Here is a 230,686-nt window from a genome sequence, read left to right on the forward strand (position 1 = left end):
TATAGTAATTTGAAGTTAACGATAGCCCGTGCTGTATCTGCCGTTGTGACTTTCCTTTTAGTTCCTTTTATGTTGTTTGGAATAGAGGTAAGATGCACAAGCAGGAATTAGCTTAATGTTTGGAGTTATCGTCCAGTTATCATCGATAAGTGCCGTAGAACTTGTCATTTTATTTATTAGCAATGATGAAAGTAGTACCTAACAAGAGATAATGTCATCAATAGCTAACGCTTGGCTCTGTTCTGCTTCGCTACAAGTTTTAACCAAACGTTATCAGGTCTATTTACATGCCGGATTCGCATTGTTCTAAGCGATTACACCTGGAATTTCTTTGCCAAAGCCAATGTCGACGCCACATGCCTTTGCTGCGGTATAAAGTACATCGTGATGATCATAACCAATTCCTGCGTCCGTGACTACGCCACGGTTAATTCTGGTGCCACCACCGGCGATGGTGTAGGCCACAGGACTTGCCGAATGGGTATCAGCGTGGCCCATGTCAGTGGTTTCCACTACAACTGTGCTCTCCAAAATACCTGCTGCTCTCAGCTTTTGAATTAAATACGCGTTATAGCTCGCCATATGGCTACGCATTTCCGTGTAATACGGGTAATTCACTTTTCCCCCGCCGCCGCCATGAATCGACTGATGATAGACACCTTGATAACTTAGCTCTGGAATTCTAAAGTCACATTGGCTATTGCCATAAGCCAAGGAAACTGAACGGGTTAAACCGCATTGTAATGCCGCAACTGCAATATCTGCTTGCAATCGAGCTTGCTGAGAGAAAGTCTCGTGAGTTAGTGTAAATTTGGTATTGTCAGGTGCAATACCACAACTCGAACCGCCAGATAATTCATCCAAACGACGCTGGGTATCGGCAATAGCATCTAAGTGATCATCCATTCTTTGTACTTCATAACCCGCTAATTTACTGCGAATGGCATTGGCCGCAGATACATGCGCGTTCATAATTGGCGTTTTTGCGCTGCTGCCTTGACTAGAGCCAAAGACTAAATCAAACACGGTAAATGGGTTGTCTTGAAATGGTATTCGATTCTTATCGTCTTTCGTCATGTAATTAGCACCGTTGCTATGCACACCCAAGTTGATGTAACGAAATGGCATATCAGGTCCTAGTGCATTCCCCATCATCACGTCGTAACTGTCGCTATTCCATTCCTTTGCCCAAATAATGGGCATCCGACCATGGCCAGCATTACCATGTGCCATGTTCACTAAAAAGTTACACTCGTTTTTTACCGAATCGTACCCCTGAGACATCGCCCCCATCACCATATCGTCGCCCGCTCCTGTTGGATTCCAGAGATTGGCAATCGCGCCGCCCGGCGTGAAAATGCTGATGGTTTTATTCGGTAAGCCAAACTCTTGAGCGTCGGTATGTCGTTGAAACAAGATACCAGCAACAAGTGGTGAAGTGCGAATCAAGGTGCTTGATATACCTGAGGCTGCAACCATTTTTAACAAGCTGCGACGTGATATAGCTAATTTATTTAACTGATCTTTATTCATCATAATTTCCTTTGCAGCTCAAATGATTACTCATCTCTTGACCAAGCTTTGCGATATCTAACTGATTTTAGATAACCAAAGTTTTCTAACATGGCTCTTGGGCTTTCGGTTGCCATCTTGTCTTTTAGCGTGTCGATTTCACATAAATAGCCTGCTTGTTCAGTTTCCGACAAGTTTGCATCCTCTGGATTATTCGGATCAATTTCATCATGTCCCACCCCCACGGCATAACGGAACATCTGTTGTGTTAAACAACTTTGCGCGGAATTTAATCCAGCTATGACATTCGCTAACCCTTGAGCGCCGTTGAACAGCTGCACAGCATCAAGGTCCGCATAGTTTTCAGGGGCATACAAGGCGCCCGAAGCGTCAATCTGGTTGCCTTTATTGTCATTGCTACGAACATTACCTACCGCGTCAAAATCTTCCATGCCGAAACCCAGTGGATTAATGTATTCAGCATGACAACTACTACAGGGGCTGTCTTCCGTTAACGCGTGATACTTATCGCGATTGGTGGTTGTTGGGTCTTGCAGAAACTCGGATAGCTCGGCAAGTTTCTCATCGCGCGCTTCAAACGTGCCCGCAGGTGGATCCGGCTGGTCTTGACACAACATACGGCGACGAACACGCACCGAGCGCAGTACAGGGTGAGATTCAGCAGGTTCTGCCCAGCGCGCCATAAACGCGCCGTTGGCTAAAATACCACCGCGGTCTGCTGTCTCAATTTTTTGCATTTCTTGTCCTGTTACGCCAGCAATACCATAGTGATTCGCAAGCGTTTCATTTAAGAAGGTGTAGTTAGCAGTGTAGAGCGAAGCAAAACTTTCATCTTGCTGCATCATGATCCAAGCAAACGTTTGATTTAGCTCTTCTTTCATATGAGGCACTAAATTTTGGTAGTTTGGATATAAGATTTCGTCTTTCGCAGCCACTTCTAAATCTGCTGTACCGAGCCAGCTACCAATAAAGTCGGCCAATACACCCTCTGCACTTGAAGCCAAGCGAGCGGCTTGTTCCATGATCTTATCTTCATCTCGCAGTTCATCATTGGCGGCCGCGGCTAGCAATTCATCATCGGGCGTGGAGCCTGTAAAGGTATAAGCTAAGAAGGTTGCCATTTCATATGACGTTAACTCAAACGCATCGTTATCCAACTCTGGATTATCAGGGTTGGCCTCACCTAATTCATGACGATAGATAAATTGTGGCGAAGATAATAAGCCCTCTAACGCCAACTGCATACCTGCGGCAATATCGCCACCATTGAATGTTCCTAAAGCAATGGATTCGTAGGTAGTTGCTTCATCCAATGTTAATGGACGTCTAAATACCTTAGGGGCAACATCAGTGATCAAAGCATTGGCACAGCTGCTATCAAGGGCTGCACACGACAGGATATTTGAGAAATTCTGATCCGCCGACCATTGTGCGAGTTCTTCTGCCACCAACAAATAGTTGTTATACGTGGTGGATAATACGCTTGCGTGAGTGTTGTTTGTAAAAAAACCTACTTGGCTGTCTGGTGACAGGCCATCGGCAACGTGATAATCGACCTTTAGCAAGTCTTCAACGGTATTTTGGTACTCACGTTGCGTCAGGATCTTAAGTTGTCTTGCACCATAAGCCACAGGCGTAACACCGACGTCACAGGTTAGTGTGGCTGGCCATAAAGTTTGAATAAACGCGACGATATCTTCAGCACATTGCTGATCACAAGACGCTGGATTGCTATAGGGCATAGTACGAACTATGACATCAATCATCGCATCGACATTTCGCTCAGTGTTCAACGCAGGGAAACTGCCTAAACCGCCCCCCTCTGAGCCATGACAACCAGCACAGTTGGCGTTGAATTGCTCCATCCCTCTGGCCACGGCATTGGTTTCAGTCACGGTTACTGTAACTGCTTCTGTTGGTAAAGAGGGTACACCTTGGTTAAGCGCAATCACTTTATAGTTAAATTCACCGGTATCAGGCAACCCTTCAGACATTAAGGTTGCACTGGCAGCAAGCTCAGCAACCGTGTGCCAATCACCACCTAGGGTTTGTCGCCTAACCAGATAAGCAGTTTCATTATTGCTGTTATCACGCCAATTTAGGTGCGCCTGACTGTCTGACGGTTCATATTGCACCACAAGACTGTCTGGTGCGATTGGCCTTTCTGCCTTATCAGTTTGCGCAAAATTATTCGCGCTCACCGAGGTAAACTGTAAATCGAAATAAACGGGAACTACTTCACCAATGCCTGATAGCCCTGCGACAACGCGCAAGGCTTCAATACCATACGCCATATCAAAACTATTGCTGTCTACGATAAGTGGTCGCAGCGTTGATACCTTGACTGTGCCAGCCCCAAGTTTAGCCACCAATAAGTCTAACGACATTGGTTGGCTTACCCCGTGAATCGTTAAATTACCGCTCACCGACTGCGTGGCAATATCGCCTGTTGGCATGGCAGAAATTTCAGATGTATTTATTTGCGTGGTGAAATAGGCAGTCGGTAAAAGCTCAGTGGCAAATAATAAATCGACGACTCGGCTGTTGCGAATATTAATGCCAGTTTCGATATTGTTTAAGTTGACCGCCAATACCACATTACCATCGGCATCTATACTGCCTGATAATGCTTCGCTGTTAACGTCATTATCACTAACATCGCTTCCTAAGAATTCGTTTACTTCTGCAGTGTGCAACTTTTTCACTGAAACATAGCGTAATGACGAAGTGTCGCTATTTAATGACCACATACCAGTGTCGGTCTGGTTGTCACTGTTGCCATCACCACCGCTACCTGAATCCGAGCTGACAACGCCATCACAAATATCGCCACTTAGCGTTAATTCAACTTCGCCTTCATAGCCATTTTTACTGGCGACAAAGCCAAGTCCTAGTCGCTCATTTGGGTTTAGAACTGAATTGGCATTTTGTTTGGTAATCGTACATCCCCTACTCGTACAATCGTAAGTTGCATTCCAACCATTGTTAATTGAAACACCTTCTGGCCAAGTAAGGTTGAGTGTCCAGTCGTTTTTGGCGACCTCGTCATTCTGAATGACAATTTCGGTTTTAAATCCGCTATTCCAATTATCTGGTATTGAAAATTCGCAGGTTGCCGCATATGCGCTTTGCGATAGCATTCCCATTCCCGCCAATAATAGAAGAGAAAACTGAGGCGACTTCAGTTTAGATGCACAGTTTGAGTTGCGGCCAAACAGGTGTTGAAGGTTAAGTAATCTCATTGTCTTATTCCTCCCCTGCTTGCACTTGCTCTTGTACGCTTGCTTGCGTATTGAATACTAAATTGAAGTTCACTGGCACCGCATAACTAATTGACGTTAAGTTTGCTAACGTTCGTAAGGTTTCAATGCCCGCTTCAAGTCCGAAGTCTGTTGAATCTAATAAGATAGGTTGACTGTTCTGAACTAAGATACGCGATGAAGACAACCGGCTTACTTGCACTTGCGTATCGATTTGGATATCAGCGCCATACAAATTTAAGGTCGCGCTAATGTCCATCAACTGTGTCGACCCTGCTGGTACTGCTTTAACCGCATCGTAATCTAACGGCAAGCTCACTTGAGCGAATGGGTAAGTATCAACTGCAAATAGGTGTTCGGTCATACGACTATCACGGGTATCTACCCCTGTATCGACACTACTTAAGTCAATTTGTAAGCTCGCTTCACCATCAATTGAAATAGCGCCAGATAAGCTGCGGAATGTATGCGTTTCAACCGTGTGTTCTTTTTTGGTAGAAACGAAATACAGCGATGAATTATTGCTATCCAACACATAAGGCAGATTTATTTGAGGCTCTGATACCGAAATTATTATCAGGTCAGCGCTTGAACTGACAGCGCCATCGTTAACCGTTAAGGTCACTGAATAATTGCCCTGCGCTTGATAAATGTGGGTAGGCTGAATATCTGTTGACGAATTGCCATCACCAAAACCCCAAAGATACGTTAATTCATCACCGTCAATATCTGCAGACTGGGCAGCATTGAAAGTAACACTTAATGGCCCTTCGCCAGAGGTGACTGAAGCGATTGCAACTGCTGTTGGTGCATTATTGATAGTACCGTCGAACGAGCATAGCCCGCCTAACGCTGGAATTGTCGGTGCAGTATCAGGAACTGGTTTTTCAGCGTTAAAACCAAAGTTAATGGATTGCCCTGCGGCAATGGTTGAATTGTACTGCTCGTTAACTACGGTGTATGGATTGTTACCGGTGTGATTGCCGTGCCAAACGCCGGTAATTTTGGTTGCATCTTCGAACTGCATTAGCACTTGCCAGCCGTCAATAGCTTGATTGGCGGTATTGCTAATATCAACTCGCGCTCTAAAACCAGAATTCCATTCTTGCTCAATGGTTAATTGACACTGCGCTGACTCTGGCTGCGGCTCTTCAACTGTGATGGTTAACTGTGACTCTAGTGCTTGTTCTAGCCCTTGCTCAATGCGGGTAGCAATAAACGTAACCGTATAATCACCAGCTGTATCAAACGTGTATTGTGTGTTTTGAGTATCAGCGATGGATTCGTCTTCAAGCTGCCAAACATAATCAACGTCACTCTCACCTGCCCCTACAACTTGTGACGTAAAATCAACGGTTAAAGGTGCTACGCCGGATAATGTTGAAGCGTCAATTTCAATCGAAAAAGGGGCATCGTTGTTGTCGCTATTGCCACCTGCACTGTCACACACTCCACCTAACGTAGGTTGTGAGACAATTGAACCATTGGGCTTTGTACCGTTAAAGCCGAACGATTTTGAATCACCAGAGTTGATCTTGGCATTCCAACCTTTATTGGTGAGTGTGTAAGGGTTACTGCCACTTAAATTAGCGTTCCATGCACTACCAATTGTTTCATTCTGGCTAAACGCTAGATCAACTTGCCAGCCGTTGATTACATCTGTGCTGTCGTTGGTGATAACCAATTTACCTTGGTATCCATTTGGCCATTGATTTACAACACTAAATTCACATTGCGCCGCTTGAGTTTGGTAAGCCCAAAACGGGGCTGTGATAAGCAAAAATATTTTGGATTTTCGCCAGCATTTTTGCCTGCTTTTTTGCCAGAGAGGTTGGGGACAGCTGCTCATACATATATCCTTATTATGACTATAATGTATTCAACTTAATCAAAGACTATAGTCAGGAATTGTGGAGAAATTATGAACAACATCTAAAATAAAAAAATTTATGGTCTAAGAAAATTACTATAAACACCCACGACTAATAAGAATTTTTCTGGCCAAACAAACTCGTAATCGATTTTTAAGTTAATCATTAATCGCTAGATTCAAATGACAATACATGAGTTTCTAAAATCATTTACCCACTAATAGCAGTTCCCTCTGTACTGCTTGCCCGACAGAGTGTTTATTTGCTTCGTAAAGTTTCTTGTAACACCTCAATTTATAGAAAAAAGCAAACAGTATTGCGAATAGTCAACTTTTAAAAAAACCATCATTATTAGTAATAATTTCAGCACTTTAAACCTACTAAGCCAATAAAGTGAGCGGAATGCAAAGGCTTCAAATTCGCCAAAGGGCGATGCTATCGCTAAAGAATGTTAGCCATTAATTGATGAAAATGGTTGGAGAGTTTGGGCTGTAGAACTGATTGAATAAAAAGAATTTATTGGGTTAGTCGGATTATGTTTTCCATTCGCTATATTGCCATGTACGCCATATGTTGAAATTATTTGGAGATTAGCGCGGCAACTATTGCGGCCTGATATTGCAACGAGCAACAAATATGAAGCCATTTGAATTAGAGAAAGTACAAAATGCTCTTAAGTTAGCTTTGAATCGACCAGATTTTCCTAGACACAAATAAGTTGTAAACTTTGCGTCCTAGGAGGATGAATGAGCGCTAAAAGATTTCCCGAAGAATTTAAGGTTCAGGCCGTTAAGCAAGTGACTGAAAAAGGTCACTCCGTTGCAAGCGTTGCAGAACGGTTAGATATCTCGACAAATAGTCTTTATATCTGGTTAAAACGCTATGGCAGTAACAGCGAACACTACCAAGAATTATCCGAGCAAGAAAAGCGTATTAAAGCGCTTGAGAAAGAACTAAAGCGTACTCAACAAGAACGTGATCTATTAAAGGAAGCCGCCGTGTACTTTGCGGGCGAGTCAAAGAAAAGTACACGTTCATAAAGTCTCGGCTCAACCAATACCCCATAAAGCTGATGTGCCAAGCGTTGCAAGTTCACCGCAGTGGCTTTCATGCTTGGTTGCAAAAGCCAGAATCCAAGCGAGCTAAGGATGACAAGCGCTTAACGGGTTTAATCAAACAGTCTTGGCTTGAAAGCGGCTGCGTTTACGGTTATCGCAAAATTCAAAGTGATATGTTGGATTTAGGTGAAGTTTGCTCAAAGAATAGAGTTCATCGATTAATGCAGTTATCAGGCATTCAAGCTCAAGTCGGCTATAAGAAGCGCAAAGGCAACTATGGCACTAAGCCTTCTGTGGTCGCAGATAACCAGTTAAAACGACAGTTTGATGTAGTACAGCCAAATCAAGCTTGGGTAACTGATATCACTTATATTGATACGCACGAAGGCTTTCTCTATTTAGCCGTAGTTATCGACTTGTTTTCTCGGCAAGTCGTTGGCTGGTCGATGCAATCGATGATGCATACTGATTTAGTCTTAAGTGCATTACTCGCTGCTGTATGGCGAAGAAAACCTAAGCAAACGGTTATTATACATTCCGATCAAGGCAGCCAATTTACAGGTTATGACTGGCAACGATTTGCTGCTGAGCATAATTTATCACTCAGTATGAGTCGTAGAGGTAACTGCCATGATAATGCTGTTGCTGAGAGCTTCTTTCAGTTGCTAAAACGTGAACGGATCAAGCGAAGAAAATACAAAAATAGAGAAAAAGCTAAGGAAGATATTTTCGATTACATCGAAATGTTTTATAACAGCAAACGTAAACATGGTTATCTAAATAATCAGTCTCCAACTGACTATGATAAAACCTATTTTATGAATCAAGAAAACGTCTAGGGTAGTCTGGTCGATTCACTTATCCAGAGGGTATTAGTATTTTTCTTTGTCTGATATGACAGGCATCAAACCTTTTACACTCAGAAAATTTGTTGAAATTCACAAAGAGTATTGCACTCAAATACCCAATACTCAGCTGTTTGGCATAAATAATTTTGGAACATTTAAAGGAAATGTTGCCGAAATGGTTAAGCATTATCAAAATAAATTGGAGCAAGAGAATAAAAACCAACCAGATTATAATTACTTCAGTAGCTTAGTCATCATATAACCATTGATTGTCATCCTTATGCTTTCATAACAACCCTATCAACTAGCTTACTTTAAGCGCCCGTTATTTGGGCTTTATAAATCACAAGGAGTCTTGGTGAAAATCCGCAAAGCTAATAGAAACGACATAGACATTGCTTGGGAAGTTAGAAAAGAATCAATACAAGCAGAGTGCGCAAATCATTATTCAGCCGAACTAATTTATTTATGGCTAAATGCCCACTACCTGAAAGTTTCGCAGCTGAATTGGAGAGCAACTTTTATGTAGCAACCCAAAATGAAGAAATCATAGGCTTAGGTGCTTTAAGCTACAAAGAAAAGAAGATTTACGCTGAACTAGTACACATGAGTCTTGTTTTTAAGCCTTGCTTAATATCGCGACCTCTATTTCAAATCATCATATCAATGCTTTTACATTAACTTATCGACAAAAAAAGCCCCTATACGGGGCTATAACAGGAGAACATTAGAATAAATCTAAAGTCGATTTAAGGTCACACACCAAAAGTATATAACCCCAAAATGCTGCTTACTCGATTAGTAATTAGCGCTTGCGCCGCCCCATAAGCGATGATCAAGTGCCGACATCAAACCGCGATCAATGTTAAAGCCATATTCGCGATCTTTAGCGACTAATACGGGGCCGTCTAAATCTACGTATTTTGCTTTTGAGGCCAATAAATACGCCGGAGCCATAGCGAGCGAACTGCCCACCATACAACCAACCATAATATCTAAACCAAGTGCTTGTGCTTCTTGCGCTAACGCGACAGCTTCAGTTAAGCCACCTGTTTTATCTAGTTTGATATTGACCGCCTGATAACGAGCAGCTAAATAATCGAGATCTTTACGTGTATGGCAAGACTCATCGGCACATAACGCAACAGGCAGTTTAACGTTGATAAGTTCAACATCTTCACCTGTTGGCAAAGGCTGTTCTATAAGCACTACATTGCAATCAGCGAGCACTTTAGCGTTATCAACGAGCTGAGACATGCTCCAACCCTCATTAGCGTCAACAATAAACTGGCTGTTTGGCGACGCTTTGTATATTGCCTGCATTTTCTCCGCAATATCTTGATTATCCAACTTCACTTTTATCAGCGGTGGATGTTCAAGTGCTGCGGCAGCTTTTGCCATTGCCTCGGGAGTATCAATACTTAAAGTTTGCGCTGTAATGCATGAAGCAGGTTCGGTTAACGCCAAGAGTTGCGCAACCGATTTACCAGCTAGCTTGGCTTTTAAGTCCCAAAATGCACAATCAATGGCATTTTTTGCCGAGCCAGGCGACATAGCAGCTAAAATCAAGTCAATATCGACACCGCTTGCCAGACGATTTTGCACATAATCGAGTTGATTCGCGACACTCTCGATCGTTTCTTGGTAGCGGTTATAAGGCACAGACTCTGCGCGCCCTACTTTGCCATCTTGGATTAAGCTAACTTCAACAACTTTCGCTTCGGTTTTAGCACCTCTAGCAATGCGAAATACTTGTGCTAGCGGAAAATCAGTTTGTCGATATTCAAGTGATATTGCAGCAGTCATCATTAAAATTCCTGCGTTAAGCGCTCAACAATTGCATCACAACCATCGCGAACAGGGTCAACACACGGTAATGAAAGCTCATCACTGATTTGCTGACAAATAGCTCGCCCTTCTTCAACACTAACACTCGACGTGTTAACGGCAATACCAGCAACTTTAACGTTCGGATTAGTTAATTTTGCAGCTTGTAAATTAAGCGCAATGGTTTCTTGTAAACTTGGGAATGCTGTATGTGGCAAACCGCGCATATGATGGCGATTTAACGCATGACAAATCACCAAGGCGTCAGGTTGAGAGCCGTGTAATAACCCCATGCTCACGCCAGCAAACGCTGGATGTGAAAGCGAACCTTGGCCTTCAATGATATCCCAGTGTTGTTCATTATTGTCTGGTGACAACGACTCTGTAGCACCTGAGATGAAGTCAGAAATTACGCAATCAATTGCCACACCTTGGCCTGCGATAAGAATGCCGCACTGCCCTGTTGCGCGGAAGTCAACGTCCATGTTTTGATCTTTCATTGCCTTTTCAAGGCTTAGCGAGGTGTACATTTTACCCACTGAACAGTCAGTACCAATGGTTAACAAACGCTTACCTTTACGCGGAACTGCCGTGCCCGTTTTAAACTCACCATCTGGGTGGCGAATATCGAGTAGCTTAACCTTGTTTGCCGCCGCAGCTTGCGCTAGTTCTGGTACGTCGCTCATTTTTTCATGTAAACCACTAACGACATCCATACCAGCAGCAAGTGCTTCTAGAATATATGGATGCCATTTAGGATCTAAAACGCCACCACTATTGGCAAAGCCTAACACGAATGTTTTAGCACCTTTGGCAACGCCTTCGGCGATAGTAAGTTGCGGCAAGCCTGTAGTAACGGTACAACCTTCAACTTGCATTTCGCCAATACAAAGCTCAGGGCGAAAGTCGGCTACACCACGTGCCATTTTAATTGATAAGGCATCGGTCGCATCGCCAATAAAAAGTAAGTAAGGGCCGACAATTTGCATAACACATCCTTTAGCTGAGTATTAAATTTTCAAAGACTTAGATTCAGCTTAGAGGGTGACTTCAAATTTGAAAAATAGCGTGTGTTGTCATGACCATAACTTGAGGCTATACGCGAAAATCCCTCCCTTTGAATGATTTCTTGAACAATTTACAAGGTCGCAAAACTGTAAATGAAGCATACAACAAATACGCTTAACCGATTGTTATAAAAGTAAACAAATATTGCATACAAGCTAGTTGCAACACATAGATTAAACAGCAGTTGATGGAAGTTTCGGTGAATGAAAGTATGGCTGAAACTATGATTGAAACTGTGGAAAGAAGAAATAAAGCAACAAGGCGAATTTACGGTACAAACGCCTCGTTGCCGATATGAGGTAAGCGCAAAAGTCTAAATACTTTGGATCTGTTTATTTAAAAACTCCATAAAGTCATCCGCCGCCACGGAAAGTCGCCTGTTTTCTAAATGCAACATACTGACATTAAACGACAAGCGCGGCTCAAAAGATGCGTAAGCCACATCATCCATGGCGTTGCCGTAGGCTGTGTATTTATCTACAACACACACGCCAGCACCATTGGCAACCATGCGCGCAGCAATAAAGTATGTTTGCACTTTGATGGTGGATTGCAGCTTGATGTTTTCTTTCATCATTCGCGTCCAGAGCTGATCACCCAGCGGACCACTGTCGCTAATATCAATAAATGGTAAGTCTTTTAAATCAGTTAAGTTTAGCGATGTTGGCTCTGACGGAAACAGTGATTTGGGGTACATGACAACAAGCTCGGATTGATCACATACCGTTTCAACAACACCGGCCATCGCCGTTGGCGAAAATACCACAGCTATGTCACATTTGTGCTCGTAAAGTGACTGCATCACTTCATCGTTGTGAACTGTCTGCACTTGAAAATTCACTTTTGGGTGTGCTTGCTGGAAATTAGCTATCGCGACTGGTAACACGTCAAACCCTAAGGCTGGCGTTACTGCGATACTAATATTGCCATATTCTGACTTTTTAATGTTTTCAGCGGTATTGTTGATTGAACGCATCTGCTGATAAATTTTATCTGCTTCATCAAACAACATTTCCGCTTCATTGGTTGGAATTAATCGGCCTTTAACACGTTCAAATAACTGAAAGCCAAGCTGCATTTCAGCGTGCGCTAAAACCTTACTCACCGAAGGCTGAGAAACGTGCAATATTTTCGCGGCGTTTGTGATAGAACCAGTTGAATAAATGGCATGAAACACCTCAATATGTCTAAGTCTCATTTATTCTCCTCCACGAGTTGTGTTTTTCATCTTAGTTATTCTTGTTTTCTTGTTGTCTTTTACTTTGTATTTTTTGGGTGACTTTGCCTGAATGGCCAAAGTTTACACACTAGGCCGCAAACCCAATAACACATAAGGTCCAAAGCAGTGCTGCCGTAGCTGCAGCAAAGCTTGCAGGTACAATTTGCGATTTCACATGGTCCATTAAGTCACAGCCAGTGGTCATCGCGCTTAATATCGTGGTATCTGAAATTGGCGAACATTGGTCGCCGTAAATACTGCCGTTTAGCACGGTGGCGAAACAAATCATCATATATATTTCTGGGTTTGCCAGCATTTGGTGCTCGCCAATAGCCCACGCAAGCGGCATCGCCAGTGGAAACGCGATAGCATACGTTCCCCAACTTGTGCCCGTTGAAAAAGCGATCACCATGGTCATTAATTGTAAGGTAATAGGTAATGCCCAATAAGGAAGTTGCTCGCCTAACAATGAAACAAGATATAAACCACCACCAATTTCTTTGCTGATAAAGCCAATGATCACCGCCATCATTAAAATAACAGAGGCAAATACGACACTTTTTAAGCCCAGATTCAGCCCATCCATCACATTTTTAAGACTCATGCCTTTGGCAAGGGCAATACCTACCGCTAACATTAATGCCGCGCCAAATGCCCAATTCACTTTTGGCGAGCCCAGCAAGATAAAAGTGAAAACCGCAATACCAATTAACGTGATCAGCGGGAAAATAAATTCAAAATGGTGAGAGTGATAACCTTCCGGCACTACCCTGCTTTGCAATTCCTTCGCACTTAACGGCTGAGCATTAGGCGCATCTAATTGCCCTGTGGTATTCGCTCTGTGGTGCGCTTCGCGAATTCTTCGACCAGAAAAAGTCGTGATGTTTAAGCTTAATAACAAAGTGCCGATAACGGCTAAAATACCATAGAAACTAAAAGGAATACTGCTGAAAAAGAAATCGAGACGATCAGCTTCTGTTGCTAAAAACGCAACCCCAGGTACAAAAATAAGCGCCTGTACATAAGCTGGCCACGCATTGAATGCTAGTACAGCAGCAATGGGTGAAGCGGTTGAGTCAACGATATAACTCATTTCCTCATGGCTAACTTTTGCTCTATCCGCTAGCGGCCTAACTGTTGTACCGACTAAAACAGTGCTCATCGTGCCCCCTTGGAAGAACAAGACACCTAAGCACCAAGAGACTAATTTAGCTGATCGTTGCCCGCGCACGAACCTGCGTGTCATCATATCGGCAAAGGCTTGCGCAGCGCCAGTTTTCGCCCACACACCAAGTAAACCGCCCAGTAACCACAAATAAAGCAGTAATAGCGCAGCACTGCCTTCTTTGGCAAGCTGCGGAATTATCACGCTGTCAGTTATATCGTATTCACCAAGCATTAGCGCGCCAGTAACAATACCAGTAAACAACGCACTTAACGGCTCTTTAGTAATTAAACAAAGTGAAACAGTAATCAGCGCGGGCAACAACGACCAAACGCCAAAATGAAATGCTGGCTTAAGTTGTTTAATCGTCCCTTGTTCATCAATCACCCATTGCTGACTTAATGCCGGCTCGTTAACATTGTTGAGTGTTGCCTGATTAAGCGCTGACTCTTGATAGGGAACAACATCTTCAATAATGACTTCTTTACCGCGATAGATATAGGCATTATCACCATCATTGGTTTGGTAAACTTCATATACGAGCGACTGTTCGAGCCAAGTTTTAGGAACATACTGGCTGACATAAACCGCAGAAAATAAACCAAATATAACCACCAATAGCGCTAATTTGTTATAATTTTTCACATGCATTCTCGCTGATTTTAGCCGCAATGATGCATCTGCAATGCACCTGCGTTTTAGATGTTATTTTAACGGTAGCAATTATTTTCCCTGACGTGATGTAGCGAAACAAAGCCAACCTATAACTTTAGGTTATAGGTTAATGTTCAACAGTCAATTGTTAATTCAGCTAATTTTGACCAAGGTTAGAGTTAAGTGCAGTTAGCTAATGTACTTGCCTGCTTCAGTTGTAAAGAGCCGCAGCAAAAGAGCCTTAGCCAAAAAGCTTTAGCAACCGAAACAGTAACATTAGTTATTAGCAAGAATTCGTTACAACCTTAGCTAGCAATCATGATTAATTATCAGGTTTGCTATGCTAAAAATTCATATTCGTTAGCCGATAATCGTATGACGGCTAACTAAATATTAAACAAATCAATTAATAAAGAAGCCAATTGCCATGTACAAATTTGTGACTTCAACAGTACTATCATTATTCGCAGCAAGCAGTTTCGCTTGCCAATCTGACAACATTCAGTTGCTTAACAACTTTTCAAATGCAACGTCTGCATCATTAATGCAGAATTGTGAAATCGACGAAAGCAACAACCAAATTAACGTCAAACTACTGCCTGAAAACAAACCGATTAATAATAGCCCTTGGTACGCTTTTCAACTTGTCAGCAAAGAGCCAAGAGCGGTAACACTGACCTTAACCGTTAACGATGGTGATCATCGTTACCTACCAAAAATCAGTAGAGATGGCAAAAACTGGCAACAAGTCGACTACAAAATTGTTGAAGACAAAATGCACGTTGAGCTAGCCATTGATACAAAAACTACGTGGATTGCCGGACAAGAGCTGATCACCAATAAAGACTACATTGACTGGGGTAAGAAGCTAAGCGAGTTTGAATTTATTGATCACAATGTGATTGGTAGCTCAGTAAACGGTAAACCAATTTACCAAGTCATCACCAATCAACCGAACGTAAAACAATGGTTAGTTGTGCTTGGTCGCCAACACCCACCTGAAGTAACTGGCGCCATTGCACTATTCCCGTTTGTCGACACGCTGTTAGGTAATAGCGAATTAGCACGCTATTTTCGTCAAAACTACAATATCGTTGTTGTGCCAAACATGAACCCAGATGGTGTAGAACTTGGTTACTGGCGTCATAACGCTAACGGTGTTGATTTAAACCGTGACTGGAATAAATTCAAGCAACCAGAAGTTATTGCAGTTGATAAGTTGCTAACCGACTTAGTAGCGAAAGGTCATAAAATTTCAATGGCGGTTGATTTCCACTCAACCCACAAAGACATTTTTTACACCATGCCAAATGACTATGGCGTACAACAACGCTACTTAGTTAATAACTGGTTGAACAAACTTGATAAACAGTATCCAGAGTTTAACGTTATCCAAAAGCCAGGTAACAACCCACAAATGGGTGTATTTAAACAGTATGTTGCTGACAAGTTCGATGTTCACGCTATCACTTACGAGATGGGCGATAACACCGATCGTAAATTTATTCACAAACTGGCCAAAGATGCAGCAAACACCTTAATGCAAACGATGCTTAAGGATAACGACCAGCTACGTTAATTGATGCTGAATGAAATGAAGCTATAGTGATTACTGCAATGGTAATTATTAAAGCTATAGCACAATTAACTTATCTCAGCGGCGTCAGATGAAAAAATCTCGTTTGATGCCGCACAACACCTACGAATCAAACATCAGCGAAAACGATATACTACAACGATAAGCTACAAAAAATGGCAAAACGTAACTTCAAAAAGCTAACCAGTGCTATGGCATTAGCACTAGCGGCAATCACATCAGGCTGTTCGAACCAAGTATCACCGAAAGTCGATACCCTAATTATTAATGGCGAGGTTTACTTAGGTGATGGCAGCGGCGCGCAATCACTTGATATTGGTATCTGTCAGCAAGTTATCTGTGCTTTATCGCCAAGTGGTCGTCAGCAATATCAGGCAGCACGCATAATTGACGCGAATGGTCATGTTGTTAGCCCTGGTTTTATTGACCCTCATACACATACGCTCGCCGAACTCGAAAGCCAAGACAAAAACGCCAATGTCAACTACCTAATGCAAGGGGTAACGACTGTCGTTAATGGCAATGATGGTGGCAGCCCAATTGATATTGCTAAAACAGCAAAAGCATTGGAGGCAAACGGTATAGGCACGAATGTCGCTTTTTTCATAGGCCACAATAGTGTTCGCACTGCCGTTATGGGTCGCGAAAATCGTTATTCTTCAGACCAAGAAATTGCGCAAATGGTCGGCATTGTCGACAAAGCAATGCAAGATGGCGCTCTTGGCTTGTCGTCAGGTTTATATTACGTTCCTGGCAGCTATGCAAAAACCGAAGAAGTGATTGCTTTAGCTAAAGCAGCCTCTGCCTATGGCGGCATTTATGACACTCACTTAAGAGATGAAAGCACCTTTAACATTGGCTTTGCGAATGCGGTTGATGAAGCTATTAATATCGCCAAAGCTGCCGATATTCACTTGCACATTGCCCATATCAAAGCCTTGGGCGTAGATGTTTGGGGCGAAAGTACCCCCGTTATCAAGCAAATTGAACAGGCTCAGCAGCAAGGTGTCAGCATTAGTGCAGACCAATACCCTTGGCTAGCGTCAGGTACAAATATTCGCAGTGCAATTATGCCTAAGTGGGCGTTAGCGGGTAATCAAATTGCCTTCTTTCATCGCTTAAAAGATAAAGAGTTATTACCGCGTATTCGCAAAGAAATTGCCGAAAATATTCGTCGTCGTGGTGGTGCCAATGCCCTACTTATCACAGAGTTTCACAGTAGACCTAATTTAGTAGGTAAAACGCTCGAAGAAATTGCTACCGAAAAAGGTAAAACACCTGTTGACACCGCCATTGATTTGGTGCAACTTGGCCGCATTCGAGTAGCATCATTTAACATGTCGCCAAACGATTTGAATAAATTTGTAGTTCAACCATGGGTTGTTACCTCTTCTGATGGCACCAATGGTCACCCGAGAAAATATGGTAGTTTTCCTAAAAAGTATCAAGATATGGTGATTGATAAAAAACTGTTATCGATTGAAGACTTTATTATCAAAAGCGCAAGTCAAACCGCAGACATTTTAGGACTACAAGATCGTGGTAAGTTAAAAAAAGGCTTAACGGCAGATATTATTGTCTGGGACGCGAATACGTTCAAAAGCAATGCAACTTTCCAAAAATGGAATGTTTTAGCCTCTGGCGTTGATACGGTATTAGTCAATGGGCAAGTTGTCGTGGAAAATGGTGAATACAACCAAAAACTAGCAGGTCAATACGTTAGAAAATCGGCAAATTGATATACGTGTTGTTATGCATTATTGGGCTTTAGGCTGACGCATTAGCAAGACTTAGTGAACGAAATAAAAAAAGGCAGGCTATCGTATTTGATAACCTGCCTTTTTATTGGGAGTCTAAATATAAATTCACGTAGCCAGTAAATGTCTTATTCAGCGAGCAATTTCAGCGTGCATTGCTTTAAATAGCTTAAAATTCTAGCGACTAGTTATAGCCCAACACATATTCCTGTGCTTGTCCGCCAAGAAACTGTACTTGATACTTGCGTGTTAAATCTTGTTTAACGACTTTAGACTTAGCAGACACTACCTTAGGTAGTTGCTGTAAAGTTTCATTAATTTGATTAACAATAGTTTCTACACCAGTGTTGTTGGTTGACGGTTGTTGTTGAGCCATGATATTTCCTGCCGTATGCGCTTAGTTCAAGTGTAATATGCAATAAATCTGCAACATTTAAAATGCACATAAATTAGCCAAACCATAACGTAAAGTTATGGCTACAAATTTAATTACACTGATTTACGCTAAAGATTGACAACCCGTTATCCAAATAGATTTATAGTACTCAGCTAAATAACGAACTTACCCTGCAATTGTGTTAAAGTACGGCAATATATAAAAAGCCGATGCCCAACCGCGAATTCTTTCGCTAAATCAAAACACTACGGCTAATAACTAAACAAAAACGATATTAACTATATGAATAACCAGCCGACCATTCGTATATTGAGTTATCAACCTAAGTATTTCAACTCTATAATTTTAAAAGCTTTAAAAAAAAATATGTCTAATACTGAATATCACGACGCCCCTAAGTGTTCTACTAAGATTCCATCCGAACTGATTGAAGAATTGAAAAACATTCCAAATAATCAATATGAAGAGCTTAAAAAAAAATGGAAATATCCAAGCCTTCCTTTGCTCAACTAATAAAAGTTTTAAATGGCGAAATCAAAAGTTTAGACCCTTTTATTTTATTAGATATTAGACTTTTTGCGCTTAGGTTCTATTCAAAAGAAAAATTTGACCAACTTTCTATTAATTCTCATGTTGATTCATCAGTTGATCTTTATGAATTCTCTCCATTTAAAAACGGTCAAAACTTGATAAAACACGGAATCTCTTTTAAGCAAACATTAAAGTGCGAAGATTTTGGCTGTTTAGCTGTTGATTATCATGACCCCAAGCAAGACGAAAAACGCAGTATTATTTTTTCAGTATATAGTTCTAAACATCATAACTCTATTTTGCCTCTTGGCGTGGATTTTCACGAATCAGATCCCAAAATATGTATGACAATTGCAACAAATAGGCTTAACAAAATTAGATTCATATCATCACGATTATTTAAAATAGACGATTGTAGAAAACATTTGAAATCAACCTTTCGCGATATCCATGCAGAGAATAAAGATGCTCGGGAAAAATTTATTAATAGTTGTAATTCCATTTTAGATAAAGCAATAGAAATTACCCGTCAAGATGACGGCTCATCTACTTGAGATTCTATTAATGACTCCCATAGTTTATAAGCCCTCTAACTGCCCCTATAACTTTTACAAAGGATAAATATATTACGGTTAAAAATGTTACATTAACTAACGTTTTAATCCATATACTATTGCATTATATGAATAGAAAAGAGCAAAACAAACCTAAAAGTTACACCGAGCAACAGCCGACCATTCTTTGGCACGACTACGAAACATGGGGCGTTAGCCCAAAATATGACAAACCTTCGCAATTTGCGGCAATACGCACCGATTTAGACCTTAACATTATCGGTGAACCAGAAGTATTCTATTGCCAGCCACCTGCTGATTATTTACCAAACCCAGAAGCTGCTTTAGTCACCGGAATTACGCCGCAAAAAGCGATGTCTGAGGGGCTACCTGAAGCGGAATTCGCTGATCGCATTCACGCCCTATTCTCAGCACCTAATACTTGTGTGGCTGGCTATAACAATATTCGTTTTGATGACGAAGTTACCCGCTATCTGCTCTATCGTAATTTTTACGACCCATACGCTCGTGAGTGGCAAAACGGTAATAGCCGCTGGGATATCATTGATATGGTTCGCGCTTGTTATGCATTGCGTCCAGAGGGTATTGAATGGCCCAAAGTCACAGACGGAGAAACAGGTGAAGAACGCATCAGCTTTCGTTTAGAACTATTAACCGCCGCTAATGGTATCAGTCATGAAGCAGCGCATGATGCAATGAGCGATGTATACGCCACAATTGCCATGGCCAAACTTATTAAAGAAAAACAGCCTAAGCTCTACCACTTTTTGTTTGGTCTGCGTAATAAAAAACAAGTGGCCGAGCTGATTGATGTGTATAACATGACCCCAGTTGTACACACCTCAAGCAAGATTTCATCACAGCACGGTTGCACCAGCTGGTTTGCCCCATTAGCTTACCACCCAACCAATAAAAATGCGGTTATTGCAATAGATTTAGCGCGTGATCCACAGCCACTATTTGACTTAAGTGCTCAGCAGATCAAAGAAAGACTGTATACACGCTATAGTGATTTAGCTGAGGACGAACTGCCGATCCCGCTTAAACTGATTCATATCAACAAATGTCCTGTGATAGCGCCAGCGAAAACACTCTTGCCGGAAAATGCAGCTCGATTAGCCATACCACGCGAGAAGTGCTTAGCGAACCTAGCCAAGCTAAAAGAGCACCGCGAGATAATAGATAAGCTTAATGATGTTTTTGCGCCCGACTATGATGAAAGTGAACAAATAGATGCGGAACACGCGTTATATGGCGGTGCTTTTTTCTCTGAAGCCGATAAAGCGCAGATGGCAGTTTTACATGGCCTCACACCTGAGCAATTGGCTCAGCATCAATTTGAATTTCAAGATGAGCGTTTGCCCGTTATGCTGTTTCGCTATCGCGCGAGAAACTACCCATACACCTTATCTGCCGAAGAAAAGCAAAAATGGCAGCAATACTGCCAAGACAAAATTCAATTTGGTGGTAAAGGCATACTCAGTGCCGATGAATTTATGATCCGGTTAGAAAACTTAGTACATGAGCACGAAGACAACGCTGGAAAGATGTCAGTTTTAAAAGCACTTTATCAATATTTACAGCAGTAAGTTTGGCAATTGAAAGCGAGATTCAAGCTTTCAATTACCACTAAAGTGATAGCTGAGTGTTCTAGGATTTCACTCAGCTATTTTTACGCTACCTAAGCTATTATTCTACTTGCTTAATTTTACCTTTTTCAGCAAGTAGACTTTCAATAGTATGCCTTTTTACGGCGTTAAAACATCGTTACTTTTTATAACGCGATATCAAACTCGATGTATCCCAACGATTACCGCCACCCGTTTGAATTTCTTGATAAAAACCATCAACCATTTCGGTCATTGGCAATTGTGTGCCATTTTTCTTTGCTTCAGCAAAAGCGATGGATAAATCTTTACGCATCCAATCAACCGCAAAGCCAAAATCGTATTCACCCGCAAACATCGTTTTATAGCGATTTTCCATTTGCCATGAACCTGCGGCTCCTTTTGAAATTGTCTCAACCAGCAAGTCTGGATCTAAGCCAGCATTTTCAGCAAAAGTAAAGGCTTCAGCAAGCCCCTGAACAACACCAGCGATACAAATTTGATTAACCATTTTCGCCAGTTGACCACTTCCTACTTCACCCATTAATTGCGTGAACCGCGAGTATGCAGCCATAACAGGCTTCGCTGTTTGATAAGTTGCCTGATCGCCCCCTAACATCACAGTCAACACACCATTGTCTGCGCCAGCTTGACCACCTGAGACAGGTGCATCCAAAAAGCCTACATTTTGGGTTTTTGCATGCTGTGCTAATTCTCGCGCTAGCTCTGCGGATGCGGTTGTATGATCAACTAGAATTGAGCCCGCTGGCATGCCAGCCAAAGCACCATCATCACCTAAACAAACTGAGCGAACATCATCATCGTTTCCAACACACGTAAACACAATGTCACAGCCAGTTGCTGTTTGTTTAGGCGTCGTAAAGCATGCTCCGCCAAATTCCTCAACCCACTGCTCAGCTTTTGAATGGGTGCGGTTGTATACATTTACTTGATGGCCTGCTTTTGCTAAGTGGCCAGCCATCGGATACCCCATAACCCCTAAGCCAATAAATGCTACATTTGCCATGCTCTCTCCTAACTAAAAATCATCAAACGAATAGCAAACGTAATTATCGATAATTACGTTTGCTTTGTCAGTGTTATATCAACCAGTATATTACTGAAAATTAAGCTGTATTAGTATCAATCTATTCAATAAATACGGGTGAACTCAAAGGGTGCAACTCACCACAAATAAATTTATTTTTATAACAATATAAAGTGAACTTTATCTTTTATATTACGTAAGCTTATATTGCGTGCAACTTAATTATGCACAACAATATTAACAAGTTACTACTTTCAAAAAGGAAATAATATGTCGTCTTCTGTATATGACTACAACGCCCAAGACTATCGTGGTGAAAACGTATCGCTTAAAGAATACGAAGGTAAGGTTCTACTGATTGTAAACACGGCAAGTGCTTGTGGATTCACGCCACAGTATGAAGGTTTACAAGCACTTTACGAAAAATATAAAGATCAGGGTCTAGAAATTCTGGCATTCCCTTGTAATCAATTTAAAGAGCAAGAAAAAGGCAGTAACGAAGAGATAAAATCATTCTGCGATTTACACTTTAATATTCAGTTTCCTTTGTTTGCCAAAATTGATGTTAATGGCGACAACGCCCACCCACTTTACAAGCACTTAAAACAAGCAGCTCCCGGTATTTTAGGTAGCCAAGGTATCAAGTGGAATTTCACTAAATTCTTAGTTGGCCGCGATGGCAAAGTCATTCAGCGTTATTCAACAATGACTAAGCCTAAAGCGATAGAGCCAGCGATTAAGGCCTTACTGTAGCTAATACCAATTTCAATAAAAACTTGATCATTCTGGCTGGTTAAAACGCTCATCAACTGCGTTGTTATTTTTGAAATTAGAACAACTAATTACCCAAAATTAACGCCTTGCCTACATGGATGTAGGTACTTAGGGTTTACTGGGAGCATAAAACCTGTGTTTATGAACCTTTTTCCTACGCCATAATTGACCAACTCATTAATTCAATTGGTATAAAAAACGAAAAAAGTAATGAGTGACAACTTAAAACTAGAAAAACAGCTTTGCTTTCGGCTGTACAGCTTAAATAAAACCATTACTAAGCTGTACAACCCATTGCTTAAGGCATTGGGGCTTACCTATCCACAATATTTAGTTATGTTGGTAATGTGGCAAGCCAAGCAAAGTGTGCCTATTAAAACCCTTTGTCAGCAACTAGAACTAGACACGGGAACTTTGTCGCCCTTGTTAAAGCGAATGGAACAAGCCAACCTGCTTGTTAGAACGCGAAGTGAACAAGATGAGCGCTCCGTGCACATTAACCTCACCAAGCAAGGGAGGCAGTTAAAACAACAAGCAGCGCAAATACCAGAAACTATGTTTTCACTAACTGGCTTATCGATAGAAGAAGTGGTGAATTTGCAGCAAACGCTCGACAAGGTGTTAAACAACACAAAAGCACAGCTAGGTTAATACTTGCAATAAATGCGTATAACACTTAGCTGTGCTTTTATATGTTTCGTTCGCCAATAGCAATCAAAAGCTAAACCAGTAGAACTAAGCCAGTAACGCTAAGCAGCAAAAAGTGTATCGTGAAGTTGTTCAACAACCGTATTTGCATCTTGCCCTGGTATTAAAAAGCATAAGTTGTTTGAACTTGCACCGTGACAAATCATACGAATATTAAAGTCGTTAATTTTGTCAAACACACTGCTACCTAGTCCTTTAGTTGCATGAAGGTTATTACCAATTACCGCAACAAGTGACAAGCCGTGCTCAACCGACACTTCACAAAGTTGCTCAAGTTCCGCTAACACCGAATTGTTAATCAGCGACTGTGTGCTGCCCGTTGGATTATCAAATGTCAATGCAACACTGATCTCACTGGTTGTAATCAAATCAACACTGAGCTCATGCTTGGCTAAAATTGCAAACACCTTAGCCAAGAAACCACTGGCATGTAACATCGCAGGGCTTTTCACCGTCACTAAGGTTTGTTCACGACGCAGCGCAATAGAGCGATATGTTGGTGATGAAGAAACGCTTTGCTGAATAAAAGTACCACCTTGTTCTGGCTCTTTGCTCGACCCGACAAATACCGGAATATTTTGTCGCATAGCAGGAATAAGCGTTGCTGGGTGCAAAATTTTAGCACCAAAGGTAGCCATTTCGGCCGCCTCACCAAAGCTGATTTCAGGAATAGCGCGAGCCTGATCAGTAATGCGTGGGTCCGTTGTAAAAATCCCGACCACGTCAGTCCAAATACTGAGATTGGTGGCATCAAGCGCTTCTGCAATTAATGCTGCACTGTAATCAGAGCCGCCACGGCCAAGCGTCGTGGTGTGCCCTAACCCATCTTGACCAATAAACCCTTGCGTAACAATCACACTGTCTTTTGTGAGTGGCGCTAAATGCTCAATAGCTTTTGTTTTAAGCGCTTCAATATCTACTACAGCTTGCCCATACAAACTGTTGGTTTTCATGACTTGGCGAATATCAAAACATTTGGCGTTAACACCAAGCTCATTAAGCACTTGAGTAAATAACGCAGAACTAAGCTGCTCACCAAAAGACAAAATCTCATCAGCATTTTTCACACTGTGCTGTTGCGCCTGAATTTCTGCTATTTCACCAAGCTGCGAGAGCTTTTCATCAACAAAATCACCAAGGTTATGATCGCCCGTAAAAGCTTCAATAATATTGAGTTGAATTTCACGAATGCTCGCGATAATTTCATTGCGCTCTGCCGCAGGTACACTCTCCTGCCCTAAACGCACTAAATGATTGGTAACACCTGCGCTCGCCGACACCACAACAACACGATTGGCGAGATCATTTTTAATAATCGTTGCACAGCGCTCCATCGCTTGATGGTTAGCAACACTAGTTCCACCAAATTTAGCAACAGTAAAGTTAGACATAAATCCCCCAATCACTAGCCCAGTCGCTAGATTCAATTGTACTTTCAAGGGTGCTTGGCAAACACGCCGCAAGTTGATTGTGGATTTTGGTGATAATGTTCATTAAAGGGTCTCCCTATATAGCAAAAAACTACTTACAACAAAGGAAGAGCACGGCTGAGGATATTCTGAAGCCCAAAAGCAAGACATTTTCAGCCAGAAGCTCTCCACCTATTTAACGATTACCTCGTTACTGGTGACAGCCTTAGGGATTCAACCCTAATGACCGAATTTAGTTTGTCACTCAAACTAAATCCTCGGCGATAGTCCCCCTCATTAACGTATAACGGGCAGTGACCCTAACGCTAGTTACCTGGCTATCGCTCCTCTTCTGGTGTTAGCGAGTATTTATCTTGTAAAAATTTAAAGTAAAAACTCAATAACGCCCTCATTAAACATTAATTATTCGTTGTGATCAATAGGCATTTAGATGTCCAAACAATTGTTTGTAATATCTGATGCTAATTGCGTTGTAGATTTTCTATCTCGTATTTCATTAAAGAGAAGTGAGAAAAGGAAATCACTTTGATAGGTTGAATTAAAAGAAGTGCTTAGATAAATCATTTAAGCAAATCGTTGAACGTAACTGCCAAAGGCAACTATTCGCAGGAAGTAACTATAGTGTGAGCTGCTATGGCCTCGATACTTGCCCAGAAAAATGAACAAGTTGTGATAGCAAACAGGACAAATACGTATATTTACGCACCTTTTTGCTCACTATTAGAGCGAGCAGTAAAATCCTTCAAAAAAGCAGTTGCAAATCACATTAACTATCCTTAACATACGCCTCGCTTTCACAGAGATGCAATAAATCTCTGATAATGAACACTTCATTAGAAAGCGAAGTCGTTGGTAACCGACTCAAACTGTTACAATACTTGGCGCGGGATGGAGCAGCCTGGTAGCTCGTCGGGCTCATAACCCGAAGGTCGTCGGTTCAAATCCGGCTCCCGCAACCAACTCTTCGTTATAGATTCAGAAGTAAAACAATCTTGGCTCGTTTACTCAGTAAACCATTCGGACGCGGGATGGAGCAGCCTGGTAGCTCGTCGGGCTCATAACCCGAAGGTCGTCGGTTCAAATCCGGCTCCCGCAACCAACTCCTTGATTCCTAAACCTATATTACACCTACGCATCTATACGCCACAAAATGCTCAATTAATTTCCGCTAATATAGTTACTCCAATTAAAAAAGCACTTCGCGCAAACATTGTTTTTCAATCGCCCTTTCACAACTTAGTACTTTAATTTCCTTTTAACTTCAAAAACATCTACTGATATAGTTAGCCTTCAAAAATACGCTATGGCCTTTTAATTTTCCAATGGACTTTTTTCTCTTTAAAAAAATTATTGCAGTGGTAGTTATGCCACTCAATATATCTCTTCTGTTACTGATAATCGCCGCTTTGTTTTTTAAGCTAAAACCTAAACTGAGCAGAACATCTTTAATCGCGGGGGCGCTAATTCTTGGTATCTCTTCAATTACCCCAGTTGCAGATAAAACAATAGCGCCTTTTGAACAAACATTTGAAAGCTTTAGCCGCTCTATAAAACCAATTAGTTACATTGTTGTGCTTGGTTGTGGGCATGCGACAAATCATGCACTGCCTGCGACGTCACAACTAAAAGCCTGCTCTTTAAGGCGTTTAGTCGAAGGTATGCGAGTATTAAAGCTGCACCCTGAGGCGAAGTTAATTGTTTCAGGCTATGGACTTTACGACGAACAAACAAACGCCGAAACAGTGCAAAAAGCCGCTATCGCGTTAGGCGTACCAAACGCAAAAATTATCGTTGAACCTTACCCAAAAGATACTCGTGAAGAAGCACAATTAATTGCGCCACGAGTAAAAGGAAAAACAACAGTTTTAGTTACCGACGCTTATCACCTGCCAAGAGCAATGAAGTATTTTGAGTTAGAAGGAGTTAAGCCAATACCTGCGCCTGCTGGCTACTACGCTATCAACCCAGATCAGGACTTTGTTTGGCCTCATTTAGTGCCTAGTGCCAAAAACCTTCAAACCTCAAGCATTGTTTGGTATGAAACCATGGGGCGTATTTGGCAGTGGCTTGCTTACTAGCAAGCTATAACCACTAACCTTCTTTTAACTCAGCTAAACAACCACAATAATAACGCAGGTTAAATCGCAGTTTTGTACCTAGATATATCCTGTGTTCTGCTTAGCATTTGATTTAACACCACTAAAAGTCCGTTTACTTTATTTAGCATTTCACATTATTATCAAAGTGTTATAGCGATTTAATTAAGCATAACTGCTAAATATATACAAAATAAAAACAACAATATTAGATAAAGGAATATCGCCCCAATGTGTCGCTTTGACTTTAGAAAAAAGCTCGTAAATGCCTGTGTGTTGGTATTTATCAGTGTATTCGCTACGTTTTTTTCAACCGCCATTTTCGCCAATCATGTATTACCTAGCCCTGAAGCATTTGATAAAAACTTGTCAAACTATGTTGAGCTGGATAATGGGTTAAGAGTGTTACTGCTTTCAGATCCAAATGCTAAAAGTTCTGCAGCATCTATCACCATTAATGTCGGCGGGCGGCATTCACCAAAATCTTTTCAGGGGCTAGCTCATTTACTAGAGCATACTGTTTTTCTGGGAAGCAAATCTTACGCTGGCACGAAAGATTTTGATGGGTTTGTAAAAAAGCAAAATGGGTGGAGTAACGGCACCACTCGCCCTCTGACCACGCGTTATCATTTCCAGCTAAACAACAGCCCAAGTGCAGACGCCTTAGTTGAGGGCCTTATTCGCTTGCACGACATGTTAATCAATCCATTGATGCAAGAAGGTGGCATTAAACTCGCAATTGAAGAAGTAGACGAGGAATTTCAAAGCCGTAAATCAAATGACTTTGCGGGTGTTGTTTCAGTTTTTAAAGCAAATATGTCTCCAAATAACTCCGCGCGCTATATGGACGTTGGCAATAAAGTATCGCTTCAAGGGGCGACGACTGACATTAAACATGTATCGAGCGCCTTAAAAGCGTTTCACCAAAACTACTATAAGCTCGAAAATATGACGTTGGCAGTTTACAGCAAACATGATCTAAACACGCTTGAAAATATCATAAAACAAGTATTCAAAAGCCCTAAAAATCTAGACCAAACCATAAACCCAAACTTAAACACACAAATAAGCAATCGACTGTTTTCAACTCATCTTATGCCATACAGCCGACTTTATGAAAAAGATGATCTTGGCAAGCGTATCGATGTATTGTCGTCTATCGACCGTCCAGCTTTGGACTTGCGATTTGAAGTACCTGCAAATGAAAAACAAGCGATAGCTTATATTCGTCATTTGCTTGATTATAATAATTTAGGCTCCCTTGCTCACTATTTAAATCAAAAAGGGCTCGCTCATAGCGCTTTTGCCTCCGTGCATGGCGACAGCCTTAACACTGTAATCAACATATATGCTGACCTAACGAGTGATGGTTATCACCAGATAAACACGGTAATTGAAGCCATCTTTGCTTATCTCAATCACCTCAAAACTCAACCACATCCTGATTATCTACAACAAGAATTGGCAGCCGCCCAGGCTCGCGATTACAAGCGCCCAATTGAAATGGAACCAGGCGACTGGTTAAGTGAGCTTTCCGATCAAATGCATGTCGCAAATTCTAGCGATATATTCACGTCAATGTATATCGCTAAGCCGGTGACTCAAAGCACTATTGATAAGCTGCTAAGCCACTTTTCGGTGAATAACTTCCAAGCCTATGTTTCCAGTAATAAACCATTAGCGGGCAAGATTCAGCAAACACCTCATTACTTAAAGCCTTATACTAAGCAGCGTGTCTCATCAACGTTGCTCACTCAATGGCAATTCGCTAAGAATAATAGCTTCTCGCTACCCAAACAAAACCCTTACCTCAAGCCCAGAAAAACGCAAACAGCTGAAGTAAGCCCACCGATTAGCGCGCAAGATAAAATAGCTGCGCAATTAGTAACGAATCCAGCATTTGCAATTGAAGATTCATTGCTAATTAGGCTAAGCAACTTAACACTCAATAGTGAGTTTGATAACGGCACGAAAATCGAGAGTAAGCTTTACCCAAATAGCTATGTATTATTCTTGCTGATGGCCGAGCAGCTAACCCACAATTTAGGAGAGAATCATATTTATGCTGAGTTGGCAGGTTACCATTTTGATGAAAAAGTCACTAACCAGTCGCTTGGACTTGTGCTTAGTGGCAAACAATCACACTTAGTAGATTACGCATTTGATCTTATTTCACCTTTTCATCGACAAAAGCTTAGCGCGGCAGAATTTGATGCACTGAAAAAAAGCGCTTATCGCAATTACGAGAATATTTTACACGAGAAGGAGTTCAGGCAGGTTATTAAAGCCGCCACCAACCAAGGTAATGGCTTGCCAAGTATAAAAGCAACGCTTGAACAAATTAACGCTGTAAGGCTTGCAGACTACCAATCGTTTGTAGCACAGGTATTATCATCTCTGACCATTTTTACCGACTCGATAACAAATAGCCATAAGTTTTCAACTCGCTTTATCACGCACGTAAACTCCGAACTAGTTGCGGCAAATACCTTACACAACAACACGTCAGTCAACGCAACTAAACCGCTACTAAGTTCAGCCAACTTAAAAACTAGTAGCGTAAATACAAGTAACGCGAATGTAATCAAAACACATGTATCCGAGATGGCTGCTATCGCTAAGCAATTTAAGATTGTAAATGTCACATCGGAGAAGCAAGCCGCGTTAGCATTTACCATTAATTTCAACCCCAACTTACCATTTGTGAATATTCAAGATAGTGTCAAAGCGAATGCGCTACTTCATATGTTTAAGCAGATGACGACACGAGAATACAGAGACGAGATTCGTGTTAAGCAGCAACTTGCTTATCATGCGGGAAGCCTTTTACTGAACACTCATAAGCCAGCGTTTAGTTTTGTCGCGGAGTCTTCAAAAGTAAATGCTACCGAGCTTGCCAAACGAACAAAGGTGTTTTTTATCGACACCGCGTCGCAACTAACCAATGAAGATAATTTAACAACTAGTCAGCAGTATTTTATAGAAGCTAAGCCAATCGTTATTGAACAATTGAATACTTTCTATCGTCGCGAGCAGCAGCTACATCAGCTAAATTGGCAGTTAGACAATGGCTTTAGAAGCTTAGATTACAACGTACGAATTGCCGATGAAATTAATAGAATAACTTACCAAGAGTTTACCGAATGGTTGATAACATTAGTTGATAGCATTTCTTGAGGGTATTGCTTGGAGGTATTGCTTGATGGCATTAGTTAAAGGCATAGCCTAAAGGTATTTTATAACAAAGCAACTAAACATCAGATCGACCATAAACAGGCCTAACAAGAAAAAAGCCCAAACACTTTCTGATGTTTGGGCTGTGTTGTTATCGAGTGAATTGCTCGTATTTACACTGGATTATCAATATCAACAAAATCAACGTTGAGGCCTAAATCACGAGCAACAAATTCGCCTAATGCTTTTGCGCCATAACGTTCAGTGGCGTGATGGCCAGCAGCAAAAAAATGAATATCCATTTCACGCGCTATATGAGTTGTCTGCTCTGAAGCTTCACCTGAAATAAAGGCATCTATCCCCTGCTCTGCTGCCAGTTCGATATAACCTTGCCCACCGCCAGTGCACCAAGCCATGGTTTTTATTGGTTTGTTTGACGGTGGTGCGATATGTAAACATTGGCGATTGAGCTTTTTACTAATCATTTCGTTAAAGCTGACACCATCAATACCAAACGGCAGTTCCCCTTGAATTGGCACGCTTACAGGATTACCAAGTTCTAGCGGCCCAGTGACCTTAATGCCTAACAATTTAGCCAACTGCGCATTATTGCCAAGCTCAGGGTGGATATCTAACGGCAAATGGTAAGCGAATAAGTTAATATTGTGATCAAGTAACTTTTTAACACGCTGATATTTCATGCCAGTAATAGTTTGGTTTTCTCCTTTCCAGAAATAACCATGATGCACCAAAATAGTATCGGCTTTTAAGGCGATAGCCTCATCAATGAGTGCTTCAGTTGCGGTCACCCCTGTGACAATATTGGTGACTTCCTCTGCACCTTGCACTTGTAATCCGTTGGGGCAAAAATCTTTAATTTGTTCGGGTTTTAAAAGTGCCTGCAAATATTGAACGAATTCTCTTCTAAGCATGTAAATTCCAAAAATAACCTGACATTTGATTGCGCCTACTTTACCCCAAATTACTTTCACTTGCGCCCGACAAGTTAGATTTACTGCACAGCATTAAGCAAAATTTTGCACTTTCGTCCCTAGAAAATTGCTTTTTAGTGTTCAGAATTTATGCGAAAAACAACACTTAAATCATATTTATGCTTCTCATGTGAATATTAATTCAACAAACGGTTATTTTTTATAAATTTATTTTCGTACGAACTAAATCGTAAAGAAACTAAGTGTATACAAGGGCTGCAGGCAGAAATTGCATAATTTACGGACAGAATAATTTACAATTTGATTAAGTTATATACATATACCCTATTTCTATATGCTGATTTATTTGATACAAAATTAGCGTCATGTTGTACCGAGTGAACTAAGTGCTTCTCCCCTGTAACACTTTGTGAACAATGGTTTACCATCAGGATTTGACACAAATAACAAAAGCAAAATAACGCAAAAGGAAATATGGAAATGACAAAGTTCTTTTCAAAGAAAACGTCACTTGCGCTTAGCATTTCAGCAGCACTGCTTGCCTCTCAAAGTTTCAACGCTGTAGCCGAAGAAGCAAACGAAGAAATCGAACGCATTCAAATTACTGGTTCACACATTAAACGTACCAGTATGGAAGGCCCATCACCGATCACAAGTTTATCGTCAGACGATATTCAAAAAACCGGTGTCACAGATTTAATTAGCTTATTCACTAAGTTACCTATCTCTGGCCAAGGGACTTTCTCAACCCAAGCAAACAGCTCAGATGATACGGCCAATGGTGGTTCTTCAGTATCACTGCGTGGCCTAGGTGCCGATTCAACGCTAATCTTAGTAAATGGTCGTCGTGTTTCGGTAAGTCCATTCGCAAAAGGTATTGATACCGCTTTCGTTGATATCAACAACATTCCATTATCTGCCATTAAACGTGTAGACATCTTAAAAGATGGTGCTTCTGCAACTTATGGTTCAGACGCTGTTGCAGGTGTAATTAACGTTGTACTTCGCGACGATGTTGATGGTGTTGAACTATCAGGTAAAGTGGGCACAACCGCAGATGGTGGTGGTGATGAACAAAGCATTAGCTTAGTGTTTGGTAATCAAACTGAAAAATCTAGCCATACGTTCATCTTAGAATATTTTGATCGTGAAGAAGTATTATACGCTGATCGCGACTATTCTCGTTCAGCTAACCAAGCAGCACTAACTGGCGACCCATTAGCAACTGATTTCCGTTCATCTTCAGGTATTCCAGGTACAATAGCCCTTGCCTCTGATCCGTCAAATCGTTTGATTGACTTATTCGGCAACGACATTTGTCCAGTTGAAGACCAAGACCCTGATAACAACCTTTGTCGTTACGATTACGCGCCACACATGACCATGATCCCAGATGCAGAACGCTTTAGCTGGAACTACATGGGTAAGTACGAAATTAACGACACGGTACGTGCATTTGCTGAGTTAAACGGTCAAAACTCAAAATCAATTGTTCGCGGTGCAGGTAGCCCAAGCTTCAACGAATTGTTTATGTCTGGCGACAACCCAAATCATCCATTTGCCGATATGCCAGATCATCCGTTCTATCAACAAGACTTAACCATGCGTCGTCGTACCGTAGATATTGGCAACCGTGAGAAGCGTGTTGACTCTGACTACTACCGCGCAATTCTTGGATTGCAAGGTGAAGTTAACGACTGGAGCTGGGAACTTGCTTACAGCTACATTAAGAGCGAATCAACAGAGCGTGGTGTTGACGGCTTCCCGAATTCTCGTCGCATCCAAGAAGCCATTGACGGTGTGCAGTTAGATGATGGTACAACCCTTTACTGGAACCCGTTTGAGCCTTCTGCTAACTCGCAAGAATCACTTGATTACATCGAAACAACAACTGTTCGTGTCGGTAAATCAACTAACCGCTCAATTGACTTTAAAATCTCTGGCCCTGTGCTAGAAATGGAACACGGTGACTTACTACTTGCATTAGGTGCCGAGTACCGCGAAGAAAGCATTGCTGATAACCCAGATGATCAATTCCTACGAGGTGACATCTTCGGTACCGAAGCAACTCAAGCAAATGGTTCACGTGACAACACCGCCATTTTCGGTGAATTAGCAATCCCAGTGCTTGATACCTTAGAAGTTCAACTAGCGGTACGTTACGAAGACTATTCAGACTTTGGTACGACGACCGATCCAAAAGTGTCTTTCTTATGGGCACCAAGTGATGACTTAAGTGTTCGTGGCTCATACGGTACAGCCTTCCGTGCACCTTCTTTACACCAGCTAGGTTTAGGCCGCACCGACGAATCACCTAACTTAGTTGATACGCAACGCTGTGCATTAATTGGCGATCAAGACCGTGCATGTGATCCTCAAGAATATACAGCAGTGTTCGAAGGTAACCCAGATCTTGGCCCAGAAGAGTCAGAAAGCTACAACTTTGGTGTAATTTACAACGTTACCGACGATTTAAGCTTCTCAATTGACTACTACAACTACGATATTGAAGACATTATCGACTCTGATACTCAGTTTGTAATGGACAACTTTGGTTTAGATCCAAACATTGTTGAGCGTCGCCCTACTTCAATTCCTGGTGACCCAGGTGAAGTTATTCAAGTTAACGACAGCTTCCAAAACATTGGTGACTTAGAAACTTCAGGTTTAGACATTGATATTCGTTACAACCTAGAAACTGAATACGGTCAATTCCGCTTTGGTTACATCATGAACTACGTAACTAAGTTTGAGGATTTCCGTGGTACAGAAGAAGGTGGTTTCGAACAACCAGAAGTACGTTGGACAACGTCAGTTGACTGGTTAAAAGATGACTTTAGCGCGACGGTAGCGGTTAACTACATTGGTGAGTTTGACCAAGAAGCATCGTTAAACATCGATAAGAAAGTTGATTCAATGACTACTGTTGATGCCACGATCAACTACTACGGCATTGAAGACACTGTACTAACGTTAGGTGCAACTAACTTGTTTAATGAAGAACCTCCGTTTGCTTACCACGACTTTATGGGTTTTGTGGTCAACGTTCATAACGGTCAAGGCCGTTTTGCCTACGCACAAGCAACATATAAGTTCTAAGTTAAATAATTTATCACCCTTAAAAAGCCCGACAATAGTCGGGCTTTTTTTATGGATTTTTAACAAGCTAAAATAAGTAGCAAAGCAAAACCGAGTCTAACTTTAACACTTCCATTTGAACTGGTAGTCTGGTCGATCCAACTTACTGCACAAAACAGATAGAACCAGTTTATGGATACAAGACTTAATTGAGCGACGAGGGTTTAAACACGCAACCGTCGCGCTTGCGGCCAAGAATGCACGGTTGATATGGGCATTGCTGCGAAGTAAAAACGAATACCAAATAGATTATGTAAAATAGAAAAGATTGACGTTGTAAAGGTAACCCTAACGGTTAACCCCACCGCGTCTTAGCATGAGCGATTGACGATAACATGGTCAGACCGAGAGCATAAAAGCCTGTTTAATCGGGAAGCGCATTTCTTGAAAGAGAAGACGCTGTTTAACGAATGAGGCCATGCTCAAGCGCAAATCATCAGGGCAATAGCACAAGCTGTTACGGCAGTATGCTAATAAACGCCGAATGTAGAGCTGCTGTCAACCTCTCCTGAGCTAATTATAGCTAAAGCTAAAGATGGAATATTATGATCTATTCTAATTTTTTCGAGACTAGCAGTTAATTCTTCTAATGTATTATTCTCAGAAGCATCTGTATAAGAAGAAACAAATAAGAGCATTAATATAATTATTTTATACACCAGACTACCTTGTGGAATTTAACAGTTTATTAGAAGGCAAATTGCGCGCTTTCCACAATTCCCTTCATAATTTTATTTATTCATATTTACGTTAGTTGAAAGGACTTTTCAATGCTAGTCAACAACCTATAGCATATGAAAAAGTATATATTGGAAGAGGCCGCTCAATTTGCACGCTTTCACCGCGGAAAGAAGGATTTATTGTAATCTGTATTTATATACATGTGAAAATTAAAAAATGTTTTTCTTAATGGCTTTTGAGAGAAAAGGTGAATATGTGTGGTTTTAGTTGCCCCACTTTATTACGTAATGGCTGCTTATTACTCAGATAAACAGCCACTTGCACAAAAATCTCACATTATTTTATCGGGGGTCACTAACTATTCAGCGGATAAATCATGTACGGGCTTTTGCTGGTTGCTGTTTTGTGCTTTGAACTCGCTTTAACCCGATGGGTAACAACTGCGGTACCCGCTCCATATAGTCGGCATAGGCTTTACCAAATCTCGCCAACAAGTCACGCTCTTCATATCCTATGCCAATGAATACATAAATAGAGAACAAGCTTGCCGCAACCAGATGCCCGACTGTCATCTCAGGGGTTGACCAGAACACAATCAACATGCCCAGATACATAGGGTGGCGAGAAATTTTATACAAAGATGGAGTTTTGAAATCTTCCTCTACCATAGGTTTTTCTTTATAGGCATACCAAGCCTGAGCTATCCCAAAAAGTTGCGTGTGGCTGATCATAAAGGTTGACCACAACACCAAACTTGCACCAGCGAAGAAGCTAAGTTGCAGCAAAGTCGAAGTCGTTCCTGTGGCTTGCCAGACCATAATGTCGATAGGTTGCCATGCCAAATAGAACCAAATGAGTACCAAGCAGGTTGCCAACATAAATATACTGCGCTCCAGCGACGAAGGTATCCATTTCAAGATAAGCTTTTTAAATCCTGATCTGGCCATCACACTATGTTGTACCCCAAAGGCAACAATAAGTAAGGCATTAGCTATCACTGCTGGTAACAATGGAATGTTGCCAAAAACTGGGCCACTTCCTACCGTTTTAATGATTTCCGGCAGAGGAAAATAATAGCTAAAGAACGGTCCACCTAAAAAGACCAGTAGATACGTGAACACACACCAAAACAGCAAATATATGGCCGCGCTAATAGCAAGTTGTAATGTTTTCATGGAATCATCCTAATTTAAAGTTATGTGTCGGTTTCTGCATCAATCAATTCATTCCCGAGTATCAACCCTGATACTTGGTTCGTATGCTTAGTCCAATCACCAATAAGCCGAAGAAAACCGAATAGGCAATCCCCTCAGTACTGAATGTCAAAGCACTTAATTTCAAAGAAGGGATTATTGGTAGCAACACGTTTGCTAGTGCAGCTTGAGTGACAGGACAGAAAGAGACCGCTGAAACAATGAAGAGCACGCACAGCCCTAAAAAGTATTGCAAATACCTCTTTGCAGTAGCATATGATTGCCCTTGAGGTTTTGCCGAGTCTTTTTTTACCGAGCTTTGTGCTGTGTTTGTTTGCTTAACCATCGTCTTTTTCCCGTTCCGTTATTGGACGAAACCAAGCTTAATGACAGCGGCTAAGAAGGTACAATTATTAAATTTAATTGCCCTATAAGAATTGCTTTAATACTAGGAAATACAATGTATTAGCCTGTTGTAAGAGCAAAAAATAATATTTTAGGGTGGTTACAAATGACGAGGTGCATTCTGTTGCAAATGCTCAATAACCTGTTTTTGTAATGCCGACATGTAGCGGTTTTTCACATAACAGAGAATGACTGGGCTGGTGACGGCTTTCGCGTGGGTGACAATCTCGAAATCATCACTGTCTTTAATAATATGCTCAGACACCACAGCTTCACCAAATCCCAGACGAACGCCATCTATCAAACCGTAGACGTCATCATAAAAACAGCGGTCGAACTCAAAATCCGCCATTCCTTGGGTGTCAAAAAAGTTGTAGGTGGTGACATCATGCGCATCATGATCCAGAAAGATCGGCGGATCCAGCCGATGCTCGCTGGCCCTATTACGTATATGCACTAAGGTTTCGTGGCCAAGTAACTCAAATTGCAGACGCGGATCAGTGAATTCGGCGTCCACGACGATAAAGTCTACTTCTCCGGACAATAGCAAAGGAGGTAATTCACGCAGCTCTCTGGAAAAGAACTCCACCTTCAGTTGATGGGGAGAATTAATCAAAGGCAATAACGAGGGCATGATCACCGATCGCATCACTGAGCTGAACGCCCCGACACGGATAATGCCGTTAGCGATGGCGCTGCGCCCAGTCACTTGATTCAATACATCTTGCTCGCGTGCCTGCAAATCCGACACATATTCGAAAAGGATCTTCCCCTGCTCTGTCAAACCAATGCCTTCAGGGCTACGGATCAGCAAATTGGTGCCCAGCTCCTGCTCCAACTTAAGTACCCGCTGGGACAAGGCTGATTGGGTAATAAACAAGTTGTCAGCCGCCTGACAAAAGCTCTTATCCAGTGCCACCTGATAAAACGCATTCAATCGATCGGTATTGAGTTTCATAGTATCTAAATACAGGTGAAAGAAGGAAATATACGCACTTAGAAAGTTTAGTTGAACCAAGAAGCTCAAGCCAATTTAGAGTGCGCTGCGAAAGCGAGACGAGAGTCGGTAGCATTAGTTCAGGTTAGGTTAAGCAGGCTTTGCTAACGTGGGTTGCTAGAGTATGTCGCTAAAGTAAGCCGCTAAGGTGACTGTCAAACTTTATTAACTGGAACCATTAATGATACAAAAGATAGTGCTATCACTTTTACTTTTTTCGGCATTTTTCAAAGTAAATGCATTCGCGAATCAACAGGCCTTGAGCATTGACCGCATGATTCCCGAAAATTTTGAGCTGGCCTACCCCAATGAGCAAAACCTACAGCCTCGTAAAAGTGACTTTGCGGTTATCAATTATGCTTTGATGAGCAATCAAGCGGGTGAGCGCTGGGCTGTGGTTACGGTCAGGAATTTAGCGAGCGGATGGCGAATGCTAGATCAAAAACACTTGCTGGCACTAACGGCAAATGGCGAACGAATTAACCCGATAGATGTCGAGCAACATTTTAAAGCTGGAGAAACTCTGTCATTAACCATTAATTTTGGCGAGCATAAATTTCCAATACTCTCGATTTATTCTAGAGCCGACTCATACAAGTAAATACAATTTAGCACGGGTTAACACAGCGACATTCTGACAAAGCTAAATGGTAGGTACACTCAATACCAAACGTATACCTACCACAAAGTTATTAAACGAATTTATAAACCAAACTTAGCTAATGCTTGCTTGGCAATGGGCACGCCGTATTCCTGAACAAAGTGCCCTGCTTCTTCGAGCTTCATGGGCTCTGGGCAACCCTTAATAAACGACCTTAGTACTTCCATAGATTTTTCACCTAACACGGCATCTCGCATACCAATTGCCATAAAGCTTTGCCCTTGCCACTCGTTAGACCAAAATGATCGAGCGCGCGTTGTTATATCAATAGCTGGCATATCTGGGTCTACTGGCACTAATTGGGGGAAGCGGCGCACTCCTGCTTTGTAGCTATTGTCTGGGTATGGAGCATCGTAAGCAACAACATCTAGCATGTTCATTGCACTACCGGCATCTGTCGCAATTAAACCGCCAACTGGAATTTCTGGTGCACTGGCACAAAATCCACGCCAGCGGTAAAAGCCCTCTGTTGCACCGTCACCGGCGGGCAAGCCCGTATTCATCACTAATAAATTATCAAAGCGAGCGGCCATATCCATGGGTAAGGTTAAGCCTAGAATCCCGCCCCAGTCTTGGCAGACTAAGGTGATATTTTTCAAATCTAAGCGCTCAATTAATCGTATTAAGCTGTTTCGGTGAAATTCAAAGGTGTATGTATCATCATCAACCGGCTTATCAGAGCGACCAAACCCATAAAGATCAGGCGCGACAACACGATAACCCGCTTCAGTGAACACAGGGATCATTTTACGATACAAATAACTCCAACTTGGTTCACCGTGCAAACAAAGAAAAGTGGCGTTGGCATCTTTGCTACCTTCATCAATATAAGCCATACGAAGCGTTTCATAACCTTCTAAATCGTCAACATAATTAGGCTGGTATGGAAAGGCTGGAAGTAATGAAAATCTTTCTTCAGGCGTTCTCAGTGCAACTATCGGCATACTCGATTCCTTATTCTTATTTTTCACGTTTATGAGATTAGTAAATAAATATACTTTGTGGCTGTTTGTTTTATAGTCAGCGACATTAATCTAACCAACCACCAACGGCTTGTATAGGTTTGGGGTCAAATCGCTTAGAAAGCCATACAACAATTGCTTTTTGGGTTGACTCAAACTTACCGCTGTTCGGAATAGGCAAACTCGTCGTCAACTGAGTATTACTGACTTTGACACTGGATTGCTGGTAGTCAATCACAACAAAATCATGTGGCAATGCTTTTCCTCTATTTTCACCGCGAGTAACGCGGGTTATTTGATCAAACCCAAGAATCGCAACGTGTGCCTGAACATATGGCGGCAGGGCTTGCTCAGCTTCAAAGGTCAGCGTTACTTGTTGTTCATCAATTTTGGCACTAAGCTCGCCAACGACTAACGCGTTATCTATCGGTAATTCTTGGCGGTAAAACCAACCATTCCACCCTTTGCCGTTAACCACAAAACCTGGGGTAGCAATATTTTGTGTGTGACCAAGGCGCTGGTAATTTTGCTGACGTTTAGTAAAAGCACGCATGGCGTAAGGATCTTTCCAGCCAATATAGTCCCAATAATCGACATGAAGATTAATTGGAATAAACTGCTCAAATAGGCGCTTGTCAGTTTTAAATTGACTCAGCCACTTTTCTGCAGGAGGACAGCTGCTGCAACCTTGAGAGCTATATACTTCTACTAAGTTAACTTGTTGTTTTGGGCTAACAAAGGTTTGAGAAAACGTGCCAAAGGAAAGTAACAGGCACAGATAGGAAAACGTCAAGGTAACGGCACTTGGCATTGATAGTAACTTCATCGCATTGAGTTTGTTAACGGGCTGTCTTAGTTAAGAAACGGCCAACGACAATAAAATTTCTTTTTACGCACAAGGGCAGTTTGTTAAAGCACTACTTATTTTTAGTTGCCTTGCTGTTTCTGTTGCTAAGCACCCTATTGCTATTCAGTCTATTGATGTTGATTCTGTTACTGTTCAGCCTATTGCTATTCATCGACGGCACTCGCGCTGGTTGTAGACTTGGGCGTAATCGCCATTTAGGTTTTATCGGTGTCAGTGGGTGTACGCGTTTTTTCGCGACAATCACGTAAATACTACCAATAGCGGGAAAATAAGCTTGCGCGAGTTTTTTCCATGTTTTTTTTATTGTACCTTGTGGCAAAGCTTGCTCATTACCATCAGTATCTGCTACTTGTTTAGCTGATTCTTGTTTTACTGCTGTTTGTTTAGCAGGTCCTTGATTAGCTAATGGGGCTTGCCCAGCTAGTGTTGAATGCAGTAAACGCGTATCTTCCAAAATCTCAAAGCCCATCAACTCAAGCCAATCTTTAACCCGCATCGGGGTAAAAAAGTGCTCTCGCCATGGCATTTGTTTGCGCCGATATGGCAGTATTTTATTTAATCCGGCAAAACTTATCGGGTTGTAACCGGTAATCACCATGTAGCCATTGGGAATGAGCACCCTACTCGCTTCCCTAAGCACATGGTGCGGATCAACACTAAACTCTAATGCATGACCCAGTAAACATACATCTACGCTGTGTTCGATAAACGGCAAGTCGTCAATATCAGCAATCACAGAACTATTATGGCGACAATGAGCGACAGTGATTTGATGGTTAATGGGTGATAAGTGGGTATCCAAAGCGCCACTCAATGCCCCTATTTTCATCAGATGATAACCAAAGAATTTCGCAGTCCACGGCGCGATTGTTTGATTAATCGCATCCAGTATCACATTGCCCATCGGCAATGACTGCCAGCTTTGCGGCGAACTCGGTTCTCGGAAGGCTAAAGCCGATTTCATCGTTATCTAGTACTCCAACAGCTATTGTCACCCATGACTATTACTCGTTATTTTTATGCAAACGGCTTAATTTAGTTATACTAGCCAACAATTGGGCACATTTAGCGAATTAAACAACTCTATGACTATTAATATAACGGCGATTCATGCATTTAACGACAATTATATTTGGGCAATTACGCAAGAAAATGAACCTGAACTAACACTTGTCGATCCCGGCCAGGCTAAACCTTGCATAGACTACATCGAAGTTAACGACCTGAAACTGACCAATATATTGATTACTCATCATCATGGTGATCATGTTGGCGCTGTTAAAGCGCTTGTTGCGCAATATGGTGACGACATCAATGTTTATGGCCCTGCCACTGAAAATATTCCCCTTTGTCGTTATCCATTAACCGAGGGCGATAGAGTAGATATCGATAAGCCACAACTGAGTTTGCAGGTGCTTGATGTTCCCGGTCACACCGCAGGCCATATTGTTTACGTTAACGACGATGTTCTTTTTTGTGGCGATACACTATTTAGTGGCGGTTGTGGACGTTTATTTGAGGGGACACCCGCACAAATGCATCACTCGCTTGCCAAGCTAAAACAATTGCCACCAACAACCACTGTGTACTGTGCGCACGAATATACCTTAGCTAATTTAGCGTTTGCGCAAACCGTAGAGCCAAACAATGCAGAACTCAATGAGTATGTAGAAACCGCTAAGCAATTAAGAGCACAGCAAATAGCTACCATACCCACCACAATAGCAAGAGAATTGGCGATTAATCCTTTTTTACGTGCTGACCAAGCTGAAGTTCAGCAAAGCGCACAATCATACACAGGCGTAACACTCTGTAATGAAGTTGACGTGTTCGCTGCGGTTCGGCGCTGGAAAGATGAATTTTAGCGACGATTGATGAAATTTAATAACAACTTGAATTAGTTATTCAAACCAGTAGAATTCGGTTAGTTTTTGTCAAAATAAGCGTCTATGAAGCAGTTAACACTTTCAATATCGGCCTCTTTACTATTGCTCGGCTGTCAAACCACACAGCAAGAGCAATCATCTGATTTAATCGCCGCCAATGAATACATCGCGACTCCGGTTGAAATCAATCAAGCATTAATGGCTGATGAATCCATAGACGTTATTCATCCTGTAGCTGACGTTGATATTAATTTAGCGGATGATGACATCCATATCTCAGATGATATTTGGCAACATATTCAACAACAAATTACGTTCGATATCCCGCAAAACAAACGTGTTGTTGTGCAGCGCAACTGGTATGCAAAACACCAAAGCTATTTAGATCGCGTTGCAAAGCGCGCAGAGCCATTTCTGCACTACATAGTACAAGAGCTTGAAAAAAACGATATGCCAATTGAAATGGCATTGTTGCCAATTGTTGAAAGTGCCTTTGACCCGTTTGCCTACTCTCACGGTCGAGCATCGGGCATGTGGCAATTTGTACCAGGTACAGGTAAACGCTTTGGCATGAAGCAAAATTGGTGGTACGACGGCAGACGCGACGTGATTGCCTCAACCGATGGCGCCATTAAATACCTTAAATACCTACATAAATATTTTGACGGTGACTGGTTATTAGCCCTAGCAGCCTATAACTCAGGTGAAGGTCGAGTCAAACGAGCAATGAAAGCTAATGCACGTAAGAACAAGCCTACTGACTTTTGGTCGCTCGATTTACCTAAAGAAACTCGCGCTTACGTGCCCAAATTGCTAGCACTGGCTGATATTGTCAAGCGTCCCAACGATTTCGGTTTAAACTTATACAAAATTAATAACAATCAAGTGATTTCAACGGTTGATATTAAATCTCAGCTCGATTTAGCCAAAGCCGCACGGTTAGCTGATTTATCTCTTGCTGAATTTCAACGACTAAACCCAGGTTTTAATCGTTGGGCAACCGATCCCGACGGGCCACATTATGTAGTTGTACCAACCGCAAAAGTTGAGGCTTTTGAGACAGGTTTAGCAAAGCTAACCGATAAAGAGCGTTTGTCTTGGCAGCGTTATCAGATCAAGTCAGGTGACAGCTTAATTCGTATTGCCAAGAAGTTTCATACCACGCCAGAGCTGATCCGCAGGGTCAATAGTATCAAAGGCAATAATATTCGCGCAGGTAAACATTTGCTGATCCCTGTCGCGGCGCAAGCGCTTGATGACTACATTTTGTCGCAAGAACAGCGCTTGACCAAAACCCAGCAGCGCAAACGCACTGGCATCAAAACCTACCACAAGGTGAAATCAGGCGACACGCTTTGGGACATTAGCCGCTTATACAATGTTTCTACCAAGAGCATTGCGAAGTGGAATGGTATGGCACCGCGTGACTACATTAAACCAGGTCAAAAGCTCGTGATTTGGCAAAAAAGTGGATTAAAGCAATCAGCCAGTAAACCTGCTGAACAGGTTGTCATGCGCAATATTACCTACAAAGTGCGCCGTGGTGACTCATTTGCCCGTATTGCGAATAAGTTTAACGTTTCCATTAAAGATATTGAGCGCTGGAATAGTTTAAGTCGCAAAAACTACTTACAACCAGGCCAAATGTTGAAATTGTCTGTTGACGTTACCAACAGCATTTAGGCGTAAACGGTTTTGGCTTACACGATTAAGCCTCAAAAAATCAATATGATTAAAACGGCTCCTCAAGGAGCCGTTTTTCACTAGGCTAATACACTGTGGTTTTGGCTTTTAGTTTAACTGGTACAAATTACAAACTTTCTAATATCAAATGATAGATACCACTCTGCTCGCCGTTTTTATTCCAACCATTTTTTTCGTTAGCATCACACCTGGTATGTGTATGACCTTAGCAATGACGCTGGGTATGTCTATTGGCGTCAGGCGCACGCTATTTATGATGTTTGGAGAGTTATTAGGCGTTGCTAGCGTTGCCATCGCGGCGGTGATGGGTGTCGCAGCTGTAATGCTTAACTACCCTAGCGCATTCGCCACCCTAAAAATTATCGGTGGCATTTATTTAGCGTATATAGGTATTAACATGTGGCGATCGAAAGGCAAGCTTGCCATTAGTAAAGACGCCAATGTGGAAAGACAGCCGCTACAACTTTTTTCACAAGGCTTTGTCACCGCAATAGCAAACCCAAAAGGCTGGGCATTTATGGTTTCCTTACTACCGTCTTTTATTAACCAATCAATGCCACTAGCACCTCAGCTAAGCTTTCTGGTCGCCATTATTTTACTTTCAGAGTTTATTTGCATGATGCTGTATGCAGCTGGTGGGAAAACCATAGGTAAGTTACTCACTTCGAAGGGCAACGTGAAATTACTCAATAGAATTTCAGGCGGGTTGATGGTTTGTGTCGCACTATGGCTATTTGCTAGCTAGCAGCCTTTTACAAAAGTGAACTATAAAAGTCATAGATAAAAGTGAAGTATAAAAGCCATGGACAAAACCATAGATGGCAGTCATGATTAGAAACTAAGCCGCAAGACTATACCCCAAGATTACAATAAATCTTCAGGTATGGCCTTGAAACTTTGAAAACTTTGCACGGTAAAACTGACTGTTTGTGTCTCGCCAGTCGCCGATTCAAGCGTTAACCACACTCGCCATGTCATATGCGCTTGTGCGCAGCTACCGAACATGGTTTTCGCCGCCCAGCCACCATCACTTACCTGTTTGAAAAACAATGGGATTTTACCCATATACATATCTTCGCCTGCCATGTGCGCGCTGGTTACAGTAAGCTCGCTTGGTAGCGCCAAGAGGTGCATCTCAAACGGCGTTTCAGCAACTAAGAATTTAGTATTAAAACCTAGACTAAGCTCGCCAAACTGGGTGGATAATTGACAACTAGACTGACCATAGATGCAGCCAACCTCATGGCTAATATCTATGCGATTATCGCTTGGTTTACAGCCAAATAAAGAGAATAAAAACAAAATGATATAAGCGTATTTTTTCGTCACAACACTGCCGTTCCACGGTCGATAAAATAGTATTTTACTGGTATTTTTATTGATTATGGCGGATATCTCAGTTTTTTTTTGATTTAGAACAGGTTTTACCCGTAACGCTAATGACTTTTTGGGGGTAACTCTTTAATATGCGCACGGGTTGGAGAACCGCTGGTGACTCACAAAATTTGGTCTATAACTTAAGGTTAGCTTTAAGTGAGATCGTTTTGCGGGCCATTAGGCGCAATCCACGTTCTGTTAATGAATAACTAAAAACTGCGGAAACCATAACATGAGTCAAAGTAATACAGCAGCAGTAGACTACAACATGAAAGTTGTACGTCAATTTACTGTGATGACTGTCATTTGGGGGTTTGTAGGTACGCTAGTTGGTGTCTTAATTGCAGCTCAATTAATTTGGCCTGCGCTAAATTTCGATACTCCTTGGCTAACCTACTCCCGTTTACGTCCACTGCACACCAATGCGGTAATCTTCGCTTTTGGTACTAGTGCACTTTTCGCTACATCTTACTATGTTGTACAACGTACTTGTAAAACAGCATTGTTTGGTGGCAGCTTAGCATCGTTCACCTTCTGGGGCTGGCAGGCAATTATCCTTGCTGCCGTTATCACCCTACCGTTAGGTTACACTTCAAGTAAGGAATACGCTGAATTAGAATGGCCGATTGATATTGCTATCACGGTAGTTTGGGTAAGCTATGCAATTGTATTCTTTGGTACTGTAATCAAACGAACGACCTCGCACATTTACGTTGCGAACTGGTTCTTCGGTGGCTTCATCATTACCGTTGCGGTATTGCACATTGGTAACAGCATGGCAATTCCAATTTCTGGTATGAAGTCTTACTCGATTTACTCCGGTGCAATCGACGCAATGATGCAATGGTGGTACGGTCACAACGCTGTAGGTTTCCTACTAACAGCAGGTTTCCTTGGTATGATGTACTACTTCGTACCTAAGCAAGCAGAACGTCCAGTTTACTCTTACCGTTTATCTATTGTTCACTTCTGGGCACTAGTATCGTTATACATTTGGGCAGGTCCTCACCACTTACATTACACAGCACTTCCTGACTGGGCACAAAGCTTAGGTATGGTAATGTCTGTTGTATTATTCCTTCCTTCTTGGGGTGGTATGATCAACGGTATCATGACGTTGTCTGGTGCATGGCACAAACTACGTAATGACCCTATTCTTCGTTTCCTAATCGTTTCATTATCTTTCTACGGTATGTCTACTTTCGAAGGTCCAATGATGGCGATTAAATCTGTAAACGCACTATCTCACTACACTGACTGGACTGTAGGTCACGTTCACTCAGGTGCGTTAGGTTGGGTTGCAATGGTTTCAATTGGTGCAATGTACCACTTAATTCCAGTGTTATTTAGCCAAGAGCGTATGTACAGCGTTCGTTTAATCAACATCCACTTCTGGATGCACACTGCGGGTATCGTTTTATACATCGTGGCAATGTGGATTTCAGGTGTAATGCAAGGCTTAATGTGGCGTGCAGTTAACACTGACGGTACGTTAACTTACAGCTTTGTTGAAAGCTTAACGGCTTCTTACCCATTCTACTTTATGCGTTTCTTAGGTGGTGTATTAGTTGTAGCTGGTTTCGGTATCATGATCTACAACATGTTAAAAACCATAGGTGCTGAAAACGGTAGCCTTAAGAAAGTTGAAGCAGCTTAAGGAGCGTTATCATGGCTAATAATATGCAAAACAAGCACGAAAAAGTTGAAAAGCACGTTGGCTGGTTCTTCATCTTTACGATTATGGCGATCAGTATTGGTGGTTTAGTGGAAATTACCCCACTATTCTTCCAAAAAGAAACAACGACGCCGGTAACTAACTTACGTCCATACACTGCACTAGAAATGGAAGGTCGTGACATATACATCCGTGAAGGTTGTAACGTATGTCACAGTCAAATGATCCGTCCTTTCCGTGCAGAAACTGAACGCTACGGTCACTACTCAGTTGCTGGTGAGCACGTATGGGAGCACCCGTTCCTATGGGGTTCTAAGCGTACTGGTCCTGATTTAGCGCGCGTAGGTGGCCGTTACAGTGATGACTGGCATCGTGCTCACTTAATCGACCCACGCTCGGTAGTGCCAGAGTCAAACATGCCATCGTTCAGATGGTTAGAAGAGAACACGTTAGACGGCAAGCTAACTGCGAAGAAGTTAGAAACGTTCAACATGTTAACTCGTAACCGTGGCCATAAAGATGAAAATGGCAACCCTATTCCACTTTACTCAGCTGAAGACATCGCAAATGCACGTTCTGACGTACAAGGTAAAACGGAAATGGAAGCTATCATCGCTTACCTTCAGTCGTTAGGTCACGCATTGAAGTAATCACCATGGACTATGGAACACTAAGAGGGTTAATTGCCCTTCTAATATTGGCACTTTTTATCATCATTGTGGTCTGGGCTTACAGCAAGAGTCGCAAATCGTCTTTTGACCAAGCAGCGAACTCTATTTTCGAAGAAGACCACAAAGATGAGGTAAACAAACAGGAGACTAATAAATAATGTCTAGCTTCTGGAGTATTTGGATTACTGTTCTTTCACTAGGAACGTTAGTAGGTTGTTACCTATTATTACGCTGGTGTTTAAAGAACTTCGCTGGTGTCCCTGAAGGCGAATCTATGGGACACGAATTTGATGGTATCGAAGAGTTAAACAATCCACTTCCTAAGTGGTGGTCTACATTCTTCCTAATTACTATCATTTGGGGCTTCGGCTACTTACTTTTCTACCCAGGTTTAGGTAACTGGCAAGGTCTTTTTGGCTGGAAGTCATCTAACCAAGGTATTATGAGCATCGAAGAGTCTAAAGCGTTAACTGCTGCTAACTTAAAATCGGATTCTGGTGTACTTAACCAGTACGACCGTGAAGTAGCGCAAGCTGACGAAAAATACGGCCCAATCTTTGAAGCATACGCAGCGCGTAACATTGAAGACTTAGCGGGTGACGAAGAAGCACGTAAAGTAGGTCAACGTTTGTTCCTACAAAACTGTGCACAATGTCACGGCTCTGATGCACGCGGTACAACTGGCTTCCCTAACCTAACCGACAACGATTGGTTATACGGCGGCACACCAGCTGACATCAAGCACTCATTAATCCACGGCCGTAAGGCTAACGGTATGATGGCTTGGAAATCAGCACTAGGTGGTGAGCAAGGTGTTAAAGAAATGGCAGCTTACGTATTAAGCTTAAGTGGCCGTGAAGTTAACGCTGAAGACGCAGCAAAAGCAGCGCCTAAGTTCGCAATGTGTGCAGCATGTCACGGTCCAGAAGGTCAAGGCAGTAATGCTATGGGTATCGCACTTGGTGCACCTGCCCTTAACGACAACATCTGGTTATACGGTGGCTCACAAAAAGCCGTTGAAGAATCTATTCGCAATGGCCGTGCCGGTGTAATGCCAGCTTGGTTAGATATCCTAGGCGAAGAGAAAATTCACGTTATCAGTGCTTACGTTTACAGCTTATCTAATAAGTAATCAATAAACGCAAGTTTCTTTTTAAAAACGCCTTGCTAAGCAATTAGCAAGGCGTTTTTTTATGCCCTATTAACGCTCACACTCCTAACCTTTTATTTAAAAGGGCTTTCAACACCTACCCGTTTTTCACTAGAAGGTTTTCATCAGAGCTACATAGATTACTCGCAAACCTAAGTCACTCTTTTTATAGATGTTGCTCATAAAATTGTGCGGTTAGATTTTATTGACCCAGATCTTAAATTTTCGATTAAATCGTAGAGCCCGACGATGAAAAACGCTACAATATTGCCCTTATTTGTCGTAACTAGACTGTAGAATAAATTAATGAAAACTCCTTGGTATAAAGAGCCGTGGGCTTGGTTAGTCTTTTTCCTACCTTTATCTGCGGTGATCGCAGGTATCACTACCGTGATTATTGCAAACACCGACCCCGATGACTTAGTGGTAGGTGACTACTATAAAAAGGGTAAGGCAATTAATATTGAGGTGTCTAAAGTTAAGCTTGCTCAAAAACTTGGCATGAAATTCGGCTTAAAACTTTCTGACAATGAATTAGTTATTCGCCCACTCGGCATTGAAAAAGAATTTCCAGTAATTAATGCCAATTTCTATCACCCAACGCTAGAAGAAAGAGATTTTTACTTAGCGCTAACGCCTGACGGCAATGGTGATTTCAGACACCGCTTTGAAGATGCAGTATCTGGCAAGTGGCGTGTTACCCTCTCATCTTTTGAAAACAACTGGAAAGTGCAAGCAACAGTTGCATTACCACAAGAAGAATTCATTGAGTTAATACCAAACCCAGCACAAGCTCAGTAATAACGTACACATGTCAGATCCTTGCTTTCATTGCGGCGAGCCCATTCCTAAGGGTATTTCGCTATTTGTGACGATAGATCAGCAATCACAAGCCATGTGTTGTGCTGGTTGTCAGGCGGTTGCCGAAACTATCGTTGAAAATAACCTCACCGACTACTACAAGTTTCGCACCGAAAATGCGCCCAAAGGTACAGCACTAGTACCAGAGCAGTTGAAACGAAATCAACTGCTCGATGATGATAATCTCCAGCATGAATTTACGCATCAAATTGGTAATACTCGAGAAACCATATTAACGGTTGATGGCATTAGCTGTGCCGCGTGTGCGTGGCTGATTGAAATGAAGCTTGAGCAAATTAGTGGCGTCAGTAAAATTTCGGTTAATGCTACCACCCAACGTGCGTCGGTGCATTGGCAAAATGATCACATTAAGCTCAGCAAGATTATCGAACAAATTGAACGACTTGGTTATCATGCCCTGCCCTTTAAAGCGAGCGATGCTGAGCAACAAAACTTAGCGCAAAGCAAAACGTTTATTAAACGCTTAGGCATTTCTGGCATTTTAATGATGCAAGTGATGATGATTGCCGTTGGTTTATATTTCGGCGCGTTTTCTGATATGTCAGAGCACAATCTGGTGTACCTTCGCTACACCAGCTTACTGCTGACCACGCCTATTATTTTCTATGGTGCGCTGCCATTTTATACAGGCGCTATTAATGCATTGAAGTCAAAACGCTTGTCAATGGATGTGCCCGTATCTATCGCCATTCTACTGGCCTTTTTTGCCAGTGCATGGGCGACTATTAGCCAGCAAGGCGAGGTTTACTTTGAATCTGTTTCTATGTTCACCTTTTTACTGCTCATTGGTAAGTTTTTAGAGTTTCGCGCTCGCTCTCGTGCCGCGCAAGTCTCTGCCAATTTATTGAAACTCATGCCAATGACAGCGACTAAACTAGTCAACGACATAGAACAATATGTTGCTGCTAAGTCATTGGCAATTGGCGATAAAGTGATGATTAAACCGGGCGAAACAGTGCCGGCAGACTGTGTTATTGAACACGGCGACAGCCACTTTAACGAGGCCATGCTTTCTGGTGAACAGCGACCTGTTGCTAAGAAAGTTTGTGACAATATATTTGCCGGTACTATTAATGGCGACGGCAACCTAGTCGCCAATGTCGTCCAACCGGGTAGTGATACCTTTTTAAGCCAACTGATCCGATTAAGCGAGTCTTCGCAAGCACACAAGCCTAAAATTGCCCAACTTTCCGATAAAATTGCGCAGTATTTTGTTGCTATTATCTTGTTAACCGCTATCGGTACGGCGTTATACTGGCAGCAACATATGCCAAGTGAAGCATTCTGGATCACGCTCTCTGTGCTGGTTGCTACTTGCCCTTGTGCACTATCGCTTGCCACGCCAACCGCGCTCACTTGCGGCACTACACGCCTTAATCGTGATGGCATTATGATCAAATCAGGCCATGTGATGGAAACTATTCCTGAAGTTGACACCTACGCGTTTGATAAAACCGGCACGCTAACACAAGGTGAGTTCCAAGTAACCCAGCTTAAGCGCTTTGATGAAAACTATAGCAAACAGCAACTATTAGCCTTGGTAGCTGCGCTGGAAGCGCATTCTCAACACCCACTTGCTAAAGCATTTACCCAGTATCGCGACTTTGCGATTAACGCAACTGAGATTAAAGTGCATCCAGGGCTAGGTGTTACAGGCCAAGTAGGTAACGATAAAATTTCACTGGGTAAAGTCAGTTGGTTAATTACTGACAGCAATGAGGCAAAGCAGTTAAATTGTGACGACGCACAAATTGCTGTGATGATTAACGACAAGCTAGTTGCCGCTATTTATCTCACCGATAGCGCGCGTGAAGACGCTCAAAGTGTGCTTAGCGCGCTAAAAGCAAAAGCGATGACAACCTATATGCTCTCTGGCGATAGCAGTGCGGGCTGCCAACAAATTGCTTCTCAACTGCCGATAGACCACGTACATTCGAGCCTAAGCGCGCACGAGAAAATGGAAAAGGTAAAATCGCTGCAAAGTAGCCATACTGTGGCGATGGTCGGTGATGGTGTAAACGACACACCAGTGTTTAGCGCAGCACACGTTTCTATTGCCATGGGCAGTGGTACAGACGTCGCAAAAAGTGGCGCTGATGTAATTTTACTTAACAACCGATTAACGTCATTGTCGGTATTGCGTCATGTTGCCCAAAAAACTCGCCGTATTATCTGGCAAAATTATGGCTGGGCATTTGGCTATAATGCTATTGTACTGCCATTAGCCGTTTGCGGTTACATTACGCCTTATATGGCGGTAATTGGCATGTCAGCCAGTTCAATATTGGTTATCACTAACTCGTTGCGATTATTGAAAAAATGAGTGTAATTTACGTACTAATTCCGATTGCTATCATCCTGCTTATTGTCGGCATTTACTTGTTCTTTTGGGCGGTAAAAACCGAGCAATTTAATGATTTGGAAAAAGAAGGTTTAAGCATCTTATTCGATGATGAAAAATTAAAAGATGAGACAGCGAATACCGGAGTAATTAATACAGAAGCTTCAGAGCAATCATCTGGCACATCATCTGACACTAGCAATAAGCGTTAATGAACATCGATCTATTTTCGGCATTTATTATTGGCCTGCTCGGTGCAGGCCATTGTATTGCCATGTGTGGCGGCGTTTCTGGTATGTTGTTGTCGGCCATTCCTGCCGGACAAAACCAGCAAAAATTCTCACTGATTGTTGGCTACAACCTAGGCCGTATTCTCTCTTATAGTTTAATCGGCGGTATTGTCGGTTTTACCGGCTCAATCACGGCAAAAAACCTCGGTGTACCGCTAACGGGCTTAAGACTACTGTCAGGCGTCTTTCTAATTTTACTTGGCTTGTATTTAGGCCAGTGGTTTATGTTACTGGCGAAGGTTGAGCAAGCCGGTAAAAAGCTTTGGCAATTTATCTCACCGTTAGCAAAACACTTTTTGCCGGTAAATAACAAACGTAAAGCATTTGGCTTGGGGGCTGTTTGGGGTTGGTTACCCTGTGGCTTAGTCTACTCAACGCTAACATGGGCACTCGCTAGTGGTAGCTTTAGTCAAGGGGCGCTGATTATGGCTGCATTTGGTGCTGGCACTCTACCGGCACTGCTTACACTTTCCTTTGGTGTGTTTTCGGTCAAAAAAATGCTACAAAATCGAACATTTAGAAACGTTTTGGCTACAGGTCTGATTTGTTACGGTTTATACACATTGTTTATTGCTTACAGGCTAATGTTTTAATACTATACCGAGCGTAATTCCAAGGAAATATTAAGGTTATTCCGCCATGTCTAGTCACTGTGCAAGCAACAACCATATTCATTGCCAGAACTGCAGTATCAGTGAGCTTTGCTTACCATTTTCCCTTAACGAGCAGGAGTTAGATACACTCGATAATATTATCGACCGCAAGCGCCCTATCCACAAAGGCGAAAAGATTTTCCAAGACGGCGAAGCACTTCATTCTTTATTCGCTATCCGCTCAGGCACTTTTAAAACATTTACCATTGATTCTAACGGCGAAGAGCAAATTACTGGCTTCCACTTAGCTGGTGATTTACTGGGTTTCGACGCCTTAGCCAGCAGCGAGCACCAGAGCTTTGCACAAGCATTAGAAACGTCAATGGTTTGTGAAATCCCCTACCATACTCTAGACGAGCTTTCGAATTCGATGCCAGCGCTTAAACGCCAAGTCTTAAGGCTGATGAGTAACGAGATTCGAGCAGATCAAGATATGCTATCACTACTTAATCGTAAGAATGCCGAGCAACGCTTAGCAACATTTTTATCATCGTTAAGTAGCCGATATAAAGCCCGTGGCTTGTCTGCCAGCCAATACCGCTTAACAATGACGCGTGGCGACATTGGAAACTACATTGGCTTGACCGTTGAAACGATTAGTCGCTTGCTAAATCGTTTTCATAAGCAAGAACTCATCATTGTTGAAGGTAAGTTAATTACCATCAATGATCTCGATGGATTAAATGAAGTCGCCATGCTGTAAAGCAAGGCGATTTCCTTCCTTTTTCTTCTTCACTTCTATTTTTATTCCCCTTTAACAAGCCGTTTTCACCGCTAACAAGCTTGCATCAGTGCATTTACCTACTAAGCTAAAAGTAATTGGTTAGTAGCGCCTATTTATTGATTTAAAACAAATAATTATTTGCTCATTAAAAGCACACTGTTTGTACACTATTGAATCAGCGAGGTACAGAGCATGGAAACGTATCAAAAAATCTTAGTCGTAGTTGACCCAACAACTGAAGAACAAAAAGCCTTAAGTCGGGCAATTGAGCTTGCTGATAAAACGCAAGGCAAAATCACAGCGTTTTTGAGCATTTTCGATTTTTCATACGAAATGACGACTATGCTCTCTAGCGACGAGCGTGAATCAATGCGGCAAATTGTGATCAATGATCGTATGTTGTGGATTGATGAACGTATAAAGGAGCTAGGCGCTTCTGAAAAAGACATCGACATCAAAGTGATCTGGCATAACAGACCTTTTGAAGCGGTTATTGACCAAGTGTTAGAGCATGGCTATGACGTTGTTATCAAAGGTACGCACGAACACGACAAACTCAAATCCGTGATTTTCACACCAACTGACTGGCATTTATTGCGTAAATGCCCATGTCCATTATTATTGGTTAAAGACCATTCATGGCCGGCAAACGGCAATATTTTAGCGGCGGTCAATGTCGGTAGTGATGAAGATGAGCACCAATCGCTCAATAGCATCATCACAGAAGAAGCCAAACACCTTGCTGATTTAATTAGCGCTAATGTGCATTTGGTTAATTCATTTCCTGGCACTCCGGTCAACATTGCTATCGAAATCCCCGAATTTGATGCCAGCCAATACAACGACACCATGTTGCAGCATCATCAACAATCAATGCTAACACATGCTGAAAAATACGGCATCGATACCGCCAACACCTATATCAAAGCGGGGCTACCGGAAGATGTTATTGACGAATTATCGCAAGAGCTTGATGCCGAATTGGTCATTTTAGGGACAATTGGCCGTACCGGATTGTCAGCAGCACTAATTGGTAATACTGCTGAACATGTTATTGACCGATTGAATTGTGATGTCTTGGCGTTAAAACCAGCAGGCTATATTTCACCGCTACAAAGCTAGCTGCTGAGCCATACATAGATTGATATAACGAATATAAAACAAAATATTAAAACATTAAAACATTAAAAACAAAGCTGACCGTTCGGTAAGTCACCAAAAACATTAACAAAATCGTAACCAATAGTCGCTAAAAAGAATGCTACTGTTGGTTATTTTTACTTATCTTTTATACCAGTTAGCTATATAATACGCGCCCAATTATTTGAGTAGTTTTTTGGTATGACTGAAGCAGATAACAGAAAGGCCATCTTTGAAGCCAACAAGTTGCAGAAGCGACTTCGTAGTAAAGTCGGTAAAGCGATTGCTGATTACAATATGATCGAAGAAGGCGACGTTGTTATGGCGGCAATTAGTGGCGGCAAAGATTCGTTTGCCATGCTTGATATTTTGCTTAGCTTAAAAAAGTCAGCACCAATCAATTTTGATGTGATTGCGGTTAACTTGGATCAAAAGCAACCGGGCTTTCCAGCACACATCTTACCCGACTACTTCGAATCACTTGATATCCCCTACTACATCATCGATAAAGACACTTATTCGGTTGTTAAACAAAAAGTTCCGGAAGGTAAAACCACTTGTGGTTTGTGCTCGCGTTTACGTCGCGGCACGCTTTATTCGTTTGCTGAGCAAATTGGTGCAACTAAGATTGCCCTTGGCCACCACATGGATGATATCGTGGAAACCTTATTTTTAAATATGTTCTTTGGCGCAAAGCTAAAAGCAATGCCGCCGAAGCTTCGTGCAGACGATGGTCGAAACACAGTTATTCGCCCGTTGAGCTATGTTCGTGAAAAAGACCTTATTGCCTTTGCAGAAGTACGTGAATATCCAATTATTCCATGCAACTTGTGTGGCTCTCAAGAAAACTTGCAACGCCAAAATATCAAGGCTTTGCTAAGCAGCTGGGACGCCCAAACCCCAGGTCGCATTGAAAACATATTTAAATCATTGAAAAATGTCAGCCCAAGCCAATTAGCCGATACTGAGCTATTTGACTTCGCCAACCTGCCAATTGATCGCAGCGCGCCACGCGAAGCTTATGACTTTTCAAAAGAAACTGTCTCGTCTACCAATTTAGCGACAGAGCTTACCAATTCGTTAGATACCAACATAGACGATTCAATGATTATCGACGTTTCCAATATCTAAACACTATTTAGAAAAGTTATTTAAAAAAGTTGTTTAGAAAAATTAACGGATTATTTAACGAATAAATACGTCCTGATGCGCTGATTGTTGCCTAATTTTACGCAAACAACAGCTAGGACATTGAACGCTTTCTTTTTAACGCCAATGAATTGGCCCAAACTTTAAGCTTAGCAACCCATGATGTTAGAAAAACTTTTCAAACTTACAGAACACGGAACTAACGTTCGCCAAGAAGTTGTTGCGGGGATCACTACATTCCTGACAATGGCTTACATTATTTTTGTTAACCCCGCTATGTTAGCCGATGCCGGTATGGATCACGGCGCCGTATTTGTCGCAACCTGTGTTGCCGCAGCGGTTGGCTGTTTTATTATGGGTTTTTTCGCCAACTACCCAATTGCCCTTGCACCGGGCATGGGGCTAAACGCCTTTTTCACCTACACAGTCGTCCTTGAGATGGGTTACAGCTGGCAAGTGGCACTTGGTGGCGTATTTATCTCAGGTATTATTTTCGTAATACTCAGCATCTTCAAAATTCGCGAATGGATTATCAACAGCATTCCACAATCACTGCGCTATGGTATCGCTGCCGGTATTGGTTTATTCCTCGCATTTATCGGTTTAAAAAGCGCTGGCATTATCGTTGATAACCCAGCAACGTTAGTTAACCTTGGCGATATTACTTCATTACCTGCGTTGATGGCGGCTCTTGGTTTATTCCTGATTGTAGCAATGGCAAGTCGCGGTATGAATGGCGCGGTAATGTACTCAATTTTAATTGTGACTGGCTTAGGCATTTTACTTGGCGATGTTCAATTTAACGGTTTAGTGTCGCTACCACCTGATGTGACTCCAACGTTTATGCAATTAGACATCATGGGCGCATTAGAAGTAAGCATGATCAGTGTTATCTTTGCATTCTTGTTCGTCGACTTGTTCGATACTTCAGGCACATTAATCGCTGTTGCCCAAAAAGGTAAACTGCTAAATGAAGACGGTTCACTGCCTCGTTTAGATAAAGCACTACTTGCTGACTCATCTGCAACTATCGCAGGTAGCATGTTAGGCACTTCAACTACCACCAGTTATGTTGAAAGTGCTTCAGGCGTTGCCGCTGGTGGTCGCACAGGCTTAACTGCGGTTGTGGTTGGCTGTTTATTCTTACTTGCCTTATTATTTTCGCCACTAGCGGGTATGGTGCCAGCTTACGCAACAGCAGGCCCTCTATTTTTCGTTGCGGTATTAATGCTTTCAAGCCTAGCTCATATTGATTGGGACGACTTGTTAGAAGCAGTACCTGCAGCTCTAATCTGTATTACTATGCCATTAACTTTCTCTATTGCTCACGGTATTGCCTTTGGCTTTATTGGTTATGCAGCAGTGCGAATTTTTGCCGGCAAGTTTAATCAGTTATCAGCCAGTGTGCTTTTAATAGCCGCACTATTTGTAATTAAGTTCATTTATTTTGGATAGGAAAGTTCAATGACTTTATCTCGTACTTTTTTGGTCGCTGGCGGCCTTGTTGTATCAAGTATGACTTCTGCACAAACAATATGGAGTTCAAATAGCTTAACTTACCTCAAAAACACCAGTGATTTTGAAGTATTAACTAATGACGACGTAGATGTTTTCACTTTAGAGCACGCTTCAGGCCACAACTGGGGTGACGCTTTTATGTTTGTTGACCGCATTGATGCTAAAGCAGATGCTAATGCACCAACACACAAAGAAACTTACGGTGAAGTTACCGCTCGTTTAAGCCTTTCTTACGCATTAGACAGCAAGGTTTCTTACGGCCCACTAAAAGACGTATTCATTGCTGGTACATACGAGCATGCAAGCATCTCTCAGCCTAACTTCAGCACAGGTTTTGATAACTACTTAATTGGTGTTGGTACTTCTTGGAATATTCCAGGTTTCGCTTTCTTTGGCGCTGATGTTTACCAAGCGAACAACGAATTAACCGACAACGACACACAATTAACTATTACTTACGGCTACCCGATTACCATGGGCAAACACAAAGTAATGATTGATGGTTACATTGATTGGTCTTCTTCAGCCGACGATCACGCTGCTGACTTCCACTTCAATCCGCAAGTGCGTTTAGACGTAGGTAACTACTTTGGTAAGCCAAACGCTGTTGAAGTGGGTATTGAATACAGTTACTGGCACAACAAATTCGGTATCGCGGGTATCGATGACGAAAGTGTTGTTAGCGCCATCGTAAAAGTATTTTTATAAGACTAGTCCTTAAAAGCTTAAGCAATAGACTTATCAACAATTAACAAAATGCCGCAGTTTAAATTATTTAAACTGCGGCATTTTTATTTGCCTTCCGTTATCGGCTGACTCTTCCTCTAGCCCTAAAGTGAACTCTGCAGTTAGCTCTATATTCGAATAAACCAAACCTTAGTCGTTGTTATTTTATCTTAGATTTATCAATGGATAGCTAAAAGGTTAAAACTCTTCTTAAAACTACTTGGTCTAACTGTATTTTGATCGAAATAATCCCATCGATACACTCACGATTACGATTAAAGCAAAACAAAATTAGCCGAAGCAATTCGCTTAGTTAAAGATAAACTAAGCGATAGATAAGCTGCACAAGTGGGCTGTATGGACGCAGCATTATAGCTAAGGCGCGGTTGATGATTGCAAGTATTGGCTATTGTGGCGCAGCATATCTGAGATTTCCAACACATAGTCTGAGCCGCGCTCAGAGTATGGCAACAAACCCATGGCTAACACTTCAGGCACCAAAGGCTGGTCTTGCTCGCGCAGTTGTTGGCGAATTGAACGAAATACGCTGTATGCGTTATTCGTGTTGATATTGTGCAAGTAACGGTTAACCGCCTCGTCAACAGATTGGAATGCTTCCACTTCATGTTTGGCACCGCTATTGCGAGAACGAGGCACCATGCCACAGCCCGATTTATAGCACCATATACCAAAGAAATTTAATCCGATGCGAGCAAACCTTGATGTTCCCCAAGCAGATTCGTTTGCTGCCTGCACCAGCACAAGCGCGGTTGGGATCTCATCAACCTTTAACAACAAATGGTGTAATTGCTGCATTTGGCTACCCTTTTTACTCACCCGATAACGGCTAGCCAACACATCCAATTGTTGCTCTTGGCCAGGCATCAGCGGTTCACCTAAAGATACCGTTACCAACATTTCTTCAAGTGCAGTTCGGTCTGCAAGAATAGCGTTATTATTTGACTCTACGGCGGGTCGAATAAAATCAAAAAAAGCAGATTTTTTCTGGTTAACATCAACAATTGCTGCGAAGTCTGGCAGCGTTACGTTGTGCAGCGGTTTTTCAATAATGACGGGTTTAGGTGGTGGCGGAAGTACCGGCGCTGGCACCACTTCTTCTCGCTCGGTTGTAACAACAAACGGGCGAATAAGTGCCGCAGCAATAACAGCCGCACCTAAAACAAACAGTAATTTCCTTAACATCTTTTGCAACATAATTGCTCAATCCCTTTCTTTGCCATGCTAGGCGACAAACGTGTCATCACCTACTTGTGCGTCAGCAGCAACTGCGTGTAATTTCATCCCGAAAATTTCACGATACAAAATGCCTTTAGCGTTGTAATAACAAGGCGCTAGATAAGATAGCGAGAAGATAAAAATAACGCTAGCGATAAACATCATAATTTCAGTTTGTGCAATTACCATTGGCAAGAGTGACGCTGCAAGTGCCATCACCATAAATAAGTAAACAGCAAAAATATTAAACCACTGAAAACGAAGGGCTTTCAGCGATAAAATAATCGCTTTACCTGGTGTTAAACGCTTTTCAAGTACCAGTGGAATAGTAAGAGATAAGGCAACGGCTAAGAATATGCCGGGAATGATCAGTAGCTGTAAACCTAAACTGATCAGTACAGATGTCATCACAGCGCAAAGTGCTACCCAACTGCCACGTTTTAAAAATGCAAACACTAGCTTCGGCTGTGTTTTTACGCCCACTGCGTGCAATACTCCCATCATTTCGACGCCAGCAAGAAATGGCCAAATCACCAGGGTAACAACGATATTAAGGATTAAACTCGCTTCAGGGTTTTCCATAATATTTTCAACACCACCCAAGTACTCACCGACTAACAATGAGCAAGCCATGCCAATAAGTAATACAAACAAAAGGCCGATATTTATCGACCAGCGTGTTGTGGTGGTTTTTTGCCATGCTTCTTGCAGCACTTGTTTAGGGTTGATGACGTACTGACCTTTCAGCGCTTTTTCAACATCACCACCAACTTGAATAATCGAATCTTTGTCCACAAAACACCTATAAGTAGCAAGAACATACCCCTGTTTTTATTGGGGTTTAAAAGACATTTGAACTCTTATTGTACCTTAATGAACGTGGTAATGCTGTGCATTTATTGCGCAAGCAATTGCGAATAAAGTTGATGGTATTCAGCGGTTGTTTACCGGTTCATGTGGTAAGAGCTAAAAGTCGATGTCAATCCCATCGCCTTTTCCGCCAAAGAAACTCCCTAAAATTCGGCCAACTAATCTGAAAAACCAAACGACGAAGTCAACAGGAAACTCAATGACTAATTCAATAACATCCAAAACGACGTGATCTCCATCTCGTTTACCGCGTCTTTTGCTAGGCCAACACCAATAAGCGCTAACAAATAAGACAAAGCTAACGAACAAGAGACTCCAACTAAACTCAGCGGTTACCAACGAGGCGGACAAAAAACACCCTGCGACAAAGCAAAGTACGGCCAATAATTCTCTTAACGATTCCATTCTCAATAATTTCCTATTTATTTGTCAGTTATTTGTAAGTTATGTATAACTTAGCACTGAACACGTTAATCCTGTTACGAAAGTTGGCTCGCATTTTCTTGTTCTTGCAGAGTTGCAGCTTTTGACAAAGCCCACCACCCGATAAAAATACTCATTACAATTCTAATGGGAAAATAAACTAGTGCAGGTAGATCAAAAATCCAATAAACAACTTGTTCAGGCAACACATAAAACGCCACTTGTTTAACCCAAAAAATGATTGGCACAAAATCACGAAGCAAATCGTTTACTGAAATGCCAATCAGTTTCCAACCCTCAAGCACATTTATCCATAAGGCATAAACCCCCAAGGCACCATCGCCTAAGCTACCGACCACAGATGACCAACCTAAAATAAGCAAAAACAAACGCACCATCACTCCTTAGTCAATCGCGAAGCGCTAGTGTCAACGCAATATCATTCCGTAACATCTAGGATTATTCATTATGCGTAAAGCTCATAAATTTTATAGGGTTAATTTTTATAGAGGTGATGTTGGGTTGTTGAAGTACCATTGATGGAAAGAAGATAGGTGGTTGCGATTTTATTCTGTAGCTAGGTCTAGGTTACTGGCAAGATGGTGACAACCTTTATTGTCAATACTGAACAATAGCGAGAAGAATTATTCTGTTTTGGGCGGGGTCGCAGTTAAGTGGGCTAATACCATGCTCGCTAGATTACCTGACATGTTGTAGGTTTGGCTAAATATATGGGTTACTTTGAATGGTTAAAGTTGCATGGTTAACGGTGAATGGTTAACTAACTGCTTTTTCCAGTTTAGCCGCATAGAACTGCCATAACTCTTCAAAGTTGCTAAATTTGTACAATTTTCCATGGTACATTGCTTTCATCACATTCACCTAACACTTGCGTTTATTTACATTAACTTGCTTTAACTTTCGTTAATGTTGTTGCAAGAAACGCTTTCACCAATTGATGTCGACAATTGTATATATTTCAACCAACAAAAAGCGTTATAGAGTGCTATTTGAATGTAATAAGTTGTACGTTATTTATTCACCTATTCACTTGGCGGACGGCTTAGTTTACGCAGTGCTAGCTCAGCTTATTCAAGCCAGCCAAAAATTGTTTAAAGAACTTTGTGCCTTTTTCTTCGGCCAAGGCAATATTATCTTCTGGGATTTGTTCGGGGTTTTGATACACCGCCAGCACTTTCGCCATACTCGCTTCGCGAATTAAGTGCAAAGTTGGTAGTGGTGAACGGTTGGTATAGTTGCTAGCCCCTTGCTCATCTTCGCCTTCAAAAACATAGTCTGGATGAAAACTGGCAATTTGTATTTCGCCATCTAAGCCTAAATCAACAAGTAACTCGTTAGCGTAATCGACCAAATCAAGGTATTTGTCAAAACTGCGAAAGCCGGTTGTAAAAATCACCAGTGTAGTTTCAATTTCTGGGTGTTCAACTAGGTGTTGTAATTGCTCGGCAACTTCACTTAGCGCTTGCTCAAGTAGGCCGGTATTGCTGGTAGCATAACGAATGGTGTTATTGACGAACTCTTTTTTTGCAAAAGGGCAAAAGTTTAAGCCAATCACTATTTGTTCAAGCCAATGTTTAGTTTTTACCACTGCGGGGTGTAGTTTTTCGTCAGTCATTTTAAATTCGCCGGTCGTTTTGCTTTCAGAGCATGTTAGAAGTTTTCGGGCACGCTTTTTATCAGGTTATTCACTTTGCTGCAATGCCCACATCGAGGCATATTGCCCGCCTTTGGCCATTAACGTGTGATGATCCCCCTGCTCTATCAGCTTACCTTGTTTCATCACAATGATATGATCAGCATCGACTATGGTAGATAAACGGTGAGCTATCACTAAACTCGTCTTGTTGCGACTGACCTGTTTTATTGCTTTCAAAATGGCCTGCTCTGAATGGCTATCTAGCGATGAAGTTGCTTCGTCAAATACTAAAATTTCTGGTGCTTTTAAAATAGTTCGCGCTATGGCAACCCGTTGTTTCTCACCACCGGACAACTTTAAGCCACGCTCACCCACCATAGTATTTTCACCGTCAGGTAAACTGGCAATAAACTGGTCTAAATGGGCTAATTTTATTGCCTCGCGCACTTGTGATGTTGATGCTTGTGGATCGCCATAATGAACATTAGCCAACAGTGTATCGTTAAATAACACGGTATCTTGCGGAACGATACCGATATGTGCGCGAAGACTATGCTGTGTCACCTCGCGAATATCTTGCCCATCAATTGCTACATTGCCACAAGTGGTGTCGTAGAAACGAAACAGTAGTTTGACCAGTGTCGATTTGCCAGAACCGCTATCACCCACCACGGCAACTTTTTGTCCGGGTGCAATCGTAAAGTTCAGCGCTTTTATCACATCTCGCTTGCCATCGTAGCTAAAACCAACGTTATTAAACGATATTACACCTTCACTCACCTCTAGTGGCTTAGCATCTTCACTGTCAACCACCTTAGGTGTTTTCGCCAACAAGCTAAACATGTGCTCGATATTTGCCATAGAGCCTTTAATTTCGCGATAGACAAAGCCCAGAAAATTCAGTGGTAAAAATAGCTGCATCATAAACGCATTAATCAGCACAAAATCCCCTAACGTCATTTGCAGATGCGTTACTTGATAAGCTGCCATCGCCAACATGCCCGTCATAGAGATGGCAATAATAAGCGCCTGACCACCATTTAATGCAAAGAGTGACAAACGGTTTTTAATTTTTGCCTGCTCCCAAGTGGCTAATTGTTCGTCGTAGGCATTTGCTTCGTAACGCTCGTTTGTAAAATATTTAACGGTCTCGTAATTTAGTAGGCTGTCAATTGCACGGGTATTGCTGGAAGAATCAGCTTTATTAGCTTCGCGTATATAGCGAGTGCGCCACTCTGTCGCTTTTACTGAATAACCAACATAGCAAACAATAGAAGTGAGCACAGCAAGTGAAAAGGTTAAACCGTAGTTATAGCCTAAAATGCCAATCACCAAGGCTATTTCAAACAAGGTGGGTACTATGTTAAACACCATAAAGCGCATTAAAAAGCTGATGCCAGAGGTGCCACGATCAATATCTCGCGATAACCCTCCCGTTTGACGGTTTAGGTGAAAGTCCAATTCTAGTTGATGCAAATGTTGAAAGACTTTCAGCCCAATGCGACGAATTGCTCGTTCTGTCACTCGGCCAAATAATGTGTCTCGTATCTCGGCAAAAATAACAATTGAGAAACGCACTAAACCATAAGCCGCAACTAAACCAAGCGGCACCAGTAACAAGCTTTGTTTGTTGTTTTGATCTAATGTATCAACTAGGTCTTTTAGAATAAAAGGTAAATAAACGCTGGCTATTTTCGTCAGAATTAAGCAAGCAATCGCAATCGATATACGCGTGCGAAATTCGAGTAAATATGGCCATAGTGTTTTTAATACACGCCAATTTATCTCGGTGACTTCATGATCAGGGTGGTGGCTTCTACGGGGCATATTGCTAAAGCACTCTTAATTTATTTCGCTACACGACGAGTTATGGTTCAAACGATATTGGCTAATTGATTATTTAAATTGATAACAGACTAAAAAATCGAATAGCTAAGTCTCTGCTATCTCTTTGGTAAGTCTAACATTTATTTTCATACGCTAGCTAAAACTAAAATTGAAGTTAAACTAAGCATACGGATCACACCCAAGCATAGATGCAAAAAATCATTGCATAGCACTAGTGACAATCGCTCAATGGCAAGGTTAAGCTAAAGCTTACAGGTTGTTTTATATACTGGTAGTTAGATATTTATGGATGAGTCAATTTTACAGTTAGCAGAATACCCCAACGCCTTTGGCAAAATGTTTAAAGTAACTCAAGAGGACATAGACGGCTTTGGTCATGTTAACAACGCTGTTTACTTAAAATGGCTTGATGCCACGGTATGGGCGCATACTCGATATGTTGGTTTAGATGAGCAGACTTGCCAATCACTTAATCGCGGTATGGCGGTAGTTCGCCACGAACTTGATTATATTAGTTCAGCTTATTTGGATGATGAGATTGCCGTGTTTAACTGGCTCTCTGCCAACGATGGTAAACTTCGGGCAAGCCGCACTTTTCAAGTTGTTAGGATAAAAGATAAGAAAACCTTGCTACGTGCGAGAACAGATTATATTTGCACTGATTTAAGCACAGGGCGCCCAAAACGTATGCCACAACAATTTGCCGAGTCTTATCAAATAACCTCAAAAGCCGAGGCTACTTCGCCTAAAGCGCAAGCCATTCCCGCTTAACTTATGTGATGGTTTTGCGTTAGTTACATGTAAGTCTCTATCAATGGGATCGTGCGAGCCAAGCGGCTCATCACGCTCCCAATAAAGACCAAGCACAATCATTCTCTAACTGATTACCCCATTAAGATCCCAACGCCAAATGCCCCAATAGCAGTAACTCCAATATTCCAAATTAGTGTTCTAGCGCCGGTAACACCTAGCACGTAGCTAATGGCATACAGCACGCGTGCGCCAGCGAATATAATAGCGCTCCATTGTGTTAAAACGTTTGAAATACCGCTGTGTGCGGCAATAAACACCAAAGGTGCAAACACAACAGCGGCTTCAACTGAATTTCGAATAGTACGTTCAATTCGGCCCAAAATCGCAGGTGGGTTATCCAAAGGTAAGTCTCTGTTGCCTGATACATAAGCAAAATTAGAGTTTGCAACTAACACCATTGCCTGTGTAAACAAGGTAAATAGGATGGTTGTACAAAAGATGTAAAGCGAAAGTAATTCAATAGACATGGTTTATTCTCCTTAATTAATTTATTTAATTTGTACTGCGCAATACAAATTAAATATGGCAGAATAAATAACACAGTTCAATCTATTTTGTTTAGGCTAGTACAAAATGCCAAGAAATCGCAGTTTTAATGAAGATGAAGTCCTTTACAAGATCATGTGGACTTTTTGGGAGCAAGGCTATGAAGCAACTAATCTCGGCCACCTTGAGGCTGCTTCATCCTTGCCAAGAACTAGCTTGTACAATGCTTTTGGCAATAAAGCTGACATTTTTGCCCAGATTCTTTCCTTGTATCATCGAGTAATGGAGGGGCATTTCGCTGAAATGACCGCAAAGCCAACTATGAATTCATTAGTTAGCGTGTTTGAAGCAATGCTTGACAGGCAAAGTGAAGAAGGTAAAAAGTTTCCGTTAGGCTGCCTGATGGTAGGAGCCGCATCTCAACGTTCAGTACTTGAAGAAAGGCATATTGAACTAGTACATAGCTACAGGTCGATGCTGGTTTCAAGAGCTCATGATACTTTGAAGATAAATCAAGAAGCTGGCGAAATTAGCGCCAATATAAATGTCGCAGAATCTGCCGAATTTCTGGTTTGTGTTGCATGGGGAGCGCTGCTAACGCAGTGTATAGATGCGGGAGGAAGTAGCGTGAAATCGGCTGTGGCAACGCTTAAACAAACCTGTATTAACTGGTGCACATCACCATCTGCACTGGCTTAGTTTATCATAGCAGTTAAGGCGTAATATCATACGCCAGATCTGAGCTAGTTCAGATCTGGCGCGGATAACAACACGTAAATGTTTTGCCTCTCAAGACCTTATGGCTCAAGTTTTATATTGTGCTTACCGTGCTCTTGTTTGGCAGCAAGATAATTAGCGTTATCATCTTTTAAATGAACTTGAGTATTGACCACCTTAGTCACTTCTACGTGGGTAGCGAGTGCTCTCGCTTTTCTTGGGTTATTGGTCAGTAACTTAATACGTTGAATATCAAGCGCGTCCAACATGGCAAATGCATGTTCGAAGCTGCGTTGATCATCTTCAAAACCTAAGTGATTATTGGCTTGATAGGTATTTAACCCTTGGCTTTGCAGTACATAAGCATCAATTTTGTTGTAAAGACCAATGCCTCTGCCTTCTTGGCGCATATACAGAATAATACCACCCTGCTCCGCCATCACATTGATGCTTTCATCTAGTTGTTCACCACAGTCACAGCGTGATGAATGGAACACGTCACCAGTTAAACATTCTGAATGCACGCGCACCAATGGTACATCTTGATTTAAATCTGCTTGTTTGAACACCATGGCGACGTGCTCATTATCTTTATCAAAACCAGTGAAGCTAATAATTTCTGCGTCGATATCACTGTTTTGGCCAACTTTAAGGCTAACTCTGGCTCTAATTTCTGACATATCTCTATTTGATCTCTTTGCGTTTATTAGTTTTACGGCAACTAATAAAATTAGATCGCGGATTTTACTCCTTGTTCACTGAAATGGCGAACTTTTCTAGGTAACTGCTTAGAAAACTTACGACAAAGTTATAACTCAACCAAGAACGTTTATAACACATAAAAAGTGTGGGTATTTTTTAGATAACCAAAGAATCTAACCTCTTAAGGGGCATCAACTACAATTAATAATAGTGTTCACACATATGAGGATGTATTTATGAGCGCTATATGGAGAAATCATGCCATGCACTTAGCCAATATGATTAATTGCAATAAGGAGACCGCTGCACATCTGTATTTGGAACAGCTGATGCTATTCCCGCTTGACGTGCAGGATAAAATAATAGAAGAAATTAGTAACTTGTCGCATTGCAACAGTGATGCCGTTGCAGACATTATAGGGCGCTACTCTATGCCTGAGTTAAGGTAGCGCAAATGAGAGCAACACGAGTAAATCTGGCCACTATAACTAAATGCGCTGACCAGATTAGCTAGACTATTGAATTTGGTATACGCACTAGCGACTTAGCTGTTGCTCTCTCAGTTTAGCTACTTCATCTCGTATCGCAGCAGCTTGTTCAAATTCTAGATTTTTAGCATGTTCAATCATTTTTGCTTCAAGCTGCTTAACTTGCTCATCAATTTCCTCAAACGAAAGCGTTTTATAAGCAGCTTTTTGCTCGGCCACTTTATTGGCGATCAATTGCTCTTCAGGATCTAAGCCAACGTCCATCACATCCGTAATTTTACGCTTCACCCCTTTAGGTGTGATGTTATTGGCTTTGTTATGATCATCTTGTTTAGCACGGCGACGTTCTGTTTCATCAATTGCTCTGCGCATTGAGCCAGTAATGCGGTCAGCATATAAAATCGCCTTACCATTCACATTACGCGCCGCACGACCGATGGTTTGAATGAGTGAACGCTCTGAGCGTAAGAAGCCCTCTTTGTCAGCATCTAAAATAGCGACTAAAGAAACTTCAGGCATATCTAAGCCCTCACGCAGCAAGTTAATACCTACGAGCACATCAAACTTACCTAAACGAAAATCGCGAATAATTTCTACCCGCTCAACGGTATCGACATCTGAATGCAGATAACGGGTTTTAATATTGTGCTCGTCTAAGTAATCGGTTAAGTCTTCGGCCATACGCTTAGTCAGTGTTGTAGCAAGTACACGTTCTCCTAGCGGAATGCGTTTGTTAATTTCTGAAAGTAAATCGTCCACTTGAGTGTCAACAGGGCGTACCATAATTTCTGGATCAAGCAGACCCGTTGGCCTAACCACCTGCTCAGCAACTTCGCCTGAAGATTTTTCTAGTTCGTAACCACTTGGCGTTGCCGACACATAAATGGTTTGTGGTGCCAGCGCTTCAAACTCCTCGAATTTCATCGGACGGTTATCAAGCGCAGATGGCAAGCGAAAGCCATATTCCACTAGGTTCTCTTTGCGCGAGCGGTCACCTTTATACATGGCGCCAATTTGCGGCACAGTAACATGTGATTCATCAATCACTAGCAAGCCGTCATCCGGTAAGTAGTCAAATAAAGTCGGTGGCGCTTCACCTGCTTCGCGACCTGATAGGTAGCGTGAGTAGTTTTCGATACCTGAGCAATAACCAAGTTCAGTCATCATCTCAATATCAAACTGAGTGCGCTGAACAATACGTTGCTCTTCTATCAGCTTGTTATTATCTTTTAACTGCTGAGCGCGATCTTTAAGCTCAATTTTGATCGACTCTACCGCTGCTAATATTTTGTCGCGTGGTGTCGCATAGTGAGTTTTAGGGTAAACAGTAACTCGAGCAAGCGTGCGCTCAACCGCGCCGGTTAGCGGGTCAAATTCACTTATTTTTTCCACTTCTTCGTCGAACAGTTCAACACGTAATGCAAGGCGATCAGATTCTGCTGGAAAAATATCAATCACGTCACCACGCACACGATATGTTGCCCGTTGAAACGCCAAATCGTTGCGGGTGTATTGCAATTCAGCTAAGCGGCGCAAAATATCGCGTTGATTGATGATATCGCCCTGACGCAAATGCAGCATCATCTGCAGGTACGAGTCAGGGTCACCCAAACCATATATCGCCGATACCGACGCAACAATTATAACGTCTCGTCGCTCTAGCAATGCTTTAGTGGCCGATAGTCGCATTTGCTCAATATGATCATTTATCGATGCATCTTTCTCGATAAATGTATCCGTTGTCGGCACGTAAGCTTCCGGCTGATAGTAATCGTAGTAAGAAACAAAGTATTCAACGGCATTGTTCGGGAAAAACTCTTTCATCTCCCCATAAAGCTGAGCCGCTAAAGTTTTATTTGGCGCCAGCATCATGGTTGGGCGATTTAATTTGGCAATAACATTCGCCACCGTAAATGTTTTACCTGAGCCAGTTACGCCAAGTAGTGTTTGATGAGCAAGACCTGAGTCTATGCCATCAAGCAATTGTGCTATCGCAGTTGGTTGGTCGCCACTTGGCGTATAATCAGAAACTAATTCAATTGACTTCATGTCGACTGCGGCTCCGCATCTATATTTTCATCGATAAATTGGCGCGTAAATGAATAGTAAGAGATAAATGCCATGACTAAATTGCCCAGCAGTGCACCAATAAAGAAACCTTCTAGGCCATATAAGTAGCTACCTAGGTAGGCAAGCGGCACATAACAAACAAATAAACGCACAACTGATAGCACTAAAGCAACAATAGGCTTGTGCAGTGCATTAAATGATGAATTAGTCAGAATAATAATACCTTGTAAGCCATAGCCCAGTGGCAAGGTGTAAATGAATAACTTGATAAGATCGGCCACCGCTTGTTCTTTAGCAAAAGCGTCTGCAACCCATGACGATATCAGAATAAGAATGGCATAAATTAATACTTGCCAAATCATCACGAATTTCACTGATGTGCGGTACGCCTGCTCAACTCTCGCCATATTACCCGCACCAAAGTTTTGGCTAATAAATGGTGGTAAGGTCATCGACATCGCCAATACCACTAAGCTAGCGATAGATTCAATTCGCGAGCCAACACCAAAGGCCGCCACTGCAGATTCACCGTAGCCCGCAATAATTGCTGTCATAATCGCTGCGGCAATAGGCGTTAACATATTTGCGCCAGCGGCAGGCAAGCCAATGTGTAAAATGCCTTTGCACGACTTAAGCAAGCTGTTAATCGGAATCAAATGAGCGTGAATAAGCTGTCGTTTATTGACCAAAATATGAAGGACTAACGCTAAGCCGACAAGCCATGACACTAAGGTAGCAATTGCAGCACCTTTGATTCCCATCGCTGGTATTGGGCCAAGGCCAAAAATAAACAAAGGGTCTAATACTGCATTAATTAAACCAGCACTGCCCATAATAATGCTCGGTGTTCGTGTATCCCCTGACGCACGCAGCACCGCGTTACCAATCATTGGACCAATTAAACAGACACTGCCTAAATACCAAATGTCCATGTAATCGTGAATAAGTGGTAGTAAGCTATCGCTTGCACCAAGTAAGTGGAAAATTTCATCAGTAAAGTAATAGCCAATACCCGATACTATCGAGACAATTACAGCGGCTAAATACATAGCACTGGTTGCGTTGTCTTTTGCCGTTTCTTTGTCTTTTGCACCTAAGTATTTTGCAATGACTGCTGATGTGCCTATGCCTAATCCTATGGTTAGGCTTAACACAGTAAAGGTGATTGGAAAGGTAAAACTTACTGCAGCTAGCGGCTGTGTGCCTAATAAGCCAATAAAAAACGTGTCAACCAAGTTAAAGGTCATCAATAGAACCATGCCGTATATCATTGGAATGGTCATATTTTTCAAGGTTGGCCCTACCGGATCGGCCAGCAAGTCGATCTGGTTTTTATGTTTTGTGTCGGTCATGTACTTAATTGATTACCGTATGTAACTGGTCAAACGAACAGGGAAGGTTCTTAATGTTCTTCGCACGCTTTGTGTTTTTGTGTGCTTTGCGATACCGCGAAACAACTATTGTAAAAGATAGTGATAAGACTCGCTATTGCTATCTTTTATTTCACCTAGATTGATTCGCAACAAAGTGTAAACACTTGCTGTGCTACCACATAAAAGTTCTGCGCATAGATTAAGCACATAGAACAAGCCCTGCCAGCGCATCATCGCAAAAACAACACACAGATACTCGACAAAATCGATGAATCGCCTAATAAACAGGCTGCACGGTGCAACATTGTACAAAACACAAGCTATCTTGTTGTTTATAAAAGGTATCGTGACAACTAGTTAAATTTTAACCAACGCGCTACAGGCCCCATTTTTATTCGCAATTACCAACTATTACACTTTAACTCACACAGTTATCCACAATTTAAGTGGATAACTCGTCGAAGTTACTGAGTTGTTTAAGCTCACTGCTGATAATTCACTTATGGTAGTACGCTAAATACGGAGTGTAAGTCCAATCAATACAGTAGTTAACAGGTAAGAGTTATATAGCTTGGACAGACACGTTAGAGAATATTTGATACTGAAAAAACTTTGATGAAAACACGGATTGCTCTCTGCGCTAATTAACAGGCAGAACTAAACAGAGAGCAAGTTTTTCCCTAGTTTTATAAATATTTTTTTAGAAAATTAACATAAGCTTCAGACGCTTCAATACGGTTGCTCTTATTTCTAAAACCATGACCTTCATCGTCAAACAACACATAATCTACTGGCACATTGTTTTTGCGAATTGCTTCAACCATTTCATCGCTTTCAACCTGTAATACGCGAGGATCGTTGGCACCTTGCACAATCAGCACTGGTGCTTTGATATTGCTAGCATGGAACAACGGAGAAATCGCGCGGTGGCGTTCTTCGTCTGTCGCAGGGTCACCCATTTCTTGATACAAGCTTTCTTTAAACGCTTCCCACCAAGGCGGAATACTTTTAAGTGTGCGAACCCAATTAGTTACACCAAAAATATTGATGCCAACTTCAAATTCATCGGTAAACGCAAGACCCGCCATGGTTAGGTAGCCGCCATAGCTACCACCTATCAAGCCAATTTTATCAGCGTCTACCCAATCCAATGATTGCAGGTACTTTTTACCGTAAACAATGTCTTTTAAATCAACATCGCCGTGCTTTTTATCGTCAAGGTGGTAGAAGGTTTTGCCATAACCGGACGAACCTCGATTATTAACGGCAAAAATCGCATAACCATGGTTGACCAAATGCTGCCTTGCCGCAGAATAACCGGTTCTTGATTGTCCGCCTGGACCACCATGTATCCATATTAGCGCTGGTACCTTGTTGGTACTTGAAGCTTGATTAGGCTTGAACAACAAGCTTGGTATAGGCAACTCATCATAGCTATTAAAACGTACAACACTACTTGCTACTAAGTGTTGCTCGTCCATTTCTTTCGCTAATGTATTGGTTAGCTTGATGGGTGCATCACTGCCAAATTGATAGGTATAAAGATTGGAAGGAGAAGTATCTGAGTTCAACAAGAAATTAACAACGCGTTCATCAGACGAAAAGTTTACACCGCGAATATCGCCTGCTGCTAAATTTGGGATGATGACTTGCTTACCACTTGTTTGTTCACCACTTGTTTGCTCAACATTTGATTGATCTACATTGGCTAGTTCAGTAATAGTTACCGTTGTGCTCGCATCTTCGTTCACCCCCATCACACTGTACTTGCCAGTAGGTGAATACACTAAATAAGCTACATCCCAGTTTAAGTCGGTGATTTGTTTGTGCTCACCAGTTTCAATGTTATAAGTCCATGGCTGAGAAAACTCGCCGTTAAGATTAGTTGAATACGCCACTGTGTTATTGTCAGGTGAAAAGTCCAGTAAGTTAACTTCAGCATCATTGTCATCATCAGACAGATTGATCAATTTACCACTACTAACGTTCGCAATAATTAAATCCGTATCTGTATTGCGGTTAGATTTTGAAAGCCCTATCCACTGCCCATTTGGTGTGACACCGCTGATAAAATAGTTATTGTTATTTTCAAAGAGTAACTCTCTGCTGTAGTCTTCAACACTATATTTATACAAATCAAACACTTTAGCATCGCGTTCATTGGTCGCTATATAAAACCACTTATCACTTTCGTGCCAACCAACAAATGATGCTTTTAAGTTCTCACCCGGCGTTAAGTCTTTTACGGTGCCATCTGGTGACTGAACATAAACGTGATTGAGCTCATTGCCGCCTTGGTCAGAAGAATATAAAAACCGATCATCGGTTGGAAACCAATCAACAACCCAAATAGCGTCTGTGGTCGATTGGGTCAGTTGTGTGGGCTTATTGCCATTGAGCGGATATTGGTAAGCATTGTAGATACCTGACTCGTCAGAGCTCACTAAGGCATATTCGCCAGAATAATTGATGCGTGAGCCATAAATACTAGTGGTTTTGAAAAAGGTTTCGGCTGAATATGTTGGTATTGTTGGCGTTGCTTCTGCTAGTTTTGCAGCTTGTGCATCAGGTTTTGCGGCGGACACCGCTTCTTGATTGGTGTTACCAGACTCGCTACACCCAAATAGCAAGCCCATAATCACCAATAGCGATGATATTTTATGGTTCATTTCACGTTCCTTATTGTAATTAGTCGATACCTCTGACCATATTTTTATTGTTTTATCGCTACCCTCAATGTTTCTAGTGCTTTTCAACTAACTCCTAATAAATCAATAACAAGCAAGCTAGAAGTGTAACGACAAAACTGAGAATAGTTGACTCAACTGAAAGGGTCAATTAGAGCCGTTTGCGGGGTGTTAAGTATCGAAGAAGTTAAACAGAGTGATATAATTGAATGATTGGAATGAATGGCGTTACTCATATTAAGTGATGTGAACTGATGTGCACTGAGCTTTTAATGACAACATCAAATTGCATTCCTCATTGCCATACAAATAAATAAGCTACTATCTAAATAATGCAGACTGAAGACTTTCGATTAAAACATCCACAAACACTTGTAGGTATCAGCAGGCAACCTTAGAGATATCAGCTAATTGTGCGCAAAATTACCACCACTTGACCACATATTCAGCAAACGATCTAATTGTGAAAGAATTTGTCATTTTTGTGTTGACACTCTCACTAACGGGCTTTAATATTCCGCCCCGTTAGCGAGGCAAGCCTGTTAAACGGTATGTTTCACTACTGATATAAACACTATTCCCCTGTAGCTCAGTTGGTTAGAGCGGTGGACTGTTAATCCATGTGTCGTCTGTTCAAATCAGACCAGGGGAGCCACTCTTTTTTAAGAGTAAAGATAATGACTAGGTAAATCAGTTGTTATTAAATCATATAGTGTTAAAGAAAGTAAAAATTTATTCCCCTGTAGCTCAGTTGGTTAGAGCGGTGGACTGTTAATCCATGTGTCGTCTGTTCAAATCAGACCAGGGGAGCCACTTTCTTCTAAAGAAAGAAAAATAGAATTAAAGGTAATGGCTGAATTTGTTAGCGGTTATCAGAGCGAAAGCTCAACGTAAAAGTTTATTCCCCTGTAGCTCAGTTGGTTAGAGCGGTGGACTGTTAATCCATGTGTCGTCTGTTCAAATCAGACCAGGGGAGCCAATTTCTTCTTGTACTTATTCATTACTAATAAATTGGTTAGGCAATAAGTTAAGAAAAAGCCCATCAAACGATGGCAGTAAAAGTTTATTCCCCTGTAGCTCAGTTGGTTAGAGCGGTGGACTGTTAATCCATGTGTCGTCTGTTCAAATCAGACCAGGGGAGCCACTTAATTCACTAGCAAGTGAAACAGAAAAGACCATCATTTGATGGTCTTTTTTTTCGTCTAGAAAATCTCACTAGCCCTGCTCCAGGCCACATTAACCAATTTAAATTGTGGTTAGCAAAATACTGGTCTCACTGGCAATAATCCCTTCTATCTCACGAACGATACGCAAAACACGGTCAAACTCAACCAAATTGCTGGTATTAATTTCAGCCACTAAGTCCCACTTACCGTTAGTGGTATGCAGTTTAACCAACTCAGGAATGCCCCTTAGCTGCTGAATAACTTGCGAGGTTGAACGGCCAATCACTTCAATCATCATCATAGCTCGCACCGTATCTTGCTCAAGCCCTTCATGAGCGCGAATCGTAAAACCTAAAATTGCCCCTGTGGTAATTAATTTATCGATACGACTTTGCACCGTCGCACGTGATACTTTGAGTTGTTTCGCTAACTCAGAAACAGGCGCACGGCCGTCATTACGCAGCAAGGCAATCAGCGATTGATCTAACGCGTCGTAACGATGTGGATTGAGCGTTTTTAATTCAAAGTTATCATTTTGCATAACTTAGCTTATCTATTTGTATATTTTGACTATCAATTTACCACATTATTACGCTTTTTGTTTAGCATGCTTGGGGGTTAGCCTAGCAATATATTGTACAAAGCGAATTTCATTATGTTATCAACTCACGCTAAACCAACTAAAACCACTCTAACAATTGCCGACTTAAATTGTTCAGGATCAGAGGTACACGCATCAGAAACAACTCAAGCGCCAATACCAGCGCCAACACAAGCACCAATGCAGGCAGCTATTCAAGCACCCAAGGCTGTAGTGATGGTGCGCCCGCATCAATTTAAGCCGAATCCACAAACGGCAAACGATAATACTTTTCAGGTAAACGACAAGATTACGCTGAGTCAGCAACAAATTGCTAAACAAGCGTTTGATGAAGTGAGTCAAGTGGCTAACAAATTATCTACCCTAGGGGTAAAAGTGCATTTGTTTGAAGACAAAATGTCGAATACCCCAGACGCTGTTTTTCCCAACAATTGGTTTTCAACTCATAGTGATGGTCACTTTTATTTATATCCGATGTACGCAGAAAATCGGCGCCTAGAAAAACGACACGACATTATTGAGCACTTGATTGCTAATTATCAGGTTGACCAACTAACGGATCTTTCGTGTTGGGAGCAAAAACAACAGTTTTTGGAAGGTACCGGCGTATTAGTGATCGATCACCTAAATCACTTGGTCTATGTCACACGCTCAAAACGTGCTGATGAAGCGCCGCTGATGGACTTTTGCCATCAGCAAAACTTGTCGCCAGTATTTTTCAATGCCACCGATCGCCAAGGTAAAGCTGTTTATCACACCAATGTACTGATGTGCGTGACGACTGGTTTTGTCATTATTGCTGATGAAATGATTCGCGATAATAAGGAGCGCGAGCAAGTACTTAAGTTTATTCACAATAGTGGTAAAACTCATATTTCACTAAGTGAAATTCAGATAAATCAGTTTGCTGGCAATATGTTGGAACTTAGCGGTAGCGAAGGACGATTTATCGCGATGTCAACCACAGCTTATCGGTCGTTATCAAAACAACAAATCGCAATACTATCGGAAAAAGCACGAATCGAAACTTTTGACATTCCCACTGTTGAAATGGCGGGTGGCTCAATTCGCTGTATGCTGGCAGGTATTCATTTAACGCCCTCTAAAAAGTTGCATACATAGCATTAAAAATGTATGTGTGCACAAATACTTAGAATACGCTAAGGTAAGGCGATTCGAACAATAATCTCGTAGAACAAATAAGGAGGTCGTATGTTTGATCAGATCTTTAATGCCACTGTTGGAAACATCAACAACTTGTTGTGGGGCTCTGGTCAACTACTCATTTATATACTGGTATTTGCCGGTTTCTGGTTTTCCTTCAAATTGAAATTTGTCCAGTTTGCCCATTTTCGCCATATGTTTTTCGTGATGAAAAACAGCACCAAAGGCGATAGTGCCGGCATTAGCTCTTTTCAGGCGTTGTGTACTGGTCTATCTGCCCGGGTTGGTACGGGTAACTTGGCGGGTGTGTCAGTGGCAATTTCGCTAGGTGGCGCTGGTGCTGTTTTTTGGATGTGGGTGATTGCCTTTTTGGGCATGGCAACAGGCTTTGCCGAAAGCATTTTGGGTCAACTCTACAAAGTAAAAGATGATCATAAAGAATATCGCGGTGGCCCTGCTTACTACATAAAAATGGGCTTGAATAAGCCTTGGCTGGCAGTTGCATTCGCTATTTGTTTATTCTTGGGTTATGGCTTTAGCTTTAGTGCGATGCAAGCCAACACCATTAGCGATGCGCTAAATCACGCCCTAGATATTCCACATATGTATTCAGGTCTCGCGATTACCTTATTTGCCGGTGTAATTGTTATGGGTGGTTTTAAAAGCATTGCCCGCTTTGCAGAGCTAGTCGTGCCGTTTATGGGGATTGCCTATATTTTGGCGGCGCTAACGGTTGCTGCCCTTAATATTGAGCACATCCCTGCCCTAATTGGTGATATTTTAGCTTCTGCCTTTGGTTTACAGGAAGCAGGGGCAGGCGCGCTCGGTGCCGCCATTAAAAATGGCATTCAGCGGGGTTTATATTCGAACGAAGCGGGGGCTGGCTCTGTACCTCACGCCTCGGCAAGTGCTTCCCCTACTCCTAATCACCCTGTCGCACAAGGTTATGTGCAAATGCTCGGCGTATTTGTTGATACGGTTGTGCTTTGTACTTGTACTGCCGTGATTATTTTACTGGCCGACCTGCCCATGAGTGGTGAAATGGAAGGTATTCGCCTAACCCAAGATGCAATGACCGCCCACATCGGAGATGGCGGCGTTTATTTTGTCGCCGCTGCAATTACCCTATTTGCTTTTACCTCGGTGGTTGCTAACTATGCATATGCTGAGAGTAATCTGCACTTGTTTAAGCTAGACAACAATCTCGGACGCGGTATTTATACTAGTTGTTATTTAGCCATGGTGCTGTGGGGTGCAAATGCGTCGCTATTTCATGTTTGGGCGATGGCTGATATGGCACTAGGATTGATGACGCTGGTTAACATTTTTGCCATAGTGCAATTAACTCCAACGATTAAAGCATTGTTTAAAGACTATTGTCAGCAGCGCACGAATCAAATGTCGTTACCAGCTCAGAGTCAAATTAAGCCTGAAATCAGCTTCTCTGCACAAAATATCGACTATCAAGGTAAGCTCTATTCAGGTATTTGGGATAAGAAATAGAGTTTTTATTCAATTTTTACTGATTTAGTGAAGATTTAGTAAAATTAAGGGTTGCTTTTTCACGAGAAGCTGGCATGTTAAATAGCAACTGCAGACGGTCAACCGTTTGTTTAAGTGTTAACGTTAACCCTATTTAATCTCTGTCCAATATTAGTTATTCAGTAACTAACCGGTTAAATAGTTTTACTTTAATTGGATATTTATTCGCAGTCGCTTCAATAAGTTAAAACACTGCACCTCATACAATTTGGAAAAAGGAGTAGCACTTCAATGTGTTCGATCTTTGGTATTCTTGATATTAAAACTAGTGCGTCGGCACTTCGCCCTACTGCGTTAGAATGTTCTCGTCTTTTACGTCATCGCGGCCCAGACTGGTCTGGCATTTACACTAGTGACAATGCAATTTTAGTGCACGAACGTTTAGCCATTGTTGATACTGAGCACGGCGCTCAGCCACTTTATAACGAAGATAAAACACACGTTTTAGCGGTTAACGGTGAAATTTATAACCACAAAGCACTTGCGGCGAGTTTAACGGTTGATTACGAATTCCAAACGCACTCTGACTGTGAAGTTATTTTACCGCTGTACAAGGAATTCGGCGCAGAGTTTATTGATAAACTGCAAGGCATGTTCGCTTTCTGTTTATACGATGAAAAAGCAGATCGCTACATTATCGCTCGCGACCACATTGGTATTATCCCACTTTACACAGGCTATGATGAAGACGGTAACTTCTATGTTGCCTCAGAAATGAAATCATTAATGCCAGTTTGTAAAACGGTTAAGGAATTCCCTCCAGGCCATGTGCTAGACAGCAAAACTGGCGAATTGCGCAAATACTTTAAGCGCAACTGGATGCAATACGATGCAATCAAAGACAACCACACCAGCAAAGAAAAGCTGCGCACGGCGCTTGAAGATTCAGTGAAAAGTCACTTGATGACCGACGTACCTTACGGTGTGTTGCTATCAGGCGGTTTAGATTCATCACTGGTGTCTGCGATTACGCAAAAATATGCCTCGCGCCGTATTGAAGAAAATGATTTATCAGAAGCTTGGTGGCCAAAAGTGCACTCGTTTGCCTGTGGTTTAGAAGGCTCACCTGATTTAATTGCTGCGCAAAAAGTGGCCGATGCGATTGGTACGGTGCACCACAATGTTGTGTTTACCGAGCAAGAGGGTATCGACGCGCTAAAAGAAGTGATTTATCACTTAGAAACTTACGATGTCACCACTGTTCGTGCTTCAACGCCGATGTATTTAATGGCGCGTAAAATTAAAGCCATGGGCATCAAAATGGTGCTTTCTGGCGAAGGCGCCGATGAGATTTTTGGTGGTTACTTATACTTCCACAAAGCGCCAAACGCACAAGAATTCCATGAAGAGTTACTGCGTAAGTTAGATAAGTTACATATGTTTGACTGCTTACGAGCGAACAAATCAATGTCGGCTTGGGGTATTGAAGCTCGCGTACCATTCTTGGATAAAAACTTCCTTGATGTTGCAATGCGCATTAACCCAGAAGATAAAATGTGTGGCGGCGGTAAAATGGAGAAAAGCATTTTACGTGAATCCTTTGAAGGCTACTTGCCAGAAGAAATTTTGTGGCGCCAAAAAGAGCAGTTCTCGGACGGTGTCGGCTACTCGTGGATTGATGGTTTAAAAGAATATGTTGAATCGCAAGTGAGCGATCAGCAGTTGGCAAACGCGGAATTTAAGTTCCCAGTTAACACGCCAGATACCAAAGAAGCTTACTTCTATCGCACTGTGTTCGAAGAAAAATTCCCGCTAGAAAGCGCCGCGAAATGTGTGCCAGGTGGTAAATCAGTAGCCTGCTCTACTCCGCAAGCACTGGCTTGGGATGAAGCATTCCAAAACATGGCCGACCCTTCAGGCCGAGCAGTACAGTCGGTACATAACGACAGTTACTAGCTAACGTTGTAAAACGATTGTTATTAACAATGAGAAAGCGCTACTAAACTATCAGTAGCGCCTTTTTTATTTAAACTTTTCCTTTAACACACAACAAATAAGATTATTTACACTTGTCAGTTAATTTTTAGTGAAAATTACTTTAAAGTAGTGACATCTAAGCCATAAACCCCGTGAAACAGTTAGGATCTCCTGTTTTGACTAACCCAATCGACGACAATATTCCAAGTATTAAGCCTGATCTTGATCAGGTTGAAGCCTACCGCAGTACGAAAAAACCAAGCAAATCGGGTTCATCAAAAGCACCAACACCGCAACATGAGCCAAGCCAACCAGCACCAAAGAAAAGCTCTGCTTTAGGTATTTTAAATAACCTTATTATTTACGGCGTAATTGCGGCTGGTGGTTATTGGGCATTTCAACAAGATGTAAAACGCGAGCAAGAGCTTATTTCCGCTGAGAACCGCATTCTTGATTTAGAACGTCAGCTATCGGCAACTGATGAAGAAATGGGTGAATCAACGGTTGCGATGCGCGCGAAACTCGAAGGCTTAATTGAAAAGACTGATAAGCTATGGAGTGAGATGGATAAGCTGTGGGCATCGGCGTGGCGTAAAAACCAATCACAGATTAAAGAGCTACGCTCTAAAACCATCAAAACCGACAATAAGCTAACTGAAACCAACACAGAAATTCTCACCAACAAAACGGCGATTATTGAGTTAGGCGATAAGCAAAGCGCAACGGCATTTAATATTAATGCACTTACCGATCAACTAGGTAAGGCTCAGTCGGTTAAACAAGAAATCGAAAAGCTTGCTAGTCAGTTATCTAGCTTAGAAAACAAATCATCGAGTCGCGATCAACAACAAATAGAATTAGCCACTATGGTTGCTGAGCTTGATACATCAGTAAAGCTATTGATTGAGCGTATGGAACGCCCTGCTGCTGGCGCTTCAACAACCGCGACTACGCCACCACCTGCGCAATAGCATCAAGCATTTCAACCAAACTCAAATAACACAAATAAAAATGCCAATCATATGATTGGCATTTTTTCAGTTGAACTTGTGCAACTAACGTTAAACTACAACCAGTAATTTAGCTGTACAGACAATAGATGAACGTTAGTATCATAGTCAGCGGTTAAATTAGCGTTGGTTATACGCTGATCTTGCACATTGTATTCAAATTCATTGATGCTAGTGTCTTTCATCCACATATAGCCATAGGCTAAGTCTAACGTCCAATCACTATTGAGTTGCCAGTTGCCACCAATCGTCCACCAAATTCGATCATCAGTTGGAATACGTGCAGTTCTTCGCTCTTGTGGAATTGGGCTAGTGTCATATGCAACACCAGTTTTCAATTTAACCTTAGGCGACCACTGGTACGTTACACCAAGCGCTAATGCAAAAGTGTCTTCCCACTTTTCTGGTATATAGGCAATGTAGCCATCTTCATTTAAGTCAGCTTCTGTTACTTGCGAAATAGGGCCAGTTTCTTGTTCGCTTATAATGCTGATGTTGTCGAACTCACTCCAATCCATCCATTGCAATGATGCTTGCAACGATAGTTCAGGAGACACTGCTTGGTTAACACTAATTGAAAAGTTCTGTGGCAGGGTTAAGTCCATTTGAGCGGCTTCTTTTTCAAGCGGTGACGAAGCCAATAAGCCAGTGTTTAAATCAACGGCTGGTAACTCTGGAGCAACGACAAATAAATCATCACGCCCGCCAGCTGCCGCGCCAACAATAGGCACATTAGTAATTTCAAAATCATTTGCTAAGGTCAAATCAATTGCGGAGTTGTAAACAAAAGCAATGCTTGTTGAACTATTTGGCTGCCATAGTGCTCCTAATGTGGCACTGACTGCCCAATCGCTGCTATCTAGCTCATATTGAATATCGCAGTAGTTACTGTTGTGAACATCACCTAACCCCAATGGAGCATAGGCAGCATTAATAAAGTCTGCATTTTCACAAAGGCCACCGATATCTTTAAAGGCGGTTAAGCGCCCTTCAGCATACGAAATGCTAATACCAAGGCCTACCGAGAACTGCTCGGAAACTTGATACGCGAGTGTTGGCTGTAAACTGATAATGGTTAGTTCAGTATCTTGTGCAAAGTTTCTGCCGATGAAGTTTTCGTCGTAAGTACTTGAAATAGCGGCAGGAGCATATAGACCTACACCCCATGCCCATTCATCGTTAATCGGTGAGGCATAAAATGCATATGGCACCACCTCACTAATATCAAAGTCACCGCTGGTTTCTCCAGAAACAGGCTGACCAAGTACGTTGGTGGCCGACACATTAGAATATTCAGACTGACCAAAGATATAACCACCACCGATGGATAAGCTAGCACCTGGCAGTTTTGTTAACCCAGCAGGATTGGAATACAAGATAGAAGCATCTTCAACTACCGCACCACGCCCTGCATAAGCATTGCCCATGCTACTAGTTGATTGTTCATAAATTTTAAAGCCTGCGGCTTGGGTAATTTGAGAAAATGAAGATGAAAGAAGAAGAGAACTAATAATTATTGATAATTTTTTATACTGCATAAATTGTTGTAATACTGTTGTAATGCAATTTCATCTTATATCTGATGAATAATATTTCAAACAACTATTTATACTATTTGAACGATAATTGATATTTACGAACAATATGTAGCCATATTGTATTTTCGTTATTCAAGCTCATTCAACCAAACATAGTATTAGCAAGTAAAGATTATGTTTTATGCTTTATAAACAACAGATTATTGTATATTAAATACACTCACCTTTATTTTTAGTGAACTCTGGGAACTACAAAATCAATGCGTAAAATCTTTAAATTAAATGTGCAATTACAACGTTAATGAGTCATTAAAAATGTAGTTGCCAGTTTAAATCTGTTGAACTTTTATGCATAAACCACACTGTATATTGAATATTTATTCACCAAGTACATTAAGAGAATCTAAGATTAACCATTGAAAATAACTCGCACTAATGGATCACAATTACGTTGGTTTAAAACTGGTTACTGCTATGGCGAGTAGGATTTAAGCCTCAGCTTAACGTCAAACTGAGACTTAAAGGGGTCAAGCTTAGCGTTTGCTAACTTCTACTAGATAAGCGTGATGATTCACTTATAACGCATCAACAATATCTTTAACCAGTTTTGGCCCTTCATAGATAAAGCCAGTATAGACTTGAACCAACGAAGCGCCTGCGGCAAGCTTTTCTTTGGCATCTTCAACTGATTGAATACCACCAACACCAATAATAGGTAGCTGCCCTGCTAAAGCTTGCGCCAATTGCTTAATTACAATCGTGCTTTGCTCTTTGACTGGAGCACCGCTTAAGCCGCCTTGTTCATCGCCATGCGGCAAATGCGCAACTTTATCGCGAGCAAGCGTGGTATTTGTCGCAATGACCGCATCAATATCATTTGCTTTTAAGCAGTCAGCAATGCCTTCAACTTCTTCTTGCGTTAAATCTGGTGCAATTTTTACTGCAACTGGCACATATTTACCGTATTGCTCAGCAAGCGATTTTTGCTCGACTTTTAAAGCCGCAAGTAACTCATTTAACGCTTCACCATATTGTAAAGAGCGTAAACCTGGCGTATTTGGCGAAGAAATATTTACGGTAATATAACTGGCGTAGTCATAAACTTTACGCATACAGTGAATGTAATCATCTTTCGCATTTTCTTCTGGTGTATCTTTGTTTTTACCAATATTAATGCCCAAAATGCCTTTGAAATTAGCTTTTCGCACTTGCTCTACTAAGTAATCAACGCCTTTGTTGTTAAAGCCCATTCGATTAATCACAGCATTAGCTTCTTCTAATCGAAAAATGCGTGGTTTAGGGTTACCCGGTTGAGGCCTCGGCGTAATAGTGCCAATTTCTACAAAACCAAACCCCATCGCAGCAAAGGCTTGAATACATTCGCCGTTTTTATCAAGACCGGCAGATAAACCTACCGGATTAGGAAAGCGAATGCCCATCACTTCCACAGGCTTGTCTTGCACGGTTTGTGTGTATACGACTTTTAATGGTGAATTTCCGGTTACATGCAACCCTTTGATAGTGAAGTTGTGAATAGCTTCTGGATCAAATTGAAACATCATCTTTCGAATCGCCGAATACAACATGGTTTTCCTCTTGTTTAAGTTATGAGTTAAGTTATAAGTTAAATTATGAATTAAATACAAAAAGTCCCTGCTTAGCAGGGACTTTAATAGAGCAACTTGGCTTACGCCGCGCTATGTAAACTTAGTAACATTAATTCTCTTAATGCGACTGAGAACTTAGCAAATTCATGCGTTGGCGACATTCTAAAGTCAGCCAAGATATGACGCCAGCGCTCAAGTGGTTGTGCGCTCTGTTCAAACCACTGCTCAAGCAATTCATCTGAGTTGTTGCCCTTAGCATCTACTTTCAAAGCGACAATAGTAATAGCTCGCTGCTGCCAGTCAAGCTCTTCTCTAAATGACGCTCTAGCCAATGCTTGCCAGTGGTTAGCAACAGGCTGTGCAGTGATTTGGTCTAAGAACCAATGCAGGTCTAATCGGTCACCAAGCTTGAAGTAAAGTTCTGCAACAAACTCAATCGAGCGACCATCAATTGCGGCAATCTCTGCAATATCCATTACTGAGAACAAGGTGCTTAGCTGTGAAATACGCTTAGCTGTTTTCTTCGGCACACCTGATTTAACTAGGCCAGATTCAACATGTACTAACTGCTCTACTTCATCAGCAGCCATGTATTTGCTTAGGTTTTTCGCTAATGCATCAAACGTAGGGCGATAGAAATCAATCGCTTGTTGAATATCCATGCCCTTGTCACGGTGTCTCAAGAACCAGCGCGTTGCGCGGCGAACATTGCGACGCAGTTGGAATAACATTTCAGTTTGCACAGACGTTTCAATTTTGTTGTCTAACGCTGCAATGTCTTGCCATACTGCGCCCATTTCAAATACTTCACTTGCCATGGTGTAGCAATTAGCAACTTCAGCAACACTTGCGCCAGTTTCTTCCTGCATACGGTTTACGAAGTTAAAGCCCATGTCGTTGCCAAGCTTGTTAGCAAGTTTAGTGGCAATAATTTCAGCGCGTAGCGGGTGATCTTGCATTTGCGCACTGTATTTTTCTTGTAACAGACCAGGGAATGCACCAATCAGTAGGCGATCGTGATATGGGTTACTGGTGATTTCTTCACAAACTAAATCTTCTTTTAATACCATTTTGCTGTAAGCAAGTAGTACCGAAAGCTCTGGACGAGTAAGGCCGTTACCTTGCGCTAGGCGCTCAGCAATTTCGTCATCATTTGGAATAAACTCTAACGCGCGATCTAGCTTGCCATCACGCTCTAATTCGTGAATAAAGCGTGTTTGCTCTTTTAGTTGATCAGCGCCGCGCATTGCCGTAATAGATAACGAGTGCGTTTGGTCGTAACAGTCTTTCAACACGATTTCTGATACTTCATCAGTCATGTCATAAAGCAACTTGTTACGCTGTTTAACAGTTAAGTCACCGCTTTGTACTAAACCGTTAAGTAGAATTTTGATGTTTACTTCGTTATCCGAACAGTCTACACCGCCAACGTTATCTACAGAGTCGGCATTAATTCGGCCACTATTAGCTGCATATTCAATACGGCCAAGCTGAGTTAAACCTAAGTTACCACCTTCACCTACGACTTTAGCTTGTAACTCGCTACCGTTGATGCGTAATGCGTCGTTAGCACGGTCACCCACTTCTAAATGAGTCTCGCCACTGCCTTTAACATAAGTACCGATACCACCATTCCAAAGTAGGTCTACCTTCATTTTTAAAATGGCTTTAATTAAGTCGTTCGGCGCCATGCTTTGTTTTTGCGTGCCGATCATTTTCTTAATTTGCGGTGTAAGTTTGATTGATTTTGCCGCGCGGCTGAAAATACCACCACCTTCAGAAATCAACTCTTTGTTGTAATCTTCCCACGTACAACCTGGCATGTTGAACAAGCGCTCGCGCTCTTTGTAAGTCGGTGCTGCAACAGGATCTGGGTCGATAAAGATATGCATATGGTTAAACGCAGCTTGTAAGCGAATATGCTTAGATAACAGCATACCGTTACCAAATACGTCACCAGCCATGTCACCGACACCAATCGCTGTAAAATCAGTTGTTTGACAATCAATATCCATTTCGCGGAAGTGACGCTTAACCGATTCCCAAGCACCTTTTGCAGTAATACCCATGCCTTTATGGTCGTAACCGACACTGCCACCTGAAGCAAAGGCATCACCCATCCAGAAGTTGTACTCATCAGAGATACCGTTAGCGATGTCAGAGAATGTTGCGGTACCTTTGTCTGCTGCAACTACTAGATATGGGTCATCTTCGTCATGGCGAACAACATCAATTGGCGAAATAATATCGCCCTTGATGATGTTGTCTGTGATATCTAATAAACCGCGAATAAAGGTTTTATAACACTCTTGGCCCGCTTCAAAGATTTCTTGTCGTGTGCCGCCTAGTGGTAATTGTTTACAAACAAAACCACCCTTTGCACCGACAGGTACAATCACAGTGTTTTTCACTTGCTGGGCTTTTACTAAGCCTAAGACTTCAGTACGGAAGTCTTCGCGGCGGTCAGACCAACGCAACCCACCACGAGCCACTTTACCACCACGTAAGTGAACACCTTCAACTTGCGGTGAGTAAACGAAAATCTCAAATTTAGGCATAGGTAGCGGCATTTCTGAGATTTCTTCAGGTAAGATTTTGAATGAGATATAAGACTTTTCTTGCTCACTCGCATTTTTCTGGAAGTAGTTTGTTCGAATGGTCGCATTAATCATTTCAACGAAACGACGAATGATACGATCGTCATCAAGGTTAGCGACGTTATCTAGTGACTGTTCAATGTCATCAAGTACCTTGTTAACTGCTTTTTCAGTGCGCTTTGCACTCGGGCTAAAACGCAAGTTAAACAGCTTAACCAATAGTTCAGCTAAGTTAGGATAACGAGCAAAGGTATCTTCCACATAACTTTGGCTAAATGTACCGCCAATTTGGCGCTCATATTTGGCAAAGGCACGAATGATTGATACTTCACGACCCGCTAGCCCTGCACCAAGAATCAAACGGTTAAAACCATCATCTTCTAACTGCCCTGCCCAGACTTTTGCAAAAGCGTCTTGGAACAACATTTGAACTTGTTCTAAGTTGAAAGCGCGATCGCCAGTTAACAACATAGAGAAGTCTAGAATCCAACAAGTTTCACCGTCTGCAGTGCGAATGGCATATGGGCTTTCACCGATAACACGTAAACCAAAGTTTTCCAACATAGGTAGCACGTCAGACAAATGCAACGGCTCACCTTTGTGGAATAGTTTTAATTTAACAAAACGGCTACCCGACTTTTCTTCTTGTGGCTGGTAGAACAGCATCTCTAGTGGACAGCTTTCACATACCGATTCTAATTTTTCGATATCAACAATCGCTGTACCCGGCATCACTTCATCTTTATATGACTGTGGGAATGCAGAATATTTGCGGCTTAAAGCCTTACCAACCGACTCACCTTTATGAGAATTCAACAAGGCCGATAATTTGTCATCCCAACTGCGGGCCGCTTCATTCAAGTTCTTTTCAATTTCTTTCACGTTGATATCTGCTTTTGTGTGATCGACACGGACAATGTAGTGAGTTCTTGCTTGTACTGATTCTGAGAAGTAAGTGTTAAATTCAACTTCTTCTTTGCTGCCAAAAGCATCACTTAATAACTGCTGCGTTTGGATTCTTAGTTTTGTGTTGTAACGCTCTCTTGGTACATACACCATACACGAGTAGAAACGAGAGAAGGCATCACGACGCACAAACAAGCCAGTATAATCACGTTCTTGCATCTGCAAGATGCCTTTTACGTTTTGCAGTAACTCAGCAACGCTTGATTGCAAAATTTCATCGCGTGGATAGGTTTCTAAAATATTGATCAGTGTTTTATATGCGTGTGAACCTGGAGCAAAACCTGATAATTCACAGACACCGGCAACTTTTGACTTAATTAATGGTAAATCTAACGCGCTATTGGTGTAGTAGGCTGAGCCAAATAGCCCGATAAAGCGCTCTTCACCGACAACATTACCTTTTGCGTCAAAGCGCTTAATACCGATGTAATCTAAGTGGGCTGGACGGTGGACACGTGAACGTGAATTCGTTTTTGTTAAAATAAGTAAGCTATCACCTAGTGCAACTTCTCTAGCTGTTTCGCTTAACGTTGAGATCAAGCGTTGTTCAGTGCCTTTTGAATTTTTCATCAAGCCTAGGCTCGAATCGACATTGGCTGCAAGCGCCATGTCCCCTTTTAACGTTTTAATGTCGTAAGAGCGGTAACCCATCAAGGTAAAATGATTGTTTGCGATCCACTCTAAAAACTCTAATGAATCTTGCTTTTCTTGATCAGAGCAAGGCACTTTCGCCTTTTTAACATCAGCTACAACTGATTGCAGCTTTTTCAACATTGGTTGCCAATCAGAAACCGTTAAAGAAATGTCGCTGACAACTGAATGTAAGTCTTCGGCAATCGCAGCAAGCACCGCGCTGTCGTCTTGGCGATCAATCTCGATAAAGAATACGGTCTCAACTTTGCTGCCTCTAAGCTTCTTATCTACTGAAGCACCAAGTTGTTTAATTTGGTTTTTCGCGTCACGCACTACTTGCATTGGCGTGTTGATCATTAAGTGCGGTGATACGCCTTGACGATTTAGTGCAATTCTTAATGAATCTACTAAAAACGGCATATCGGCGACAATAACTTCGATAATCGTATGGCTTGATTTCCAGCCATGTTTAGCCACTTCTGGGTTAAACACTTTGATCACTGGGCTATCATCTTGATGGCCGTTTAATGAATTCCATAAACTCATAGTGGCACCATACATGTCACTATCATTACGGTTGGCAAGGTCAGTGGTGGAGATATTACCGTAAAGTAAATGAGCGAATTGCTCGACTAGGCCTGCTGTTTCTGCTGGGACTTTTTGTTGAATAGATTGAGCTACGTTTGTTAATAAAACTGAGGGTAAACCGTCTACGAACGCCATGTCGCTTTCCTTTTGGATAAAACGAATTGAGTAATTGTTGTGTTTTTTAAAGTACTTTTTACTTATTCGAAGGTTATCCCTCATGGCTAATATTATTGTAATTTTAGGGCGCTCAGCGGCATAAACTTACGAAAAAGCAAGCAAATTGTACTTTATTCAGCCTATCCTGTTCAGCATAGACCAATGGCGCGAATTTTATTAATAAATTTAAGGTATTGCGAGCTATTTTTTAGAGCTATAACTCACTCTCGGAGTATTTTGGATAAGGGCTTGATTGGCGAGTAATTGTTTATTCAATGTCTGTAAATAGAAAATGGCCTTTCGGCCATTTTCGTGGTTATTTATGCAGGCAAATATTTATCAGATTTCTGCCTCATTTATCATGCATAAAATTATTTTTTAGCGGCTTTTTTCTCTGGCCATAAGTAAGCGGCTATTGCTGGTAACACAATAATTGCGGCTAACATATTTACCAAGAACATAAAGGTTAACAAAATACCCATGTCTACTTGGAATTTAAGTGCAGAGAAGAACCAAGTAGAAACACCAATTGCAAGTGTAATACCGGTTAGTAATACCGCGTTGCCACGCTCTTGTAAGGCAGTTAAGTAAGCTTTCTTAACACTATCGCCTTCGCGTAAACGCAGACTCATGGTTGATAAGATATAGATACCATAGTCAACACCAATACCAACACCAAGTGCGATTACCGGTAAAGTTGATACCGTTAGACCAATATCAAGCGCTGTCATTAAACCTTGCGCCAACGTTGATACGATATAAAGCGGTAACACAACAGAGATGGTTGCACGAACACTCTTGAAACTCACTAAACAAAGTAAGATAACAGCGCCGTAAACGTATAACATCATCGGCAGTTGCGCGGCTTCTACAGCTTCGTTGGTTGCAGCCATTACACCTACTGGGCCAGATGCTAACTTAAACGTTAGTTGATCTGTATTTAGCTCCTCAGCAACTTCCTTCACTCTGTTAACGACACGATTAATGGTTTCTGCTTTGTGATCTTCCAAGAATAGAATCACTGGCATCACACTACAGTCGCGATTTAGTAAACCACTGGTTGTCGGCACGTTGGCAATCGATTGAACGAGTGTTTGTTGATTACGCGGAATAACACGCCACTTTGGATTACCTTCGTTGTAACCAGCGTTAACGATTTTAGATACCGCTGCTAAACTTGCTGCTGACTGCACGCCTTCAACATTCTGCAAGTGCCATTGGAAGCGATCGATAACTTCTAATGTTTCAAACGAAGTACAAGCATCTGGTTGGGTTTCAACAATCACTGACATGTAATCAACACTAATTGCGTATCGATCAGTAATTAAGAAGGTATCTTGGTTGTAGCGAGAGTCTTCATGAAGCGCTGGTGCACCGGCGTGCAACTCACCAATTTTCATGTTTTGTGCGTGATATAAACCAAAGGCATATAAACCTGCAACAATCGCTAAAATAATCGTCGCTGGGCCACGTGTTGCGAACTTCGCCATCATGTGCCAAACGTCGCTACTATTCGACTTTTTCTTAGCGCTAGCTTCTGGCTGTTTAGCACCCTCTAATTTCATGTAAGAAATCAAAACAGGCAATAACACCAAGTTAGTTAAGATGATCATCGCAACACCAAGTGATGCAGTGATCGCTAGCTCACGAATAATACCAATATCAATCGAAAGTAAGGTAATGAAACCTATGGTGTCTGATAGTAACGCAACACCGCCTGGAATTAACAACGCGCGGAAACTGTTTTGAGCGCCCTGCTTACAGCTAATACCTGATTCAACCTGCTTAACAACAGAGTTAATCATTTGCACAGCATGACTTACACCAATAGCAAACACTAGGAATGGTACAAGAATCGACATTGGGTCGATACCAAAACCAAGGCTCGCTAACATACCCATTTGCCAAATAACAGCAACTAGTGAACAAACAATGGTTAATAACGTAAGGCTAATAGAGCGACAGAAGAAGAACACCATCACCGCGGTGATCGCAATTGCAATGGCAAAGAAAGTAACAACGTTTTTAGCGCCATTGGCTACGTCGCCAACCATTTTTGCGAAACCAATAACGTGCACAGACACTTTATCACTTTCGTATTTAACGCGAATATCGTTTTCTAATTGCTCTGCAATTTTCAACGTATCTAATGGTTCGCCTGTGTTAGGATCAATTTCCATTAGTGTTGCAGTAACCATGGCACAACTGTAATCATCAGCAACGATTCGGCCTACGATACCGGCTTTTTCAATGTTAGCCTTTACAACCGCCATGCCCTTTTCATCGCTTGGTTTAAAGCTGGCAGGAATTACTGGACCACCAGAGAAACCATCTTCGACTACTTCAACAAAGCGAGTGCTTGGCGAGTAAAGTGATTTTACTTGAATACGATCAACGCCCGGAATGAAGAATAGTTGATCATGCACACCTTTTAAGGCGTTAAAGAAAGGTTCGTTAAAAATATCACCATCAACATCACATACAGAGATAAGTACATTGTTTGCCCCACCAAAATCTTTTTGGTGTTTCAGGTAGGTTTGCATGTATTGGTGGTTAAGCGGAATATTCTTGGTAAACGCAGCATCTAACTTAAGATGCGTCGCTTGGTATAAAAGCACAAAAGTCGTAATCACGAATAGTGCTAAGACGAATGCTCGGTGACGGAAAATACCGATTTCAATTTTATTGATTGCTGAATTAATACTCATAAACACTACTTCGCGATTGTTATTGTTCTAACACCATCTTCAGAAACGGCAACTAGACGATTGTTAAACCAGACACCAGCGATAAGTGACTTACCATCTGGCTGTGACCAAGCTACGAACTTTTGACCATCGTCTTCACTCACTAATAATGCACCACCATTACCTAACAGTAGTAAGCGATCATCATCAGTTAACACGATATCGTTAATCAGTGCTGTGGAATCTGTCGGAATATGTTGCCATGGGGTACCATTTCTCAGGCTTCTAAAAACATTGCCCCTTAGACCAGCGGCAAGTAAATTTCCTTGCTGCGTTCGCTCGATATCGAAAAATGAGCCTTCATAAATAGGATCGAATTGCTGCCAGTTTTGGCCAAAATCATTACTTTTTGCGATTAGACCAATTTCACCAACGAGATATGATGTGCGACCATCCATGACCATTTTATTAAAGTGCGGTAAAATACTGCCTCGCTCGTCAAGGTAGGCTTCCTCGTCTTCCATCTTGAGCTCATTGAGGTACTCAACGTCTTCTTCAGGTAAAAATTCGCCGTGAAATTCTTCTACCCAGTTTTTACCGCCATCAGTTGTGCGGTAAAACAAACCATAGGCACCAATAGCAACGCCGTTGTTCTGATCTTTAAATACAACATCTAGCAAAGGCTTTTGCTTTTCAGGTAAGTATTGCTGAATAGCCCAAGTAGCACCGCCATCAGTAGTGGCTAATATGGTTGCATCGTAACCAACAGCCCAACCATGATCTTCATCGGCAAAAGTGACCGCAGTTAGTGTTGATTGCACCGGCACTGCTTGTTGTTGCCAGTTTTCGCCATCAGTAGAAAGGAGTACGTGCCCTCTCTCGCCCACAGCAACTAACTGTCCTTGTTCTATTTGGTGAATATCTAATAGTAGAGATTTACTCGCTAGAGGAGCTTGTATCGCAGGCATAGGCTCGGTAACAGCATAAACCTTTGTCGCTAATGCGCAGCATAGTGCCGCTGCAAATACATTCTTCATTCCTAAAACCACGCTTTCTTTCTAGTTATAAACAAAAACGGCTGGCCCGGTGCCAGCCGCTCATCGCTAATCAAATGTGATTAACGACGTCCTTCTCGTCTTAAGGCTGCAGGTGTAAACACCTTGTCTTTCAGCTTAACACTGAAGTCATACATGGACTCTTCGTTATCTAAGCCAATAGCGATATAACGGCGAGCTTGCAAGTCATGGAAAACTTCCAATGTAGTCCATTGTGTTGGCACTTCATAGTAGTTTATACCATGAGCGATACCCACTCTGTACAATTCATCTCGGTTATCATAAATATCAGTAACCGCTACTTGCCAGCTATCTTCGTCAATGTAGAACACACGTTTCTTGTAGATATGACGTGTATCATCTTTCAAGTTAGCTTCTACCACCCAAACACGGTGTTTTTCATAGCGCACTAGATCTTTGTTGATGTGACCAGGCTGAAGAATGTCATCATACTTCAGGCTGTCACTGTGTAAGCGGTAATCGTTGTATGGAATCAACAATTCTTGCTTGCCTTTTAATGTCCAGTTGTAGCGGTTAGGTGCGCCATTGTACATATCGAAATCATCGGTTGTACGCAAGCCATCTGACGCTGTACCTGGTGCATCATAAGCAACGTTTGGTGCACGACGTACACGACGTTGACCAGTGTTGTATGTCCATGCTTGGCGTGGCGTTCTAATTTGGTCCATGGTTTCATGAACAAGCAATGCGGTACCGGCGATACGTGCTGGCTTATTTACCTTTTGCTTAAACTTGAAAACAATATTCGACTCTTCAAGCTCTGCTGGTGTTGCGCCTTCCTCGTGGTAGGTAAACATCAACTGTTGATCAAAACCGATGTAGGTGTAATCACCACTTGCCGTAGGGCCCGCTTGACCCGCTTTGTTCTGCATAGAAACACCGCGGTAGCGCAAGATGTGGTTCCAAATAGCTTCTAAACCGTTTTGCGGCATAGGGAATGGGATACCAACAGCACCATTTGCAATACCGTTACCGCCAGTCACTAACTCAGTGCGCGATGCGTTGTTAATTGACTCATCATAAACGTGTTGTGGATATGATGCAGAGCGGCGCGTTTGATAAACATTCATTTTGAATGTTTCCGGGTATGTTTCAAATAACTTAATTTGACCCGGCGTTAACAAATCTTTGTACTCGCTCATGTTTTGAGCAGTAACTGTGTACAGAACTTTATCGTCTGGGTACGGATCAGGGTGATGATCACCTGGCTTGTAACCAGCTGGCCATTCTGTAATACCCCCTGTCCACTCAGGAATAGAACCGTCTTCGTTAGCGCCGCGCACTGCCCCCATCGGTGTAAACTCTGTTTTTAGCTTGGCAGCTTCGTCTGCCGAAACCTTGGCAAACACTGACGTGCTGCTCACCGCAAGCGATACGGCTAAAGATAATAAGGTGAGTTTTTTCATTATCATTACTTCCTTAAATTGAATACTTAACGCTAAACGAAATAAAGTCGCGATCTTCAAGAATGTTAGTCGTGCCTACGCCGCCAAAGAAGGCATTGTAACCAAAACTACCAGACCAACGGTTTTGATAATCAAAGTCGAGACTAAATGCTACAGACTTGCGATCTTCAATAAACATAAACAATGGATCAGGCGTAATACCTTCAACATCATGAGAAAATACGATACGTGGTGAAACGTTGATACCCGCGAATACGTTATTGAAATCAAGCTTCAATAGCGCACGATAACCCCATGAGAACTCATCTGGGAACGGGTTGGTTTCAACACCATCTTGAACGGCAAGTTCTAAACCTTCAATACCTGCGATACCGCCATTTCTTGCTGTACCAGGACCGTTTAAGCGTAGTACATCTTCATCCGGCATATCGTTGATATTAACACCACCAACTTCAAGTAAACCAGTCACCTGATCCGCGCCCATCATAGGACCGAATAAGTGAGTTAAGGTAAATTGTGCTTGTAACGTGTCAGATAAAATGAATCCTTCAGCACGCTCGCCTGGTGCGAAGATGTCCATCTGCGAAATACCGTTTAGATCTGGACGAATACCAGCGTTGGCTAACTGCTGCGGCATAGCAGCAAATAGTAATTCTACATCATCAATTTGCAGTGGCTCATCTTGGCGGTAGCTTACTTCACCCGCGACCGCTGTAGCACCTACTGTTGTATTAAAGCTAAATGCGTATAGTTGAATGTCTTCTGGGTAGTCTAGCTCTACTTTAGAGAAACCACGTAAATCAGCGTAGTTATCATAGGTAATTTGGTTTTGTGCGATAAAGGCTAAATCAGCACCAATGGCAGGAGCCGTAAAGTCTGCAACAACACCTGAGAATAATGGACGACGGCTGTGGTAGTTCATGTAGTACAAACTAACCTCAGAGTCATTTAGCTCAGGCAGGAACCATGAAAGGCGCAAACCGTATTGACCGCCATTGTCTGGTCGCACTAGCGATTCATTGCCCGGTGCTTTTAGCGTTAACCTTGTACCGTGCGCTAGGTAAATTCCTGCAGCTGCCGCAGCTACTGCTGGGTCACCGCTGCGCAGTGCATCGCCTAAGCCATTTAGGTTACCGATTAAGTAATCAAGATCCATATCTGGGTTGCTTGCGAAGTTCAACTGAACGTTGTTGAAGTGACCGCCGTCACCCGCAAAATCGTTACCCGCGAAGTAGCTACCCGCTGCTGGAATTACGGTTTTTTCCCAGTCGTACTGATAGAAAGCTTCAATGTTAAAGTTGTCTGTGACGCCTAATGAACCCCATACCGCACCAAACGGGATGAAAGCTTCTTTTAATTCTGCACCTGGCGCTCTTAAACGAGCAATGTCTACTGGGTTTAATTCACTAATACCATGCGGAATTAGTGCACTCTCACCCCAGCTAATAACCTGTTGACCAACACGAATTGAGAATGGCATTTCGCCAATATCAAAATCGCCATAGAAGAAGGCATCAAGAATACGGAAGTCACTACAAACTTGCTCTTCCGCGATAGAGTCACGACAAGGATCGTCGGTACGGCCAGTTAGGGTATTTGTCCAGGCTCTATCTTCGTCCGACATTTCAAAATCGTAAAAGTATAGGCCACGAATGAACACACCCATGTTATCTCTGCGAATATCTAGCTCATGCGTGCCTTTGAAAATGGTAGAAAATGCATCACCAGCGTCAAAGTTAAGGTTTGCATTGTCACTGTTTGACGAATACTTACCTTCACCATTCCAGACATCAGCACCACTTGGTACTGGGTTAAATGCAGGATGGTAACTGCTAAAGTCAAATCCATTGTTCACGTTGTTTGGTTTACTAACGTGATTTGCCCAGTCGCGATTTTCAACGCGAATACTGGTACCTAATGAAAATGTTGAGTCAAAGGTAATTTCAAAATCACCTAATTCAAATATTGCGGCATTAACGCTTGGTGTAATAGATACTGCTAAGGCAGCAGCAACGCTTAGCGCGATTGGTTTCTTAAAAAAAGATATACGAGGGCTATGTTTCATTCAATCTCTCCCCAGTCCTGAAACAAAGTATTATCTACTTTTTATAAATTCTTATTGTTCTAGTGCTTGTTGTTTTTTGCTCACGATTCTTGTGCGCAAAACCATAATTGCATCATTTATCAGAACAGGCAAGCGCAAATATTTTTCCTAAATACACTTATTTTTAAAGACTTACAGACTGGCTTTCACAATAACCAAATCAATGTTTAAAACACTTGTTTAAAACAAAAGCCATTAGATGGACTGACCACTTTGTGGGCTTTGTACTGTCTACTGCCTACTAAAAGAAACAATGATACTTCGAACAAATAAATGCCACGCCTTGTTTAAAGTATATACTCTACGAAATTCCATTTGATTGAAAATAATTTGTTTAAACAGGTGTTTTCTAGTTACAGGCGCCTATTAACTTGGTGTTAAATTAAACACTAAATCACTGTAGTAAAAGGCTTTCGCAGCATTTTGTGGGCAATATTGAATGCTGTGTATAGTGACAATTAACCTAGTGAATATAAAAACTGTTTGAAATATATACTCTAAGACTCAGTTTTTTGTTTAGTACAAGGTGGTAAAGAGAAATAGTGGCTTATATTCAAACGCTTAGAATATTTGACGAATGATATAGCGGTTTAGCACGGTAAGTTAGGGGATGTAAGGGTCTTGGTTTGTCTCAGTGCTAAATAATGGTTTGTTCAAGAATGAATTTGCTTTGAATGGCTAGGTTCAAAGGTTGCGTTAGTAAATACCATAGCAAGTCAATGAAAAATCAAAGCAGCCTTAGGCTTCGCAGACTGCTTTTCGTTTTGAGTTTGCCACTCGCCAATTTTATATTGTGCTTACTCAAGGTTGATTAAAAGCTAAGACACTTTGGTTAGCGATACAAATTTATTGTTCTGAGTTTCCAGACAGAACATGCCAAATACACCACTTGGCGTCATAAACTTGCGCAAATGCATTGCCGGAAATTGAATGCGCTGTCCATTAGTTGCAAATGCTACAACGGTAGACGCTTGACCGCGGTAATAAGGCATCACATCATCCGCTGACATAGATACCTTGAAATAATACTTCACACTAAGCTTCCTATATCTATTTAGTGTTGCAGTAATGCTGCGTTCAACTTTTCAGTAATATCACGCGATAATTCAGGTTGAGCGGCAATAAGCTCCAATGCTTTGACCATCAATTCACTGTGGTGTTCATCAAACGCTTTAAACTGGATTAACGGTGTGATCAAACGAGAAGCGACTTGTGGATTTATCTTGTCCATGGCGATAATCTGCTCGGCAAGGAATTGATAGCCTTTACCTTGCGCATCATGAAAATATCGCGCATTTTGCATAGCGAACGCACCAATTAACGAGCGCGCCCGATTTGGGTTGGTCAGTGCAAAATCGTCGCGCGCCATTAGCTGTTCTAACCTTTCGAAAATCGTATCAACTTGCATATTCGCTTGCAGGCTAAACCACTTGTCCATCACTAAGGTGTCTTCTAGCCATGTTTGCTCGAATTGCGACAATATCTTGTCACCAACTTCTAGCGGTGCATGCCTCACAGCACTTTGCAGCGCACCAAGCTTGCTAGTCATCTCTTTGGCTTGCGTAAACTGTTGTTCAATTATGTGATGGTACTTAGGTAACATACTTAAATAACTTAAACAGGTGTTTGCTAAAGAGCGAGCAGCGACCTGCTTGCCTTCTGCGCTGTCGTTTGTATGGTCGCCTGTGTTGCCGTCCGTTTTCTGTAGTAATTGTTCGCTCGTTTGATAAAGCCCAATTAAATTTTCTTCAAATTGCTGAGCAATAAATAATTTCAATTGTTCAACTGCGTCTAACAACTGTTGCGGGTTAACTTTATTTAAACCAGAGACGAGCTCTTCAAAAGATGGCAGCGTTAGCATTAGCGCCTTAAATTCGTCATCATAATCAGCTTTCATCACCGCTGCCATCATTCGCGTGATTGACTCGCTAGGTTTAGCATTTTGGTTTGCCAGCAAGAACGTAACTTCCTGTGCCATGATCTTTTGACCGGCATCCCAAATACAGAAGCTGTTGTCACCCAGCTCGATGATTGACAGTAACTCCTCAACCGATTGTTCAAAATGTGTTTTAACCGGCGCGGAAAAATCACCAAGCAACGCAACAATAGGTTGATTACTAGCATCAAACTGCCATGTTTGTTGTACATCAGTTAATTCCAACAATTGATTCGTCACTTGTTGCGTAACAGGGTCAATCAATTCAATGTTAATTGGAATATGCAAGTGGCGTTTTTCAGGTTGCGCTTCACTCGGCGGAGTATGCTGTACAATGGTTAACTTGAACTTATTAAGCTCTGCATCGAATTGCTGCGTTACTGTGAGCTCAGGTGTACCAGATTGACTGTACCAGCGTTTAAACAAGGATAAGTCTTTGCCATTTGCGTCTGCCATCGCATCGACAAAATCGTCACAAGTCACTGCCATGCCGTCAAAACGTTTAAAGTATAAATCCATCCCTTGTCTAAAGCCTTGTTGACCTAGCAAGGTATGTAACATGCGGATCACTTCACTGCCCTTTTCATAAACCGTTAAGGTGTAGAAATTATTCATTTCCATCACTTTTTCAGGACGAATTGGGTGTGACATTGGTCCGGCGTCTTCAGCAAACTGTTGAGCGCGCAATAACTTAACGTTTTGTATACGCGTTACCGCACTTGAGTGCATGTCCGCACTAAACTGCTGATCTCTAAATACCGTTAACCCTTCTTTTAAGCTTAACTGGAACCAATCACGACAGGTAACGCGGTTACCTGTCCAGTTATGGAAATACTCGTGTGCAATAACCGCTTCAATATTAAAGAAATCTGTATCGGTGGCGCTGTCTTTATCTGCTAGCACGTATTTGCTATTAAATACGTTCAGCCCTTTGTTTTCCATCGCGCCCATATTGAAGAAGTCAACGGCGACTATCATGTAAATATCAAGGTCGTACTCTAAACCAAAAACTTGCTCGTCCCATGCCATCGAACGTTTCAGTGAGTCCATTGCATGAACCGCTTTATGCTTGTTACCACGATCAACAAAAATTTCCAAAGCAACACTGCGGCCAGACTGAGTCACAAACTCATCTTTGAGTAAATCAAAATCACCCGCGACCAGTGCGAATAAATAACAAGGTTTACGGAATGGGTCGTGCCATGTCACGAAGTGCTTGCCATTGGCAAGTTCGCCTCGCTCAACTGGATTTCCGTTAGCCAGCAAGTACGGGTATGTCGCTTTGTCAGCAATCACCTTAGTGGTAAAAATTGCCATCACATCGGGGCGATCTAGATAGTAAGTAATACGCCGAAAGCCTTCTGCTTCACATTGCGTACAAAACGCACCACCAGATTTGTACAAGCCTTCAAGTGCTGTGTTGTTAGCAGGGTCAATTTCAGTGACTAGTTCTAACGTAAATTCATCAGGTACGTTGAAGATGGTAAGCTGATGTTCAGTTTGTTCAAAAGCATCACTTGTTAGTTGCTCACCATTAAGTTTCGCACTAACGAGCTTTAGATGCTCACCATCTAAAATGAGTTGGCTTTGTTCCAAGTTCTCCTTTTTGACAGCAAGCGTGTTAGTGACACGAGTGTGATGGTCATCAAGTTCGACCGTTAAATTGACGGTATCAATGGTAAAGTCTGACGGTAAATAGTCAGCTAAATATTTGGCAGTAAACTCTGACATAGCTTGTCTCGAAATGTGTTTTTAGTAATTTACGAAAAATTCAAATAAAAAGCCTGCTCGAAGCAGGCCTTTACAAATTAAAATAGATAATTATTCATGCTAGCACCTTTTACGCTAGGCAGGCTGCTCAGACATTTTATTCATTTTAAAGCCAGCGTAGCCATAAATAATCGCTAGTATTGGGTTAATAATATTAAAGAAGCAGTAAAAAATATACTCATAAGAACCTAATGCCAATGCCCCCATCATAAATGCACCACAAGTATTCCATGGGATCAGTGGCGAAGTAATAGTGCCTGAATCTTCTAGTGTTCTACTTAACGTCGTTGGATGGAAGCCTCTGCGTTCATATTCTTCTTTGTACATGCGACCAGGCATGACTATTGCCATATACTGATCGGCGGTAATTAGGTTAGTACCAATACAGGTCGCCACTGTGCTGGCAATCAAACTACCGGTTGATTTAGCCGCGGCTAAAATGGCATCAACAAAACGACGTAACATCCCCAAATGTTCTAACACTGCGCCAAAGCTCAACGCCGTCATCACTAGCCAGATGGTGTTAAGCATGCTTGACATACCTCCACGGCTTAACAGCTCATCAATGTTGGCATTACCAGTATCGACGGTTACACCATCAAAAAATGCTGTCCAAACCACCATAATGGTTGCCTTGACACCTTCAACGCCCTCGGCGGCCATTGTCGCAATTAACTCTTGTTGAAAAATCACTGCCCATACAGCACCAATTAAGGCACCTACCGATACGGCAGGAAACGCTGGCATTTTTTTGTAGGCTAATGTTAATAACACAGCTAACGGGATAAGGTTTAACGCTGAAATATTGTAAGTCGCTTCAAGCGTAGTAGTTAGCGTAGTTATGCTGTCAGTATTGCCTGTACCCTGCCCTGAATGATCAAAGCCAATAATTAAAAATAGAATTAACGCTATGGTAATTGAAGGTACCGTTGTCCACAGCATATTGCGAATATGGGCAAATAGCTCAGTACCGGCAACAGCTGGTGCTAAGTTTGTTGTTTCAGATAATGGCGATAACTTATCACCAAAATAGGCACCAGAAATTACCGCACCAGCAGTGACGGCGGTCGACATTTCAAAACCAGTTGCTATGCCAATAAAGGCAACACCAACAGTGGCGGCAGTAGTCCATGAACTACCAATACTCATGGCGACAATACCACACACCACACAGGCTGCAGCATAGAACCAACTGGGGTCAATAATTTGCAGACCAAAATAAACCAGCGTTGGTACGGTCCCCGATAATAACCAAGTACCAATAAGCGAGCCAACGGCTAACAAAATCAAAACCGCACTGAGCGACAATGAAATACCATTAACAATCGCCTTTTCAATAGAGTGCCAATCAAAACCAGAGTGCCAATCAAAACCATTTTTCAAGCCAATGATGATCGCAATACCCATTGCGATTAATAAGGCTATTTGGTTGGGACCATAAGACGAGTTATCACCAAAATAAACTACTGCGGTAGAAAGCATGGCAATCAGTGCAATTATCGGAATAAATGCATCCAGCATGCTCGGGATTCTAGGCTGCGAATCAAGAGGTTGTGACATTATTTATATAAACCCTGAAATAATTATTATATTCGCCGGGGCGGCGAGATGTATTAATCTGCCTAGACAAGTCGGTGACTGCAAGACATTTATTAAAGCAATTATACTAAAATTTGTCGGCGCAAAGAAATGTTTGCCAATAACTATTCGCTTTTGCTGTATAAAAATATAAACATTAGCGCTGAGTGCAAAGGCGTTTCTTAGGAATCAACAAAGAAAAACGCCATCTAGCTAACCGCTAAATGGCGTTTTATTCGTAAGACTGCGTTTTGATGTTACTGAGTAACTTTATTTTTTGCCACTTTTCCCAATGCAACTAAATCGTAGGTGATTTTCGCTGCTTCATCTAAGAAAGGATCGATGTCATCAAGCTCATCAGGCAAATCGTCTAGGCTTTCTACGGTTTTTAGCCCTAGCATAGCCAAACGTTCATTTGCTCTTACTAGCTGTTTAGCTTTACGCGCTTCACGTTTTTCTTTACGTGCAACTAGATTAAGCGAAATCGACTTATCGTCTTTCTCTTGCTTATATTCTTCAATATCACTTAGCAAATAGTTAAATTCAGCATTCGCTTTGATACGCTCTTGATGCAATGAGTCAAGATATGAAACATCCGTGGTAATATCATCAAGTGTTCGATATTTTGCTTTGGCGATCTGGTCCCAAGGCAGCGCATTCTCTTCTTTACTCTCGCCCCACTCCGCCGGATCGATTGCCGATGGAAATAAGATGTCAGGCGTTACACCACGGTGTTGCGTTGAACCACCGTTAATGCGATAAAACTTAGCGATCGTGAATTGGATACTACCAAACGGCTTATCAAACAAATCATATACTCGACCTAGCCCACGGTGCTGTTGCACAGTGCCCTTACCAAAGGTTTGTTCACCAACGATAACACCACGGCCATAGTCTTGAATTGCCGCAGAGAATATTTCGCTAGCTGATGCACTGTAGCGATCAACCATCACTGTTAACGGCCCATCATAATAACTAAAGCCGTCGCGATCACTGTTCACTTGCACACGGTTCGCACCATCTCGCACTTGAACAACTGGTCCCTTGTCGATAAACAAGCCAGTTAATAGCGTTGCTTCCGTTAACGAACCACCGCCATTGCCGCGTAAATCAACAATAACGCCCTCGACCTTCTCAGACTTAAGCTTTTCAAGCTCTTTTTTCACATCACGTGATAAATTGTTATAAAAGCTAGGAATAGTGATAACGCCAAGCTTCTTACCGCTTTGTTCTAAGTCATGCTCGTAATAAACTTCAGACTTAGCAGCTCTGTCTTCTAACTTAATTTTATCGCGAACAATTGAGACAACTTTAATATTCGATGAATCATCTGAATCGCCAGGCAGCACTTGTAAACGCACATTACTACCTTTTGGCCCTTTGATTAAGTCGACAACATCATCTAAGCGCCAGCCAATCACATCAACAAAATCGTCTTGGTCTTGTGCAACACCAACAATGCGATCTTTAGGCTTTAGCTCATTTGATTTATCGGCTGGGCCGCCATTCACAATGCTTTGAATAACTGTGTAGTCTTCTTCTGCACGCAACACAGCACCAATACCTTCAAGTGAAAGGTTCATTTCCATTTGGAAACGTTCAGCATTGCGCGGTGATAAATAAGAAGTGTGAGGCTCAACAACACGAGCAAAGCTATTCATCACAATTTGGAAAACATCTTCGCTTTCACTTTGCTTTAAGCGACGAATAGCATAGCGGTATCGTTTACCAAGAATTTCTTGGACTTTTTCCCACTCTTTGCCAGCAAGCGTTAGGTTCAAAGCATCATACTTTACTTTTTGACGCCAAAGTTCATTCAGCTCTTCAATGCTCTGCGGCGCTGCGGCATCTTCGCGATCATAGGCATAAACTTCATCAACCGTGAAGTCGAATGGCTTTTCTAGCAATGTCAGAGCGTACTCATAACGCTCTAAACGACGTTGCAGATTGAGGTTATAAATTTCATAAGCAATATCAAGCTTGCCACGAGCAATCACTTGATCAAAATCATCGCGGTAATTGGCAAATTTTTCGATATCAGACGCTAGAAAAACATTCTTAGCGTAATCAAGTTGCTTGATGTAGCGGTCGAAAATCTGCTCAGAGAGCAGATCGTCAACTTTTATTTGCTTGTAATGGGCACGGGTAAATTGTGCCGTAATGCGCTTACTGGCGGTAGCGTGTTGGCTTTCAGGTTTTAACGTTGGAAGAGCGTCAGGTTCTTGAGCCTTCTCTGCCATTACATTGGCAGAAAATGCTAGCGATATGGCAAGTGCTATACGACAAAATTTTTGCATGCCAGTTACCTCATATTATTCGGAGAAAATATTTTGAATGTGAGTTTTAATCACCATTCCTGAGTCAAGTTGAACACTAATATCATCACCTGCTACTTCTGTAATGGTCGCGTTCATTGGTGCTTGACCAATTCGCACCTTAACTTGTTGGTTGACCTTTATTGTAGTTGATTCTACAGGCTTTAGCTCAACCGCTGGTTTTGGTGCACGCTTAGTAGGTGATTTAACAGCTTTAAACTTCTGGCTACGTTTGTTGTCGCCAGCAGCTTGTGCATTGTTGTTCTTCTTACCCTTATAAGGCTTTTTGTCCTTGTTGTCTTGCTGTTTTTTGTTAGCAAATTTATCTTGGCTTTCTTTTAGTGTCTTCGCAGCGTACTCTGCTTGCGCTTCATCAATTGCTTCAGCATTGTTACCAGCTAAGTCAACGCGGTGACTGCCAACTTTAATTGACTTCAGGTAACGCCAGCTACTAGTGTAGTGACGAAGTGCTTGACGCAAACGTGTTTTACTAACCGTTTCATCTTCACTTAATTGCTCAGCTAAATCTTGGAAAATGCCAATTTTTAAAGGCTTAGCAGCACCTTCTATGCTAAAGCACGCAGGAAATTTTTCTGCTAAATAGGCAATAATTTCTTTGCTGCTAGTTCTTTTAGTTTCCATAATACAACTTATATACTCAATTACTGTTGAATGTACTGGTCTCGATTTGTCATAACATGTCGACACCAATCATAAATATCTTCCATATCTAATTCTGGAAGTGCTTCTTGCGGAATCCAGGTGTCCCACACTAACGCGAGAATAGCGATAAGCTCTTCAGGAGCGATATCATCTTCTGCCATATCATATAGTGCGTGATAGATTTCATTAATGCGTTCAGCAACTAGCTCTTCTTCACCGTCCCAGTCGCCTACCACAGCTTCTGAAACTAAGTAATCGTGAATAACGACAAACTCTTTCATTAGCTAGCAGCTTGTTGCTCAAGTAAACGCACTATGGCTTCTAAGCCATCTTGGTCTGCTTGTTCAAAGCGGTCGTATTCGATGCTGTCTATATCGAGTACCGCAACCACTTCGTCATTTAATTTTACTGGAATAACAATTTCAGAATTGCTCGCAGCATCACAAGCAATATGGCCTTCAAAAGCATGTACATCAGCGATACGCTGCGTTTGTGCTGTTGCTGCTGCTGTACCACAAACACCCTTACCTAGAGGGATACGAATACAAGCAACTTTACCTTGAAACGGCCCTAACACTAGGCCATCACCTTCACGACGGTAAAAGCCTGCCCAGTTAACATATTCTAATGACTCAAATAAAAGTGCGCTGATGTTTGCCATGTTGGCAATTAGGTCATGCTCACCCTCAATAATAGCAGCCACTTGCTTGTATAACTGCTGATAAAATGCGGTCTTATCCATTAAATCTAACAACACCGTTAAAAAGCGCTAAAGATACCTTGATAACGCCTTAAATTAAAGTTTTAATCGCTTACCGTTAGCATTTAATTGCTTTTTAACATAAATGTAACGGTTACCTCTGCGCTAATTTCACTTGTACCTGAATAACTTTTCATCTGTCGAGCGCCATCAAACGCTTCAGCAGCCATCATCACTTGCCCTGGCGCTCGATAAGCATGCTCGTTCAACATTTGTACTGGCCCTAATTCAACACCTAAATTTTCAGCCAAACGTAGCGCCTTAGTTTTCGCATTGGCAACCGCTTGAGTTAATGCTTGTTGGTATAGTGTTTCTGCTTTAGCGAGGCTTGATTGCACAGGAGAAATACGTGTTACGCCAATTTTTAACGCCTTATCCAACAAGCGCTCGTAATCATCAACATCAGTTAATATCACTTCCACTTGACGACGAAGATCAAAGACAACCTCTGCGCGACGATTAGGTTTCGCCTTACTTTTAGATTCTGTATTGCTATTTAAAGCAACCACACCATCACCTTGATTAAAGTCTTGCTCAACATACACTCGATGAAGGTTAGTATTGGGTTTGGGGTAAATCGGCACCACTTGAACGCTAGTCGTTTTGATATCATCATCTTTGATGCGCATTGCTTTGGCCGCGCGTGTTAGCAAATTTGTTTGTTGATCTATTTTTGCCTTAGCTTTAGCAATGATTGCCGTGCGCTGTTCAAGCGTAAAGACCACTTTAAATTGATCGGGTGCCTTAGCAATAGATGCTTTGCCAACAACAGTAATACCTTTAGCTTGTTCTGCAAATAAATGAGTGCTGTTAATCGCAAGTAAACTGAAAAGAAATAACCTGAACTTCATCTAGCCTCCTTGTTAATGATATGAGTGATATTAGTGGCGCTAGCTAAACATTTTCGACTACAACTTGTGTTGTTGTTTAAAGGCGGCTTTTTCTTGTTCACTTGCTTGCTGCCACCAGTAATTGAGCATGTCTAATGCACGAGAATGAGCTGTTCTATCGCTACCTTCTTGATTAGGAAGTGCTGGCAGCATTGCAGGTTTAGCTGACGCTCCCTCGTTGCTAGAACTAGTGTCTAATACCGATTGATATTGACGCTGTTCAAAATCGGCCAACGCAAAGGTTTGGTATTCGACCTTTTCACCGCTTGAAGTCGTTAATGTTAAAGATGGCGATTTCGCATATTCACGCGCTTGTTTTTCTTCTTGGTTTCTAGGAGATGAAACTTTAATGGTTTCTTCTGCTTTATTTACAACCAAAACAAATTGATCAGATTTAACCTTTACATGATCGTCGTTATCAGCATCCTCAAAAAGCTCGCTGTAACGATATAGAATCACGTGGCGGCCAACAGGCAAGGTAATCTTGCTTTCAGATTCAAACAAGCCACGGCTAAATGAATCGCCATTAACTTTTAAAACTTCGTAAACGTCAGGAAAAATAAGTTCTTTGGCAGATAAACTCTGAGCATTGAAAAGAATAAAAAAACTTGTAGCAAGGCTAATAAACTTTAAAGGGGAGATTAAGGATGATTTCATATCGATTGAATTTTATGGTTTTTGGCTTATGGGCCAAAGAATCTTGATGCCCTTATTTTAGGCAATCATAACCCAAAGAAAAAGCACCAACTGGTGCTTTTTCATGTTTATTGTCCTAATCGTACTAAAAGCTACCCGCAGGAACAGCTACTCGCCCTTCCATTAACAGTCGAGCACTTCGACTCATCACAGCTTTATCAATCCGCCACTGACCGTCAATATCGCTCGCTTTCGCGCCTACTTTTAACGTACCTGAAGGGTGACCAAATACGATGCTTTCTCGCTCACCACCTCCTGCTGCGCTGTTCACAACTGTACCAGAGATAGCAGCCGCACTGGCAATGGCCACCGCAGCCGTGCCCATCATGGCATGATGTAACTTGCCCATTGATAACGCTCTAACGTTGATATCTATATCATCCGCCGATATTAGCTTACCGCTTGATGCCTGATAACTTTGAGCAGGCGCAACAAACGCAACTTTGGGGGTATGTTGGCGCGTTTTTGCTTCATCTGGATGACTAATCAACCCCATTTTCAGTGCGCCAGTTGTTCGAATTTTCTCAAAATAGGCCAGCTTTTCAGCCGAGTTGTTAATATCGTCTTGCAGTTCAGTCCCCAGATATTCAATTTCTTCCGCATCTAAGAAAATGGTCGGAATACCTGCATTAATTAATGTCGCATTAAAAGTGCCAATTCCTGGCACCTCAAGCTGATCGACAAGATTACCCGTTGGGAACATGGCTTCGCTGGGATCAACTGGCTCAATGAATTCAACCGGTACCTCTGCTGCAGGAAAAGTCACGCCATCTAATTCAAAGTTGCCTGTTTCTTGCACTTCTCCGTTAGTGATAGGGACTTGCGCAATAATTGTTTTGCCAATATTTTGCTGCCAAATACGTACAGTGCAAACGCCGTTTTCAGGTATTTTTGACGGTTCAACCAAGCCCGACATAATAGCAAAGGCCCCAACAGCAGCAGTTAAATTGCCACAGTTGCCAGACCAATCAACAAAAGGCCTATCAATTGCCACTTGACCAAACAAATAATCCACATCGTGATCTGCTTGAGTAGATTTAGCAACAATCACTGTTTTTGATGTGCTGGAGGTTGCCCCGCCCATGCCATCGGTTTGTTTACCATAAGGATCCGGTGAGCCAATGACGCGCAGCAACAAATTATCACGCGCCTCACCTGGCACTTGGCAGCGCTCAGGTAAGTCAGTTAAGCTGAAAAACACGCCTTTAGAGGTTCCGCCGCGCATATAGGTGGCGGGAATTTTTACTTGTGGTGCGCTAGTCATTGCTTGCTGCCTCTAAAAAATCCTGAGCAAATTTTTGTAATACCCCGCCTGCTGCGTGCACAATCACTTCTTCAGCAGTATCTAAGCGGCACTTCACTGGAATATTAATTTGCTCGCCAGCATTAGCACCTTGTTGACGGGTCATCACCACTGTCATGGCACCGCCCGGTGAGGTTTGTCCTTTTACATCAAAGGTTTCACTACCGTCAATTTGGTAGGTGTTACGGGTATCACCGTTAACAAACTCTAGCGGTAAAACTCCCATACCTATCAAGTTAGTTCGGTGAATACGTTCAAACCCTTCTGCAACAATCACTTCAACACCTGCTAAGCGAACACCTTTTGCTGCCCAGTCGCGTGAAGATCCTTGTCCATAGTCAGCACCAGCAATAATACACAGTGGCTGCTTACGCGCCATATATGTTTCAATCGCTTCCCACATGCGAGCTTGTATACCTTCGGGTTCAACACGCGCAAGTGATCCTTGGATTACCTGCCCTTGTTCATCACGGCACATTTCGTTAAAGAGTTTAGGGTTAGCAAAAGTTGCCCGCTGCGCGGTTAAATGATCGCCGCGATGAGTCGCGTAAGAGTTAAAATCTTCTTCCGGCAGCCCCATTTTCGCGAGGTACTCACCGGCAGCTGAGCTAGCAAGAATGGCGTTCGACGGCGATAAATGATCGGTGGTGATATTGTCCCCTAAAACCGCTAGTGGTCGCATGCCTTTCATGGTGCGCTCACCTGCTAACGCTCCTTCTCCTTCGGTTGCCCAATAAGGTGGACGGCGAATATAAGTTGACATTTCGCGCCACTGATAAAGCGGGTCGATATACGGGTTTTGCTCGTCACCAAAATCGACTTTTAAGTCGATTGCCTTACTAAACCCTTTATCTTTGTTGAACATGGGCTCGTAAATCTTTTTAAACTGCTCAGGTTTTACCGCAGCGTTGACGATGGCGTCAATTTCTTCATCACTTGGCCAAATATCTTTTAACGTAATTGGCTCACCATTCTTATCGATGCCAAGTACATCTTGCTCGATATCAAAACGCACTGTGCCAGCAATCGCATAGGCGACTACAAGTGGTGGAGACGCTAAAAACGCTTGTTTCGCGTAAGGGTGAATGCGGCCATCAAAGTTGCGATTACCTGAAAGTACGGCAGTGGCATACAAATCGCGGTCAATCACTTCTTGTTGAATTTGTGGGTCTAATGCCCCAGACATACCATTACAAGTAGTACAAGCATACGCGACTATGCCAAAGCCTAATTGCTCAAGTTCGGTTAGCAAGCCAGCTTCTTCTAAGTACAGCTTGGCCACTTTTGAGCCGGGGGCAAATGAGGTTTTAACCCAAGGCTTACGTACCAAGCCCAATTCATTAGCGCGCTTAGCCACTAGTCCTGCAGCCACTACATTTCTTGGGTTTGAGGTATTTGTACAAGAGGTAATTGCCGCAATAATACAAGCTCCATCAGGCATATTACCTTGCCAGTTATCCAGCTCTGGTGAGTGCCACTGACCTGCCACGCCTCGCGCTTGTAAGTCAGATGTCGGCAAACGGCGATGCGGGTTAGACGGGCCCGCCATGTTGCGCGTCACACTTGATAAATCAAAGGTTAAGACACGTTCGTATTGAGCACTTGCTAAGTCGTCTGCCCACAAACCTGTAGTTTTTGCATAATTTTCAACTAAAGCGACTTGCTCTGGCTCACGACCAGTAATGGTCAAGTAATCTAAAGTTTGCTGATCGATATAAAACATCCCAGCAGACGCGCCATATTCAGGTGTCATATTCGAGATGGTTGCGCGATCACCTATGGTTAAGCTTGCAGCACCTTCACCGAAAAATTCTAAGTAGCTCGACACCACTTTTTCACTGCGAAGAAACTCAGTAATTGCCAGTACAATATCGGTTGCGGTAATGCCCGGTTGGCGTTTACCGACCAATTTAACACCAACAATATCAGGCAAACGCATCATGGATGGCCGACCTAACATCACAGTTTCTGCTTCAAGGCCGCCAACACCAATAGCAATAACCCCTAGTGCATCAACATGCGGGGTGTGCGAGTCAGTGCCGACACAGGTATCAGGAAAGGCAACACCATCTCGCGCTTGAATGACTGGCGACATTTTCTCTAAGTTAATTTGATGCATAATGCCGTTACCCGCAGGTATAACATCAACATTTTCAAAAGCAGTTTTGGTCCATTCAATAAAATGGAATCTGTCTTCATTGCGTCTGTCTTCAATCGCCCGGTTTTTCTCAAATGCATCAACTTCAAAGCCGCCGTGTTCAACTGCTAGCGAGTGATCAACAATCAACTGAGTGGGTACCACTGGATTGACTTTGGCGGGATCACCACCCTGCTCGGAGATAGCATCGCGCAGGCCCGCTAAATCCACTAATGCCGTTTGCCCCAAAATGTCATGGCAAACAACGCGAGCAGGATACCAAGGGAAGTCTAAATCACGTTTATTGCCAATGATTTGCTGCAATGCCGCCGTCAAGTTTTCAGGTTCGCAGCGACGTACTAATTGCTCAGCTAATACGCGTGACGTGTAAGGTAATTTTTGATAACTACCCCGCTCAATATCTTCTATTGCTTGGCGGGTATCGAAATAATCTAGCTGAGTGCCAGTTAATGGTTTGCGGTAATTTGTATTCATGATCTGATAACTTGTGCTCTGATAACTTATGCTCTAACAACTTAAGCGCTAATAAGTGGAAAGCAATTAGAAAATATAAAGGCTACTTAACGGTAAACATTTGATTTGACGCTTTAATCAATAACGTCGCCGTTACATTGAATTTTACTGGCAGAATACTCATATAGTTAACTATGCGAGTATCCCAAGCCATATTGCTGGTTAACAAACGACGTCAACTAGCCTCTGCTACCGGTTTTCAATCGCAACATAATCGCGGGCGTCTTCACCGATATAATCGGCAGATGGTCGAATAATTCGATTGTTAGCCCGTTGCTCCATGGCATGCGCAGTCCAGCCAGCCACCCTTGAGCAAACAAAAATTGGCGTAAACAGCTTAGTCGGAATGCCCATAAAGTTATACGCAGAGGCATGGAAGAAATCGGCATTACAGAAGAGTTTTTTCTCGCGCCACATCACCGCTTCACAACGCTCAGAAACATCATATAAACGCGTATCACCAACTTGCTCTGCTAGCTTGTTTGACCATTCTTTGATAATCGCATTACGCGGATCTGACTCGCGATAAACCGCATGGCCAAAGCCCATTATCTTTTCTTTACGCTCAAGCATCCCCATAATATTGGCTTCGGCTTCATCAGCACTTTGCCAATTTTCGATCATATCCATGGCCGCTTCATTGGCGCCGCCATGCAATGGACCGCGCAATGAACCAATGGCGCCAGTAACAACCGAATGAATATCTGATAAGGTTGAAGCACAAACTCGGCCAGTAAAGGTTGATGCGTTAAATTCGTGCTCTGCATATAACACCAACGAGGCATGCATCACATCCACATGCAATGGCTCTGGTTTTTTATTGTGTAGCGTCCAAAGAAATTGCTCAGCGATTGAGTCTGCTTCGGTTTCAACCTCGACACGAATACCGTGATGGCTGAAGTTGTACCAATAGTTAATCAAGCCCGGAAACACCGCCAACATGCGATCCATATGGTCGAGTTGATCAGAAAAATCGCTCTGCTCAGTTTCTAAGTTACCTAACATCGAGCAACCTGTACGCATTACATCCATTGGATGGGCATCTTTCGGAATATTTTCCAACACAACTTTTAATGGTGCGGGTAAACCTCGCATTCCTTTTAAGCGTGCTTTATAAGCCGTGAGCTCAGTTTGATTAGGTAATTTGCCGTAAAGTAGCAAATGGGCCACTTCCTCAAATTGTGCATTTGCGGCTAAGTCTTTAATGTCATAACCACGATAGGTTAAACCTGAGCCTGTTTTACCAACTGTACATAAGGCAGTTTCACCCGCACTTTGGCCACGTAAGCCAGCGCCACCGAGTTTTTTATCAACCATTATACTTTCCTCCATAAATTCACTTGTTGTTAGCTGCTTAGCCCCGGTATTACACAATTATGTGGCTAGCAGCTTTTTTTATTCTTATTACCGCGTTTTTACTTATTTTTTCCTTCGGCAAATAGCGAGTCTAACTTCTGCTCATACTCGTGATAGCCCAAGTAATCATATAGTTCCATGCGCGTTTGCATATTATCGAGTTGCGCTTTTTGATCGCCATCGGCAAGTATAGTTTTATATACAGATTCAGCCGCTTTATTCATTGCTCGAAATGCAGAAAGCGGGTAAAGCACCATAGCGCAGCCCCAATCACCTAACTGCTCTTTATTCCATAACTCGGTTTTACCAAATTCGGTGATATTCGCTAAAATTGGCACGTCTAACGCCTCTGCAAAGGCGCGATAATGCGCTTCAGTTTGCACGGCTTCAGCAAAAATGCCATCAGCCCCCGCGGCAACGTACGCTTTTGCGCGCTCAAGTGCTTTTTCTAAGCCTTCTTGAGCAAAGGCGTCTGTGCGTGCCATGATAAAAAAGTCATCATCAGTACGGGCATCGACGGCTGCTTTAATGCGATCAACCATTTCTTCGGTGGACACAATTTCCTTATTCGGCCTGTGACCACAGCGCTTTTGTGCCACTTGATCTTCAATATGCACCGCTGCTGCCCCCGCTTTTTCCATATCGCGAATAGTTTTAGCAATGTTAAATGCGCCGCCCCAACCAGTATCAATATCGACCATCAAAGGTAAGCTAGATGCAGATGTAATTCGCTGAACATCGGCGATAACATCGTTAAGTGCGGTCATACCTAGATCTGGCAAGCCGTAAGATGCGTTTGCTACACCACCACCAGATAAATAGATGGCTTGATGCCCTAGTTGCTCCGCCATCATGGCGCAGTAGGCATTAACAGTGCCGACAATTTGTAATGGCTTATTGTTAACAAGTGCTTGTCTAAACTTGGCACCCGCTGATACTGGTTTTGACATTAAACTGTCCCCTTTTACTATTTATTTGAGTCCTGTTGTAGGCTGCCCTGCGGCGATAACATTTCATCGAGACAAGCTTTACATCGCCTCTATTTTCGCTAGCTGAGCAATTTTGTTTTCGATGTTCTTGCGAGAGGCCGCAATATGACGGCGCATTAATAATTCCGCCAGTTCACCATCACGATCAGCAATAGCTTCGATGATGCGCGAATGCTCTTCAAATGCTTTACTGGCACGTGGGCTGTTCATACCAAACTGGCAGCGGTACATGCGTAGTAAATAATACAACTGGCCGCATAAAATATTAATGAGTTGTTGATTATGGCTGCCTAAAATGACTTTGTAGTGAAAATCAAGATCGCCTTCTTCCTGGTAATAAGCGATGCCGTCTTGCAGTGCTTTTGTTTTCGCATGCTCAGCGAGCATTGCCTTCATCGCTGCAATTTCTTCATCCGACATATTTATTGCGGCTTGACGACAAGCCATACCTTCAAGTGCTTCGCGCGCAATGTACAAGTCAAGTAACCCTTCGACCGTGCAATCAACGACTTTTGAGCCAACATTCGCTTTTCGCTCAATTAAATGGCACTTTTCTAATCGATTTAGCGCTTCGCGTAAGGTAGAGCGAGAAATTTGATATTGTTTGGCAAGCTCTGGCTCACTAATTTTTGTACCAGCGCGAATTTCACCGCTAACAATCGCTTGTTGCAGTTGTACAAAGACTTTATCTGAAGTAGTGATTGGTGTGTATTCGGTTGGATTAACTGACACTAGATTGTCGACAATTGATAAACATTGAGTTCAGTATAGTGATTGAAAGTTAAAGATCAACCAAGAAATGAACATATTGTCGACAATAATGGAAAGTAGAGTAAAAAAGGTTAGCGTAAAATCCTGCTTCTAGAGAAGGCTAATAGGCTAGCCAAAGAACCAGTAGCATACGCAGATAGCCGCAAACATGCCGGCAAAGTCAGCGATCAGTCCACAGGTAACGGCATGACGGGTATAGCGAATACCCACAGAGCCGAAATAAACCGCCAATACATAAAAGGTGGTTTCCGTCGAACCTTGCATTATAGAGGCTAAACGCCCTGCAAATGAGTCAGCGCCATAGGTATTCATGGTCTCTATCATCATAGCGCGTGAGCCTGAGCCACTAAGGGGTTTCATTAAAGCCGTTGGCATCGCATCGACAAACGCCGTATCAAAACCTAACAACGCGACAAAATGGCGAAAAGTGTCGACAATCAAGGTTAATGCCCCGCTCGCACGAAGCACGCCTATCGCTACCAACATCGCTAATAAATACGGGATCAGCTTAATACTGGTTTCGAAGCCCTCTTTAGCACCATTTATAAAGGCGTCGTAAACATTAATCTTGCGCCACATTGCTACTGAGATAAACGCTATGATGGTTAGGAAAATTAACGAATTACCTAAAATAGACGACTGCTGAGCCAGAAGTTCGCTACTGAGTTGGGCAAAATAGATAATTAACGCCATTAACACTGCTGCACCAGCGCTAAAGTAGAGCAAGATCACTTTCTGCATTAATTGAATTTTTTGTTTGTAAGCCACTGCCAATAAACCAGCAAAACTAGAGGCAAAGGTTGCCAGCAGAATAGGAATAAACACATCGGTAGGATTTGCCGCCCCTTGCTGTGCGCGATAAACAAACACTGCGATTGGAAAGAGTGTGACTGAGCTAGTGTTAAGTACCAAAAACAAAATTTGGGCATCGGTCGCGGTATCTTTTTTGGGGTTAAGAGTTTGCAAGTCCTGCATCGCTTTTAGCCCGAGAGGCGTAGCCGCATTGTCGAGTCCGAGAAAGTTTGCCGATAAATTCATGGTCATTGAGCCCATCGCCGGATGACCTTTTGGCACTTGTGGCATCAACTTTTGAAACAAAGGTGAGATCATTAATGACAGGCGATTGATCACCCCTGCTTGCTCAGCTATCTTCATCATCCCCAGCCAAAAGCTTAAAATACCAATCAAGCCGATCGCAATTTCTACCGTAACTTTCGACATGTCAAATATGCTATTGATAACGGCTGAAAAGATTTCGCCATTGCCTAGAAAAAACCATTGATGTAGTGATGAAAATAAAGCGAGAAAAAAGAAGCTGATCCAGATTTTGTTTAGCACAAGTTATTCTTATTTATGAAATTGCACGCTGTAATATGATGGCATAATTGCTAACCCTATATCTACTCTTCAGCCTTTACTTATAACAGTAGAAAGTCGTCTTTTGTACTATGATGTAGCTGTAGATAAAATGTTAACAACCAGTTTAAAAGCAAGGGATAAACTGTGTTCTATGCATCATGATATTGTATTTTTATTTAACAAATTCAAAATGATAAAAAATATACAGATTTTTCTCGCAAAGCTATCAGTTTGCACTACAATTTAATTTACACTGTCTATTTTTTAAACATTATTCAAATTCTTAATCTATTAGTATTTAGTACGCGAATATTTTAGTGAATTCAGGAAAATAGTGGTGTTTTAGTAATGCTCGCAAGCTCTGTTATATAGAAGTTAGGTTGAAGTTGTAGTTACCTAACATAATCTACGGCTAGACTTAAAAGGGTTTAGGTCAAAGATTATTGATTGAAGTCTGAACAAGTTAATTAGCGCACGGCTCAACTCCTTTTGAGCCATTCCCCTGGAACCCGAAATTGCTGTTTATTTCGGGTCCTTTTTTATTTACCTATCAACAATCTACGCAATACGCTTATCTACTTGTCTGCAGGCTGAACAGTTTAAAAGTCGAACAATTGATTAAAGTTTTCAGTCGATTGCTTTGCAATGTCTTCCACAGAGCAGCCACGAATGCTTGCTAAATGCTTGGCCACTTCGACCACATAAGCTGGTTGATTTTGTTTGCCACGATGCGGAACTGGCGCTAAATAAGGAGAGTCAGTTTCAATGAGAAATCGGTCCGCTGGTACTTGCTTAGCAACTTCTCTTAGTTCATGTGCATTCTTAAAGGTGACAATCCCTGAGAATGAAATATAAAACCCTAAATCAATCGCTTGCCTAGCCATTTCCCAGTTTTCGGTAAAGCAGTGTAAAATACCACCGACTTCTGAAGCATGCTCGCTACGCAGTAAATCAATGGTGTCTTGGCGTGCATCACGCGTGTGAATTATTAACGGTTTTTTTACGTTACGTGCAACCTGAATGTGCTTAACAAAAGCATCAAGTTGCAACTCTTTCGTTTCTGGTGCGTAGTAGTAATCCAAGCCAGTTTCACCAATCGCAATGACTTTATCCGTTGCAGATAATTGTTCTAGCTGATCGATTGACGTAACGTGCTCTTGATTAAGTGGGTGAACGCCACACGACAGATAGACATTGTCGAAAGCTAGCGTTTTCTCAACCATCGATGGGAATTCTTCAAGTGTTACGCTCACGCATAACATTTTTTTAACGCCGACTGCACTTGCAGAAGAAACGACGTTAGCAATACTTTGGTTAAAATCAGAAAGATCGAGTCGATCTAAATGACAGTGTGAGTCAATATACAAAATACACCTAATTGTTGTGTTACATGGTTAATGTTGGCTCAGAGGAATTTAGATGGCGTGCGATCATTTTTTCAATTTGTGCTCGAACATTTTCTGTATCTTCAACAAAGCTTACACCAATACCAGGCGGTGTGCCGTTTTGTGCCCCCACAGGTGTCAGCCAGCAAATAACGCCTTTGACACGTGATTTTTCTAATGAGTCTGGCAACAGCACATCTAGCTCTATTTCCGTACCTAATTCAAAATACTCTGGTGTTCTAACAAACAGACCGCCGTTTTTCAAAAACGGCATATATGACTGATATAAGTCTCGCTCTGTTAAGAACTCCAAATACAAGCTATCCATTCTTCCCCTCTTATACGGTAACAATTTCTCTTATTGTCATAGCAAGCTGTTGAGTCAGTACATCTTTATTTGCTTGCTGATAGTCACGTGACCGCTTATTTGCTGACAATATTACCTGAAAAATACGCATCAGCGTATCACTATCCATAGATTGTGCCGCATGCCAGTTAATTTTATCGCTTTCGGGTGCCTGCCACCCCTGATTAACTCGCGATAATGTTGAAACAATGCGTTCAAGCCAGATAAGCGCTCTATCACCGGTCAATAGTGTTTGCTCAAATAATGGAAAGTTCGACCTACCGACAAGCAAATCTATGGTGGCCGACGCTAATTCTTCATATGCTTGATTCTCTTGCGCGCTCTGCAATTCTGGCAAGTAAGTTGTATTGGCGTATGGCTGGTGACCGATGTTTTGCTTGAATTGCTCGGTCAATAATGGCCGTAATGATATTAACTGACATCGACTCAAAATAGTCGGCAACAAGCTTTCAGTGTTGTTGGTTGTTAATACCAGAGTATTGCCCAATGAAGGCTCTTCAAGCGTTTTCAATAAGGCGTTAGCCGCCGCAACAGTCAGTTGTTCGACTTGTTTAATTAGCACGGTTTTTTGTGAGGCGATTTGTGGTCGAGTCTCCAAGAATTTGGTAACCGCACGGATTGACTCAATACCTATGGTCTTGTCACCTTCATCTATGGTTAACAGATCGGGAAAACTTTGGCTTGCGATAAGTTTACAATGCTTACAATAACCACAAGGCGCTTGTTTAATGTCAGCAGCACTCTGATCGACATTTTGTCCGTGATTAACGCTAACGCACGCCAAACGAGCTGCTAACCAAAGTGCCAGTGTTGCTTTGCCAGCGCCAGCTTCACCAGTTATCAGTAGCGCGTGTGGCAGGCGTTGCGTGCTTATTTGCTGTACTAACGACTGCTGATGTTTGCTAAGCCAAGGGTATGAAGAGCTCATATTGGTCATATCAAGCGACAAACTGGGCTAGTGCTTGTTTAATGTCTTGATGCACTTTTGACATCTCTTGGCACGCATCAATTGATACTATCGTTTCATCTTCAGCCGCCAGTGACTGGTATTTTTGATGAACACGCTCAAAAAAGTCCATCTGCTCAAGTTCGATTCGATCGAGTGCACCACGCGCTCTCGCTCTAGCTAGGCCAATGCTAGGCGCAATATCTAAATATAAGGTCAAGTCAGGCTTAAAGCCTTTTAGCGTTACATCAGCAATCGTATTCATGACTTCATCCGCAATTTGTCGGCCGCCCCCTTGGTAAGCACGAGATGATAAATCATGACGGTCGCCAATCACCCAGGTACCATTTGCGAGCGCTGGTTGAATAACGTTGGCAAGTAACTGACTGCGGCTTGCGTACATCAGTAAAAGCTCAGTTTCTTGGGTGATCGTTTCTTGGTGATCAGCAGATTTAACGATATCGCGTAATTGCTCGGCAAGCTTAGTACCGCCGGGCTCTCTGGTTTGAATAAAGCTAATATTTTGTTGGCTTAAATAATCGGTAATCACATGAATAGCAGACGATTTCCCTGCTCCTTCCATGCCTTCAACAACAATAAATTTACCTTGTGTCATTAAGACTTTCCTAACTGATATTTTCTAACTGCTCGATTATGCTCAGTTAATGTTTTGGAGAATTGGTGGCTGCCGTCGCCTTTACTGACGAAATATAAGTAGTCACTATGCTCTGGATTCAACGCGGCTTGTATTGCCGATAATCCGGGCATTGCGATAGGCGTTGGTGGCAAGCCATTAATGCGATAGGTATTATACGCGGTTTTTTCTCTTAAGTGGGCACGCGTAATATCGCCTTGATAACGATCCCCTAAGCCATAAATAACAGTAGGATCAGTTTGCAAGCGCATTTTCTTGCGCAAACGATTGACGAATACCGATGCAATGCGTGGCTGTTCGTGTAGCAAGCCAGTTTCTTTTTCGATGATAGACGCCATTATCAGTGCTTGATATGGCGTTTGATAGGGCAAGTCTGGTGCTCTGTTTTGCCATTGTTCATTCAAGGTTTCGTTCATCCGCAGGTACGCACGTTTGAGCAATTCAATATCTTTGGTTCCAACGGTAAATGCATAAGTATCGGGAAAAAACCAACCTTCCGGTTGTGTTAACTCAAGCCCTAAAGCATCAACTATCGCTGATATATCGATGGCCATATCACTTTTTTCAATCATTGGTTCATCGCGCAGTTGCACCAACCATTCACTCAATGTAGTACCTTCAATAAAGGTAATTTGTGCTTGATACTCTTTACCTTGTGCAATTCTATCGATTAATGAATACAAATTATCTTGCGGTGTTACTTGATAGGTACCCGTTTTCAAGGCGACCCGTTTTGGGTTTAAACGCGCGAAGTTTCTTAACCAAAAGCGATTCTCAATCAACTTTTTATCGACTAATGCCTTCGAAAATCGATGCATAGTATCGCCAGGCTTTATCGAGATAAGTTGCGCTTCTTTAATATTAAGTGGTGTGCTCATGGCTTGTTGCATTTGTTGCCAGCCAATCGCAGCAATCACTGAAATAAGTGCACCTAATGCCAACAGGGTGAAAACTAACTTTTTGATCATAGCGTAAACTCTTTTTGCAACTGGTGAACAGGAGCGAGACTGAGTGCAGAGCCCGCAAACTTATTGACAGGAGCAATGCCTAGTACAGAATTACAAACTAACATGCTGTTGACATCACTCATTGCCAATTCCTTTTGTTCGACAATTTCCACTGAGTATTTATCGCTTTTATTTAACTGGTGGATAAGGTATTGCCTCGCCAAACCATCTACGCCCGACATCGAAAGGTTAGGTGTTAACCAAGTGCTTTTTTCACCAGAAGCAGCAAGACTAGCTTGCTGCTTAGTGAGCCAAAAGACATTGCCAGCACTCGCTTCAATTATATGACCTAAACAATTACTGACCAACAAGTCGTCTTCTTCGCGTTTGTCTAGCTCTTGTCTTACCAATACTTGTTCTAACCGGTTGAGATGCTTTATACCGGCCAGCAGCGGATTAACGCCAAGCATAGTTTTCGCTAATCCTAGATTGATCCCCTGTTGATGCCACGTATTGTAATGTATAGGAAATTCATGAATTGAAATGATTACCTTACCTTTAGTGCAGCCAAGTCGAGAATACCCTCTTCCCCCCTCACCTGCTGAAATCAGTACTTTGAGCACTGCCAGCGGGTAATCTTTGGCAAGCTCCGCTAACCGCTGCTCTAAACCTGATAACTCTACATCAATTGCAAGTCGCTGAACGCCGTTTAACAATCGTTCAATATGTGCAGATAGCTTTAATACTTTACCCTCAGCAATTTTTGCAGTGGTAAACAGGCCATCACCGTAGGCCAAGGCGCGATCACTGGTACTAATCTTTTGTTGGTTTGGCTGTTTTGGTTGTTGGAATATTTCGACGTAGCTATGTGACATGTAAAAATGACATGTAATACTTACATGCTAAAAATAAAAAAGCTTGAATACCTAAAGTATTCAAGCTTAATTGATTGATAGCAAGCGATATTTTCGTGTTAACTGCACCTTAGATGGTATTTAACGACCGAAAATTTGTTTAGCCTATATTAGATAAACTACTTACTAATCGACTTATTAAGTTTTTTCAAACTTTCTTAAACTTTTTTAAACAACAAAGAGCCGTTTGTACCGCCAAAACCGAATGAATTACAAAGTGCATATTCAAGATCAACGTCTCGGGCGCCATCAGCAATGTAATCTAAGTCGCAGCCTTCGCTTGGGTTTTCTAAATTAATCGTCGGCGGTACTTTGCCATTAGCAATAGCCTGAATAGTAAAGATCGCTTCAACAGCACCGGCTGCACCAAGCAAATGACCTGTCATCGACTTTGTTGAACCTACCATCAATGCTTTTGCATGATTACCAAATACAGTTTTTACTGCGTTGGTTTCAGCAATGTCACCCGCAGGTGTTGAGGTACCATGGGCATTAATATAACCAATTTTTGTAATATCGATGTCAGCATCATTAATAGCATTTTGCATGGCAGCAGCCGCACCTTCACCATCAGCCGGTGGTGATGTCATATGATGAGCATCACCGCTCATACCAAAGCCAACAAGTTCAGCGTAAATTTTTGCACCACGTGCTTTCGCGTGTTCATACTCTTCTAGCATAATTACGCCTGCACCATCACCCAGTACAAATCCATCTCTGTCTTGATCCCAAGGGCGAGAGGCTTTTTCTGGATCGTCATTTCGTGTTGATAACGCACGTGCCGCGCCGAAGCCACCCATGCCTAGTGGCGTTGAAGCTTTTTCTGCACCGCCAGCAAGCATTGCATCAGCATCACCGTAAGCAATCATACGCGCCGCATGACCAATATTATGAACACCGCTAGTACAAGCCGTGACGATTGAAATATTTGGACCTTTTAAGCCGTACTGGATAGACAAATGGCCTGAGATCATGTTGATAATGGTCGCAGGAACAAAAAATGGTGATAGTCTACGTGGACTACTATTTAATAATTTCTCGTGGTTCTCTTCAATTAAGCCTAAACCGCCAATCCCTGAGCCGACAGCAACGCCAATACGTGCTGCATTTTGTTCTGTCACATCAATGCCAGAATCTTTAATTGCTTGAATACCTGCGGCTACACCGTACTGGATAAACAAGTCCATTTTTTTGGCTTCTTTTTTTGGCATATAGTCTTCAACATTGAAGTCTTTTACCAAACCAGCAAACTTAGTTGGGTAGTCTGTGGTATCAAAATGCTCAATCATGCTGATGCCACTTTGACCAGCAAGCAAGGCATTAAATGTTTGTTCAGGTGAATTGCCCAGCGGGCTCAACATACCAAGACCGGTAACTACAACACGTCGCATAGGAAGAGTTGCCTCCGATAGAATAGATTTTAGATAGGTAATTATAGTTCGTTAATGCTCAGTTTAGTTGATTCTATTTAACACGAGCGATAACGAGATGACTTAGGTAGAAAGTAATCAGGCGGTATGTACCGCCTGATTTAATAATTACTGGTTAGCTGTTACGTAATCGATTGCAGCTTGAACAGTTGTGATCTTCTCTGCTTCTTCGTCAGGGATCTCTGTGTCAAACTCTTCTTCTAACGCCATAACTAATTCAACAGTATCAAGTGAGTCAGCGCCTAAGTCGTCAACGAAAGATGCTTCATTCGTTACTTCGTCTTCGCTTACACCCAGTTGCTCAACTGTAATTTTTTTTACGCGTTCTTCGATAGTACTCATTTTTTTTCCTTTACTAGAATATGCAATTTTGCAAATTGCGTGTAGTGTATTCGCCAAAAGTTATCCATGCAAGCAACTAATTTTAGTTTTTGTTCTGGTCTAACCTGCTGGCCTGTATATATTTATATCAATTTTGTAGCATTTAACAAGGTCTGTAGCAAGCCTACTAGACCATGTACATACCACCGTTTACGTGAATCGTTTCACCGGTTGTGTAACCAGCAGCATCTGATGCTAAGAATGCAACCGTGTTTGCAATATCTTCTGGTTTACCCAAACGATTTGCAGGAACTTGCGACAGCATTGCTTCTTTTTGTTCGTCAGTTAGTGTTTGCGTCATATCAGTGTCAATAAAGCCAGGTGCGACGGTATTAACCGTAATTCCACGTGAGGCAACTTCTCTTGCCAAAGATTTGGTAAAACCTAACAAGCCTGCTTTAGCTGTCGCATAATTGACTTGGCCAGCATTACCCATAGTGCCAACAACAGAGCCAATATTGATTATGCGACCACAACGATTCTTCATCATTGGGCGCAATACAGCTTTACTCAGTTTAAAAACAGATGACAAATTAGTCTCGATAATATCGTCCCATTCATCTGCTTTCATGCGCATGATCAAGTTATCGCGCGTTATACCAGCGTTATTTACCAAAATATCGATAGCGCCATGCTCTGTTTTAATGGTTTCAAACATCGCAGCAATAGAATCATCACTGGTCACATTTAACACTAAGCCATGCCCTTGGCCTAAATATTCACTAATTTTTTCAGCACCGTGCTCTGATGTAGCAGTACCAATAACAGTTGCGCCAAGCGCCTTAAGTTGGCTTGCTATAGCTTTACCAATACCGCGACTTGCGCCTGTAACGAGTGCGATTTTACCTTCTAAAGAAAACATATATTTCCTATTTTTAGTAGCTATTATTAATCGCTAGGCCCTGCTCACTTAGTAAAGTGACTTAGCCTTTGCGAGTGTGTCATTGTCATTAACCGCTATACACGTTAATGCTTTATTAATTCGTTTCGTTAAGCCCTGTAACACTTTACCTGGACCCACTTCTAATAAATTTTCTACTTGTTTGCTTGCCAAAAACTCAACCGTTTCAGTCCAACGAACTGGGCTGTATAATTGGCGAATCAAGGCGTCTTTGATGGCTTCACCTGAGTTTTCAAGCGCAACATCAACATTATTAACCACAGGTATGCTAGGTTCATTAAAAGTGACTTCAGCAAATACCTTGGCTAGCTCGTCAGCCGCAGGCTTCATCAGCGCGCAATGTGACGGAACACTAACAGGCAATGGTAAAACACGCTTTGCACCAGCTTCTTTACAAAGTTCAGAGGCTCTTGCAACCGCTTCACTGTTACCTGCAATCACGACTTGCCCAGGAGAGTTAAAGTTAACAGCGGAAACCACTTGATCTTGCGCTGCTTGCTGACAAGCTTCAACTATTGCATCATCGGCTAGACCAATAACAGCTGCCATCGCCCCGACACCTTCAGGTACCGCAGCTTGCATAAATTCGCCACGCTTTTCTACGAGTGTTACGGCATCTGCAAGTGACAAGACATCCGCACATACCAATGCAGAGTATTCACCTAAACTGTGGCCAGCTAGATAAGCAGGCGCCAATTCGCTTTCTGCTTTTAGCACACGCCACAACGCGACACTGGCTGTTAGCAATGCAGGCTGAGTAAAGTTGGTTGAGTTAAGCTGTTCAGCAGGGCCCTGAGCAATTAATTGCCATAAATCATAGCCCAGTGCTGCAGATGCTTCTTGAAAAGTTGTTTGTACAACTTCATGGTCGGCAAAATCGCTAAGCATGCCAACCGCTTGTGATCCCTGACCAGGAAAAACAAACGCTAAAGTATTTTGCATTTTTCTACCTAATATAATGTTGTTTATTAGTATTTAATAAGTGCTGAGCCCCAGGTAAAACCACTACCAAAGGCTTCTAATAATAAGGTTTGACCGCGCTGAATTCGACCATCTCGAATGGCCTCGTCAAGTGCTGTGGGGATTGTTGCAGCTGAAGTGTTGCCGTATTTATCCAACGTGACAACAACTTGTTCCATCGGCATATTGAGCTTTTTCGCAGTTGCTTTAATAATTCGTAAATTAGCTTGGTGCGGCACCAGCCAGTCGATATCTGATTTATCTAGATTGTTCGCAGCCAATGTAACGGTGACGATCTCACTCAGTTTTGTCACCGCACATTTAAAGACTTCATTACCTTTCATGTACAGGTATGCTTGCTCTTCGGTTAACAAACCACCGCGTTTTGGGGAATCAGCACCTAATAAGGTGCCATAATTGCCATCAGCATGAATATGGGTCGACATTACACCTGGTTGCTCTGATGCTTCTAGTAAAACCGCACCTGCACCATCACCAAATAAAATGATAGTGCCTCGGTCTGTCGGATCACATAAATGAGACAGCACATCTGAGCCAATCAGCAATACGCGTTTGGCCATGCCAGACTTAATGTATTGATCTGCGACGCTTAAGCCATAAACAAAGCCAGAGCATGCTGCGGCGATGTCAAATGCAGGAATATGAGGAATATTAAGATGTTTTTGCACGTAGCAAGCTGCACTTGGTAAATCGGCATGTGAACTTGTTGTTGCGACAATGATCATGTCGATGTCGGCATAATCTATACCCGCCATCTCAATAGCGGCTTTAGCGGCTTCAGCGCCCATAAAGCCGACATTTTCGTCTTCACTGGCGATGCGGCGCTCTTTGATACCTGTGCGCTCTGTGATCCACTGATCTGTGGTATCTACCAGTTTTTCTAAATCTTCGTTGGTTCTAACTTGTGAAGGAAAGTAGCTGCCTGTGCCAACAATTTTTGCATACATATATTATTTAGGGCCTTGTAATAATTCTTGTTCCAACGTGTTTTTAATTTTCTGAGGAACTTGCCTTTCTACTTCTTTTACTGCTTCTAATATGGCGGTAAAAAGTGCTTTTGAATTAGCATTACCGTGGCTTTTGACGACAATGCCCCGCAATCCTATCAGACTTGCCCCGTTGTACTGGTCGGGGTTCAAGGTTTTAAACAGTTTTTTTAACGTTGGGGCCAAAAACTGCCCTAATATTTTAGTCACAACGTTCTTATCAAACACTTCTTTGACTTTTTCAAAGACTAAATTGGCTACTCCTTCACAGGTCTTTAATGCAACATTACCGACAAAGCCGTCACACACAATAACATCAGCTTTGTTATTAAAAATGTCATTGCCTTCAATAAAACCAACATAATTGATATCGGGACTCTCAGCAAGTTGTGCCGCCGCGAGTTTAATATGATCACTACCCTTGATATCTTCTTCGCCCATGTTAAGCAATGCAACTCTAGGTTTATTGATACCGTCAACCTGCTCAGCCATCACCGCGCCCATAACACCAAATTGGTATAAGACATTAGCATCACAAAAGACATTGGCGCCAAGGTCGAGCATAAATACGTGTTGGTTGGGTTGCTGTGTCGGTAAGGCAGATATCAAAGCTGGCCGTTCAACGCCTGGCAAGGTTTTAAGGATCAAATGCGCAGTAGCAAACAAGGCGCCAGTATTACCCGCACTGACACAGGCATCCGCTTTTCCCTCATTAACAAGGTCAATGGCTCTGCGCAGTGAAGAATCTTTTTTGGTGCGCATTGCTGCGAGCGGCTTCTCGCCCATGGTGACCACTTGCGTGGTATGAACAATGGTAATTTGTGGGTGGTTTAACGCTTTTTGGCGTCTAAGATGACCTTGAATAGTGTCTTGGTCACCGCATAGGATAAGAGATAAGTAAGGAAGTTTTTCGACCGCCATAATTGCTGCTACGATCGAAACAAGGGGGCCTTTATCGCCCCCCATTACATCTAACGCTATGGTTAGATTCTTCAAAGCTGTGCTCGCCTAGTCGATTGACTATTTAGCGATAACTTTAACACCTTTGTAGAAACCGTCAGCTGTCACGTGGTGACGACGGTGAGTTTCACCAGATACTGGATCTACTGATAAGTTTTCTGCGGTTAACGCGTCGTGTGAACGGCGCATGCCACGTCTTGAACGAGACTTTTTGCTCTTTTGAACTGCCATAGCCTAACTCCTAAAATCGGTTGCTAACTAAAATATAACTACTTGAGTTGTTTCAATACGTCAAATGGATTTGGCTTATCAAGCTCTTCAGGCAGTTCGCCCCATGTTGTATCGGCTTCACCTTTACAATCATCGAGTTCATGCCGTGGAATTAATGGAATTGCAAGTAATAACTCGTCTTCCACTAACTCTCGCAAGTTAACTTCACCATTTTCATCTAATTCTATTGCGTCATAATATGACGGCAAATCTGCAGCACCTTCTGCATTTTTAACCGGGCTAAACTGGAAATCAATTTCCAGAGTATGCGCAAATTCGTCATTACAACGTTGGCATATCAGCCCTACTGATGCCGAGCCCCTACCTGATATTACTATTAGGCCAAGTTCATCCACATCAAATTGAAAACTAACTTCGATTTGCTCGGTTGTGCTTTCACACGACTCGAGTAATCGGTTCATTTCCGCTAACTGAAATATCCCGTCACACTCAAGTCTTCGTTGAGCGCTTTTGTAAGGATCTATCGTTACTGGTAGCTTAAGGTTCTGCATAGGGCGCGAATAATAAAGGGCTGACCTGCATGTGTCAAAAGAATTTTGTGCTTTTTCTTTAATTTTCGAGATTCAAACCTATATCAAGGAGTATCTTGTGCAAACTATGATAAGAAATTGTATAAATTATGAGAAAAATCGTTCTAGGCTCTACATCTATTTACCGAAAAGCCTTACTGGAAAAGCTCAACCTTCCCTTTGATTGCGTTAAGCCTGAAGTCGATGAAACACCTTTCGAAAACGAGTCCCCCGAAAAGCTAGTTGCTCGCTTAGCACAAGCTAAAGCAAAAGCCGCTGGCACCGATGTGAACAATGCGTTAGTGATTGGCTCAGATCAAGTGGCAGTTCACCAAGGAAAAATTCTTGGCAAACCTCACACTGTTGAAAATGCTATTCAACAGTTAACCCGTTTTAGTGGGCAATCTGTGACTTTTTTAACTGGGCTTAGCGTTGTTGACACTCAATCAGGCCAAGCACAAACCATTGTTGAACCTTTTACTGTACATTTTAGAGAGCTGACTCATGAAGCAATAACTAGTTATGTACATGCTGAAATGCCGCTTAATTGTGCCGGAAGCTTTAAAAGCGAGGGGTTAGGAATCTGTTTATTTGAAAAGCTCGAGGGCGATGACCCTAATAGTTTAATCGGCTTGCCGCTAATTCAACTCACCAAGTTATTACAGCACTTTGGCGTTGATGTGCTAAGTCAGCAATCAAGAGACAAACCATACTAACGTTGCTAAATAAAGATAAAATAGCGCTAGTGCCCTGTCACTAGCGCTTTAAGCTCCAATATGGAATCTACTATGGCTTTTGGCTGGCAAGCATCGAGAGATTCTCGCTTGTCAGCACCTAAGGTAATACCAATGCTGGCAACACCCGCGTTGTTTGCCATATTCAGATCGTGACGTGAATCCCCTATCATCACGGCCTCTTCCGGTTTAACATTTAACTTTTCTAATAGCTGTTGAATCATATCAGGAGCTGGCTTTGAAACAGACTCATCCGCACAAATAGTCATATCAAAATGCTGATGAAGCTGAGTTTCATCCAACATATGATTTAAACCCTGCCGTGCCTTACCTGTCGCCACTGCCACTAATTTGTTTTGCGCTTTTAACAAGCTCAGCATTTCTTTGACATGATCAAATAAAGGTGATGCAACTTCCGTGGTTGAGTACTGCGCTTTGTAGGCGGCAATCATTTCTTTCACTGTATGCGCTTCAAGGTCGGGAAAAAGTTTTTGCAAAGCAGGCACTAAACTCAAGCCAATAATACTTTTAGCATCGTCATCACTTGGTGGTTTCAGCGATAAGCGCTCTGCGGCGGTTTGAATAGAAGTCACAATTCTGGCAATTGAGTCCATCAAAGTGCCGTCCCAATCAAAAATATAAAGCTTGTAATTATCCATAGTTGCTACTTAGCTGTTCTGTATCAAATACCAATGAAGTTGAGGGAAAATTAATGTTCGATTTGCGTTGGTGCAAATACAGTTAAAACAAACCAATCACTATTTTGACTGGTTTGCTTTAAGGTTTTTCAAAGCTTTGGCTAAGGCATTGTCCAGCGGTGCCTCAACCTTTAAACGCTTCTCTGTGCGCGGGTGGGTAAACTCAATACTTGCCGCATGTAAAAACAAGCGATTAAGGCCGACTGCTTTCATTGCACCATCAAAATCTTCATGTCCATATTTCGGGTCACAAGCAATGGGGTGCCCTTTCGTTTGGCAATGAACACGAATTTGATGAGTTCGTCCTGTTACTGGAAAAGCGCGAACTAAGGTAGCACCGTCATAATGCTGAATCACTTTATAGCGAGTTTCCGATTCTTTGCCATTAATGTTGTCAACAATCACCACTCGCTCGCCTGACTTAAGGTCATTTTTGCGTAGGCCTTCCGTCACTTTAGTGAGTTTCGGTGACCAACGACCTTTTACCAAGGCATGATAAAACTTCTGAACATTCTTCTTACGTAGTTGTTCGTGCAAATTACGCAAAGCCGAGCGTTTTTTTGCCACCACTAAACAGCCCGAGGTATCACGGTCTAAACGGTGCACTAGCTCCAACATTTTGGCTTGTGGCCTAAGGGCCCGCAAAGCTTCAATTACGCCAAAGTTAACGCCACTACCACCATGTACTGCCATACCTGATGGCTTATTGATGACCAACAGCACTTCATCTTCGTATAGAATTTGTGATTCTAAGTTAGCAACGACATTCAGCTGAGTTGAGACTGGCGCAGACTTTTCTGAAACGCGAATTGGCGCCACGCGGATGATATCTTCATCTTGCAGTTTATACTCTGGTTTAGTGCGTTTTTTGTTAACGCGAATTTCCCCTTTGCGGAGTAACCGATAAATCATACTTTTCGGCACACCTTTAAGGGTTTTCAATAAATAGTTGTCGATTCTCTGACCAGCGTCATCCGCTTCAACGGTAAAAAATCGTACTTTAGGTTTGTTCTCTTCGTTCATGGCGCGCAGTCTAGCATAAAAACGTAGTTTTTTAGCTAAAATAAACAGGTATTTGATTGCTATCTGCTAGCAGATAGTGGGATAATCGGGCCGCTGTGTCGCATAAGCATAAAACACAGCGTAAATTGGCAGCATTGTGTAGAAAAGTCGAACGAAGACGAAAGATAGTAAGAGGCAAAATGAGGCTACTTTAATGTGCGAGAAAAGACACATTAACTGACAAGCCCGTTGTACAACAAAGCGCGCGTAACTTGCTTTGAAGCTACATAAACATTATGTCCAGCGTACCAATGCTAAATAACAAAAATAACAACATCACCTAAGCCTCGGGTTAACTCAATCATGTTAAACAAGCTTAGTTAAACACGTATGTTGTTGACAGCACAGCACGCTAGCTGAGCACATAAAGAATTATTGTAGTGAGTCTGACAAACTTACTATCTAACAATCAGAAGAAAATAACAGCTTACCGGACAAAGGCACACTATAAGTCGGGTAAGAATGACACCCGTGAGGCTGACAACTAGCTGTTACCATTGCGATAGATTGCTTTGTGTTCTAAGCAAATGGTGTGCTGTGACCAAAATAGAGTCACAGAAACTATGAAACGTATGTTAATTAACGCTACACAGTCTGAAGAGTTACGTGTAGCCTTGGTCGACGGGCAACGCCTTTACGATTTAGATATCGAAAGCCCTGGCCATGAGCAGAAAAAGGCAAATATCTACAAAGCGAAAATCACTCGCATCGAACCCTCACTAGAAGCTGCTTTCGTTGACTATGGCGCTGAGCGTCATGGCTTCCTACCAATGAAAGAAATTGCCCGAGAATACTTCCCTGAAGGCTACAAGTTCCAAGGCCGCCCTAACATCAAAGACGTGTTAACTGAAGGCCAAGAAGTGATTGTTCAGGTAGATAAAGAAGAGCGCGGTCAAAAAGGCGCGGCACTTACTACGTTTATTAGCTTAGCGGGTAGTTACTTGGTATTGATGCCAAATAACCCACGTGCCGGTGGAATTTCTCGCCGTATTGAAGGCGACGAACGCACAGAGCTTAAAGCGGCGCTTAGCAAGCTAGACCTACCTAAGGGTATGGGTTTGATTGTTCGTACTGCTGGTGTGGGCAAAGACTACGAAGAGTTGTCTTGGGATTTAGACATTCTACGTCACCACTGGAACACCATTGAAGAAGCTGCGGCAAGCCGCCCTGCTCCATTCTTGATCCACCAAGAAAGTGGCCTGATCCAACGTGCTATTCGCGATTATTTGCGTCGTGATATTGGTGAAGTCATCGTTGACCGCCCGAAAATATTTGAACGTGTTAAGCAACACATCGAATTAGTGCGTCCTGACTTTGCCAGCAAAATCAAGCTGTATACTAACGACGTACCATTATTCACCCACTACCAAATTGAAACGCAAATTGAATCGGCGTTTCAACGTGAAGTGCGCTTGCCATCAGGTGGCTCGATCGTTATCGACCCAACCGAGGCGATGATCTCTATTGATATCAACTCGGCACGTGCAACAAAGGGTGGCGATATTGAAGAAACGGCGTTCAATACCAACCTAGAGGCAGCAGAAGAAATCGCTCGCCAATTACGCTTGCGCGACGCCGGTGGCCTAGTGGTTATCGATTTTATTGATATGACGCCAACACGCCATCAACGCGAAGTAGAAAACCGTTTACGCGATGCGGTTCAACAAGACCGAGCGCGTATTCAGTTAGGTCGTATTTCACGCTTTGGTTTGATGGAAATGTCACGTCAGCGTTTACGCCCATCGATTGGTGAAACTAGTCAAAATGTTTGTCCACGTTGTAACGGTACTGGCCAAGTACGTGGTATTGAATCACTAGCGTTATCAATTCTTCGTTTAATGGAAGAAGAGGCCATCAAAGAAAACACTGCGCATGTGCAAGCACAAGTACCAGTGCCAGTGGCAACTTACTTATTAAATGAAAAACGTCGTTCGGTAATGCACATTGAAAAGCATCACGGCGTAAAAGTATTGATTATTCCGAACCCAAACATGCATACACCTCAATATGAAGTATTGCGCGTTCGTGAAGACGAAACTATTGATGAAGCAAGCTACAACGTTAAGACAAAGCCTGCTGAAGTTGAAGAAGCTGTAATGCCAAAATTCAACAAAGAAGCAGCGAAAAAAGACGAGCCTGTTATTCAAGGGATGTCTGCTCCTAAGCGCGCACCTGCCCCTGCTCCAGCAAACAACAAGCCACAAGCGAGCAACAAACCGGCAGAGCAGAAAAAAGGGTTATTATCTTCTTTTGTTAACTGGTTAGGTGGTTTGTTCGCTGAAGAAGAGGAAGAGCAAAAAGAAGCGCCGAAAGCTAAGCCAAGAGGTCGTCGTGACGACAGAGGCGGCCGTGATAATCAGCGCAACCGTAAAGGTCGCAACGCGAACCAGCGTCGCAACAATCGTCAGTCAGCTAAAGACAGAGACGAAAACAAAGACGTTAGAGAAGCAAAAGACACGCGTAATAACAAACCGAAAAAGCCACGTAAGCCAGAGCAAGATAAAGCTGCGCAAAAGCCTAAGGAAGAGAAAGTTGCAGAGCGCAGGCAGCGCCGTAACAATCGCAAGAAAGTGCGTGTGGGAGATGAAAATACCGTTCAAAGAGAAACTGACGTTTCAGCAGCAAAAGCTGAAGAACGCAATTCAGACGCTAAATCATCAAGACCAGCAAAACCGAAGAAGGCTGAACATAAAAAAGCTGAGCACAAATCGGTTGAACGTAAGTCAGCAGATGAAAACACTGTTTCAGAGAGCGCTCAACATGAAAACAAAGCTAAGCAGCAAAAACCGCAAAGAAAGCGTAACAAACCGCATGCGGAAAAAACTGACAATTCAGCATCTGTTGAACAGCTAGCGGAAACGCATACGAGCGAAGTCCCAGCGACTGAGTCAGTAGATGGCGATGTTAAGCCAGAGCGTACACGCAATCGTCGTTCACCGAGACACTTACGCTCTCATGGTCAGCGCCGCCGCCGCTCAGCGGAAGACACAAATGCCGAAAAAAATGCAGCAGGTGATAATTCAGCAGTTGCTGCGTCAGATATCGCTAACACTGAAGTCAATGATGCTCAGACAACCAGCACTCAAACTGACAAGGTGCAAGTTGAAAGCATTCAGCAACCTGTTAACGAACAAGCTGTTGCTGAGATTACTGAAGATCCAGTAGAAGCACGCTACCCTGAAGTTACTCAGCAAACTGAAGCTGCTATTGTCGCCGAGCCAAAGGCAGAAGTTCAACAAGAGCTGCCTGGTTTGGACTCAGGTTTGGACTCCGGCTTAGGCAACGAACAGCAAGCTCAAGCTATTGCTGAACAACCTACGGCCGCTGATATAGAAGTTAAAGTACCTGTAGTAAAAGACTCAGTGGCTGAAGCTGTTGAGGAAGGAACGGCGGCAGAAGCACCTGCTAATACTAATGTTGAACAAGAAGCCCCAGTTGCTGCTAAAGCTAAAACGGCTAAACCTAATAAAGCGTCACAATCGTTTAAAGGTAAAGCAAGTTCGCCTATGGCAAAACCTGTCACTGTTGACACGGTGAACTCGATTCCATCGGCTGCAATGCCAATTGAACAGCGATTGATTGTTCAGAAGTCTGAACAGCAAGCAATTAGAGCGCTAGTGGTTAATACAAGTCAATCAGGGCCAGCAAAGCCCTAATCAACTCTACTAAAGCTCAAATACAAAAAGGCCAGCAATTTAGCTGGCCTTTTTAATTTACTCTTATTGAAAACGAGCTTTATATCTTGAGTAAGTGCCTATTATTTTCAATAAAACGCTCCCCTATTCCTTTTACGTTTGTTAAATCATCAATGCTAATGAAATTGCCATTTTCGAGACGATAGTCGATTATGGCTTGCGCTTTTTTCTTGCCAATTCCTTTTAGCAGCACAAGTTGTTCCATCGTTGCCTGATTGACATCTATTGGCTCCTGAATAACCACCTGAGTTTTGGTAGCACTCATTTCAGGCATGTTGTTCGCCAATGATGAATGTGAAAAAAGAGTAAGGGACGCTACTATCGCAGCGAAGATAATGTTTTTCATGATCAATCCTTGTAATGTTTTCCATTTTATTTAGTCAGCTACTTAATGTAGCTGACTAAACAATTAGTACGCATTTCTCAGATTGTCAAAATATATGCCGCCATTTGAAGCCGTAAATAGAATTAGCTGCTAAGTGACTGATTAATCTCTTGCAATACTTGGTGAGGGTTGTCTGATTTTGTGATTGGACGGCCAATTACTAGGTAATCTACACCAACAGCTACGGCCTGCTCAGGTGTCATGATACGTTTTTGATCATTCGTACTGCTACCGGCTGGTCGAATACCTGGAGTTACCAGTTTAAAATCATCGCCAAAAGTATCTTTTAGTGATTCGGCTTCCCGTGCAGAACATACCACACCGTCTAGGCCAGCATTTTGTGTCAGTGTAGCTAGACTGTTAACGTGCTCAGCAGGCGATTTTTCAATACCAATACCCGCAAGGTCTTCTTCGCCCATGCTTGTTAGTACAGTCACTGCAATCAAAAGTGGCGCTTTATCACCATAAGGTAGTAACGCTTCTTTTGCTTTCTCCATCATTTTTGTACCGCCAGAGGCGTGTACATTTACCATCCATACACCCAATTCTGCAGCGGCAGTAACTGCTTTTGCCACTGTGTTTGGAATGTCATGAAATTTCAGATCTAAAAATACATCAAAGCCACGTTTAACGAGCTCGCGGACAAACTCAGGGCCAAAGTAAGTAAACATCTCTTTGCCTACCTTAAGGCGACAATCACTTGGCTGAATCTTATCTACAAAGGCTAGCGCGTCTGCTTGGTTGTCAAAATCTAAGGCAACAACTACTTTTGCATCAGTCATGAAGAAATCTCATTTGTAAAATTTGCGCTATTCTAGCTTGAAACTGTTTAAATATCGAAAGATTAGTTTATTGATGGCCAAATCAATACCTATCTATCGCCGATAACAAGGTACTTGATCTATACGATCATTGATTTTTTCTAATCAATTGACTTAGATAAGAAATAAATTCTAAAGAAATACGATCTAGTAACTAATCGTAAATAAAAACTAAGCATATGAAGTCGATATTCAGCTCGTTTAAAAAGCGTCTCCAGCAGCCAAAACCTTTGCAGTGGTATATCAGTGCCCCCTTACCCCTGTTTGCCGGATTAGCGTTAATGTTGGTATTGCTTGTAGCACCCAAAGTCATTGAAGACCTAGTAAAAGCTAATGCCGTTGAAACCGCGGTTGATTTGACTAAAACTTTGCAGAAAATCAGAAACTATTATGCAGAGCACGTGCTTAGTGAAGTAAGTAATACCGATACCATCGAAATCACGCACTTACATAAGCTCAGCGACAACAGTATTCCTATTCCGGCCACCTTTTTAATGGAAATGGCGCAGTCGTATTCTGAAGAGGACAAGCTGCGTGTCAATGTGACTAGCCCACACCCTTTTAACTCAAGAAAAACCAGGGCAATGAACGAATTTCAAAAATTGGCATGGCAGCAATTAACACTTAATCCAGAACAACCTGTTAGTACCTTTGATAATGTTGCGGGAAATCGTGTCGTTAAAGTGGCGCTTCCAGATAAGCTAACAGCAAGTGCTTGTGTTGACTGCCACAACTCTCATCAAGATTCGTCAAGAAGAGATTGGCAACTTGGCGATGTTAGAGGAATTCTGGAAATTACTGTCGATGTTGAGCACAGTTTGAAACGTGCAAACCAACTAAGTTTTATGATGATTCTAGTGAGTTTTGTCAGCTTATTGATACTTGTACTGTTTAACCGCCATATTGCCAAAAAAGTTGTTACGCCACTCTCAGCAATAACAGCGGCAATGACATCTTTGTCGGAACGCAAAATTGTCAGTACCGAAACCTCGCACTCAGGTTACAAAGAAGTTAATGCGCTAGGTAACGCATTTTTAAACTTCCAAAATAGTGAGCAGAAGCGACAAGCGCTAGAGAATGAAGTACGTCAACTTGCTTATTATGATTCGTTAACTAGCCTACCTAACCGCAGCGCAGCGTTAGAGAGGCTGAACGAGCAAGCAAATTTGGCAAGTACCAAGCATTCATTTGCGCTTATCATCATTAACATTGAAAAATTCAATGAAATAAACGATACGCTTGGCTACAACATTGGCGATCAAACACTAATTCAAGTGGCTAAACGCATCACCAACGTCTTTGTCCAAGAGTATGTTGCACGCTTTAATACCACAGAATTTGCGGTAATAATGCCGTGTAAAAACGCCGAGGGCGAACCATGTCCAATGAAAGTAGAAGCAATGACCAAGCAAGTTATTACTCGCTTGCAATCACCAATGATGATTGACGAACATCAATTGCACTTGTCGATTTCAATTGGTATTAATCAAGTCGTGAATTCAGCGAGTAACAAACAACAAATAAATGAAATAGTCGCTCATGGTAATATTGCCCTTCACCAAGCTGAAACCAGCCATACGCAAAAAATTGTGACCTATACACCAGAGCTTTCCAACGCGCTCAACCAGCGTGTTTCAATGATTAAAGCGCTTAAACTTGCCATTGCTAACAATGAATTAGTGCCTTTCTTTCAACCGCAGCTTGACTTAAACACCGGTGAACTAGTGGGTGCCGAGGTACTACTTCGTTGGATCAAACCAGACGGGACACTAGTGCCTCCCTTTACTTTTATTCCACTTGCCGAAGCTTCAGGATTGATTTTACCTATCGGTAAACTCGTACTTGAACAAGCATGTCAGCTCAACAAGCAATGGCAAGACAAAGGATTTAAACCTTTTAGAGTGGCAGTAAATGTCTCAGGTGTGCAGTTTGATCAAGACAACATTGTCGATGAAGTCAGCAATGCATTAACATTGTCTGGGTTAGAGCCTAAGTGGTTAGAACTTGAGGTTACAGAAACCGCTTTAATGGCAGATATTAACGAAATCATCGCTAAGCTATCACAGCTCCGAGAATTAGGGATTGAATTAGCCATCGATGATTTTGGCACTGGCTATTCTTCATTAAACTATTTGAAACGCCTACCAATTAATCGACTGAAAATAGATCAATCTTTTGTCCGAAATGTTATCGACAATGAAGACGATCAAGCAATTATTGAAATGATTTTAAATCTAGGTAAATCGATGAAGCTTAGTGTACTTGCTGAAGGTGTTGAAGGGCCAGCAGAAGAAGCATTTTTGAAATCAATGAACTGTGATGAAGTACAAGGTTACTATTACGCTAAACCTATGCCTACGAGTGATTTTGAAGTTTACCTTCAAAGCATCAACAAAGCTTAACTAAATTTAAGGCCAAATAATAGCGGTGATCTCATTACGAAGCTAACTGTCTAATTAAATAGGCCTAGATTAGTCAAAGAAGTGCAATTTTTAAAATTGAATGGGTAAGGCAAGTACACATTACTCGCCTTCAAGGCCCCTAACAGGCTTCAGTTGCTCCCAATCATGACATGATGGACAAGACCAATAGTGTGTGCTGCTGTTAAAGCCACAAGAGCGACAACTGTATCTTGGACGCATCTTTAAGTACGCAGAAACCAGCTCCTTGATCACATCCAAACTTTCACTTTGATTATCCGACGATTCATTCGCAAGTTGTAACTTAACGAAATGCTTAAAGCCTCGAATGGTAGGTCTACGCTTTAAGGCAGCCAATAAAAATTCCACTGCTTTATCTGCGCCATATTTAGTTGACAGAAACTCTAGGTATTTAATCAATGTGCTCGTCGTGCCAGTTTCATCGTACACTTGCTTAATAAAGTTGTAGAAAGCTTCTTCGTCATCCAATGCTTGATAGCAGCTATGCATTTTTTCGATAACTTCAGGGAAAAAGTCTTTGTCTTGTTTATAAATAGCACGATAACACTTAGCAGCTTGCTCGTATTGCTTATGCTCTTCATAAACACCGGCTAAATGCCAATTAGCACGACATGATTTAGCATCGCACACCAATGCCTGCTCTAATAACTCAATAACCGCGATAAACTCACCTTGTTTTTGTGCCTCAAGTGCTTGTTCGCAATAGAAGTTAGCTAGGTTATGAAGTAGTTGTTTGTCTTTGAGTTTAAAAATAGTTTTTTTAAGCGCAATGCCCTGCTGCCAATCCTTAGTAGATTGGTAAATTTGCATTAAATAACCTAAAGACTTTAACTGATAGGGTTTTGCCTTGAGCAACTTATGAAACATATGTTCAGCACGGTCGTACAAACCTGCTGTTAAAAAATCTTTTGCTAGCTCAAATATTGCTTGCTGTTTTGCTTTGGTTGGCAAATTGCCATTGCGTACTAGATGTTCGTGTACTTTAAGTGCTCGGTCGAGCTCGCCGCGCTTGCGAAAAAGGTTTGCCATTGCAAAATGCGCTTCAACGGTATCGTCTTCTACTTTGAGCGCCTCAATCAAATAATCGATAGCTTTATCTTGCTGATTCGATAATAGGTAATTCAAACCTGTTGAGTATTTAATGGATAAATCTTGCTTAGCATTTTGATCTTTTTGCTTAATGCTATTGCGCCCCATAAACCATCCATATCCCATGGCAACAGGCAACAATAGAAACAACAACTCAAGCATAGGTTTTCTTAGCCTTTATTTTGTTTACGCTTGAGTGGCTTAAGCAAATTTATAAGAAACATAAATACCAAGCCGAAAAGAAATCCTAAGCCAGCAAATATACTTACCGCCATTGCGACTGGCATCGTTGCCTTAGCAATGAAATAGTTTAACGTGATTAGCTGATCATTTTGACTACCAAAAGCGAAAGCGACTAGCAGCAATACAACCAGTACAAAAATAGTGAAATATAACTTCAAACTAACATCCAATGATTATTGTCCAATTCAACGTAATGAAAATACCATTAAATCAATCAGAATTGGGAAATATTTAAAAAATCAAAGACAAAAAAAACGGCATGCGAAAGCATGCCGTTTTTTATAATTTTTCGCAACTAAGCAAAGGAAGCATTTACGCGTTCACGTAATTCTTTACCCGGCTTAAAGTGCGGTACATATTTACCGGAAAGCTCTACTGCTTCACCAGTCTTAGGGTTACGACCAGTACGTGGTGCACGATAGTGTAGAGAAAAACTACCAAACCCTCGAATCTCAATACGCTCTCCTTTCGATAAAGATTGCGCCATCAATTCCAGAATTTCTTTGATAGCAGATTCAACATCTTTAGCTGGAATGTGAGTTAAACTTTCCGCTAATTTTTCAATGAGTTCTGACTTGGTCATTAGACCTCCCAGTTGTCATTCAGCATCACGCTAATGCAGTTAACAATCAAGGAGGTGGCTAATAAATAGCAACACCTCCTCACCTTAAGCGCTAAAGAAATTAACCTTTAGCGTTTTTGAATGCTTCTGCCATAGCGTTAGTGAAACCAGCATCGTCTGCTTGGTTCAGGTTGTCCATCGCTTGACGCTCTTCAGCTTGATCTTTCGCTTTGATAGATAAGCTAATTGTGCGGTTCTTACGATCAACACCCATGAACTTAGTTTCAACTTCGTCGCCTACTGATAATTCAGTTGTTGCATCTTCGATGCGGTCACGAGAAATGTCAGAAACACGTAGGTAGCCTTCAACACCTTCAGCTAATTCAATCTTAGCGCCTTTAGCGTCAACTTCAACTACTTTACCAGTTACAATAGCACCTTTTTTGTTATCTGTCAGATACATATTGAACGGATCGTCTTCAGCTTGCTTAACACCTAGCGAGATACGTTCACGCTCTGGGTCAACCTGAAGTACAACAGCAGTGATTTCGTCACCTTTCTTGTATTCACGAACAGCTTCTTCGCCGCCGTTCCATGAAATGTCAGATAAGTGAACAAGACCGTCGATGCCACCGTCAAGACCGATGAAGATACCGAAGTCAGTGATTGACTTGATCTTACCAGTAACTTTGTCACCTTTGTTGAAGTTCTTAGCGAACTCTTCCCAAGGGTTTGGTACACATTGCTTAAGACCTAGAGAAATACGACGACGCTCTTCGTCGATTTCTAATACTAGTACTTCAACTGTGTCACCTAAGTTAACAACTTTAGATGGGTGGATGTTTTTGTTTGTCCAATCCATTTCAGAAACGTGAACAAGACCTTCAACGCCTTCTTGGATTTCAACGAAACAACCGTAGTCAGTTAAGTTAGTTACGCGGCCAGAAAGCTTAGAACCCTCTGGGTAACGGTTAGCAATTGCTACCCATGGATCTTCGCCTAACTGCTTCATACCTAGAGATACACGTGTACGCTCACGGTCGAACTTAAGAACTTTAACTTGAATCTCGTCACCAACGTTAACGATTTCGCTTGGGTGCTTAACGCGCTTCCAAGCCATGTCAGTGATGTGAAGAAGACCGTCGATACCGCCTAAGTCTACGAATGCACCGTAGTCAGTAAGGTTCTTAACGATACCTTTAACTTCTTGACCTTCTTGTAGTGATTCTAGTAACTCGTCACGTTCTACACTGCTTTCTGATTCGATAACAGCACGGCGAGAAACAACAACGTTATTACGCTTCTGGTCAAGCTTAATAACTTTAAATTCTAGGTCTTTACCTTCTAGGTGAGCTGTATCGCGAACTGGGCGAACGTCAACTAGAGAACCTGGTAAGAATGCACGAATGTTGCTTACTTCAACAGTGAAACCACCTTTAACTTTACCGTTGATAACACCGATAACAGTTTCTTTTTCTTCGTAAGCTTTTTCAAGCACTTGCCATGCTTCGTGGCGTTTTGCTTTTTCACGAGAAAGTACAGTTTCACCGAAACCGTCATCTGTCGCATCTAAAGCAACGTCAACTTCTGAACCTACTTCAATTTCTACTTCACCAGCAGAGTTTTTGAATTGGTCGATAGAAATTACTGACTCAGACTTAAGACCAGCGTCAACAATAACGTTGTCTTTTTCGATTTTTACAACAGTACCCTTGATAATTGAACCAGGGCGCGTTTCGATCTCTTTTAAACTTTCTTCAAAAAGTTGTGCAAAATTTTCAGTCATACCTGTATATGAACTCGTATAAATAATCCAATCAACATCAGTGTTTCATGGGGTTGTTAAAAATACTTTGTGTGTCCGTACCCAAAGTTTAAATGGTTTCCGTTTGCGTTAATTTTTCATTGACAAATGAAAGAATTTTACTGACCACTTCGTCAATAGAAAGTTCAGTAGAATCAATAATTAACGCACCTTCTGCTGGCACAAGCGGAGCAACCGTACGGTTCTGATCACGCTCGTCACGTTGACGTATGTCATCCAAAAGGCGCCCGATTTTAACATCAAAGCCCTTTTCCTTCAACTGCTTAAATCTTCGCTCGGCGCGCTCTTCCGCGCTCGCCGTTAAGAAAACTTTCACTGGCGCGTCAGTAAATACCACAGTGCCCATGTCGCGACCGTCAGCCACTAAACCCGGCTCAACGCGAAATGCTCTTTGACGACGCAATAGCGCTTCGCGAATACGCGGAAATGCCGCCACTTTTGACGCTAGTGCGCCTACTTCTTCCGTGCGAATACTATTAGACACGTCTTCGCCTTCGAGAATGACTTTGCTTTCGCCATCATCGGTAATTTCAAATTGCACATCAAGATGTGCAGCAATCGGAATTAACGGCTCTTCTTCGTCAACTTCAATGTTGTGATGCAGCAAAGCCACAGCTAACACGCGATAAATCGCGCCACTGTCTAAAAGTTGCCAGCCCAATTGGTTTGCTACTAGTCGTGAAACGGTGCCTTTACCAGCGCCGCTTGGGCCATCAATCGTGATTACGGGAATGCTTTCTTGCATACATTTTATCTCCTAATGTCGCAAATCGGGCGCATTATACGGGAATTAATAGCGAAAATCGTTCAAAAATTTGTTTTTTAATATTTCTTGGATAACGCCAATGCGCGGATTTATTTTTTAGCTTTACTTAGAAGGCTTGTTGCCTGACTAGTTCAACTTTTATTGCATTGGTCGCGCTAAAGTTGATCTAGATCAGATGCAACAAGTCTTTGGAACTGATTAGCTCGAAACTTGAGCTAATTTATCAAAGTAATCAGGGAAGGTTTTTGCGGTACACTTAGGATCGTTGATAGTAACTGGCGTATCACTTAACGCTACCAGCGAGAAACACATGGCAATGCGGTGATCGTTGTAGGTATCGATTGCTGCATGGGTTAACTTTTCTGGTGGGGTTACAGAAATGTAATCTTCGCCCTCGTCTACTATTGCACCGACTTTGCGAAGCTCAGTTGCCATGGCTGATAAGCGATCGGTTTCTTTGACGCGCCAGTTGTAGATATTGCGAATACTGGTGGTACCTTTAGCAAACAAAGCTGCTGTCGCAATGGTCATGGCCGCATCTGGAATATGGTTCATGTCCATATCAACTGCGGTTAATGGCTTGCCTTTAACCGTGATCGACTCTTCTTGCCAAATGACTTCCGCACCCATTTTCTCTAACACATCAGCAAAGTGCTTGTCACCTTGAACACTTGATGTACCAACACCGTGTACGGTAATTTCACCGCCTTTAATTGCACCCGCCGCTAAGAAGTAAGAAGCAGAAGATGCGTCACCTTCGACCATGTAACGCTCACGCGCTTGGTAGCTTTGCTGGCCTTTGACATGGAAAGATTGATAGTTTTGATTTTCAACGTCAACGCCGAATTTCGCCATAATATCCAGCGTGATATCAATGTAAGGCTTAGACACTAACTCGCCTTCAATTTCAATATGAGTGTCTGTTGGTAATAACGGTGCAATCATCAGAATTGCCGTTAAGAACTGACTTGAAATCGAACCATCAATGGTGACTCGCTCACCACCAAGAGTTTTACCTTTGATTTTTAGTGGTGGGTAATTTGTGTTTTCTAGGTATTCAATATCGGCATTTAATTGATTCAGTGAGTCAACCAAGTGACCAATTGGGCGCTCTTTCATGCGCGGCTCACCCGTTAATACGAATTCACCTTCACTTGCCGCTAATGCTGCACATAGCGGTCGCATCGCCGTCCCAGCATTACCTAAATATAACTCAAGTGGTGCTTGTGCTTTGAAAAAGCCACCATTGCCAACCACTGTGCATTCAGTGCCGCAATCACTTAGTTGGTATTCAATACCTAAGCTAGTGAGTGCATTCAGCATATGCTCAATGTCTTCACTCACTAATAAGTTAGTAATCTTCGTCGTGCCTTTTGCCAATGCGGCAATTAGTAAGGCACGGTTTGAAAGGCTCTTAGAGCCCGGTAAAAATACTTCACCGTCAATTTTGTTGATCGGTTGTAGTGTTAATTGTTCCACTGTAGAACTTCCTTCAATCTCTTTAATCACTTTGATTTAGTGACTCTATTTACTTCAATTTATTACGGTCAGCGAAATCCGTCATAAAATCTACTAATGCTTGTACGCCTGCCAATGGCATTGCGTTATAAATACTGGCGCGCATACCGCCAACGCTGCGGTGACCTTTTAATGCCAATAAACCCGCTTGCTCAGCCTCTGCTAGGAAAGCATCATTTAGCGATTCATCAGTCAACCAAAATGGCACATTCATTAACGAGCGATACTGGCTATCAATGTTATTAACATAGAAGTTATTGCTATCAATATAGTCGTAAAGTAAAGCGGCCTTTTCTTTATTCACTTGCTCGATAGCCTTAACACCGCCAAGCTCGGTTAGCCACTCAAACACCAAGCCCGCTAAATACCAGGCAAAGGTCGGTGGTGTGTTGTACATCGAGTCATTGCTAGCTGCGAGCTGATAATTGAGCACGGATGGCGTGGTTAATCTGGCATTGCCCAATAGGTCTTCACGAACAATGACGATAGTTAGACCGGACGGGCCAATATTTTTTTGCGCACCGGCGTAAATTAAACCAAATCGGCTAACATCAATTTCGCGCGACATAATGGTCGAGGACATATCGGCGACTAGCGGAATATCCCCCGTTTCAGGAATATCAAAGATTTCAATGCCATCTACGGTTTCGTTCGGGCAGTAATGCACATAAGCAGCGTCTTTAGACAATGCCCAATCAGCTGGCGCTAGCACCGTTTGACTCTCATCTGTTTTAGTGACCACTTCAACGGTATTGATTTCACCGTAATTAGCGGCTTCTTTGGCTGCCGCTTTTGACCAAGAGCCTGAAATCACGTAATCCGCTTTGCCACCCTCAGGCAATAGATTATGCGGCACCGCCGAAAACTGGCCGCGACCGCCACCATGCATAAACAGCACTTTATAGTTAGCAGGAATATTCATGAGCGATCTGAGATCTGCTTCGGCTTTGGCAGCCAGCTGCATAAAAACTTTACTGCGATGGCTGAGCTCCATCACCGAGCAACCATTGTCTTGCCAATTAATAAATTCAGCTTGTGCCTTTGCCATTACTGGCGTTGGTAACATCGCTGGCCCTGCACAAAAATTATAGGTTGCAGACATCTCAACACTTCCTTCTAACTATTTTTAATAACTATTATTTTCTCTAGCGAAAAAAAATGGGCGGATAAGCCGCCCATTTTTCCTTTATCTTATACCTTGGGCGTTAGGCGTCAGGATCGCTATACGATTCGCCATCAAGGTTTTCAGCATCAGACGCTGGCGCTGTTTCACCTTCGCTTGCTACCACTTCACCTTCAACAATGTCGCCGTCCACTAACTCATCGCTTTCGATTTCATCGATACGCTGAAGTGCCACTACGTGCTCATCTTCTGCAGTACGAATTAAACGAACACCTTGAGTGTTACGACCAATCACGCTCACTTCGTTAACACGGGTACGAACAAGCGTACCGTTGTCGGTGATCATCATGATTTCATCGTTATCTTCAACTTGAACGGCGCCAACGACTTTGCCGTTACGCTCACTCACTTTGATAGACACAACACCTTTGGTTGCACGGCTCTTCGCTGGGTATTCAGCTAGCTCTGTACGCTTACCGTAGCCATTTTCAGTAACCGTTAAGACCGCGCCACCATTTTTCGGCACGATAAGTGATACCACTTTCTGACCGTCTTCAAGGTTAATACCACGAACACCGGTTGCGGTACGCCCCATAGGACGAAGCGCTAACAGCTCTTCACCAGTTTCCGGATCGCGTTTTACTTCACCTGTTTCGCTATCGCGCTGTTTCTCGTTAAAGCGAACCACTTTACCTTCGTCTGAGAACAGCATGATATCGTTCGAACCATCAGTGATATCAACACCGATAAGCGTATCATCATCACGTAGGTTTAAGGCGATAATACCGTTAGCACGTTGGTTAGAGTACGCCGTTAATGGCGTTTTCTTAACCGTACCAGACGCAGTCGCCATGATAATGTACTTGTCTTCTTCGTATTCACGTACTGGTAAAATCGCCGTGATACGTTCGTCGCTCTCTAGAGGTAACAAGTTAACAATTGGACGACCACGCGCCGTACGGCTCGCCAGTGGCAATTGATAAACCTTCAACCAATAAAGCTTACCGCGGTTTGAGAAACACAAGATAGTATCGTGAGTATTAGCAACCAATAAACGTTCGATGAAGTCTTCTTCTTTCATCTTAGTGGCGGCTTTACCTTTACCGCCACGGCGCTGCGCTTCATATTCCGTCAACGCTTGATACTTCACATAACCTTCGTGAGAAAGCGTTACTACAACATCTTCTTCGTTAATTAAATCTTCAAGAGAAATGTCGTGCGAAGCATTGGTGATTTCTGTGCGGCGCTCATCACCGAACTCATCGCGAATTGCTTCTAGCTCTTCTTTGATCACTTCCATCAAACGCGCTGGCGAGTTAAGAATGTGCAGTAGTTCAGCAATTAAGTCTAATAACTCTTTGTACTCGTTTAGAATCTTTTCGTGTTCCATGCCCGAAAGCTTGTACAACTGCAAATCGACAATTGCTTTTGCCTGCTCTGGCGTTAGATAGTAAAGACCGTCGCGAATACCGTATTGCGGCTCTAACCACTCTGGGCGAGCTGCATCTGAGCCAGCAGCTTCAAGCATGCCTGCCACATTGCCTAATGCCCAACCTTGTGAAACCAGCTTTTCTTCAGCTTCTCTGCGGTTAGCTGAGCTTTTCACTAGCTCGATTACAGGGTCGATATTAGCAAGTGCAATTGATAAGCCTTCTAAGATATGGGCTCTGTCACGTGCTTTGCGTAATTCGAAAATCGTACGACGAGTCACGACTTCACGGCGGTGAAGTAAGAATGCTTCGAGCATTTCTTTTAGATTAAATAATTTCGGTTGGCCGTCAGTTAACGCCACCATATTTAAACCAAAAGACACTTGCATTTGAGTTAACTTGTACAAGTTGTTTAACACAACCTCACCCACATCACCGCGTTTCACTTCGATGACCATGCGCATACCGTCTTTATCAGATTCATCGCGCAGTGCTGAAATACCTTCCAAGCGTTTTTCTTTAACCAGCTCGGCCATTTTTTCAATCAAACGCGCTTTGTTAACTTGGTAAGGTAATTCGTGAACAACAATAGTTTCTTTACCTGACTTATCGTCAACTTCAATTTCAGCGCGAGCGCGGATCTTTATTTTACCGCGACCGGTTTTGTACGCTTCGATAATCCCCGCTTTACCGCTGATGATACCTGCGGTTGGGAAATCAGGGCCAGGAATGTATTCAAGCAAGTCGTCAATCGTTAACTCATTGTTATCGATTAACGCTAAACAGCCGTTAATCACTTCCGTTAAGTTATGCGGTGGAATATTCGTTGCCATACCAACGGCAATACCCGAAGTACCATTCACTAACAAGTTAGGAATGCGGGTTGGCATTACTTCTGGAATTTGCTCAGTGCCATCGTAGTTAGGCACAAAATCAACGGTTTCTTTTTCTAGGTCGGCAAGAATAGAATGCGAGATTTTATTCATGCGAATTTCGGTGTAACGCATTGCCGCCGCTGAATCACCATCAACTGAACCGAAGTTACCTTGACCGTCAACTAGCATGTAGCGCATTGAGAAGTCTTGCGCCAAACGAACGATTGTATCGTATACCGCAGTGTCACCGTGTGGGTGGTATTTACCGATTACATCACCAACAACACGTGCTGATTTTTTGTAAGGTTTGTTCCAATCATTACCCAGTACGTTCATGGCGTATAGTACGCGTCTGTGCACAGGCTTTAGACCGTCGCGTACATCAGGTAACGCGCGGCCCACGATTACACTCATCGCGTAATCGAGGTAAGAGCTTTTTAGCTCATCTTCAATATTGACTGGGAGAATTTCTTTTGCCAGATCGGACATAAATCGATGGTATCCCTATTTAATACAGAAATTTTCGAAATTATTATTTTAATTTAAGGCCAGCATACTACCACAAAAAAAGGGGATGCCATAACGCTTTGTAGCGGTTAGTTTTGCATATTAAAGCTAGCAATTTCAAGCTTTGCCGAGCATGTCAAACATGAGTCAATAAACAATTGATAACTAAGCGATAAATTAAATTATTTAAAAGCCAAGTTAAGACTTAATATTGACTAAAATACTAACTTCATCATTGATCGCTCAGTTATTAATCAAACTCTACAATTAATCGTTTTGATAGATGCAAAATCAAATTAAGCAGCAAGGTATCATTACCCTCTGGTTTTTCTTCTAGCAAGAACTGAAATTCTTCGCTCCATTTATACCTATACCAACTACATTTCGATTACAAATTAGAACAGTCTGAAAAAAGACACACACCGATGAACGGGTATAATATGAAATTAGTTTTTAATCAGGAGAAGTGATGACTGATTCCGTGTCTGACAATAAGCAGCTAGTGACCGTCTTGTATTTAGACAATAATGACGTTCAACTTAAGCATCATTATGGTCGCTATCCCCGCCGTGACAATGGCCGAGTTGTATTACCCAACGATTTTAAACAAAACAAACAAATTCTTGCGGTATGTAAAGGTATGGTTACCGTATTAAGTGGACTAGGTGATCGTATTGGCAGCGAGAACTTCACAGCAAACGATAGCAGCACAATTCATGAGATGACGGCAAGCCACTAATCGTGCTTGCCAGTACTCTTTCAAATTATGCTATATGATCAAGCAGCTTTTTAATCAAACCGCTTTCGCTTGCTCAAACAACTTACGCTTCTCAACGGCCTTTTGATGAACTTCATCCGCCATTTCTTTATTTAGGCCAAGCGCAAAATACAATTCGGCAATTAAAAATAATGGGCCAATCAGCAGCTGATTGATGTCGTCTATAAAAGCAGGTTTAGCTCGCTCATAGGCGTGGCCAATAAATTGAATCACCCAGCCAATAAAAAAGACGCCTAATGCAATAAGCACTGGTTGCCCCATATCGACCACTAACTGTGTACTAATCACTAAAGGTCCAAAGAGCAATGCAATCATCAAGGCTAGCGGCACATGCAATGAAAAATAGTAAATTAATACAACAAGTGCGACAACGATTGCTAAGCCTACAACCATTTCATGCCCGAAAATTGTGACCTCAAAACTAAACATATTTAACAGTAAGGCGATCGACCATATGATCATCGGGACGCCAACAATATGGCTTTTGATATTGTTCTTGTTTAAATGAACACTTTTATAATTGGCTAATTGTTCTATAACGCTTTTCATAATAATTTTGCTCTGTTAATACTATTTATTATTGTTATTTTTTAATTTTTGTTCGATTCAATATCGATAGCTTTCTCTTGTTCAATCTAAGTAGTTAGTGATTAAAAATCAATCTTAACGAGAATTAGTCTCTATCGAGCCTGAACCATGTTCAGCTTTTTCACTCATACTAGCGTCAGAATTAGTACCTGAATTGATGTGAGCAACTTTATTAGTTTTTTTGTTTTCTCAGCGCTAGGTTTCGCTAAACGCTTAGTTTAAAATCCCAATCAAATAATATAGAGACTCAAGCAATTAGAAACCCTCCTATGTCAGACTCAATCAATGTAAACCCTGAAGAAATCGCTAAATTCGAACAAGTCGCTAGCCAATGGTGGGACTTAACGGGCGACTTTAAACCGCTTCATCAAGTTAACCCACTCAGACGTCAATTTATTTTGCAGCATGTTGAGTCAGTGTTTGATAAGCAAGTGCTTGATGTCGGATGCGGTGGCGGTATTTTGTCAGAAAGCCTCGCTAAATTAGGAGCCAAAGTTACTGGCATTGATTTAGGCGAAGAGCCACTAAATGTTGCTAAGCTGCATGCACTGGAAACTGGTGTGGATGTTAATTATGAAAAAATCCCAGCGGAGCAAAAAGCACTGCAATGCCCTGAGCACTTCGATGTGGTGACTTGTATGGAAATGCTAGAGCATGTGCCCGATCCAGCCTCTATCATCCAAGCTTGTGCAGACATGGTAAAACCAAACGGCTATGTTTTCTTTTCTACATTAAACAAAACGGTTAAATCATACCTACTCGCAATCTTAGCAGCTGAAAAGGTCTTAAAAATTGTGCCTGATGGCACCCATGATCACGACAAATTCATTAGACCATCACAACTAATAGGCTGGGCTGAAAGTAGCGAATTAAAATGTATTGATGCTACTGGTATTCACTACAATCCAATCACAGAAAACCATAAACTGGGCGGTAGTTTAGACATTAACTATATTATCTGCTGTCAAAAGGTCGGCTAATGACGATGTCATCAACATTAAATGGCGTACCACATTACAAAGGTATTTTGTTCGATTTAGACGGCACACTGCTCGATACCGCAAATGACCTTGGCGAGGCATTAAATGCGGTGCTAACCAATCACGGTTTACCCAAAGTACCACGCGAGCGTTATCGACCGGTTGCTTCAGATGGTGCAAAAGGCTTGATAGAGCTTGGCTTTGGTGCGGGATTAAAAAACTTTGATTATGAACAGTTGCGTGTTGAATTTCTCGATTACTACGAAAATCACATTGCCGAGCATACCTGCCTATACCCTGGAGTAGCAGCGCTTATTGAAAAGCTTGATCAACACCAAATCCCTTGGGGAATTGTCACCAATAAACCCATTGGCCTAACGCATGTGCTTTTGCCTCATTTCCCTGAACTAGAGTCAGCCGCCTCTGTGCTTGGTGGAGATTCATTAGCACAGCGTAAACCTCACCCTGCACCACTACTACAGGCTGCTAATGAGGTTCGAGTGGCGCCAAATGAGTGTATATATGTTGGCGATGCGCCACGCGATATCGAAGCAGGTAACGCGGCTAATATGTGCACTATTATCGCTGGCTGGGGATACATCGCTAGCGATACTGATTTAACAACATGGCAGGCAGATATTCACTGTGCTCATCCAAGTGAAATTAACAAGATGGAATTTCTGTTCACAAAATCATCAAATCGCTAATGTGTTGATATATAAAGAGATCAAAACATATATTCAAATTAGAAATAAAAAGCGGAATTTAATGTAATAAATCATTCTATGGCGGTAAAAAAGTGCAAAAAAACCATTGCGTTTTCATTAAAGCAAAATTAAAACGCACTACTACGTTAGTCATTACTAACCAGTCAATTTTAGGCTAGATTATTAAATAATCACTCTAATTTTTTGCCCTTGCAATAACCGTCAAACCTCATTATCTTGTGATCATATTTTTTAAATAACCCAATATATTGTGTATTGATTATTCAAATAACCACTAGTCCTAGTGGTTTACTAGATTTGAGTAATTACGCAACAGTATCTGCTCAAAAAATAAGAAGAATAAAACACACTCAAGGTCTTTCATGAATAGTAATCTTTTTGTAACTAAACGAAATGGTAATAAAGAAGCCATTGATCTGGAAAAAATTCACAAAGTAATTGCTTGGGCTGCAGAAGGCCTTGATGACGTTTCTGTCTCGCAAGTTGAATTAAAGTCTCACATTCAGTTTTATGATGGAATTAAAACATCTGACATTCACGAGACTATTATCAAAGCAGCTGCGGATTTGATCTCTGAAGAATCACCTGACTACCAGTATCTTGCAGCACGATTGGCAATTTTCCACTTACGTAAAAAGGCTTACGGTCAATTTGAACCGCCAAAATTATACGATCATGTTGTTAACATGGTTGAAAGTGGTAAGTATGACCAGCATTTATTGGCTGATTATACGCAAACCGAATTTGAGCAAATGGAAAGCTACATCGACCACCGTCGTGATCTTAATTTCAGCTACGCTGCCGTAAAGCAACTTGAAGGTAAATACCTGGTTCAAAACCGCGTGACCGGTGAAATTTATGAAAGCGCTCAGTTCCTCTATATTTTAGTGGCTGCTTGCCTATTCGCTAAGTACCCAGCCGATAGCCGTTTGCGTTACATCGAAGGCTTCTACGATGCTATTTCGACCTTTAAAATTTCATTACCTACACCAATTATGGCTGGTGTACGTACGCCAACACGTCAATTCTCATCATGTGTATTGATTGAGTGTGACGACAGCTTAGACTCAATTAACGCGACATCTAGCGCAATTGTAAAATATGTATCGCAACGCGCTGGCATTGGCATTAACGCTGGTAGAATTCGTGCACTAGGTAGCGAAATTCGCAGTGGTGAGGCCTTCCATACTGGTTGTATTCCGTTTTACAAGCACTTTCAAACGGCAGTAAAAAGCTGTTCTCAAGGTGGTGTACGTGGTGGCGCAGCTACCCTATTCTACCCGCTATGGCATCTAGAAGTAGAAAGCTTATTAGTGCTTAAAAACAACCGCGGTGTAGAAGAGAACCGAGTTCGTCACCTAGACTACGGTGTGCAGTTTAATAAGCTGATGTACCAGCGTTTGATCAAAGGTGAATCAATCACCCTATTTAGTCCAAGTGATGTACCTGGTTTATACGATGCTTTCTTTGAAGACCAAGACAAATTTGAAGAACTTTACGTAAAATACGAGCAAGACGAGTCAATTCGTAAAAAGCGCATTAAGGCAATAGAGTTGTTTGGTTTATTTGCACAAGAGCGCGCAAGTACAGGTCGTATCTACCTGCAGAATGTTGACCACTGTAATACACACAGTCCATTCGACCCTACACAAGCGCCTATTCGCCAAAGTAATTTATGTTTAGAAATTGCTTTACCAACTAAGCCAATGGCAGATGTAAATGATCCTAATGGTGAAATTGCACTTTGTACCCTATCGGCATTTAACCTAGGAGCCATTGAAAGCTTAGACGAATTAGAAGGCCTTGCAGATTTAGCTGTTCGCGCACTTGATAGCCTATTAGATTATCAAGACTACCCGGTTCCTGCTGCACACAATGCAACTATGGGTCGTCGTACGTTAGGTATAGGTGTCATTAACTACGCCTACTACTTAGCGAAAAACGGTGTTTACTATTCAAACGGTAGTGCAAATAACCTAACGCACCGTACTTTCGAAGCAATTCAGTATTACTTGCTAAAAGCGTCTAACTTATTGGCGAAAGAACAAGGCGCATGTCCGTTATTTAATGAAACAAAATTAAGTAAAGGCATTCTACCTATCGATACGTACAAAAAAGATATCGATAAAGTTACTGGCGAACAGCTTCACCTTGATTGGGAATGGTTACGCGAAAGCATCAAAGAACACGGCGTTCGTAACTCAACAGTATCAGCTTTGATGCCGTCTGAAACTTCATCGCAAATCTCAAATGCGACTAATGGTATTGAACCACCACGTGGCTTAATCAGTATTAAAGCAAGTAAAGACGGCGTGTTAAAACAAGTTGTACCTGAGTACAAACGTTTGAAAGATAGCTACGAGTTACTGTGGAATATTCCGAGCAACGATGGCTATTTAGAGCTAGTTGGTATTATGCAGAAGTTTATTGACCAAACGATTTCCGCCAACACGAACTACGATCCATCGCGTTACGAAGGCGGCAAAGTACCTGTTAAGCAGATCATCAAAGATTTACTTACGGCATACAAACTCGGTGTTAAAACCTTGTACTACCACAATACTCGTGATGGTGCAGACGACAGCCAGCAAGATGACGGCTGTGAAGGCGGCGCGTGTAAGATTTAACTTTACACGTTCCGTAATATAAAGCCGCATGGTCAATGCAAATAGCCTAGTTGCTAGCTGCATGATATGACATGCGGCTTGTTCGTGTGTTAAAGCATCAGTTTTAAACACACGCAAATGCAAGATAAAAAACAGTAAATTAGAACAATAGCAATCAAGATGCACATTCAAAAATGTCAGCTAAGTACGACATTTGGAGTTATTAATGACTTACACAACTTTTAATCAAACCCCAACAAACGCCCTGCTTGAACCGATGTTTTTGGGTAATAGTGTTAACGTTGCTCGTTACGACCAACAAAAGTACATGGCTTTTGAAAAGCTAATCGAAAAGCAACTTTCCTTCTTCTGGCGTCCAGAGGAAGTTGACGTTTCAAAAGACCGTGCCGATTGGCAAGGCTTAACACCTTCTGAAAAGCATATTTTCATTTCAAATCTAAAGTATCAAACCTTACTCGATAGTATGGCAGCGCGTTCAGTTAATGCTGTATTACTACCGCTAGTTTCATTGCCAGAACTAGAAACTTGGATAGAAACTTGGGCATTTAGTGAGACCATCCACTCTCGCTCATACACCCATATTTTGCGTAACCTATTTACTGAGCCTGGTGAAGTATTTGACGATATTGTGGTCAACCCAGCGATTTTAAATCGTGCAAGCAGTATCGCTAAATACTTTGATGACGTGATTTTGACAACGCAATTACTTCAATCACAAGGCGAAGGCACGTACGAAGTTGAAGGCGAAATGGTTGAAGTGAGCACGCGTAAATTGAAAGAGCGCTTGTTCCTTGCTATTTGCTCGGTCAATGCGTTAGAAGCCATTCGTTTTTATGTCAGTTTTGCCTGTTCTTTTGCATTTGCTGAACGTGAGTTACTAGAAGGTAATGCAAAAATCATCAAGTTGATTGCCCGTGATGAAGCATTACACTTAACCGGAACTCAACATATTCTTAACAACTGGATGTCTGGTAAAGATTGTCCTGAAATGAAAGAAATCGCTGATGAGCTTAAAGAAGAAGGCCGTCAAATTTTCCTTGATGTCGTTGAGCAAGAAAAAGAATGGGCAGAGTACCTATTCAAAGATGGCTCAATGATCGGCTTGAACGCTCAGATACTAAACCAGTACATTGAATACATTAGTCATCAGCGTATGGGCGCTATCGGCTTAGAATCGCCATTTAACGTGAAAAGCAACCCACTACCATGGATGAACGCCTATTTGGTGAGTGATAACGTACAAGTAGCACCGCAAGAGTCTGAAATTTCGAGCTATTTAGTTGGTCAAGTAGACGCTGCTGTCGCGGAAGATGATTTCGAAGAGTTTGACCTTTAGATCTTTAAAAAACTCGATGATACTAAAATTCTACAGGACTATCGTTTTATAAAATGACCGAAAGTGATACAAACGATAGTTCACACAAGGTAATCGCCAATGGCCAGGAGGTTATATTCACAGATAAACAGCCAGATTTGCTGGTATGTTTAGAGGAGGCTAACATCGAAGTGCATTACCATTGTCGAGATGGATTTTGTGGTGCTTGCCGTGTCAAACTTGATAAAGGGCAAATTCGATATCCTCAAGGTGAACCGCTGGCTTTTATTAGTGAAGGAGAGATTCTTCCTTGCTGCTGTGTGCCCACTAGCGACATTGAGCTGACCATAGATTGACACCATGCATTGATAGGATAGCAAGTATAAAAAACCAGCAGCGAGCTGGTTTTTTTATTGTATATAAATGCTTTGTCTCTACTTAGACAATATTTAGCTCTGTTTTAATACCTGTAATTACCCGATTTAATTCAAACGAAACATTGTCAAACAAGCCTTGATAACTTTCCTTATCGCCATCATTAACAGCAAAATCTAGTTGCTTAGCTCGCTCAAATAACTGCATGGCGCCAACTGAACATGCAACCCCTTTGAGGGTGTGTACTAAATGTTTCATACTCGCCTGGTCATCTGTATCTATTGCCTGCTGAATTTTAACGCCATCTTGATGGTGGTCATCGAAGAACATTTTCAGTATCTCTTTGAATAAGTCATCATCACCAAGCACATTGCTTAGACCAACTTGATAATCTATACCGACAAAGCCCTTCTCGTGGTTTTCATTAACAGTCGTAGTTTGCGCAGGGGTTTGCTGAACAATTTCTTCTTGCCCTTCAGGTGGATGACTTAACGTCACATTTCGGGAAAGTTGTTTGGCGTCGTAAAGAAATTTATCGGCAGCCTGCATCATCTGATTAAAGTCATACCCTACTTCAATATGTTGAGCACAAGCGACACCAATACTGGTCGTAACAAAAATTTGTTCGTTCCCAAGCTCCATCGGCGTTTGCTCTACAGCTTTTCGAAAACGTTCACAAGCATTAACAGCGTCGTGCTGATTAACCTCTGGCATACAAACCGCGAATTCTTCGCCACCTACGCGGCCAACAATGTCGTAGTCTCTGAAGGTTTGAGCAAGTAACTGAGCAAACTGCTTTAACACGATATCACCCGCTTCATGACCATAATTGTCGTTAACGGCTTTGAAATGATCAATGTCTATCATAGCTACTGCCATGTTATTCATTGCACGTGAGCCCTGATTGATGGCTTTTAAACTCAGTTGTTCGAAGCTTCCTTTATTATTGAGTTTGGTAAGAAAGTCTGTTTTGGCTAGATTTTCTAGCGTTAGTGTTTTCTCTCGTAGTCTTATGGCATTGCGGATTCGCGCGAGCAGAACTTTCGCGATATAAGGTTTAGTAACATAATCGTGAGCACCTAGTTCAAGCGCTTCAACAATTTTGTCTTCGTCATCAGACGCAGACAGCATAATTACCGGTATATTCGCCTGTTCAGGAGTGGCTTTGAGCTGTTTTAACGTCTCAATGCCTGACATACCTGGCATATACAAATCAAGCAGTAGAATATCAACGTTATTGTTATTAATTGCCGCTAATGCGCTTTCGCCATCTTCGGCTTTCAACACTTGATAGCCTTCAGCTTGCAGATCAAATTCCAGTAGCATTAGCGTGTCTTTGGCATCATCTGCTGCCAAAATTGTGTACATAATTAGTCCTTAATCAATGCCATTCGCTGCTAATAATAGCGAATAAAGTATATTCGTATAAGACCTAAACTTAACTTAACTTAACACGTTAAAAATCATAGATAAGTTTAGCAAATAGGCGAGTAAAAAGTACTCCACCGCTCTACTTGGTCATAAAATTGTGCGTTTTTATGCCTCAATTGGCTGTGATAAAAACGATCTAAGATGCTCGATAAACGCAACATATGTCTTATCCAATGCCTGGGTGAGCTCTTTTAACTGTTCAATATTTTCCGCTTTTGCTGCATGCTCTAATTGGAGCGCAATATCAGCTAGCTGTATGCCCCCTAAGTTATTTGAAGAGCCTTTAAGCTTGTGGGCAAAAGCCAAAATTTCAGTCATGTTGCTTTGCGCGAGCGCTTCAATTAGCTGTTCAAAAAGTTCTGGCACTTCATTTATATACAACTCTACTAAATTACGCACCAACTGTTCATTATTTCTCACGCGCTTAAACAAGGCTTGCTTATCCCAAAGAGGTGCTAATTTCAATTCGCTTGGCTCTTCATCTGTTATGCTCGCTTGCTCTACATTCGCTACTATTTCAACCTTCTGGTTGTAGTTGTTTGACTTTTTAACCCAGTGACATAGTGTTTCACCAAGCTTTTCTGCATCTACAGGCTTTGAGAGGTAATCATTCATACCAGCGGCTAAGCACTTTTCCCTGTCCCCTTTCATCGCGTTGGCAGTCATCGCAATGATCGGTATATCCTTATAAAAGCTACCCACTTTTCCTTGTCGAATAGCTTGCGTCGTTTGGTAGCCGTCCATTTCAGGCATCTGGCAATCCATCAAGACAATATCGTAAGCAGCATTTGAGGGAGATTGAGCTAATTGCTCCAGTGCTTCCCTACCATGGTTAGCAATATCCGCTCGCCCACCGCCATTACCAAGAATACCTTGAACAACTGCCTGATTAATTCGATTGTCTTCTACGAGCAAAATACGCATCGATTTAAACGACATATCTTGTGCAGACGGCGAGGCGCTGGGGTGAACATTGTAATGTGTTAAAATGGGCGAACCATCGGGGTCGCTATCAGCCCCTTTACTAAGCACAACCGCCATAGCATTGCGTAAATCACTAATGGTTGCTGGTTTAGGAAAATAGGCACTATAGCCCAGCTCAGCAAAATAATTGGCATCGCCTCGCTCACTCATAGAGGTCATCATTATCAATTTTATGTGCTTAGCGTTTGTGGCAGATTTTATACGTTGCCCAAGCGTCACGCCGTCAATATCGGATAACTGTCGATCTAAAATTGCCACTTCAAAATAACCAGAAGGCCGCTTAGCAATGGTCGCTAACGCTGATTCTCCGCTGTCAGCAGTGACAACTGATGCACCCCAAACAGATAACTGCTCTGCAAGCACACTACGATTGGTCGCATTTTCATCAATCACTAAGACGTGATGACCCGAAAAGCTAATATCGGGAATCGCCACCGGCGTTTGCTCACTGCGTTGCATAATCAAATCAAAGGTAAACTTACTACCAACACCTAACGAGCTCTCTACACTTACACTACCCTGCATTAACAGACACAGTTTCTTGACGATTGCCAAACCAAGGCCCGTGCCACCATAACGGCGGGTAGTACTGGCATCAACCTGTGTAAAAGAGTCAAATAGTTTTTCTAATTTATCCTCTGCAATGCCAATTCCAGTATCAATAACTTGGCATTCAAATTTCAACACTTCTTGCTCATCAACTAATGCTGGCGACAATTTCGCACGGATAACCACTTCACCTCGCTCGGTAAATTTGATTGCATTACCGACTAAGTTAGTAATTATCTGCATCAAGCGAGTTGGGTCCCCCTTAACCATAGATAAGCTTATTTGGCTGACATCTAAAATAATTTCTACACCTTTATCCTGTGCCTTTAACGCCATAGATTCGGCAATATCACCAAGATGTGAGCGCAAATCAAAGTCTAGAATCTCAAGCTCTAACTTCCCTGCTTCGACTTTCGAAAAGTCTAGTATGTCATTGATCAAATTCAGTAAAGAAAAGGCACTAGCGTTGGCAAGCTGCACGTAATGGCGTTGTTTTGCAGATAAGTCGCTTTGCTCTAATAAGCCGAGCATGCCCATTACGCCATTCATGGGCGTTCGAATTTCATGGCTCATACTGGCAAGAAATTCCGATTTGGAGCGCAATGATTCTTGTGCCATATCAAGCGCTTGCTGCTTCAAGTCGTGTAATAAACGTTGCTCAGTGACATTGCGGTTAGTGCCTACTAAGCGGGTAGTGTCTGCTTGCTGCTCGACAATCGTTTTAGCATGCGACTCGATATAATTAACCTGGCCGTTTGGCATATTAATACGAAACGTTAGGTTAAAATCTTGGCCTGTGGAGAATGATTGCTCAATTGCATTATCGACTATTTGTCGATCTTTTGGGTGCACTGCTTTGAGCCAAATTTGCTCGGGTAGAACACCATCATCTTGCTTATAACCGTACAAGCTATACATGCGTTCATCCCACGATACACGGCCCGTAAGGCGGTTATATTCCCAAACACCGATTTGTGGGGCTGACAAAGCAAAATCTAGCCGCCAAGCAAGCTCATTAGCGTCAAGTAATGCTGATTTTCGCTCAGATTCAAGTAATTTGTAATAAGTATTGTCGCGGATTAAGCCGGTATACATAACGCCTTGGTCGATTGCAACTTGCGAAACAACTAAAAGCACAGGAAAAACTTCACCATCTTTTCGCATCGCGGGCAACTCTTTGCCAGACATTGAGCGGCAACTTGAGCTCACATCACTAAATTCAGCCGCAATTAGATCAAATTTCGTAGCCGTATCGTGCGGTAACAATTCACTAAGGTGTTTACCAATCATATCAGCTGCGCGATAACCAAACATGCGCTCAGCAGATCGGTTAAAGGCAACGATATTGGCATTTTCATCAAAGTTCACCACCGCATCAGTTATCGAGTTAAGAATAGACTGGAGCTTGGCTGACGTTTCTTGAGATTCAACTAAAGTATCATTCATTGACTCTTTTTGCTGCTCTACATGTCGAAGCAAGCGATCAAAACTACGCGCCAATAGCCCTGTTTCGTCTCTTTTAGTGGTAGGCAAAGGTAAGACTTCCCCTTTGCTTTCATATTGGCCGATACTGGTGATCATATTTGTCAGCGGTTCAATAACCCGTCTCGAACCAAGCACAGATAGTGCAAAAGCTATCAGCGCTAGTAGCACACCCAGCAAAAATACGCGCTCTTCTAATTTGCCAAATTCAGCGGAAAGTCGATGACCGTCGTGGTAAAAAAACAGGTTAAGCTGCAGTGGCTGATCATACTCTTTAAATACAATTTGCTTTGTTGTACTTAGCTGCATGGATTGCAGCTCTTCAACTTCTTCAGCACGGCTAATTGAGATTTGGGTTTGAGGTGCGCTATTGGCAGCGGCATTGTAGATTGCGAGCGAATTTAGGCGCTCTTGCCATTTGTTATCTAAGATTCCGCTATCTGTATTTTGCTCGCTTTGGTAAACGAGATTCGCCTCACTATCAGCAATATATATATGTTCGCCTACTTTATGAAACGTTGTTAGTAGCTCATCAAGTGATGCCAGGTTAAAGGCAATAATTAGACTCGCTACCTGCCGCTCACCTTGGTACATGGGATTAACCGAGACCATTAACGACTGCTTTGCGTCAGCTATTTCAATTTGCTGAAAGTAGGTATCTTTTGTTGCTCTTTCGGTGCTGTTGCGGTTAATAGCGTATTTGATGATTTGTCGTTGCACATTTTCGGCAACGGTATATTGAGCCGCTATCATCTGGCCTTTACTAGATAACAACGAAATAGTAACGAACTTAGGTTTTGCAGATAATAAAGACGCAAAGGCAGCATTAAACTGACGCTGCTGATCAGCTAAACTAATGCCATAATTTGCTACTGTATTGTCATCAACAAGTTGTTCAACTAAGTGAGCATCACTGATTGCAACGGCATCTTCAAAGTTTACGCTGAAATAGCGTTTGACCATAGCAGCAACAAATTCTGCGTTTTCTGCTAAATCTTGCTCTGCATGTTGTTTGAGGATTTTTCCACTTTCAAAATATGATGTTAAGCTCATTACGGTAGCAACAAATAAAGCAATAACAAAACTAATCAACGGTACTTTGAACTTTAGCGATCGCCAAAACTTTCGCTGCCTGAGTGTTTTCCCATTGTTTGTTATCATCTCGTTACTTCCTTTGAGCTTATCTTTCAATTTTACATGGTAGTATTCAAATTGCTAAAAAATTGAGATAGCTCAGCAGAGTTGAAAGGCTTACGTAACACTGGATATGGCCAACTCTTATCGTCGTTATCTATATAGCCACTCATTGAACATATTTTCGCCCTCGGATAACGTTGCTGCACCAATGCTGTGGCTTCACGTCCAGAAGTGTCAGGCAAGATCATATCTGTCATAAAAACATCAAAGGGCCCTTTAAGATCAATAGCTTCTAGCAAGTCTGCTTTATTACTGACATGTACGGTTTCTGCACCAATGCTCTCTAAAAACAGCGCTACAAATTCAGCAATACTCGCTTCATCATCAAGAATTAAAATACGCTGGCGGTTAACCCCGCCAAGTTGACTGCTTGATGAGTCAATGGCTTTGTCACCCGACCTATCAACATTAGCTTTTTCAACACAATTACACGGAAACTCAAGCACAAAATGCGCACCACCGAGTTCTGACTTGCCATAGACTCTTATTTGCGCATTGTGTTTATACATAGTGCTATAGACATTCGCCAAGCCGATACCATGACCTTTACTGACTGACTTACTTGAATAAAACGGATCAAATATTTTAGTAAGGTTTTCCGAGACAATGCCAATGCCGCTATCTTTGACATGTATTTCTAAACTGCCTTTGGCATTGCAGTATGCGGTTAACTGAATTTTCCCACCTTCATTCTGGGCGAGTGCTTTTTCCTGCTCCTTAATCGCATCTTGTGCGTTAATCACGAGGTTAAGCAGAATGTTAATAAACTCTCCTTGCGGAAAGTTTATGGAGGCTTGGGTGTCTGGTAAATTAATTTCAAGCTCGATATTGGCGACTAAAACTTGTCTAAACAAGTATTGGTTATCAAGTATGTCTTTTAGTGGATCAAATTTAACCACTTTAACCATCGGCTTTTTAGTAAATGCCAACAAGCGCTCGGTAACACTTTTTCCCTTATCTATTGCATTCTTAACACGCTCAATGTACCGAGAGATATTTTGCTCACCTTGCGAAAACTTAAGCTCAAGCATTTCAATCGCGCCAAGGGCAACACCTAACACGTTGTTAATATCATGCGAAACACTGCCAAAAGTATTGCCAAGTAAGGCTAAACGACTGCTAATTGCCTGTTGCTGTTCTTTTCTGAATTTGTCAGTAACATTTTCGACAATCCAAATGTAAACACCTTTATCGGCTTCATAAGTGACTGATAAATCAAAAACATTATTATAATCGTCAAAGCTAATGTGAGTTCGCTTGAGTTGGCCATACTGATTAGCGGTTTTTTTAAGCGACATGTATTCACTAATGCTAAAATTTACATAGTCAAACAAAGCCGTATTACTGCCGCCTTGCTGCGGCGAAATATCTTGGTATACCACGTTGTCATCTTCATCAATAAAGAAGATTGGCACTTTAATGGTGTAATTAACGAGCGCGAGTAGCTTAAGTTTTTCAAATACCGCTTCACTGCGAGTAATGTCTCGACTAATACCAAATAGTGCAACGACCTTACCATCTGAATCAACTTCCACTTCACCTATAGTTTCGATTTTCGCTTTCTTACCACTTGCTTGTAATATGGTGGATTTATGATGGAGACTTTGCGCACACTCAATACTGCGCATAAAAGCATTGCGAATTTGTTCTCGTTCAGCTTTCGAATGGAACACAAGTTCATTCTCTAGGTTCGGTCGAAATGCATGCGGCTCAGTGCCATATATTCGATATAGCTCAGTTGACCAGAACATTTTTTGTTCAACAACATCATAACGCCAATGCCCTGAATTACTGATTTTTTCTGCCAGTGAAAGGTAGTTATTTTGCTTGCGCAATTGTTGTATAAGTGACTTGGTTTCCGTCACGTTGCGCACTGCACCATACATCCGTTCCGGTATGCCGTCGCTATCACGTTTTAGCCTTGCCGTGGCATTCACCCATAACACCTGATTGTTAGTGGTAGTAACTTGATAGGTTGTATTAAAACTTGTTTGTTGGTCTTTAAGTAATAGATCGACTTGTTGCAACATGTTTTGCCATTGCTGCTCATTAATATGCCTTTGCCAAAAACTACTTGGTACTGAAAGCGCTTGGCGTTTATAGCCAAGCATGGCAATCAATTCTGGTGAAAAGTACACTAGATCTGATGCGATGTCCCACTCCCAGTAGGTTTCATCAAGCGCTTCTAGTGTCGTTCTAGTGTCTTCCTTAAGCGGTTCACTCACTTCTTTTGGATGAGCTATATTGGGTACAACAAACAGCCATAGTTTATCGCCAGCTTGATGCTCTTTAACAGTGACATAAGACAAACTTGAGTTTGCCGCCTCGAGTAACCACAGCGATTGGTGTTGCTTGTGAGATCCAGTTTGCTCTGCTGATTTGGCTTGACTGATTTTTGGGGTTTGCTCTAACCCGTTGCCTATCCCATTATCTAGCGCACGTTTTACAGAATGAAAGGGGTAATCCTTTAATATCGTGGCTAAGGGCTTACCCACTATTTGTTCTGGGTTTAGACCAACTAAACTAACCAATGCAGGGTTAGCTGCCGTGATATCTCCATCACTATCAAGCTCTACAACCGCAACTGGCAGTTCTGTTAATGAGATGCTTTCAGCCATCAAAATAGCTCATCATCGTCATCAAAATCTTCTACTACTGCTTGCTGCTGGTTAAGCGACTTCAGGCTATCAACACTGCCAAGAGCTTGATCCAATAACTGTGTAACTTCTAAAAAGTTAACATCATCCTGGGTATGTTTTTTCAATGCTTTGTGCACTAAGTCAGTTAGATAAATTTCTTGATCTTCATTCATATCTAACACATGAAAACTCATGCCCATATTCTGGACAATTTCATTCATCACTTCTTGTTGATGATGCTTTGAAATTTCGATCATTTTCTTTGTTTTCACCACGGCTTGTTGAATCTGCTCTTGTACTTCAACCAACGAATTTTTATAGGTGATAAATGCCATACGCGCACCGATACATTCGATAACCGAAGCCAATGCATCGATATAAATATCAGTATCGATTGCGCCTTCCTCTAAATTCAGTACCAAAATTGAGACTAGCGGATGATTAAAAATCGTTCGTGTACCAAAGCGATATAGACGCGGTTTTACTTTAAGTAGCTCCATTACACCGATTTCTACAGGCGAGCATAGGCCATTTTTAGAACTGTAAAACAATGGTTTTTCTTGCAGAGGATAAAAGGCAATACAGCCATGCAAATTCATGCTGTAAAAAAATGAAAAGACTTGATCGCGAATTTCTTCAAAGCTAAAACATTGGTTTAAACGAGAGGTAAGCTGCATACAAGCACCGTATTTAGATGCTTGCGCCATCGAGACATTAATGACCCGATCTTTAGACATTAACTCACTTTCAAAGTCATGAATTTTGTCTTGATAATTAATCAGTTTTTCGAGCTTTTGACTAAGCGTAATTAGCGAGATAGGTTTTGCTAAAAAGTCATCAGCGCCACATTCTAAACCTTTTAGAATTGCTTCTTCAGTAGCAAGCCCAGAATAAAGCACAAATGACTCAGCCCCGTATTGTCTATCAACACATTTTTTTATCCATGCAGAGCCAATTTCTTGGCCTATGTATTCATCAACCAAAGCAATATCAAATTTGCCATGTTGTTCAATTTTAGCTTCCCCTAAGTTTAAGCTATCAGCAACTTCAACGGTAAACACTGTTTCAAGGCATTCTGCCAACAACTCTAAATACTGGTTGTCATCATCGATGATCAGTACTGTCTTTTTTGATTCTGTCATTCAATAGTCCTTAATTTTTGACAAATGTAATTGCCAAATAAGAGCCCAAACAACAGGCTCAAAAACGGTTTACATTCGCAGCATTCCTGTCTGGATAATATGTAATAAAATTGTGCTATTAACGCTAATTATTATGAAAGTAGGTAACTTGCCGTCACTTCGCTCCCGCCTTTGCGATAGTCTAATTGATCACAAAGTTGGCTCACTAGGATAATTCCGCGGCCACTTAACGCCATTTCAACTTCTTGCTCAGTCGAAATTTTCTCTAGAAATGCTTTGTGGTCAAACCCCTTGCCGCTGTCTTTAATTACAATGTCCATTCGCCCTGAGCCAGCAAGTTGGTAATAGCTTAACGATAATTCAACTGTGCCATCAGTTAGTTGTTGTAATCTTTTTTCCCGCTCATGAAAATACAGCGCAAAACCTTCAGCCTCTTTTTTCAAAGATGAATCGAGTCCCAATACGCCATGGTCCAATGCATTAACAAACAATTCAGTTAAAATAGTGAATAGGTTTTGCCATTGTTCCCCACCACCTTCGACTTCTTGAATAAAGCTCATCGCAATAGGTATAGGGTTTACTTTCGCGAGCTTTTCCCCTGATAGAATAATATTCCACTGCCACAAAGCCCCAGATTCAGGTAGCTCAACAAAGGTACCATATGGTGCAGGTTTGGCGGCTGGTGGCAAATTAACTGCGACAGGTTTTACCCAATCACCGCAAGGCACACTGATTAGTGAGATATCATCTTCTTGCAGTGCCCCCTGACAGAATTGTTCAACATCGTAAAGTACAGTTTCACCGAGTGTTTGATTGGTAACACCTAGCTTTGCCGCCTGCTCAAAACGCTCGATACCATACATTTCACCGCCATGATTACCCGCCTCGATAATACCATCACTTAATAAAAGTACGCTGTCGGTTGGGGCTACTGATACCACATCGAGCTTACTGCCAGGCAATAGCGATTGAATGACCCCCAGAGGTGGATGCGTGGACACGATTTTATGCTTAATTTCACCTAGCTGATCGTATACATACGTATCAGGTAAGCCTGCATTAAAGACATAAGCCGTTGCATCACTACTTGAAATACTGACAAAGCCTGCGGCTAAGAACAGATCTGATGGCAGTAAATCGTATAGCTGATTGTTCATTTGAACGATAATCTCAAAGAGACTAAAGCCCTTTTTAGTCATCACTCGAAACGTTTCAGCTAACGGTATTGCGCCAATAGACGAGCGCAAACCATGCCCAGTGAAGTCCCCTAATAATACATTCACGTCGCCATTTGGGCATTGTGCCGTTAATTGAATATCACCACTGAATAACTCAGCAGGTTTTTTTAGAATATCAATTCGGTCAAGGGCAAAGTTACGCGATTCAATTACGCCAGACATCAACTGCTCAGCTAGTTCTGCGTCTTGTTGTTGCGCCTGCTGTAGTGACTTAACCTGCGCATACAGATCGCTAATACGTTGAATTGATTTGATTTTGGCTTTGAATACTTCCGGTGAAAAAGGTCGAACTAATATCCCGTCGCCGCCCGCTTCAATACTTTCAATAAATGCTTGGTCAGTATCCATACTGGTAATAAAGATCAACGGTGCCAAGGTATTTTTTGACAATGACTTTATTTTCCGTGCGGCCTCGTAACCGTTCATCACGGGCATGTTGATATCCATCAACACAAGATCCGGCTGATATTTGATATACATATCTACACCGCGCGCACCGTCGTTAGCGGTAAACACGCGATAGCCTTCTTCTTTTAAAAGTACACCAAGCACTTTACATTGCATGACTGAATCATCAACCACCAATGCCAATTTGTAATGACGTTCCTGCGGGCTGGCCATATGCTTAATTCTCGATTTTTAGCAAACGGTGAAACTGAGCAATCTCCAAAATTTTTGCGACAGACTCATTAGGCTGTTTAATAATAACCGAACCTGACAGTTTCTCTGCATGGTCTTTCAGTAGTAAAATCATACCTAATGCCGAGCTATCCATATACGATGTTCTTGATAAGTCTAGGGTAAATACCGCACCTTGAGCGACTTCGCCAATGTAGCTGTCACGAAACAGCTGGTGCAATGAAAAATCAAATCTGTCATCAATTCCTATGGTGATTTCTTTTAGGTTTGAACTTACATGTTTCTTGACTGACATTTACAACTCTCCTCATTAAAATAATTCGACATCGCCTTCGTCCATTGACGATTGAGACACTGTTCTTGCTTGGTTAGCTTGCTTACTCGCTGTAACAGCGTCGGCACAAAACTTCTTAACTTCGTTTAATTGGTGGCTCATATCTTCCAGCGTAGAAATTCCAGCCAGTACCTGCTTAAGCTTAGCTAAATTATTCAAATTAAACGTTAAAGAATCAATAGTTTGATAGGTCATATCTTCAAATTGCAAAGAACGAACGCCGGTTACCGCCGTCTCATCGATCTGTGCAGATATCGTCGCTAAGCGTTCAACAATCGTGTTAGTTTGTTCGTTGACATGTCCAACATGCTCCATCATGACACTGACATTATCTTTCGCTTGCAGCGTTGAGGTCATGTCTGCTGACGCCATTACTTCTACAGAACTACGCAATTTTTCAATGGTTTCTTGCGCACCTGAAATTTCAGCGCGAATATCGTTGTTTAACTCGGTTGAGTTGACCGAAAGTGCACGAACTTCGTTAGCAACGACCGCAAAGCCTCGACCAGCTTCACCAGCGCGAGCTGCTTCAATTGCCGCATTCAACGCGAGTAAGTTTGTTTGGCTCGCTAGATTTTCAACTTGCTCTAGTAAACCAAATATACCACCAATTTTTTTAACCATTTCATCGGTATATGACATGGTTTCTAAACTCTGCTTACTCGTATTGATAATAACACTTACAAAGTCTTCGAGTGTTTGATTTGAGTCTTCAACAAACGAAGCCAGTGTTGTTCCGCCTTCATCACCAATATTTTGATTGGTTTCAATCACTTCACTGATCATTTGTTGCTGCTCTTGGCTCAGCGATTGCAGACTTTTAAAGCTGTATGAAATTCCGCTAATCGCGTCACGAACTAAACCCGTTACTCGCTGATGTTCCTGCTCTATAACACTTACTTCTTGATCAATCAGTGCAGACATTTGCTCGACACTTTCTTTAAGCAAGCTAACATCACAGGTATCTGTCGTATTGCTTGGCTGAGTATCTGCTACTTGGTCGCTGCCAGTCTTTAGTAAGTTTTCTGCTCTCAATAAATTGATAACTAAGCCAGTCACTAGTACCAGTAAAATTGTTGTTAGCCAAGGAAGTTGCAGTGCAATTTGATTAATAATCGCGACTAAACACAAGGCAATTAGTAGCTTAAGTTGCATATTCTGGTTGTTAAGCATTGAGAGCCCCTTTCATTTCTTCGCGAGTTAATGCTGCATAGGCAAGAACTTCTTGGGCGATGTCTTGTAACGCATGCTCGCTAGTATGGGCATTTAACGCGTAAGCGGCTCCAGGCATTCCCCATATCAAGCTAGTGGCTTTGTTTTGGATCATGGTACGAGCACCATGGTTTTTCAGCCTCGCCATCGCCGCAGCGCCATCTTGCCCCATACCCGTCAGCAAGACAGCTTGGACATTAGCAGCTATTGGCTCTAGCGAATCAAATAATACATCAACAGATGGCTTATGGCGGTTAACAGGTTCAGAATCATCTAACACAGAAAATAACGCACCATTTTTGTGTACCACCTGCAAGTGCTTGTCACCTGGAGCAACGTAAACATTACCTTCTTTTAATTTCTGACCGTGCCTTGCTTCTTGAACAGTGACCGCAACATGGCCGTTCAACCGAGTTGCAAAACGCTCACTAAATTTTGGCGGGATATGCTGAGCAATGACTACTGGCGGACAATTCACAGGCAATTGATGAATCAATTGTCTAAGTGCGTCTGTACCGCCTGTTGAAGAGCCAATCGCGACAATATGATTTGCTCGCTTACAGCCTGCAAACGACAAAGTTGTATGTTTATCTGACTTAACGGAAGATATCGCTGATGATAACTGAAAGCTCTTTTGGTCAACTTTTACGGCTGATTTGATTTTCTCAAGTAGCAGATCCTTAAATGCATATCGATTAGCTAGTAACTTCTCAAAACTTGGCTTTGCAATAAAATCAACAGCACCAAGCTCTAATGCTTCTAACGTAATATCTGCGCCTTTCGTTGTCAGCGTTGACAGCATGATCACAGGCATCGGGCGCAAGCGCATTAAGTTGCTTAAGAAAGTGATGCCATCCATTTTAGGCATTTCAACGTCCAAAGTTATCACGTCCGGGTTAAGCTTTTTTATTTGCTCTCTGGCGACATATGGATCCTTTGCTTCACCTACAACTTCAAGCTCTGGATCTGAGCTGATAACCTCTGTTAACAAGCCACGAATTACCGACGAATCATCGACAATGAGCACCTTAGTTTTATTCATATTCACTGATTTCACTTTTAAAACAATTCGACATCACCTTCAACCACTTCGTGGTCGATGCGCGTGCGGTAATCACTTTCGCGCTGGGCAATCGTATCGTTGTGTAAATTATCTAATCTTTTGACAAAAGCGCGACCGGTTAATGGGTCGAACATTACTTTTCTTGGATAAATGGAACCGACATCATGGTTGATAACTTCTATCCGTTCGGTTTTTAAATAGTCGAAAACAAAAGCGGTGTTGCGTTCACCAATATCTGACATTTTCTTTAACACTTTGCCGCCACCAAATACTTTGGCTTTTAAGTTTCTGCGCAAGCCCCCTTGTTTAAGCAGCATATTGATCAAGTGCTCCATCGCAAAATTGCCATAACGAGTGGCATCTGAAGCAAGGCCGCGCTGGCCCCAATCTACTTCATCCGCATTCTTATCTGTGGCAGGTAACATAAAATGATTCATACCACCCACTTGCGCTTGCTCATCCCAGATGCACGCTGAAATACATGAACCGAGTGTGGTAGAAATAAGTACCTCGTCGGACGTCATGTAAAATTCGCCGGGTAATATTTTGGCCACAACCGTATTTCGTTGTTTGTCCCAGTAGTGGTTCACATGCTTAAACTCAGACGCACAATGTGCTAGTGCTGATCTAAGCGCCGATTTCTCGTGTGCATTTACCATACTTGCTATTACTACTCTCTATATTTGCCAATATTAATAAGGCGTATTTATTTAAGATGGTCTCATTTGACCTATAAAATCTATTCTGGCTTTCTAAAAATTGTTCTACCGACGTTTTCAAAATAACGTTGGTACTCGCCAAGGTTTTCACTGTGACCTAGCATCAATAAACCACCGGGAGCTAGTAACTCGTAATAACGAGCAAATAAGTCTTGCTGAGTTGCTTTATCAAAGTAAATAATCACATTCCGGCAGAAAATCACGTCAAATGGCCCTTTAACTGGCCACTCGTGTAACAAATTCAACTGCTTAAACGTAATTAGTGAGCGAACCTCATCAGTCACTCTAACTTTCGTTTCATTTGCACCAGTACCTTTTTTAAAATACTTTTGTTGAATTGATTGTGAGATACCTTCAACACGATTTGCGGTATAAACGCCTTCTTTTGCCGTTGCCAACACATTACTATCAATGTCGGTTGCGAGAATTTTTATATCCCATTGACTAAGCACCGGTGCAAAGCTTTGATGTGTAGTAATTCCTAAACTATACGGCTCTTCGCCTGTTGAACTGGCACTCGACCAGAGCCTAATGCGCTTTGAGTCACTATTTTTATTAAGCAATTTAGGAAATTCATGCTTAGCAAGGTAGTCAAAATGATGCTGCTCACGATAAAAACTGGTTAAATTCGTGGTAATTGCATTAATAAAATACGTTCGCTCTTGCTCCGGTTGAGATCTTAACAAATCACAGTAAGCGTCGAAGCTTGGTAGTTTTCGTTCACGAATAACGCGAGTTAAGCGACGATAGAGCATTTCACGCTTAGCTTCACCCAGCACAATGCCAGCGGAGTCATAAACGTAATCGCAAATAAACTTAAAATTCTTACTACTAAGCTGATAAGAATCTTCTCTTACATCCTTCATCTAGTTGAACCTAAAACTCTTCCCACTCGTCATCAGCAATCGTTTTGGCTCTTGCTTGACGAGTTGGTTTAGGCGCGCGAAGTTGAGGCTTTCTGGTTACCTCTCGAGTTACGGTGCTTTGAGCAACCTTCTCTTGTTCGCCATTGTCAAAATAAGCCACCTGCTCTAAAAGCCCTTGTGACTGTTCTTCCATTGATTTACTGGCAGAGGCCGCTTCTTCAACTAGTGCAGCGTTTTGTTGTGTCATTTCATCCATTTGACTAACAGCTGCGCTCACTTCGCCAATACCGGCTGATTGCTCTTTACCTGCATTGTCAATGTCAGCTAGCATGCTACCCACTTCTTCTATTGCACTGACAAGCTGCTCAAATGTTTGGCCAGTTTCATCGACCAGTTTTGTACCTAGGCCAACAGCCTCAACACTGTCGTTAATCAAGCCCTTAATTTCTTTAGCAGCGCCAGCAGAGCGTTGCGCTAAGTTTCTTACTTCGGCAGCAACCACTGCAAAGCCTCGGCCTTGTTCACCAGCCCTAGCGGCTTCAACTGCAGCATTTAATGCTAATAGGTTCGTTTGAAAGGCAATTTCGTCAATCACACTAATAATATCGGCGATCTTTTTACTCGATTTGTTAATATCCGTCATCGCGGTTATCGCATTGTTGACAACAGCGCCACCGCTTTTTGCTTTTTCAACAACCGATGCAGAAAGCTTAGATGCATTAGATGTATTTTCTGCGTTTTGCTGAACGGTACTGGTTAACTGCTCCATTGCCGATGCTGTTTGCTCTAAGCTAGAAGCTTGCGACTCAGTACGGTGACTTAACTCGTTATTGCCTTCAGCAAGCTCACGGGCAGAATCAAAAACATTGGTCGACGCTGAGCGAATCTCATTAACCATATTGCTTAGGTTTCTGATTGATTCATTCATTGCATCGGCAAGTGCTAAAAATTCACCGTCGTAGCTACCATCCATCGACTGGGTTAAATTACCTCTTGCTAATGCTTGTGCAACGTTTTTAGCTTCGTTAATTGGCTGAATAATTGTATCCATTAAGCCGTTGATACTATCGCCAAGGTTACGCATAAAACCTTCATAGTTATCCGTTGCAATTCGAGTATCAAGTTGGCCTTGTATGGCGGCATTAATTAAGCCTTCAACTTGCCCCTGCGCATCTTTTTGCTCAGTTAAGTCAAGCCACTGCACCGCATTGCCGACGTGATTGCCCTGCTCGTCTTTTAGTGCAATAGCAATCAATTCAAACACTAACCCTGAGACTGAAATCTCAGCGGTATACGGCATGTTATTCATGTCTCCCAGCAAGTTTTGCTGATGAGCTGGGTTCTTATGAAAAATATCGAAGTTCGTTCCGACAACATTACTAGCACTAAAAGATGGAAAGACTTTACGTAAATCATCTTCTCTGCGCGCTAACATTTTGATAACAGAAGGGTTGGCGTAAACAATATTACCTTGTAAGTCCGCCATCATCAGATTGGTTGTCATGCCCTCAACGGCAGACATTAAACGCCCTACCTCTAGTGCTTTTGTACGGGCATCGGTAACATCGTGCCATTCTAGTGCGTTACCAATGTAATTGCCGCTGATATCATTAATTGCCGTCACGTTAAGCTCAAACGTTAGGTGCTCTATATGAATGTCGGTTGTCCACGGTAAGTTAGACGGGTCACTTAGCAATTTTCGCTGATGTTCTGGCTTAACATGAAAACCATCGATACAGGCACCAATCAATGCAGATTCATCTGCGCTGAAACCTGGCCACTTTTTAGCAAAAGTTGCTTCATGGCGCTTTAATAATTCCAACGTAGCTTTGTTCGCGTAGGTGATATTAAAGTCACGGTCGATAAACATACTTGGTGTGTTAGATTGGTCAACCGCACCTTGTAATTGCACTGCTTTATTTTCCTGGGCACGTGCACTCGTAACATCTTGCCACTCTAACGAATTACCTATGTATTCGCCGTTAGCGTCATTAATTGCCGTGACATTTAGCTCAATGGTTAAGTGTTCTATTTGAATATCTGTTTTCCAAGGTAAATTACTAGGATCGGAAAGCAGTGCTCTTTGGTGCTCAGGCTTGACATGAAAAACGTCAATGCAGCTACCTATTACTTTCTCTCTATCAGCAACAAATGCAGGCCACTTTTGCTGAAAAACTTGCTCATGCTTGGTTAGCAATTGCATGGTAGCTTCATTGATATAAGTAACAATGAAGTCACGGTCGATCATCATAAAAGCAGTTGAGGACTGATCAAGTGCTCCTTGTAGTCGTACCGCTAAATCATTACTTGCTTTGGTTGACGTATCCATAGATGCCTCTTTTTGCACTATCTTCACGATTTGTTGTTGCTCTTCACTTACTTGAACTATTGCTTTAAATAGGGATTTAGCAACAGCAGTCCAAGCTTTTTTCGCTGCAACGCTTAATGGTTTGTGTAATGCGGTTTCGATACTTGCAAACACTATTGCAACAATTGAATTGAACGCTTGCTCGTCGAAACCATGAACTTGATGAACACTCGCTATTTTTTTTATAGCGAGTTCAAGCTCAAGTGGATTTGTTAGATTATTGATTAACTTTTCAAAGTTATTGAGTAAATCGGCAGATATAATGATTTCATCTGTGTTATTAAGTCCGAGGTGAGCCACTAGCCAAACTAGCGAGTTACTTTGCTGCACAAGCGAGGTAAAAGCATTTAGACCGAGCATTTTTTGTTCTGCTGGTACTTTTGCCCAACTTGCTTGCACAGTTAATATTTGCTTTGGAGTCATCTTCCCTGCCTAGGTTTACGCTTTTATTACCCGCCTGATAATTCAGGCATGCAACTTCTTTGTTGATAGTTACCAACAAAGAACAACTACGTTGCCGTTATGACATTGTCAGAACCGGGGTTTCATCCATATCAACACTGAATAGCTCGTCTTCATTAAGAAGCGTTGCCGTGTCTAATAAAATAATGAGTTTTTCTTCTACGGTAGCAAGCCCTTTTAAGAAGCTACTGTCGAGTTTGCTGCCAAGTGCTGGCGGTTTACGTACATTGGTTGGATCAAACTTGTAAACTTCAGAAACCGCATCAACAATAATGCCAACAACCATAGGCTTTTCAGGGTTGCGACTACGCAAAATAATGGTGACGGTTTTATCATCATAGCTTAATGGCTCTAAACCAAAGCGTTGTCGTAAATCGACAATAGGTATAATTACGCCACGTAAATTGATTACCCCTTTCAGGTAATCAGGCTTATTAGGCAGTTCAGTGACAGTCGATAATACTCGTATTTCTTGAACGCATAGAATGTCAACACCAAACTCTTCGCCACTTAGCACAAAAGTTAAATATTCTTGTTCCATTAACTTGCTACCAACCTTTTCTTAAGCAATTTTGTCTCACTACTGTGAGTTCAATCATTGTCAGATTAACCAATACTATGAGCTTCTATTTGTTGAAGCTCTTCAACTGACAGCAAAGTCACGACACCATCACCAACGTTGACTAAGCCATCAACATAATGATGTGGGATAACACCGCCCAACGTTGGCGCATTTTTAATTTCGTTTTCTTCAGCATTTAATACATCAGATACTGCATCAACCACAAAGCCAATCGTTCGGCTGTGTTCATCCGATTCATAGCTAAGCACAATCACAACGGTTGTTTCTGTGTACTCAGGCTTACCGATACCAAACTTTAAACGCAGATCGATAATAGGCACGATAACACCACGCATATTAATCACCCCTTTGACATAACTTGGGGAGTTAGGGATACGCGTTGGCTTTTCCCAGCTTCTGATTTCTTCAACACACAAAATATCAACGGCGTATTGCTCATTTTCTAAAAGAAACGTAAGGTACTGCTCACCACTGGTAATAAAGTCTATACCTTCAAGCGAGTATTCACCTTCAACCGGAATGTCTTTCGCGAGTGCTTGAATATCCATTAATTCACTGCTCCTTCAAGCGCTTTTGAATAGTTAGCGATTCGCTCTGCTTGCTTTTCAGCAGCGATCTTTTGTGCCATTGAGATAATGCCTGGGATGTCTAAAATCATAGCAACGGAGCCGTCGCCTAAAATTGTCGCCCCAGAAATACCTGCCACATCTTGGTAGTTATCTTTAAGGCTTTTTATCACTACTTGCTGTTGTGCTAACAAATCATCAACCATTAGACCAACTTTTTGACCATCGGCTTCTACCACCACCATCAAGGCGTTGTCCACGGTTTGATGTTCGGCTGGTAAATTAAACAACTCAAAAATTGGAATCACAGGGACATTATCTTCACGCAAGCGATAAAGCACCATGTCGCCAGATACGCGGTTAATTAAATCGGCTTTTGCTTGCAGTGATTCGACGATGGTAATCAGCGGTACGACGAAAACTTCGTCGCCAACTTTAACCAATTGACCATCAAGAATTGCCAATGTAAGCGGTAAGTAAACTTTAAACGTACTGCCCTCACCAGGCACCGAATCAACTTGTATACGACCACCTAATGCTTGAATGTTTTTCTTAACGACATCCATACCAACACCACGGCCAGAAATATCACTTACCGCTTGAGCCGTTGAAAAGCCCGGCTCAAAAATAAGATCAAAGACTTGTTGGTCAGTTAACGAGGCATTGACATCAATTAAGCCTTTTTCGAGCGCCTTATTGAATACCGCTTCACGATTGATACCGCCACCGTCATCTTTAATTTCGATAACGATACTGCCACCTTGGTGATAGGCGTCTAGCCAAATTGTACCCTGTGCTGATTTACCAGCTGCCAGACGTTTTTCAGCAGGCTCAATACCGTGGTCAACAGCATTGCGCACTAAATGTACGAGCGGATCACCGATTTGTTCCATCACGGTTTTATCGAGTTCGGTATTCTCACCATTGATAATTAACTCGATGTCTTTGCCAGTTTTCTTAGCTAAATCATGAATCAAACGAGGGAAGCGATTGAAAGCGAAGCTTATTGGCAGCATACGAATACGCATCACGCTTTCTTGCAACTCTTTGGTATTTTGTAACAGCTGCTCAAGCCCAGCAGTTAGTTTTTCTACCTTTGAAAGATCAAAGTCATTGCCTAATTCTGACAGCATACTTTGCGTAATCACTAGCTCACCAACAAGATTAATTAAGCTATCTACCTTATCAACCCCTACGCGAATAGAGCCAGTATCTCCCTTGCCTTTAGCTTGTGTTTTAGGAGCCGGTGTCTTAGCTGCGGGTTTAGTAGCTTGAGTAGGCTGACTAGATGAAGATTGCGCTGGCGCATTATTCTCAGCAGCAATCTCTTGTTCAGCCAACGCTTTGCTGGCCGCTTGCTCTAACGCGACATCAGCTTCATTAAGGTGCGAAGGCAATTCTTCAATAGTTTCACTGTCATCAGTAATGGTATTTGGCGCCTTATTAACGGGCTGCTCGTCAACTGATGATGGCGGTGCAGGTGTGTCATCGGAAAGTAAATTGATGTCCAGCTCACATTCATCTTCAACCCACTCAAATACTTCGCGAATATCCGCTTCGCTTGCATTATCTGACATTAACGTGAGTTGCCAATGAATATAGAGTTCTTCAACATCAATTTCGGTGATTGAAGGTAATTGTTCTGTTTTTGCTAAAACAATCAGCTCACCTAAGTCTTCTAGCGCATTAAATAGTAGTAATGGGTCGTTACCTGTCTGAACTAAATGATGCTCCGGAATAAAGGTGATCTGCCAAATTTTGCCAAGTAACATTGGCTCGTCAGCAGCAACGTTGTTACCACTTCCGTCAGTATCTTCGCCATTGGCGAGCAAAAATGACAATCGTTCTGAAGTTTCTTCTATTGATGAAGGATCGTAGTCGTCATCATTTTGAATCGCTTCAATCATCAGTCGAATACAGTCAACAGACGCTAGCAGTACTTCAACTTCTTCATTATTTATTTCGCGTCGACCATCACGCATCTCATCCAACAAAGTTTCAACTAAGTGAGTAAAATCCGTTACGTGACCAAAGCCGAATGTGCCTGCGCCACCTTTAATTGAGTGGGCAGCACGGAAAATAGAGTTAATGGTTTCATCATCACCGTGCTCTAGATTAAGCAGGCTTGATTCCATTAACTCCAACCCTTCGAAACTTTCTTCTAAGAAAGTTGGAATGAATTGCGAGAGATCTAAGCTCATATCACGTTACCGAATGACGCGTTTAATGGTTGCTAATAATTTTTCAGGGTTAAATGGTTTAACTAACCAACCAGTTGCACCCGCAGCTTTACCACGTTGTTTCATGTCAACTGAACTTTCGGTGGTTAACATTAAAATTGGTGTGAATTTAAACGCAGGTAATTTTCTTAATTCTTGGCATAAAGTAATGCCGTCCATAATCGGCATATTAACGTCAGTGATCACTAAATCAATGTTTGCAGATTGCGCTTTCGTCAGACCTTCTTGACCGTTTGCTGCTTCTACTGTTTCATATCCCGCCGCTTTTAACGTAAAACTCACCATGTCACGAATTGAATTAGAATCATCTACTACTAGCACTTTGGCCATGTTCTTCTTTCCTTTTTATTTATCGGGGCATTAAGCATTAACGTATTGAAGTAAAATGGAGTCTTTAATGCCCAGCTTTTCAATACTTTCTTTGATGACAGACGCTGTGCACTGCCATTCGATGCTTTTGTGAATAGAGGTTAAGTAGGTCACCATAGATAGAATAAGCTGAACGCCAATGGTGTCAATTTTTTCCACTGCGGTGTCATCAATTACGATGTCGTCGTGGTTTTCGGCATATTCCATTAGCAGTTGTTTAAATTCTTCTGCTTTGGCTATGGTTAATTCAGCAGGTAATTTGAACATGTGTTTCCTTGATTAAGTAAAGACTACAACTAGCGTTTATTTATCTTTCGACCATAAACCTTGTTTACTTGGTTTGCACATAGCAACACAAATATTCGCGTTGCGCATCATATAGCGTTTTTTTTAATAAATCAGCAAAAACAAAGGATAAATCGTAATCTTGCATTCCTTTGCTCATATTAGCGCCACTACTTATCTAAAAAGCGCCTACATGCGGATAAGTACAGCCTTCTCGTTAAAAATATAGGCCAAGATATGACACAATCAAGCCAATTTTTTTCCAAACTTGATTTTTATCAGCCATTTAACAGTTAAAACTAGGCGGCAAAAATAGCAAAAAGAAAAGCCTTATTGTTTTTTAAGCATTTTTGCAATTTATGTTTAAAGAATATGCTAAAGGACAATAACCTTCGCTATTTTAGGCTGGCAAATTGATTTCAAAAATACAAATCATTAAGGTAGCTATAACGTCATTGCATAACCTAATAATTATTTATGTCTGATAACTTCAAAGCACCTAGCCAAGTGTTTCGCTGGTTCGAAAAAATGAAGGCGAATTACGAACATACCGTCAACTCGGTGTTAAATAAATTTGAAGCTTATAATGAAAAGCAACAGGAAAGAATTGATGCCAACCATCAAGATCACCTTGAGAGCTTAAAACATCTGCACAACGAGCAACAAATTCAAAGCCAAGCAACAATTGCTCAACTTCAGGCCGACGTGAATTACTTTAAGCAACAGGTTTCTCAGCAGCAACATACCATTGAGCAGCTCAATGCTAGGTACGACGCGGTAATGACAACCTTTTTAGAGCAGAAAAAGCGCGATATCGACATTAAAGCGATTTTTGACAATGACGAAGAAGAAGCGCCAATCGAGTTGACTTCTCCATTAGAAGCTCAACGTCATACAAATGTTCAGCGCCCAAGAGAAGCGATTCAACAAGCCCAACCAACAGCTGAATTTGAGCCTGAACAGCCTAGCTCGGCGACAGAGCCAGTCAAGCTACCCGCTGACATTACTGATGATAGAGCTGATGACTTAACTAATGAATCACCGGATGATTTGCTAGGTAACTCTGTCGATGGAATAACCGATGAAACAAACAATGAACATCAGGAAGTATTATCTACTAACGTACCTGAATCAGATCATACGCTTGATAACTTAGAGCCTATTGAACTTGTCGAGTCAGCAGAGCCTGATGAGGCACTTGCTGATAAGCTCTACAACGAAGCAATGGCTAACCGTGAAAACCAAGCGTTTGAACAAGCTATTGCTTTATTTAAGGAAGCCGCCAAGTTCGGTTGCGTTAAATCGCGTGGCGCCATCGGTAGAGCTTACTTCTTAGCGGAAGGCGTTGAAGAAGACCAGACGCTTGGTTTAGCTTGGCTCATCAGTGCCGCTGATCTAGGACTGCCGCAAGCAATTAAACGGGTTGAGTATTTCCAAGAATCAGATCCAGAGCTATATATTGAAGCTTCTACTTTAATTGGCAACGCCTAACGTATTTTACCCTGTTTAGTTTACTGAACAAATTGGTTCTATTGTTAAAGCCCTGCGCTCTCAACCCCTTAGCTTTATCTCCAATGATTTAAATAATTAGAGTTAGCACGGTATTTTTAATCCGCGCTAACCAACACCGAAAAAAGACCAGTCTAACTTGCTTTGCAATTGTATAGAGCTAGCATGTGAAGCTTGCCACCTAAACTATATAAAAAAGCAATATAAAAAACTGGTATAAAAAGCACCAAACCTTTACGCGTTACTTTTTGAAGTACCCAGCACACTGCTTATTTTTGCGAAAACCCAGCCACCTATAGCGCCCGCTAACAACTGTGCATAAAAGCCCCAACCTCTAGCACCTGCGATAATGTTGATATTCATTATCGATTCAATAGCGACCAGAACGATAATAAAAGCGGTAATGCCACCAGCTACATATAACTGAGTTCGATACTTATCCCACTTTTTTGCGAGCCAAGCAGTTACCGGAAAGGCAATTAAAAAGGCAATAGCGATAATCGCCCCATACGTTGGCAACAGCCCTAACCAATCTTCCTGTGTTAGCTGCAAACGATCGGCAAATTTTACCTCGACACCAATGTTAACTAATTGATTGACAACATATTGGCTATGAAACAAGCTAGCAAGAGAAAATGTAAGTAACCAAGAAACTAAAAAGGAAGGTATAACGCGTGTTAAAAATTGCATGGGCATCTCAATCTCGGCTAGCTCGACTAATTCGACGTAAACTGCCACATCGAGCGCGTTTTTTTTCTTACCCTACCAAAGGCTTAAGCACTAAACAATTACTGTTAAGCTCAGCCTCCTTGCTTACTTCATTTTCGCTACTTGCCAATACTGAACTTAACGCGTCTTTTGTAAACCCAATAATGCCTGACGACTACAAAGTCACTACCATTGCTAGCGATTTAAAATCGCCTTGGAGTATGGTTCAGTTACCCAACAAAACTTGGCTAATCACTGAGCGCGATGGTCATATTGTTATCGCCAAAAATGGGCAACAAATTAGAGTAAAATTAGCCCTCGACGGTTTGTACGTTGCAGGCCAAGGAGGCCTGCTTGATGTTGTGCTTGCACCTGATTATAGCGTATCGAAAGAAGTACTATTTACCTATGCGCAAGGTAAATTAAATGCAAACCGACTGGTTATCGCCAAAGCAAGGTTTGATGGTGAGCAATTTTCAACGCCGACAATTATTTATCAGGTAGCAACAGACAAAGGCACACCGCAACATTATGCGGGTCGAGCACTAGTATTGCCTGACAACACACTGTTATTCTCGAGCGGCGACGGTTTCGACTACCGAGAGCAAGCCCAAGTAAAAACCAGTCAACTTGGTAAAGTACTGCGTATAAAGCTTGACGGCAGTATTCCTGAAGATAATCCATTTAGCCAACACGAGAATAATAAAGCACACGCGGTGTATACCCTAGGTCATCGAAATACTCAGGGCTTGATTTATGATTACGATAGTCAGCAAGTCGTTAGTCACGAACATGGCCCAGCAGGCGGAGACGAACTCAATTATTTAACGGCTGGGGAAAATTATGGCTGGCCAGTGATAACCTATGGCAAAGACTATTCACAAGCTCGTATTTCCCCTTTTACAAAATACCCCGGCATGAAATTACCAAGTGTGGACTGGACGCCTTCCATCGCCCCTTCAGGTATGGCCTATTACGGCTCACAACATAGCAGTTTTACTTCATTGCAACGACACGCTTTGATCACCACCTTAGTCGATAAAAAACTCTATGCGGTTAATTTAGCGAATGGAGACTTTACCCAAACTCACGTATTTCCTGATATCACAGGACGATTAAGAGATGTTTTTGTCACAAGCAAGGGGGGTATCGCGGTATTGGCTGACGGTAGCGACGCTAAATTAACATTAATTACGCCTGAGTAGCATCTAGGTACTTGGGATGAGTGATTGAGGTAGCTGGTGCTGTGAAGCGATAAGACCTAACACCGCTAGCACCTAGAACGACTATCGAGCAATTAGTACAGATATAACGCCAGCAGCAGTCTTGTATCGAAAAAGCATATCACCAACCAGAGAATTCATTGGCTAAGGATTTTGCTTTAGGTAGAATGATGGCAAATTATGTTAATAGCTTTTTAATATGCAAGCTTTGTTTGAATATGTTCCTTTAATTCTGTTCTTTGTTGTTTATAAGTTTTACGACATTTACGCAGCAACAGGGGTTCTTATCGTTGGTGCTTTACTGCACATTATGTATTTCATTCTGACAAAACAAAAAGTTCCAACCAAAAACTGGATTATCTTTGGCTTAATTGCCGGCTTTGGTGGATTGACTATCTTTTTACAGGATGACACTTTCCTCAAATGGAAAGTTACCATCATTAATGGTTTTTTCGCGATCGCATTGCTAATCAGCAATTATGTATTTAAGAAGAACCTAATTAAACAATTAATGGCAGAAGCGCTTGAGTTGCCTGAGAAAATTTGGGCAAAGCTGAATCTGAGCTGGGCTGGATTCTTCGCCTTTTGCGGTGCGTTAAATGCGTATGTAGCGTTTAACTTCAGCCAAGAGGTTTGGGTTAATTTCAAAGTATTTGGTTTGATGGGGCTTACCTTTGCTTTTACCATCGGCACTATTGTTGCCGTTCATAAACACCTTCCCCAAGATGACGCCGATTCAACGGCGAAAGAAAAAGAGTAATTATATTTATGATGTACTATATGATCTACAGCGAAGATGTCGCTGATAGCCTACCACTTCGCATGCCAGTAAGAGGCGCTCATTTGGAGCGTTTAAAAACCTTACACGACGAAGGTCGCCTGCTGGTCGCGGGCCCTTGCCCTGCAATCGACAGTGAAGACCCTGGTGAAGCTGGTTTTACGGGCTCACTCGTTGTTGCTAAGTTCAACTCGCTAACTGACGCGCAAACATGGGCAGATGCTGACCCTTATATTGAAGCCGGTGTGTATGCCAAAATTGTTGTAAAACCCTATAAAAAAGTATTACCAGCTTAAACTGATACACACCCAGTTTGGCGATAGATAGCGTGCACAAAGCCGCACGTAACACATCTTAGTCATAAGGTGTTACTTAGAAAGTATATTGAGAAAGAATTAGTCAGAAGGTTAAGAAAAGTCCCATGAAGAAAGCGTTTTTTGCTATTTTTCTGGCAGTATCAACAGGGATGATGTCAGTGACGCATGCTAAGTCTATTAGTGATTGTGACGCCTCCAAGGCCGGCAATATTGATTATTCTCGATGTTTGGACAGAGTAAAATCAGCCGTTGATCGTGAACTACAGACGTGGATAAACAACCAAATATTTATCCTTGAAGACATTGCGGCGAAAACCGGACGTAAGTCTGCGCTAAACATGTTTAAACGTGCAAATAGTGATTTTATCAAGTACCGAGAAAACAATTGTCGCTGGCAATATCTGGCAATTTCCCCTGCGACAACGGCAGGTAGCGCATACAAAGAATGCTATATCCGATTAAGCCGTTCTCGCATTGCCGATCTTAGTCAATTAAATACTGAAAAATAACTTTCTGTTTAGTAATTTAAAAAAGCGCATTTCAGTTGCTCTGAAATGAGCTTTTTTGTGTAATCCTCAAACTATGGTTGACGTTACTTAGCCGTATGATACTTCTCTACATCGTCATCACTTGAGAGCATAATGGCGAACCAGCGACCTTCTTCAGAGCTTTCCAAGCCGATCTTGATAATCATGGTCAAAGGTACCGAAAGTAGCATGCCTACTGTACCAAATAGCCACCCCCAAAAAATTAACGACAAAAACACCACTAAGGTGGAAAGCCCGAGTCCACGTCCCATAAAACGTGGTTCAATCATATTGCCCATAACGGTATTAATAACCATATAACCTAGCCCAATACCGCCGGCAGCCGCTGGCCCTAGTTGCAATATCGCCAATGACATTGCAGGGACTGCCGCAATAATAGAACCAATATTAGGAATGTAATTTAGCAAAAAGGCTAACACGCCCCACAGCAAGAAAAAGTCTAAGCCGATAACCCACAGCATCAGTGATACTGCGACACCAGTACCAATACTAACCACCGTTTTAATCGCTAAATAATGATTGACCGATTGTAAAAAGCGATCAATCTGACTTAAGCGCATCTCTGGGTCATCCAATGCGTAATGTAGTTTTTTCGGTAAAGAGGACGCTTCAAACAACATAAACACAACAGTAATAATGATCAAAAATAAATTCGCCATCACACCGCCAAGGCCGCTCAGCATATCTGCAGCTAAGCCCATTGCCGCTGCGGGATCAAAATACTCAATTAATACAGCGGATGATATCGCAATATTGTACTCGGCTAACTTATTAGTCACCCAAGCGAACTCTTCATTTAGTTGAGTACGATATTGTGGCAACTGCTGTGACAATTCATTCAGTGAGTTACCCACCAGTCCTGCAATTGACAACGCGATAGCAAGAAACAGCACAATAACCAAAGTGACTGACAGCGCTTTCGGAATCTTGTACTCACTCGCTTTGGCAATCAGTGGGTTACAGATAACCGCTATAAAAACTGACAATAGAAAAGGTACGAGTATATTGGTGGCGGTTTTTAAGCCCGCAAGTACAATAAATACTGCCGCAATAACCACTAACCCTTTTAAGATCCCTGTTGAGGTATCACTTATTCCCATATTGCTCTCAGAAGTCTACTCTTTATGGCGAACATATTGTAAGTTAGCCAGATAAAAAGCAATGATTTTATTTGTTTAGCAGAACTCGGCAACTAGCCATCACGTAACTACATATATAGATAAGTTTGAGTAGATATAAATCAACTAGAGTCATTATGAACATATTAATCACTGGCGGCACAGGCTTAATCGGGCAAGCATTTATCAAGCGCTTTGTTAACGAACACAGCTTTACCGTGCTAACACGACACCCCGATAAGGGGTCGCCTATCAAAAATGTAACCTATATTGGTACGCTCGACGGTTTTGAAAATTTAGATAAATTTGATGCCGTTATTAATCTGCAAGGAGAGCCTATTTTTGGTAAACGCTGGAATGCTTACCAGAAACAGCAACTTATCCAAAGTCGAGTTCAAGTGACTCAGCAGCTAGTTAGCTTAATTAATAAGAGCCAAAACCCGCCCAGTACGTTGCTTTCTGGTTCAGCCATAGGCTATTACGGCAGACAAACTGAGCTAGATATTGATGAATCATTTGCCACTCCGTACGAAGAATTTAGCCACCAGCTTTGTCAAAGTTGGGAAATTGCAGCATTAAAAGCAAATACCAAGACTAGAGTATGCTTGTTACGCACTGGCATTGTATTAAGCCCTGAAGGTGGTGCACTTGCGCAAATGGCACCTCCATTTAAGTTTGGCTTAGGTGCGGTCATCGCTAATGGGCAACAAGTCATGTCATGGATTCATATCGATGATATGACCAAGGCAATGAACTTTTTACTGACAGCTTCCTCTATTGAAGGCGAGGTGAATTTTACAGCACCAAATCCCGCCAGTAATAAAATATTCAGTGATGAATTAGCTTCGGCTTATCACAGGCCTAGAGTCATGTGTATGCCAGCTTTTGTTGTGAACTTAATGTTTGGTGAAGTCGCAGAACTGCTCGTTTTTGGGCAACATGTTATCCCGAAAAAGTTACTCGATGCTGGCTATACATTTGAGTTTCCACAATTATCGCAGGCATTAAAAAACCTTATTCCTTAATGGTTCACTTTTACTAGTGACAACGCAGGAATAAGGTTTTTAACGACTAATGCACCAGTGCTTAGCCTACGGGTAAAAAAGGGTATCAGCTACATAGTGCGACGTATCAAGGTAACGCTCGACATATTGAGCAAGCGCCAGCAGCTTAACATGCCAACAGCTCCTACAAACGCCGCACCGGCGGTGATGCCAACACCCCAGTAGCTAAAGTGAAAGCTCGGCGACATATCAAACACTTGAGTTTGAATCACATAAACGGCGGCTTCCATTGCAATTCCGGCCATTAAACCAGCAACCACACCCAAGCAGACAAATTCAAGCAACACACTGTTTCGCAGTAAGCTTCCTTTTGCCCCTAAGGTTCTAAGAATGGCAATTTCTCGTTCTCGCTCTTCCATGCTGGCTTGTACTTGTGCAACCAACACAAGCGAGCCCGCAATCACTACCATGACTAAAATAAACTCAACTGCAATCGATACCTGATCAATCACAGTGCGTAACTGATTTATCAATGCGCCAACGTCTATCATAGAAATCGTTGGATAGTCCGCTAGGAAACGATTAAAAGCCTGCTCTTGTTCAGGGGCAACATAGTGAGAAGAAATATAAGTCGCTGGAAAGCCTTGCAACACATACTGATTAAAAATCATAAAGAAGTTAGGTTGCAGTGATTGCCAGTCCACCTCACGCACACTGGTGACTTCAGCGCTAAATTCTTCGCTGCCCAGTTGGAACGTTAAGGTGTCACCTACTTTGACATCTAAGCGTTCTGCGACACCCTGCTCAATTGACACTTGTGGCTTTTTATCATCAGGACTAAACCATTGACCGTCAATCAACACATTGCTGGGCGGTAATTCATTTCGCCAAGTTAAATTAAGCTCTCTACCCACGCCGCGACGTTGCTGCTCAGCATCAGGATCATCTTCCTTCGTCACTTGCTTGGTCACTGAATCTTCGTTAATGGCTGTTAATCTGCCACGGACAACAGGATATAAACCACTGCCAGGGATTTGTTGCTCTGCCATAAACTGATTAACAAGATCCACTTGCGGCTGGCTGATATTCACCAAAAAGCGGTTGGCGGTATCGTTAGGAAGTTGCGCCTGCCACTCGTTAATAAGATCGGTGCGCACCACAACGATAAGTAATAACAATTTAATCGCAATGGTAAAACTCACCAACTGCACACTGTTTTCTTTTGCACGACGCTTTAAATTAGCAAACGCTAAATGTAGCGCTTTACCTGATTTGCTGCCCGCACTGCGGCCAAGGTTAACCAGCACTTGCCCCATCAGCAGTAAAACAATAGAGACAACAACGCCGCCAGCGAGCAAAACAATGCTCATCAGTGCATTTTGACTAAACAAGTAAAGCAGTAAATACAAAGCAACAATGGCTGGTACTAATTGCACCCAGTGGAAAGTGTTATGCTTGAAGCCGCGAATAACCGCTAAAGGCTTCACCGACACAAGTTGCATCAGTGGCGCAATGGCGAAAGCAATCGCACACAGTAGTCCTGTTGCAATAGCGATAAATAGAGGTCGCAACATAGAGACCTCTACTTCCACTTCCAAATAACCTTTCATAGCATTTAGGCCAACTTGCTGTAAGCCATAGCCAATTGCTAAGCCAACGGCAATAGATAAAGCACTTAGCAACCCCCAATGCAGGCAGTAAAGTTTGGTAATATGGTTTTGGCTAGCGCCCATGGCCTTAAATACCGCAACCATAGGTTGATGACGCTGGCCGTATCGACGACTGGCGACCGCGACAGCAACAGCTGCTAAAACTATGCCTAGCATGCTAGCAAGTGACAGGTATTGCTCAGCACGAGTAAGTGATGACGATAACGCCGAGCGACTTGACTGAATACCATACCAGCGCATGGTTTCATTCACTTGTGGCTTGATCCAATCTGCAAAATCATCAATTTGCGCTGGTGTGCCAGCAAATAGCACTTTATAGGTTAAACGGCTGCCTGGCTGAATTAACTCTGTTTTTGCCATGTCAGCAACATTCATCAGCACAACTGGGCCAGAGGTAAAAACGCTAAAAGAAGCATCTGGAATTTGGGTTGCAACGCCAGCAATTTTAAGTTCAGCTAAACCAACCTCAATCGTGTCACCAATTTCAACGCCTAGCACGTTTAGCAGCTTTTGCTCTGCCCAAACTTCGCCCACTGCAGGGCCCTGCTGCGCACTTACTTTGCCTTGGGCATCTCGCACTAGCAGCTCACCTTTAAGTGGGTAGGCTTCACCAACGGCTTCTATTTCGGCGAGTTGCAAAGTGTCATTGGCAAATACCATAGAACCCATTTCAAGCTTGAGCGCCGAGCGCAGACCAAGCTCATTACTTTTAACAAAGATATCTTCGGCAATTGGTCTGGGAGACTGCAAAACACGATCTGCTGCAATGAAGGTCGAACTTTTGTTGATAATAGCCGCTTGGATTTGATGTGAAAAACCCGATAGCGAAAACACTGTCGCCACCGCAAGCACTATGGCCAAAAAGATAATAGTCAGCTCACCGCGCCTAAGCTCATGTTTGAGCAAGCGCAGCGATTGGTTGACCCAAGTTTTAGCGCTACTCATTGACGGTTCTCTTTACGTTTTCATCAATGGCAGTAACTGCATCTGTTGCTGAGTTATTAGCGCGTTCGGTCAATGTGTCTTCAACAATACGGCCACTATCAACAATCACTTTACGATGACAACGATTAGCAAGCTTCTCATCGTGCGTCACTAAAATTAACGTGGTGCCATTTTGCTTGTTTAAATCAAATAACAATTCGGTGATGTGCAAGCCAGTTTTACTATCGAGATTACCGGTTGGTTCATCAGCAAATAAAATTTCTGGTTGGGTAATAAAAGCGCGTGCGATGGCAACACGCTGCTGTTCACCGCCAGACATTTGTGAAGGAAAGTGATTAACGCGATCAGCTAAATCAACTTGCGCGAGCAATTCTTTTGCCCGTTGTTCGGCATTGGGCAGGTTCGCAAGCTCAGCGGGCAGCATAACATTTTCAAGTGCTGTTAAACTGTTAACCAGCAAAAACTGTTGGAAAATAAAACCTACGTGCTTGGCTCTTACTGCGCTACGCGCTTCTTCGTCCATATTATGCAAAGTGTTACCCATCAACTCAATACGACCGCTGCTGGGCAGGTCTAAACCGGCAAGTAAAGACAGTAATGTGGTTTTACCTGAACCCGACGCACCAACGATCGCTAAGGTTTCACCCGCGCTAACCGCTAGATTTATGTCGGATAATAAGTCTAAAATATGATTTTCCAATGTCACTGACTTTGCTAAGTCACTGACCTTTAAAATAATGTCGGATTCTAACTTCATGTTTAAACGCGCTTTTAAAGTATTAATGATGTCACTGTTACTATGTCAAAGTTTCAGTGTGCTTGCTAATGCTCGTATTTTATTACTCGGTGACAGCCTTAGTGCAAGTTACGGAATGAAACAAAACCAAGGCTGGGTTTATTTGCTAAATCAACAACTAAAAACGAATAATGCTCCCTACCAGATCATCAATGCTAGCATAAGCGGCGAGACCACAGCAGGCGGTTTATCTCGTCTACCGGGAATTCTATCGAAAGAAGAAGTCGATTATTTACTAATTGAATTAGGCGGCAATGATGGCCTTCGCGGCTTTCCACCTAAATTAATTAAGAATAATTTGTTACAAATTATCGACTTGGCAAAGCAAAAAAACATCTCGGTTTTTCTAATGAACGTTAAAATCCCCCCAAATTACGGACCTCGCTATAACAAAATGTTTGGCCAGGTCTTTATTGACGTTGCTGAGCAAACCAATGTGCCACTGCTGCCTTTCTTTTTAAAAACGATTGCCGTGCATCCTGAGCTAATGCAAAACGACGGTATTCACCCTAGTGTAGAAGCTCAGCCAAAGATCGTTGAGGTAATGGCAAATCAATTGGCTGACATTATTACGACTAAGGCCAGCAACTAATGGAATTTATCTGGGTTTTATTCGCCTTTTTCTGTGGCTTAGGCGCTAAATTAATTTCGCTACCCCCTTCAATTGGCTACCTGCTGGCTGGCTTTGTACTTCATTTTATGGGCTTTGAAGCCGATGACTACCTAACTACACTGGCCGATTTAGGCATTACCTTAATGCTATTCACCATTGGCCTAAAACTTAACGTGAAGGATCTTCTCAAGCTCGAAGTCTGGGGAGGCGCCCTTTCCCATACCGCACTTTGGTTAGTCAGCACAGTTGTGATGATAAAGTTGGTCGCCTTTGCCGGGCTTACCTACTTTGCCGCATTAGAACTGGAAATCGCGCTATTAATTGCTTTTGCTCTGAGTTTTAGCAGTACGGTATGTATTGTTAAGTTACTTGAAGAACAAGGGGAAATGCGCACCCGCCACGGTAAGCTTGCTGTTGGTATCTTGGTCATGCAGGACGTTGTCGCTGTGGCATTTTTAGTGATAGCAACGGGCAAAACGCCGAGTATATGGGCGCTTGGCTTAGTCGCATTATTCCTTAGCAAGCCTATCATGAACCGAATTATCGCCGCGGTTGGCCATGGCGAGTTGATTCCGCTAACAGGGTTTTTCCTCGCTCTAGGCAGCTATGAATTATTTGAAGCTGTGAGCATTAAAGGTGATTTGGGCGCACTCATTGTCGGCATGCTGTTAGCAAGTCACCCGAAAGCCAGTGAGATCAATAAAGCCCTATTGAATTTTAAAGATTTATTCTTGATTGGCTTTTTCTTAATGATCGGCTTTACTGCCCTACCCACATGGGAAATGCTAAGCATTGCGTTGCTTATTTGTTTAATGTTGCCAATCAAATTTGCACTCTTCTATGTGTTGCTTAGTAGCTTAAAGTTAAAAGCAAGACCTGCATTTTTATCAGCCATGCTTCTGACCAACTTTAGTGAATTCGGCTTAATTGTTGCGGCGTTGAGCGTTGATAATGGCTGGCTAAGCAAAGAATGGTTAGTCATTTTAGCACTCGCTGTTTCAATTTCTTTTGTCTTAACCAATGTCGTCTATCGATTCTCGGAACGCTTATTTGCCAAGCACAAAGCCACGTTAACTCAACTAGAGCGCACTAAGCGATTGCCAGAAGATATATTTGATCAACCTTGCGACTCACCTATTGTTGTCGTTGGTATGGGACGTGTAGGCATGGGGGCATACCAAGCACTTGATCAACAAGTGGGTAATAAAGTTTGGGGATTAGATGCGGATCGAGGAAAAATTGATTGGTTGAAATCTAGCGGCGCTCAAGCCTTTTATGGTGATGCGGAATCGCGAGATTTCTGGGAAACATTAAATCTAGCTCAACTAGAACTTGTGATGATTGCAGTGCCCTCTGTGCAAGATGTGATTAATATCACTACCCAATTAAAGGCTGTTAACTACCGTGGTCAAATTGCTGCGATTGCACGTTTTGATGATGAACGTGAAGAGTTACAAGCACTGGGTATTGATAAAGTGTTTAACTTCTACAATGAAGCTGGGGTCGGTTTCGCAGAAGAAAGTTTAGCGATGGTAAAAGTGCCACAGCCAGTCTGAGCCAATAATCGCTTAAGCTAAGCCGAATATAGCGATACTAATAGTCGGATTAAAGCCCTAACGCCATATCAAAACATCATACAAAAACGTCCTTATAAAAAAGCGGATAGTGACTAATCACAACTATCCGCTTTTCTCTTCAGTTTTCTGATTGGCTGTTAAAAGCTCTAACAAGTAATCATTTTGTTAGAGTTTAACGGTTGCGACCTAACTGATCATGGCTACTTACCCAGTGACCAGAAATCACCGCAGATTTCAGTGAAATATCACCTGCAAGTACTGTCGCAGCAACAATCTCAGCAAACTTATTTGCCTTACCTTTGCCAACACAGCCAAGCATTTGTAAGCATTCGTTTTGCGTTGGTAAGCCAGTACCGCCACCGAAAGTCGCAACAATTAACGAAGGTAACGTCACTGATAAATACAAGTCACCATTTTCCATTAACTGGTGTGATAACAAGCCAGCATGTGATTCAACCACATTAGCTTCGTCTTGGCCCGTTGCAATAAACAACGACGCAATACCATTTGCGGAATGTGGGCCATTGTATGCTGCACTTGCCATCATAGCGCCAGTGTTTGCCATGACACATCCATCAGCGAACTGCTTAGTACTAACCTTCATGATTTTTTGCAGTACTTCATCTTTAATCATGATTTCGGCAATAACTCGCTTACCGCGCGAATGGAGCATGTTTAAGTGAGAGTGCTTTTTATCGGTATCCATATTGCCAGACAATAAGTAGCGGCAAGAGAAAGGTGCATTGGCAATGATCCATTCACAAGCAGCTAAGGTTGCTTTACCCACCATGTTTTGGCCTGCAGCGTCACCTGTTGTGAAATTAAAGCGTAAGTAACGGAATCGAGAAATTGACCATTGTTGAATTTTTTCAAGCTTACCAACAGAAGTTGTTGTTTCTGCCACTTCCTTGATACTTAGAAAGTGATCATCAATCCATTGGCCAAAATCACGAGCTTCACGTGCACTTTCAAAAATAAATGCTGGTGCTCGTTGCATAAAGCCTTCAACCACGGTGGTTTTGACACCACCACACTCGTTAAGTAAACGCATACCACGGCTGTAACTGGCGACTAATGTCCCTTCCGTTGTTGCTAAAGGAACAAAGAAATCCCCTTGCGCATGTTCACCATCTATGGTGACTGGCCCTGCAACACCCACAGGCATCTGAACAACACCAATAAAGTTCTCAATATTGCCCGGTAGTACATCAGTACCAATACTGTATTTGCCCGTATGTTCCAGATTTGCACCCGTTTGTTGCTGGATAAAGTCGCGACGGACTTTAGCCATTTCATCTGTGTAATCATTTTCTGAACTACGAGGAATTTTCTTATCTACCATGTTACCTTCCATTGCTTTGCGTGTTGATTAACAGCATTAGGTTGCTGTGATTTCTCCTCCATAGAGCGGCACTTACGCAGTCCCTCTACAAAGTAAAATAGCCAGTGCTGATAACGCACCTGAGTAAATACTCTATTAATTACCTTAGCGAGCAAAAATAACTCATACAAGTGATTTTTTTTCGCCCACAGTTATTCACTTATTTATTTACCCTACCAAACATATGGAATAAAGTAAGTGAATTTTATTACAGCGATATGACCATCAGAAGTCGCTTGACTACTAGCGATTTCACTCATCAACCAGTTAGGTTTTGATAAATAAGGTTTTTATTATCAGTAAGCTGATCTTGCATCTGCTTTTTAAGGCTGGTCAATCTTCATTATAGATAAAATGAATATAACGGTAGCTTGTATTGCTAAAAATATTTGATGAAAGATGGCGTGACGTAAGAATTGTAAAGTTCAAGGAACTAGGATCTAACAAAGCGATAGCAGTAGTGTAAAACTACACATAACTGTAGGCATAAATTTCAGGCATAAAAAAACCGACTTGCGTCGGTTTTTTTAATTAGTGGCATCCCGTAGGGGATTCGAACCCCTGTTACCGCCGTGAAAGGGCGGTGTCCTAGGCCTCTAGACGAACGGGACACTGAAATCGTTTAACAAGTTGTGCTAACACATTTTGTTAATTCAGCGCTTGTCGCTATTTACCTTTCAAGAAAAGTACCCTTCTCTTTTAATAGCAACCGCTTAGAAACTTTTAGTTCACATTAGTCTAACATTAGCTTAATGCTCACTTGGTCAACTGCCTGACCTAGAAGGCAGCTCCCTTTTCCTTTACTTAAAACAAGCAGGAAAGAATGTGGCATCCCGTAGGGATTCGAACCCTGTTACCGCCGTGAAGGGCGGTGTCCTAAACCTCTAGACGAACGGGACACTGAAATCGCTTAACAAGTTGTGCTAACACATTTTGTTAATTCAGCGTATGTTGCTATTTACCTTTCAAGAAAAGTACTTTTCTCTTTTAATAGCAACTGCTTAGAAACTTTTAGTTCACATTACTCTAACTCTCATTAGCTTAATGCTCACTTGGTCAACTGCCTGACCTAGAAGGCAGCTCCCAGAATGTGGCATCCCGTAGGGGATTCGAACCCTGTTACCGCCGTGAAAGGGCGGTGTCCTAAACCTCTAGACGAACGGGACACTGAAATCGTTTAACAATTCATGCTGTAAAACAACACACCTTGTTAATTCAACGTATGTTGCTATTTACCTTTCAAGAAAAGTACCCTTCTCTTTAATAGCAACCGCTTGGAAACTTTTAGTGAGCATTAATCTAATTTAAACTAGCTTAATGATCACTTGGTCAACTGCCTGACCTAGAAGGCAGCTCCCAGAAAGTGGCATCCCGTAGGGATTCGAACCCTGTTACCGCCGTGAAAGGGCGGTGTCCTAAACCTCTAGACGAACGGGACACTGAAATCGTTTAACAAGTTGTGCTAACACATTTTGTTAATTCAGCGCTTGTTGCTATTTACCTTTCAAGAAAAGTACCCTTCTCTTTTAATAGCAACCGCTTAGAAACTTTTAGTTTGCATTAATCTAATTTTCATTAGCTTAATGCTCACTTGGTCAACTGCCTGACCTAGAAGGCAGCTCCCAGAAAGTGGCATCCCGTAGGGATTCGAACCCTGTTACCGCCGTGAAAGGGCGGTGTCCTAAACCTCTAGACGAACGGGACACTGAAATCGTTTAACAAGTTGTGCTAACACATTTTGTTAATTCAGCGCTTGTTGCTATTTACCTTTCAAGAAAAGTACCCTTCTCTTTAATAGCAACCGCTTAGAAACTTTTAGTTTGCATTAATCTAATTTTCATTAGCTCAATGCTCACTTGGTCAACTGCCTGACCTAGAGGCAGCTCCCAGAAAGTGGCATCCCGTAGGGATTCGAACCCTGTTACCGCCGTGAAGGGCGGTGTCCTGGCCTCTAGACGAACGGGACACTGAAGTCGCTTAACAAATTGTGCTAACACATTTTGTTAATTCAGCGCTTGTTGCTATTTACCTTTCAAGAAAAGTACCCTTCTTTAATAGCAACCGCTTAGAAACTTTTAGTTTGCATTAATCTAATTTTCATTAGCTTAATGCTCACTTGGTCAACTGCCTGACCTAGAAGGCAGCTCCCAGAAAGTGGCATCCCGTAGGGGATTCGAACCCCTGTTACCGCCGTGAAAGGGCGGTGTCCTAGGCCTCTAGACGAACGGGACACTGTTCATGCTCGTAACCTTTATCTTAAAAGACACCTTTAGTTACCAACATTCTAGAAAATGGTGGAGCTATGCGGGATCGAACCGCAGACCTCTTCGCTGCCAGCGAAGCGCTCTCCCAGCTGAGCTATAGCCCCAGTTTTAGTTCGGTAAAACACCTTACTTAAACCAGCCTTTAGACAAGCGACCTAGTACTCGTCGAAAGCGAGGCGCATTTTAGGCATGCCCCTGATAAGTGTCAACACTTAATTTTAAAATAACTCGAAAAGAATCGAATTATTTGTTTGATCGTTCACATTGAAATCAATCTGCTTATTTTTTGTGTATTCAACTAGTTAGCGAGCGTGGTTTTGCTGAACAAATTTTGAATTGTGCTAGTATTCGCGCCCACTTTGACCTTGGTAAAGAGTCAAAACTTTATTTTTAAAGGCTTTAACGTTAAGGTTTAACTAATTGGTTAAGAAACACACATGACTATGCAACTAAAAAAACTAAATATTGTTGCTATTGGTGGTGGCCATGGCCTAGGTCGTGTTCTCTCCACTCTCTCTTTTATGCAAGATCAACTCACTGGTATTGTCACTACAACCGATAATGGTGGTTCAACTGGTCGCTTAAGAAAAAGAAGCTCTTCTATTGCGTGGGGCGATCTGCGTAATTGTTTAACCCAGTTAGTGGATGAAAGCTCAGTCGGTAGTCAATTATTTGATTTTCGCTTTGACGGTGAAGACGAGCTAGGTGGTCACAATTTAGGGAACTTGATCCTCTATGGTTTAGGACAAATTCAATCGAGCCCTATCGATTCGATTAAATTAGTGCGACGTTTGTTACGTGTTAGAACACCGGTATTGCCAATGTCTGAGTCCCCTACTGACTTAATGGCCTTTTACCCAGAAGGTCGTTGCCGCGTGGGCGAGCTTTCGGTAGATGACATGCCAATTATGCCAAAGAACTTAATGCTAGCACCTTTGGTTAAATCTCCTCAGCAATGTGTAGACGCCATTAACAATGCAGATTTAATTATTCTCGGCCCAGGCAGTTTCTTAACAAGTGTCGTTCCGCCACTCTTAGTACGTGATATTGCGAATGCACTTAAGCAAAGAAAAGGGCACTGTGTATTTGTCGAAAATATTGTTGCGGAAAACAGCCCAGCAGCCGCGCTTAGCCTAGACGAAAAACTGACGTGGATTGAAGAAAATATAGGTTGTCTGCCAATTGATAGTGCGATTTGTCATCACGATGAGGTGACATCAGATAAAATCAAAGTGATCACCCACAATATGGCATGTGACGATGTCAAACACCATCATGATAAAGCGAAGCTTATTGAAGCCTTAAACAAGTGTATTGAGGGTATCAACCCTATGACTCCATTAAAAATAGCCAATGCTAACTAGCATTGGCTATTCTCGTTTGACTCTAATTAAGCACTAACTTACTTAGAAGCATCATCTTGACTAATACGGCTGGCTACTGCACCCGTTTGGCCTTTGTATTTAGCATCCACACGTTTGTTATAAGGACGATCAGCTTCGCCTGACATGGTTTCAAAGTTTAATGCCGCAATTTTCATGCCTGGACGCAGCGCAAGCGGCAACTTACCACTGTTATAAAACTCTAAAACGATCTGACCAGACCAACCTGGGTCAATACGGTGAGCGGTAACATGCACCATTAAGCCTAAGCGTGCTAGTGATGAACGACCGTCAAGCCAGCCAACAATATCTGCTGGTAAGGTTACTGACTCAAAAGTCACAGCTAATGCAAGTTCGCCTGGGTGTAAAAAGAAGGCTTCGCCGTCTGGAATCACAATCTCTTCACTCATCACCGCATTCATTTGCGCCTGCACTTCTTCGCGTGGACCACTTAAGTCAATAAACGGCGCGGTATTGTTTTTAAATACACGAAACTCATTGCCTAAGCGAATATCAACGCTGACACCTGAGATCATCGAGGCATCTGGCTGTGGCTCAATAACTATTTTGCCTTCAGCAATGCAGCGTTCAATATCTTTATCACATAATCTCATGGCGCTTCTTCTTATTTTGTTGTGTCTATTGGGTTTTAGTTTAATGTTTATTCTTACGCGTCTGCGTATACATCGAGTTTCTGGTTGTTCTTTGTCGCTAATCTAACATTTCGATATTAGGTGTCGCAGGACTGCGCATATCAAGTAAATGGAATGTTTTACTCGCTATATTGCGCGCTATTTTACGGTATTGATCACAGATGTCACTAGCGCTTTCACTATTAAATAAGCTCTCGCCTAAATCCGCTTCTTGCCTAACTTGAATATTGAGTGGCAATTGTCCTAGCAAGTCTACCTGATTAATTTCGGCAATATCTTTGCCGCCATCAAGGCCAAATAAATGCGAATGATGGCCGCAATTTTCACAAATGTGATAACTCATGTTCTCAACGACGCCAAGCACAGGTACTTTCACTTTATCAAACATAGCAATGCCCTTTTGCGCGTCAGCTAAGGCAATATCTTGTGGCGTAGTAACAATCACGGCACCAGCAACTGGTACTTTTTGGGAAAGCGTTAGTTGAATATCACCAGTACCCGGCGGCATATCGATCAACAGATAATCAAGTTCTGGCCAGTGGGTTTCATTTAATAACTGGCTAAACGCCGTGCTCGCCATAGGGCCACGCCAGACTGCAGCGTCACTGTCTGGCACTAGATAGCCGATTGACATCGAATAAATACCATCAGCATCAATGGGGATCATAGTTTTACCATCAACCGAGCTCGGTTTGTCGTCTTGACAGCCCAGCATAGTCGGAATTGACGGGCCATAGATATCAGCATCTAAAATACCGACTCGCGCCCCTTGTTTTTGCAAGGCACGGGCGATGTTGACTGTCGTTGTTGATTTTCCAACACCACCTTTGCCAGACGCAATAGCAATAATGTTTTTAACGCCCGCTATGTCGTGCTTGCGCACCGGCTCAATATGGTTTGAGGTAGTAAACTCAACCGATTTACCTAGTTCATCAGAAAGCGAATGGGCAATACTTGTTAGCTCATCGCCCGCAAAAAAAGGCAGTTCTATCGCAATAAGCAACTTATCTTTTTGCTGTTCACCAGCTAATTCGTTGGCTAAAGCTAATACACCATACGGAAACGCATCAGAGCGATAGGCATCAAGCACTGACTCAATAAGTGAAAGGTCTTCGGGATTAATGGGTTTCTTCTTACTAAAAAATTGACTTAAGCGACTCAAATGGACACCTGTATAAATAACAGTAACTAGGGCGAGTTAATTGAAAATAGCCCAGAATTGTTAATGAAAATAGCTGGTAAATTCTGTACCATTGCGCCATTGATTTCCACCTTAAAGTGCTTAGCACGCTAGTATCTAAAGAAAATGTCAGAATCTACACCTCAAGCTAACGCCCAAACTGCTACCGCAGACAAGCGTAAAATCTTAGTGACCTGTGCCCTGCCTTACGCCAATGGCTCTATTCATTTAGGTCATTTACTTGAACATATCCAAACCGATATTTGGGTGCGTTTCCAACGTATGCGCGGCAACGAAACCTATTTTGTTTGTGCCGACGACGCCCACGGCACGCCGATTATGCTAAAAGCTCAAGAGCTTGGCATTACCCCAGAGCAAATGATTGACGGTGTGCGCGAAGAGCACATGGCAGATTTCAACGACTTCTTGATCAGCTTTGATAACTATCACTCAACCCACAGTGACGAGAACCGTGAGTTTGCCAGTGAAATTTACAATAAGCTAAACGCTGCGGGTCATATTAAAACACGCACTATTTCACAGCTTTACGATGAAGAAAAAGGCATGTTCTTGCCAGATCGTTTCGTCAAAGGCACGTGCCCTAAGTGTAAGAGTGAAGACGAAAACGGCGATAGCTGTGATAACTGTGGCGCAACTTACTCGCCAACAGAAGTCATTAACCCTCGTTCAGTAGTATCAGGTTCAACACCTGTATTGCGTGATTCGGAGCACTACTTCTTTGACTTGCCAGCGTTTGAGCAAATGCTAAAAGACTGGACGACTGGCGGTTCATTGCAAGAAGAAATGGCCAACAAATTAAATGAATGGTTTGAATCTGGCCTACAGCAGTGGGATATCAGCCGTGACGCACCATACTTTGGTTTTGAAATTCCGGGAGCACCGGGCAAGTTTTTCTACGTATGGCTAGACGCACCAATCGGTTACATGGGCAGTTTCAAAAACCTATGTGATCGTGAAAACATTGATTTTGACAGCTACTGGAACGAAAACTCGGATGCCGAGCTTTACCACTTTATCGGTAAAGACATTATCTACTTCCACAGCTTATTCTGGCCTGCCATGTTAGAAGGCGCTGGTTACCGTAAGCCGACTTCTGTTTACGCACACGGCTTTGTAACTGTTAATGGCGCGAAAATGTCTAAGTCAAAAGGTACCTTTATTAAAGGCCGCACTTACTTAGATCACCTTAACCCTGAGTACTTACGTTACTACTACGCGGCGAAACTAACCAACCGCATTGACGACTTAGACTTAAACCTAGAAGATTTTGCGCAACGCGTAAACTCTGACTTAGTGGGTAAAGTCGTTAACATCGCCTCACGCTGTGCCAGCTTTATCACCAAGCGCTTTGACGGCATGTTATCAAGCAATGTTGAAGACCAAGCATTGGCAGACGAAGTAATGGCCGCTGGTGACAAGCTAGCTGAGCTATACGAAGGCCGTGAATTTGGTAAAGCAATGCGAGAGATCATGGCATTAGCTGACAAAGTGAACGAGTACATTGCCGTTAAAGAGCCATGGCAGCTGGTTAAAGACGAAACCAAGCAGCAAGAAGTTCAAGATATTTGCTCATTAGGCATTAACCTATTCCGTATCTTGATGATTTACTTAAAACCTGTGCTTCCTGCCCTAGCAGAAAAAACTCAAGGTTTCTTAAACGACGAATTAGTATGGGACGGCCATAAAGCCCTTCTGAAAGATCACCAAATCAACAAATTCAAAGCGTTAATGCAACGTATTGAAATGGATAAAGTAAACGAAATGATTGAAGCCTCTAAAGAATCATTAGCAACTGAAAAAGCAGCACCTGCGCCAACTGGCCCATTAGCTGATGACCCGATTGCACCAGAAATTCAATTTGACGATTTTGCAAAAATTGACCTACGCGTAGCGAAAATTGTAAAAGCGGAGCACGTTGAAAAAGCAGACAAACTGCTACGCCTTGAATTAGACCTCGGCGGCGAAACACGCCAAGTGTTTGCGGGTATTAAATCAGCGTATCAACCAGAAGACTTAGAAGGTAAGTTAACGGTTATGGTAGCTAACCTAGCGCCGCGCAAAATGCGTTTTGGTATGTCAGAAGGCATGGTGTTAGCTGCTGGCCCAGGCGGCAAAGACTTATGGATTCTTAATCCAGAAGAAGGCGCTCAGCCAGGTATGCGCGTTAAATAGTCGCTAACCTCACCTAACTAACGATTTTAAGCCCATCACCTTGATGGGCTTTTTTATGCGTGCTTATTTCATCTAAGCATTACAGCCCTAATTTACCGGTGATTAATGCAACTTGTTCTATTTATTGTATAACTATAGTTATACATTTATACTTGTACTATAAATTGAACATGTAGGGCTGAGTCATGAGAGTTGTTTCATTTACCGAAGCGAGAAACGGCCTAAAATCTGTGTTGGATAATGTTGTTGACGATGCAAGTACAACGGTAATAACACGCCGAGATGCTGAAGATGCCGTAGTCATGTCGCTTGATTATTACAATAGCTTAATGGAGACGGTACATTTACTGCGCTCGCCTGCCAATGCTGAACACTTGCGTAAATCTATCGAACAATACAAAGCTGGCTATGCAATAGAACGAGAACTATTGGATGAGTAAACTCATTTTGTCATGGACTGATGAAGCTTGGTCAGACTATCTCTATTGGCAGAGCCAAGATAAAAAAACGCTAAAACGCATTAACAAATTAATTATCGAAACCAAACGAATGCCTTTTGAAGGTATAGGTAAACCAGAGCCGCTCAAAGAAAACCTTTCTGGCTTTTGGTCAAGAAGGATTGATGATACTAATCGACTTGTTTACGCCGTTGATAAACAGGCACTCACCATCATCTCTTGCCGATATCATTATTAATATTTTCAAGTAAAACTATGCATATTGACCATATCAATATCAGTGCCCCAAAGGCGGTATTAGACATTGAAAAAGACTTTTTCTGTGAGGTATTTCAGTTAACCGTTGGATATCGCCCTAAATTTTCCAGAAATGGCTATTGGCTTTATGCCTCCCAAACTGACAACAAAGATAGTTGTGCCCTAGTTCATCTAACTGAAAGCGACGAACATTCAGCTAGCCCAGTAAAACACTATCTTGACCATATTGCATTTCAACTAACGGGCCTAGCTCGATTACTGGCAAAGCTCGATGAGCTAGGGATAATCTACCGCACTGAATCACTGCCCGATATTGGCATGACGCAAGTTTTCTTCAAATCACCCGCGGGTATTGGCTTAGAAGCTAACTTTCTAAATGAAACAATTTCCCCCTAGCGCCTATCTAATCATTATAAACAAAGCCTTAAAAGTTAAGCCTTACAAATTAAACCCGAAAAATGAAAGCAGCAAATAACCCGAATCTTGGCCTCGCGCTATTCGATTTTGACGGCACCATTACCACAGCAGACACTTATACCAAGTTCCTTCTCAATACCACGCCACTCTATCGCATTGTGGTTGGTGCACTTGTACTGTCACCTTTTATTTTATTGCATAAGCTTGGCCGCTATCCGACCGCTAAACTGAGACCTAGGCTCACCTTCTTTGCCTTTTGGCGCAGAAAAGTCGCGAGCACTAAACGACAAGTTAATAACTTTTCCGCCAAGTTTATGGATTCCGTTATTTTAGATAGAGCACTTACCGAAATTCGTTGGCATCAAACACAAGGCCATGAAATAGCGGTGGTATCTGCGAACGTCAATATCTACTTAGCCGCTTGGTGTCGCCGCCATCAGGTAAACTTGATTAGTAGCGAACTGGCCGTTCAAAAACGACGGAAAAATGAGCGTTACACGGGCAAGTACCTTAATGGCGATTGCAGCAATGAAAAGAAAGCACTAGCGATCCAATCGCAATATGAGTTAGCCAACTACTCGCATATCTGTGCCTACGGCGACACGCAAGAAGATATGCCAATGCTCGCGCTTGCCAATAAGAAGTACTTTCAATGGCAAGAGATAGCCTGACTCATAAAAAAACGGGCTCATAAAGAAAGAATTGTCAAAGCAGATTCGCTTTATAGCGGGCGCGATAGTTACTGGGTGAAAGCCCAGTTTTACGTTTGAACAACTTGGTGAATGAGCTAATGTCGCTGTACCCGACTGCGTGAGTAATTTCATCAATATGCTGGTTTGATTGCACCAATAGTTTACTCGCGGCATCAATGCGAATCGCTTGTAAATATTCCGAAGGGGTTATTTGAGTAGCTTCTTTGAAACGTCTGATCAAGGTACGATTAGATACACCAAATTGCTGGCTCACCTCACCAATCGCAATCGTTTGACTGTGGTGGCTCTCTAGCCATTCTTGCACCGCTTTCACGGTTTTGTCGTTATGATACTTTTTAGCAATTAACGGTGAGTAAGTAAGCTGTGTTGTTCGGCCAGTTTCAAGCACAAACGAGCGCGCAGTGCCTTGCGCAGTCTCGTGATCACAAAAAAGTTCAATCAAATACAGCCCCAAATCAAACCACGCCATACCACCACTATCACATAGAATATTGCCATCATGAGTAATATGCTGCTCGCTGTTTAACGAAACATTGGGATAACGCTGACTAAATTGCTCAGCTGATGCCCAATGGGTGGTTGCACTTTTACCATCAAGTAAGCCTGCCTCAGCCAAAAAGAATGACCCTGTAGAATTACTGCCAATCATCGCGTCACTGGCTTTTAAGTGGCGCAAAAACGCTATTAATTCTGGATTTTGCGCTAACGTTTTATCTATATCGCCCGCAATACTCGGTACCAGAAATATATCACTATCCATGGTGTCGCTAATTGCGCAGTGCGGGCTAATAATCACATCGTTCATGGTGTAAATCGGCTTCTTCTGCCAACTGGCAATTTGCACCTGAAAGCGCTTATCAACTGGCAGTTGGTGATACTTATTCCAAGAAACACCAGCCAGATTAAATAAATCGTTAATCCCTGTCAGTGCACTGGCAAGCACATAATCAAACGCCAGTATCGTTACTGTGATCATCGCTTTGCGTTGACACCTCAAATGGTTAAAAAATGGCTAATTCCACCCAATATATGTCAATTATTACCGTTAGTCTTGGCTTATTTTACTGTCACACTAAATCTGTTACCTAAAATACATAGACGAAAATTCATTTTCAGAAATACATAGTCGAAAACACAACAATAAAAATTGCAGGCAGGCGTTAACTCATCCAGCGCCGCAACGAGGGCACAAACCATGAGCGACATTAAAACCCACTATCGCAACTGTAATATTTGCGAAGCCATGTGTGGTATTGAAATTAAGTATAAAGCCGAAAGCAAAGAAATTATCTCCATCAAAGGCGATAAGAACGACCCGTTCAGCAAAGGCCATATGTGCCCTAAAGCACTTGCACTACAAGACTTTTACGAAGATAAAGATCGCTTAAAAAGCCCGATAAAGAGGATGGCGGATGGTTGGCAGGAAATAAGCTGGCAGCAAGCTTTTGCTGAGATTGGGGAAAAGTTCAGCGCCATTCAAAATGCTTACGGTAAAAATGCACTAGGTATTTACCTTGGCAATCCCAATGCCCATAACTTTGGCAATTCGTTAGTGCTTAAGCCATTTTCTAAAGCCATGGGTACATTAAATCGCTTTAGCTCGGCATCAACCGACCAAATGCCACACCATGTTGCCGCTAATTATATGCTCGGCAATGGTATGTTGATTCCAGTACCAGATATTGACCGCACCGACTTTATGCTGATTATCGGTGCTAACCCTGTGGTTTCCAACGGCAGTATGATGACCGCACCCGGCGTGCTAAACCGCTTAACCGCCATTCAAAAACGCGGCGGCAAAGTCGTTGTTGTTGACCCACAGCGCACTAAAACCGCGAAAATAGCAGATCAGCACCTGTTTATTCGCCCAGAAAAAGACGCCTTACTGCTACTGTCACTTATTCACTGTATCTTTGCCAATAACCAAGTGCATTTGGGGCATTTAAGCGACTCTGTAAACGGCTTAGCTGACATTGAACAAATGGCAAAAGACTATCCACCTGAGGCTGTTGCCGAGCACATTGGCATTAGTGTTGATGACATTAAAACCTTAGCTGCTGAAATGTCTGGGGCTGAATCTGCCGTTTGCTATAGCCGTATGGGCGCTTCGACACAAAGTTTCGGTGGCCTGTGTCAATGGTTAACGATCGTTCTTAATGTGATCACAGGTAACTTCGATCGCGAAGGCGGTGCTATGTTCCCACTGCCAGCCTTTAACCTGCTTAGAGGCAAAACCGCTGGTCACCCAACAAACTTTGGTAAATACCAATCACGGGTTCAGAAAATGCCATTTTTTAATGGCGAATTCCCCACTGCTACCTTAGCTGATGAAATTCTAACTGAAGGCGATGGCCAAATTAAGGCCATGATCACCATCGCCGGTAACCCTGTGCTTTCTGCGCCTGATGGTCAAAAGCTTGGTCAAGCGTTTCAGTCGCTAGACTTTATGGTCGCCGTTGATATTTACCTCAATGAAACGACTAAGCATGCCGACATTATTTTGCCAGCAACAACGGGGCTCGAAAATTCTCACTACGATATTTTCTTCCACAGTTTTGCGGTGCGCAATACCGCTAAGTACTCAGCGCCATTGTTTGAAAAAACTGAACACCAGCTAGCAGATTGGGAGATTCTTAACGGTATCGCCGAAGCGGTTACCGGTAAACCTGCCCTGCCTTATGCGCCAGAAATGATTTTAGATATGGAGCTAAAAGCCGGTCCTTACGGCAAGGAAAGTGATAGCGAGCAAGCACTAGATCTAGAAAAGCTAAAAGCCAACCCACACGGAATTGATTTAGGGTCATTACAACCAAGCCTGCCAAAGCGACTGTTAACCGCCAGCGGTAAGATAGAGCTCGCGCCAAGCTTGTTTATCAATGACTTACCTCGATTAAACAAGCTAATTCTATCACCGGCCATTGACCCACACTACCCATTTGAGCTTATCAGCCGCCGCCTAGTAAAAAGCCATAATACATGGACACAAAACTCTGCTCGTTTAGTCAAGGGTAAAAACCCGGTGACCTTGGAAATTCACCCCACAGACGCCGATAAGTTAGGTATTAGCCAAGGCCAGCTGGTGGTGGTGTCATCGCCGGTTGGTGAAGTTACCTTGCCCGCCAGCGTCACCGACGATGTGCTCGTCGGTGTTGTATCCATGCCGCAAGGCTGGGGGCATAATCAAGCCGGTACGCAAATGACGACTGCCGCCACACAAGCGGGTGTCAGTATAAATGATGTTACCGCAGCAGATCGGGTTGACGTGCTCACCGGTAATGCCGCGTTTAACGGTACACCTGTCGCCATTCGCGCCGCTTAAACGCCAGAAAGTAGCGCATAATAAGTTAGGAAAAATAGAATGAAATACTTCGCACCACTCGTACCGTTTTTCGGCGGTTGGTTGTTGCTGATGAACACTACTAGCTTTAGCCAAATGGCGTTACTTAATGGCGCACTGCAAATGCTGTTGTTTGCTTTGGTGGTTTGCATTCCAGCGTGGAAAACAGGCCGCATGTCGTATGTTGATATCGGCTGGCCTTGGGGCCTAACTGTGATTGGTATTGTCACTTGGTTGTATAGCGATGGCGAGCCTGTGCGCGTTGCTATGGTCAGTATCGCTTACATTTTCGCTGGCAGCCGCATGGGCTTAGGTGCAATCAAGCTATTAACGTCTGGCCATTTAAACACTGAGCTACCGCGCTATGAATTTCAAAAGCGTCGTTGGCATAAGCAAGGTAAAACGAATACGGCATTTGCCATGCAAGTTGAAGCCATTTTACAAGGCTTTGCTAATGCGGCTTTCTTGGCGTTTCCCGCTTTTATAATTGCCGCCAATACTTCCCCACAAATATCGCCTTTTGAAATTGTAGCCATCATCCTGTGGTTAGCAGCATTTGCGATGGAATCTGTGGCCGATATGCAAAAGCTTTCATTTTTAAAAGCTGCCAAAACGAGCGGAGTAAAAGGTAGCGTGTGTAATGTTGGACTTTGGCGCTATAGCAGGCATCCTAATTATTTTGCTGAATGGATGGTATGGAACGCACTACTAATTGCCGCGATTCCTGCGTGGTTAGCCTTGTTTGGACAAGAAAAGTTAATTACTAACCTGCTGTTAGGCTTGGGCTTACTATTTGTTTCAAGAGTCATGTACACCACGCTGGTGACCTACACTGGAGCTGTGCCTGCTGAATATTATTCCGTGCAAAAGCGCCCTGCTTATCGCCTGTATCAGCATGAAACGAATATGTTTTTTCCGGGGCCCGTCAAACCCAAAGCTAATAATGAAAGTAATAACACGGTAAATGCCACTGATTAATCGCATTTTTGATTCATCCAATTACAGATAACAAACAATAAACACAAGAGAGAAAGTATGTTTAGTCATATTATGATCGGCGCTAATGATATTGAAGAGTCTAAAAAGTTTTACGATGCCGTATTAGGCGCAATGGGCCATAAAGAAGGGGTTATTGACCCACTAGGCCGTTGTTTCTATTACACCGACAAGGGCATTTTTGCCTTATCAAAGCCCATTGATGGCGAGCCTGCGTGTCATGGCAATGGCTCTACCATCGGCTTTTTCGCTAAATCACCTGAAATCGCCGATTCATGGCATGCCGCGGGTATTGCTAATGGCGGCACCACGTGTGAAGAGCCTCCGGGTGTACGCGAGGGCTTTGACGTTAAACTCTACCTTGCCTACTTACGTGACCCCTCAGGTAACAAAATCTGTGCTCTACACCGCTTTAAATAACCAGCGCTTTCTTAGGTTACAAACGCTCAACAAATAGTGAGCACAAATGAGCAGAAAAAGCAGCACAATGCTGCTTTTTTTAATATCTAATTCGCGCTTTTACCTATCCAATAAATACTATTTTTCTAACTGTAATACTTTGATCAGTCACTTCCATTTTTTGATCCAGATCAATATAATTGCGCGCAAATATTCTTGGCTGATCGTTAAATAGTCGGTTTGCCAAAGAATTTATCGAAGTCAGTACGATGTACTTGGTGTGCTAATTTAGTCGTTAATTTATTGGTGCTTAAATGCCTAGCTAAAGCCGCCCAATACACGTGCCGTTTTATTAACAAAGCACGGGAATTACGCTCCCGCCAGCGGAGGTAAATATGCAATACGTTGTTTGCGCAATGTACAAATTTGTTGCGCTTGAAGATTTTGAAGTTATCCGTCCTAAGTTGTTAAAAACAATGGAAGACAACCAAGTTTGCGGTACCCTTTTACTTGCCAAAGAAGGTATCAACGGTACAGTCGCAGGCTCTCGTGAAGGCATCGACGCCTTACTTACATGGCTACAAAGCGATGAGCGCTTAGCCGACATTTCTTACAAAGAATCTTTCACCGAAGAAAAACCATTTAAACGCACCAAAGTTAAGCTGAAAAAAGAAATCGTCACTATGGGCGTTGAAGGCATTGACCCGCGTCATGTGGTGGGTACTTATGTTAAACCAAAAGACTGGAACGCACTAATTTCTGATCCAGAAGTATTCGTGGTTGATACCCGTAACGATTACGAAGTGCAAATTGGTACGTTTGAAAACGCGGTTGACCCAGACACCAAAACCTTCCGTGAATTCCCCGCTTGGGCAGAAGAGAACATGGATCCTGCCAAGCACAAAAAAGTGGCGATGTTCTGTACTGGCGGCATTCGCTGTGAAAAATCAACGGCTTACATGAAAGAGCAAGGCTTTGAAGAAGTCTACCACCTTGAAGGTGGCATTCTACAATACCTTGAAGACGTACCAGCGGAAGAAACTATGTGGCAAGGTGAATGTTTCGTCTTCGACGATCGCGTCACGGTTGACCACAGCCTAGAAGCAGGTAAATACGACCAATGTCACGCATGTCGTATGCCGATTTTGGAAGAAGACAAAGAAAAACCAGAATACGAAAAAGGCGTAAGTTGTCATCACTGCTTTAGCTCAACAACCGAAGCGCAACGCGCTCGTTACGCTGAACGCGAACGCCAAATGCAATTAGCAAAAGAGCGTGGCGAAACGCATGTGGGTTCAGACGCTGCAAAAATTTTAGAACAACGTAAAGCTGAGAAAAAAGTACGCATCGCAGCACAACAAGAAGCCGCTAAAAGTTAAGAAACGTTAATCTACGGCTGTCGCTCTCAACTAGAGACAAACACAAGCCAATAAAGATATGACAAGGCGCCTAGCACTAGCTAAGCGCCTTTTTTATGCCCTGATTATTCCTGTTTTTTATCGGCAGCACCGAACTTATATGGCTTAAAGGATCCTATGGCTAAGCCAAATTAGCCAAATCTCCGTAATGCCTCTAAAAGCAAATAGCAGCCTTTTGGCCGTTATGATTCGCAACACTTATTAGCAATATAACCCACTAACCAATTGATAAAGTATAGCTTTACCAGTAGGTTAATCTTTGTACATAAAGAATAATTAAATTAGATAACAATAAGGTAACACCATGAAGGTATTGGGCTGGCTACTGCTTGTCATTCTTGCGACTAGCATCATTTTAATTGCGGTTTACTGGCAAGCCGATAAATCGCTTGAAGAACTCAAACCCAAATGGGCACCAGCACCTTCGCAATTTGTGAATGTGCAAGGGATGCAAGTACACCTGCGCGATGAAGGACCACGCGACGATCCCAACCCTATCGTGCTTATTCATGGCACATCATCATCACTTCACACATGGGACGGTTGGACAGACGAATTAAAATCAACACGCCGCGTAGTTCGCTTCGATATTCCTGCCTTTGGCTTAACAGGACCATCGCCCGACAATAACTACACCATCGAAAGCTACGCCAGTTTTATTGTTGCGATGCTCGATCACCTAAATATCGAACAAGGGGTGTTAGCTGGTAATTCACTTGGCGGTTACGTGGCTTGGGCAACCGCTGTTATCTACCCAGAGCGAGTAAGCCAATTAGCACTAGTTGACACCAGTGGCTACCCGTTTACCCCGAAGTCCACACCAATTGGCTTTATCGTTGCCAACACGCCAGTATTAAACAAGCTGATGGAAAAAGTACTACCGCGTAGCATGGTTGAAAGCAGTATTATCAACCTATATGGCGACCCTAGCATTATCACTCATGAGCTTGTTGACCGCTATTTTGATCTGACTGTTCGAGCCGGTAATCGCCAAGCGCTAGCCCAACGTTTTCGCCAAACCAAACCCGGCCCTTACGCCGATAAAATCAGCTCCATCCCCCAGCCAACACTGATTATCTGGGGCGGTCAAGACCGGTTAATACCACCTGAGCTTGGTGATCATTTCCACCGCGAAATACCTGACAGCGAACTGGTGATATTTGACGAGCTAGGACACCTGCCCCACGAAGAAGCACCATTAGAAACGGTTAATGTCTTTATCGACTTCATTAATCGCTAACGATACGGCTGTGGCTTCGCTACCAATCATGTGCAGTCAAGCCACAAAACAGATAACCATCACTGCAAGTAGCCAATTCAAGACACCAATTTAAGGCGCTAGTCACTCAAATGTGAGGGGCTGCGTCCAGTCCAGCGCTTAAAAGCACGAGAAAACGTACTTAAGTCGGCAAACCCCAATCGATAAGCGACATCCGTTACCGATAAACCCTCTACCGATAACCAGTGCAGCGCACGTTCAAGCTTATAGTTTTCGCTAACATAACGGTATGTTGTGCCAGCCCCCGCCAAACGTCGATTCAAGGTACGCACACTGACAGAAAAAGACGACGCCAGTGCCTTAATATCGATATTTGCTAAACTGGAATGCTCGTCAAGCCAGCGATAAATCTGTAACACAATATCCTCTTCCATTGCTGTCGCGGCGCGCTTGATAACCACAGGGCGAATCGCGTAATAAACCTCAGAATTCGTGGTTAACAATGGGCGATGTAATACACGGCGCGGAATAATAAGTTTACGCACCGGCGATCCGACACTAATCTTGCAGTTAATCATGGCACCGAATTCTTCTGGCGAATAGGCCTGATAAGGCCAATTGACCAGCTCTGCGGCCAAGCCAAGCTGATCAGAACCCAAGGTTTGATAAAGGATTTGCATAAACACGACCATAAACAGTGTCATCCCGACATATGACACGGCCGACTCACTATTCATCGGGTCACGGCTAACAAACCATATTTCCGCGTCCCCTCTCCAGTTATAGCTCAAATTTAAATGCACTGAGCCCCCCACCGAAATCGCATAACGCGTGCTGACTTGCAACAAGGTATTTACGTCGGGGGCTGTCCACAGCATGAGTGAATAACTGTCAAAGGTTAAGGGGTTAACGTGCTTAGCTGCAATGATTGAGAAATCTTCTTTGCCGCTATCTTTCATCATCTGCTCGTGTACTTTTCTGAGCTTACGCACGTCAACGCCAATATGCTCAATTTCATGTTTTGACAGATAATTATCAATATCAAGACCACACTCATGCGCCGCTTTGAGGATTAAATTCAGCCAGCCTTTGTTTAAATAGTAAACATTCTTACACTGTTGAACGGGTTGTTTGGCAATACTAGCTGGCGTTTGGGTTTGGGTTTGGGTTTGGCGCATTGGGTACTCTAGATTGTGCGATGTAAACCGGCTCTACACGCTATTGTACCAAAGCAAAGGCAGCCTATCTGTAGGGTTTTACAATAAGCCTTTATCACCAACCTATGTCTGATATGGCAATATGATTGGCGTAAACTGCAAAGCAATTTTTGCAGAAAACGGCATACTGCGCGGTAAGTGTCCTAGTCATTTAAAGCTCGTTCTACTAGCACCTTCCTTTAAATGACCACCTAATAGCGAGATTCATCATGAGCAATTGGCAATCAATTTACGACGATAAGCTGGTTTCTTTGCAAGACGCTGCGCAGCAAATCAACTCTCACGACAAAATATGGGCGGGCATTATACTCTCTGTGCCTGTGCTTTTCTTAAAAACACTAGAGCAACGCTACACCGAACTGGAAAACTGCCAACTGTACACCGGCATATTGACTACCCCTTACGACTTTTTAAAGCCCGAATATCGCCCGCACATTGAGCACCACAGTGTATTTATGGGTGCGCTAGAGCGCAAAGCACAAAAAACGGGAAACATTACCCACACTAACTTCCACCTGTCGAACACGGGCAGGCTGTTTGACCGCATCGCATTCAATGTTATTGCGGTGGAAGTAACACCGCCGAATGCTGAGGGTTACATGAGCTTAGGTGCTTGTGGTGGCCTGGGCTATAAAGAAGCAATTAAGCATGCTGACAAAGTAATCGCTGTGGTTAACAATCAGCAGCCATTTATCGGCGATCAAGACAACCTGATTCATGTGGATGAAGCCACTTGGATCACCGAAGGACATCACCCCATTGCTGGCCCCAAAGCGGAAGCTCCGGGAGCGTTAGAAACGGCGATAGCAAAGCACGTTGTACCCTTTGTGCAAGATAACAGCACCATTCAAATTGGTATTGGCAGTATTTCAAATGCTGTGGGTATGGCGCTAAAAGACAAAAAAGGGCTGGGTATTCACACCGAAATGTTTACCGAGTCAATGATGGAATTGTGCAAAGCTGGCGCGGTTACAAACCAACATAAAAACTACAAGCCAAATAAAATTGTCACGGCATTCACCGCAGGCTCGCAAGCGTTGATTGACTTTGTTAACAACAACCCAGATATCGAAATGAGTAACGTGACAACCGTGGTTAACCCAGTAGAAATCGCCAAAAATGACAACTTTGTCTCCATCAATACCTGTGTTCTAACTGATCTTACCGGTCAAGTAGCCTCAGAAGGGGTTGGTTTTACGCAAATTTCAGGCACGGGTGGCCAAGTGGACTTTATCCGCGGCGCGACACTGTCAAAAGGCGGCATCAGCATCTTGGTACTCGCCTCAACCCACCAAGGTAAAAACGGCGTTGAATCCACTATTCGCACTGCCCTACCACTTGGTACCGCAGTGACAACGCTTCGCAATGATGTAATGATTATCGCCACAGAGCACGGCGCAGCTGACCTGCGCGGTTTAAACGTACCAGAGCGTGTAGAAGCGTTAATCGCCATTGCGCATCCAGATTTTCGCAACGAATTACGGAAAGACGCCATCGACGTTGGCTTGCTAAGTTAACCGACCCTGCACAGAAAGTAACCCCACCAGTACTTAACGTGACAAGGCGCTATTATCTAGATTAGGTGATAGCGCTTTGATTTTTAGGCAATAAATACGGCAGCGAACTGTGACACGTTGGTCGTTAGCGTCATTACAGCTTTCTAAGCTGCGTGTGCGGCAGCTAACTATTGGTGATTTAGGCTGGTTTTCTTTTATGGTTTCTAAGCTGCGTGTGCGGCAGCGAACAACGCTGCATCAGGTGACTATAACCCTCTGCTTTTCTAAGCTGCCTGTGCGGCAGCGAACAGTTATCACGTTTTGGCTGGTGTTCGCCCTACTTTCTAAGCTGCCTGTGCGGCAGCGAACGCGTTATTGGTAGCCATGGCAAACCATTATGCTTTCTAAGCTGCCTGTGCGGCAGCGAACTTGATGTTCAGCTCACTCATATCTCAGCAGATTTTCTAAGCTGCCTGTGCGGCAGCGAACGTGCAATATATGGTTCACCCAAAGTACCACTATTTCTAAGCTGCCTGTGCGGCAGCGAACTGTGCGCGCTGTTCTTTCCTGACATTGCAGCATTTCTAAGCTGCCTGTGCGGCAGCGAACCAGTACCATCCCCTAGCGTATCATCGCCCAGTTTTCTAAGCTGCCTGTGCGGCAGCGAACCATTGCGGCAAATCCTGATGGGCTAACGTTAGTTTCTAAGCTGCCTGTGCGGCAGCGAACTTTTATCCATCTTGCCAGGCTTTCGCGTACTATTTCTAAGCTGCCTGTGCGGCAGCGAACATTGTTTTAGAAAGGTTTTATCTAATGAAAAATTTCTAAGCTGCCTGTGCGGCAGCGAACTTAATGGTTCATACGGTGGGCGTTACTATGATTTTCTAAGCTGCCTGTGCGGCAGCGAACCCATTGTCAATGTTAAAGAAGTAGCACCTGCTTTTCTAAGCTGCCTGTGCGGCAGCGAACTTTAATGAAGATATGGACGTTTTCTTCAATTTTTTCTAAGCTGCCTGTGCGGCAGCGAACAAATTATGTGCCAGTTACCTAACTGGGCTCAATTTCTAAGCTGCCTGTGCGGCAGCGAACTGGTGGCTATCACTTCTAACACTAACCCGACTTTTCTAAGCTGCCTGTGCGGCAGCGAACCTGCATTGAAAACCAATGTCTCTCTTTTAAATTTTCTAAGCTGCCTGTGCGGCAGCGAACTTAAAGGGGATGGCTTAGGCGCTGAACTTACGTTTCTAAGCTGCCTGTGCGGCAGCGAACCCGCATTAAAAACCAATGTTTCTCTTTTGAAATTTCTAAGCTGCCTGTGCGGCAGCGAACCCAGTCCCAGCCGACCTCTACGATACCTTCGCTTTCTAAGCTGCCTGTGCGGCAGCGAACGCAATTAACTGGTCTAAATACCAATCGGGAATTTTCTAAGCTGCCTGTGCGGCAGCGAACTAAGTTTAATATTATTGCCGGCTTAGGCTCGGTTTCTAAGCTGCCTGTGCGGCAGCGAACACTGATTACATTAAAGCCGAACAAGCCAGAAATTTCTAAGCTGCCTGTGCGGCAGCGAACCCATAGCTAGTCCGCCTGCTGTTTTGCGGGTCTTTCTAAGCTGCCTGTGCGGCAGCGAACTGGTGCACCACATCAAATTGAACTCTTCTCAATTTCTAAGCTGCCTGTGCGGCAGCGAACGACGAACTTACCGGATGCTTCAACAATCGACATTTCTAAGCTGCCTGTACGGCAGTGAACGGCTACTAAATGCTTTGACTCTCTTTCGATGATTTCTAAGCTGCCTGTACGGCAGTGAACAAGATGGAGTCAGCGTGTTGACTTACCTTTCAATTTCTAAGCTGCCTGTACGGCAGTGAACACATCGATGATGTAGGTGGCTTTATTTATCTGGTTTCTAAGCTGCCTGTACGGCAGTGAACAGTGCCAATTATATTGGTTTCTGCAGCTGCTTTTTCTAAGCTGCCTGTACGGCAGTGAACTGATTTCAGTAATGCCTTTTAGCTCAGTATCTTTTCTAAGCTGCCTGTACGGCAGTGAACGCCCAGAAGCGTTTAGTGTGGCAGGCCCCGAATTTCTAAGCTGCCTGTACGGCAGTGAACCCTCGTAACTCTGTACGTTGTTACGTATTAATTTTCTAAGCTGCCTGTACGGCAGTGAACCTATCTGCTTAATCAACGCTAAATCTCTTTGATTTCTAAGCTGCCTGTACGGCAGTGAACAATAGTTTAAAGCGAAAAAACATAGATGCAACAATAAGCTCAGCAGAACTAATGATTTTTACCCAAATTTTTGGCTAAATTTTAACATATTGAATTTGTTACTTATTTTTAAAGAGCAAAAATAAAGGGTAAAAACCGTTTATCTGTTGGTTAATAGTTATCTGCTATTTTTTTGACTAAATCAAGAATCTGTGATTTATCGCTATATCCTTGTAAAGTTATACGCGGATGACTAAAAAAACTTAGCAGTAGCATATGCCTAAACACGTTGGCTTTTCCTTGTTCACAAAGAAACTCACACTTATATTAATGAGTTTTGCGGCTTTCGCCGCTATCGTTTATCACCTTTATTTTTTCATACAACCAAGCGTTACCATTACCAATAACTCTCAATATGTGATTGAAAAAGCAAGTGTTACGCTACCTAATAGTCACTTGAATTTTGGCACCATCGCCCCAAATAACACGAACACCATCTATTATGCACTCGATCAAAATGATGGTAGCTATTTATATCAGTTTACGCTGAAAGCGCCATTGGCAAGGGAAATTACTGGCGAGTGTGGCTATGTAACGCATGGTCAGTATCATAAACGAGTATCGATTACCTTAACGGCCAATTTAACCTGGGACTGTCAGGTAAATTAATAAAAGCGCATTTAATAAAGCTGCTATTAATAAAACTGCCAAGAGCGAGTCGATAAATAATTTTACTATCAAGGACTATGATGAGCAGGTTACAATTTGCCACCCGCTGGGGACTGTTGGGTATTCTTTTGGGTACCATCGCGTTTTTATTTAACTACCATATGGTGCCAACATCTTTACCCGGTTATGAAATTATCGCTGCACCTGCGATGTGGGCGTTAAGCTTTTTTAGTGAAGAAACACCGTTTTGGCCTAAAATGGTGATTTTTATGTCGGGGCAATATATCGCTTATACCAGCTTATTTTGGCTGATAGCTGCTGCTCGTGATAAGCATCAAGCGCCCTAATTACAACTTGATTTAATTCAAATTTACCAAGAATTTTTTAATGAAACTAATTAATCTTTTGTCGAACCGTATGTCGAATGGTATGTCAAATCGTTTGCTAGCGTTGACCAGCGTTGTAACTTGTAGTTTGCTACTCAGTAGTTGCGCGAAAATCAGCACCATTAATACCAATTTAGACCGCGAAAATTTCGCCCATTATTTCTCCCCCGCAGAAGTAAAAATATTTGATTCTGAGCAAGCCTTTACTGGCAAATATAAAATGCTAGGTATGGTGGAAGGTGAGCACTGCCAAGCCAAAGCACATTTAGCTGCCCCAGATAAAATTGAAGCGCGTACTGAGGCGCGTCGTAGCGCATTTCAACTAGGTGCCAATGCCATTGTTTTTTCCGGTTGTGCTGAAGTGGGTAATCAAGGTGACAATAGGCAGTGTCATGCCAGTGTTATTTGTTATGGCAAAGCCTATCAAGTAGAAAATCTAAACTAGTCAGGCAGCGGCAATGAATACAAGTTCAAGCAGGTTCAGCATTAGCCCGATAGGCACCGTTAGCTCACCCTACAAAGAAAAATTTGCCATTCCGCGTCAGCCTGGGCTCGTTACCGCGGCAAAAGGCTATATTGAGCTGGTTAGCGACATCGATAGCAAAAGCATGGTGGAAGGACTAGAAGGTTACAGCCATATTTGGGTGCTCTTTATGTTTCATCAAAACCTTGCCCATGGTTGGAAAGCCAAAGTTAAGCCGCCACGTCTTGGTGGTAATAAAAAAGTGGGCGTGTTGGCGACGCGTTCGACATTTCGCCCTAATGGCATTGGCATGTCGGTGCTGCCAGTTGAGAAAGTTGAGTCAATCACGCTAAAAAACAATCAAACACAAACTCGCATTTACGTATCGGGATTAGACTTACTTGATGGCACACCTGTTATCGATATAAAACCTTACATTCCATACTCAGACAGCCTTGAAAGCGCTCAAGCAGGATTTGCTGAGCAAGCCCCCGAAGCCAAGCTTAGTGTTAATTTTTCGACAGAGGCACAAGCGATGTTGCAGGCACAGCAGCAAAGTGAATCGCAAGATTTAGCGGTATTAATTGAGCAAGTACTGGCACAAGACCCTCGCCCTGCTTATCGTCAAAACAAGCCTGACGACAATACTTACGGTATGCGCTTATACAACTACAATATTACGTGGCAGTGCAGCTCGCTTACTCAAGTGCAAGTACTCAATATCAACCCTGTTACTTCTGTTTAGCCTGATTTATGTCAACCAACGCCTTTTTTGAACTACTGTTTTTAGCCTCTTTGTGGGGGGCATCGTTTCTGTTTATGCGTATTGGCTCGCCAGAGTTTGGGCCATTTTTATTAGTTGCACTACGCACCCTAACAGCGAGTTTATTTTTACTACCAATTTTGATTTCAAAGCGCCAACACCATCAACTCACTGGCCGTTGGGCGCAAATTTTTATCATGGGCGCGTTCAATACCGCCATTCCATTTGCGCTTTTTGGCTATGCCTTGTTGTCGTTGTCAGCAGGCGTTGGTTCAGTGCTAAATGCAACCGCGCCAATATTTGCCGCCATCGTTGGATTTTTCTGGCTAAAAGACAAAATATCATTCGCTGGCATACTTGGCTTGCTGTTGGGCTTTTTCGGTGTGTATGTATTGATGTCAGGCAAAATAGCAAACGACGGCGAGGCACTTATTTTGCCAACATTGGCTGCGCTTGGCGCGACCTTGTGTTATTCAATTGCCACCAACTACACCAAACAATATTTGCATGATTTAAAGCCACTGGCGCTGGCTGCCGGAAGCCAGATCAGTGCAACCATAATGCTACTGCCATTTGCGTTGATGTTTTTGCCTGATGAAATACCAAGCAATCAAGCTTTTTACTCAGTTGCAGCGCTTGGCATATTTTGCACGGGTATCGCCTATATTATGTTCTTCCGCTTGATAGCGACAATTGGCCCGACAAAAGCGATTTCAGTAACCTACCTAATTCCCGTGTTTGGCTTGTTTTGGGGCTATTTATTCTTAAGTGAACCAATTACATTGACTACGCTTTTAGGCAGTGGCTTTATTTTAGTTGGCGTTGGGCTAACCACAGGGTTGCTCGCACGCCGCAGATAACCTAATCAACTAAAGTCATTTATTCGATGGCAATAGTTACTGAGACTTCTTAAACGGCAACTCTGTTTTTGCCTGTTCAGTGTAGCGCTCAAGTTGTTCATGCTCACGCGCGATAAAGTCACTAATCGCTCGATGAAATACGGGTTGATACACTTGATAACTGCCATAGATGTAAACAGGTTCAAAGCCTCGCTTTAGTTTGTGCTGGCCTTGCGCACCAGCGTTAAAGCGAGACAAACCAAGTTTGAGACAAAGTTCAATGCCTTGATAATAGCAAAGCTCAAAGTGCAAATTGTTGAATGCTTGCTCTGCCCCCCAATAACGGCCATATAGTTGCTCGTTATCATAAAAAAACAAGGCAGCAGCTACCGCTTTTTCATCACGATAGGCAAAAACAATCGCACTGTTTTTGCTAATACCACTCGTTGGTTGGGCTAAGGCATCAAAAAAAGCGGGAGTTAAGTACCCCTGATGGCCAGAGCGCTTCATATAGGTTGCTTGATAAAAACGATAGAACTCACGCCAATGATCTTTAGTTAACTGCTCACCGACAAAGCTACGTATTTGTATGCCTTGGTCAACAACCGCTTGGCGTTCTTTGCTTATCGACTTTCTTTTGCGCGCCGTTAGTTGTGCCAAAAATTCTGAAAAATCACCGTAGTTTCGGTTAAACCAATGATATTGCACATCACAGCGTTTTAACCAATCATTGTCTGCTAAGGCCTCTGCATGCTGCTGAGTTAAAAACAAGCACTGAGCGGTTTGCGCATCAATTTGCTTAGCGAGTGAATTGATTGCCTGCGTAGCCTGCGACAATATATCGTCTTGATACTCTGCAAACTCCTCAACAATTCCAAAGCGCGCGCCCGTTACTGGCGTAAATGGGATTGCAGAGACAATTTTCGGGTAATATTCGATTCCGTGTTGATAAAACGCATCAGCCCAGCTCCAGTCGAATAAATATTCACCGTAAGAATGCGATTTAATGTAAAGGATAACAATAGCAACGACTTGCTGGCTATCATCACTCAATACAAGGTGGCATGGTTGCCAGCCAGTTTGCTTGCTTACACAACCCGTGTTTTCTAAGGTCGAAATGAAATTGTACTGCGTAAATGGCTGCGAAGATGGAAAACAGCGCTGCCAATCGAACTCGTCTATAGCTGCGCAACTGGTGAAAAATTGCGGATATAACTTCATTAACTTGGTTTTATAATGGAAACGTGAAGCTAAATCTAGCTGGGCGAACCCGAATTATTGTCTGGTTTTGCCCAGCTAACTCAGTAACTCAATAGCTGGCATAGTTTACTTATTTGGCTAACATTGCCGATATAGCTTCTATAAGACAATCGCCTAATTCAATCTAATGGCGATATTTACTGCTTATATACTTTGCCGCCTTTCATCACAAAGTCAACATCCATTAACTCTTCAATGTTTTTTAATGGGCTGGCATCTGTAGCAATAATATCAGCATATTTACCTGCCTCTAGTGTGCCTAGTTTATTGCTCATCCCGGCTAAATCCGCGGCATTAACCGTGGCAGCTTTTAGTACGTCTTGCGTTGTCATGCCAGCTTGGTACATCAGCACTGCCTCTTTAGCGTTAGTACCATGTTTAGAGACGCCACTGTCGGTACCATAAGCGATTTTCACGCCCGATTGGTAAGCACGAGTAAAGTTTTTCAGCATGTCAGCTCCAACGCGAATGGCCTTGGCTTTGATTGGCGCTGACATAAAGTCAGATGTTTTTGCCATATTCACCACCGTATCACCCGCCAACAGCGTCGGCACTAAATAGGCGCCGGTTTGCTTAAACAACTTTATGCTTTCTTCATTGGCATAACTGCCATGTTCCACGCTGTCAACGCCAGCACGAAGCGCGGCATTAATGCCGTCTGCGGCATGCGCATGGCTGGTAACTTTGCGCCCAAGCACGTGTGCCGCATCAACTATTGCTTTCATTTCATCATCAGCCATTTGCTGGCCTGTACCTGTGGTTGTATCAGATAAAACGCCGCCTGTAGACGCAATTTTGATAACATCGGCACCATATTTAATAGCATGACGTACTGCCTTTCGGCATTCGTATGGGCCATCACATAAGGTTTCTGGCGATTTAAGTTTTAGGATATCAGGCGCCATGCCATCAACATCTAAATGACCGCCCGTTACTGACACGCCAGCACCGGCAATAATGCGCGGGCCATCAACCCAGCCTTTGTTAATCGCATCTCGCAGCGCATTAATTTGTTCAGGTTGGTTTAATAAATCACGCACTGTCGTAAAACCCGCCATGAGTGTTTTATTGGCAAAGTAAACACTTTTCATGGCAATGTCGGCGTCTGACATTTGCACGGTTTCTTTGTGGTTGTTAGGACCAAGCTCACCGTGCAAATGTACGTGCATATCCATCAAACCTGGCATAACAAACGAGCTAGACAAATCGATTAGTTGAGCGCTTTCACCGTATTGGCTAGGCGCAATAAAGCCTTTTTTCACCGCTGAAATCACACCATCTTTTACCACTAGCGTTTGCTTAGACAGCGGTTTTTCACCCGGTACCGCGAGTAATTGACCAGCATGGATCACCTTAGTATCAGCAAACGCAGGCATTGAAATAGTGGCACCAAGTGCAATCGCTAACAATGAACGTGAAGCCACTTTCGGTTTCGGTTTAGGTTTAGATTTGGTTTTATTTACAGCAGCATCATCGATAGACGCGACTAACTGAAAGATTGAATAGTTGAACATTGAAGTTTCCTTGAAGAAGATGTGTTGGTTTACACCAACTGATTTATTGTTTTTGTTATTTGCTCTGATTTTCTGCTTGAAGCTTTCGTAACTATTGCCTTGATAATAAGGCCTAATTATTTGTATTACATAAGATAGCAGCTTCACGCTTAAGGGTAATGTTAGTTCATCCTAATTATCCTGCCACTGGTCAATTAGCCACTGCAAGGAGCTTAAAATTTATTGCATATCATTTGCTTTGGTGATGATTTTCGCTGGTAATAAAAGTAAATTAAGCAACACAAGTTAGTACTAATTAAAGCCGCTGCCCAACATATTCAGTAATTCTGGTTGCCAGCTAATAGCTATTTGCTGCTCAGTTTCCGTTGTTACATCGGCAATATTAAGTGCAATAAGCTGCTGTTCTCTCGCCCAATAACTAGGCACATAACCAAGATATAAGCCACTTTTAACAAGCTGAGCTAAGACACTTAGATCATCAGCAATCACCGGCTTGTTTCGTGGAATCAATTGTTCGTTCCAGCCATCACAGCCGATACCTCTCAGTTCACCGCAATACGGGGAGCGTTGTGGCACAACAAAATCATATTCACTTAATTCGTTAACTGACGGATTCGTTTTTGCCAATGGGTGCCCTACTGCACAGGCGACAACCATATCAAGCGATCCTAATGATAAGCGGGAAATATTGTTCGGTAATTGGCCATTGATTTCCTCAGTCACTTGCTCCGTAACTAAGGCTATGTCAGCTGCGCCTTTTAAAACTTTATTAACCGCAAGCTGCTCAAAGCAGGTATCAAATGTGATCGACTCACAAGTCAGGTTAGGTGAATTAGCATCACGCTTCTCCTCACTGTTGATCTGCTGGTTTTGCTGCTTCTTTTGCTGCTTCTTTTGCTGATGATTACTTCTCGCGATAACACTTGCCCAGCGCGCGAGAATAATTGCTGGACCTGCAACTCGAACATGGCGACTAGACTCATTGTCAAACAAGCCTTGTATTTGCTTAGCGTTTGTAACTAACTCTACTGCCTTGGGTAACAACTGCGCTCCCTGCGAATTCAGTTGGATGTACTTGCCAACGCGGTCAAACAACTGAGTATTTAAAGAGCTTTCAAGGCGCTTTAATGCCTTAGAAATAACGCTTGGTGATGTTTGAAAATGCGCAGCTGTTTGTTGCATATTTTGATTGTTAGCAAGCACTATAAATTTTTCTAAATCCGCTGTATCCATTAGTTTTATTTCTATTATTTAAGATTTGGTAGCAACTACCTGAACAAATCATTCACCATTGGTGCACAAAATTCATTTCCAAATAGGAAATAAAGTAACCACATTGTAAACGATGGTTCATCAAAAGTTCACTATAATCAGCACATCATTACTCAACGAGAAATATTAATTTTGATTACCAAGCATCCCTTATTACATCGTACTAGGTTATTTATCACTAGCGCCCTTTTAACACTGTTTATTTGTCAACACTCTGCACTTGCAAGCGAGAAAGGTGCAGAACATAAGCAACATCACGACGTTGGTGTGCATGGCATGGCATTAGTAATGGTGGGAGGCAAGCTGATTGCATCGCATTTACCACTGCATAACTCGATGCACGAGCACCAGATAATTTTTACCACAAATATCAGTGAACGCCCTGCCACTTCAAAGCAAAGCCAAAGCCAAAGCCAACACCAAAATAAGCAACACCAACTGCCCCAAATAGTAAATTCGATTGAAGCAGCATTGACTAAAGGCCAATTAATCACCTTACTGCCTGAAGTATTTTCGCTTAGTAAACTAAGAAATAGTGAGCTAACCGACTTTACCGCAACTATTTATCAAGGGCATTTTGAGCGAGGCGGAAAGCCTATCGCTAAACAGGTGAGCTTTGCGATTGACCAAATGCTTTATCAGCGAAAATTGTCAAACAAAGGTGTTAGTAATGGTGAGTATAATTTAATTAACATGGGCGAAGGTGATGTCTTGGCTGTGCATCAAATTGGTGATAAGCCCAGCTTTGATCATTTGGTGTGGTTAACCTCTACGAGTGAGAAGTTAGTGGCATTGCCAACTTCCATCACGACTGATGGAGAAAAGCTATCAGCCCAAAATAAGGCTTCGTTAAATTTACAATCAGAACTAGGAAAAAGCCTAGAGCAACACCAAAGCCAGCTTGTGTTTAAGCAATCACTATATTTTGAAACTCAAGATTTTCAGTGATAGCTAGATACTTTCTTGGGGATGTAAGTTGACCACTTCCACGCGATTACGGCCTTTCTCTTTTGCTTTGTAAAGGCCATCGTCAGCCGTAGCTATTAACTTTTCAGCGCTGGCGATCACGCACTCTGCCGAAGCATTATGGTCGTTGTTGTCTATTGCAACAACACCAAAGCTTGACGATATAGACACCTGCTTGTCTTCAAATTCGAACAGGTGCTCACTCACCTCTTGGCGAATACGTTCAGCAATAAGCGCTCCGTAATCGGCATCGGCATTTGGTAACACAGCAATAAATTCTTCACCGCCAAATCGGGCAATCCAATCAACATCCTCTCTAATACACTTGCGTGCAATGCTGACAAAATCAGCCAGCACTTTATCACCTAGTTGATGACCATATTCGTCGTTCACTGACTTAAAATGATCTAAGTCGGTAAAGATAACGGTGATTGGATAATTTAATCGCTGGCTACGATGAATTTCTTTACTTAAATTCGCGTCAAGGTAGCGACGGTTGTACGCGCCCGTTAGAGGGTCGGTAATCGATAAACTTTGTACTTCTTTGGTCAGCGCAATCATGCGGCGGGTAAGATAATAACTTAGAATAGCAAATGTGCCGAAGTGAATAAGAATAAATAGCGTATTAACAATTTTTACTGGCCAGTCAGTTTGCACAAATCCGGCAAACGGCCACACGTAGACCATGGCGAAAACAAGCGCTGTAGCATAGGCCAGCATATTCTTTAACAGTAATCTAAACGCGCCTATGTACAAGGCATTTGCAATTAATACGATGGTCGCTGTTGAAAGGAAATAGTAGTCAGGCAGAATGGATACAGTCATGCCAGTTAGAAACGCGTCAAAGTTCATATTCATATGCTCTTGACGTTTTCCATCTCGGCTTTTCGCCGCCAACCAATAAGTGATATGCGGGTACAAAATACCCAATACGAATAGCCAAAGATACTGAACTTGCAGAACATCCCAGCCCAGCTTTAAGCCACAAATCAGCAACATAAACTTAGCCGCAATAATGCGAGGCAAGTAGTTTATTTTTATGATGGGATGTTGCTTTGTTTTTTCTGTCACTTTACTACTCACGCGTTGGCTTCCATGCATTAGCGCTGCTAATTTTTACTAGTTACAATCGATAGTAACTGAACAAGATTGGTGCAACAAGCAAACAGAGTATTTTTGCTTTAAAAACCATTAATTGACTGTTTTTTTGCGGGGTTTGTTAATAATAAGTTAACGATTTTGTGTTCTTATTTTGCCTAACACCCGTAATAAAACATAAGCAATATTTACCCTTGGCACGTATGTTGGGCAACTTATGAATTTTTCTAATGAAGATACCTCAAGAATAATTGAAATGGCTTGGGAAGACAGAACCCCTTTTGAAGCGATCAAACAAAATTATGGCTTAAACGAACCTAGCCTCATTAAATTTATGAGGGGGCAATTGAAGCCGTCTAGTTTTAAGCTTTGGCGAGCGCGTGTATCGGGCCGAGCAACAAAACACAGTAAGCTCAGGCCCAGCAATGTGTTGCGAGCATACTGCCCAACGCAGTACAAGCGTGGTTAGTGTTTAATTTAAACGGGCTGCTACTAACCAGCCCGCTAATAAGCTGTCATAAGTGTATTAGGATATACAGCCGAACATGACAGATAATCTTTAGTGATTTTTACTCATAGTTCGGCTGCATAAATGTTTTCTTAAACCTTAAATTGGCCAATAAGCCCAGCCAATTGTTCATTGGTCGTTGCCAATTCACGACTACTCGCCATCGTTTGTTCACCGCCATGAGAAAGATCATGGACAACGGTTTGGATGTTGTTCATGTTTTGGCTAACCTCTTCCGTTACAGCACTTTGTTGCTCAGCAGCAGTCGCAATTTGGTTGTTTAAGTCATTAATTTGAACAATTGCATCAGTCATGGTCGATAAGCTCGTTGATACTTGCGCAGTATTGCTAGAGGCTAATGCACAGCTCTCTTGCGTTGCCTTCATAGCTGCAACAGCATTAACAGCATCTCCTTGGACTTTGGCAAGGATCTGGCTAATTTCCTCGGTGCTTGTTTGGGTGCGTGAAGCCAGTGCTCGAACTTCGTCAGCAACCACTGCAAAACCTCGGCCTTGCTCACCTGCTCGCGCAGCTTCAATCGCGGCATTTAACGCTAATAAGTTTGTCTGATCAGCGATTTCACCAATTACAGTCAGTACATTGACAATTTCTTGAGTGTTGTCGTTCATGGTATTGATATTCGCCGCTGCCTGTTCAATTTCATGCTGCAACTTTTCAACACTTTCGGTAGTCGAGATAACTAGCTGCTGTGCTTCATTCGCTTCTTGTTCAGCTTGGTTAGTACTATGAGCTGACTGATTAGCGCTGTCTGCAACACTATTGGCAGTAGCACTCATTTCAGTAATAGCGGTAACCACTTGCTCTGTTTCGTTTGCATGGTTATTTAAGGCGATATGATTCTGCTCTGACTGAGCCGATAGACTATTAATATTGTCAGTAATATGGTGTGAAGATGCACTTAGCTCTCGTAACATTTTTTGCAAATACGCAATAAAAGCGTTGACGGCATTGGCTATGTCATTGATTTCGTCTTTGCCATTCATTGTTAGTCGAGAGCGCAAATCAGCTTCGCCACTTGATAGGCTCGCAATTCGCTCTTGCAGTAATGACAATCGATACGTTACACGATTAATAAAGTAGATAAACAAGCCGATCGCGACACCAATTGCAATTAATAGCAGAACAATATTTTGCACAGTTTGGCTGTTAAAAATTTATTGCGTCGCGTATGTTAATTGCTCTTGAGCTTCAATAATATCGCTCTCATAGGCACCCGTTACAATGGTCCAACCCCAGTCTGGAAAGACATTACGCGCATAATTAATTTTACTTTCAACTTTATCCGTTGCCGGGTTATTAAACGTTGTGTCGATAAACGCGTCGTTTTGCGTGCTAACACGTTTGGCAATTTTTTCAGTGTTACCAATCACTTTGCCAACAATAGACGCTTTCGGGTGGGCAAGTATCACACCATGGCTATCTTGCACCCAAAAATATCCGTTTTTGCCGTATTTTGCATGTGTGATCATCGCAAGTGCATTCGCTTGCTTTTCCGCTTGCAAGCTGGAAATGTACTCACCGGTAGCAATAACAATGTTCAAAGGTGCAAATAACATTGCCGCTGTGAGCTTATCTTCTACTTGGTTAGTCGTTGGATTAACAAACGCATATTTAGTAAAACCGATGTCACTTTCTAGCGCGACGTTAACGATATTTCGCGCGTAATAGACACCGTTTTTATCCTGTGAATCTTTCGCTGAAGTGCCAATTAATGCAGGTTTTAACGTATGAGTTACGTAGTTAAGAGAGTCTTTGTCATAGCTAAATACATAGCGATTATTGCCCCACGTATAGTGGTTTAAAAAGCTATAAATATGAGCCTTTGCCGCTGATTTAGATGATGTATTCTGATAGATTGATGACATTGTTTGAAAGATGACAGTCAGCTCCTCAGCTAGCTCTTTTTTAATCTGGTCTTGCTGAGCTTGCTGATAAAATAGTTCGGTCGAAAGCGTAACGGTATCAATTTGTGCTTGTAAGCTTTCTTGCAATGTTTTTTTTACCGAATTGCCAACGTTTTCAGATTCCGCCGTCAACACTATGTTCTTAGTAACTACTGTTTCGACAATAGAAATCCCTCCAATTAAGAATAAAGCGATGCTAGCTAGTAAAATTAGCTTAGTTTTGATTGTTAAATTCATGATGTTTCTTCAAATTCGTGATGCTTGTTGAGAAAAATGTGCACTACTAGCGCTAACTGATGCCTCAGTAAGTACTGTTGTTTGTTGATATGGTTTATTGCTTTCTTGGCTGGTGTTTTATTTAGCTAATGGCTGAGCTGTAGCACACTAAAAAAATATATAAAATCGAACTTTGTTCGGAGATGAGCATGCCAAACCCTTGGCAAAAGGCTTCTTCATAACACTACCTTGATGATGCTTTTTAGCGAGTTTCACACTTGTTAATACAAGGTGACACCACCGTAAAACGGGTGTGAAAATTACTTGAAGATTGTGAGATAAGTAAGGCGTAGTTACACTGAACTTTTATCAGGGTTTCCCCTTATTTTTTCACCTTTTGTAATCGAAATATTAACAAAGGTAAAACACAGTAAACACTTTTGTTACGGATACGTAATTTTTGCTGTTAAAACAAGCAGGTTAGAATATACCCATTAGTCGATAAGCATGCTTAAAATTGTTTGACTCGGCAGCAATACCGGATAAAGAATCATTACGCTAAAACACTTCGGCTGTAAATGACTAATGCTCTTTTCATGGCTATTTTTACCGTTCGCGGTGAGACCGTTTATCAAAAGGAAGAGAGCGTAATTAGGAGATTAAGCGTACTATTGAAGTGGCTTAAATTATAGAAATTTGCTTGTACACTTTGTGATAACCAACCTAGTGCTATGCAAGAAATTACAATTGTTTGAGTTTTTAAAAACAACGTTTAGATAAGGCAATTAAAATCAGGTGCCTAATACCAAGTATGTTTTTAACATTGTGGATTGAATGGAAACAATAGATATAAAGTTAAGCCTAGTACAGATTTGCCTAGGCTTAACTTAAACAGGCTTTAAGAGGCATTTACAGACCCTAAAAGCGAGCCTTAGTGCTGATGTCCGCCTACACCGTGAGCGTGGCCATGCTCAATTTCTTCTTCAGTAGCGTCGCGTACGTCTACCACTTCTAAATCGAATGTTAACGTTTTGCCAGCTAAAGGCGGATTTAAATCGCATGTCACCATAAAACGGCCAACCTTTAATACGGTAACTTGGCGTTGCCCTTGCTCAGTGTGAACAACCGCAACCATGCCAGGCTTCCATACTTTAGCGCCTTGCAAGTGCTTGGTAGGAATACGCTGTAGGGCGTCTTCTTGGCGTTCACCGTAGGCATCTTGCGGTTCAACAGTCACTGTAAAGCTATCGCCTGCACTTTTGTCAGCCAATGCGTTCTCAACACCGACAATCATATTATTGTGGCCGTGTAAGTAAGCCATAGGGTCGCCGCCAGTAGAGCTTTCTACCGTTTCGCCAGTTTCGTCTTTCATGGTGTAGTGAAATTGCACTACTTTATCTTTGGTAATTTGCATAATGTTTGTTGCTAGTTTTGAAAATTGCGCGGGGAGTTTAGCAGATAATAGTGAGCGACAGCAGTGCTATCTTTACTTCTCCACAGCCAACTATGCTAAAAGCAAAAGTACAACAACACTAACAACAATCAACAACATGCCTAATATCTCTGCGGGTGTGGTTTTTTCTTTAAAAAGTCGATAAGTCAGCACCAGCGTGATAAAAAATTCCACCTGCCCTAGTGCTTTCACATAGGCCGCGGTTTGATAACTAACGGCAGTAAACCAACCAATTGAACCAAGTAAGCTCGTAATGCCAACAAACAAGGCAAGACGCCAATTAATTATCATTTTTCTGAACTGACTGGCGTCACGCATTAACAAATACAAACCTGCTAATAATGACTGAGCACTAATTAAGAATACCAGCGTTACAGCAGCATTGACCATAGGGTGACTGCCAAGCGCTAAGTTCGATTCGCGGATTAGTAACGTGGTAATCGCCAGCCCAAGGCCCGAGGCCAAACCATAGCCTGCGCCCGGATTGGTTAATACATCTTTAAGATTAAATTTTACTTTCGACAGTAAAATAACCCCAACAACACCAAGTATTACCGATAACCAACCATAGCCTGACAAAGGTGCGGCAAATAACAAAGCGCCGATCACAGCCACTTGAATCGCTTCGGTTTTAGCAAGGCTAGTAGCAACAGCAAAATTTCGATATTGAAATGCGACAACAAGGCAAGCTGTGCCAATTAGCTGAGCAAAACTGGCAATAATGGCATACTGTAAAAACGTTGTATTAAGCGCTGGCAAGGCTACTTGATAATGATTGAGCGCCCACCACAAATATAGCCATGCAAATGGTAAAGCGAATATATAGCGAACGCCGGCAGTAGCAAGTGATGATAACTGCGCAGACAGTTGCTTTTGACCAGCGGTTCGTATCGCCTGCATAAAAGCGGCTAATAAAGTGAAGGCTATCCAAGTTTCCATTAAAAATTCCATTGATGTGCCAAATTCGATCGAGCACTGTTGGCGATGTTCTTCGCCAAGCTTGTGGTTAACATGTTATGCGGTATTAACCACCGTCACCAATAACCTAACGTTATCACGGTTATTGACGGCGAAAGGTTCAACTTTGGTAATAGCGTTGCCCTGTTATTAGTTAGGCGAATAAACAAACTGAGGCTCGAGTTTACTAACTCCTAAACCGCTCATTTTATCCACTTTGATTTGGGTTGCGATACGTTCTTTTAACGTATCAATATGACTGATAACCCCAATCATTTTGCCGGCCGCGTTTAGATTATCGAGCGCGTCTAAAGCTACCTCCAACGTATCATTGTCAAGTGTGCCGAAGCCTTCATCTAAAAACAGCGAATCGATTTGTGTTTTCGCGCTCACTAAATCAGACAACGCCAGCGCCAATGCAAGTGACACCAAGAAACTCTCGCCACCGGAAAGAGTTTTCGTATCTCTGGTTAAGTCTGCTTGCCATGTGTCAACCACCTCGAGTGCAAGCGACTCATTTGTTTGTCGCGTTAGCTGGTATCGGCCATGTAGTCGCATTAATTGCTTATTCGCCAAATGAACCAAGTACTCTAGGGTTAAGCTTTGTGCAAAGCGCCTAAATTTAGCGCCGTCTGCCGAGCCAATCAGGCCATTTAGGTGACTAATATCGTTAAGTGCAATCTGCTGCTTGGCAATATCTGCCATTAAACTTTGCTGCTCGTCACGGCGCTTTTTATCTTGCTGTAGTTCAAAATCAAGCTGGGCTAATTTCGTTTGCAGTGCCTTGAGTTCAGTTTCATCTTTCACTAGCTTTTCTGTCATCTCTGACAATGAAATATTGCTGTCAGCTTCAACAGGCAGGCTAGCCAATTGCGATTGATATTCCTGCGCAAGTGCGTTTTGTTGTTGCTCTCTAACATTTAGTTCATCTGCCAATGCCGTTAAGCGAGTAAACTCCTCTGCTGGCATATTGGCATTGATAAAAGCCGTTTCATCACTAAATTCGCTCGCTACGAGTACTTCCTGCCACTTCGCTGTGGCAAGACTAACTTGCTCGTTCAAGCTTTGCGCTTGCTTCCCTAATGAAGTGTGTTGCCCTTGTGCGTGTTGATGTGCATTGGCTGCCTCGTTGTAGGCTTTCTCAATTAGCTGTTGTTCACACGTTATCGCTGACTCTTCCGTCGCAATATGCTGTTGCTCTTGTTCAAGGGTTGACTCGCCAAGCAAGTGTTGCAGTTGTTGCGCTAGTGCTTGCAATTGGCTATCAATCCCCTTGCCTTCCTCGATTAGTACAGTGACCTGTTGCTGCTCAGCAAGCTGTTGTTGCTGGTAACTAATTAAGGATTTTTCTACCGTTTGAATATTGAGTTGAACTTGCTCAGCAGCGGTGAGTTGCGTTTGATAATCCTGTATTTGCTGCTCTAGTTGCAGTAACCACTGGCTAAACTCGCTTGCTCGCGGCATTGGCAATTCAAGCTGTGAAACTTGCTCTGAGATACCTTGCCATAATTGGCCAACCTCTGCGCCAACCGCCGATAACTGCTCACTAAGCTTTTGCTGCTCAGCCACTCGATGACTGGCTTGCTGACGGTTAACCGCCTCACTTTGATTTAACTGAGCAATGCGTTGATCAATATCGACCAACTGCTTTTGCAAGTTATTCTCTTGCTCTGTCAGCGAGACTAACGCCGACTGGCAATTCATGGTTTGCGACAGTTGTTGCTGAACACTTTCTAGCTCACCATCAATTTGAGCAACCGAACATACACTAACCGACTCATTAACTGAGTTACTAGCACAGCCGTTAGGCGAACTATTTACGGCATTATGCGCTTGAGTAACCACACTCGGAATATTGGCATCAAGCTGATGAGTAACATGCTGCCATTGCTCGGTGAGTTGATGACATTCTTGCTGTAAAACCGTTATTTGGCTTTGCTCTTGGCTTAACGTGCGTTGCTGGTGATTAAGTTGTTCTTTAAGTTCAATACCTTGCTGTTTTAGTTGTTCAACTAGGTTTTTCTGACCTGCTAGCTGTTGTTCTTCCGCCGAGCTGGTTAACGCTTGGTACTCTGCAATTGCCGGGTGCTCAGTTGCACCACACAATGGGCAAGCTTGCCCTGGTTGAAGCTCAGCACGGTGATCTGATAGCTGCTTAATTGTTTGCTGTTGAGCAACTACTTTTTCTAACAAATCTAAGGTGTGCTTAGCCGTCTTGAACTCTTCACGTTTAGCAGTTAACGAAGATTCTTGCTGGTTAATGGTTTGATTTAGCTCAGCATTTGTTTGCTTTTTATCGTGCAGGCTCTGACTGGAATTGGCAAATTGTTGCGCGATTAATTTAAGTTGATTAAGCCCTTGTTGGTGCTGCTGCAATTGCTGAATAAATGCCTGTAAACTCGCTTCCGTCAGGGGTAAAGCAGGCTGCTCAGCTAACACAGGTAACCTAATACCAGCTAAAGTTTCTGCTCTTTGCTGGCTTAGCCCTTGTAGCGATACTTGAAATGCCGCTTTCTCTTTAGCCAAGTTTTCCAGTGTTTGGCTTAATTGCAGGTTTGCTTTTTCTGCCTCAGCTTGTTGAGTACTGAGCTCTTGCATGGTTTGCTCGGTATTCTTTTTTTGTACTTCCAACGTTTGCAAACGATTAAAGTCGCTTTGCCAACGGCCAAGATAACTCGGTAGTTGCTTAACATACAGATGCTCCGTTAAGTAAGCCTGAATGTTTTTGTGCTCAGCCGTTAATGCGTCAAATTCGGCTTTTTTATCTGCTATTAAAACTTCAACTTTAGCTAAGCTGGATTTTTTCTCTTGAATAGCACTTTGCTTGTCACTTTGTTGCGCAACCATAAGCTGCTGGTTTTGCAACGTTGGCAAAATTTGCTCATTTAACCTTGCGACACGCTGTTTTAATTTGTTTTGCCGTTCAGTTAACTTGTCTTGAGCGCTTGCACGCAATACAGTTTGCTCAGCGAGCTGCTGCTCAGTTTGAGCAAGGTTCGATTCACTCGCCGTGAGTTGCTGTTGGCTATGTAGTGATTGCTCAACCAATTGCTGTTTTGCATGATATTTGTCTTGAATGGCAATCGCAGGCTTTGCAGCGGCTAAGGCTGTTAGCTCACCTGCGTGCTGCTTTTTTTGCGCTGCAAGCTCGGCTTGGCTGGCATCTAATTGTTTTTGCTTGTCTTGCAATATCGTGCGTTGTTGGCGAACTTGGATATCTTTTTGTAGCTTGGCAACGAACTGTGCTTGTTCTTGCTCAACTTTGGTTAACGAGTGCGATTCAGCTTGTAAGTTGGCCGCTTGTTCATCACTCAGTAACTCAACGCCATCGAGTTTAGCTTTAAGCAGTGCTAATGCTTGTTCACTTGCTTTTGCTTCTTGGAAAACCGTTTTAGAAATATCACCGTAAATATCCGTGCCGGTCAGCTCTTCAAGTAGTTCAGCACGATCGTTAGCAGATGCATTTAAAAAGGCTGCAAACTGCCCTTGCGATAACATCATTGATTTGGTGAAACGACCAAAGTCTAAACCAGTTAACTGGGCAATTTTCTGCCTTACTGCTTGCAGCTTTTCAGCAAGTATTTCGCCCGATAGTGTGGCTAGTTCAGCCTTAGCAGGTTGTAGTTTGCCGTCTGCGGCATTTTTAGCGCGACGCTGGCTCCAAAATGCACGATAGCCCTGCCCTTTCACCTCAAATTCAACTTCTGCTAAACAAGAAGCGGTGTGGCGAGTCATCAATTGGTTATTTTTATCAGAAATAGTTAACCTTGGTGTTTGATGATAAAGCGCTAAACAAATCGCATCTAAAATAGTGGTTTTACCTGCACCTGTTGGCCCAGTGATCGCAAATAGCCCATTGCCAGCAAAGGGCTCTTTGCTAAAGTCGATAAACCAATGCCCTTTTAACGAGTTCAAGTTCTCAAATCGCAGTGACAAAATACGCATTAGGCTTTGCCTCCCGTATTCAATTCACCATGCTTAGCATTAGTTTCATCTAGCACTTGTTGATGCACTTGTTGATGCATTTGCTTGAAGAGTTCGGTTAGCCGTTCTTTTTGGCTCTCTTGCTCATCTGTTTGCCACTCTTC

Annotated in this window: 187 protein-coding genes, 14 tRNA genes, 1 pseudogene, 1 CRISPR repeat array and 1 riboswitch (2 of these 204 running past the window's edge); of the genes and pseudogenes, 79 read left to right on the forward strand and 123 right to left on the reverse strand. The window is 42.4% G+C overall.

The genetic code is table 11. From position 1 onward, the window contains the following. A protein-coding gene (locus tag DXX94_RS02350) for a hypothetical protein (RefSeq protein WP_116013620.1) crosses the window boundary here: on the forward strand, positions 1-111 show its final stretch. Its footprint begins 153 nt before the window's first position; only the last 111 of its 264 coding nucleotides appear in the window; its start codon lies beyond the left edge, outside the window; it ends in the stop codon at positions 109-111. Positions 112-306: 195 nt separating this feature from the next. On the opposite strand, the gene DXX94_RS02355 is transcribed toward DXX94_RS02350, so the two are convergent. From DXX94_RS02355 to DXX94_RS02365, 3 genes are read right to left on the reverse strand one after another with little or no spacing between them, the layout of a single operon-like run. After that, the gene (locus DXX94_RS02355) at positions 307-1,536 is read right to left on the reverse strand and encodes a DUF1552 domain-containing protein (protein WP_258872077.1); all 1,230 of its coding nucleotides are present in this window, start codon (positions 1,534-1,536) and stop codon (positions 307-309) included. Positions 1,537-1,559: 23 nt separating this feature from the next. Beyond that, a complete protein-coding gene (locus tag DXX94_RS02360; RefSeq protein ID WP_116013623.1) occupies positions 1,560-4,775 on the reverse strand; it encodes a DUF1592 domain-containing protein in 3,216 nt (1,071 codons plus the stop codon). 4 nt (positions 4,776-4,779) lie between these two features. Further along, the gene (locus DXX94_RS02365; RefSeq protein WP_116013624.1) at positions 4,780-6,642 is read right to left on the reverse strand and encodes a cellulose binding domain-containing protein; all 1,863 of its coding nucleotides are present in this window, start codon (positions 6,640-6,642) and stop codon (positions 4,780-4,782) included. Positions 6,643-7,410: 768 nt separating this feature from the next. On the opposite strand from DXX94_RS02365, the gene DXX94_RS02370 reads away from it, so the two are divergent. Then, positions 7,411-8,561, forward strand: a protein-coding gene (locus tag DXX94_RS02370; protein WP_116013626.1) for an IS3 family transposase whose coding sequence is annotated in 2 segments (ribosomal slippage) — positions 7,411-7,657 and positions 7,657-8,561 — 1,152 coding nt in all. Because the reading frame shifts where the segments join, the coding sequence is not laid out codon by codon here. Positions 8,562-8,607: 46 nt separating this feature from the next. Next, the gene (locus DXX94_RS02375) at positions 8,608-8,832 is read left to right on the forward strand and encodes a hypothetical protein (protein WP_147302231.1); all 225 of its coding nucleotides are present in this window, start codon (positions 8,608-8,610) and stop codon (positions 8,830-8,832) included. A 536-nt stretch (positions 8,833-9,368) separates the two neighbouring features. Here DXX94_RS02375 and dgcA read toward each other — a convergent pair. The 4 genes from dgcA to DXX94_RS02400 all read right to left on the reverse strand — a co-directional run bounded on the left by dgcA (position 9,369) and on the right by DXX94_RS02400 (position 14,494). Beyond that, entirely contained in the window at positions 9,369-10,379 is a 1,011-nt protein-coding gene (gene dgcA, locus DXX94_RS02385; RefSeq protein WP_258872078.1) for an N-acetyl-D-Glu racemase DgcA, read from the reverse strand. Beyond that, entirely contained in the window at positions 10,379-11,386 is a 1,008-nt protein-coding gene (dgcN, locus tag DXX94_RS02390) for an N-acetyltransferase DgcN (RefSeq protein ID WP_116013630.1), read from the reverse strand. The genes dgcA and dgcN overlap by 1 nt, the downstream gene beginning before the upstream one ends. A 392-nt stretch (positions 11,387-11,778) precedes the next feature. Beyond that, positions 11,779-12,663: a LysR family transcriptional regulator gene (locus DXX94_RS02395; RefSeq protein ID WP_116013632.1), complete on the reverse strand. Its 885-nt coding sequence runs from the start codon at positions 12,661-12,663 to the stop codon at positions 11,779-11,781. 109 nt (positions 12,664-12,772) lie between these two features. After that, positions 12,773-14,494 (reverse strand): Na+/H+ antiporter NhaC family protein, encoded by a 1,722-nt coding sequence (locus DXX94_RS02400; RefSeq protein WP_258872079.1) that lies wholly within the window; start codon positions 14,492-14,494, stop codon positions 12,773-12,775. 436 nt (positions 14,495-14,930) lie between these two features. Between DXX94_RS02400 and DXX94_RS02405 the strand changes: the two genes are divergently transcribed. Beyond that, the gene (locus DXX94_RS02405) at positions 14,931-16,082 is read left to right on the forward strand and encodes a M14 family metallopeptidase (protein ID WP_116013635.1); all 1,152 of its coding nucleotides are present in this window, start codon (positions 14,931-14,933) and stop codon (positions 16,080-16,082) included. 173 nt (positions 16,083-16,255) lie between these two features. Beyond that, on the forward strand, positions 16,256-17,839 hold the full coding sequence (locus DXX94_RS02410) for an N-acyl-D-amino-acid deacylase family protein (protein WP_116013637.1): 1,584 nt from the start codon (positions 16,256-16,258) through the stop codon (positions 17,837-17,839). A 202-nt stretch (positions 17,840-18,041) separates the two neighbouring features. On the opposite strand, the gene DXX94_RS02415 is transcribed toward DXX94_RS02410, so the two are convergent. Beyond that, positions 18,042-18,233 (reverse strand): hypothetical protein, encoded by a 192-nt coding sequence (locus DXX94_RS02415; RefSeq protein ID WP_116000386.1) that lies wholly within the window; start codon positions 18,231-18,233, stop codon positions 18,042-18,044. A gap of 500 nt (positions 18,234-18,733) precedes the next feature. On the opposite strand from DXX94_RS02415, the gene DXX94_RS02420 reads away from it, so the two are divergent. Next, a complete protein-coding gene (locus DXX94_RS02420) occupies positions 18,734-19,339 on the forward strand; it encodes a hypothetical protein (protein WP_116013639.1) in 606 nt (201 codons plus the stop codon). Positions 19,340-19,467: 128 nt separating this feature from the next. Further along, entirely contained in the window at positions 19,468-20,949 is a 1,482-nt protein-coding gene (gene sbcB / locus DXX94_RS02425; protein ID WP_116013640.1) for an exodeoxyribonuclease I, read from the forward strand. 178 nt (positions 20,950-21,127) lie between these two features. Here the strand turns inward: sbcB and DXX94_RS02430 are convergent, their stop codons facing one another. After that, complete coding sequence (locus DXX94_RS02430) at positions 21,128-21,994, reverse strand: NAD(P)-dependent oxidoreductase (protein WP_116013642.1); 867 nt, start codon at positions 21,992-21,994, stop codon at positions 21,128-21,130. A gap of 291 nt (positions 21,995-22,285) precedes the next feature. On the opposite strand from DXX94_RS02430, the gene DXX94_RS02435 reads away from it, so the two are divergent. Next, a complete protein-coding gene (locus DXX94_RS02435) occupies positions 22,286-22,768 on the forward strand; it encodes a glutathione peroxidase (protein ID WP_116013644.1) in 483 nt (160 codons plus the stop codon). Between the two features lie 231 nt (positions 22,769-22,999). Next, positions 23,000-23,440, forward strand: coding sequence for a MarR family winged helix-turn-helix transcriptional regulator (locus DXX94_RS02440; protein ID WP_116013645.1), 441 nt, complete (start codon positions 23,000-23,002; stop codon positions 23,438-23,440). A 98-nt stretch (positions 23,441-23,538) separates the two neighbouring features. On the opposite strand, the gene lysC is transcribed toward DXX94_RS02440, so the two are convergent. Continuing rightward, positions 23,539-24,888: a lysine-sensitive aspartokinase 3 gene (gene lysC, locus DXX94_RS02445; protein WP_116013647.1), complete on the reverse strand. Its 1,350-nt coding sequence runs from the start codon at positions 24,886-24,888 to the stop codon at positions 23,539-23,541. Positions 24,889-25,079: 191 nt separating this feature from the next. Then, positions 25,080-25,266, reverse strand: a riboswitch (Lysine riboswitch). Positions 25,267-25,809: 543 nt separating this feature from the next. Here lysC and DXX94_RS02450 point away from each other — a divergent pair. From DXX94_RS02450 to DXX94_RS02465, 4 genes are all read left to right on the forward strand, one after another. Further along, positions 25,810-25,886: transfer RNA gene (locus DXX94_RS02450), tRNA-Met, on the forward strand. A 63-nt stretch (positions 25,887-25,949) separates the two neighbouring features. After that, positions 25,950-26,026 (forward strand) — tRNA-Met (locus tag DXX94_RS02455). A gap of 265 nt (positions 26,027-26,291) precedes the next feature. After that, positions 26,292-27,005, forward strand: coding sequence for an ElyC/SanA/YdcF family protein (locus DXX94_RS02460; protein ID WP_258872080.1), 714 nt, complete (start codon positions 26,292-26,294; stop codon positions 27,003-27,005). Positions 27,006-27,254: 249 nt separating this feature from the next. After that, positions 27,255-30,200: an insulinase family protein gene (locus DXX94_RS02465; RefSeq protein ID WP_116013650.1), complete on the forward strand. Its 2,946-nt coding sequence runs from the start codon at positions 27,255-27,257 to the stop codon at positions 30,198-30,200. A 170-nt stretch (positions 30,201-30,370) separates the two neighbouring features. Here DXX94_RS02465 and DXX94_RS02470 read toward each other — a convergent pair whose 3' ends face one another. Then, positions 30,371-31,129 (reverse strand): Nif3-like dinuclear metal center hexameric protein, encoded by a 759-nt coding sequence (locus tag DXX94_RS02470; protein WP_116013651.1) that lies wholly within the window; start codon positions 31,127-31,129, stop codon positions 30,371-30,373. Between the two features lie 501 nt (positions 31,130-31,630). On the opposite strand from DXX94_RS02470, the gene DXX94_RS02475 reads away from it, so the two are divergent. Continuing rightward, on the forward strand, positions 31,631-34,249 hold the full coding sequence (locus tag DXX94_RS02475; protein ID WP_116018241.1) for a TonB-dependent receptor plug domain-containing protein: 2,619 nt from the start codon (positions 31,631-31,633) through the stop codon (positions 34,247-34,249). A gap of 148 nt (positions 34,250-34,397) precedes the next feature. Further along, positions 34,398-34,550 (forward strand): annotated as a pseudogene (locus DXX94_RS02480) (IS110 family transposase); the annotation flags it as partial. Between the two features lie 208 nt (positions 34,551-34,758). Here DXX94_RS02480 and DXX94_RS19180 read toward each other — a convergent pair. The 4 genes from DXX94_RS19180 to DXX94_RS02495 all read right to left on the reverse strand — a co-directional run bounded on the left by DXX94_RS19180 (position 34,759) and on the right by DXX94_RS02495 (position 37,525). Continuing rightward, positions 34,759-34,947, reverse strand: coding sequence for a hypothetical protein (locus DXX94_RS19180; RefSeq protein WP_147302232.1), 189 nt, complete (start codon positions 34,945-34,947; stop codon positions 34,759-34,761). A 396-nt stretch (positions 34,948-35,343) separates the two neighbouring features. Further along, positions 35,344-36,144, reverse strand: coding sequence for a methyltransferase family protein (locus tag DXX94_RS02485; RefSeq protein ID WP_116013653.1), 801 nt, complete (start codon positions 36,142-36,144; stop codon positions 35,344-35,346). A gap of 61 nt (positions 36,145-36,205) precedes the next feature. Then, positions 36,206-36,508, reverse strand: coding sequence for a hypothetical protein (locus DXX94_RS19240; RefSeq protein WP_116013655.1), 303 nt, complete (start codon positions 36,506-36,508; stop codon positions 36,206-36,208). Between the two features lie 159 nt (positions 36,509-36,667). Further along, positions 36,668-37,525 carry a LysR family transcriptional regulator gene (locus DXX94_RS02495; RefSeq protein WP_116013656.1) on the reverse strand — a complete coding sequence of 286 codons (858 nt, stop codon included), beginning with the start codon at positions 37,523-37,525 and terminating at the stop codon, positions 36,668-36,670. A 220-nt stretch (positions 37,526-37,745) separates the two neighbouring features. Here DXX94_RS02495 and DXX94_RS02500 point away from each other — a divergent pair, with 220 nt between their 5' ends. After that, positions 37,746-38,165, forward strand: a complete 420-nt coding sequence (locus DXX94_RS02500) for a hypothetical protein (protein ID WP_116013658.1) — start codon at positions 37,746-37,748, stop codon at positions 38,163-38,165. A 101-nt stretch (positions 38,166-38,266) separates the two neighbouring features. On the opposite strand, the gene DXX94_RS02505 is transcribed toward DXX94_RS02500, so the two are convergent. The 3 genes from DXX94_RS02505 to DXX94_RS19445 all read right to left on the reverse strand — a co-directional run bounded on the left by DXX94_RS02505 (position 38,267) and on the right by DXX94_RS19445 (position 41,019). Further along, positions 38,267-39,169 (reverse strand): haloalkane dehalogenase, encoded by a 903-nt coding sequence (locus DXX94_RS02505; protein WP_116013660.1) that lies wholly within the window; start codon positions 39,167-39,169, stop codon positions 38,267-38,269. An 85-nt stretch (positions 39,170-39,254) separates the two neighbouring features. Then, the gene (locus DXX94_RS02510; protein ID WP_116013661.1) at positions 39,255-40,013 is read right to left on the reverse strand and encodes a DUF1223 domain-containing protein; all 759 of its coding nucleotides are present in this window, start codon (positions 40,011-40,013) and stop codon (positions 39,255-39,257) included. 91 nt (positions 40,014-40,104) lie between these two features. Then, complete coding sequence (locus DXX94_RS19445; protein WP_258872081.1) at positions 40,105-41,019, reverse strand: methyltransferase domain-containing protein; 915 nt, start codon at positions 41,017-41,019, stop codon at positions 40,105-40,107. A 121-nt stretch (positions 41,020-41,140) separates the two neighbouring features. On the opposite strand from DXX94_RS19445, the gene gloB reads away from it, so the two are divergent. The 3 genes from gloB (at position 41,141) to DXX94_RS02535 (ending at position 44,390) form a co-directional block, all read left to right on the forward strand. After that, complete coding sequence (gene gloB / locus DXX94_RS02525; RefSeq protein ID WP_116013663.1) at positions 41,141-41,920, forward strand: hydroxyacylglutathione hydrolase; 780 nt, start codon at positions 41,141-41,143, stop codon at positions 41,918-41,920. A gap of 84 nt (positions 41,921-42,004) precedes the next feature. Continuing rightward, positions 42,005-43,624, forward strand: a complete 1,620-nt coding sequence (locus DXX94_RS02530; protein ID WP_116013664.1) for a lytic transglycosylase — start codon at positions 42,005-42,007, stop codon at positions 43,622-43,624. A gap of 148 nt (positions 43,625-43,772) precedes the next feature. Further along, complete coding sequence (locus DXX94_RS02535) at positions 43,773-44,390, forward strand: LysE family translocator (protein WP_116013666.1); 618 nt, start codon at positions 43,773-43,775, stop codon at positions 44,388-44,390. 119 nt (positions 44,391-44,509) lie between these two features. On the opposite strand, the gene DXX94_RS02540 is transcribed toward DXX94_RS02535, so the two are convergent. Next, on the reverse strand, positions 44,510-44,974 hold the full coding sequence (locus DXX94_RS02540; RefSeq protein ID WP_116013667.1) for a hypothetical protein: 465 nt from the start codon (positions 44,972-44,974) through the stop codon (positions 44,510-44,512). Positions 44,975-45,254: 280 nt separating this feature from the next. Between DXX94_RS02540 and ccoN the strand changes: the two genes are divergently transcribed. The 13 genes from ccoN to DXX94_RS02605 all read left to right on the forward strand — a co-directional run bounded on the left by ccoN (position 45,255) and on the right by DXX94_RS02605 (position 57,923). Then, complete coding sequence (gene ccoN / locus DXX94_RS02545) at positions 45,255-46,679, forward strand: cytochrome-c oxidase, cbb3-type subunit I (protein WP_116013669.1); 1,425 nt, start codon at positions 45,255-45,257, stop codon at positions 46,677-46,679. A 23-nt stretch (positions 46,680-46,702) separates the two neighbouring features. Continuing rightward, the gene (gene ccoO, locus DXX94_RS02550; protein WP_220347692.1) at positions 46,703-47,347 is read left to right on the forward strand and encodes a cytochrome-c oxidase, cbb3-type subunit II; all 645 of its coding nucleotides are present in this window, start codon (positions 46,703-46,705) and stop codon (positions 47,345-47,347) included. 5 nt (positions 47,348-47,352) lie between these two features. Then, positions 47,353-47,526: a cbb3-type cytochrome oxidase subunit 3 gene (locus DXX94_RS02555; protein ID WP_116000412.1), complete on the forward strand. Its 174-nt coding sequence runs from the start codon at positions 47,353-47,355 to the stop codon at positions 47,524-47,526. Next, positions 47,526-48,500, forward strand: coding sequence for a cytochrome-c oxidase, cbb3-type subunit III (gene ccoP / locus DXX94_RS02560; protein ID WP_116013671.1), 975 nt, complete (start codon positions 47,526-47,528; stop codon positions 48,498-48,500). Before DXX94_RS02555 ends, ccoP begins: the two co-directional genes overlap by 1 nt. A 324-nt stretch (positions 48,501-48,824) precedes the next feature. Continuing rightward, on the forward strand, positions 48,825-49,319 hold the full coding sequence (locus DXX94_RS02565) for a FixH family protein (protein WP_116000415.1): 495 nt from the start codon (positions 48,825-48,827) through the stop codon (positions 49,317-49,319). A 10-nt stretch (positions 49,320-49,329) separates the two neighbouring features. Beyond that, positions 49,330-51,723, forward strand: coding sequence for a heavy metal translocating P-type ATPase (locus tag DXX94_RS02570; protein WP_116013672.1), 2,394 nt, complete (start codon positions 49,330-49,332; stop codon positions 51,721-51,723). After that, complete coding sequence (gene ccoS, locus DXX94_RS02575) at positions 51,720-51,953, forward strand: cbb3-type cytochrome oxidase assembly protein CcoS (RefSeq protein WP_116013674.1); 234 nt, start codon at positions 51,720-51,722, stop codon at positions 51,951-51,953. The genes DXX94_RS02570 and ccoS overlap by 4 nt, the downstream gene beginning before the upstream one ends. Continuing rightward, a complete protein-coding gene (locus DXX94_RS02580) occupies positions 51,953-52,624 on the forward strand; it encodes a sulfite exporter TauE/SafE family protein (RefSeq protein ID WP_116013676.1) in 672 nt (223 codons plus the stop codon). The genes ccoS and DXX94_RS02580 overlap by 1 nt, the downstream gene beginning before the upstream one ends. 46 nt (positions 52,625-52,670) lie before the next feature. Further along, entirely contained in the window at positions 52,671-53,387 is a 717-nt protein-coding gene (gene fnr / locus DXX94_RS02585) for a fumarate/nitrate reduction transcriptional regulator Fnr (RefSeq protein ID WP_116000419.1), read from the forward strand. Between the two features lie 213 nt (positions 53,388-53,600). Further along, a complete protein-coding gene (gene uspE, locus DXX94_RS02590) occupies positions 53,601-54,530 on the forward strand; it encodes a universal stress protein UspE (RefSeq protein WP_116013677.1) in 930 nt (309 codons plus the stop codon). Between the two features lie 219 nt (positions 54,531-54,749). Beyond that, the gene (gene ttcA, locus DXX94_RS02595; protein WP_116013679.1) at positions 54,750-55,679 is read left to right on the forward strand and encodes a tRNA 2-thiocytidine(32) synthetase TtcA; all 930 of its coding nucleotides are present in this window, start codon (positions 54,750-54,752) and stop codon (positions 55,677-55,679) included. A gap of 180 nt (positions 55,680-55,859) precedes the next feature. Continuing rightward, positions 55,860-57,152, forward strand: a complete 1,293-nt coding sequence (locus DXX94_RS02600; RefSeq protein ID WP_116013681.1) for an NCS2 family permease — start codon at positions 55,860-55,862, stop codon at positions 57,150-57,152. A gap of 9 nt (positions 57,153-57,161) precedes the next feature. Then, positions 57,162-57,923: an outer membrane protein OmpK gene (locus tag DXX94_RS02605; protein WP_116013682.1), complete on the forward strand. Its 762-nt coding sequence runs from the start codon at positions 57,162-57,164 to the stop codon at positions 57,921-57,923. A 393-nt stretch (positions 57,924-58,316) separates the two neighbouring features. On the opposite strand, the gene DXX94_RS02610 is transcribed toward DXX94_RS02605, so the two are convergent. The 6 genes from DXX94_RS02610 to DXX94_RS02635 form a co-directional block, all read right to left on the reverse strand. Further along, a complete protein-coding gene (locus tag DXX94_RS02610) occupies positions 58,317-59,156 on the reverse strand; it encodes a glucosaminidase domain-containing protein (RefSeq protein WP_258872082.1) in 840 nt (279 codons plus the stop codon). 27 nt (positions 59,157-59,183) lie between these two features. Next, positions 59,184-59,972, reverse strand: a complete 789-nt coding sequence (locus DXX94_RS02615) for a hypothetical protein (RefSeq protein WP_116013684.1) — start codon at positions 59,970-59,972, stop codon at positions 59,184-59,186. 171 nt (positions 59,973-60,143) lie between these two features. Beyond that, entirely contained in the window at positions 60,144-60,452 is a 309-nt protein-coding gene (locus DXX94_RS02620; RefSeq protein WP_116013685.1) for a hypothetical protein, read from the reverse strand. A gap of 74 nt (positions 60,453-60,526) precedes the next feature. Then, positions 60,527-60,868 carry a hypothetical protein gene (locus tag DXX94_RS02625; RefSeq protein WP_258872083.1) on the reverse strand — a complete coding sequence of 114 codons (342 nt, stop codon included), beginning with the start codon at positions 60,866-60,868 and terminating at the stop codon, positions 60,527-60,529. 680 nt (positions 60,869-61,548) lie between these two features. After that, on the reverse strand, positions 61,549-62,106 hold the full coding sequence (locus DXX94_RS02630) for a DUF1415 domain-containing protein (protein ID WP_116013686.1): 558 nt from the start codon (positions 62,104-62,106) through the stop codon (positions 61,549-61,551). 66 nt (positions 62,107-62,172) lie between these two features. After that, positions 62,173-63,954, reverse strand: a complete 1,782-nt coding sequence (locus DXX94_RS02635) for an ABCB family ABC transporter ATP-binding protein/permease (RefSeq protein ID WP_116013687.1) — start codon at positions 63,952-63,954, stop codon at positions 62,173-62,175. Positions 63,955-64,260: 306 nt separating this feature from the next. Here DXX94_RS02635 and DXX94_RS02640 point away from each other — a divergent pair, with 306 nt between their 5' ends. Continuing rightward, positions 64,261-64,746 carry an acyl-CoA thioesterase gene (locus tag DXX94_RS02640; RefSeq protein ID WP_220348016.1) on the forward strand — a complete coding sequence of 162 codons (486 nt, stop codon included), beginning with the start codon at positions 64,261-64,263 and terminating at the stop codon, positions 64,744-64,746. Positions 64,747-64,859: 113 nt separating this feature from the next. Here DXX94_RS02640 and DXX94_RS02645 read toward each other — a convergent pair whose 3' ends face one another. Then, positions 64,860-65,255, reverse strand: coding sequence for an MAPEG family protein (locus DXX94_RS02645; protein ID WP_116013688.1), 396 nt, complete (start codon positions 65,253-65,255; stop codon positions 64,860-64,862). 106 nt (positions 65,256-65,361) lie between these two features. On the opposite strand from DXX94_RS02645, the gene DXX94_RS02650 reads away from it, so the two are divergent. Beyond that, a complete protein-coding gene (locus DXX94_RS02650) occupies positions 65,362-65,973 on the forward strand; it encodes a TetR/AcrR family transcriptional regulator (protein ID WP_116013689.1) in 612 nt (203 codons plus the stop codon). A 98-nt stretch (positions 65,974-66,071) separates the two neighbouring features. Here DXX94_RS02650 and DXX94_RS02655 read toward each other — a convergent pair whose 3' ends face one another. Further along, the gene (locus tag DXX94_RS02655; RefSeq protein ID WP_116013690.1) at positions 66,072-66,671 is read right to left on the reverse strand and encodes a GTP cyclohydrolase II; all 600 of its coding nucleotides are present in this window, start codon (positions 66,669-66,671) and stop codon (positions 66,072-66,074) included. Positions 66,672-66,929: 258 nt separating this feature from the next. Between DXX94_RS02655 and DXX94_RS02660 the strand changes: the two genes are divergently transcribed. Continuing rightward, complete coding sequence (locus tag DXX94_RS02660) at positions 66,930-67,142, forward strand: hypothetical protein (RefSeq protein WP_116000432.1); 213 nt, start codon at positions 66,930-66,932, stop codon at positions 67,140-67,142. Positions 67,143-67,229: 87 nt separating this feature from the next. Here the strand turns inward: DXX94_RS02660 and uvrB are convergent, their stop codons facing one another. The 3 genes from uvrB to DXX94_RS02675 form a co-directional block, all read right to left on the reverse strand. Next, positions 67,230-69,230, reverse strand: coding sequence for an excinuclease ABC subunit UvrB (gene uvrB / locus DXX94_RS02665; protein WP_116013691.1), 2,001 nt, complete (start codon positions 69,228-69,230; stop codon positions 67,230-67,232). Beyond that, positions 69,227-70,603 (reverse strand): MATE family efflux transporter, encoded by a 1,377-nt coding sequence (locus tag DXX94_RS02670; protein ID WP_116013692.1) that lies wholly within the window; start codon positions 70,601-70,603, stop codon positions 69,227-69,229. The genes uvrB and DXX94_RS02670 overlap by 4 nt, the downstream gene beginning before the upstream one ends. 707 nt (positions 70,604-71,310) lie before the next feature. Then, positions 71,311-73,293, reverse strand: coding sequence for an alpha/beta hydrolase family protein (locus DXX94_RS02675; protein ID WP_116013693.1), 1,983 nt, complete (start codon positions 73,291-73,293; stop codon positions 71,311-71,313). Between the two features lie 596 nt (positions 73,294-73,889). Here DXX94_RS02675 and DXX94_RS02680 point away from each other — a divergent pair. The 4 genes from DXX94_RS02680 to DXX94_RS02695 all read left to right on the forward strand — a co-directional run bounded on the left by DXX94_RS02680 (position 73,890) and on the right by DXX94_RS02695 (position 74,455). Beyond that, a tRNA-Asn gene (locus tag DXX94_RS02680) sits at positions 73,890-73,966 on the forward strand. An 81-nt stretch (positions 73,967-74,047) separates the two neighbouring features. Continuing rightward, positions 74,048-74,124: transfer RNA gene (locus DXX94_RS02685), tRNA-Asn, on the forward strand. A gap of 89 nt (positions 74,125-74,213) precedes the next feature. Then, positions 74,214-74,290 (forward strand) — tRNA-Asn (locus DXX94_RS02690). An 88-nt stretch (positions 74,291-74,378) separates the two neighbouring features. Next, positions 74,379-74,455: transfer RNA gene (locus DXX94_RS02695), tRNA-Asn, on the forward strand. A 101-nt stretch (positions 74,456-74,556) separates the two neighbouring features. Here DXX94_RS02695 and DXX94_RS02700 read toward each other — a convergent pair. Continuing rightward, positions 74,557-75,018 carry an Lrp/AsnC family transcriptional regulator gene (locus DXX94_RS02700; RefSeq protein WP_116013694.1) on the reverse strand — a complete coding sequence of 154 codons (462 nt, stop codon included), beginning with the start codon at positions 75,016-75,018 and terminating at the stop codon, positions 74,557-74,559. A 114-nt stretch (positions 75,019-75,132) separates the two neighbouring features. Here DXX94_RS02700 and ctlX point away from each other — a divergent pair, with 114 nt between their 5' ends. The 4 genes from ctlX to DXX94_RS02720 all read left to right on the forward strand — a co-directional run bounded on the left by ctlX (position 75,133) and on the right by DXX94_RS02720 (position 80,672). Continuing rightward, a complete protein-coding gene (gene ctlX / locus DXX94_RS02705; RefSeq protein ID WP_258872084.1) occupies positions 75,133-76,200 on the forward strand; it encodes a citrulline utilization hydrolase CtlX in 1,068 nt (355 codons plus the stop codon). A gap of 102 nt (positions 76,201-76,302) precedes the next feature. Next, positions 76,303-77,745, forward strand: a complete 1,443-nt coding sequence (locus tag DXX94_RS02710) for an alanine/glycine:cation symporter family protein (RefSeq protein WP_116018251.1) — start codon at positions 76,303-76,305, stop codon at positions 77,743-77,745. A 270-nt stretch (positions 77,746-78,015) separates the two neighbouring features. Beyond that, the gene (gene asnB / locus DXX94_RS02715; protein WP_116000437.1) at positions 78,016-79,680 is read left to right on the forward strand and encodes an asparagine synthase B; all 1,665 of its coding nucleotides are present in this window, start codon (positions 78,016-78,018) and stop codon (positions 79,678-79,680) included. 197 nt (positions 79,681-79,877) lie between these two features. Further along, a complete protein-coding gene (locus DXX94_RS02720; RefSeq protein WP_147302233.1) occupies positions 79,878-80,672 on the forward strand; it encodes a hypothetical protein in 795 nt (264 codons plus the stop codon). Positions 80,673-80,767: 95 nt separating this feature from the next. Here the strand turns inward: DXX94_RS02720 and DXX94_RS02725 are convergent, their stop codons facing one another. The 36 genes from DXX94_RS02725 to yceD form a co-directional block, all read right to left on the reverse strand. Beyond that, positions 80,768-82,249 carry an OmpP1/FadL family transporter gene (locus tag DXX94_RS02725; RefSeq protein WP_116013696.1) on the reverse strand — a complete coding sequence of 494 codons (1,482 nt, stop codon included), beginning with the start codon at positions 82,247-82,249 and terminating at the stop codon, positions 80,768-80,770. Positions 82,250-82,824: 575 nt separating this feature from the next. Beyond that, a complete protein-coding gene (pyrD, locus tag DXX94_RS02730) occupies positions 82,825-83,835 on the reverse strand; it encodes a quinone-dependent dihydroorotate dehydrogenase (RefSeq protein ID WP_116013697.1) in 1,011 nt (336 codons plus the stop codon). A 101-nt stretch (positions 83,836-83,936) separates the two neighbouring features. Next, the gene (locus tag DXX94_RS02735) at positions 83,937-88,775 is read right to left on the reverse strand and encodes an NAD-glutamate dehydrogenase (protein ID WP_116013698.1); all 4,839 of its coding nucleotides are present in this window, start codon (positions 88,773-88,775) and stop codon (positions 83,937-83,939) included. A 392-nt stretch (positions 88,776-89,167) separates the two neighbouring features. Then, positions 89,168-91,504 (reverse strand): efflux RND transporter permease subunit, encoded by a 2,337-nt coding sequence (locus DXX94_RS02740; protein WP_116013699.1) that lies wholly within the window; start codon positions 91,502-91,504, stop codon positions 89,168-89,170. Between the two features lie 5 nt (positions 91,505-91,509). Then, positions 91,510-92,520 carry a WD40/YVTN/BNR-like repeat-containing protein gene (locus DXX94_RS02745; protein ID WP_116013701.1) on the reverse strand — a complete coding sequence of 337 codons (1,011 nt, stop codon included), beginning with the start codon at positions 92,518-92,520 and terminating at the stop codon, positions 91,510-91,512. An 80-nt stretch (positions 92,521-92,600) separates the two neighbouring features. Further along, positions 92,601-93,968: a DUF1329 domain-containing protein gene (locus DXX94_RS02750; RefSeq protein ID WP_116018253.1), complete on the reverse strand. Its 1,368-nt coding sequence runs from the start codon at positions 93,966-93,968 to the stop codon at positions 92,601-92,603. Between the two features lie 10 nt (positions 93,969-93,978). Continuing rightward, on the reverse strand, positions 93,979-96,030 hold the full coding sequence (locus DXX94_RS02755) for a DUF1302 domain-containing protein (protein WP_116013702.1): 2,052 nt from the start codon (positions 96,028-96,030) through the stop codon (positions 93,979-93,981). A gap of 857 nt (positions 96,031-96,887) precedes the next feature. Next, the gene (locus DXX94_RS02760) at positions 96,888-97,103 is read right to left on the reverse strand and encodes a DUF2835 domain-containing protein (RefSeq protein WP_116013704.1); all 216 of its coding nucleotides are present in this window, start codon (positions 97,101-97,103) and stop codon (positions 96,888-96,890) included. A 20-nt stretch (positions 97,104-97,123) separates the two neighbouring features. Next, positions 97,124-99,736, reverse strand: a complete 2,613-nt coding sequence (gene pepN, locus DXX94_RS02765; protein WP_116013705.1) for an aminopeptidase N — start codon at positions 99,734-99,736, stop codon at positions 97,124-97,126. Positions 99,737-99,850: 114 nt separating this feature from the next. Further along, the gene (nhaC, locus tag DXX94_RS02770; protein ID WP_116013707.1) at positions 99,851-101,335 is read right to left on the reverse strand and encodes a Na+/H+ antiporter NhaC; all 1,485 of its coding nucleotides are present in this window, start codon (positions 101,333-101,335) and stop codon (positions 99,851-99,853) included. Between the two features lie 275 nt (positions 101,336-101,610). Further along, complete coding sequence (gene prc, locus DXX94_RS02775; RefSeq protein ID WP_116013708.1) at positions 101,611-103,650, reverse strand: carboxy terminal-processing peptidase; 2,040 nt, start codon at positions 103,648-103,650, stop codon at positions 101,611-101,613. 15 nt (positions 103,651-103,665) lie between these two features. Then, positions 103,666-104,310, reverse strand: a complete 645-nt coding sequence (gene proQ, locus DXX94_RS02780; protein WP_116013710.1) for an RNA chaperone ProQ — start codon at positions 104,308-104,310, stop codon at positions 103,666-103,668. Between the two features lie 20 nt (positions 104,311-104,330). Further along, the gene (locus DXX94_RS02785; RefSeq protein ID WP_116000453.1) at positions 104,331-104,612 is read right to left on the reverse strand and encodes a hypothetical protein; all 282 of its coding nucleotides are present in this window, start codon (positions 104,610-104,612) and stop codon (positions 104,331-104,333) included. After that, the gene (locus tag DXX94_RS02790) at positions 104,612-105,073 is read right to left on the reverse strand and encodes a GAF domain-containing protein (protein WP_116000454.1); all 462 of its coding nucleotides are present in this window, start codon (positions 105,071-105,073) and stop codon (positions 104,612-104,614) included. Before DXX94_RS02790 ends, DXX94_RS02785 begins: the two co-directional genes overlap by 1 nt. A gap of 83 nt (positions 105,074-105,156) precedes the next feature. After that, complete coding sequence (locus tag DXX94_RS02795) at positions 105,157-105,942, reverse strand: SIMPL domain-containing protein (RefSeq protein ID WP_116013712.1); 786 nt, start codon at positions 105,940-105,942, stop codon at positions 105,157-105,159. A 57-nt stretch (positions 105,943-105,999) separates the two neighbouring features. Beyond that, complete coding sequence (locus DXX94_RS02800; protein WP_116013713.1) at positions 106,000-106,638, reverse strand: DUF2057 domain-containing protein; 639 nt, start codon at positions 106,636-106,638, stop codon at positions 106,000-106,002. 124 nt (positions 106,639-106,762) lie between these two features. Next, on the reverse strand, positions 106,763-107,941 hold the full coding sequence (prpF, locus tag DXX94_RS02805; RefSeq protein ID WP_116013715.1) for a 2-methylaconitate cis-trans isomerase PrpF: 1,179 nt from the start codon (positions 107,939-107,941) through the stop codon (positions 106,763-106,765). After that, positions 107,934-110,612 (reverse strand): Fe/S-dependent 2-methylisocitrate dehydratase AcnD, encoded by a 2,679-nt coding sequence (gene acnD, locus DXX94_RS02810; protein ID WP_116013717.1) that lies wholly within the window; start codon positions 110,610-110,612, stop codon positions 107,934-107,936. The genes prpF and acnD overlap by 8 nt, the downstream gene beginning before the upstream one ends. A 228-nt stretch (positions 110,613-110,840) precedes the next feature. Then, positions 110,841-111,968 carry a bifunctional 2-methylcitrate synthase/citrate synthase gene (gene prpC, locus DXX94_RS02815; protein ID WP_116013718.1) on the reverse strand — a complete coding sequence of 376 codons (1,128 nt, stop codon included), beginning with the start codon at positions 111,966-111,968 and terminating at the stop codon, positions 110,841-110,843. Positions 111,969-112,066: 98 nt separating this feature from the next. Continuing rightward, positions 112,067-112,957 carry a methylisocitrate lyase gene (gene prpB / locus DXX94_RS02820; protein ID WP_116013720.1) on the reverse strand — a complete coding sequence of 297 codons (891 nt, stop codon included), beginning with the start codon at positions 112,955-112,957 and terminating at the stop codon, positions 112,067-112,069. A gap of 78 nt (positions 112,958-113,035) precedes the next feature. Then, positions 113,036-113,728: a GntR family transcriptional regulator gene (locus DXX94_RS02825; protein WP_258872085.1), complete on the reverse strand. Its 693-nt coding sequence runs from the start codon at positions 113,726-113,728 to the stop codon at positions 113,036-113,038. 147 nt (positions 113,729-113,875) lie between these two features. After that, positions 113,876-115,105, reverse strand: a complete 1,230-nt coding sequence (locus DXX94_RS02830; protein ID WP_116013723.1) for a nucleoside recognition domain-containing protein — start codon at positions 115,103-115,105, stop codon at positions 113,876-113,878. A 620-nt stretch (positions 115,106-115,725) separates the two neighbouring features. Next, positions 115,726-116,493 (reverse strand): TatD family hydrolase, encoded by a 768-nt coding sequence (locus DXX94_RS02835; protein ID WP_116013724.1) that lies wholly within the window; start codon positions 116,491-116,493, stop codon positions 115,726-115,728. A gap of 19 nt (positions 116,494-116,512) precedes the next feature. Beyond that, the gene (locus DXX94_RS02840) at positions 116,513-116,839 is read right to left on the reverse strand and encodes a PilZ domain-containing protein (protein ID WP_116000464.1); all 327 of its coding nucleotides are present in this window, start codon (positions 116,837-116,839) and stop codon (positions 116,513-116,515) included. Between the two features lie 10 nt (positions 116,840-116,849). After that, entirely contained in the window at positions 116,850-117,815 is a 966-nt protein-coding gene (locus DXX94_RS02845) for a DNA polymerase III subunit delta' (RefSeq protein WP_116013726.1), read from the reverse strand. A gap of 1 nt (position 117,816) precedes the next feature. Next, the gene (tmk, locus tag DXX94_RS02850; RefSeq protein WP_116013727.1) at positions 117,817-118,440 is read right to left on the reverse strand and encodes a dTMP kinase; all 624 of its coding nucleotides are present in this window, start codon (positions 118,438-118,440) and stop codon (positions 117,817-117,819) included. Beyond that, positions 118,440-119,447, reverse strand: coding sequence for an endolytic transglycosylase MltG (gene mltG / locus DXX94_RS02855; protein ID WP_116013729.1), 1,008 nt, complete (start codon positions 119,445-119,447; stop codon positions 118,440-118,442). Before mltG ends, tmk begins: the two co-directional genes overlap by 1 nt. Further along, complete coding sequence (gene pabC / locus DXX94_RS02860) at positions 119,444-120,301, reverse strand: aminodeoxychorismate lyase (protein ID WP_116013731.1); 858 nt, start codon at positions 120,299-120,301, stop codon at positions 119,444-119,446. Before pabC ends, mltG begins: the two co-directional genes overlap by 4 nt. Before the next feature lie 197 nt (positions 120,302-120,498). Next, positions 120,499-121,731: a beta-ketoacyl-ACP synthase II gene (gene fabF, locus DXX94_RS02865; protein ID WP_116013733.1), complete on the reverse strand. Its 1,233-nt coding sequence runs from the start codon at positions 121,729-121,731 to the stop codon at positions 120,499-120,501. A gap of 147 nt (positions 121,732-121,878) precedes the next feature. Then, positions 121,879-122,112, reverse strand: a complete 234-nt coding sequence (gene acpP / locus DXX94_RS02870) for an acyl carrier protein (protein ID WP_116000470.1) — start codon at positions 122,110-122,112, stop codon at positions 121,879-121,881. A 166-nt stretch (positions 122,113-122,278) separates the two neighbouring features. Beyond that, complete coding sequence (gene fabG, locus DXX94_RS02875; protein ID WP_116013735.1) at positions 122,279-123,013, reverse strand: 3-oxoacyl-ACP reductase FabG; 735 nt, start codon at positions 123,011-123,013, stop codon at positions 122,279-122,281. 48 nt (positions 123,014-123,061) lie between these two features. After that, positions 123,062-123,994, reverse strand: a complete 933-nt coding sequence (gene fabD, locus DXX94_RS02880; RefSeq protein WP_116013736.1) for an ACP S-malonyltransferase — start codon at positions 123,992-123,994, stop codon at positions 123,062-123,064. A gap of 26 nt (positions 123,995-124,020) precedes the next feature. Next, a complete protein-coding gene (locus DXX94_RS02885; protein WP_116013738.1) occupies positions 124,021-124,980 on the reverse strand; it encodes a beta-ketoacyl-ACP synthase III in 960 nt (319 codons plus the stop codon). Between the two features lie 3 nt (positions 124,981-124,983). Beyond that, complete coding sequence (plsX, locus tag DXX94_RS02890) at positions 124,984-125,985, reverse strand: phosphate acyltransferase PlsX (RefSeq protein ID WP_245961547.1); 1,002 nt, start codon at positions 125,983-125,985, stop codon at positions 124,984-124,986. A gap of 54 nt (positions 125,986-126,039) precedes the next feature. Further along, the gene (rpmF, locus tag DXX94_RS02895) at positions 126,040-126,210 is read right to left on the reverse strand and encodes a 50S ribosomal protein L32 (protein ID WP_116000475.1); all 171 of its coding nucleotides are present in this window, start codon (positions 126,208-126,210) and stop codon (positions 126,040-126,042) included. 38 nt (positions 126,211-126,248) lie between these two features. Beyond that, positions 126,249-126,761 (reverse strand): 23S rRNA accumulation protein YceD, encoded by a 513-nt coding sequence (yceD, locus tag DXX94_RS02900; RefSeq protein WP_116013739.1) that lies wholly within the window; start codon positions 126,759-126,761, stop codon positions 126,249-126,251. Between the two features lie 125 nt (positions 126,762-126,886). Here yceD and DXX94_RS02905 point away from each other — a divergent pair, with 125 nt between their 5' ends. Next, positions 126,887-127,495: a Maf family protein gene (locus DXX94_RS02905; protein WP_309545225.1), complete on the forward strand. Its 609-nt coding sequence runs from the start codon at positions 126,887-126,889 to the stop codon at positions 127,493-127,495. A gap of 26 nt (positions 127,496-127,521) precedes the next feature. Here DXX94_RS02905 and DXX94_RS02910 read toward each other — a convergent pair whose 3' ends face one another. Next, positions 127,522-128,172 (reverse strand): HAD family hydrolase, encoded by a 651-nt coding sequence (locus DXX94_RS02910; RefSeq protein WP_116013743.1) that lies wholly within the window; start codon positions 128,170-128,172, stop codon positions 127,522-127,524. A gap of 99 nt (positions 128,173-128,271) precedes the next feature. Beyond that, positions 128,272-129,234 (reverse strand): 23S rRNA pseudouridine(955/2504/2580) synthase RluC, encoded by a 963-nt coding sequence (rluC, locus tag DXX94_RS02915; protein WP_116013744.1) that lies wholly within the window; start codon positions 129,232-129,234, stop codon positions 128,272-128,274. A gap of 602 nt (positions 129,235-129,836) precedes the next feature. On the opposite strand from rluC, the gene rne reads away from it, so the two are divergent. Next, the gene (gene rne, locus DXX94_RS02920) at positions 129,837-132,929 is read left to right on the forward strand and encodes a ribonuclease E (RefSeq protein ID WP_116013746.1); all 3,093 of its coding nucleotides are present in this window, start codon (positions 129,837-129,839) and stop codon (positions 132,927-132,929) included. A 79-nt stretch (positions 132,930-133,008) separates the two neighbouring features. Here rne and DXX94_RS19630 read toward each other — a convergent pair whose 3' ends face one another. Together DXX94_RS19630 and pyrF are read right to left on the reverse strand one after the other, a co-directional pair. Further along, positions 133,009-133,314, reverse strand: a complete 306-nt coding sequence (locus tag DXX94_RS19630; RefSeq protein WP_116013747.1) for a ComEA family DNA-binding protein — start codon at positions 133,312-133,314, stop codon at positions 133,009-133,011. Between the two features lie 122 nt (positions 133,315-133,436). Next, on the reverse strand, positions 133,437-134,135 hold the full coding sequence (gene pyrF / locus DXX94_RS02930) for an orotidine-5'-phosphate decarboxylase (RefSeq protein WP_116013749.1): 699 nt from the start codon (positions 134,133-134,135) through the stop codon (positions 133,437-133,439). Positions 134,136-134,353: 218 nt separating this feature from the next. On the opposite strand from pyrF, the gene DXX94_RS02935 reads away from it, so the two are divergent. Beyond that, positions 134,354-136,576: an EAL domain-containing protein gene (locus tag DXX94_RS02935; RefSeq protein WP_116013750.1), complete on the forward strand. Its 2,223-nt coding sequence runs from the start codon at positions 134,354-134,356 to the stop codon at positions 136,574-136,576. Between the two features lie 120 nt (positions 136,577-136,696). On the opposite strand, the gene lapB is transcribed toward DXX94_RS02935, so the two are convergent. The 8 genes from lapB to gyrA form a co-directional block, all read right to left on the reverse strand. Then, positions 136,697-137,866, reverse strand: a complete 1,170-nt coding sequence (gene lapB / locus DXX94_RS02940) for a lipopolysaccharide assembly protein LapB (RefSeq protein WP_116013752.1) — start codon at positions 137,864-137,866, stop codon at positions 136,697-136,699. An 8-nt stretch (positions 137,867-137,874) separates the two neighbouring features. Continuing rightward, the gene (locus DXX94_RS19715; RefSeq protein WP_116000014.1) at positions 137,875-138,117 is read right to left on the reverse strand and encodes a lipopolysaccharide assembly protein LapA domain-containing protein; all 243 of its coding nucleotides are present in this window, start codon (positions 138,115-138,117) and stop codon (positions 137,875-137,877) included. A 125-nt stretch (positions 138,118-138,242) separates the two neighbouring features. Further along, complete coding sequence (ihfB, locus tag DXX94_RS02950) at positions 138,243-138,530, reverse strand: integration host factor subunit beta (RefSeq protein WP_116000013.1); 288 nt, start codon at positions 138,528-138,530, stop codon at positions 138,243-138,245. Positions 138,531-138,630: 100 nt separating this feature from the next. Beyond that, the gene (rpsA, locus tag DXX94_RS02955) at positions 138,631-140,295 is read right to left on the reverse strand and encodes a 30S ribosomal protein S1 (RefSeq protein ID WP_116000012.1); all 1,665 of its coding nucleotides are present in this window, start codon (positions 140,293-140,295) and stop codon (positions 138,631-138,633) included. Between the two features lie 88 nt (positions 140,296-140,383). Then, a complete protein-coding gene (gene cmk, locus DXX94_RS02960; RefSeq protein WP_116007718.1) occupies positions 140,384-141,079 on the reverse strand; it encodes a (d)CMP kinase in 696 nt (231 codons plus the stop codon). 219 nt (positions 141,080-141,298) lie between these two features. Continuing rightward, positions 141,299-142,579 (reverse strand): 3-phosphoshikimate 1-carboxyvinyltransferase, encoded by a 1,281-nt coding sequence (aroA, locus tag DXX94_RS02965; protein WP_116007717.1) that lies wholly within the window; start codon positions 142,577-142,579, stop codon positions 141,299-141,301. 49 nt (positions 142,580-142,628) lie between these two features. Further along, positions 142,629-143,720 carry a 3-phosphoserine/phosphohydroxythreonine transaminase gene (gene serC / locus DXX94_RS02970; protein ID WP_116007716.1) on the reverse strand — a complete coding sequence of 364 codons (1,092 nt, stop codon included), beginning with the start codon at positions 143,718-143,720 and terminating at the stop codon, positions 142,629-142,631. Between the two features lie 103 nt (positions 143,721-143,823). Further along, entirely contained in the window at positions 143,824-146,535 is a 2,712-nt protein-coding gene (gene gyrA, locus DXX94_RS02975; RefSeq protein WP_116007715.1) for a DNA topoisomerase (ATP-hydrolyzing) subunit A, read from the reverse strand. 487 nt (positions 146,536-147,022) lie between these two features. Here gyrA and DXX94_RS02980 point away from each other — a divergent pair, with 487 nt between their 5' ends. Then, complete coding sequence (locus DXX94_RS02980) at positions 147,023-147,292, forward strand: DUF2375 family protein (RefSeq protein ID WP_116000007.1); 270 nt, start codon at positions 147,023-147,025, stop codon at positions 147,290-147,292. A 54-nt stretch (positions 147,293-147,346) separates the two neighbouring features. Here the strand turns inward: DXX94_RS02980 and DXX94_RS02985 are convergent, their stop codons facing one another. Beyond that, entirely contained in the window at positions 147,347-147,880 is a 534-nt protein-coding gene (locus DXX94_RS02985; RefSeq protein WP_116013753.1) for an Mpo1 family 2-hydroxy fatty acid dioxygenase, read from the reverse strand. Positions 147,881-148,188: 308 nt separating this feature from the next. Between DXX94_RS02985 and ubiG the strand changes: the two genes are divergently transcribed. The 5 genes from ubiG to yfaE all read left to right on the forward strand — a co-directional run bounded on the left by ubiG (position 148,189) and on the right by yfaE (position 153,925). After that, positions 148,189-148,899: a bifunctional 2-polyprenyl-6-hydroxyphenol methylase/3-demethylubiquinol 3-O-methyltransferase UbiG gene (ubiG, locus tag DXX94_RS02990; protein WP_116013755.1), complete on the forward strand. Its 711-nt coding sequence runs from the start codon at positions 148,189-148,191 to the stop codon at positions 148,897-148,899. Beyond that, positions 148,899-149,606, forward strand: a complete 708-nt coding sequence (locus DXX94_RS02995; RefSeq protein ID WP_116013757.1) for an HAD family hydrolase — start codon at positions 148,899-148,901, stop codon at positions 149,604-149,606. The genes ubiG and DXX94_RS02995 overlap by 1 nt, the downstream gene beginning before the upstream one ends. Before the next feature lie 383 nt (positions 149,607-149,989). Next, on the forward strand, positions 149,990-152,254 hold the full coding sequence (gene nrdA, locus DXX94_RS03000) for a class 1a ribonucleoside-diphosphate reductase subunit alpha (RefSeq protein WP_116013758.1): 2,265 nt from the start codon (positions 149,990-149,992) through the stop codon (positions 152,252-152,254). 205 nt (positions 152,255-152,459) lie between these two features. Beyond that, positions 152,460-153,590, forward strand: a complete 1,131-nt coding sequence (gene nrdB / locus DXX94_RS03005; RefSeq protein WP_116013760.1) for a class Ia ribonucleoside-diphosphate reductase subunit beta — start codon at positions 152,460-152,462, stop codon at positions 153,588-153,590. A 53-nt stretch (positions 153,591-153,643) separates the two neighbouring features. Then, the gene (yfaE, locus tag DXX94_RS03010) at positions 153,644-153,925 is read left to right on the forward strand and encodes a class I ribonucleotide reductase maintenance protein YfaE (protein ID WP_116013761.1); all 282 of its coding nucleotides are present in this window, start codon (positions 153,644-153,646) and stop codon (positions 153,923-153,925) included. A gap of 82 nt (positions 153,926-154,007) precedes the next feature. Here yfaE and DXX94_RS03015 read toward each other — a convergent pair whose 3' ends face one another. The 16 genes from DXX94_RS03015 to DXX94_RS03090 all read right to left on the reverse strand — a co-directional run bounded on the left by DXX94_RS03015 (position 154,008) and on the right by DXX94_RS03090 (position 176,294). Further along, positions 154,008-155,312, reverse strand: coding sequence for a diguanylate cyclase (locus tag DXX94_RS03015; RefSeq protein WP_116013763.1), 1,305 nt, complete (start codon positions 155,310-155,312; stop codon positions 154,008-154,010). 168 nt (positions 155,313-155,480) lie between these two features. Beyond that, positions 155,481-159,551: a response regulator gene (locus tag DXX94_RS03020; RefSeq protein WP_116013764.1), complete on the reverse strand. Its 4,071-nt coding sequence runs from the start codon at positions 159,549-159,551 to the stop codon at positions 155,481-155,483. A 32-nt stretch (positions 159,552-159,583) separates the two neighbouring features. Continuing rightward, the gene (locus DXX94_RS03025; protein WP_116013766.1) at positions 159,584-162,205 is read right to left on the reverse strand and encodes a hybrid sensor histidine kinase/response regulator; all 2,622 of its coding nucleotides are present in this window, start codon (positions 162,203-162,205) and stop codon (positions 159,584-159,586) included. Further along, a complete protein-coding gene (locus DXX94_RS03030) occupies positions 162,205-163,368 on the reverse strand; it encodes a response regulator (RefSeq protein ID WP_116013767.1) in 1,164 nt (387 codons plus the stop codon). The genes DXX94_RS03025 and DXX94_RS03030 overlap by 1 nt, the downstream gene beginning before the upstream one ends. Positions 163,369-163,499: 131 nt before the next feature. Continuing rightward, a complete protein-coding gene (locus DXX94_RS03035; protein ID WP_116013769.1) occupies positions 163,500-165,227 on the reverse strand; it encodes an ATP-binding SpoIIE family protein phosphatase in 1,728 nt (575 codons plus the stop codon). 4 nt (positions 165,228-165,231) lie between these two features. Continuing rightward, complete coding sequence (locus tag DXX94_RS03040) at positions 165,232-165,540, reverse strand: STAS domain-containing protein (protein WP_116013770.1); 309 nt, start codon at positions 165,538-165,540, stop codon at positions 165,232-165,234. Between the two features lie 15 nt (positions 165,541-165,555). Continuing rightward, positions 165,556-166,752 carry a methyl-accepting chemotaxis protein gene (locus tag DXX94_RS03045; RefSeq protein WP_116013772.1) on the reverse strand — a complete coding sequence of 399 codons (1,197 nt, stop codon included), beginning with the start codon at positions 166,750-166,752 and terminating at the stop codon, positions 165,556-165,558. Further along, on the reverse strand, positions 166,745-167,833 hold the full coding sequence (locus tag DXX94_RS03050) for a protein-glutamate methylesterase/protein-glutamine glutaminase (protein ID WP_116013773.1): 1,089 nt from the start codon (positions 167,831-167,833) through the stop codon (positions 166,745-166,747). Before DXX94_RS03050 ends, DXX94_RS03045 begins: the two co-directional genes overlap by 8 nt. 17 nt (positions 167,834-167,850) lie before the next feature. Beyond that, on the reverse strand, positions 167,851-168,513 hold the full coding sequence (gene cheD, locus DXX94_RS03055; RefSeq protein WP_115999992.1) for a chemoreceptor glutamine deamidase CheD: 663 nt from the start codon (positions 168,511-168,513) through the stop codon (positions 167,851-167,853). A gap of 80 nt (positions 168,514-168,593) precedes the next feature. After that, on the reverse strand, positions 168,594-169,439 hold the full coding sequence (locus tag DXX94_RS03060; protein WP_116013775.1) for a CheR family methyltransferase: 846 nt from the start codon (positions 169,437-169,439) through the stop codon (positions 168,594-168,596). Between the two features lie 10 nt (positions 169,440-169,449). Beyond that, the gene (locus DXX94_RS03065) at positions 169,450-172,230 is read right to left on the reverse strand and encodes a methyl-accepting chemotaxis protein (RefSeq protein WP_116013776.1); all 2,781 of its coding nucleotides are present in this window, start codon (positions 172,228-172,230) and stop codon (positions 169,450-169,452) included. A 97-nt stretch (positions 172,231-172,327) separates the two neighbouring features. Continuing rightward, a complete protein-coding gene (locus DXX94_RS03070; protein ID WP_115999989.1) occupies positions 172,328-172,810 on the reverse strand; it encodes a chemotaxis protein CheW in 483 nt (160 codons plus the stop codon). 65 nt (positions 172,811-172,875) lie between these two features. After that, entirely contained in the window at positions 172,876-173,400 is a 525-nt protein-coding gene (locus DXX94_RS03075; RefSeq protein ID WP_116013778.1) for a chemotaxis protein CheW, read from the reverse strand. Continuing rightward, a complete protein-coding gene (locus DXX94_RS03080) occupies positions 173,400-175,619 on the reverse strand; it encodes a chemotaxis protein CheA (protein ID WP_116013779.1) in 2,220 nt (739 codons plus the stop codon). Before DXX94_RS03080 ends, DXX94_RS03075 begins: the two co-directional genes overlap by 1 nt. A gap of 6 nt (positions 175,620-175,625) precedes the next feature. Further along, positions 175,626-175,988: a response regulator gene (locus tag DXX94_RS03085; protein WP_116013781.1), complete on the reverse strand. Its 363-nt coding sequence runs from the start codon at positions 175,986-175,988 to the stop codon at positions 175,626-175,628. A 30-nt stretch (positions 175,989-176,018) separates the two neighbouring features. After that, positions 176,019-176,294: an STAS domain-containing protein gene (locus DXX94_RS03090; protein ID WP_116013782.1), complete on the reverse strand. Its 276-nt coding sequence runs from the start codon at positions 176,292-176,294 to the stop codon at positions 176,019-176,021. Positions 176,295-176,789: 495 nt separating this feature from the next. Between DXX94_RS03090 and DXX94_RS03095 the strand changes: the two genes are divergently transcribed. Further along, the gene (locus DXX94_RS03095; protein ID WP_116013784.1) at positions 176,790-177,803 is read left to right on the forward strand and encodes a sel1 repeat family protein; all 1,014 of its coding nucleotides are present in this window, start codon (positions 176,790-176,792) and stop codon (positions 177,801-177,803) included. 252 nt (positions 177,804-178,055) lie between these two features. Here the strand turns inward: DXX94_RS03095 and DXX94_RS03100 are convergent, their stop codons facing one another. Then, complete coding sequence (locus DXX94_RS03100; protein ID WP_116013785.1) at positions 178,056-178,511, reverse strand: hypothetical protein; 456 nt, start codon at positions 178,509-178,511, stop codon at positions 178,056-178,058. On the opposite strand from DXX94_RS03100, the gene DXX94_RS03105 reads away from it, so the two are divergent. The 4 genes from DXX94_RS03105 to DXX94_RS03120 all read left to right on the forward strand — a co-directional run bounded on the left by DXX94_RS03105 (position 178,496) and on the right by DXX94_RS03120 (position 181,356). After that, positions 178,496-179,734, forward strand: coding sequence for a PQQ-dependent sugar dehydrogenase (locus DXX94_RS03105; RefSeq protein WP_258872086.1), 1,239 nt, complete (start codon positions 178,496-178,498; stop codon positions 179,732-179,734). The two genes, DXX94_RS03100 and DXX94_RS03105, sit on opposite strands and share 16 nt — an antisense overlap. Positions 179,735-179,951: 217 nt before the next feature. Beyond that, positions 179,952-180,512: a septation protein A gene (locus tag DXX94_RS03110; protein WP_116013787.1), complete on the forward strand. Its 561-nt coding sequence runs from the start codon at positions 179,952-179,954 to the stop codon at positions 180,510-180,512. A gap of 11 nt (positions 180,513-180,523) precedes the next feature. Beyond that, a complete protein-coding gene (locus tag DXX94_RS03115; RefSeq protein WP_116013788.1) occupies positions 180,524-180,826 on the forward strand; it encodes a YciI family protein in 303 nt (100 codons plus the stop codon). Between the two features lie 125 nt (positions 180,827-180,951). After that, a complete protein-coding gene (locus tag DXX94_RS03120; protein ID WP_116013790.1) occupies positions 180,952-181,356 on the forward strand; it encodes a lysozyme inhibitor LprI family protein in 405 nt (134 codons plus the stop codon). An 83-nt stretch (positions 181,357-181,439) separates the two neighbouring features. Here the strand turns inward: DXX94_RS03120 and DXX94_RS03125 are convergent, their stop codons facing one another. After that, a complete protein-coding gene (locus tag DXX94_RS03125) occupies positions 181,440-182,495 on the reverse strand; it encodes an AI-2E family transporter (RefSeq protein WP_116013791.1) in 1,056 nt (351 codons plus the stop codon). Positions 182,496-182,650: 155 nt separating this feature from the next. On the opposite strand from DXX94_RS03125, the gene DXX94_RS03130 reads away from it, so the two are divergent. Then, a complete protein-coding gene (locus tag DXX94_RS03130; RefSeq protein WP_116013793.1) occupies positions 182,651-183,538 on the forward strand; it encodes a TIGR01777 family oxidoreductase in 888 nt (295 codons plus the stop codon). 89 nt (positions 183,539-183,627) lie between these two features. Here the strand turns inward: DXX94_RS03130 and DXX94_RS03135 are convergent, their stop codons facing one another. Both DXX94_RS03135 and DXX94_RS03140 read right to left on the reverse strand, forming a co-directional pair. Continuing rightward, complete coding sequence (locus DXX94_RS03135) at positions 183,628-186,132, reverse strand: ABC transporter permease (RefSeq protein ID WP_116013794.1); 2,505 nt, start codon at positions 186,130-186,132, stop codon at positions 183,628-183,630. Continuing rightward, positions 186,125-186,889, reverse strand: coding sequence for an ABC transporter ATP-binding protein (locus tag DXX94_RS03140; protein ID WP_116013796.1), 765 nt, complete (start codon positions 186,887-186,889; stop codon positions 186,125-186,127). Before DXX94_RS03140 ends, DXX94_RS03135 begins: the two co-directional genes overlap by 8 nt. Between DXX94_RS03140 and DXX94_RS03145 the strand changes: the two genes are divergently transcribed. Together DXX94_RS03145 and DXX94_RS03150 are read left to right on the forward strand one after the other, a co-directional pair. Next, positions 186,888-187,520: an arylesterase gene (locus tag DXX94_RS03145; RefSeq protein WP_116013797.1), complete on the forward strand. Its 633-nt coding sequence runs from the start codon at positions 186,888-186,890 to the stop codon at positions 187,518-187,520. The genes DXX94_RS03140 and DXX94_RS03145 overlap by 2 nt on opposite strands. Then, entirely contained in the window at positions 187,520-189,097 is a 1,578-nt protein-coding gene (locus tag DXX94_RS03150; protein WP_116013799.1) for a cation:proton antiporter family protein, read from the forward strand. The genes DXX94_RS03145 and DXX94_RS03150 overlap by 1 nt, the downstream gene beginning before the upstream one ends. A 193-nt stretch (positions 189,098-189,290) precedes the next feature. Here the strand turns inward: DXX94_RS03150 and DXX94_RS03155 are convergent, their stop codons facing one another. From DXX94_RS03155 to DXX94_RS03190, 9 genes are all read right to left on the reverse strand, one after another. Then, entirely contained in the window at positions 189,291-190,472 is a 1,182-nt protein-coding gene (locus DXX94_RS03155) for a hydroxymethylglutaryl-CoA reductase (protein WP_374188825.1), read from the reverse strand. A 562-nt stretch (positions 190,473-191,034) separates the two neighbouring features. After that, positions 191,035-191,110, reverse strand: a tRNA-Glu gene (locus tag DXX94_RS03160). Between the two features lie 215 nt (positions 191,111-191,325). Beyond that, a tRNA-OTHER gene (locus DXX94_RS19245) sits at positions 191,326-191,398 on the reverse strand. A 192-nt stretch (positions 191,399-191,590) separates the two neighbouring features. Further along, a tRNA-Glu gene (locus tag DXX94_RS03165) sits at positions 191,591-191,665 on the reverse strand. Between the two features lie 198 nt (positions 191,666-191,863). Next, a tRNA-Glu gene (locus DXX94_RS03170) sits at positions 191,864-191,937 on the reverse strand. 192 nt (positions 191,938-192,129) lie between these two features. Then, positions 192,130-192,203 (reverse strand) — tRNA-Glu (locus tag DXX94_RS03175). 190 nt (positions 192,204-192,393) lie between these two features. After that, a tRNA-OTHER gene (locus DXX94_RS19250) sits at positions 192,394-192,465 on the reverse strand. A gap of 189 nt (positions 192,466-192,654) precedes the next feature. Then, a tRNA-Glu gene (locus tag DXX94_RS03185) sits at positions 192,655-192,730 on the reverse strand. A gap of 61 nt (positions 192,731-192,791) precedes the next feature. Next, positions 192,792-192,867, reverse strand: a tRNA-Ala gene (locus DXX94_RS03190). A 333-nt stretch (positions 192,868-193,200) separates the two neighbouring features. Between DXX94_RS03190 and DXX94_RS03195 the strand changes: the two genes are divergently transcribed. Then, on the forward strand, positions 193,201-194,127 hold the full coding sequence (locus tag DXX94_RS03195; protein ID WP_258872087.1) for a gluconeogenesis factor YvcK family protein: 927 nt from the start codon (positions 193,201-193,203) through the stop codon (positions 194,125-194,127). Positions 194,128-194,165: 38 nt separating this feature from the next. On the opposite strand, the gene dcd is transcribed toward DXX94_RS03195, so the two are convergent. Next, on the reverse strand, positions 194,166-194,759 hold the full coding sequence (gene dcd, locus DXX94_RS03200; RefSeq protein ID WP_116013802.1) for a dCTP deaminase: 594 nt from the start codon (positions 194,757-194,759) through the stop codon (positions 194,166-194,168). A 97-nt stretch (positions 194,760-194,856) separates the two neighbouring features. Beyond that, complete coding sequence (gene apbC / locus DXX94_RS03205) at positions 194,857-195,960, reverse strand: iron-sulfur cluster carrier protein ApbC (RefSeq protein WP_116013803.1); 1,104 nt, start codon at positions 195,958-195,960, stop codon at positions 194,857-194,859. A gap of 144 nt (positions 195,961-196,104) precedes the next feature. Here apbC and metG point away from each other — a divergent pair, with 144 nt between their 5' ends. The 5 genes from metG (at position 196,105) to DXX94_RS03230 (ending at position 199,975) form a co-directional block, all read left to right on the forward strand. After that, positions 196,105-198,171: a methionine--tRNA ligase gene (gene metG / locus DXX94_RS03210; RefSeq protein ID WP_116013805.1), complete on the forward strand. Its 2,067-nt coding sequence runs from the start codon at positions 196,105-196,107 to the stop codon at positions 198,169-198,171. A 185-nt stretch (positions 198,172-198,356) separates the two neighbouring features. Then, entirely contained in the window at positions 198,357-198,611 is a 255-nt protein-coding gene (locus DXX94_RS03215; protein ID WP_116013806.1) for a type II toxin-antitoxin system Phd/YefM family antitoxin, read from the forward strand. Further along, positions 198,604-198,867 (forward strand): Txe/YoeB family addiction module toxin, encoded by a 264-nt coding sequence (locus DXX94_RS03220; RefSeq protein ID WP_116013808.1) that lies wholly within the window; start codon positions 198,604-198,606, stop codon positions 198,865-198,867. The genes DXX94_RS03215 and DXX94_RS03220 overlap by 8 nt, the downstream gene beginning before the upstream one ends. A gap of 17 nt (positions 198,868-198,884) precedes the next feature. Then, on the forward strand, positions 198,885-199,283 hold the full coding sequence (locus DXX94_RS03225; RefSeq protein ID WP_116013809.1) for a diguanylate cyclase: 399 nt from the start codon (positions 198,885-198,887) through the stop codon (positions 199,281-199,283). A 62-nt stretch (positions 199,284-199,345) separates the two neighbouring features. Further along, the gene (locus tag DXX94_RS03230) at positions 199,346-199,975 is read left to right on the forward strand and encodes an HAD-IB family phosphatase (protein WP_116013811.1); all 630 of its coding nucleotides are present in this window, start codon (positions 199,346-199,348) and stop codon (positions 199,973-199,975) included. A 34-nt stretch (positions 199,976-200,009) separates the two neighbouring features. Here the strand turns inward: DXX94_RS03230 and DXX94_RS03235 are convergent, their stop codons facing one another. Further along, the gene (locus tag DXX94_RS03235) at positions 200,010-200,993 is read right to left on the reverse strand and encodes a GlxA family transcriptional regulator (RefSeq protein ID WP_116013812.1); all 984 of its coding nucleotides are present in this window, start codon (positions 200,991-200,993) and stop codon (positions 200,010-200,012) included. Between the two features lie 219 nt (positions 200,994-201,212). Here DXX94_RS03235 and DXX94_RS03240 point away from each other — a divergent pair, with 219 nt between their 5' ends. The 5 genes from DXX94_RS03240 (at position 201,213) to DXX94_RS03260 (ending at position 207,407) form a co-directional block, all read left to right on the forward strand. Next, positions 201,213-203,336, forward strand: coding sequence for a molybdopterin-dependent oxidoreductase (locus tag DXX94_RS03240; RefSeq protein ID WP_116013814.1), 2,124 nt, complete (start codon positions 201,213-201,215; stop codon positions 203,334-203,336). A gap of 39 nt (positions 203,337-203,375) precedes the next feature. Continuing rightward, positions 203,376-204,332, forward strand: coding sequence for a DUF1295 domain-containing protein (locus DXX94_RS03245; protein ID WP_116013816.1), 957 nt, complete (start codon positions 203,376-203,378; stop codon positions 204,330-204,332). A gap of 57 nt (positions 204,333-204,389) precedes the next feature. Further along, positions 204,390-204,770 (forward strand): VOC family protein, encoded by a 381-nt coding sequence (locus tag DXX94_RS03250; RefSeq protein ID WP_116013817.1) that lies wholly within the window; start codon positions 204,390-204,392, stop codon positions 204,768-204,770. A 374-nt stretch (positions 204,771-205,144) separates the two neighbouring features. Next, entirely contained in the window at positions 205,145-206,128 is a 984-nt protein-coding gene (gene trhO / locus DXX94_RS03255; protein WP_116013819.1) for an oxygen-dependent tRNA uridine(34) hydroxylase TrhO, read from the forward strand. Between the two features lie 343 nt (positions 206,129-206,471). Next, the gene (locus tag DXX94_RS03260) at positions 206,472-207,407 is read left to right on the forward strand and encodes an alpha/beta fold hydrolase (protein ID WP_116013820.1); all 936 of its coding nucleotides are present in this window, start codon (positions 206,472-206,474) and stop codon (positions 207,405-207,407) included. Positions 207,408-207,505: 98 nt separating this feature from the next. Here DXX94_RS03260 and DXX94_RS03265 read toward each other — a convergent pair whose 3' ends face one another. Next, a complete protein-coding gene (locus DXX94_RS03265; RefSeq protein ID WP_116013822.1) occupies positions 207,506-208,564 on the reverse strand; it encodes a helix-turn-helix domain-containing protein in 1,059 nt (352 codons plus the stop codon). 248 nt (positions 208,565-208,812) lie between these two features. Between DXX94_RS03265 and DXX94_RS03270 the strand changes: the two genes are divergently transcribed. The 6 genes from DXX94_RS03270 (at position 208,813) to DXX94_RS03295 (ending at position 215,450) form a co-directional block, all read left to right on the forward strand. Beyond that, a complete protein-coding gene (locus DXX94_RS03270; protein ID WP_116013823.1) occupies positions 208,813-210,120 on the forward strand; it encodes an acetyl-CoA hydrolase/transferase family protein in 1,308 nt (435 codons plus the stop codon). A gap of 140 nt (positions 210,121-210,260) precedes the next feature. Then, a CRISPR array of direct repeats spans positions 210,261-212,330; the repeat unit is 28 nt; unit sequence TTTCTAAGCTGCCTGTGCGGCAGCGAAC. Positions 212,331-212,585: 255 nt separating this feature from the next. Further along, entirely contained in the window at positions 212,586-212,978 is a 393-nt protein-coding gene (locus DXX94_RS03275; protein WP_147302234.1) for a hypothetical protein, read from the forward strand. Between the two features lie 80 nt (positions 212,979-213,058). Further along, positions 213,059-213,325 (forward strand): hypothetical protein, encoded by a 267-nt coding sequence (locus DXX94_RS03280; protein WP_115999958.1) that lies wholly within the window; start codon positions 213,059-213,061, stop codon positions 213,323-213,325. 40 nt (positions 213,326-213,365) lie between these two features. Then, positions 213,366-213,809: an Rcs stress response system protein RcsF gene (gene rcsF / locus DXX94_RS03285; RefSeq protein WP_116013828.1), complete on the forward strand. Its 444-nt coding sequence runs from the start codon at positions 213,366-213,368 to the stop codon at positions 213,807-213,809. Positions 213,810-213,822: 13 nt separating this feature from the next. Next, positions 213,823-214,572: a tRNA (N6-threonylcarbamoyladenosine(37)-N6)-methyltransferase TrmO gene (tsaA, locus tag DXX94_RS03290; protein WP_116013829.1), complete on the forward strand. Its 750-nt coding sequence runs from the start codon at positions 213,823-213,825 to the stop codon at positions 214,570-214,572. An 8-nt stretch (positions 214,573-214,580) separates the two neighbouring features. After that, a complete protein-coding gene (locus tag DXX94_RS03295; RefSeq protein ID WP_116013831.1) occupies positions 214,581-215,450 on the forward strand; it encodes a DMT family transporter in 870 nt (289 codons plus the stop codon). Between the two features lie 36 nt (positions 215,451-215,486). Here DXX94_RS03295 and DXX94_RS03300 read toward each other — a convergent pair whose 3' ends face one another. The 3 genes from DXX94_RS03300 to DXX94_RS03310 form a co-directional block, all read right to left on the reverse strand. Beyond that, on the reverse strand, positions 215,487-216,650 hold the full coding sequence (locus tag DXX94_RS03300) for a GNAT family N-acetyltransferase (RefSeq protein WP_116013832.1): 1,164 nt from the start codon (positions 216,648-216,650) through the stop codon (positions 215,487-215,489). A gap of 176 nt (positions 216,651-216,826) precedes the next feature. Beyond that, positions 216,827-218,065, reverse strand: coding sequence for a metal-dependent hydrolase family protein (locus tag DXX94_RS03305; RefSeq protein ID WP_181901591.1), 1,239 nt, complete (start codon positions 218,063-218,065; stop codon positions 216,827-216,829). A gap of 429 nt (positions 218,066-218,494) precedes the next feature. Further along, the gene (locus tag DXX94_RS03310; protein ID WP_116013835.1) at positions 218,495-219,436 is read right to left on the reverse strand and encodes a LysR family transcriptional regulator; all 942 of its coding nucleotides are present in this window, start codon (positions 219,434-219,436) and stop codon (positions 218,495-218,497) included. A 171-nt stretch (positions 219,437-219,607) separates the two neighbouring features. On the opposite strand from DXX94_RS03310, the gene DXX94_RS03315 reads away from it, so the two are divergent. Then, positions 219,608-220,423, forward strand: a complete 816-nt coding sequence (locus DXX94_RS03315) for a hypothetical protein (RefSeq protein ID WP_116013837.1) — start codon at positions 219,608-219,610, stop codon at positions 220,421-220,423. Between the two features lie 3 nt (positions 220,424-220,426). Here the strand turns inward: DXX94_RS03315 and DXX94_RS03320 are convergent, their stop codons facing one another. After that, a complete protein-coding gene (locus tag DXX94_RS03320) occupies positions 220,427-221,542 on the reverse strand; it encodes a sensor domain-containing diguanylate cyclase (protein ID WP_116013838.1) in 1,116 nt (371 codons plus the stop codon). Between the two features lie 214 nt (positions 221,543-221,756). On the opposite strand from DXX94_RS03320, the gene DXX94_RS03325 reads away from it, so the two are divergent. After that, positions 221,757-222,008 carry a TIGR03643 family protein gene (locus DXX94_RS03325; protein ID WP_116013840.1) on the forward strand — a complete coding sequence of 84 codons (252 nt, stop codon included), beginning with the start codon at positions 221,757-221,759 and terminating at the stop codon, positions 222,006-222,008. Between the two features lie 131 nt (positions 222,009-222,139). Here the strand turns inward: DXX94_RS03325 and DXX94_RS19380 are convergent, their stop codons facing one another. The 6 genes from DXX94_RS19380 to sbcD all read right to left on the reverse strand — a co-directional run. After that, positions 222,140-223,204: a methyl-accepting chemotaxis protein gene (locus DXX94_RS19380; RefSeq protein WP_220348019.1), complete on the reverse strand. Its 1,065-nt coding sequence runs from the start codon at positions 223,202-223,204 to the stop codon at positions 222,140-222,142. Between the two features lie 18 nt (positions 223,205-223,222). Continuing rightward, complete coding sequence (locus DXX94_RS19385; RefSeq protein ID WP_220348021.1) at positions 223,223-224,209, reverse strand: cache domain-containing protein; 987 nt, start codon at positions 224,207-224,209, stop codon at positions 223,223-223,225. A 910-nt stretch (positions 224,210-225,119) separates the two neighbouring features. Then, positions 225,120-225,602, reverse strand: coding sequence for an FKBP-type peptidyl-prolyl cis-trans isomerase (locus DXX94_RS03335; protein WP_116013841.1), 483 nt, complete (start codon positions 225,600-225,602; stop codon positions 225,120-225,122). A 90-nt stretch (positions 225,603-225,692) separates the two neighbouring features. After that, positions 225,693-226,580: a DMT family transporter gene (locus tag DXX94_RS03340; protein ID WP_116013843.1), complete on the reverse strand. Its 888-nt coding sequence runs from the start codon at positions 226,578-226,580 to the stop codon at positions 225,693-225,695. A 168-nt stretch (positions 226,581-226,748) separates the two neighbouring features. Further along, the gene (locus DXX94_RS03345; RefSeq protein WP_116013844.1) at positions 226,749-230,543 is read right to left on the reverse strand and encodes an AAA family ATPase; all 3,795 of its coding nucleotides are present in this window, start codon (positions 230,541-230,543) and stop codon (positions 226,749-226,751) included. After that, on the reverse strand, positions 230,543-230,686 hold the end of the coding sequence (gene sbcD, locus DXX94_RS03350; protein ID WP_116013846.1) for an exonuclease subunit SbcD. Its footprint extends 1,131 nt past the window's final position; only the last 144 of its 1,275 coding nucleotides appear in the window; its start codon lies off the right edge, out of view — the gene reads right to left on this strand; it ends in the stop codon at positions 230,543-230,545. The genes DXX94_RS03345 and sbcD overlap by 1 nt, the downstream gene beginning before the upstream one ends.

The organism is Thalassotalea euphylliae (assembly GCF_003390375.1).
Lineage (GTDB): Bacteria > Pseudomonadota > Gammaproteobacteria > Enterobacterales > Alteromonadaceae > Thalassotalea_F > Thalassotalea_F euphylliae_A.

Coding starts and splice junctions, on each gene's coding strand:
- DXX94_RS02355 (WP_258872077.1), bottom strand. CDS start 1,536: ATGATGAATAAAGATCAGTTAAATAAATTAGCTATATCACGTCGCAGC.
- DXX94_RS02360 (WP_116013623.1), bottom strand. CDS start 4,775: ATGAGATTACTTAACCTTCAACACCTGTTTGGCCGCAACTCAAACTGT.
- DXX94_RS02365 (WP_116013624.1), bottom strand. CDS start 6,642: ATGAGCAGCTGTCCCCAACCTCTCTGGCAAAAAAGCAGGCAAAAATGC.
- dgcA (WP_258872078.1), bottom strand. CDS start 10,379: ATGATGACTGCTGCAATATCACTTGAATATCGACAAACTGATTTTCCG.
- dgcN (WP_116013630.1), bottom strand. CDS start 11,386: ATGCAAATTGTCGGCCCTTACTTACTTTTTATTGGCGATGCGACCGAT.
- DXX94_RS02395 (WP_116013632.1), bottom strand. CDS start 12,663: ATGAGACTTAGACATATTGAGGTGTTTCATGCCATTTATTCAACTGGT.
- DXX94_RS02405 (WP_116013635.1), top strand. CDS start 14,931: ATGTACAAATTTGTGACTTCAACAGTACTATCATTATTCGCAGCAAGC.
- DXX94_RS02410 (WP_116013637.1), top strand. CDS start 16,256: ATGGCAAAACGTAACTTCAAAAAGCTAACCAGTGCTATGGCATTAGCA.
- DXX94_RS02415 (WP_116000386.1), bottom strand. CDS start 18,233: ATGGCTCAACAACAACCGTCAACCAACAACACTGGTGTAGAAACTATT.
- DXX94_RS02420 (WP_116013639.1), top strand. CDS start 18,734: ATGGAAATATCCAAGCCTTCCTTTGCTCAACTAATAAAAGTTTTAAAT.
- sbcB (WP_116013640.1), top strand. CDS start 19,468: ATGAATAGAAAAGAGCAAAACAAACCTAAAAGTTACACCGAGCAACAG.
- DXX94_RS02430 (WP_116013642.1), bottom strand. CDS start 21,994: ATGGCAAATGTAGCATTTATTGGCTTAGGGGTTATGGGGTATCCGATG.
- DXX94_RS02435 (WP_116013644.1), top strand. CDS start 22,286: ATGTCGTCTTCTGTATATGACTACAACGCCCAAGACTATCGTGGTGAA.
- DXX94_RS02440 (WP_116013645.1), top strand. CDS start 23,000: ATGAGTGACAACTTAAAACTAGAAAAACAGCTTTGCTTTCGGCTGTAC.
- lysC (WP_116013647.1), bottom strand. CDS start 24,888: ATGTCTAACTTTACTGTTGCTAAATTTGGTGGAACTAGTGTTGCTAAC.
- DXX94_RS02460 (WP_258872080.1), top strand. CDS start 26,292: ATGCCACTCAATATATCTCTTCTGTTACTGATAATCGCCGCTTTGTTT.
- DXX94_RS02465 (WP_116013650.1), top strand. CDS start 27,255: ATGTGTCGCTTTGACTTTAGAAAAAAGCTCGTAAATGCCTGTGTGTTG.
- DXX94_RS02470 (WP_116013651.1), bottom strand. CDS start 31,129: ATGCTTAGAAGAGAATTCGTTCAATATTTGCAGGCACTTTTAAAACCC.
- DXX94_RS02475 (WP_116018241.1), top strand. CDS start 31,631: ATGACAAAGTTCTTTTCAAAGAAAACGTCACTTGCGCTTAGCATTTCA.
- DXX94_RS02485 (WP_116013653.1), bottom strand. CDS start 36,144: ATGAAAACATTACAACTTGCTATTAGCGCGGCCATATATTTGCTGTTT.
- DXX94_RS19240 (WP_116013655.1), bottom strand. CDS start 36,508: ATGGTTAAGCAAACAAACACAGCACAAAGCTCGGTAAAAAAAGACTCG.
- DXX94_RS02495 (WP_116013656.1), bottom strand. CDS start 37,525: ATGAAACTCAATACCGATCGATTGAATGCGTTTTATCAGGTGGCACTG.
- DXX94_RS02500 (WP_116013658.1), top strand. CDS start 37,746: ATGATACAAAAGATAGTGCTATCACTTTTACTTTTTTCGGCATTTTTC.
- DXX94_RS02505 (WP_116013660.1), bottom strand. CDS start 39,169: ATGCCGATAGTTGCACTGAGAACGCCTGAAGAAAGATTTTCATTACTT.
- DXX94_RS02510 (WP_116013661.1), bottom strand. CDS start 40,013: ATGAAGTTACTATCAATGCCAAGTGCCGTTACCTTGACGTTTTCCTAT.
- DXX94_RS19445 (WP_258872081.1), bottom strand. CDS start 41,019: ATGAAATCGGCTTTAGCCTTCCGAGAACCGAGTTCGCCGCAAAGCTGG.
- gloB (WP_116013663.1), top strand. CDS start 41,141: ATGACTATTAATATAACGGCGATTCATGCATTTAACGACAATTATATT.
- DXX94_RS02530 (WP_116013664.1), top strand. CDS start 42,005: ATGAAGCAGTTAACACTTTCAATATCGGCCTCTTTACTATTGCTCGGC.
- DXX94_RS02535 (WP_116013666.1), top strand. CDS start 43,773: ATGATAGATACCACTCTGCTCGCCGTTTTTATTCCAACCATTTTTTTC.
- ccoN (WP_116013669.1), top strand. CDS start 45,255: ATGAGTCAAAGTAATACAGCAGCAGTAGACTACAACATGAAAGTTGTA.
- ccoO (WP_220347692.1), top strand. CDS start 46,703: ATGCAAAACAAGCACGAAAAAGTTGAAAAGCACGTTGGCTGGTTCTTC.
- DXX94_RS02555 (WP_116000412.1), top strand. CDS start 47,353: ATGGACTATGGAACACTAAGAGGGTTAATTGCCCTTCTAATATTGGCA.
- ccoP (WP_116013671.1), top strand. CDS start 47,526: ATGTCTAGCTTCTGGAGTATTTGGATTACTGTTCTTTCACTAGGAACG.
- DXX94_RS02565 (WP_116000415.1), top strand. CDS start 48,825: ATGAAAACTCCTTGGTATAAAGAGCCGTGGGCTTGGTTAGTCTTTTTC.
- DXX94_RS02570 (WP_116013672.1), top strand. CDS start 49,330: ATGTCAGATCCTTGCTTTCATTGCGGCGAGCCCATTCCTAAGGGTATT.
- ccoS (WP_116013674.1), top strand. CDS start 51,720: ATGAGTGTAATTTACGTACTAATTCCGATTGCTATCATCCTGCTTATT.
- DXX94_RS02580 (WP_116013676.1), top strand. CDS start 51,953: ATGAACATCGATCTATTTTCGGCATTTATTATTGGCCTGCTCGGTGCA.
- fnr (WP_116000419.1), top strand. CDS start 52,671: ATGTCTAGTCACTGTGCAAGCAACAACCATATTCATTGCCAGAACTGC.
- uspE (WP_116013677.1), top strand. CDS start 53,601: ATGGAAACGTATCAAAAAATCTTAGTCGTAGTTGACCCAACAACTGAA.
- ttcA (WP_116013679.1), top strand. CDS start 54,750: ATGACTGAAGCAGATAACAGAAAGGCCATCTTTGAAGCCAACAAGTTG.
- DXX94_RS02600 (WP_116013681.1), top strand. CDS start 55,860: ATGTTAGAAAAACTTTTCAAACTTACAGAACACGGAACTAACGTTCGC.
- DXX94_RS02605 (WP_116013682.1), top strand. CDS start 57,162: ATGACTTTATCTCGTACTTTTTTGGTCGCTGGCGGCCTTGTTGTATCA.
- DXX94_RS02610 (WP_258872082.1), bottom strand. CDS start 59,156: ATGTTGCAAAAGATGTTAAGGAAATTACTGTTTGTTTTAGGTGCGGCT.
- DXX94_RS02620 (WP_116013685.1), bottom strand. CDS start 60,452: ATGGAATCGTTAAGAGAATTATTGGCCGTACTTTGCTTTGTCGCAGGG.
- DXX94_RS02625 (WP_258872083.1), bottom strand. CDS start 60,868: ATGGTGCGTTTGTTTTTGCTTATTTTAGGTTGGTCATCTGTGGTCGGT.
- DXX94_RS02630 (WP_116013686.1), bottom strand. CDS start 62,106: ATGACTGACGAAAAACTACACCCCGCAGTGGTAAAAACTAAACATTGG.
- DXX94_RS02635 (WP_116013687.1), bottom strand. CDS start 63,954: ATGCCCCGTAGAAGCCACCACCCTGATCATGAAGTCACCGAGATAAAT.
- DXX94_RS02640 (WP_220348016.1), top strand. CDS start 64,261: ATGGATGAGTCAATTTTACAGTTAGCAGAATACCCCAACGCCTTTGGC.
- DXX94_RS02645 (WP_116013688.1), bottom strand. CDS start 65,255: ATGTCTATTGAATTACTTTCGCTTTACATCTTTTGTACAACCATCCTA.
- DXX94_RS02650 (WP_116013689.1), top strand. CDS start 65,362: ATGCCAAGAAATCGCAGTTTTAATGAAGATGAAGTCCTTTACAAGATC.
- DXX94_RS02655 (WP_116013690.1), bottom strand. CDS start 66,671: ATGTCAGAAATTAGAGCCAGAGTTAGCCTTAAAGTTGGCCAAAACAGT.
- DXX94_RS02660 (WP_116000432.1), top strand. CDS start 66,930: ATGAGCGCTATATGGAGAAATCATGCCATGCACTTAGCCAATATGATT.
- uvrB (WP_116013691.1), bottom strand. CDS start 69,230: ATGAAGTCAATTGAATTAGTTTCTGATTATACGCCAAGTGGCGACCAA.
- DXX94_RS02670 (WP_116013692.1), bottom strand. CDS start 70,603: ATGACCGACACAAAACATAAAAACCAGATCGACTTGCTGGCCGATCCG.
- DXX94_RS02675 (WP_116013693.1), bottom strand. CDS start 73,293: ATGAACCATAAAATATCATCGCTATTGGTGATTATGGGCTTGCTATTT.
- DXX94_RS02700 (WP_116013694.1), bottom strand. CDS start 75,018: ATGCAAAATGATAACTTTGAATTAAAAACGCTCAATCCACATCGTTAC.
- ctlX (WP_258872084.1), top strand. CDS start 75,133: ATGTTATCAACTCACGCTAAACCAACTAAAACCACTCTAACAATTGCC.
- asnB (WP_116000437.1), top strand. CDS start 78,016: ATGTGTTCGATCTTTGGTATTCTTGATATTAAAACTAGTGCGTCGGCA.
- DXX94_RS02725 (WP_116013696.1), bottom strand. CDS start 82,249: ATGCAGTATAAAAAATTATCAATAATTATTAGTTCTCTTCTTCTTTCA.
- pyrD (WP_116013697.1), bottom strand. CDS start 83,835: ATGTTGTATTCGGCGATTCGAAAGATGATGTTTCAATTTGATCCAGAA.
- DXX94_RS02735 (WP_116013698.1), bottom strand. CDS start 88,775: ATGGCGTTCGTAGACGGTTTACCCTCAGTTTTATTAACAAACGTAGCT.
- DXX94_RS02740 (WP_116013699.1), bottom strand. CDS start 91,504: ATGAGTATTAATTCAGCAATCAATAAAATTGAAATCGGTATTTTCCGT.
- DXX94_RS02745 (WP_116013701.1), bottom strand. CDS start 92,520: ATGAAGAATGTATTTGCAGCGGCACTATGCTGCGCATTAGCGACAAAG.
- DXX94_RS02755 (WP_116013702.1), bottom strand. CDS start 96,030: ATGAAACATAGCCCTCGTATATCTTTTTTTAAGAAACCAATCGCGCTA.
- pepN (WP_116013705.1), bottom strand. CDS start 99,736: ATGTCAGAGTTTACTGCCAAATATTTAGCTGACTATTTACCGTCAGAC.
- nhaC (WP_116013707.1), bottom strand. CDS start 101,335: ATGTCACAACCTCTTGATTCGCAGCCTAGAATCCCGAGCATGCTGGAT.
- prc (WP_116013708.1), bottom strand. CDS start 103,650: ATGCAAAAATTTTGTCGTATAGCACTTGCCATATCGCTAGCATTTTCT.
- proQ (WP_116013710.1), bottom strand. CDS start 104,310: ATGGAAACTAAAAGAACTAGCAGCAAAGAAATTATTGCCTATTTAGCA.
- DXX94_RS02785 (WP_116000453.1), bottom strand. CDS start 104,612: ATGAAAGAGTTTGTCGTTATTCACGATTACTTAGTTTCAGAAGCTGTG.
- DXX94_RS02790 (WP_116000454.1), bottom strand. CDS start 105,073: ATGGATAAGACCGCATTTTATCAGCAGTTATACAAGCAAGTGGCTGCT.
- DXX94_RS02795 (WP_116013712.1), bottom strand. CDS start 105,942: ATGAAGTTCAGGTTATTTCTTTTCAGTTTACTTGCGATTAACAGCACT.
- DXX94_RS02800 (WP_116013713.1), bottom strand. CDS start 106,638: ATGAAATCATCCTTAATCTCCCCTTTAAAGTTTATTAGCCTTGCTACA.
- prpF (WP_116013715.1), bottom strand. CDS start 107,941: ATGACTAGCGCACCACAAGTAAAAATTCCCGCCACCTATATGCGCGGC.
- acnD (WP_116013717.1), bottom strand. CDS start 110,612: ATGAATACAAATTACCGCAAACCATTAACTGGCACTCAGCTAGATTAT.
- prpC (WP_116013718.1), bottom strand. CDS start 111,968: ATGGTTGATAAAAAACTCGGTGGCGCTGGCTTACGTGGCCAAAGTGCG.
- prpB (WP_116013720.1), bottom strand. CDS start 112,957: ATGTCAAAACCAGTATCAGCGGGTGCCAAGTTTAGACAAGCACTTGTT.
- DXX94_RS02840 (WP_116000464.1), bottom strand. CDS start 116,839: ATGGATAGCTTGTATTTGGAGTTCTTAACAGAGCGAGACTTATATCAG.
- DXX94_RS02845 (WP_116013726.1), bottom strand. CDS start 117,815: ATGACCAATATGAGCTCTTCATACCCTTGGCTTAGCAAACATCAGCAG.
- tmk (WP_116013727.1), bottom strand. CDS start 118,440: ATGACACAAGGTAAATTTATTGTTGTTGAAGGCATGGAAGGAGCAGGG.
- mltG (WP_116013729.1), bottom strand. CDS start 119,447: ATGATCAAAAAGTTAGTTTTCACCCTGTTGGCATTAGGTGCACTTATT.
- pabC (WP_116013731.1), bottom strand. CDS start 120,301: ATGTCACATAGCTACGTCGAAATATTCCAACAACCAAAACAGCCAAAC.
- fabF (WP_116013733.1), bottom strand. CDS start 121,731: ATGCGACGTGTTGTAGTTACCGGTCTTGGTATGTTGAGCCCGCTGGGC.
- acpP (WP_116000470.1), bottom strand. CDS start 122,112: ATGAGTACTATCGAAGAACGCGTAAAAAAAATTACAGTTGAGCAACTG.
- fabG (WP_116013735.1), bottom strand. CDS start 123,013: ATGTTTTCTTTAGAAGGTAAAATCGCACTCGTTACAGGCGCAAGTCGC.
- fabD (WP_116013736.1), bottom strand. CDS start 123,994: ATGCAAAATACTTTAGCGTTTGTTTTTCCTGGTCAGGGATCACAAGCG.
- DXX94_RS02885 (WP_116013738.1), bottom strand. CDS start 124,980: ATGTATGCAAAAATTGTTGGCACAGGCAGCTACTTTCCTTCACAAGTT.
- plsX (WP_245961547.1), bottom strand. CDS start 125,985: ATGGGGGGCGATAAAGGCCCCCTTGTTTCGATCGTAGCAGCAATTATG.
- rpmF (WP_116000475.1), bottom strand. CDS start 126,210: ATGGCAGTTCAAAAGAGCAAAAAGTCTCGTTCAAGACGTGGCATGCGC.
- yceD (WP_116013739.1), bottom strand. CDS start 126,761: ATGCAGAACCTTAAGCTACCAGTAACGATAGATCCTTACAAAAGCGCT.
- DXX94_RS02910 (WP_116013743.1), bottom strand. CDS start 128,172: ATGGATAATTACAAGCTTTATATTTTTGATTGGGACGGCACTTTGATG.
- rluC (WP_116013744.1), bottom strand. CDS start 129,234: ATGAACGAAGAGAACAAACCTAAAGTACGATTTTTTACCGTTGAAGCG.
- rne (WP_116013746.1), top strand. CDS start 129,837: ATGAAACGTATGTTAATTAACGCTACACAGTCTGAAGAGTTACGTGTA.
- DXX94_RS19630 (WP_116013747.1), bottom strand. CDS start 133,314: ATGAAAAACATTATCTTCGCTGCGATAGTAGCGTCCCTTACTCTTTTT.
- pyrF (WP_116013749.1), bottom strand. CDS start 134,135: ATGACTGATGCAAAAGTAGTTGTTGCCTTAGATTTTGACAACCAAGCA.
- DXX94_RS02935 (WP_116013750.1), top strand. CDS start 134,354: ATGAAGTCGATATTCAGCTCGTTTAAAAAGCGTCTCCAGCAGCCAAAA.
- lapB (WP_116013752.1), bottom strand. CDS start 137,866: ATGCTTGAGTTGTTGTTTCTATTGTTGCCTGTTGCCATGGGATATGGA.
- ihfB (WP_116000013.1), bottom strand. CDS start 138,530: ATGACCAAGTCAGAACTCATTGAAAAATTAGCGGAAAGTTTAACTCAC.
- rpsA (WP_116000012.1), bottom strand. CDS start 140,295: ATGACTGAAAATTTTGCACAACTTTTTGAAGAAAGTTTAAAAGAGATC.
- cmk (WP_116007718.1), bottom strand. CDS start 141,079: ATGCAAGAAAGCATTCCCGTAATCACGATTGATGGCCCAAGCGGCGCT.
- serC (WP_116007716.1), bottom strand. CDS start 143,720: ATGTCTGCAACCTATAATTTTTGTGCAGGGCCAGCGATGTTACCAACG.
- gyrA (WP_116007715.1), bottom strand. CDS start 146,535: ATGTCCGATCTGGCAAAAGAAATTCTCCCAGTCAATATTGAAGATGAG.
- DXX94_RS02980 (WP_116000007.1), top strand. CDS start 147,023: ATGACTGATTCCGTGTCTGACAATAAGCAGCTAGTGACCGTCTTGTAT.
- DXX94_RS02985 (WP_116013753.1), bottom strand. CDS start 147,880: ATGAAAAGCGTTATAGAACAATTAGCCAATTATAAAAGTGTTCATTTA.
- ubiG (WP_116013755.1), top strand. CDS start 148,189: ATGTCAGACTCAATCAATGTAAACCCTGAAGAAATCGCTAAATTCGAA.
- DXX94_RS02995 (WP_116013757.1), top strand. CDS start 148,899: ATGACGATGTCATCAACATTAAATGGCGTACCACATTACAAAGGTATT.
- nrdA (WP_116013758.1), top strand. CDS start 149,990: ATGAATAGTAATCTTTTTGTAACTAAACGAAATGGTAATAAAGAAGCC.
- nrdB (WP_116013760.1), top strand. CDS start 152,460: ATGACTTACACAACTTTTAATCAAACCCCAACAAACGCCCTGCTTGAA.
- yfaE (WP_116013761.1), top strand. CDS start 153,644: ATGACCGAAAGTGATACAAACGATAGTTCACACAAGGTAATCGCCAAT.
- DXX94_RS03015 (WP_116013763.1), bottom strand. CDS start 155,312: ATGTACACAATTTTGGCAGCAGATGATGCCAAAGACACGCTAATGCTA.
- DXX94_RS03020 (WP_116013764.1), bottom strand. CDS start 159,551: ATGATAACAAACAATGGGAAAACACTCAGGCAGCGAAAGTTTTGGCGA.
- DXX94_RS03025 (WP_116013766.1), bottom strand. CDS start 162,205: ATGGCTGAAAGCATCTCATTAACAGAACTGCCAGTTGCGGTTGTAGAG.
- DXX94_RS03030 (WP_116013767.1), bottom strand. CDS start 163,368: ATGACAGAATCAAAAAAGACAGTACTGATCATCGATGATGACAACCAG.
- DXX94_RS03035 (WP_116013769.1), bottom strand. CDS start 165,227: ATGGCCAGCCCGCAGGAACGTCATTACAAATTGGCATTGGTGGTTGAT.
- DXX94_RS03040 (WP_116013770.1), bottom strand. CDS start 165,540: ATGTCAGTCAAGAAACATGTAAGTTCAAACCTAAAAGAAATCACCATA.
- DXX94_RS03045 (WP_116013772.1), bottom strand. CDS start 166,752: ATGCTTAACAACCAGAATATGCAACTTAAGCTACTAATTGCCTTGTGT.
- DXX94_RS03050 (WP_116013773.1), bottom strand. CDS start 167,833: ATGAATAAAACTAAGGTGCTCATTGTCGATGATTCGTCGGTAATTCGT.
- cheD (WP_115999992.1), bottom strand. CDS start 168,513: ATGGTAAATGCACACGAGAAATCGGCGCTTAGATCAGCACTAGCACAT.
- DXX94_RS03060 (WP_116013775.1), bottom strand. CDS start 169,439: ATGAAGGATGTAAGAGAAGATTCTTATCAGCTTAGTAGTAAGAATTTT.
- DXX94_RS03065 (WP_116013776.1), bottom strand. CDS start 172,230: ATGACTCCAAAGCAAATATTAACTGTGCAAGCAAGTTGGGCAAAAGTA.
- DXX94_RS03070 (WP_115999989.1), bottom strand. CDS start 172,810: ATGGAACAAGAATATTTAACTTTTGTGCTAAGTGGCGAAGAGTTTGGT.
- DXX94_RS03075 (WP_116013778.1), bottom strand. CDS start 173,400: ATGGATATTCAAGCACTCGCGAAAGACATTCCGGTTGAAGGTGAATAC.
- DXX94_RS03080 (WP_116013779.1), bottom strand. CDS start 175,619: ATGAGCTTAGATCTCTCGCAATTCATTCCAACTTTCTTAGAAGAAAGT.
- DXX94_RS03085 (WP_116013781.1), bottom strand. CDS start 175,988: ATGGCCAAAGTGCTAGTAGTAGATGATTCTAATTCAATTCGTGACATG.
- DXX94_RS03090 (WP_116013782.1), bottom strand. CDS start 176,294: ATGTTCAAATTACCTGCTGAATTAACCATAGCCAAAGCAGAAGAATTT.
- DXX94_RS03095 (WP_116013784.1), top strand. CDS start 176,790: ATGTCTGATAACTTCAAAGCACCTAGCCAAGTGTTTCGCTGGTTCGAA.
- DXX94_RS03100 (WP_116013785.1), bottom strand. CDS start 178,511: ATGCAATTTTTAACACGCGTTATACCTTCCTTTTTAGTTTCTTGGTTA.
- DXX94_RS03110 (WP_116013787.1), top strand. CDS start 179,952: ATGCAAGCTTTGTTTGAATATGTTCCTTTAATTCTGTTCTTTGTTGTT.
- DXX94_RS03115 (WP_116013788.1), top strand. CDS start 180,524: ATGTACTATATGATCTACAGCGAAGATGTCGCTGATAGCCTACCACTT.
- DXX94_RS03120 (WP_116013790.1), top strand. CDS start 180,952: ATGAAGAAAGCGTTTTTTGCTATTTTTCTGGCAGTATCAACAGGGATG.
- DXX94_RS03125 (WP_116013791.1), bottom strand. CDS start 182,495: ATGGGAATAAGTGATACCTCAACAGGGATCTTAAAAGGGTTAGTGGTT.
- DXX94_RS03130 (WP_116013793.1), top strand. CDS start 182,651: ATGAACATATTAATCACTGGCGGCACAGGCTTAATCGGGCAAGCATTT.
- DXX94_RS03135 (WP_116013794.1), bottom strand. CDS start 186,132: ATGAGTAGCGCTAAAACTTGGGTCAACCAATCGCTGCGCTTGCTCAAA.
- DXX94_RS03145 (WP_116013797.1), top strand. CDS start 186,888: ATGTTTAAACGCGCTTTTAAAGTATTAATGATGTCACTGTTACTATGT.
- DXX94_RS03140 (WP_116013796.1), bottom strand. CDS start 186,889: ATGAAGTTAGAATCCGACATTATTTTAAAGGTCAGTGACTTAGCAAAG.
- DXX94_RS03150 (WP_116013799.1), top strand. CDS start 187,520: ATGGAATTTATCTGGGTTTTATTCGCCTTTTTCTGTGGCTTAGGCGCT.
- DXX94_RS03155 (WP_374188825.1), bottom strand. CDS start 190,472: ATGGAAGGTAACATGGTAGATAAGAAAATTCCTCGTAGTTCAGAAAAT.
- DXX94_RS03195 (WP_258872087.1), top strand. CDS start 193,201: ATGACTATGCAACTAAAAAAACTAAATATTGTTGCTATTGGTGGTGGC.
- dcd (WP_116013802.1), bottom strand. CDS start 194,759: ATGAGATTATGTGATAAAGATATTGAACGCTGCATTGCTGAAGGCAAA.
- metG (WP_116013805.1), top strand. CDS start 196,105: ATGTCAGAATCTACACCTCAAGCTAACGCCCAAACTGCTACCGCAGAC.
- DXX94_RS03215 (WP_116013806.1), top strand. CDS start 198,357: ATGAGAGTTGTTTCATTTACCGAAGCGAGAAACGGCCTAAAATCTGTG.
- DXX94_RS03220 (WP_116013808.1), top strand. CDS start 198,604: ATGAGTAAACTCATTTTGTCATGGACTGATGAAGCTTGGTCAGACTAT.
- DXX94_RS03225 (WP_116013809.1), top strand. CDS start 198,885: ATGCATATTGACCATATCAATATCAGTGCCCCAAAGGCGGTATTAGAC.
- DXX94_RS03230 (WP_116013811.1), top strand. CDS start 199,346: ATGAAAGCAGCAAATAACCCGAATCTTGGCCTCGCGCTATTCGATTTT.
- DXX94_RS03235 (WP_116013812.1), bottom strand. CDS start 200,993: ATGATCACAGTAACGATACTGGCGTTTGATTATGTGCTTGCCAGTGCA.
- DXX94_RS03240 (WP_116013814.1), top strand. CDS start 201,213: ATGAGCGACATTAAAACCCACTATCGCAACTGTAATATTTGCGAAGCC.
- DXX94_RS03245 (WP_116013816.1), top strand. CDS start 203,376: ATGAAATACTTCGCACCACTCGTACCGTTTTTCGGCGGTTGGTTGTTG.
- DXX94_RS03250 (WP_116013817.1), top strand. CDS start 204,390: ATGTTTAGTCATATTATGATCGGCGCTAATGATATTGAAGAGTCTAAA.
- trhO (WP_116013819.1), top strand. CDS start 205,145: ATGCAATACGTTGTTTGCGCAATGTACAAATTTGTTGCGCTTGAAGAT.
- DXX94_RS03260 (WP_116013820.1), top strand. CDS start 206,472: ATGAAGGTATTGGGCTGGCTACTGCTTGTCATTCTTGCGACTAGCATC.
- DXX94_RS03265 (WP_116013822.1), bottom strand. CDS start 208,564: ATGCGCCAAACCCAAACCCAAACCCAAACGCCAGCTAGTATTGCCAAA.
- DXX94_RS03270 (WP_116013823.1), top strand. CDS start 208,813: ATGAGCAATTGGCAATCAATTTACGACGATAAGCTGGTTTCTTTGCAA.
- DXX94_RS03275 (WP_147302234.1), top strand. CDS start 212,586: ATGCCTAAACACGTTGGCTTTTCCTTGTTCACAAAGAAACTCACACTT.
- DXX94_RS03280 (WP_115999958.1), top strand. CDS start 213,059: ATGAGCAGGTTACAATTTGCCACCCGCTGGGGACTGTTGGGTATTCTT.
- rcsF (WP_116013828.1), top strand. CDS start 213,366: ATGAAACTAATTAATCTTTTGTCGAACCGTATGTCGAATGGTATGTCA.
- tsaA (WP_116013829.1), top strand. CDS start 213,823: ATGAATACAAGTTCAAGCAGGTTCAGCATTAGCCCGATAGGCACCGTT.
- DXX94_RS03295 (WP_116013831.1), top strand. CDS start 214,581: ATGTCAACCAACGCCTTTTTTGAACTACTGTTTTTAGCCTCTTTGTGG.
- DXX94_RS03300 (WP_116013832.1), bottom strand. CDS start 216,650: ATGAAGTTATATCCGCAATTTTTCACCAGTTGCGCAGCTATAGACGAG.
- DXX94_RS03305 (WP_181901591.1), bottom strand. CDS start 218,065: ATGCCTGCGTTTGCTGATACTAAGGTGATCCATGCTGGTCAATTACTC.
- DXX94_RS03310 (WP_116013835.1), bottom strand. CDS start 219,436: ATGGATACAGCGGATTTAGAAAAATTTATAGTGCTTGCTAACAATCAA.
- DXX94_RS03320 (WP_116013838.1), bottom strand. CDS start 221,542: ATGCATGGAAGCCAACGCGTGAGTAGTAAAGTGACAGAAAAAACAAAG.
- DXX94_RS03325 (WP_116013840.1), top strand. CDS start 221,757: ATGAATTTTTCTAATGAAGATACCTCAAGAATAATTGAAATGGCTTGG.
- DXX94_RS19385 (WP_220348021.1), bottom strand. CDS start 224,209: ATGAATTTAACAATCAAAACTAAGCTAATTTTACTAGCTAGCATCGCT.
- DXX94_RS03335 (WP_116013841.1), bottom strand. CDS start 225,602: ATGCAAATTACCAAAGATAAAGTAGTGCAATTTCACTACACCATGAAA.
- DXX94_RS03340 (WP_116013843.1), bottom strand. CDS start 226,580: ATGGAAACTTGGATAGCCTTCACTTTATTAGCCGCTTTTATGCAGGCG.
- DXX94_RS03345 (WP_116013844.1), bottom strand. CDS start 230,543: ATGCGTATTTTGTCACTGCGATTTGAGAACTTGAACTCGTTAAAAGGG.